The following is a 230686-nucleotide window of genomic DNA, read 5'->3' as shown; positions in this document are numbered from 1 at the left end:
TAACCTACCATTATCCAATTGAAATGCTAATATTAAAGAATACATATATATCACAGTTTGGTACTGCATATTCCCTAAAGAAGTACTAAGATAATTAGGTGCCCTACCATTACTATCCATAAAACTCACAATAGATTGAGCATAAGCATAGTGATTAGCTTTAGTTATTTGCCCATTAATAGAAACACCAGTAGGAGAAGTAGGATTAGAATAATAATTTGAATATATATCAGTAATTATACCATTATTAAAATTAATAGTAGTTTTTGCTAATACATATAAAAAATCAGGCATAGACAAATTATAGTATCCAGTTTGACTATAAACAGTCACATAATTTGGTAATCTACCATTAACATCCACAAAGTTTTTAACTCTTGAGGCAGCATCCGCAATTCCATACATACCAAGTCGCCTAGTTGCAGTAACTTCACTAGATGAAGTATCCTTATTACTTTCCACAACTGGAGCATTTTGAATATCTTCACTACTATTTTCTGTTTCTTCAACTAAGTTTAAATCTTCATTAATATCATCATTTTCAATATCAATTGCTTCATCAGTATTGTTCATTTCCTCTGCATATATAGGAGATATACTAATTAAAGTAATTACTAATATCCCAATTAATGATATTTTCATTTTAAAATTTAACATATTTTCACCCCCGAATAAATTAATAAATTAATAAATATTTATTACATAATTTTATATTAATATTAACTAAATGTTAATATAATATAAATATATAATAACTCATATCTAAAACTATATATCAAATGATATATAAATATATAAGGAAATATAATTCTAAAAAATAAAAACATTAATATAACTAATTTAAAAAAATATTGAACCAGTAATCCAATAAAGATAAAATAATCTAATTAAAATAGTAATAATCAAATATATATAATTATACTCTTTATTAAGATATAATCTAAAAAATTAAACAAAATAATAATTTTTAATTTATATACTCAAAAAGTCATTCTTCAAGAAGACTAAAAACTAATCAAATGAAATTTAATTTTTATAAAATGAAATTGAAAAGTTTATATATTAGTATAATCTAATATAAAATTAGATGTTAAAATAAAAAATTTAACATCAAAAAATAATGTTCCCAATTAATAAAAAATATAAAAATATTATTTATTTTTTAAAGTATTTTTTAAAAGTTTCCTCTTATCAATTAAAACATACTCTCAGTCATGGAAAAGTTTATTGGGAACATAATTTTCATATAAATAATTAATACTAATTTTAAAATAAGTCAATATTCTAAAAAATAATATGAATATCAGTATTATCATCTTCATTTTCACCAAGATCACATATAATATCCACATACAAAATAAAATAAAATAAGATAAAATAAGATAAGATAAGATAAGATAAGATAAGATAAAATTTGCATTCCACTTGTTTCATCTGTGCTTTAGCAATTTTCGTGCATTTGTTTTTTGCATAAAATACCAAAACCAATGAACTTTCACAATTTTAATTTCTTTTCATTCCTTTTAATATTGATTTTTTAAATTAGAATAATATATTTTCCCATAATTCTAGTTTTTAAAGTGTGTCATCAAATTAGCATAATCTATAACAAATTGCATATCTTTCAACCCTAATTTGGATTTGTAATACTTTTTTTCATCGTTTATTTTATTAACTTTCTCCAACATTTCTTCTTTCGTAGAACTAATAATATCATCTAAATTTTTATAACCTGCTTCATAAAATGTTACTGCTGCTAATGACCCAATACCATTGATTCTAACAAGACATGATAAAGAAAATAGACATTTAATCATCTCAACTGAAATATTTAATTCATCAGATATCATTTTTTCATTATTCTCTGATGTATAGTATTCATAAAAATTTTTTGTGTTTTTTATTCCTTTTTTATCTAAAGCAGAAATAGTATTGTTATCAATGATGGGAAAATCTTTAAATAGAATTCCTTTTCTGTTAAATATTCCTAATTCTCTCCTTAATATGTTCAAATATTCAGGTGATATCTTTGTTTCTTTAGATAATTTATCAATTTTCGTTTTTGTTAATATAGCTTGTTTTAAATCTGACAAATTTTTTAAACCACATCTTTCAAATATTTCAAAGTTATCGTCTATATTCTCATGTAATATTCGTCTACTTGGAATTAGATACTGATTCTTTAAAAAGATTTTATATTTTTGAATATCTATTTTCCTTAAATCCAAATTATATTTCATACTTTGTCCTCTTTTACATTATTATATAGGAATGTACTATTATAGGAATATACTATGAAAAATTTTTAAAAAAAATCATTTAAAAGAAATTATCTAAAAATAATGATTTTGAAAAACTTTAATTTTAAACTTTTATAAAAATTTTATAAAAATAAAAATCTTGATAAAGGATTTAATTAATAAAAAAATAACGATTTTAATTCCATTATTCATTTAATAATTAATGGGATAAAATTCTGTATATTTAGAATTTCTCTCAATAGGTAATCTACCAAGGTCTTTAACAATATTAGATAGCTGTTCAATAGAAGCATCAACACCATCTGGAGCTCCTGAAGCTTCAGATAATTCATCACCACCCAATGTTCCACCTAAATCATTGGCTCCAGCTGTTAAAGATATTTGAGCAAATTTAAAACCCATTTTAACCCAAGACACTTGTATGTTAGGTATTAAATCTCTAAACATTAATCTAGACACAGCATACAGTTTTAAGTCTTCTGTACCAGTTGCACCTAAATTTTTCCCTCCAGAATTATAAATTGGAGAGTATTCATACATAAAAGTCATTGGAATAAATTCAGTGAATCCTTTAGTTTCTAGTTGAATATTTCTTAAAATTTCTAAATGTTCAATACGTTCTTGGATATTTTCTACATGCCCATACATCATGGTAGCTGAACTTGGAATTCCAACATTATGAGCAGATTTTACAATATCTATCCATTTCGAAACATTTACTTTTGAAGGACAAATTAAATCTCTTGATCTATTTGTTAAAATTTCTGCTGCTGTTCCAGGTAAAGTATCTAATCCTGCTCTTTTTAAGACTTTTAATGAATCATCAACATCCATTTCAGATTTTAAAGAAGCATCATAAATCATTGTTGGAGAAAATCCATGGATTAAAACATTTGGAAATTCATTTTTTAATAGTTTAAGTAAATCTTCATAATATTCAATATTTGCATCAGGAAGAACCCCACCCATTAGACAAAACTCCCTAGCTCCATTTTCTACAGCTCGAGAAGCTTTATTTAATATTTCTTCATCAGTTAAAATATAAGCATCATGGTCCCCTAAATCACGCGCAAAAGCACAAAAACCACATTTAACAGTGCAAACATTGGTAAAATTAATATTGCAATTATTAATAAATGTTACATTATTGCCAACTATTTCTTTTCTTAAATAATCAGCTGTTGCAATTAAAGCAAATAAATCAGAACCACCAACATTGATTAAATAATTTGCATCTTCATAAGATATAGGTTCATCAAGAGCTTTATCTAAAATTTTTTTGGTTTTAAGAGAAATAGGCAACTTATCTAACATATCATATCACCTTATCAGAATTTCAATAATTATGATTAACTTATTTAACATATCTTTTTAAGATTAAATAAATTTTCGAATTAAATAATAATTTAATTAAATAAATAATAATTAATCAAGTGAATAATTTAATTAACTAAATAATTTAATTAAGTGAATAATTTGGAATTAAGTGAATAATTTAATTAAGTAAATAATAATTAATATAAGATTCAAGTATTTAAATGTACCAGTTTTGACTCTTATTGTTGTTTTGAGTTGATTTCATATATAAAATAATAAAAAATATATTAAAATAATTAAAATATAATAAAATAATAAAAAAATCATGTTAATATATTGGATATGACAAAAAATAATAAAGCAAATGTTGCTCCCAAATATATTAAACGAGTATATTTTCTCCCTTCATCAATACTTCGGATTTTAAGTAATTTAAAAGTAGAAAAAATAATGATAATATTTATAATTAATATTGTGATGAGATAATACCATTCCAAGTAACCAAGAAAAATTGGAACAAAACTTATAAAAACAACTATACCAAATAAAACACTTGAAATTTTAAGTGCATTATCCATACCCATATTTATTGCAATTGATTTTGAATTTATTTTTTCATCACCAATCATATCTAATGCATCTGATGCAATTTCTTCACCAAGATCTATAAAGAATGCTATAAAAGCAAAAGACCATACCATTACATTCCAGGGGTTTCCAACAATAATTCCTCCGAAAATAAATGTGATAGCTACAGAAAAACTTACCATCAAATTACCAAATAAACCCATCCTTTTGAATTTCCAGTTATAAAGAAATCCAATAATCCAAAATATTATTACCACTAATAGAGCAATATAACTAATTTGAAATGCTAAAACAAAACCTATTATGCTTGTTATTATCCATAAAACAATAACTGAAGTAGGTTTAATTATTCCAGAAGGCAACGGTCTTGTTGGCCTATTTATCCTATCTGCTTCTATATCAAAATAATCATTGAGAATAAGTGCAGAGGTTGAAATAAAAAATCCTACCATAAAACCAAGTATTAAATCATTTAAAGAAGGAAAACTACTAATTGCTACAAATTCTCCTACTACAACACTAATTCCTGCTGCAAATGAAAGATCAAATCGCATTAATTGAATAATCCCTTTTATCTTTTCAAATATAATAATTTTATCTATCATATAGTTAAAATCCTTGTTTTATAATAGTTTAATATAAGTATCTTTTTTATATTTTCATTGAAATCAATATTAGTTTGTAATCCAGTTATCCTCTCTATTCTCCACTTCCCTTTTCAAAATATTTTTCATTTGATTCAGTATTTTTTCTGAAATTTCCATAAAATCACCTAATATTATATTAATAATCATTAATATTAATATTTTTATTTATATACTAAGAAAATATTGATAAATAATTAAAAAATAGTTTGATATCTATTATTAAAAATATAAGATTCTTGATATTAAAATTACTATATTATGTTATTAATTAAATATCTTTTTCAAATGAATGTAATATCTTGAATGTTTAATTACTATAAAACACATAAATAATAACCATAAAACATTAAATAAAAAATAATAATTATAAAATATTAAAGTAAATATAAGATAATAATTTTTTAAATATCAATACTTAAGTCTTATACTATTGATTTTGAAACATCAAAATCTATATTATGAAGGAGGAATTAGTTTTGATAAAGTTATCCATTTTCTGAAAAGAAATTGAAATTTAATATTAAATTAAAAACTAAATCTTTTATAAGATATTATGAGGTAAATAATAAAACAAGAAAAATTGAATGTTACTAAAAACAAGGAACAACATTAACATTTCAGTATAGTTTTTAATTAATTAAATAATTTCGATTGGATAGGATACTAATATATGAAGAAAATAAAGAATTTATCTAAATTATATAAATTAATTTTAAAATATAGGATGAAATTATATCTAAATGGAGGAAAAATTATGGAAAAAATACATTTGTCAATCATTATAAATGCACCAAAAGAAAAAGTTTGGGACATAATGTTAGGTAAGGATACTTATCCATTATGGACCGATGTGTTTATGCCTGGTTCTTATTACATTGGGGATTGGAGTGAAGGAAGTAAAATTCTTTTCCTTGCACCTGATGAAAAAGGAAAGACAGGTGGAATGGTAAGTAAAATAAAAGAAAACAGACCATATGAATATATTTCCATTGAACATAGATGCGAGATAGAGGATGGAAAAGAAAAAGAAGTTGAATGGGCAGGTATGCTTGAAAATTATACATTCAATGAAATAAATGGTAAAACAGAAGTTTCAATTGATATGGATGCAGTTGAAGAATTTAAAGAAATGATGCAAGACATGTGGTTAAAAGCACTTCAAAAACTCAAAGAATTAGCAGAGAAATAGAAACTGGAAAATAAAAATCTAATAAAAAATAAAATAAGATGATTATGTAAAGAAAAATACTTTAAAATAAAAAAGAATATTTATTCTACTAGCTCTGCAAACCCTAAGTTTCTTTTAGTTGCAGTAACTTTTATTTTAACCTCATCACCTTTTTTAGTATTAGGTACAAAAAGAATATATCCTTCCACTTTAGCTATCCCATCTCCAGACCTTCCGATGTCTTCTATTGTAACATCGTAAGTTTCGCCTTCTTTAACAGGAGCATTATTGTAACCATCATTTCGATTATTCCCATAACTTCTATTATTTCTTTCAAACATTGTAAAATCACTTCCAATTTTTAATTTAAACATGTATTTATTATATATGAGTGTAAAATTAGCTAATAAAAAATAAGAATGATTTTGAAACCATTCCCTTCAAAAATAAATCGATTAAAATAAATACTAAAAGAATTTTAGTAATCAAATAATGTTTTTGTTTTAAGAAAAAAATAATAAACCATCAAATAATATTATTCCAAACTATATTTTGCACTATAATTTAAGTATGTTTTCCAAAGTATATAAATCAAGTGATTTTATTTATCATTCCTCATTTTTACAAATAAATTTTATATATTTATCATCCACATTGAAAATTTTACAATTAAAAACAACCTATCTCCATATGTAACATTGAACATCAGCCCATGCCTATAAAATTTTACATATTTCTTCAGATGAAAGTTCAACATCATATAATTGCCCAATAACATGTGAAACTCTTGAATTCGAAACTTCATCCAATAATATATCTATTTTTTCATCACTTCATTCCATCACTAAATTAACATTTTCAACATAATAAACATCAATATAATATTTGTATTGGCCTAATAATAAAATCCTTCTAAAAAATCTAAATAAAAAAAGCAATCAATAATATAAGATTACTTTTTTATTTTTTATATTTTTTAAATTATTTAATATTTAAATTTATAAATATCTCTAAAAGTTTCTTTTCTAATTCTGTTATACTCCTTAAATTTTAATCATTATTTTTGTTATTTTATTTCAAAGCATTTTCAAAAAAAATAGATAATTTAAAAAATATAATAAAAAAAATTATAAAAAATAGATAATTTAAAAAATATAATAAAAAGAAAAAAATTGAAAGAAAAAAATTGAGAGAAATAAAAAGAATCTTATAAAAACAAAAAACTTAAACTAATAAAAACATGCATAAAATAAGTAAAAAAGAATGCCGTGGGCCGGACTTGAACCAGCGACATCTAGATCTTCAGTCTAGCGTTCTCCCAACTGAACTACCACGGCAAATGGGCCGAGCGAGATTCGAACTCACGATCACCTCCATGTCAAGGAGGTATCATACCCCTAGACCACCGGCCCTATACCTTTCTAAGATTTAGTTTAATTCATATATAACCTTTTCTATTTTTTCTGAATTTTTATATTTTAGAAAGATTATTTATGCAAAATATGTTTTGAAATAATATAAATCTAATGAAATTTATGATTACACTTTCTAATATAGGTCACACAATGGTGGTTATAAAGTGGTACACTCTATAAAAAAATATAGATAAAACTTATAATAAAAATTTTTAAGTTAAATATTAAAAATATTTAAAATTAGATAGTAAAAACTGTATAATAAAAAAATAAATTGGTCAGAAACGACCAATAGTAAAAAACTTCCTTATTTAATAGCTAATTTAATGTCTTCAGCTTTTACAGTTTTCCTACCGGCATGGCGAGCATAGCTAACAGCACTTTTAGCTAAAGCTTCACCTTGTTCTTCTAGTGCTTCTGCTAATGCAATTTTTGCGTCATCACTAATTCTTTGAGCACCGGGATTTTTTAATATACGACCTACAGGTGCGATTGGTAATTCACTCATATTTTCACCTCCAATTTAAAGTTGTACAACTTAGTATATAAATGTATCGGTTATAAGCCTATAATATTAGATAATATCATAAAAATAATCTTTTTTAATATAGGATTATACAATGAAAAAATAAAAATCCTAAAATCTGAAAATTAAAGATTAAATAAACTAAGATATGAAAAATAGTTAATATAAAGAACAAAAAGTAATAAGAAAAATTTGTAAATAATTATTAATTTCATTAAAATTAAATAAGATTCATTTAAAAAGTTTGAAACATATCGAATATTGTTAAAAATCTAATTAAAAACTTTTATAAAGCTTTTAAAGTCTAAAAAATTATTATGATAGTGTTTTAAAGATTATTAATAAAATAAAGTACAGCTATAATAAAAAATCATATATTTATTCATATATTAAATAATTCATATATTAAATAAAATAAGTTTAATAGAATAAATTAAAAAATAAAAAGATAAAATAAAAAATAGAAAATAAAAATAGAAATAAAAATAGAAATAGAAATAGAAATAGAAATAGAAATAGAAATAGAAAAAAATAAAACAAAAAATAATATTAATAAAGTAATCTAATAAAAAAATGAAATACTATTAGAATATATATTTATTAATAAAGATTAAATTATTAAAAATATAACTAATAAAAATCAATTGGTGCAAATTATTAAAAATATAATTAGTAAAAATAAAAGTAATAAAATTATAACTAAAGATGGAAGTATTATAACTAATAAAGATGGAAGTAATAAAAATGGAACTGATTCTATGCTAAATATAAATGAAAAAACCAAAAAAATTTTAGATAAATCTCTTGATGAAGCTTTATCTTATGATGATGCATTATATTTGATGAATGTAAAGGGACATGATATAAATGGTTTAATATCTACTGCTGATTTAGTAAGAGAAGAAATTGTAGGTAATAATGTAACTTTTATTAATAATTGGAATATTAATTTTACAAATATATGCTCAGGTACATGTGGTTTTTGTGCATTTAAAAAAAATGAAGGAGAAGCAGATTCATTTTTCATGAATGTTGATGAAATTGTAGATATAGCTAAAAAAGTTCACAAAAACGGTGCAACAGAATTATGTATACAAGGAGGGTTACATGAAAATGTAGATACCTATTTTTATGAAGATATTGTAAAAAGTGTAAAAGCAGAATGTCCTGATGTTCATTTACATGCATTTTCACCAATGGAAATTTATTATGGATCTAAACAAGCAGAAATTTCAGTAGATGAAACATTAAAAATCCTTAAAAAAGCAGGTCTTGGAACGATAACTGGAACAGCGGCTGAAATCTTAGATGATAATGTTCGAAAGATCATATGTAATGGAAAATTAAGTGTAGATGAATGGAAAGATGTTATAAAAACTGCTCATAAAAATGGAGTTAGAAGTACTTCTACAATGATGTATGGGCATGTAGAAACATTAGAAGATAGAGTAAAACACATGGAAATACTCAGGAATATACAAGAAGAAACACATGGTTTTACAGAGTTTGTTCCACTTACATTTATGCATGAAAATACACCAATATACCAAAAAGGAAAGTCAAGTCCTGGAGCAACTGGAGTAGAAGATCTTAAAGTTTATGCAATAGCCAGATTAATGTTTAGAGATTTAATACCTAACATACAAGTTTCATGGGTAAAATTAGGTTTTAAATTTGCTCAAACATGTTTATTAGCTGGTGCTAATGATATGGGAGGAACTCTTGGAGAAGAAAATATTTCTAAATCAGCTGGTGCTTCTTATGGAAGTAGTACTGAAATAGATAATTTAAAAACAATTATAACTGATATTGGAAGAACTCCGGCACTTAGAGATACTTTATATGAAAATATAGTTGATATTTAAATTTTATCAATAAATTTATCAATTATATTATCAATTGTTAATCTTACAACATCTATTACTAAAAAATACTATTTTTGCTCTTCTTTGTTCCATAAAGTCATTATTTTATTATTTTTAAATAATTTTATCTGATTATTAGTAGTCATTTCTATTTCTCCAAATTTTCCTTTCTTAAATTCAATTGATTTAATTAAACTTATATTATTATTTTGTTAAATATAGTATGAATTTTTCAAGAGTATTTGAAAAGTAATATTTTTAAGAAAAATAAACAATATAAAAATTTAAATATTATAAAAAATAATATTATAAATACTGTGAGGCTTATGAGATTTATTTACAAATAAATGAATCTCACTCCAATCTTTTTTTAAAAAATACCCAAAATTTATCAATTTATAGCTACTTTTAATAATTCTATTAGGATTTATAAGAAATAGAAAATTATAATGAAAAAATATTAAAATTATACTTAATTATATTAAAATACCCTTTAAATAAGTACTGGTAACTTCAGTTATCTTAACATCAACAAAAGTTCCAATAACAACATCTTCCACAACCACAGGAATATAAGAATCAGTTTTAGCTATAAATCCACCTTTAGAACCTTTTTCAACCACAAGAACTTTTTGTACTGATCCAAGTAACTCTTTATTTTCATCTTGAGTAATTTCAGATTTAATTTCTGTTAAATACTTTGAACGTTTTTTCATAACTTCATGAGGTATTTCATCAAGAACAGAAGATGGAGCACCTTCTCTATGCCTATATTTTGATATATGAATAAGTCCTGGTTTTAAATCCTTTAAAAGATCAGCTGTTTTCTTAAAATCTAAGTCATTTTCAGTTGGATAACCTACAATTATGTCTGTAGCTATTGTTATGTCGGGAATTTCACTTTTAAATCGATTAACAATTTTCATATAATTTTTAACAGTATGTCCTCTTTTCATATCATATAATACAGAGTCACTACCTGATTGAATAGGAATATGAATAAATTTATAAACATTAGGCTGTTTAAAAGCTTTTATTAAATCTTCTAAATCATCACCAATATTATTAGGATGCATCATCCCAACACGAATTCTAAAATCATTTTTAATATCTGGATCCTTTGAGAGGTTAGCTATCTCCTTAATTAAGTCAGATAATTTTTCATTTGTATCTTTTCCAAAAGCAGCTGTATCTTGTGCAGTTAGCTGAATTTCAACACAGCCATCAAGCAAGGCTTCCTTTGCTTCTTTTTTAATTTCTGAAATAGGATAACTATTAAGTTTACCTCGTGCAAAACGAGTACAACAATAGCTACAAGCACCTAAACAACCTTCACAAATTTGAATAATATGTATAAGTTCATCAAAACGGATTTTTGGAACACCTACTTTTGTATCTTTAGAAAAACCACATTCTCTTGATATTTCACCATTTAAAGTGGTTTTTACAACATTAGTGGTTTTATTAAGCTGATGTGGTCCAATCCATGAAGTTTCTGGAGCTATTTTATCCAGTTTTTTTGGATCAATTTCAACCATACATCCACTAACAATGATTTTAAGCTCTGGAAATTGATCTCTTAATTTTTGTATTCTATTAGTTACTTTACTTTCTGTAGGTTGCTTTACATAGCAAGTATTTATAATAGCTACATCAGCATCATCAATAGAATTTACTATTTCAAAATCATTTTCTACTAAATTACCTGCCATGATTTGAGAATCAGCTTGATTAAATGTACAACCAAATGTATCTATAAAAACCTTTGAAACTACCATATTATCCACTAAAATATCAAATAATAAAAATTAACAGTAAAAAAACTTAAATAAAGAGTATGTACTAATATAAAAAATATAATATTAAAAAATTATAATCAAGATGTTAAATAATTAATATTAAATAATTAATGTTAAATAATTAATATGCAATAAAAATAAATATTTATAATCTATTTTTTAGCTCTTTTATCAGTTACTTTCCTTGAAACAATTTTATCAGTTAAATCATAATCATAATTATTAAATTTAACTGGTCTTCCATAAATTCTTTGGATAACTCGAGCTTTTGCATATCCTTTTCTTGTTTTTCTTTCTAAAGTTTTAATAACATTTATACGAATCACATATTCAGCTATTTTAACAAAATCATCAGTAGCAAATTCAGTTTCCCTGTCTACTTCTACCTTAAAAGAATCAACATTACCTGTTAAATCAACTGAAACGCCTATTCTTGAAGGAATTTCAATTGAACTTGCCCAAATTGTAGAAACATCCTTGGCAATTGAACTTGAAACTCTTCTTCCATCTTTTGTTTCAAGAGAAGTAATTTCAACTTCACCCATATCAGACAATAAAATATTATCCTTAGATAGCTTTTCATCAGGATAAATATCAATATGAGTCTTCTTAGAACTTTCATATTCACTAATTATAAGTCTAATTGGAATAGGTTTACTTTCAGTGATTTTATCTTTAAATACAGATTCACAGTTGTTACATTTTAGGAGTAATTCATTTATTTCTCCACTTTTTGAGGAGATTCTCTTTGATTTTAATGTATCTATGTTTTCTGACCCACAAATAGGACATTCCATTTTTAATACCTCTTGAAACTTAATTCTTTATATTCAAGAATTAATAAAATTAAAAATAATTAGATTAAAAATAATTAAATTAAAAAATTATATTTAAAGTAATTATATTTAAAATAATTAAATTAAAAAAATTATATTTAAAGTAATTATATCTAAGATAAATAAAATAATTAAAATAATTATAACTATAACTAAGATAATTAAAATAGTTAAAATAATTAAGATAATTAAGATAATTAAGATAATTAAGATAATTAAATTAACATTATTTACATTTATTATATTTCTTTTTATTTTTACTATTTTTATTTGTAATGTTACTATATTAATAGTTTAGGATTAATATTTTTAAAAATTAATTATTAAAAAACTAAAAATAAAAACAGATTAAAAATAATGAAAATATCTTCATTAAAAATGATAGCTATAAAAAGTAACACTTATTTAAACAAAAGAATTATTAATTAAACAATAGTTACTATTTTTCATTGAGATAATGTTTAACAAGACCCCCATCACTAAGAATATCTAGCATGAAGTCTTTAAATGGTTCAATTTTAAAGGATTTTCCAGAAGATTCATTAATAATAACACCCTTTTTCAAATCTAATGAGATAATATCTCCTTCTTTAGCATCAATATCAGCTTTAACAACTGGAAGACCAATATTAATAGCATTTCTATAGAAAATTCTTGCAAAAGATTTAGCTATTACAGCTGAAACCCCAGCTGTTTTAATAGCTACTGGTGCTTGTTCTCTTGAAGATCCACAACCAAAATTATCATCAGCCAAGATAATATCTCCTGATTCAACCACACTTGCAAAATCCTCTCTTTCACCAGCCATAACATGCCGAGCTAAATCTTCAGGGTTAAATGTTCTTAAATACCTTCCAGGAATAATAACATCAGTATCAATATTATCTCCAAATTTCCAAACTTTTCCTTTTATCTTATCCATTTTATCAGCATTAAACTTATTAATAAAAACAAATGAAATTATTTAATCTTTTTAATTATGAATTATAATATTATAAAAAACGTGTAATAATAAAACAATGAATTATCTTTAAAAATATAAAAATTATCAAGAATTATTTATTTAATATAAATTATAAGTTATTTAATGTAACTAATGACTTATATAACTAACGATTAATTAAAAAATGAAAAAATTAATAATAAAAAAATTAATAACTATTTTTCAATTTCAAATCCATGATTTTGAGCTTTTGTTTTAAAAACAATGCCTTCATCACCAAGATAGTCTTGAGTTGCTTTAAAAACGTCTTGATTATGTTTATCAATTAAGCCATAAATAGCTGGACCAAAAGAACTCATTCCAACACCATAAGCTCCAAATTGTCTCATGTTATCCATTAAAACTCTAACATTTTGAGACTGACGAGAAACTTCAATGTTTTTAAAACCAAGTTTTTGAATATTATTAATTGAATCTCCAACTGATTCAATGTTTTTTTCTAAAAGAAATGGAATGAGGTTCATAAATATTATATGAGATAGCTTTTCAACATCATTTTTAGGAACTGGACAGTATTTTTCAAAAATATCATCTTCTTTCATACCTGTAACCGTTGTATCGGCATCAGATATAGCTACAACAATTTCCCAATCCTCTGGAAAGTCATAACGACCAATTAGTTGAGGTGGTTTAGCTGGATTAACTGATGATGGTAAAACAGACCCTCCTTTATCTTTTAAATCATGTCCTCCATCTACAACAAATCCCCCATAATCAAATGCACCCATTCCAATACCAGAACTTCCACCTCTTCCAAGAATACTTCCAAGTTGTATACTATCAACTTTTTTTTGATTAAATTCACAGATGAGTTTTGCTGTAGCTAAAGACATTTGTGTTCCAGATCCTAAACCAGAATGTGGAGGATATGCCTCTTCAACAGTAAAATGGAAACCTTCATCGAAATTATATTTTGAAATTACTTTTTCTGCAGACATACTAATTTTTTTAAAAGCTTCTTTTCTTATTTCTTCATCAGTAATTTTTTCATTAAAATCAATGGAAATTCCACTTTCTGAATGCTCACATTGAAGAGTAAAATTAGGTTTATCTATGGTTAAACCAATACCACCATCTGCCCGACCATAAGAACCATTTAAATCAATTAGAGTCATATGTAGTCTAGATGGAGTTTTAATAATCATATAATAGCTCCTTAAGTTGTTCCAATAAACTATCAAGAATTTATTAATTTAATTTATTAATTTAAATAAAATCTAGTACAATATAATCTATTATCATATATTAATTTTTATATTTAATTTTAAAATTGATTTTATAATTAAATTATAAGATGATTTAAAAATAAGCTAAAAATTAAAAAACAAGTTAAAAATAAATTAAGAAATAGATTAAAAATAAACTAAAAATAAGTTAAAAATAAACTAAGAAATAGATTAAAAATAAGCTAAAAATAAAACAAGAAATAAATTGAAAAAATAAAAAATTACTAAATAAAATTATAAATAAAAAATATAAGAATGTAAATAAATTAAGAAAACTTAATTGAAAAATGTTACAAAAATAAAAATTAAAGAATAAAATAAAGATTAAAGAATATTATTCAATTTAAATCATCAATCTTTTTTAAATGGAACTGAAAATTCTTCCTCAATTTCTTGCCTATACATGGAATTCATTGTACAGAATGGTATTATACGACCATCAGGAACAGCATAATGAATTACACATTTTTTAACCCTGTTTTCATCAAAATTAAAAGGATCCATAAAATGCATACAAGATATAAGTAAAGAATTATGGTGGAAATCACCTAAAGCTTCATAAGATCTATCTTTAAATACATTCACCAATATTTTAGATATATCCAAAGAATCTGGAGCTTTACTTCTATCTAATACTTTTGGGATTTCTCTTGTAGCTTTAGCTAAAACTCTTGGCTTTATAGCAAAACCACCATTTTCTATTTTTTCAGCATTTTCATCTAAAAATTCTAAGAACCTATCAACATCAATAAAATCAGTTACTGGAATAATTTTCTTATTACTATCAATGAAAATATAGGTAGCTATACCACAATGTTGATGACAATTTAGTGTTACAGAGGGTTCTTCTCCTTCAAGAGCACCAATAAATCTAGAAATAGGCTCAACTGAAGAAGGAGGATAGAAATCATCTTCTTTAATTTGATTATCAGTTTGTTTAGAAGTTAAATCAATGAAATCAGGAATAGTAATTCTCTGCTCCTCTACTTGATCTTGAGGAGTTCTACCAGCAAAGGATACTGGTTGGAAATTAACTCCATGAATAATATCAATATTATCAATAGCAAAATTAATTATGTCTCCAACTTGATCATCATTAATCCCTTTAACTAAAGTTGGAACTAAAACAATTCCAAGATTAGCTTTTCTACAGTTTTCAATAGCTTGAATCTTTTGAGGAAGAATATTTTTACCACGATTATAAATATAAGGTTCCTCAGTAACACCATCAAATTGAAGATAAATAGTATTTAATCCTGCATCAGCTAATTCTTGAGCTAAAGATTCTTTACGTGCTAATCTTAAACCGTTAGTAGCTATCTGAGTATGAGAAAAACCTTCTTCTTTAGCTAACTTAACAAGTTCTACAATATCCTTTCTAACAGTAGGTTCTCCACCAGCATATTGTATTGCTGGAGTAGGTGCTGGATCTAAGCTACGTAAATTTTTTAACATCTGTCTGATTTCTTCAAAAGTAGGTTCATAAAGTTTTTTAGAAACCGCAGCATTAGCAAAACAAACAGGACATTTAAGATTACATCTGTTTGTAACATCAATAAGACCAAGTACTGTAGCAGTTTCATGATCTGAACAGATTCCACAATTATTTGGACAACCTAAACCCTCTTCATTTGACATTAAATCAACTTGAGGATTATTTATTGGCTTAATAGACGGTTTATAACCATCAACTCTTTTATATAATTCTGCATTAGTCCAGTATGTGTTATCAAAACTACCATGTTCAGGACACTCTTTTTTTATCCAAACTTTCCCATCTTTCTCATAAACTTCAGCTTCTACTGGTTTAAAACAAGTTGGGCATAAACTCATTGTTTTCTTAATAAACACCAAAATGATCACCTATCTTATTAACTAATCCTGATTAAAATTCAAATGAGATATGTAAACATCAATCATTCCTAGAATAAATATTAATAATTAAAATTTGCTGATATTTTAAATAATTGTTAATTTAGCATAATAATTAAATTAGTGTAATTAATTGATATAGTATTAATTGCTTACTAATGATATAATTATTAACTGAATTATTAATTGATATAATTAATTGATATAATAATATAATTGATTACTAACAATATAATATTAATTGATATAGTAATAATTAATAGTATTAATTGACATAATAATTGATTGATAGTAATTATTGATATAATAATTAAATTGAATAATTAGATTCTCATCATTAATAAAGTTTATTGAGTATTATTAGATAAATCTATTGAATATTATTGAATATTTGAATTTATATTGATAGTAAAAAACTTAAAATAATAATTCAAATTATTAATTAAAACTATCCCATAAAATATCTTTTTATAGTTCTAGATTAAGACAGTATTTTTATTAATTATCTAATTATTTTATTCATCCTATTCAACTGTTATCTTATTATTTTCTATTATATTATATTTATATTTAAGCATTATATTTATATATTTAAATTAAATAGTAAAGTTTAGTAAAAATTGATAGAATAAAATTAAAAGTAAATAAAAATAGGAAATATTATAAAAAATTAAAATAAAATCTAACATTTAATGAGCATTCAAAGAAAAAAATATATCTTTATACAATATATACAGAAAAAACCTAGCTATATATAGAAAAACCTAAATAAATTTAATACTAACAGCTAAAAAATAAAAAACAAAATAATAGCTAAATTCTAAGCTGATAGACAAATTAAAAATTGAAAAGCTAACAATAAAAGTGAATAAATTATAAACAACCAACTCTTATTCAATTAATAATTAATTATTAAAAATAAAAAACTGAAAAAGTGAAGATAAAAACAGAATTCTGAAATTATAATCAAATAAGTAAGTTTATAAATTAAAAAGAATTAATATGAGATAAGTAATATTAAAAATTAGAGGAAAATAATGTCAGAATTAGCTGCTTTTATTATGACCTGTCTAAGTGCAGTATACTTTATAATGCCTGCCTATATTGCAAATCTCAGTGGACTTGCATTTGGAGGAACAACACCAGTAGATTTTGGGAAAAATTTCATTGATGGACATAGGATTATAGGAAATGGAGTAACTTGGAAAGGACTAATTTTTGGAACAATAACTGGGACTCTCGTGGGAGCTATAGAAGGAGTCTTGATTTGGGACCCAGTATATGGGTTAATTGTGGGTTTCCTTTTAAGTTTTGGTGCATTATTGGGTGATGCGGCTGGAAGTTTTATTAAAAGAAGGTTAGGCATAAATAGAGGCAGACCTGCTCCAATATTAGATCAACTAGATTTTATTGCGGGAGCATTGATTTTAGCATCATTATACACAACCATAAGCTCAGAAACAGTGATAATAATTGCAATACTTACATTAATAATCCATTTAATATCAAACATGGTTGCATATCTCCTTGGAATGAAAGAAGTTTGGTATTAGTTGATTTTTTAGTAATTTATCTTATTTAAATCATATACTTTAATTATTATACTTTAATTATTTTTCTTTAATTAATATTTTAATTATTATTCTTTAATTAATATTCTTTAATTACTTTTTTATTTAACAGTTCTTTTTTACTAATATTTAAAACTTTTATCTAACAATTTTGGCATAAACTCATTTCTCATTTCATTTTTTGGTTTTATTTATTCTTTTTTTGTTTAATATTTCTTGAACAGTTCAATGAAAAATAATAACATTCGTTATATAGCAAAGATTTATATATAGTAAATAATATACAACCAACAGTAGGAGCATACTATTTATACCCTTTTTATCAAGATATAAATAAAAAAACAATTTAAGAATTGTTTAAAAAAATATTATTTATACGGGGAGAGTCTTGATAATATAAATAAAGCTCCTACAAGTATTCACTAAAAATCTTTTAAACTCTTTCTTTTTCTCTTAACACTTTTAACTGATGATTTTTGGTTATAAGCTCATCCTCCTCCAAAAAAATAGTTGATAGCTAACGCTAACATGTATTCAATTATAAAAAATTTAAATATTTAAAAAAATAATACAATAATATATATTAAGGTCATGATTCATATAAAAACGAATCTCACCCCAATTTTTTTTAAAAAAAAGAATATAAATTTATCAATTTAGCAACTACTTTTCAAATACACCATTATTTCTAAAAAAAATAAGATAAGGTGATAAATAATTATACTAAAAGTAAATATAAAAAGTATAGATTATCAATTAAAACAATTAAACGAAGCTCCAATGAGACTATAAGAATTACCAAGAGCTTCAAAAAAGCCTAACCATTCAGGAATTTCATAAACAAAAAGAGGAGTTCCAGTAGCTACAATAGGATTATCAACAGTAGTGATAGAACTACTTTTAGCTGATTTTGTAGTATCTCTCTTATAATAATTAAAGTTAGGAATATTATTAATTGCTTTTTCAGCTAGATTAACTGATTTTGAATCCATTGAAGGAGTAGCTATATAAAAACCATCCCCATAACCTTCTTCATGATCATGCCCTATAATAACAAGATCAAAATTTTCTTTAGCTATGTCATTTACAACATAATTATTAACCAATGACTCTCCATTGCTTCTACCAATGTAAAAATCATCAGGATTATCTAAAACCGTGACTTGATAATTAACTATATCTACTTTATTAAAAAGAGCATAAAACTTTACTGCAATAGGTAAAACATCAGCAGAAAGTTTTTCCCTTGAATGCATACCAGAAACAACTGCAATTTTATGTTCAGAATCTCCATAATGAGAATATGTAGATTTTGTAACATATCCTAAATTATTTGATCCAATAGTCTGAGTTTCACAAAGATTTGCAAATAAACATAGTCCTGCCCCTATTATTAATAAAAATAATATTATAATAAGAACCATACGTCTTTTTTTCATTTATATCTCCACTAATTTTAAATTATAATCTTTTTAAATAATCTTAAATAACTTTAAATAATTTTAAATAACCTTAAATAACTTTAACTAACTTAAACATTGTTAAATAACCTTAAATAACTTTAAATAACTTTTAAATATTTTTTAAACATTCATTCTCTAAATATTCATTCATCATAATTGCAGTCCCAATAGCTGGAGCAACAACACATTCTTCATCTGTTAAAAGCTCACTCATAGATTTAACTTCTAAATTTAAACTTTCAGCTGCTTTTTTAGCAAGTATATCTTTTCCAAGACCAGTAGTAACAACTAAATCTAAATTTTCTCTATTTACAACTTCTTTTAATGATTTAGCTATTTGATCAACTTGACTTTGATGAATATTCTTAGAAATATCAACAATATCATCAAAAGAAAGAATATCTAAATCAGCACATAATACCCTAGAAATTCTTCTTGCAGATTCCTCTTTAGACTTTCCAGCACCATCACAAGTATCACAAACATAATCATCAAGATTTATCTTATTTAAAACATTATAAACATCGGCAGTAATTGCAAAGAGCTCAGAAGCTACATTATATTCCTCGCCTTCAAAAGAAATACTATCAAGAAAACTTGCTAAATTGGTTCTAAGAGTTCCAGTATATACTAACTCTTTAGTTTTTAATCTTTCAAAATCAGATCTCCCTTTAGCACATTCTTTACCATTTTTAATTGGAATAATATCAGTAGTAGTACTTCCAGTATCAATAAAAATACAATTAGGACTTATTTGAGCAGCTACCTGTGCAGTAGCTATCCAATTTGCAGCAGCTACATCGAAAGAATTAGATTTTAACTCTTCTAAAGAAAGAACTTTTTTTGTACCTATAAATGCAATTGGAATAATTTTTGATGAGTTTTCATTGAAAATCTCTTTCGATTTATTAGCTATATCCAAAACACCTTCTTTTTTAGTTTCATAGGCATCGACAAGTTCTGCAGTCATTGATATACCTATACCATCAATAGAATCAATGTCACTGATATTTTGGATTAATTCAAATAAAGTATTTCCTAAATCATTATTATTACTCCACATAGGCAAATACTTAAAATCACAAGATATATCGATGATTTTATTTCTTTTTTCAAAATCAACTATAGCTAAATCAGTGTTTGCACCACCAATATCAAAACCAGCTATTCTCATAAAATATCCTCCATAATACATAAAATTAAATAACTATCTTAACTATCTATTAAAATAATACTTTAATTAATGATTTATAAAATATAGTCTATAAACTAACAATTTATTTATAATTTAATTAAATAATAATTTATTAAAATGATTTATAAAAATGATTTATAAAACTTCAATATCTAAATTATTACCATTTTTCTTAAATTTAACCATCTTATCAAATTTATTAGATCCAAAACCTTCTTTATATAATTTAGAAATATCAATTTTATTATCTAAAAGATTAATTATTGATTTTCCTATATTAAATTTAGCTATTTTACTAAGTCCAACATAAGGAGTAGTAAACCTAGAATTAATTTCTAAAAAATAAATAGAATTATTACCAGCAGAATAATCATCAGTTATAATTAAATCAACACCAACAAATCCTTTAATACCTTCAATAGATTCTACAGCTTTTTTAGCTATCAAAAAAGCAGATTCAAGATCAGGATGATTGAAAGGAAGTTCTCCTCCAATGTAAGATTGATTTTCTTTATTTATATCTATATATTGCTTATTAAAGCTAATTGGAATAGCTTTTTTACCATCAGAAATTAAGCTAACACTAAAGTTATCTCCATGAATATACTCTTGAACTAGAACTTGAGTGTTATTAGGAAAAACATTTTTTATATTATTTATATCTTCAATTTCAGATATAATAACCATATCCTGACAATCAACACCATAAATAGGTTTAACAATTAATTTATAATCATTGCTACTTCTAGTTCTAAAATCATTAGAAGATTTATTAATGTCACTATTTTTAGAATAATTAGAAAATTTATTAATATCATTAATTTTAGAATTCTTAGAATATTCATTATCACTAATTCTAGAATCATTGGAAGATTTTAAAGATTTAAATATATCTTTAATAGATTCTTCCCATGAAATTTCATCAGAGATAGTGAATTGAAAAGTTTTAGGTTGTTTTACAATACTTTGAAGATGTTTGAAAGTTAAAAATTTGTTAGAGCAGATTAAAGTAGAATTTGAATCAGAACCATAAATCTTTACACCTTTATCTTCAATTAATTTAGCTAAATTGTATAGATTCATATTCTCTTCAGCTGAAATAAACATACAACTATCAAATTTATCTATATTACTCTTTAGCCAATCTTCTAAAGACACATCAATAATAATCTTATTTTCATTAATATAATTATAATTATCTCCAATATATTTAAAATCATTAGCTACTAGAAAATGAATTTTCGTATCATTATCCTCTGAAAACGAACTTAATTCATTTAAAAGTGAATCGATTAAACATTTAGCTTCAGAAATAATCGTAGGATCGTTTTTTCCAGAAGCAGTGTAATATTCAAAAACCAAAACAGAGTTAACACTATTATTATTTACCATGAGAATTCCTTAGAATTAATGATTAAATATTAAAAATAAAGATAAAAAATTACAAGTAAAAAATTACAGGCATTTTATAAACACTTTAAGTATTTTAAAAATACTTTAAAAATGATATACAAATATTTAAACCCCACAATACTTTACAAATATTGAATCTATAAAAGTCAGCTCATTTTATCATATAAAATATTCATTCCTTTTAAATTCAAATCATCACTTGGAAACTTCATTGACTCATAAGCAGGGTTGAAAACTGTTCTAATTAAAGCATTATTATTAATTTCAAAATCAAAAACTGTAATATCTTCATCAACAATTTTCATTAAAGTAGTGAAAGTATCCATAATATCATCAGGAGAATCTAATCTACATTCTCCTTTTTCATAGCTATCTTCAATTATATCCAATATTTTCTTTCCAGCTGTTCCATCACCATAAGGATTTGGAGCTAAACTCATTTTATCATAAAAAGATTTATCATTTAAGATTTTATTAGCACTATCAACAATAAAGTCTTTATCAGCACCAACTAAAATATTTCCACCCATTTCAACAGTTTCAGGACGTTCAGTATTATATCTAAGAGTAAGAGAAGGAATATCTAGAGTAATAGCCTCTTCTTGAAGACCTCCAGAATCAGTAACAATAATTAATGATTTTGACATTAAAAGTAAAAAGTCTAAATATCCTAATGGTTTTATAAGATGAACATTGTCTAACTTAGATAAATCTTCATATAAGCCAAAATTTTCCATTGTTTTTTTAGTTCTTGGATGAATTGGGAAAACTATGTTAAAATCTTTAAGTTCAGCTATTGCATCGATTATATCTGTTAAACGCTTTTTATTATCAACATTTTCAGCCCTATGCATAGTTAAAGTAATAATATTATCTAATTTTAATAAATTTAATATTTCATTAGAAAATGATGAAGATTTAGAAGAATCAGGAGAAGTAGAATTATTAGAAGAGTTAGAAGAATTGGAATAATTTGAAGGATTGAAAGAATTTGAAGGATTGGAAGAATTTTCAATATCATCAATATGTTTTTTAGCTATTTCTAGATTTCTAAAACAAGCATCAACAACAGTGTTTCCAGTTATAAATATATCTTTTCTAGAGATGCCTTCAAGAGATAAATTAATAGCAGATTTTTCAGTAGGAACAAAGTAATACTTTGAACAAACATCAGCAGCTTTTCTATTAACTTCTTCAGGCATAGTAATATCATAAGATCTAAGTCCTGCTTCTACATGACCTACAGGAATATGGAGTTTAGAAGCTACTAAAGCTCCAGCTAAAACAGCATTTGTATCTCCTTGAACTAAAAGTATGTCTGGAGTTTCTTTGAGTAATATTTCCTCTATTCCTTCCATCATCTTACCAGTTTGCTTACCATGAGAAGAAGATCCCACTCCAATGTTATAGTTAGGAGTAGGTAATTCTAACTCTTCAAAAAACTGATCAGACATTTCATGATCATAATGTTGACCAGTATGAATAAGAATTAATTCATGACCTCTAAGAATAATTTCATCAATTACAGAAACCATTTTTATAATTTCAGGCCTTGTTCCAAGTACAATAGCTATTTTCATCAATTATCTCCTAGTTTTAATTTAATAATTTATTAATGTTTTTAGTATAATTTATTAATAGTTTTAACTAATTTTAGTATAATTTTAATATAATTAATTAGTAATTTTAATGTTGTTTATTACTATTTTAAATATATATTAATTGAAGGTTTTAATAACTAAATTAATAGTTTTAATACAATTTATATAATATAAAGTTTGAATAAGTATAGTATAAATTAATTTTTTAAATATAAATAAATTTGGCTAATCTATTATCTATCATTAATTGTTTTATATACTAACTTTCTAAGAAATAATATTTTTTGGCATAGTTAAAAAAATAATTGTTAACAAAATTTTTATATAAACGTGCTAAAAGTCTTAAAAATAAAAATCCGTAAAATAAAAATATAATATAAATAAAAATATAATATAAATAAAAATATAATATAAATAAAAATTTAATTTTTATAAAAATGATGAAAAATGATATTTGAATGAAGAAAAATGATATTTGCTCAGAAATCTATTTGAGCTCTTTTATACCATATTTCATGATTCCAACAATTTTTAACAGATCCTAAACTATTTTGACTGCTAGTTGTATCAGCAATCATCCATTTACCATTAACATAAACTTCAGCCCAAGTATGGCCTATGTGTCCACTAGATTTGAAAGTAGCCATACCATTGACATAACGAGCAGGAATACCAGAAGCTCTTAAAAGCCCAATCAACAAGTGAGTTTGATCAACACAATTACCCAATTTACTAGATAAAGTATTAACTGCACCTTTAAGAGTCTCAGTATAAGATTGATATCTAATATTATCCCTTACCCAGTTAAAAATAGCAGTAGCTTTTTGCAATTCATTAGTGCAGCCTTTTGTAATTTCTTTAGCTTTAGCCTGAATTTTAGCATCATTCACCTGACAATTCTTAGTAGGTTTCAAATACTCATCTAAACCAATAGGAGGATCAGTACTTCCACCAGTTCCACCATTAATTTTACTAGAACTATCTACAGTCACATCAACATAATTGGGAATCGCTTTATTATTATGTATATAAGACCCTATTCGTGCAAAAACATAAATCATCGATTGATATTGTAAATTGCCAAGACTAGAATTAATATAGTTAGGAGCTTTTTTATTTGTTTCATAATAGTTTGCTGTGGATTTAGCTAAATTAAAAAATTCAGCTTTATAAATTTTTCCAAGTTTATTATTTCCTGAAGGGTTAGAAGGAGCACTGGTTGTTAAAACAGCTATATTAGAATTTACACCTGAATTTTTATTAACAAGTGCTTTTGATAATAGATATAAGAAATCATTAGCAGAATAAGTATCAGCACCTATTTTAACTGTTGATGGCATTGCATTATTAGTTTCAATGTAATTTTTAACCCTATTTGAGGCTTCAAAAATATTAGTCATAGAAACAGATTTAGTTGGATTAACAACTTGAGAACCAGAACCAGAAGAACTATCTGAACTGGAAGAATATTTTGGAAAATACTTATTAATAGGATGAGTAGCAGAAATAGAAAGGGTAAGAGTATTAGGCAATTTACCACCATTATCTGCAGACCATGCTAAAATACGACTGTTAGCATAAATAAATGTCTGAAATTTCATCTTACCTAGTTTTGTAGAAATAAAATTAGGAGCACGATCATAATTTTTTATATATTTATAAGCATTAACATTATAAGTGGAGAACTGTTTTTTATTGAGTTTTCCATTGATTTTAGAACCTGAAGGACTTTTCGGGCTTTTAACACCAGATTTAACTGCAACTGTATTCTTCTTTTGTTTATATTTATAATATATCGTTAAAGATGATAGATGCATATATTCTTCCATTGAATATTTTTGATTTTTAATAGTAACATAGTTTGGCAGTTTTTTATTTTTATCAGTATAAGTTTTAATATTTTTACTAGCCTTTAAAACATCAGATTGAGACACTTTTTTAGCTTTAGTATTTCCATCACTAGATTCAGCAGCAGAAACACTTGTAATACTAATCCCAATGACAAAAATAGCTAAAAGAACCAAAATCAAGATCTTTTTTTTATATTTTACCATATATTTTATACCTCCAAAAAAACTGATATTCCTCACAATTATCAGTTCCAAATAAAAATCATAACAAAAATTATGATAATAATATATTTAGTTCATACTATATAAAATTTAAGTATTAAACTCATAATTATCATGTTTAGTAAACTCATAAACTATAATATTATCATATATTACTGAAAAATTACAACAAATAATTATTTTCACAGTTTTATAAAAACTTTTAAAAGTAAATTAAAATCTATATTAATCCCATAATCTAAAGACAGAATGATTCAAACTTTTCCAATTTTGTCTGGATGATTAATATTTTAATACTATTTCTTAAATTATTTCCTTTTTGAATTCTAAAAATCACTTGTTATTAAAAAAAAATGATAAACTATTTATTAAAAAAATATTAACTATGATATATTTTTTATTTTCTTATATTCTAACTGTTTATTACTTATAAATTGTTGAATAGTTTATAAATATTGTTTTTAGTAAATAGAACAAATTTAGTTAGTATTATTTAAGTATTATGAGATATAAAGCTTTATATTACTACTAAAGAATTTTTTAAATTATAGTAGTATAGTATTGAAAATAATAAAAATTTAGGTATACCTAAAAATATAAGTATTGATAAGAAAATATAAAAAAAGGGGTGAATGAAAAAATGAAAAAAATAAATAAAAAGATAATATCTAAAAAAATGATACTAATCTCAATACTGGTAATTACAGCAGCATTAACAATAAGCACAGTATCAGCAAGCGAAGTAACAATCAATCAAAATACCACTGGAGGTATAAAAGAAGCAATCAAAGGCAACTCAACAATCATACTAGAAAGCGGAACTTACAAAGGAGAAAACAACACACAAATTGGAATTGAAATAGACAATGATGATCCTAATAATTATAGGAATATTACTATAAAAAGTAAAAATCCTAAAAATAAAGCAATAATAGACTGTAGCAACACATGGTTTATAGGAAATACAGTGAATTTAACATTGATAAATTTAATAATAATTAATGGCCAAGGAACAGAAGACAGTGAGTTTGTTCAGGGAATTATTACTAATTTAAGAATAATAAACATTATAAATTGTTCATTCATGAACAATAACCTAACTACTGGCTCAGTAATTAACAACATCCAAATTTCAAGTCCAGATGGAACTATTACACTTACAGGTAATGCATATATTATAAACTCAACATTCATCAATAACAAAGCAAATTACGGAGGAGCAATATATAATCAAGGAAACATAACTATAACAAATTCTAACTTTACAAATAATTCTGCTAACACTGGAGGAGCAATACACAATCAAGGAAACATAACTATAACAAATTCTAACTTTACAAATAATTCTGCTAATACTGGAGGAGCAATACACAATTCTATATATAATGGATTAGTGAAAATCTATTCTTCAATTTTCCTAAACAATAAAGCAATAGGTGAAGAAATGGGAGGAGGAGCAATATTTAATAATTATTGTGATATTCCAATAATTATCGATTCTTGTAACTTTATTAATAACTCTGCAAAATTAGGAGGAGGGTCTATTATAAGCCAGGGAAGTTTAAATATACTTCGTTCTAAATTTATAAATAACACTGCTATTATTGGAGGAGCTATTGCACCATCTGTAGGAGAACTAGGCTATATTTGTAATATTTATAATTCATCTTTTATTAACAATAGTGCACTAATGGGAGGAGCAATATTTAATGGAATGACATTAAATATTTTTAATTCTAATTTCACCAACAATAAAGCCAATGAAACAGGAGGAGCAATACACAATTATATTTTACCTTTAAATGTTTCTAGTTCTAATTTTAACAATAATTCCTCTCCTAAAGGCAGCGATATTTATTTAAGTGTAACCCGATTTCCAGTTTCTATAACATATAATACATTCTTAAATAGCAAAAATAGTTCCATATATTATATTAATGAAGAAGGAATGAATCCTGGATTTGAAGGTAATATTTCGGTGGTTAAAATCAGTCATAATTGGTGGGGTACAAATAATATAAAAGGTAAACTAGTTGGTATTAAACCAATAAATTATTATACCATGAAAATTATGACAAAAACAAGTAATAATAAATTATATGCAACGGATAATCTAAAATTATATTATTATTTTGTTCTTAATGGTACAAATAGTAATGCAAATGCTAAATCTAAGTTACAATACTTTAAAACAAGCCTATATTATAATAATAAGCTTTTAAAAAATATTGATGGAAGAACAAGTACCACCCAGCAAATTACTTTATCAACATTGAATAACAAAATCAAGGCTAAGTTAGACAAGCAAGAATCTGAAATCAAATACACAGCCCGTAAATTAAAAACAACAAGCAATTTCCAAATAGCATCAAAATCCAAAAAATACACAAAGCTAAAAATAAGTTTAAAAGACAATAAAAAGAAATCAGTGGCTAAAAGTTGGATAAAAGTATACAAAGGCAAAAAATACTTAGGAAAAGCAAAAACAGACAATAAAGGAATAGCATACCTAAAACTCAAAACAACAACAATCAAAGGCAAAAACAAAATAACAACAAAGTACACAGGAACAGGAATATACACATCATCCAAAAAAACAAAAACACTCAAAATATAAAAACAAAAAAGTTAAAAGAGAGTAAAAATTAAAATTATTTTTCAACTCTCTTTAAATTTTTTAAGTATTATTTAAATCTTCTTTTTCTTAAATTATTATTTTAGTTCTTTTAATTATAATAATCATCTTTCTCATTTTATGAACTATAATAAAAAATTTATTAGCATAAGGTTATAGTTATCCTTTAAAAGAAAATGTCTTGGTCTGAGATTAGTTGTTACTCATATTATGATTTTTTGTTGATATAAAAGTATAATAATGATAATATATTAATAAATAATAAAGTTATACTAATTAAGAGTAAAGTGATAATTATGAATAAAAAAATAATAATTATAGGGTTTATTTTATTGTTTTTAATGATAAGTATAAATTCTATTAATGCCAGTGACACAAATAATACTAAAAAAGATTCTAAAATATGTGTATGGAGTTATTATCCTAGTTCTGAAAAAATAGGAAATTTAGAATATATGGTTTATTATGATAAAGATAATAATAGTAAATTCAGTGACTCTGATAAACTAATACAAAATATTAAAATTAAAAAATTCAAAATTAATAAACAAGGGAAATATAAGGTTAATATTCAGTTTCCTGGAAACAATGAATATAATCCCTCATCAATAAATCATACGGTAATATTTACTGGCAAAGAATATATAGGTGGATATTCCACTAATAAACTATATAAAACTTATAAAAAATATGGGCATACCTATAAAAAATATAAATCTTATTGGACTACTAAATACCTCAATGGCAAATCAGTTAAAAAATTTGATGGATATGTAACTAAATTAATAAGTGGTAAAAAATATAGATTATTGACTTCTAAAAATGTTAACCTAAAAGGAAGTTTTTTCAACGAAGGAAAATATAAAGCATATTTTAATGGAGATAATAAAATAATAATAAATATGTATGGATATTATTATCCTATAGGTTCTTTTGTTAAAAAATATAATAAAATAGGATACATATTATTAAATAAAGATTTTTATACTGTTTACTATAGTTATCATACCTATAATGTTTATACATTCAATTTTTATGAAAATTCTATTTCTAAAAAGTTAGTGAATAAATTTTCTAAATATTTATAAAATATTATTTTATAACCCAATTTAGATTTTAGCTCCTGCAAGTTCTCTTTGATAACAAACCACTTCATTATTAATAATATTAAATGCTAACTTCATTAATGGAGAACTATTTGAATAATCAGCCATATTTAATTTAACAATTCCTGTACAATATAACCCTGAAAAATACTCTAATGTTTCATTTAAATAAATATTAATTCAACAAAAAAATAAGGGGGAAAAAGGAATAAAGGTTTAGGGATAATAAATACTTTATATTAATTTCATACTCCTCCTTCCCCCCATAAAAAAAAAAAGAATTACAATTTTATAGTCTTTTTCTGTGTGTTACTAGTATTTTAATTTTAACTTGTTTTCCAACACCCAAATTCTTAACTTGAACCTTTAAAACCCTAGACTTAACACTAAACTGATACTTAACAATTTTACTAGTCTTAGACAATTTCTCCAAATACCAATTCTTAAAATACTTAACATAATCCTTAGAACCTAAAGCAGATCCCACATTTTTAATAGTGTAAACTTTACTATAAAGATTAAAACCTCTATACTTCCCTACTTTAACAAGCTTAGAAATCTTAACAATACTAATCTTAACTTTCCCAACTACCTTAAAAGTCTTACTAACATTAAAACCAAGATAATCATTATTACCAGCAAAAGAAACCTTAATAGTAGATTTTCCAGCCTTTTTCGGAGTATAGGAAAGTTTCCAAACACCAAGACTATTAGTAGTAACTTTATAAGTTTTACCATCAACAATAACACTAATAGTAGTATTAGCCAATGGTTTACCACCACTAGTCAAAACACCAGAAACAGTAAATGGTTTTCCTACTTTAACATTACTTGGAATATTAATACTAGAATTAGTAGCTAACTTACTAACATTAAAAGCCTTATTTTCAACAAAACCATCATACCGACTATCACCCTGATAAATGAGGGATAGGTTAAAGACACCAGAATGTTCAGGAGTATAATTTAAACTCCAAACACCAACAGAATCAGTAGTCACATTAAAGGTTTCACCATCAATAATAACTTCTAAATTAGCACCAGATATTGTATTATTATTCTCATCTGTTAAAACACCAGAAATTAAAACTGTTTCATTAACCTTAATATCAACAGGAATAACAATACTAGAATTACTATCCAACTTACTAACATCAAAACTTGTACTATTAATAAAACCAGTAAAATTACCAGTATCAGATTCAGTGTACTCAACAGTAACAGTGTATGTTCCTGTATGATTAGTTAAATGCTCAACAGTCCAATTACCACCAACAGAATCCACAACAACATCACTATACAATATACCATCCACAGTAACATTAACAAAACCAATCACACTAAAATTAGCCAACTGACCAGTAATAACCGCAGTGTCACCAACATGAACACCAGAAGGAACCAATATAGTACTGTTAGTACTATTTTTAAGCACTTCAAAGCTTGTAGTATTAGTAAAACTTGTGTAATTATCATTACCAGCATAAGTAACACTAACAGTTATATTTCCTGTACGATTAGTAGCATAAACTAGACTCCAACCACCATCACTACCAATGGTAACATTATAATCATTTCCATCAACAGTAACAGTTAAAATATCAGAGCCATTACCAACATAACCCTCAAGCTGACCAGAAATAGTAACATTCTCACCAATACTCACAGTTTCAGGACTAACAATACTAGAATTAGTATCATTCAAACTCACAGTAAAACTAGTTACATTAGTAAAACCAGTATAATTATCATTACCAAGATAATCAACAGTTACTGTGATATTACCTGTACGATTAGTCAAATAAGTTAAATTCCAACCACCAGTACTATTAATAACAACATTTTCATAAAGGTTACCATCAACAGTAACATTCAACAAATCAGAACCATTACCAATATAATTAGCCAACTGACCACTAATACTAGCAATAGTACCAACATGAACATCATCCACACTAATAGTAGAATTAGTATCCAACTTACCTGCAGAAAATGTGAAACCTACATCTTGACTATCCAAAGTCGCAGCAAAAACATTATCTCCAACATTAGACACATTCCAAACATCAGTAAAATTACTAAGATTATCAACAACAAAAGTCTGATTGTTATAAGTACCATTCACCACAAAATAAGGCAAATACTCAACACCATCATTATTCATACTAGTATTCAGTACTAAAAACGCAAAACTAACATTATCACCAAATTTAACATTATCTAAACTAGTAAGATTAGTAACATTCAAAATAAAATGATTAACCGTATCAACACCTAACAATAAGTCAGTTATATCATTAACACCCCACCAATTATAATTAAAACTACTATTATCATTAAAACCAGTGATGTTCACTCCAACAGGAGCCAATATACGATTATACTCAACAGTAACATTAACCAATGAACCAGTCTTAAGACCACTGAAATTCAAACCAGCATTAGTAGCAAAAATATTATTACCCCTGATAATAAAATCAGTCACATTAATAGCACCACTACCACCATTAACAAAATAAAAACCACTACCAACAGTAACATTAACAGTATTATTCAAAAACAAAACACCACCAACATTACCACCATAAGAATAAACATACACACCATAATCCACTCCAGTAATGTTGTTGTTGGCGAAGGTTATATTGGTGTTGTTGCTGCTGTCTGCATACAGATAAACACCATTGTATGTTCCTGTGATGTTGTTGTTGGCGAAGGTTATATTGGTGTTGTTGCTGCTGTATGCCTCCAGATAAACACCTTGGTAGTATGTTCCTGTTGTTGTTGCCATGTTAGATAAACACCGGGTTATATTGGTGTTGTTGCTGCTGTATGCATACAGATAAACACCCCTGTTCCTGTGATGTTGTTGTTGGCGAAGGTTATATTGGTGTTGTTGTTGCTGTATGCATACAGATAAACACCATGTTCCTGTGATGTTGTTGTTGGCGAAGGTTATATTGGTGCTGTATGCATACAGATAAACACCATATATGTTCCTGTGATGTTGTTGTTGGCGAAGGTTATATTGGTGTTGTTGCTGCTGTATGCATACAGATAAACACCACACCATTGTTGCTGCTGATAAACACCATTGCCTGATGTTCCTGTGATGTTGTTGTTGGCGAAGGTTATATTGGTGTTGTTGCTGCTGTATGCAGACAGATAAACACCATTGTATGTTCCTGTGATGTTATTTCCATCAAAATTCAAATTATTAATACCCTTAGAATTAATACGAACACCATTAGAATTACTAGCACCATTACCACGTATACTATTATTAATAAAAGAAACAAAAGAAATAGCCTTACCATTAGCATTAACAAAAACAGCACCATAGTCAGTATTACTTATACCAGAAATAATAATATTATCCTTAATAACTATATTCGTTAAATTATCACCAGAACTAGTAATATTAATACTAATACCAGTAGTATTAATATTATTACCTGTAACAGTTAAATCACTACTATTACCAACAATAGCATTAGTATAACCAGTGATAGTTAAATTAATAAGCTTAACATTAGATGATGTGATATTAAACAAAATACCAGACCCATTGATCTTAACATTACTACTATTACCTTTTATAGTAGCATTACGAGTCACATTAATCTGACCCAAAGAATAGTCACCATCATCAAGATTAATAATCACTTCATCAGGAGTACTATTATCAATAACACCCTGAAAACTCTCATTTGTAATATTACTACTATTAAAATAATACTCATCTGCACTAACACTAGACAAACTAAACAAGAATAAAAAAGCTAGTACTAGCACAAACGAAACAAAAAACTTATTTTTAAACATAAATAATTCTCACTCCTATAAAATTATAAACAAAAAAAGCACAACAATAAATAAACACTCACTATTAAATGAACACTCACTATGCACTTTTTATAATAAATATAAAGAAACTACTATAAAAAGCTTACTACTACAAAAAAGTGAAAAAACAATAGCCACCCCGCAAAAACAGTGAAATAGCTGTTTAAAAAAGAAAAAAAGAAGAAAAACAAGAATAACACAAAAACAAGAACAAAAAACAAAATAAAAAAAGAAGCAAAAAATAATATAAGAAGTGAGATTCAATAGAAAATAAATCCATATTGAATCTCTAGCTCATACACATTACAAAATATTGTAATTAATTTTATATAAATTTTACTATTTTTAATACTAATTATAAAAAAAGTATTAGTATTACAAAGCTCCTTATTCTGATTTATAAATAAGGAGTAAAAATAGGTTAATATACCATACTAGTCTCATATATCAACTCTTAGGATATAGAAAAAATCAATTAAAGCCAAATAAAAACTGATAAAGCTGGTAAAAAACTGATAAAAATATTATTTTACTTAAAAAGAATATATTACAAAAATCAGATATTAATTAAAAGCAAAAAGAATTATAATATAAGAAGTGAAATTCAATAGAAAATAAATTCCTATTGAATCTCTAGCCTATACACAATATAATATATAATAATTAATTTTATATAAATTTTTCTATTTTTAATACTAATTATAAAAGAAGTAATATTTAAATATTTGTTAATACATAAAGAAAAATATCGTAAGATAAGATATAAACGTAAGAAAATACTAATAGTAAGAAAAATATAATATTATAATAAAAAACATAAGGTAGTTTAATTATGATAAAAGCTGAAACAAATATTTATGACAAATTTCAAACCGTAATACCTAAAAAAATAAGAGAAAAATTAGGATTAACAAAAGATCATGTTATTGAATGGATCGCAGATGAAAATGGAAAAGTAGAACTAAAATTTAGAAAAAAATTAACCGATGATGATGTAAAAGGCATGATATCTCTAAAAGAAAAAACAAATGCAGTTAAATTAGTAGATGATATCTATAAAAAAGGAGATAAAAAAATATGATATTCATAGATACTAATTTTTTTATTGGATTTTTTATTAAAACTGATTTCTGGTTTGAAAGAGCAAGCGAAATAATAAAAGAGATACCCATTGAAGAAAGAATAATCTGTCAAGCTGTTTTAAACGAAATAATAACATTAATAGGTATGAAATCAGATGTAAAAACTTGCAAAAAAGTATACAACTATTTAAAAGATACCTGTACAATATTTAATGAAAATTCTATCCCTAATATCAATGATAAAATAATTGAAACTTACATAAATTTTAATGGTGATTTATCGTTTACAGATAGTACAATCATCGAATCTATGAAAGAATTAGGAATAACAAAAATAATAAGTTTTGATAAAGACTTCGATAAAATGAATGGAATTGAAAGGATTTATTAATCTTTAAAAAAATTAAAATATATAAGAATCAAATATCTCGTTTTCTTTCTACTCTGTATTCATTAATAACATTTAAAAGATCATCTTGAGCTTTTTTAATAGTCTTCTGTTTTGAACTTTTTTTCCACTTATCAATCACACTATTTAAAGCATTTGTATCAGCAACTGCATAATCATCAAAGAATTTAATATCTAAATCAGTTTCATTAATAATAGGAACTTCATTTTTTTCAAACACTTCTTTTGCCTGTGGAGACATTGTTTCATTATCTTTACTAGTTATAATAGCTTTCACACCAATATCGACAATATATTTAGCTGTTTGTGAACCTCCTCCCTTTGAAGATAAAAAATACAAAACATCTCCCCTTTTCAATTTAAACAAATTATTAGCTTGTTTCAAACCATTCTTTGTAAATGAATCAATTATCTTAATAGGTGTAAACATAGATAACTCATTAAAATCATCAAATTTAAGCCTTTTGTTTAATTTCTTTTCAAGAGATTCTTTAAGTTTTTTCTCCTCATTATACTTTAACTGAATTGTCTTTAGAAGTTTAATTTTAGAAGCTACTTCTTTATCCTTTAAAACAGCTTTAGACTCTTTTAATTTAAGTATCTTTAAATCTTTCTCAATCTTAGATATCCTATTATCTTTCTCAGTTAACTCATTAGCTAATAAATTATTTTTACTTTTAAGCTTTTTAATAATATTATCCTGATTCTTAATTTGTTTTTCTTGAGATTTATTAATATTTTTAAGACTATATAACTTTTCTTCTAAATCCTTAATACCAATAATGTTATCTTCAGAATCAGCTAATTCTTCTTCATTAGAATCTATATCTTCCTCATTATCAATAAGATCATATATTTCAAATGCTTTAGAAATAGACTCAATTATAGGTTTATCATTTATTAAAAAAGATTTCGCCTGATTTAGTATTTCATAATAATTCTCATTAACAATATCCTCTTTATCGATTGAGTTTAGATTAATTTTAGCTTCTAAAAACTTCCTTTCAAGCTGATTTAGCTTATTTTCATAATTCTTATATGCCAAAATAGCTGCAGAAAGTGAATCCCTCTTATGAGCATCCACAGACACATTACTCATATTTACAGTATTTTCTGGTAAAAAATCACCACTACTCTTTAAAAAGTTATTTACAAGTTCATTTTTATATGATACAGGAATATCATTTTTTGGAGCAAATATTTTTGAATTTAAAGTAGTAGCTAATTTTTTAACAGCTTTTGGAGAATTTTCAACATCAGTAGCTATTAATATAGCTCTTCCAAACTTCATTATTATATTTATAATTTCAGACTTAGTTATCTCCTTAAAACTACCTAAAAAAAGTAAATTACCATTAAGATCTAATATAGCTAAGCCAACTGTTAATCCCGGATCAAATCCCACAATTATTGGTGTTTTAAAACTATTTGAAGTTTTATCTTTTTTATCCTGTTTAATTTGAATGTTATTCAGACTATCCCTCATTAATTGTAACAAATCTTTATTATAATTTTAGTATAATTTTAGTATAATACTCATTGTTACACTATTTTTTATAATATTTTTTATAATTATAAAAATTTTTTATTTTTATAAAATTAAGAAATCTTTGATTTTTTAATAATTATAATATTTCAAATATTATTCAATTATAACATATTTAATATATAATATATCAATTGTTTTATAAATAATATATTTCTTCTTTTTATAATATTTTTAGTATAATTAAAATTTTTATAATTAAAAATTTAAAAAAATTTCAAAATAAATAAAATAATAGTGTAACCAACCCAAAAAAATAAAATAGAAAACACTCATTATAAATATAGTAATATTTTATAAAACAAGAATAAAAAATTAACTAAAATTTTGTTAAATTATATTGTTAATAAATTGTCAATTTTATGATTGAATAAACTTAATTATGAATTAAATGAAACAAAAAATAAAATTAGCTATAAAAGGATTAAAACATGAAGTTTATTTATGTTGATGAAAGTGGTGGTTTGAAAGGAGATTTTAATTATTTCAATATTAGTCTTTTAGTATTTAATGATGAAAAAGAATTAAAAAATTGAAAAATACCATTAAAAGATTTAGAAGAGGTAAATATAGAAAACAATTAAAAAATGTTAAAGAAATTAAAGCATATAAAAGTGATGAAAAACTAATCAAAGACTTATTAAAAAATTTGAACAGAATGGAAATTGAGGTTTATTCTATATACTATAATAACAAAAAAGACCCTTTAAAAAATTATTCTGTTAATGAAATTTATCAATTTTTGATTTTAGAATTATTAAAATTATCAAAATTAAATAATACTCCTAGTAACCTATTTATCGATAAATTCCTACCTAAAACTTTAGAAAAAAAATTTACAAGCAATTTAAGAAATTTTTTAAAAGACAATACTTCTAATGTTTCATGTGTACATTCTGAAAATAATACTGGCATACAATTTGCAGATTTAATTTCTTGGTCTACTTTTCAATATTTAGAAAGGAAAAATGAAGCATACTTGAAAATCATTGAAAACAAATATATTCTAATAGAGTTTAATCAAAAAGAATAAAATAGTGCCTTTGCCTTATTTCTCTATATACTCATAAAGAGTGTAGACACACTAAGGCATCAAGAGAAATAAGGACTTACTAAATACACATATATTGTATAGACTCATTTTCTATATATATATATATATATATATATATATATTTTACTATTATTCATGCACCTAAAAAATTATAATTCTTAAAAATAAATGTAAATAAAAAAGTATAGAATAAAATATTAATTTAAAATAACTCATTAGTTAAAATAAACTTGTTATTTTTGGAGCTAATTCCCGTTACATTCTTTTTAGGATTTTAAAAAAATGTTATATCCTATTTTAAACTTTCTAAGCTGTTTAAAAGGCTGTTTTCTAATGATATTTTCATTTTATAATCAAAAAGATTTCTTACTAATACTCTTTTAAATCCTTCCAATGCATAATCATCGTATTGGAATTTTATATTATTATATTCTATATCCATTAATATAAGATTTTCAGGATTAAGAGGTTTTATATTATACTCTTTAGTTGGATCAAGCATATCTTTTACTTCTTCTACTTCCATTTCTTCTTTACCAACAAATAAAAAGATTCTCATCATTTTCCTAATCATATTCCAAAGAAAGCTTTCTCCATAAATATCAATAAAAACTGGTTCATAGCTAGATTTGTTAAAATTAACATTCTGAAAATTCTCATTAAATCTCCCAATAGCTTTTAATTCACCTACATAATGAGATTCAATGAAATCTCCAGATTCTTTTAAATCAGAAATATATTTTGGAGAACTTTTCAAATATTTAGGATTTTCTAATTTTTGAGAATATTCTTTATCAAGATTGTAAGTATCTGATGATTCTGCATCAATGTCAAGATTATTAATATTATTAATATTATTATTAGTATTATTAGTAGTATTATTAGTAGTAGTATTAGTATTATTATAATTACTATTACTATTATTTTTACTATTATTATCAATATCAGTATTATTAGTATTAATATTAGTATTATTATTTATGATCTCAATTTTGTTTATAGTTCTTACAGTAGTCTTTTGACTCTTATTTCTCTTGGAAAAATTAGTAAAATCATGTTCTCCCTCAAATAGATTAGCTAATTCATTCATACGAGAAATATTAAGATCTTTTTCAAAAAATATATACCTATAATGTTTAGATTCAGCATACCTTGGTTTAAATCCATATCTAACTGGAGCTTTAGCTATTATTTGAATATCTTCTGGAAGTTTATGATTAATCTGATTAACTATCACTTCCCTATCACTCATAAAGCTAATCACATTTCCAAGACTATGTACTCCCCTATCAGTACGGCCAGCTATTCCAAATTTAGAAGAGTTTAAATCATTGATATAACCTAATTTTTTTAAGGTGTAAATGAGTTCTCCTTCAACAGTTCTATGGTTTGGTTGGCGTTGAAATCCATGGAAATTAGTTCCAATATAAGCAATTTTTAAAGCAACCTTCTTCATAAAAATCAAATCAATAAATCATTCATTAAACATAATTTAAACCTTAATGAACTTAAAAATAATTCAATAGTATCTTAAAATAACTTCTTAAAACAATTTTTATAATAATTCTTTATAATAATAATTATTTATAATAATTTTTATTAATTTTTATAATTTTTAATGTATTTAATCATTTAATTTAATATTATTATCTTATTTTTTATTATTAATAATATTTTTATATCTATATCTTGAATTATTAAATTTAAATTTATAATTGAATTATATAAAATTGAATTATATAAATTTATAAGTTGAACTATTAATTTAAACTATTAAATTTATAAAATAAATTATAAAATAAATTAATATATTATATAAATTTTATTATACTATATAAATTGACTTATATATTACATATTATATAATTAATTATATATAATACGAAAAAATAAACGATTAATTGAATATTATATAAAAAATAAACGATTATTTAAATATTAATTAAAATATTAGGTGCTTATATGTCCTTCAAAGAGGAAAAAATGTTAATAATGCCTGCAGTTGATATAAAAAATGGGAAATGTGTTCAATTAGTGCAAGGAAAACCTGGAACTGAACAAGTTATAATAGATAATCCTGAAAAGGTAGCTAAAAAATGGGAAGATGAAGGTGCCGAGATAATTCACGTGATTGATCTTGATGGAGCCTTAGAAACTAAAGATAACCTCAATACAATAGAAAAAATTTTAAAAGAAGTTAATGTTCCAATTCAACTGGGAGGAGGAATTAGAAGCATTGAATATGCTGAAAAACTTTTGAATTTAGATATAGAAAGACTTATTATTGGGACAATGGCTATTGAAAAGCCTAATACAATAAAAAAACTATCTGAAGAATTTGGATCAGAAAGGATAATGGTATCTCTTGATAGTAAAGATTCTAAAGTAGTGATTAAAGGTTGGAAAGAGAAAATTGATAAAAAAGCTACAGATATTAGTAGAGAGTTTCAGGAAGCTGGAGCAGGAAGTATTTTATTCACTAATGTAGATGTAGAAGGACTATTAAGTGGTTTGGATATTCAACCAGCAATTGACTTAGTAAATTCTGTAGATATTCCAATCGTTTATTCTGGAGGAATAACAACTTTAGAAGATTTAAAAAAACTTACTACAACTGGAGTTAAAGGAGTAGTTATTGGATCAGCATTATATAAAAATAAAATAAACTTAATAGATGCATTAAAATTACAGTCCAAATAAAAATAAAAAAACTAATAAAACTAATAAAACCAATAACAATAGTATTTATACTAATAATATGAGCAATCATACTAATAGAAATAATAATACATATTATTAATAGTATTAATAAAAATAATAAGAATAAATAACAATAATAAGGATAAGAATAAAGGATAGAAATAATAAGAATATTATTAATAATAGTACTAATAAGAACAATGAAAATATTAGTAAATAAGAAGGTGGAAAAATGAAAACTGTTATGGCAACTGGAACATTCGATCTTTTACATCCTGGACATGGATTATACCTCCAAAAAGCTAAAGAACTAGGGGGAAAAGATGTTAAATTAGTTGTTGTTGTAGCTAGAGATTCAACTGTCCGTAGAAAGAAAAGGATTCCAATAATAGGAGAATCTCAGAGATTAGAAATGATACGGATGTTGAAACCTGTGGATGAAGCTTATTTAGGCCATCCTACAGATATGTTCAAGATAGTCAGAGATATTCGCCCAGATATTATCGCAATAGGTTCAGATCAAAGTTACAAAATAGAGGACTTGAAAAAAGACCTTAAGAACCAGAAAATCGACTGTGAAGTTGAAAGAGTAAGTAATTATAGAAAAGCTGAATTAGACAGTAGTTGTAAAATAATAAAAAAAATAAAGAACTCTGATTTCACAGAAAAAAGTTTAAAAGATTGTTAATCCTAAAAAGTTAATAAAACTCATTTTTAAGTTTAATGATTAACAAAAATTTAAATAAATTAAAATTATCCTAATATATTATTTTTATCCAATATATTATGTACTAAAAGTTATGTACTAAAAATATATTAAAAAATATATTTATACTAAAAAAATCATATTTATTTATGTATAAAATATTTAATAAAAGTATCAAATTTTAATAAAATATTATTATATTTATAAAAATATTATATTTGATAAAAAGTATGTAATTATTGAAATTTTATTTGTAATATAAGTTTTATTTAGAATATAAGTTTTATTTATAATATACTAAAATATAATCTAATAAAATAAACAATCAAGGTGTTTAAATGACAGAAGTGACTATTATTGGTGGAAGTGGATATACTGGTGGGGAATTAATTAGATTATTGCAAAAACACCCAAATGTTGAAATAAAGAATATTACATCTAGACAATATGATAAAACACCTGTAAACAAAATACACCCCCATATACAAGGATCAGAACTAGTTTTCAAAGATATTACTACAGATAAAATTGATAGTGATATTATATTTACAGCAACACCTCATGGAGCATCAATGAATATTGTTCCAGAGCTATTAGAAACTGGTGGTAAAGTTATAGATTTAAGTGGAGATTACAGATTTAGAGATATATCCACCTATGAAAAATGGTATGGAATAGAACATGTTTCACCTATGGATGCTGTTTATGGCCTTCCTGAAATTTATAGGGAAGAAATTAAAAAAGCAGACCTTGTAGCTAATCCTGGTTGCTTTCCAACTGGAGCAATACTTGCAAATCTTCCATTATCCCAAAATAACTTAGTTGATAATATAATAATAGACTCTAAAACAGGTGTGAGTGGAGGGGGAGTAAATCCTAATCAGGCATTCCATTATCCAAATTGTGCAGATAATGTAATTGCTTATAAAATTACAAGTCATAGACATGGTCCTGAGATTCAACAAGAATTAGGGGAATATTCAAATGTTAAAGTATCATTCACTCCCCATTTAGTTCCAGTTATTAGAGGAATATTTACTACTAGTCATAGTTTCTTAAATAATATAGTAGATGAAAATATTGATTATAGTAAAAATATTGATGATGTTAAAAATGATATAATTAACCTTTATAGAAAACAATACAAAGATGAGCAATTTGTTAAAATACTCGATGATGGAGAAACTCCTAATTTAAATTCTGTAAGAGGTTCAAATTTTGCCCATATTGGAGGATTTGAAATAGATGAAAATGGTAGATTAGTTGTTATATCTGTTATAGATAACCTGGTTAAAGGTGCCTCTGGACAAGCTATCCAAAATATGAATATAATGTGTGGTTTCAAAGAAGAAGCAGCCATAGATAGTTATGGAATGAGACCCTAAAAATTAATATTATATAAAAATAATATTATATTAAAAATAAACTAATTATATATTAAATAATAAAACTAATTTTATATTAAAAATAATTAATACTAATAAAAATAATTAGTAATACTCTAATAAAAAAAAGATTATAAATAATAAAAACTTCGTTTTTTAAACTTATAACAACAACAATTTTTATAAATAATAAAAATATATAATACTAAATTAAAAATTATATTGAAATTTTATATAAATTTTATGTTAAAATAATCAATTAGTTAAATTACTTAGTTAAATAATTAATTATAATTAATAATAATATTATTTTATAATTACTAATAATTATTTAATAATTAAAGATAATATTAAAAATAATAATTAGAAAGGAGTTAATAAATAATATCTTTTAAATAGGGGATAAAATGAAAACAATAATAATTTACTTTTCAGAAAGTGGGAAAACAAGAATTGTTGCCAAAACACTTTCTGAAAGTTTAAATACTGATTTAATAGAAATAAAAGATTTAAAAAAAAGAAGTGGATTTTTTGGTAAAGTATTTTCTTCAGTAGATGCTTTTAGAGAAAATAAGACTGAAATTAGTCCTTCAAACATAGACTTGAGTGAGTATGGATTAATTTATTTTGGTACTCCAACTTGGGCAAGCAATGCTTCTCCTGCAATAATAACCTTAATTGATAAATGTGATTTGCGTGGAAAAGATATTGTACTATTTGCAACCATGAATGGTTCTGGAGGACGTTCTGCTATTGAAAGAATGAGTGAAAAAGTCCAAGCTCGTGGAGCAAGAGTAGTTGAATCTTTTACTATTAAAACTAAAAATAAAAGTGTTGAAAAAATCGAAGAAGATAGTTTAAATATAGCAAAATTATTAGATTTAAGTTTATATAATTATTAAAATATGGTGCTTTAATGTTAAAAAAATTAATGGATTCCTATAAGCTATTAATTATTATACCTGTGATAATAACAATTATATCTTTAGGATTAATAGCTTTTAATGGAATAGATGAAGGGATAGATTTAAAAGGAGGTTCAGTGGCAGTTTTAGATATGAATCAACCTACAAATTCTTCTTCTTTAGAAAATCAGTTGAAAGACTCTTTAAATAACCAAGGATTAGGTGTTGAAGAAGTAGATGTTTTAAGTAATATAGGTACAGATATAACCGTTCAAATAGGGAGTGAGGTGAATTCAACGGCATTTAGCCAGGCATTGAATGGAACAGGAACTGTTGTAAGTTATAATGCAATAGGTCCTATTTTGAGTGAAGAAGCTATGACCCAAGTTTATTGGGCAATGGCATTTGCATTCTTATTTATGTCTATAACAGTCTTTATAATATTTAGAGAACCAGTCCCATCAGTAGCTGTTATATTAGCTGCAGCTTCAGATATTATTATCTCGATGGGAGGAATGTCTTTATTCAATATTCCTTTGTCAATAGCTTCTGTTGGAGCTCTTCTTATGTTAATTGGTTATAGTGTTGATACTGATATCCTTCTTACAACCAGATTATTGAAGAGAAAAGAAGGAACTCTTGTTGAAAGAGCAAGAGAAGCTATGAAAACTGGTATGACTATGTCCATTACAGCTATTGCTTCAATGGTAGTTCTTTATTTAGTTACAATTTTCTTAATCCCTGAAGCAACAACTTTAACCAATATTGCAGCAGTTTTAATGATCGGATTAGTTGCAGATATATTAACAACATGGTTTATGAACCTTGGAATTCTTAGATGGTATGTGGAGGCGAAAAAATGAAGAAAAGACATTTAAAAGAATTTTTCAAGGATAAAAGAGTTATATTATTAATAATATTAATCTTAGCAAGCGCAATTAGTATTTCAACTCTTGGAATTCAACAAGGTCTTGATCTGAAAGGAGGATCATTAATACAACTTCAACTTGAAAAACCCGTTGATAAAGAAACAATGGATGTTGTAACTACTGTTTTAGATAAGCGTCTTAATTTATATGGAGTTCAAGATGTAAAAGTCAGATCAAGTGGTGATCAATTAGTTATAATTGAGATGGCGGGTGTTTCGCCAGAAGAAGTTGAAAAACTGATAGGGTCTCCAGGTAAATTTGAAGCCAGAATAGGTAATGAAAGTGCCCCAGTAGCACTTACTGGTGCAGACATTACATCGGTTGATATGTATGAGATAACTGACACACAATGGATGGTTCCATTTAAAGTATCCACAAGCGGAGCTCAAAAATTTGCAGATTTAGCTGAAGGAAAAGGTGGAGAAAAAGTATATATGTACTTGGATGGTAAGTTAATTGATGAAAACCCTCCAGAACTTGCTCCAGAGTTAGCTAATGGAAAAGCAGCTACAGAATTAAGTGTTACAGGTGGAGCTTCCACTCCTGAAGAAGCACAAACACAAGCTCAAAATGTTTATACTGTTTTAAAGACAGGTTCACTTCCGGTTCAAATTAAAGTTGTTGGTGCAAGCACAGTATCAGCTGAACTAGGAGAACAATTCTTAAATGGGGCAATAATTGCTGGATTATTAGCTATGCTGGTTATATCAAGTATTATATTCATTAGATATAGAAAGCCTCTTTTAGTTATACCTATAATAATAACAAGTATATCTGAGGTACTTATCGTTATGGGAATAGCTTCGATTATTCATTGGAATATAGACTTATCAGCGATTGCAGGGCTAATTGCAGCAGTTGGAACTGGTGTTGATGATCAGATTATTATTACTGATGAAGTTCTAGGTAGACAGTCCAAAGGTGAAACAAATAAAAAACGAAGAAGAACTAGAACCAGAATGAGTGTTAAAAATGCATTATTCATTGTATTTGCATCAGCAGGAACTTTAATTGCAGCTATGTTACCTCTAGCATATGTTGGATTTGCAAGAGGAAGTAGTGGAATAGGAACATTAGCTGGTTTTGCATTTACAACCATTTTAGGAGTTTTAGTAGGAGTATTTATTACTAGACCAGTTTATGCAAAATTCGTTGAAATATTTTTAAAGTAAAAAGTTTTTAATTTTAAAGTTTTTTTAAAAATTATGCTTTAAACTAAATTTTTTTAAAATATTTCTACTTTAAATTAATTGTTTTTTAAAGTATTTTTACTTTAATTATTTTTTAATTAATTATTAGTATTTTATTTTCTAATTATTCTCTTTAATTGTTCTCTTTTAATTATTCCTTTTTAATTGTTTTTTAAATATATCTTATAAAACACTAATCAGTTTCATATCCTTTATTTTTAAGAGTTTCTCCAAGTAATTCAATAGCTTTTTTTTCTTCACTACTTCCTACCTTATTAACAACTCTTTTTGATTCATTAAATCTATCTAAAAAATAATCTTTTTTCTCACTATCAACAATATCAATCCTAGTAAAATTCACTAAAGATTCAATTAAACAATAAAAACCTCGATTAGGGGCTTTTGCACATTTATTATTTAAGACTATATCTTCAACATTGGCAATTATGACCTTTGCTTCTGATTTTTTTATAGGATCACTTTTTTTAAAGGCATTTTTTATATCAATTACTTTACATATTAAATAAGCATCAACATCATTTAAAATAGGTAAATTTTTATCATTATTTTTTCTATTCTTACTTTCTTTATTATTTTTATCCTTATATTCAATATTAGAATCTATAAAAAAATCTTCAGGAATATTTCCAATTGTTGCAAATGTGAATAAAATAGGGTTTAAAGTTATATTAACAATGAATTCATTGTTTAAGATAATATTGTCAAGTGTTTTACTACCTTTAAATATTCGACACATAACTTTATATTTATCTTTACAAATAACACCAATTGGAGCTCCATTTTTTTTACCCTCACTATCAATAGTTGTTATTATAGTTTCATATTGTTGTCCTTTTTTCATTCCAACAGAACTTAAATCAATACTCATAAACTTATTTTATATCTATCAACTATTTAATTTTAATTATTAAATAGAATATTAGAATTATTTTCATAAATTATTAAAAAATGAAAAATTTCTAACTTTATAAAAATGAAAAATAAATATTAAAAATAAATATTAAAAATAAATATTAAAAATAAAAATTTCAATAATTATTAATAAAGTTATTTAATGAAATGAATTTATAAATTTAAAATAATTTATAATACTTTTATAATTAACTTATAAATATTAATAAATGCCATAAATATCTTAAAGTTTAAATAGGATAATCAATAAAACTATTTAAGATAAAAAACTTAAAAACATCAAATCAGTTGGAGATACAAATGAAATACAAAATGTATAGTGAACTATTCGAACAACCTGATTCAATTAGAAAAACATTTGAAACAGAATTAAAAAATATGGAAAAAATAGCTAATAAGTTATCTAAAGTTGATCGTATTTATTTAGTTGGTTGTGGAAGTTCTTTATCAACAGCTTATACAGCAAAAGATGCTCTCGAAATGGTAACTAACTTAAATATCGATGTTTTTACAGGATATGAATTTTATTATAATAAAAAAATAGATGGAGAAAACTCAGCAGCTATATTCACATCTCAGTCTGGTGAAACAGCAGATACATTAGCAGCTCTTAGAAGAGCTAACGAATTAGGAATCCATACAATAGCCATATCTAATGAAAAAGATAGTTCAATGATAAAAGAAGCAAAAGATTCAGTAGTGACACAGTGTGGAAGAGAAGAAGCTATCTTAGGAACTAAAACTTATGTTACTCAATTATCTACATTATATTACATATTATTTTCAGCTTCAGACTATGAAAAAACTGATGAACTTCTAAAAGAACTTAAAGCAATCCCAGATTTAATGGAAAAGATTATTGAAGTAACTGAAGAAGAAAATAAAAAATTAGCATATGAACTTAAAGATGAAGAAATATTCTATGCATTAGGTAGTGGTCCAAACTTTGGATTAGCCTATAAATTAGCTATGACAATGTTAATGGAAGGTGCTTTAAAACATTCTTGCCCATTATATTCATCAGAATTTAGACATGGATTAATAGAAAGGGCTGAAAAAGATGTTCCAATTATCATATTAGATTCACAATACCCATCAGATGAAATAACTCAAAAAGCGATTGATTTTTGTGAAAAAATAGGAGTTAAAACTTTAGTTTATAGAATGCAAGATTATTCTAATATAAATAATTTATTATCCCCATTTATACTCGTAATACCTCTTGAATGGTTTGTCTTTTACTTAGCACACTATAATGGTGAGGATCCTGGAAGTACTAGACATATAGGTAAAGTAAGATATGAATAATAAATATTAAAATCAGAACTAATATTAATTATAAAAATAATAATAATTGTAAAAATAAGTATAAAAATAAAAACAATTAATAGAATTAAAAACTATTATTATTAAAAAGTAGCTATAAAAATTAAAAATTTGAAAAAAATAAAAATAAGAAATTAAAAAGAATATAACTATTTAATATCCATTTTTAACTTTTTAACTTCAACTTTTGGAAGTTCTAAGAAAAGAACACCATTGCTAAATTCTGCTTTTGAATCATCCATTTTTACCTTATTTGGTAAAGAAATAGTTCTTTTAGCTGGACCATAAGTTCTTCCTTTAATTAAAAATTGACAATCTCCCTCACAAGCTTCCTCAGATTTGTCTCCAAAGAAAGCAGTTATAGTTAAATCTTTATCAACAATTTCTACATCAATCTCATCTTTTTCTACTCCAGGAAGATTTACTTTCACATAAAAAGTATCTGGAGAATCTATTAAATCAAGGTCTATTTTGCTTGGAACAGTTTCTTTATATTCACTTATTTTACTATCAAAGTCTTTTTGGAATGATTTGAGATTTACAAGAATATCATCCATTGTTTTTCCAAAATCATTAGCCATTCTTCCAGCGACATTTTTTCCTTTCTCTACATGTTTGTCTACTTTTCCTGCAATTTCATCATATTTCTCTTTATCAAGTTTAGGTTTTTCAGACATATTTAATCTCCTAATAAGCTTAAATTATAAATCTTTCATAATATATAAATCAATAGCTTATTTCTATTATTTAAAAAATATTAGTAGTATATTTAGTATAAGTCATTATTATAACTTTTGGTTAGAAAAAAAATTTAAAAAATAATATTTAATATAAAATAGAAAAAAGTTTAAAAATAATATAAAATAGAAATAAAAAAATAGAAAAATAATATTAATATAAAAAATATATCAATAGAATTCCATATCTTCATTTTTATTTCTTTCTATTTTTCTTACACTAGATAATTTAGAAATTATATCTTCAATACCTTTACCTTCATAAGCAGATATAAACAAATAATCATCAGTTTCCTCTAAACCATTTAAATAGCTAATATCTGACTCAGATTTGAGTTTTTCATTAGTATTTTTATTCACATCAGCAATATCTATCTTATTAAAAAGATAAACCATTGGAACATCAAAAATCCTTTTAATTTCATAAGAAAGATTAAATTGACTTTCTATAGAGAAACCACAAGTTTCTGAAACATCAATAATAAAGAAAATAGCATCAGCTAAATGTTCAAGAGCCACCATAGCATTTAGTTCAATCTCATTCATATCTAAAATTGGTCTATCAAGAAGCCCTGGAGTATCAATAATCTGAATTTTTTTCCAATTCCTTTCAAGATGTCCGATTTGGATCCCTTTAGTTGTGAAGGGATAGTTAGCTACCTCTGGAGTAGCATCAGTAATTTGACGAAGTAAAGTAGATTTCCCTACATTTGGAAACCCAGCTATTACAATTGTAGTAGCTTCAAAGTCGATGGTAGGCATGTTTCTAAGATTAGCTTTGGCAAAATCTAAAAAATCAAGATCTTTTTTAATCTTATTAACAACAGAAGCAATTCTCCCATATGCTTGTTTTTGAAGAGTTGAAGCTTTTTCAGGAGAAGATCTACGAATTCTACTTGAATAATCTTTTTCAAGTTGAGTTATAATACCATAAGCCCAATTTAAAGCACCAAGTGCCTTTTTCATTTCATCTACACCAACAGTAATATCAATATAATCTTGATAAAATTCAGGAAGTGTTTCAATATCAGGAACTCTATCTAAGATCATCTTAATTCTATCTTTAATTACCTGACAAGCTGTAATAACTCTTGTTTCTTCAATTCTTTTAGACTTCAAATGTCTTGGAATTTTTGAGGTCCTAGCTAAATCTGCTGCTTTTTTTCCTCTTCTAAATCCTTTATCTAAAAGTTCATCAGGAGTAGGAATAGTTGGAATCATCATAATATTAACCTAAATATATAAATCATGAATAATAAAAAATTCTTTCATAAAAATTCTTTTTAATTTTATTAATAAAAATTATTGATAAAAACAGAATAATATTTAATAAAGTATTAATTAATCTTTATTGAACTACCTTAATAAAGATTTTCTATAATATTAAAAATATTTTTAATATAATAATAAAGTAGTTAATAAAATTAATAATATTAAAAACAATTAATAAAGTTAATAACTTTAATAAATTAAATAACAAGATTATTATGAACAATGAAATTAATAAAATAAATAATAAAATTAATAGAATAATTAGTAAAGTAAATAATATTAAAAATAATTAATAAAACTAATAAAATAAATAATAAAATTAATAGAATAATTAGTAAAATAATTAATAATATACTAAATTATTGATTATTCCTTGAAAATTTGCCCTTGAAAAGTATAAACCTTTGTTTCCTTTGAATTCCAACAATCTGAAGATAAACCTGCTTTGATACATGTATTAGCTAAAAATGTCTCACTATCCATATTGTATTCAATTGCAACCTGTGGTAAAAGTAAGCCTTTATTGAAACCTTTTTCAATTATTAATCCATCTCGACCAATAATTATCTCATTAGAGTAATTAGAAGGATCAGACACCTCTAAAAGTTCTGGTTTTGTTAAAACAGTTACTTCTAATTCTATATATTTCAATTCCTCATTAGTTAATTTAGGAAATCTTGGATCATTTACAGCTGCAGAAATAGCTACATCAATTGTTGCATCTATAAGAGGAGCTATTGGTTCAGGATACCCAATACATCCTCGAAGTTCTTTATTTTTATTTAAAGTTACAAAGACTCCTAATTTTTCTTTTAAATGTTCAGGACAATCCTCCGGAACATTAATTTTCTTTCCATTTTCCAAATAATTTTCAACAGCTAATTTAGCTATCTTTATTAAATATTTTCCATCATCATCACTTAACATATGTACAACCCCCTCATAAAAATCTAATAATGAAATTAGAATTAAACTAAGATTAAATTAGAATTAAATAGGGTTAAATTAGAATTAAATTAAGATTATATTATGATTATATTAGAATTAAATTAGAATATCAGCTACTGCCTCCAACCGTAGCATTTAAAATTTTTGTATGAGGACCACCATCACCAACTGGAGCAACTTGTCCAGATTTTCCACAAAAACCAATTCCTAGTTTAAAATCACTACCAATTGCATCAACATTTTTTAAAGTTTCTAATACATTACCTGAAAGTGAAACATCTCTCAGAGGATCAGTAATTTCACCATTTTCAATTTTAAACGATTCAGCAGCATTAAATTGGAAAATTCCTTTTCCAGTATCAACTTGTCCTCCTCTTGAACCTTTAAGATATATTCCATCGGAAATATCTTCAGTTAACTCTTCAAAACTCATATCTCCAGGTTCTAAATAAGTATTACTCATTCTTACTATAGGTTGTTCACTGATTATTGATCTTGCATTTCCAGATGATTTCATATCTAACTTTGATGCTGATTCTCTTGAACTAAGTAAAGATACTAGTTCACCATTTTTTACAAGCTGATTTTTCTTAGTTTTAATCCCTTCTCCATCATAAGCATAATAACCAAAACCATTCATATCACTTGCATCATCAATAATATTCACAATATCTGAACCAATTTTTTGATTCAGTTTATCTTTTAATATAGAATCATTTTGAAGGATTAAATCAGCTTCAACTGCATGACCTAATGCTTCATGTATAAAAACTCCAGTTAATTCATTATCAGCCACTATGGAAAAATTACCAGAAGGAGGAGTATTAGCCTTTAAAAGCCTATTTGCTTTTTCACCTATATTTCTACCAAATTTTTCAATATCTTGATCCTTTAAAGCTTCAAATCCTTTTGCACCACCAATACTGCCATGTCCAAATTGAATAATATCTCCAGAAGATGCAGCTGCATTTAAAAATAATCCTACCCGAGTTTCATCCATTGAAATAGAACTACCTTCACTATTAACAAAGACAGACTTTGATTCACTATCAGAATAGCTAACAGTAGTGCTTGATACATTGCCTAAAGTTGCAGCTTTACTTGCATCAGTTATTATTTCTTTTTTATCTTCAATAGTGACATCACTAAATGGAATTTTCCTAGGAGTTTTAACATTATCTTCAACAATTTCAGCTTCAGCTAATTCCACATCCCCATTTAGAACATTTGATAATTTGATCGCAGTTTTAGCTATTTCATCTAATTTATTCAAATCATTGGTAAATGCAAAACCCCATGCTCCATTTTTTAAAACTCTGATTCTAGCTCCAATATCAATTCCGGTGTTAACTTCCTGAATTTTATTATCTTTCATAATAATGTTAGTATTATTTCCTTTAGAAGCTTTTATATCAATATAATCAGCTTTTAAAGCAATATTATCAATAGTTTTTATAAGATAATCTAAATTTTCTTCCATATTTTCCACCTTGGATAAATAATTCTATTAAATGATTTCTACCTAATAATTATTAGCTAACTTAATATCCACTTTTTTATTTTATATTTTAAATTTTAATTTTATAATATTTTAAATCTCTAATATTAAATTTCTAATATCAAATTGTGATATTAAATTTGTGATATTAAATTTATAATATTTAAATTTCTAATATTAGATTCGTGATATTTAAATTTGTAATGTTTCTAATAATATTTTAACATATCTATATATAAATGATATATTTATAATAATTATAATAATAATTAATATATTATACTAATTTTTATATCTATAATAATAGTTGGATATTAATAATAGTAAATATCTCTAATATACAGATGTAAATAATCAAATATAAATAATCAGATATAAATAATCAGATATAATATTATTTCCAATTTAAAACATAAGAAATTTTCTATAAATTCTATAATTATTAAATAAAAAACTACCATAAAACAAAAAAAAACTATGATGAAAAAATTCAATTATATTTTCCTTTATTATTTTTAATATCATCCTATTTTAAAGTTAACTTTGTTTTAAATTAATTCAATTTTAAAATTAGGATTTATTCTATATGCAATCTATTTAATACCATTTATTCAATAATATATATCCCATGACATTTATTCCATGCCACTTTATTCTGTAATTAGATTCTATTCTAAGACTGAATTTTATTCTAAAACTATAAATTATTCTAAAACTATTCTAAAATTATATTTTAATCAGAGTAATACTTTATTTTTAAAAGTTATTATATTATAATATTTTTGTGAATTTTTAAAATTAAATAATATTGCCCATAACAATGAACAAAACCTAAAGTATAAGTTATAAGTTAAATTAAGGAATTATTACAGTTTTTAGAGGAACATTTAAATATCATGTTTTATAATTAAAAATAAGTAAACGAAAATATGAGCTTAAATGAATAATTAGAGATAAGTTATAACTTATTATAATATATTAAACAAGGAAAATGTTTTTTAAAAATTTTCAAAATTATGATATTATATATCAAAATTAATTAAAATAATAAGCAAATTTATGTAAATTGTCATTATGGGGGAGATATTATGACAAGATTAATAAAAATCGTGGCAGAATCTAGTTTAAAATCACGGAAAAAATTAAACTAAACCAAAAATAAAAAATCCAGAAAAAATTGAAAAATAAACATAAAATTATCTTTTAATTTGATTGTTCAATGAATAATAATGTTAAAAATGGCTCCTAATAAATTATATACTTTTTAGAGATTAAAAACAATTTTAAAAAACAAATCAAAAATAGAATAAAAATATATAATCAAAATAATTAGGAACATATTAGCTAAAAATGATTTAATTAGAGATAAATAAATTAAAACTAATTTAAAATGATTTGATCAGAAATAGTCTAATTAAGAATAGTTTAATTAAAATTAATCAAATTAGAGATGATTTAATTAATAAACAATTTTAAAATAAACAATTTAAATCAAGATTCAATCTATAAAATACTAAAAAGGAGTATAAAACTTTGAAGATTACTAATAAAAAATTCTTTATAGGAATTTCTTTAATAATTATAATGTCATTACTTTCCATATCATCAGTGGCAGCAGATACAATTACAGTAACTGCAAAGCCAAGTGCAAAAAGTAGTTTGCCATACAAAGATTATACAATAACTTGGGAAAATCACTGCCCCCTGTGTGGACATGATGGAACATTAGTATTTAATCCTAAAGGAACTTATGAAGGAGAACTAACTTGTTCACATTGTGGAGCGGATTATTGTGCAGTTACAGGAAAAGATAAAAATTGGAATGGACCTAGAGCCTATTTAAAAGTTTTTAAAGAAACAGATAGCCAAAACAACTCTGAACTAAATAAATCTGAACTAAATAATTCTGAAATTCATAATTCAGATGAAAGCTATTATAGCTCTTATCCAAATTTGATTTTTAGAAGCTTTATAATGAATGTCATAAACATTACATCATATTCACAGAATACAATGTTAGTTAATGTAATTGATTAAAAATTCTAAAAAAGTAAAATCCAAGTTTAATATTTATCTAATATACTAATTATAATTTAATGATTCTTATTTAATAATTTTAGTATTCAAAAAGATTAATATTAAACTGATATCTAAATATAATATGTTATTATTATTTTAGATAAGTATAATTATTTTATGTTAAATTTTAGATTAATTCGTGAAAATACAAAAAATATTTATATTAATACTAACTTAAAAAAAGATGTAAGTGTTGATTTTAATACAATTATAAAATTCTTAAAATCTTATAAAATTAACACAAAATTTAACACAAGAGGTGAAAAAATGCAAATTGAACTCGATTTACAACATTTTTGTTGTGGTCCAAAAGGCTGCGAAATCGAAATCACCTATGGTGAAATGATGGACGCAGAATAAGTTTTTAATTATGTAATATAGTATATTAAATTATTAATATAGCTAATTAATATTATTTACATTTAATATATTTTATAAAATATAATTATACTTGCATTTACATATCATTTATTTAGTAGATAAAAATCTACTTTTATTTTTATATTATTTTAAAAATTTCTAAAATAAAAATATAATAGAAAATATAATAAAATACTTACTTATAAAGAACTATATAAAATATTTACAACTATATTAAACCATTGTAATACTATTAATTATAAATGTATTAATGAAGGTATCACTTATAAAAATATTATTTATAAAATTATAACTATTTTTCAAATATTTTTAGAAATAATTAATATAATTAGTATAATTAATATAATTAATAAAATTTCATTTCTAATTTTAACAATATAACATTTTATTTCTAATTTTAATATAGATCTAAATCTTAATAACCTAAATTTTATATAAATCTATTTATTCATAATACATTTGATAAATTTAATATAATCATAAATTACATTAATATAAAATATCAGCTAAGATAAAGATAAAATAAGATAAGAATAAAATTTTATATTGTTAAAATTAAAAATAAAAAACACTTAAAAATATTTATAAAAAATATTATAAAATGAAACAGGAAGTATAAGATGGTTGTTATTATCGGATCTGGAGCAGGTGGTGGAATACTAGCTATGGAACTATCTAAAAAAGGTATTCCAGTAACAATAATCGAAAAAGGCCCCAGTATAAATTTAAGTGATGCTTTTAGATATTACGATCCTTCTGATGATAAGGTGGATATTTTAAAAACAAGCTGTGCAGGTGGGACAACAACAGTTTCTGCAGGAAATGCTATCAGAGTTCTTGAAAAAGAATTGGAAAATATGGGAATTTCAATATATGAAGAATTAAATGAAGTAGAAATATTATTATCAGTTCATGATATGGATGATGATCATTTTGGAATAGGTAATAGGAAATTTATTGAAACATCCAAAAAACTTAACTTAACCCCTATAAAAATGCCGAAATTTATTAAAGATGAAAAATGTATACCTTGTGGTAAGTGTGCATTTGGTTGTCCTAGAGATGCGAAATGGACATCAATAGAATTTATAAATCAAGCGATTGAAAATGGGGCTGTTTTTCTAGATAATACTGAGGTAATAAAAATAATTGTAGAAGCTGATCAAGTAAAAGGAGTTATTGTTAAAAATAAAAAAAATGAAGAAGAATTAATCTTTTCAGATATAGTTATATCATCTGCTGGAGCTATAAATACAGCTAAATTACTTCAAAAATTAGGTTTGCCTGCTGGGAAAAAATTATTTATGGATCCTTTTGTAACAATAGGAGGAATAATTAAAGATATTGGATTTAATAAAGAAGTTCAAATGAATAGTCTCATAAAAGGAGAAAATTACATTCTTGCACCACATTATGCAAGTTTTATTGCAAATGAACTTAAAAAGAATGATATTGAAGAGTCTGATATTTTTAGTATTATGGTTAAAATACCTGATGATAGTTTTGGGCAGATAAAAGATGGAAAAGTGATTAAAGAAAACTCTGAAAAAGATGTTAGATTTATAGCTGAAGGTTCAGCTGTTGCAGGATCTATTTTAATAAATTCAGGAGTTGATCCTAAATCTATCATTTCAACAAATCTTAGAGGAGCTCATCCAGGAGGAACAGCAGCTATTGGAGAAGTTGTTGATTTGAATCTTGAAACAAAGATTAAAGGATTATATGTTAGTGATGCCAGTGTTCTACCAAAAGCACCAGGAGCACCACCAATTTTAACTATATTAGCATTATCAAAAAGGCTTTCTAAACATTTAATATCAACATTAAAACATTGAAAATAATAATAAAAATAACAATATAAAACTTATAATAAAAAATAATAAAAAAGATAGATATAATAAAAGAAAAAATAAAAATAATAAAAATAAAGAAATAAAAGTAATAATATTTCTAGTAAAAATCACTGCAAAGGATAAATATAACCTAATTATAAAAGATAACTATAAAAAATAAATATAAAAAATTTAAAAAAATTGGAGGAAAAATTATAATAAATAACATGAAAAATATTAAAATTAATAATAATTTTAAAAGGATACTTATAGTATTAATAATATTATCAATTTTTTTAATTGGAATACAGGCAGCATCAGCAGCTACACCTACAGTTACAGTTGAAAAATGGGGTACTGGAGGAGATGTTACAAAAAACAGCTTAATAAAAAAGAATATTCCAAAATCAGATATTTCAACTAAAGTTATTAAAGCTGCAAAAAAAGGAACACCAATAGTTAAATTTGGAAATGGTAAAGGTAAAAAAACGCTTATTGTTTCAGGAGTTCATGGAAGTGAGCTTTCATCACAGGTTGCATCAATGAAGCTTATAAATTATCTAAGTAAAAAGAAAAATATAAAAGGAACAATATATGTTATACCATTCGTAGCTCCAAAAGCAACTGCCAAGAATCAAAGATTCTATAATGGTAAAAATTTAAACTCTATAGCTAATAAAAAGGGTAGTGTAACTAATAAAATAATGTTATTTGCAAAGAAAAATAAGATAGATGCAGTAGGAGATTTCCATTGTACGATGCCTGGAGGAAACCCTGGTAAAAATATAATAATGGGTACAAAAGTTCCAACATTGAAAAGTGCTAGAATGGCAATTGGAATTTCAAGATTAATAAAACAGCCTTATAGAAATTATCTTATAGCTGGTAAAGAATATCCAGGAGCTCTTGAAGATGTTTTAAATTTAAAAGGTATTCCTGCTGTTACTTGCGAGGTTAAAACTCCACATGGAAAAATAGCTTCAGGAAGTATAACTGCTTCCCTAAGACAGATGCTTGGATTTTTAAAGTATAATAAAATTATAGCCTAATTATAATAGAATTAAAAGCTAATTCTAATAAAATTATAATCTAGTTATAATTTAAATAATTTAACTATAATTTCTAATTTAATTATAAGTAATATAATTAATCATTACATAAATTAATTATATAAAATTATAATTAATTATATAAAACTATAAAATTAATATTATATAATTATAACCAAAAATATTAAAGATACAATCACTAAAACTGTTTATCTATTTCTTCAGCATCGATTAATCGTTCACAGTAATGGCATCTTAAAAGTATTGGTGAAGTTTTTATCAAATGAAATCTAGATTCAATTGGTTCATTAGCATTTGTAATACAATTAGGATTGTTACATCGAATGATTGATTTTAATTCTTTCATAAAACGGACTTTATCCTTTGCAACTACTTTATAATCCCTTATTATGTTTATTGTAGCTTCAGGAGCAAGTAAAGCAATTTGATCAAGTTCTGAAGAATCAAGTTCTCTTTTTTCTATTTTTACTATGTCTTTTCTTCCAGCTTTACCAGAAGAAACATTCATAGCTAATGTAACATTAATATCTTCATTAGGAAGCCCTAAAATTTTCAAAACATGGAGAGATTTATTAGCTGTAATATGATCAATAACAGTCCCATTTTTAATTGGCTCTACTTTCATTTCAGGTTTTTTCATGAAAATATATTTGAATTAAATTTTATTTATAATTTTTTATTTAAAGTTACTTACAGAATAATACTAAAATATTTATTAAATATATTCATTAAAAATATGTATTTATTAAAGAATGTTTATTGAAAATTACTTATAACAAATTAATTTAATCAGAATTAGTAATCCAATATAGAACTATAAAAAATAAAACCAATAAAACAAAAACCAGTTTAATCTTTAATTATTAGTATTAGTCAAATCAACAAAAGAAAATTCATCCACATCAAACAATCCTTTATCACTTAATCTTAAGCTAGGAATAACCAAAAGAGATACAAAGGATAATGTCATGAAAGGAGATTCTAGTGTACATCCTAAAGTTTTAATTATTTTGTTAATTTCATAAAGCTCTTTTGAAACAGATCCAATGTCTTCATCACTCATAAGACCAGCTATTGGAAGTTTTAATATTTTTTCAACATCATCATAAACGATAGCTAAGCCTCCTTTATTTTTAGAAATTAGATTTACAGCCTTTGCCATATATTCAGATTCTGTTCCTAAAACAACAATATTATGAGAATCATGAGCAACACTTGAAGCCATAGCTCCATTTTTCAGATTAAATCCTTTAATAAATGCATTCGAAATATTATTATTCCCATATCTTTCAACAACAGCTAACTTCAGAATATCTTCTTCAATATTTTCTTTAATAATTCCTTCTTCAACTTTGAGGTCTTTATCAATTTTTTTAGTGATAATTTCACCATCAATAACCTCAATTACTTTTGTGTTAATATAGAAAATAGGATTATTAGAACTATTAGAATTAAAGTTTACATGAACATTAAAATCATCAGAATTCTTCTCATTCAATACAAAAGTATTTTTAAAAGATGGCTTTTGAGATTTAATAAAAGAAACTCCATCTTCAGCTACAATTTCTCCATTAATAATTGTTTTTTTAATATTGAAATCATCAAAATTGTCGATTAAACAAAAATTAGCTTTTCTTCCAACTTCAATTGCACCTGAATTAAGATTATAATGTTTAGCAGGATTAATTGTAACCATTTTAATAGCTTCTATATGATCGATTCCAAGAAAAATTGCTTTTTTTATAAGAACATTTAAATGTCCGTCTTTTAAGTCGTTAGGTTCCTTATCATCAGTAACTAAAAAATCAAAAATTGGGTTTTTCAAAATTTCCCCAAAATCATCAACTGAAACTGCTCCAAAAAAATCTTGATTTGAACAAAGACCAATTCTATCTTTTATATTAAAAAGAGCTTCCATATTTTTAGCAGAAGACCCCTCCCTTACCATAATTTTCATACCAAGTTTCTTTTTCTCAATAGCTTCATCAAAACTTATAGACTCGTGATCAGTTGAGGGACCCTGAATCAGATTTTTATTATCAAAATCATCATCTAAAAAAACATTAACATATTTCTCTAAATCAGCTCCAGACAATAAAGGAGCATGACCATCAATAGGTATATTATATTTTTTAGCAACCTTTAATTTATCAATAACATTTTTATCATTGTTAATAACTCCAACAAAGTTCATAACTTCCCCTAAAGATACAACTTCATCCATTTTTAAAAGTTCTTCAATAGCTAAACTATCTAAACAGGCCCCACTAGTTTCAAAGTTAGTAGCTGGAACACAAGAAGGAGCAGAAAAATAAAAATCAAAAGGAACTTTAGATGCATCATCAATCATAAATTCAACACCTTCAATTCCAGCAACATTAGCTATTTCATGAGGATCAGCTATAACTGAAGTAGTTCCAAAAGGAACAACTGCTTTTGCAAAATTAGATGGTGTTAAAAGAGAACTTTCAATATGAATATGAGCATCAATGAAACCTGGAACTAAAATTCCATCGAAATCAAGTTCTACACCATCATTTTCAAGATTAGAAATAGGATTAACACTAACAATATAACCATCTTCTATAGATATTTCACTAGGATAAATTTCATTTGTGAAAACATCTAAAATGTTTGCTTTTATTGAATTAAATTTTTTAGGATTCATAATATCAAAGATGAGAAAGAATAGTTATTTAAAAATAAAAATATTAATAAAAATATTAATAAAAATATAAATAAGAATATTAATAAAAATATTAATAATAAATTTAATTAATAATACTTATTTAAAATGATTATAATTGTTCAAAATTATGATGATAATTATTCCAAATGATCATAATAGTTATAATATGAAAAAATCTTTAAAAATACTTTAATAATATAAAGAAATATATAGAGATCATTATTTTTCTAATTCATTATATAAAGTTGGTAAAAAAGCACCAATATCAGTTACAACACTTAAAACTTGAGCACTTCCCCTATCAGCTAATTTTGTAACTGTTGCAGGATTAATATCAACACAAACACTTTTTACTCTTGAAGGTAGGATATTCCCAGTGGCAATAGAATGTAACATAGTAGCTATCATAATAACCATATCAACATCCTTTGAATATTCCCTCATCATCTCTTGAGCTTCAATTACATCTGTTATAACATCTGGAAGTGGACCATCATCACGTATAGATCCTGCTAAAACAAATGGAACATTATTTTTAATACATTCATACATTATTCCACCTGTTAAAGTTCCATCATCAACAGCTTCTTTAATAGATCCAGAACCATTGATAGTATTAATAGCCCTCATATGATGGGTGTGACCACGACTAACAACTTCTCCTGTTTTTACACATACTCCGAGAGATGTTCCATAAAGAGCATTTTCAATATCATGAGTAGCTAACGCGTTTCCTGCGAAAACAACATCAATATATCCTTCCTTAATCATCTTAGCCATTAAATCAGCAGATCCCGTATGAACAATAGCTGGACCTCCAACTATAGCTATTTTTCCACCTCTTGATTTAATTTCTTTAATCTCTGAAGCTATATTTTCAATAATACTCATCAAAGGCTTTTCTGAAGAAACTTCACTATTCATAAATTCAAAAACACCCTGTTTACCTCTTGGACGTTCTGGAGGAGTTACACGTATCCCTTCTCTCCCTACAACAATTAAATCTCCTTTTTTTATCCTTCCAATTGGCTTACAATAAGCTTTACCACTATTATTTTCATCAATGTCAATAATAATCATACAATCCATTTCAATATTTTCAACAAGTAACCAGTTCCCATTATGTAAAACATGCGTAACATGATTGGTGGTTGAATAAAAATTATCTGGAGCAACTTTATCATTAGGAGAAGCAACTAATTTAACTTCTTCTATTGCTGAAATTGTAGCTCCTATTTCACTAAGTTCATCTAATATTTGATTTAAAAGAGAGGGAGAATCCGCTGAAACTATAATTTTAGCTCTACTTACATCAGACTTTCTTTTTCCAACATTTAAATCGATTATTTTAAAATCTCCTCCTTGATCCATGATAATATCAAGGGTTTTTGGAAGAATTAAAGAATCTATAATATGTCCAAACAGTTCTATTTCTCTTTGATTCATGCATAAATCTCCTTACTGAATTATATAATCAAATAATCATAATATGATTAATCATTAGTTAATAAGCTTAGTTTTAATAAATTAAATCTAGAATATTCAGGTATATATCTTATTTATATCCTAACTATATCCAGTATATCCTATATTTATATTCTACCTATTATATTCTACTTATACTATTTATATTATATATTTATGTCCTATATCTTAAAATAGCTCCTATTCCACCAAATGCTTTAAATAATTGCATTCCTTCTTCTGTTTCAGTTGAAATTATTTCAACATCAGAACCTAACTCTTCAGCCATTTCTACAAAATCATCAACAAGATCCTTAACTTCAGAAACCTTCATTTTCTCATTACATTTTTCACATATAAGTTCTTCACCAGCTTTAGGGTCTTTATAAGTTATTTGAACTTTGTTTCCACAATTTAAACATTCCATAGTTGATCTTGTTTTAATAAGATCTTCAGAAAGGAGTAATGTATCAACAGCCCCCATTTGAAGATTTTTTCTTACTTCATCTTCACCATAAGAAGCTAAGCCACGTTCATCAATCAATTCTTTAAGAAATTTCTGAACAAGTTGTTTTTCTTGCATAACATCCATTTCTTCTAAAATATCCATAGATTTATCAATAACTTCCCTTATCCCAAATTCGCCAGTATAAGAAGTATCAACAGTAGCTATAACTTTATTCTTAAGTTCATATTGAAGATAATCCCCTTTAAGAAATTCTTCTTTTGTATGGCCAGGACCTCCTAAAATAATTCCTTTAAGGTCTTCAATGCCTAAAAACGCATCATTCATATGATCCCCAATACGTTTTTTAAACTCGTGTGCAGCTAAATCGATTAAACGATCAAACCTTCTTTGAGATTGACCCCCTGCTTTATGTTTTCCAGGGACACCACTAGTTAAATGTTTTAAGATATCAACCCTTTTTCCTTTAAGAGTAGCTATAGTAGCTTCTTTTCTATCAATAACAGCTAAACCATAAACTTCTTTAACATCCATCATATGTTGTAATGGCTCTAAAAAGAATTCTGAGTTACAGTGATAAGTATAAGTTTGAATAGGTTCTGGAGGTTCAAAAATAAAAGTCTCCATCTTCTCAGTACCTGGACCTCCCTTAGGTATCATTCCAACAAATAGAACTAATCCTTTTTCAGGAGGTTTAGGGAATAATCTAAGTCTTTGAACAATAACTTCAATAGCAGACTGAACATTTTTCTTTGTTTGTTTACTTTTGATGTTTGCACTTTGACTTAATTCTTCACGCATATGTTTAGTAACATCACTAATTTGACGATCTGGAGGTATATAAACTGATACTAACTCAGTACCTCTCCCTTTTTTTTCTGATAATTCTTTAAGAGTTCTTTTAAATTCATATAATTCTTTTGAAGATACTTCTGACAATATATTCACTCCATGATAAAAAGTACAATAATACTATAATTAAAATTATATTATAATTATGAATATAATTATTTATGATTATAATATTAATTATAATTAAATATTAAATCATAAAAAGATGTAATGATTAGAAAAAGATTCATTTTAATAACTTTTTCATAACTTTTAAAAACTACCTTTAAAAAATATTTTTATAAATTATTTTTATAAATTGTTGTTATATATTATTTTTATAGATTATTTGGAATATTATTATTAATAAAATCACTAATATTATAGATTTTATTAGTATTATAGATTTAATAATAAATTTATACTTTTATTAGATTTGTAAAAACTCCAATATATAATTTAATATTATAATTTAAAATCTTAAAAATATTATTAAAATTTTGAAAATATCTAGAATCTTAAAATATTATTATAATAAAACATTATCATGATTATTTTATTTTAAATATTGCTAAAAAATTAATAATAAAAAAATGGATAAAAAATTGAAATTTAAAAAAATAAAAACTAAAAAATTAAAGATATAAAATAAATTAATATTATAAAAATTAATCTATTTTTAAAAAATAAATTGCTTTTAAAATAATCAACCTAATCTATTAACTTTTATTAAAGATTCTACAGGAACTCCTTCAATTTCTGAAATTCCAACCTTATCAATTAATACAGTTACAGCTATAGGTTCTGCTCCTTGAGCAATCAATGCATTAATAACTTCTTTCACAGTCCTACCACTAGTTATAACATCATCAACGATTATAACTTTTTTACCTTTAACTTGAGCAAAATTTTGGCTGATTGCTCCTTCTTGATCCTTATCTTTATCTTTTCTATGTTTTATAGGGTGAAATACAGATAATGAAGTTTCAAAGCCTTCCTCTATCTCTAAAAAATCAGCCATCATTGTTGCAAAAGGTATTCCACTTACAGCTATACCTACAATAACATCTGCCTGGCCATAATTTAAAGTCATGTCACTTAATGCTGCAGAAACATACCTAAGCCTACTTGAACTTCCACCTAAACTATTCCAATTAATAGCAAAGTCAATAGGAGTATCTTCTGGTTTTTCTTTTTCATCGAGTTTCTGCATGGATAACCATCGAGCTGTGTCCATTGAAACATTTAGCTCATCAGCTATTTCTCCAACCGTAAAACCACGCCTTCTAAGTTCATGAGATTTTTTTACTAAATCTTGTTTCATTTTTACACCAATTGAAAATAGTTCTAAATTAAAAATAAGTAAACCATAATTACTTAAAAATAAAGTTAATTTAAATAATAAAACTAATTTAATTATTTTGTTATTTCGTTTATAATATATTTAATTAATTTAATACATTAAATAATTTAGCATAAAATAGATAATTTAGTATAATAATTAAATTAATTAATGTAATTAAATGTAATTAAAATTAATGATAATTAAAATATTATGATAATAATCAATATTATGATAATTAAAATATAGAAGAATAAAATGAAAAATAATAATTCAATATGAGACTAATAATAATTTAATATTGGAGTTAATAGTAATTTAATATTGAATTAATAATAATCTAACCTTTAATTGATTATTAAGTGGTTAATTTAAGTAGTTAATCTCTTAGGGAGAAAATCTAATTATCAAATAATTATAGATCAATTAACCATTAAGTTCATCTAACTTAACAGGTAATTGTTCTTTTGAAGACATGTTTGCAGCTAAAACCATTTTAAGAGCATTCAACCCATCTTCACCAGTAATCTCCATATCTTTATTATCCATAATTGAATTTAAGAAAGAGGTTATTTCATATTTTAATGGTTCTTCCCTCTGAATATCTACCTTTTGTGCAAATTTTCCAGCTACATCTACACTTTGATCCATATAATCAATGGATATTATCCCATCAGTTCCTGTAATCTCTAATGCACGTCTTTTATAAGGAGTTAACCAGTTAACTTCTAAAATACCAGTGATTCCATTAGCAAATTTTGTCATAATTTCAGCATGATCTTCATATTCACATTTTTCAAGAATACTACCCATAGTTGCATAAACTTGAGTTACATCATCATCAAATAAATAATACATAACATCTAAATCATGAATAGCAAGATCAATAGCTACACCAACATCTTTAATCCTTGGAGGAAATGGACCAACTCTCTTAGCAGATGCAGAAACCACATCACCAATAATATCCATTTCAATAAGTTCTTTTGCTTTCTGAACTGCAGGATTGAATCTTTCAACATGCCCAGTACTTAGTTTAACACCTTTTTCTTTAGCAGCTTCTATCATCCCTTCAGCTTCATTTAAGGTAAATGCAATAGGTTTTTCTACTAAAACATGCTTTCCATGCTCTATTGCAGCCATTACAACATTATAATGATGAGTAGTTGGGACACAAACACTTACAGCTTCAATTTCTGGATTTTTTAATAAATCCATATAATCATTATATCCTTTAGTATCATATTTTTTAGATACTTTAGACAAAGTAGATTCACTTACATCAGAAACCCCAATAAGATTTGCATTGTCCAACCTATAATAAACACGAGCATGGTTATAACCCATTGCTCCAACCCCAATAACTCCTACATTAACACTATTCACAACTAATCCTCCCTATTAAAAATAATATAATTATTAATCTGAATATTTCATGAAAAATAATATTTTTCATGTTAAACTATAATATATAACAATTTTAACATTTTTTTTACAAAAACTAAAACATTTAAATTAATCCTTTTAAATTAAACATTTTTAGTCAATATTTTTACCAATATTTCTTTACTAATATTTCTTTACCAATATTTTTAGCAGACATTTATAGAATATTAGCAAATATTTATAAATCATGCCACTATTAGACTAATAAACTATAAATATTGAAAATTATTATATATAACTAATAAAAAGCCATTATAATAAATAATACATTAATATATACAAATAATAGGATAAATTAAATTATAATAAATGTATAATTAATAACAGCAATAAAATAACAATATTAAATCCAAAATTAATAAAAAAATAGAAATTAATATAAGAAATATTAATTTATATTAAAATAATATTAATTTCTAGACCATACTGTATTTATAATAATTTAAATATTATAATTATAACTTATACTTGATGACATATAAACTTAATCTTAAATAAATTCTTTCATGTCTCTAGCAAGCTTTTTACCTAAATCCTCAGCTTCACCAATAGAAGATTTAAGTTTAGCTTTATGAAGTATTTCTCCTTTTTGAGTCAATAATATAGAATAAAGGCTTAATTCACTCCCATTTACCCTAGCTATTGATCCTAAAGGCCATTGACACCCAATACCTAATTCTTTAAGAACAGTTTTTTCTGCTAAAACTTCTTGTTCTGATTCATAATGATTCAATTTCCGTATAGTGTCTTTAACTGGAGAATCTTTTCTAGTTATTATAGCTAAAGCTCCTTGACCAGCAGGAGGAGTTAAATAATCAAGAGAAAATCTATTTTTAATACACTCTGTAAGACCTAATCTATTTAAACCAGCTTCTGCCATTATAGTAGCATCAACTTCACCATCTAAGACTTTTTCAACACGAGTTCCAATGTTCCCCCTAATAGGTTTCAATTCAAGCCCTTTTTCATACATATTACAAAAAGCTTCTCTCCTTAAACTACTAGTTCCTAAAGTTGAACCCTTTTTAAGATCTTCCCAAGAATAATTTGATACTAAAACTTCATTTGGAGACTCTCTTATTGGAACTGCAGCTATTTCAAGATCTTCATTAAGCTCAGTTGGAACATCTTTTAAACTATGAACTGCAAAATCTACTTCTTCCTCTAAAACAGCCCTATCTAACTCTTTTGTAAAAAGTCCTTTAGAATCCATATTATAGAGTTGAGATGTGGTTATCTTATCACCAGTAGTCTTTATGATTTTAGTTTCAACCTCATTATTTGTCAAATCAAACAAACGATTTCTAATATAATTTGTCTGTGTTAAAGCAAGTTCACTACCTCTAGTTCCAACAATCAATAAATCATCCCCAATTCAAAAAAGAATTGTAATTAAAATAAATAATAATCTGATAAGTACTAAAATAAAAAAAATTTTATAAATAATAAAAATTTCATTTTTAAACTTATAAAAATAAGAATTTCTACATATAAAAATTTCATTTTTAAACTTATAAAATCAGATATTTTATAAATAATATATTTTTATGTTGATATAAATTTTTTCATTAAAATAATAATTAACTGAAATAATAATTTTTTAATAAATATCCTCAAATGTCCTTCAATAACATTGCATTAATAGCAACTAGAATTGTACTTAAAGACATTAGTACAGCTCCAATAAGTGGATTAAGCATGAATCCAAAAGGAGCTAAAACTCCTGCAGCCAGTGGTAATGCAATTACATTGTATCCCGCACCCCACACAAGATTTTCATTCATCTTTCTTGTTGTTTTACCTCCTAAATCTAAAAATTTAATAATATCCAAAGGATTACTTTTTACCAATATAACATCAGCAGAATCTATAGCTACATCAGTTCCTGAACCTATAGCTACTCCAATATCTGCTGCTACCAAACTCGGCGCATCATTTACACCATCACCAATCATCATTACAGTAAATCCAGATTCTTGATACTTTTTAACTATCTTTTCTTTATCTTCTGGAAGAAGCTTTCCAAAAACATTTTGAATTTCTAATTTTTTAGCAACTAAATTTGCAGTTTCTTCATTATCCCCTGTAAGCATAACAGGTATAATATTACGTTCTTTAAGAGAATCAATCATTATTTTAGATTCTGATTTAATTTCATCCCCTTGAGAAATAAAACCCAAAAGATCATTACTCTTATTTAAAATATAGCTAATAGAATTACCGCTTTCTGCAAGCTTTTTAAATTTTGATTTATCATAAGATATACTTTTTTTATCTAAATAGGTTACAGACACTATTTTAAATTCTTCACCACTAATCTCACCAGTTAAACCAATTCCAGTTTTTTGATAAGTATTATGTGCTCTTTCATAGTCTAATTCTTTTTCTTTTACTTTAGATAATATACCTATAGCTAATGGATGATTAGATCCATCTTCTAATCCAGCAGCTATTTTTAAAATAGTTTCATCAGTAATATCATCATTTAAACTTCCATATTTAGTTACTTTAAAGTTTCCTTCAGTTAATGTACCTGTTTTATCCATCAAAGCATATTTTAACTTTTTAACTCGTTCAAAAGAAGTTCTATTTCTAAATAAAAGTCCATTATTAGCTCCAATAGAAGTACTCCTAGCTACTACAAGAGGTATAGCTAATCCTAATGCATGAGGACAAGCGATAACAAGAACAGTAACAGCTACAGAAAATGCAACACTGATATTTTCTACAAAATACCAAGAAGTAAAAGAAATTATTCCTAAAATAATAGCTACATAAAATAATGTTCTTGCAATAATATCTGCCATTGTTTCTCTTTTTGATTGTTCTTTTTGAGCTTCAGAAACCAATTTCTGTACTTGTGCTAGATAACTTGTTTCCCCAGTACCAGTTATCTTAATCTGTATATTTCCTTCTCCATTAACTGAACCTCCAATAACTTTACTATTAATATCTTTTGTTATTTGTTTAGACTCACCAGTTACCATAGACTCATTAATACTTGTATTACCTCTAATAACAATTCCATCTGCAGGAATCTTCTCTCCAGCCCTTGCTTCAACTATATCATTTTCTTTTAATTTATCAATATCAACATCGATAATCTTCCCATTTTCAAGTTTATGAGCCTTTTTAGGAAGCAGTTTAGCTAATTTATTAAGTGCAGAACCTGCACTCATTATTGAATTCATCTCTATTATATGTCCAAGTAACATTATATCTATTAAAGTAGCTAATTCCCAGAAAAAATCATGAACCATAGGATGTACATGAAATATATTGTTTGCAAAAACAGAATAAAGACTATAGAAATAAGCTACTGTAATTCCCATAAATATTAAGGTCATCATTGCAGGTTTTTTATTTCTTAGCTCTTCTTTTGAACCAGTAAAAAAAGGTTGACCTCCATAAAAATAGATTATAGATCCTATAACCAAAACAACCCAATATGAACCTGGAAAGCTAATTTGAAATGGCATCTCCATTCCCATCATTGGAGATAGTAATATGGTTGGAATTGTTAAGATTAAAGAAACCCAAAATTTCTTCTTAAGGTCTTCCATATCCATCATACCCATTCCAGCATGATCCATATGCTCATGACCCATATCATCCATTTCATCATGACCCATATGCTCATGACCCATATCACCCATATCACCATGATCCATATGCTCATGACCCATATCATCTATCTCATCATGATTCATATGTTCATGGTTTTTATCCATATTCTTATGATTCACATTTTCATGACCCATATCCTCTTTGGACATAGTGTTTCTATTATGGTTGTCTTTCTCATCCATAAAAATACCCCAGTTAAGAATCTATTTAAGAATTATTTTTGATTTAAAGAAAAATTATCAAATTATATACCATTATTATAAAATGGCTAATTTCAATTTATTACTCTATTATATGTATTTATAATTTAATATATTTTTCATAATTTTTAAATAATAAATAATAAGTAATAAACAATAACTAAATAAGTAATAATGAAATACTATTAAATACAATTATATAAAAATAAATAAAAAATAAAATCATAATAATAAAAGTATCGTGATAAGAGTATTATACATAATAGTACTATTATAAAAAAATTTATAGAATTATCTTTTGTTTATTTGAGAATAATTAGAACGATAAATAAAAAGAATATTCTTATTATTAGATATAATTTTTTTTTGAGCTTCAATAGGATCTTTAATAACTTCAACATTATTAGACATCTTTTTTTCTATTTCAATCCCTAAATCATCAGTTAATATTAAATCAAACCATTTATCTGTATCTTTACCTATTTCAACTTCACCCATCTCATATTTATTCATTTCAACTTTATTCATTTCAGCTTTATTTGTAATCTTTGATTTATCTAAAAAATTATCTAGAAGGGTAGCTACACTATTTTCATCAATTTCTTCACAAGTAACACCATATTTACCTCCTAAAATAATAGTATAATCACTTAAATCATTAATCATTTTGATAGAGCTTTCAATAGCTTTAGTATTAATCCCCGGGTTAATTTCTTCAATAATAATAGACCCATTTTCTTTTTTTAATGAAGTCCTTCCTTTAATACCATTAAAGTTAGCTAAACCATCTTTAATATCATCCAAGCTAAGACCTAATGATAAAGAAACAGTGACAGCACATAAAACATTTGAAACATGGTGTTTTCCTGGAGCAAAAGTATCAATAGACAATGATCCTGAGATATTTTCACCAGAAATAGTCTTTATATTTTTATAAGATATCTCAATAGAAGTATTATTTAATCCATAATTAACCCTATCAGCGGTTACATTAGAAGAATCATTGTATAAACTAAAAGTATTAGATTTAGATAGAATATTTTTAAAGTTATAATCATTTCCACCATGTTCAGATCCAATGTAATAATCATCTAATGTTTCTTTTTCAATAGCAACTATATCACAATCAAAAACTTGTTTTTTCGCATTTCTTGCATTTGAAGTATTTTTAGCTATAGGATAGTTTTCTACAAGGTTAGTTAATACACCAACATCACCTAATCCAGTAACTCCCAATGAACTTTCAAAAATACAAGCACCATATTCAATATCATTGCACAAATCAGTGCTTAAATTATTAACTAAATCATCAATTGTTACACAATCAGAATTATCAACTTTTTTAGCCATATTTATGGTTTCTAATATGCTTGCAGGAGTTATACTAATATTCTTTTTTAAAGTTATTTTTTTACCTTTTTTATAAAAACAAGACCCAAGACTACTTAAAACAAGAGGATCCTTTTTAAGTAAAATCTCTTTAAGCATAGCTACAACACTAGTTTTACCTTTAACACCAGTAACTTCAACAACAGGAATATTTTTAGTAGCTATATATCTTTTCCACTTATTTAAAATTAATTCAACTGCTTTATGATGAGTTATCTCATTTATAGAAATACCAACAGAATCATTATGATTATAATTATAATTATCATGAATATTATGAATATCAATATTATTAATACTGTTATTGAGATTATTATTAATACTACTAATATTATTATTAATATTACTTTTAATATTATTTTTTATATTATATTTTATATTATTGATAGTATTATTGATATTATTATTGATATTATTATTGATATTATCGTCATTATTGTTATTAATAGTATTATTTTTAAAATTATTAATATTAGAAACTTTAAAAGGAGAATGAATAGGATTAACTATTAAAATATCTATATTATTTGAATTACTAATGTTTAAATTATTAAAATAACTATTAACATCATTTTGATTATTTATAACATTTATATTATGAAACTCAAGCAAACTCGCCTCTTCTTCCTTTAGAGTATTGTAAATATCATAAGCAGCAATATTATTAAATACTCCTAATTTTTTAAGACCGATTGCAATTTTAACTCCACCATGAGTTAAATCAATAACCAATACATCCATGTTTAACAAAACCAAAATAATCTATAAAAATATACAATAACATAACCAATTAAACCATAACCAATTAGCAATATTAATTAATCATTATCAATTAATGATCTACAACTAATTAATCCACCTATTGAAACTAAAAACAAACTCTATCTGAACCTGACCCACCTTCAGTTAGCTTTTCTTTAACTTTTTGATAGAAGTATTTATCAGTTGTTCTGATAAAACAAACATCATTTTCAGATCTTACAAATCTTAATTCTTCAGAATCATCAATTTCTTGGCTAACTTGACCATCCATAACAAGAACAGCTTTTTTACCTTTTTTAAGAAGTTTAACTTTAATCTCACTTTTATCAGAAACAACAAATGGCCTTAAACCTAATTTATATGGACATATTGGAATTATAATAAAAGCCCCTACTTTTGGATCTACGATAGGACCTCCTGCAGACATAGAATAAGCAGTTGAACCACTAGGAGTAGAGAGTATAAGTCCATCAGCTCTAAATTCCTCTACAATCTCACCATCCACTCTAACTTCAAAATTTAACATTTTAGCTGGTTTTTCAGTCATTATCACAACTTCATTTAATGCTGTAAAAAGCTCTTTTCCATGAGAAACTTTCAGTTGAGTCCTTTTTTCCTTAAAATATTCACCTTTAAGAATAGTATCAATCTTTTTAAAAGAATTTTCAATATCTAATTCTGTTAAAAATCCAACAGTCCCTAAATTTATCCCTAAAATAGGAATTTCACTATTACTTAGCTTAGTTTGACCTCTTAAAAGAGTTCCATCACCACCAAGTGTTATTACCATGTCAACATCAAATTCTTTAATATCTGTTGCATATATATAATAATCATCTTTAAAAATTAAACCATGTAATTCATTAGCTATACCTTCATCATATTTAGAAATTTTAGCTATATTATCCTCAAGAGTAGATTCATCCATATTGAGCCCGGATAATTTTTTAGCTAGTGAATTTTCAATAGATATATCTATATTATTACTATCTAAAAATTGTATAAGTTTAGCTGAAAATAAAACAGCTTCAATTTTATCTAACCTACTTACAATTCCAACTCTTTTAATATCAAATGATTTATTATTGTTTATAGTGTTTATTATCTTTTTATGTAGTTTAGGATTACTTGAACCAATGACAATAGCTTTTTCAGATATACTTAATCTCTTTTTTAATTTATTTCCATTTTCATCAGTGATAACCGCACCAGATTCATTAGCTATCAGCATTGAAGCAGCTATATCTATTATCCTACTTCCCCTCATATCAATAAAAACATCATATTTACCATTGGCTATATAAGCTAATTCTAAAACAACAGACCCTAAAATCCTCATCCTTCTTACTTTTTTTATTAGATTAAAAACTCCATAACTATTATTTTTAACAAAAGCCCCTATGGATAAATTATTAATATTAGTTTCAGAATTGGGAGTCATTTTTTTATTGTTTAGCCAAGCCCCCTTTCCTTTAACTGCATGGTAATAATCTCCACTAGCAAAATTTTTAATAAAACCTAGCTCAATATCATCGAGAGAAACATATTCCTTATTAACCAGAGCAACAGCTATAGATATTCCATAAGCAGATATATTTTTTATAGCATTACTTGTTCCATCAAGTGGATCAACTAGAAATATAAATCTAGGATTATCTAGATCAAAGTTATCTAAACCTGAATTATTTAAATTAGAATTATTTTTAGAATCATAAACTCTTTTTAATTCATCAGATACATTAATATTCTTTACACTACCATTACCAATTTTTAATTCTCCTATTTCTTCACTAATTAAAATAGAAGTGAAATCAGTATTTTTTAATACTTTTATAACCTCTTTTTCAGCAATTAAATCAATGAAAGAAGTAGGTGTTCCATCAGCACCCATTTTAACAAATTCACCAGATTTATTATTTCCAACATGCTCCTTAATCTTTTTTTCAACATTTTCAATTATCTTATTGGAAATATTTTCACATAAATCAATGTCTTTTCTATTCATTTTATTGCCCCAAAAAAATCCTTTTTAAAAGATATTCTTCTTAAAATCCTTTTAAAAATATTTTAATTAATAATTATTCTTTATAATACTAACATTATTTATAATAATGTTATTTATAATATTAAAGGTTATTTATAGTACTAATTCTTGTTTATAATAACAAATTGTTGTTTATTTAAATATTAACTATTATTTACAATGATAAATTTATTATTTGTATGGATATATTTATTATTTTTATGAATATTAATTTTTATTTATAATAATAAGTATTATTTATATAAAATATTAAATATAAATCCATTGATTTTAATTATTATCAATAACTTCATCGTTTAAATAAACAACTGAAGCAACAACAGTACCTAATTCATCAACAGTATGATTAATTTCTTCTATAATTAATTCATTGATTGTTTCATTACGAATATCCATCATATAAGTAACCATTTCTTTAGCTTCTTTCCTAATCTCTTCAGGAGATTTATTAATCCCTGAATTTTCAACAACACAACCAAGATTATCTCCAATAGCTATAGCTATAGCAGAAGAAATTAAATCTCCTTTTTTATCTGAGCTTATTGTAGCTAATACACAATTAACCATAGCTCCTGCTTTTAATTTTGGAAGTAGACATAATTGAGTTTCTTTTTCTAACATGCTAGAAACCTTAATTAAATTAACATCCCCTATACCTGCTTCAATTAACGCATTATCAAATGAATTAAGTTTAGTTGGACCTTCTGCCTTTCCAGATACAATAGCAACCTTCATTTTATCACATAGTAAGCTTAATAAATTATTATATTTAATATTATTCTATTAAAAAGCATTTCATCGAATAATATTCCATTAAATAATATTATATTAAATATTATTTTACTAAAATAATATTAAAAATAAAATAATATTTAGTAAAATAGCAATTATTAAAATAATAATTATAATTTTATAAATTAATTTAAAATTTTTTAAAATTTTTAAAAAACCAAATTCAAATCAAATTATATTTAAATTATAATTTAAATTCAAAGTTCTATTAATATTAGAATTTCTACTTATTAATACATGTTCATATCTATTAATAAAAATATAAATAAACATATTAATAGAAAAATTAATAAAAGTATTAACAATTATTTTAATCATATTAATAAATGTATTACTATAATTATTAAAATAATAAATTAAAATAATAATTAAAATAATTACTAAAGATGTTATTATAATTAGGTATATTATTAAAATTACTACCTATATTACTATAATTACTAAAGAAATTGCTATGATCAATAAATTTATGAAAAAGCTAATTTTATTTATAAAAAAGCAAGAATTCCTTTAAAATCTTATAGAAACTTTTATATACTATTGTACTGAAATTAATTATATTACTTTAAAATAGTGAATATTCACTATTTAATTTAAAGTATATTGATCTTTTTATATATTATCCCGAGTTTAGATTTTCCATATTAAACTTTTTATAATTTTCAGAACAACTATCTCTTTAAATGGTATAAAAGCAGTATAAAATATGTAATATTAAACAATTATAAAAATAATAATCAAAGAGTTATAAAAAATTAATTAGGGATTTAAATCCATAATGTAATGTATAAGGTGAAAAAATGACAGATTTACCAAAAGCAACTGTAAAACGAATGATAAAAGAAGTAAATGATGAATTATTAATAAGTAATGATGGACTTAATCAGATTATAGAAGAAACAACAGAATTTATTAAAAAATTAACAGAAGAATCCTTTAAAAGTGCTAAGTCTAACAAGCGAAAAACTATTAAAACAAAGGATATTACTAATGCTAAAAAGCATTTTTACTATATAAGTTAACAATCTTTTCTATAACATTTTATACTTACTCTATACTTATTCTACTTCTTTTTAAATTCTTATTAATGATTATACTATTAAAATTTTTTATTATTTATAAAAATTTTCTATTTTTATAAGTTTAAAAATGAAATTTTTATTATTTATAAAAATTCTTATTTTTATAAGTTTAAAAGCGAGGTTTTCATTATTACAAAATTTCTGATTTTATAAATATAAAAATAAAGTTTTTATTATAAATAATTCCAAGAATTTCAAGAATTCTATTAAAAAATTCTATTAAAAAATAATATTAAAACTAATAGAATACTTTATATAAAACTTGATTAAATATATTATTAATCTAATTATATTACTTATATTAACTACATTTTTGTAAATTGAAGTTATATAAAGCTCCTAATAAAAATATGTGAAAACATAGTATTAGATATAGATACATAATATTAAATGTAAAAACATAGAATTAGGAGTAAATACATAGTATTAATCAATATTAGATTTATAAAAGATTATAAAAGGAAAATGCTTTTAATTAAAAATATTTTAAATTAAATATATCTTTAAATTAAATTTAGATTTAAATGAAATATATTTTTAATTAAATATTGACCCTTACAATAATTTTAACAAATATTATATCCTATATGTGGAGGAAAATTAATGTCAAAGAAAGTTGTTGAAGTGAAAACTTTAAAAGTAGGAAAATATGTAGTATTAGATGGAGAAGCTTCTAAAATAACCAGTTTATCAACTTCATCTCCTGGAAAACACGGAGCAGCTAAAGCAAGACTTGAAGCTGTTGGTATTTTTGATAACCAAAAAAGAAGTATTGTTAAACCAGTAGATACTAAAATTGATATTCCAATTATTGACAAAAGAGTTGGACAAGTATTATCTATCATGGGTAGCGATGTTCAATTAATGGATATGGAAAATTATGAAACTCTCGAACTTCCTATACCTGAAGAAATAAGAGATCAGATTGTTGAAGGTGCAGAAGTAGATTATATCACTGCATTAGGAAACATGAAAATAATGAGAGTTAAATAGATAAATAGCAAATTTATCTAATAATTCTTTTTTTATTATCTTAATATTTATTATCTTAATATATTTATTTTTAAACCCTATTATTTTTAAATTATTAATAAAATAACTCATTAAATCTAGTATTATCCAAATAATTAATATTTAGAGGATAAAATTGATATATAGATAATACTCATATAATAACACACCTTAACACATTTTAAATATCATTACTATTTTTACTTATTATTCCATTAATGAAAAAGCTTTAATTTTGCTTAATATTTTATTAAACTTTTTTTAAAAAATTTACAATACTTAATATCAATTAAACCAAATAATTCTAATTTTTATACCCTTATTTTATCTATATTATCTTTTAATAGATTATTTACTTTTATATACTTTTAAACTTTGCATCTCAAACTTTGCATCAGCTAATTCTTTAAGAAAATAAATATTTAAAAAAGTGTAAAATTTATTCTTTTATGTTAATGATAAAATATATATGTATTATGTAATATATAATATATATGTAATATGTATGTAATATATCATATATCATACAAAACATTACAAAAATCATATTAGAAGTGATAAATATGAAAACCAAAAATAGAACCACATTATTTATAGATTCTGAAATAATAGATACAATCAAACAAATAGCTATTAATAAAAATACCACACAAACAAAGATAATTAATGATTATTTAAAACAAGGAATAGAAAAAGAACCACAAAAAAACAAATCTAAACTTAAATTCATAGTAAAACCAGACCCTAATAAAAATATTGATGATGTAATAAGTAGTATTGAAGCACCAAAGGAATTTGATCCAGTAGAAGCAGTAAAAGAAATAAGAACAAGAAAAGGTTAATTTTATGATATTTGCAGATGCCAATTTTTTAATAGCTTTATTTGTCAAAGACCATAAATTTAATAAACGAGCTTTGAAAATATGGAATAAAATAAACCATGAAACTATTATTATATCCAATTCCATAATACTAGAGGTAATGACAGTTTTAAATATTAAGTTAAAGGTTTCAAAAGAACTATTAGAAAAAGTTTATAATAGATTAAACAGTGGTAAATTTGGAATAGTTGAGGATATAAATTTATATAATAATACTATGGAAAGAATGGTTAATTATCTTCCTAAAAGATTACCTTTTTTTGATTGTTTATATATTGAAATCATGAAAGAATTAGGAATAAACAAGATAGTAACATTTGATGAACATTTCAATATTGAAGATATAAAAATAATAGATTAATTATTAATATAATAAACATTACTTTTCAATAGCTATCAATATTATATTTTAAAATATTAAATAGGAAATAGAGAAAAATAAGCCAAATAATATGATTTATCCCTTAAAAAATAATAAAAATTAAAACTATATTATCAAAAAACAACAAAATTATAACATAGGGATGTGAAAACTATGTCAAAAATGTTAAATGAAGAATATCTGCTTAAATTAGCAGATGAAGTAGGAGAATGTGCTGCAGAATACAAAATGCTAAAAGGAAAACACAATTACTTTAAACACAAAATGCGTTATATGAAACAACACAATGAAGAAATGATGAAAAAAGAAATGACAGAAGAAATGAAAAAAGAAAAATATGAAAAAATGAAAGAATTCCACAAAAAACTTAATGCAGCAACAGAAAAATATATGAAACTAAAAAGAAAACTCAAAGTATGCTTAGTAATATATGAAAAACAAGGCCCAATAGAAATAAATGGGTTATAAATTTTTAAAATATTTAGATAATGATAAAAAAATAATCATTATCCAACTACTTTTTTTATTTATAATGATTCTTAATTTTAATATAAAAATATTATAAATAATAAATTAAATTAAATTCTTTTAAACACTACAAAAATAAAATTTAGTTTTATATTATACTACCAAGTTAGATTCAATAATTTTTTTTTTATTATAAACAAAATATTTATGTAGTATAAGTTAAATAGTATAGAATACAGAGAATACAAAATAGGGAGGGGAAGATTATTAATGATTTTTTTAAAAAAGAATTGCAAAATTTAAAAGACTTATTTAAAATATATAAAAAGACAAAAATAGAAATAGAAGAATTATGTATATCCGGTGGTTGGTATAACCCTCCTGATTTATATGATAAGCTTAATTATCATGAAAAAATAGCTGTTTATAGTTATGCTTATGGGTATGAGCGAAGTTTGCGTAACGATGATTTAACTGGTTTTGTAAGTATCATAACTGGATTAATATCTAATATATCAGCTTCTTTTGGAATGCCAACAAAGAAGGATATAAGAATAAAAAACAAATCAATAGATTTGTTAAATTCATTATCTGAAGTAGATGATGAAACAAAAGCGAAAGTATTAATAAGCTTTGTTCTGAAATTATATAAATCAGATAAAGAGCTTATAGTAAAAACTATAAGATTATCTGAAAAACATATAGAAAAAATAGAATCCTATGAAGGGAATAATTTTTCTGATAAACTTAGAAATTTGATTGATTCTATTTAACTTTATTTTTTTTATTATATTTAATTTATATATTAAATAAAAAAATCAAATGTATAATATTATCGTACAGTTGGAAAAATAGCTTTATAAATTAAATATAAAAAATATTAAAAAATAGTTTTACACTTGAAAAAACACTTCTTGCAGCTGCAAGACTAAACATTACAAATGAAAAAATAATAAAAAATATTATATACCAATATTAAAATATATTATTAGATTTCAAAAAATCATCACAATCATCTTCATAATTATTAGAGTAATATTCAGAAAAAGAATCATCAGGCAAATACATATTTCTATCTAACATTTTACTCCATAAACTATTCGCTTTTGTTTCATCTATCAGCTTATTTTCAACTGCTTTACCTAAAATAAGAGGAGTAGTTATAAGAGATAAATTATATTTATCAGTATATTCTTTAACATCGAAAAGATTATTGCTAGCAACAATGCCATCATTTTCTTTTGCAAAAGCTATAACTGAAGCTTCACCTTTACCTATACGTGTATCATTATCACTCCTAAGACCTTGTTCAATATACGAATAACAATGATATACAGAAGAAAGTATACTCATTTCCTTAACTTCTACAAAACCCCTACCTATCAAAACTCTTAAATTATTTTTTATTATAGGTGGAGTACTTTCATTAAAAAGCTCACGATGAACAGGTTCAGTGATAATAATCTTAGAAAACATTTGAATAAGAATAGAACATTCTCCGATTATTAAAAAACAAGCTAAACAATCAGTATCATAAAATACAGGTTTATTAATCAAGAAAATCCCCTTCTTTAAGATTATAAACAATATCCGATCTGAAAACATCCATCAATAACTCGTTTTTTTTCCCAATAGATATTTTATTATTTTCAAAAGCTTTCTCAGTTAAACGTATATAATTGCCAAAAGAAAAATATTTTTTACTATCATTAGAAGGCTCATATAATTCAGTGCTAAAACCTAATTTCATAGCTTCATTTTTAACATTGAGTTTATATCTTGTAAATTCATCATATGTTATTGACCCATTAATTAACCTTAATCTATATAACATTGCAGTATGACTAATTTGGAAAAATTGTTCGCAATGTATAATATTTTCCAAATTCCATTTTACAATATTGTTCTTTTTCTCATAATCATTAAGAGCACTATCTGGCATTAATAATGAAGATGCAAAATTATTTGCTTCTTCTTCACTAGAACTATTGGCATCATGCCCACAAATTAACCACTCTTCGTTATCTTCATATATTAAATGATATAATTCATGCGCTAAAGTAAAATTTTGCCTACCTTTAGAATGTTCCGAATTAATCAAAATAATTTGATCATCAACAACCTTAGAACAACACCCACTAATTTTTTCACCCAAAGGCAATAAAATTAACGTCAAATTAGGCAATTTTTCAATCGCAACAGAAAAAATATCAACAGGAGAATAACTATCGATTCCCCAATCTCTTCTTAAATCTTCGGCAAATTGATTAGTTTCACGATACCCCTTTATATTATTGTCCTGTATGTATTTCATATTATTCCTCATTATCTAAATTTCTTAAAAGTTTTAAATTATTAGTTACTTGATTTATTTTAGCAACAACATTCAAATCAACAAAATTTTCACTATTTCTAAAAGCAACTTTAGTAATGGAACATTCTCCTGAATCATTTATAATGTATTCATGGGAACAATTATATAATGAACAAATTTTATCTAACAAACTCAAATTAAGGTTTCTAGTCCCGTTTTCAATTTTAGAAAGTTGGCCTTGATCAATCCCCAAATAATTAGCAAGCTGACTTTGAGTATATTTACTATCCTCCCTTAATTTCCTTAGTTTATCTCCCACTTTATATCGCATATTTTCACCTTTATTGTATTATATATTACTATGGCATAAATTACATATAAAATTTTCTATAAAATTATGCCAAAAATATCAAATTCAACTAACACTCTAAGCATTTAGAAAAATTTTTAAGAAAAAATAAGAAAAATTTATTATTAAATATCAATTTTTAGTACATACTCATTACCTATGAGTTCATATACTCTACCACATCTAGGACAAACCCATTCAGGAGTATTCACACAATTCCTATATAGGCATTTACATTTTACTTTCGTGCAGAATTTTTCTACATTTCTTGAATATGTATTTACCAATGTTATCACCATTTATTTATTTTAAATAAATTTAAAAATAACTTGTTTGTTATGTCATAATTATATAATTAGATTTCTATAAATTTTACTGTTCTTCAATAAGTATTTGAAAATAGTTTAAAAAGAATAGAGATAGATTAAAATATAATCCATCTAAAAATTTATAATATTAACAATAATTTTTTTACTTCAATAAATTATAAATAATATATACATATAAAAAAAAATATGTTTTTAATATTAAAAATTAAAAATCTTTAAAAATATTAAATGAGATTAATATTATAAATATGGAAATACTAAAAAATTTATTTAAAAATATTAATTAGGAATTATCATATGAAACAAAAATTTTCAAGTTATTTTAACCCAATAACCAACGAGGAAAAAAATAAAATAATAAACGAAGGTACATTAATATTCGATACAAACATTTTATTAAGTCTTTATAGTATGGAAAATAAAGAAGATGTTGATGAATTTTTTAATATATTTGAAAATAACCAGATGGATAGAAAAATTATGTTAGCTATAGTATAAAAAGTGTGTGAAACTATGTTATTTAACACTTATAAACCATGGAAATTTGCTTTTTCACAAGAAACAGAAAATTTAAAAGAAACTAAAGAAAATAGCTGGGGAATAATAGGAGTTCCATTTGACAGTACTAGTTCTTATGGTCCTGGCTCAAGATTTGGTCCAACAACAGTTAGAGAAGCATCATACAGCTTTGAAAAATATAATATAACCCTTAAAAGTAACCTTGATACAGTTTTCTATGATTTTGGAAACATAAATGTTATATATGGAAACTGTAAAGAAACCATTAAAATTCTTGAAGACACAATATCTGACCTTATTGAACATAATATAAAACCAATAACGATTGGAGGAGAACATAGTGTTAGTTTAGCTCCAATTAAAGCACTTTCAAAGAAGTATGATATTGAAGATATGACAATCATACATCTTGATGCACACATGGATATTATAGATGAATATCAAGGTGAAAAATGTTCTCATGCTACAATAATGAAAAGAGTGTATGATTTAAAACCAAAAGAAATAATTGAAATAGGAATTAGATCAGCTAGTCTTGAAGAAAAAGAGTTTGTTGATAGAGTAAAAAATGTAACTATTTTCACTGCAAACGATACAAAAGAAAAATTTGAAAATATTAAAGATAAAATCAATCGAATCAATGAAGATGAACCAATTTATCTGAGTATTGATATGGATGTTTTAGACCCATTATATGCTCCAGAGGTAGGAAATCCAATCCCCAATGGAATTTCACCAGAGATAATTGAAAATATATTAAAAATATTAGCTAATAAGAATGTAATTGGTTTTGACTTAGTAGAAGTAGCTACTAGCAAACTTGGAGATCCAACAGCAGTAACGGGATCTAAGATAATCTATGATTTTTTATCTTTAAATAAATAATAAATTTAAAAGCAAAATAAGATATTAATATAATAATGAAAATTAAAAAGAGATTCAAAAATTTAAACAAAAAACAAACATAGTAAGAATAACCCACTTTCTATTTTTAAAGTGTTGATCTAGACGAACCACCTTGCTTACTTAATTTTTGTCTTTATTTCTTAATTTAGAAAGAAATTACAGCTTTTAAAAAATTTTATCAATTTTCATATAAATACTTTTTTGAAAATTTCTTCCATATGGTTTCATAGCTAACCCATTTAGATGTTTTAACCAAACTAACATGATTTTTATTAGTTAATTTTTAAATTACTTGTTTTTATTCTTTTTTACAGCCTTCTTAAAGAAGAGCAAATAAATATTATTAAGCTTCTTCCTCAAAAATGTCCATAATCAATGATATAATCATAAATTAGAGACTTTCAACACTTAATATAATAGCATTATTATTCTATTATTATAAATAAATTTTTAATAGTTTTTTGCTTTTATTTCAAAGTATGCTTTTGGATATTTGCATACTGGACAAATTTCTGGGGCAGATTTTCCTTCAACAATATATTCACAATTCCTACATTCCCAAACTACTGTGTTTTCTTTTTTAAATACTTCATCATTTTTTAAATTAGCTAATAATTTCTTATACTTTGCTTCATGCTCTTTTTCAATTTGACCTACCATTTCAAAAACATAAGCAATTTCATTAAAACCTTCCTCTTCTGCTTCTTTTGCAAATTTATCATACATAGTCCATCCATAATGTTCAACATCAGCAGCATCTTCTAAATTAGTTACTGTATCAGGAATTTTTTCATCATGTAAAAATTTAAACCATATTTTTGCATGCTCCCTTTCTTTTTCCGCTGTTTCAAGAAATAAAGCAGCGATTTGCTCATAACCTTCTTCTTTTGCTTTAGCTGCATAAAAAGTATATTTATTCCTAGACCGTGATTCTCCTGAAAAAGAGCCCATTAAATTCTTCTCTGTCTTTGTTCCTTTCAAATCAAGCATTTTCAACATACCTCCAAAAACAAATTATATAAAACATACTATATTTATATAAAATAACAATAGTTATTATTATAATATCATAATTACCTCATCATTAATAAATTTAATTAATGCATTAAAAACTAATAAATAATATTATAATAAGGAAAAAACATGGTTAATTTTAAAAAAATAACAATAATATTAATAATAACAACAGTAATAGTATTATATTATACTAAGCAAAAATCGTTTTATCTGCCTAGAATGTATAGATTTGAGTCAATTATAATTTAAAAGGAAGAATATGAATGAATAAAAAATATTTATACTTGAAGCTATTCTCTGATTAAAAACAAAAATTTCAAAATATCATTATCATTAATTTTATTCATAATAATAATCATATTAATTAATTGTTTATTTCATTAAATTCTTTTTTCAATATATCCATATATACTTCATCATAAACTTTATTATTTATATTATAAGCTTCTCTTCGATGCCCAATTATTTTAAATCCAAGATTTTCATACATAGCTATAGCTTTTTCATTGAAATCAATAGCATATAACATAACATTGTTTAAATTTAAAATATTAAAAGAAAATTCAAGAAGTAGATTTGTAGCTTCTTTACCATAGCCTTCTGATTGGAAAGATTTATCTAATAAAAGGCCTAAAGTAGCTTTTCCATGAACAAAGTCTACATCATATAATAATCCTATTCCAATAGCTTGTTCGTCTTCAGAAGTTTTTCCTTTTTTTACTATAACGAAGAAGAATTTATCATCACTATTATTATAATCTTCAATATATTTAGCTTGTTTTTCTTCATTAAAAACAATATGACTCCTACCAAATGTTAAATTAATCTCAAAATCATTTAACCAATCATTATATAAGTTTAAATCTTCTTTTTGACTTAAACTTAAAAATATTCTATCTCCATCTAATTTATTAACATAAGTCATGGTTAAACCTCTATTTTAGCAATATATTTAGATAACAGTAAATCTGGGCGGTAGGTTAATTTTGCTTGCCTTAAACCTTCAATTCCAAGATCTTCTTCACGGTTAATAAATTCATAGTTTGACCATTGTTTTTCGCAGAATTCTTGGTTAATACAATTATAAATTCCTTCAAAGTTAGTGTCAGCTCTTTCGCAATGGATAACAACAGTATCTTTGGTTAATTCTTCTCCAGTAGATACTCCAACAATTTTACCATCAATTCGGATAATGCATCCTTTAATTCCTAATTCAAATAGATTATCAAACATTTCTTCCATAGCTATAATCTCATCTGTATCATTGTTAGAATTTTTAATAGTATTTATAGTAAATTCTTTTGCTTCGATCAAATTATTTGAATTTATCTCTTCATAATTATAATCATAACTTTCTCTGAATTTTTTAAGCCATCGGCGTTTATTACGTAGTTTAGAACCAGATAATGTGATTAATTTGTTAGATTTATAAATATAATCGAATGAATCTCTATCTTCTATTAATGTGAAATCTTCTAAGGTTTTTTCTAAACATTTTTTCATTTCAGGAAGTAATGGTTTGATTATTAGAGTATCTCCTTCTTTTTTAAAAACTTCTTTTATTAAAGATAAAGAATCTTTAATATCACACCCTCCATATGGAAAATGACAAAATGGTTTTTTACTATCTCTTAGTTTACCTTTTATACATAAACAATCGTTAATTATTGCATATTCATATTCATAGGTCTTTCTCCACATGAAAAGATTAGAAAAATTCTTTTCAGCATTATTGAAATTAGTTTTATTAAAATAATCATCAAATATAGGTTTATCTGATAATGATATTGGTTTAAATTCTATGTCTTTCATTTTATCATATCAACTATTATTTTTTTTATTAATTCTAATAATTTATTAATTCTAAAGAACTAATACATGCTTTATTTAACATTTTAAAAAGTTCTTCTTTTTCAATGTTCATTTTTTCACAAATATGATCTTCCCATTGGATTTCCTTTTCAATCATATCTTCAACTATTTTTTTACCTTTTTCTGTTAAAAATAGCTTGTAAGAACGTCTATTATTTTCATCAATTTTTTTAATAATTAATTTTTTATCTTCTAATATTCTAAGGGATCTAGATGCTCCACATTTATCAGTTCCACATGCTGAAGCTATATTTCCTTGAATAGAACCTTCATCATGATAAATATGTAAAATCAATCCATATTGATTATAGCTAATACCCTTTTCTTTCAAATAAGGATTTATGAATGCTTGATGAGCTTTATTAAGAATTAAAATATAGCAATTTAAATAATAACTCATATTATCCATATCTTTAATTTTTTGCATTTTTAAAACTCTGAAATTTTTATTTGTTATATTACGAATGAAATAAAGAAAAGGTAATATATGAACTTTATAATATATAAATGTTGTCATTGACAACAATTATCATTGCCAACATTTTTCATTGATAACATTATTTAATTAAATAATTTTATAAAAAATAGAAAAATAGTAAAAATCAAAATGTTAATAAGAATATTAATAAAAATGTTAATAAAAATATTAATAAAAATAAAGAATAACTAAAAATGATATCCTCAATATTATATATTATATGATATTTAATAATATAAATAATAAAAAAAGGTTTAATAAAAATTTAAAGCTTAGAAATTATTTAATAGAGAAAATAAAAAAAATAAGTCTTAAACTTAAAATAAAAATTTAATAGAAAAAGTAAAAATAAAATGAGTAAAAATTCATTTATACTTTATATTCTTCATATATACAAGTGTTTTTATAGGAACCCAGTTTTTATTAGCTGTATAACTAACAGTGTTACCTCCACCACTAAATACTTTAGCATAGATTGTTTTATAAGAATATTTATTCGAAAACTTACCTACTTTATAATTATATAACCTATATTTGATTTTAGCTTTGGTTATATACTGTTTATCATAAATATTACCATGACTAGAAAGTGTTGTCCTATATTTAAAATATTTAGCTTTTTTATAGTTTGTTTTATCATCATAGTAATTTATTCCTTTTTTCCATCCTATAGTGTGAGTTACTTTTTTAGTAGGAGTGTTTTTAACCACAGTTTTTCCAAAAACATCTTTATTGTTTATTTTAACTGTATAGTGACTTGTTTTACTTGCACTAGCAGGAGCTAAGCATAATCCTATTACAGCTAAAAACATTACCCCTAATATTATTGTTTTTTTATTATTCATAAAATCACATTCTTATATCTAATGGTAGTAATCATCATAGCTATAATCATCATAATAATCGTCATCATAATAGTAATCATCATCATAGTCATAATCATCATATGAGTCATCCTCATAATCATCATCGTAATCTGAGTCATCATAGTAATCATCATAATATGAATCATCATAGTAATCATCGTATGAAGAAGAACCATCATAATATCCCATTATATATCCATATAATAATGCTAAAGCTAAGTAACTATTATTACCATTATTAACTGAATTTTTTTGATTACTAACTTCTGGTAGTTTAATTATATAAGGTTTCATTAACTCAAAAGTTTCACCCATCTTAATAACAGTGTTTAGATTTTCAGAGGATAAAACCACAATTGAATAAGAAGTGTCATTAAATAGTACAATTGAATAAACTGTCTTATTACTAGTATTATTACTCATATTATAGATAGTTCCATTATAATTATGATCACTATTATTCATTTTCTTTTTTGATAGTTTATTTAAGATATCTCCTTTAAATTTTGAGTAAGTTTCATTTGCATAACTATTATTTGGATCTATTGATGCAACAGAAATATTCAGTTTAGGGTTTGTGCTTATATAATTTAAACTTGCGTTAGTAGGATTTATTTGAAATTCAGTGCCTTGTGGAACGTCTAACTTTATATTAGTATCATTATATGATGTATAAGCTGTGATAGCCCCAAAACTCACAGCTCCTAGTACAGCTATTATAACACATGCCACTCCAATAATAATATATAACTTTTTATCATCCATAATAAAACAACCATTGTTTATATTTATTATAATATGGTTAATAAAATTTTTGAAAAGATTTGGAAAAAAATATAAAAGTTTTGATGAAATATAAAGAGTTGAAAAAATGTAAAATCTTTGATGAAATATAAAGAGAATAGAAAAGAATATAAAAGGGTCATTAAATAAAACCTAATTAAACCTATTTTTCATTTTAAAATCTGATATAGATTGCTTAGCTAAAATTTTAAGTTCATTAAAATATTTATATTATTGAAAAGTGAATTTATCTAAAATAACTTTTTCCATGAATTATTTAACAAATAATAAAAAAATTTTTATTATTCTTTACAATTATTATTCCTTATAATTTTATCATTTTTTAATATTCATCACTAATTATTATCTATTTTTAAAATAATATTTGATAGATAATTTTATAAACAGTAATTAATATATTGAAAATAAGTATAAAAGAATAAAAGATTAGAATTAATTTTCTAATAATGTTTTTTAATTTTTTAATATTGTTCTTAATGATATTCTTAATAGATATTCTTAATAATGTAGTATTAAATCTATAAAATAAGCTTTATAATAGCTATAAAGTTATTAAAGATAGTGAATCTAAAATGAATCTAAAAATTTTAAAATAATAAATTATTTTATAAAACTCATATTGGTGAATTTATGCGTATAGTAGCTGCAATTGGTGGATCCATAATAATAAAAGATTATAATTATAAGAAGTTTCAGGAGTATGCTGAAATTTTAGGGAATTTAGCTAAAGAACATGAGATTTTTGTTGTTGTAGGTGGTGGAAGGCCTGCAAGAGATTATATTCAAATTGTAAGAGATCTTGATTGTGGTGAAGCAAAGTGTGATGATATAGGTATTGAAGTTACAAGAATAAATGCTAAATTACTACTTTTATCCTTAGAAGATAAAGCCTATCAGAAAGTTCCTCATAATTTCCAAGAAGCTTTAGAATATTCAGCTAGTGGAAAAATCATTGTGATGGGTGGTACTGAGCCTGCACATAGTACTGATGCTGTTAGTGCAATTTTAGCTGAGTATGTTAAAGCAGACCTTTTGATAAATTTAACTTCTGTTGATGGGATGTATAATAAAGATCCCAATAAATATTCTGATGCTGAATTAATAGAAGAAATCACAGCTGATGAAATGTTAGAAGTTATTAAAGGAAAAGATGTTAAGGCTGGAACATATGAATTTTTTGATATGACTGCTATTCAAATGATAAGACGTTCTGCACTTGAAACCATCATAGTTAATGGAGACAATCCTGAAAACTTAGTTAAAGCTATAAATGGTGAAAAAATTGGAACTAAGATTGTTTCTAAATAATTTGAGCCTAATACATAAAAGCATTATTTGTAATAATCATATTAATACTAATTTAAATAATAATTAGAAGACTATCAAGAGTAAATATTATAATTAAAATAATAATAAGGATAATAGTATAATTAAAAGAATAATAATAATATTATAATTAAGATAATAATAATTACAATTAAACTATAATAATAATTAAAATAAAATAATCATAGCAAAAACATATTTATTATATTAAAATTAACATTTAAAAAAAAAAAAATTATAAAAAGCAAAAAATAAAAGGTGAAAAATATGACTGATATGCATAAACATTGTCCTGTTTGTAATACTCCTATACCATTAGATGAAACTACTTGCTCCCCAAAATGTCAGAAAGTTTTGAGAGATAGACAAGCTCAGATGAAGAGAAGTAGAATGATTTTATTTGTTGTAATGGTTATATTCATATTAGTATTCGCATATATGATGTTTTTTAGATAATCATTAAATTATAAATTAATCTATTATTGATTTAATATTAATTTATCTTAAATATTAACTTAATATATTGATTTAAAAAATATTATTAATTTAATATTGATTTATTTTATATTTAATTAATATATTGATTCAATAAATATACTCATTAAATTAAACTATATTCAACTAATAAGTGGTGTTTAAATGTTATTATCATCTACAAATACATTAGGCAATAAAGAAATAATCGAATATCATGGTTTGGTAACAGGTGATTCTTTAATGGGTTCTAATGTTTATAAAGATCTGTTTTCAGGAGTTCGTGACGTTGTAGGTGGACGAACTTCAGCTTATGAAAAAGAATTAGAAAAAGCTAGAGAATTAGCTTTAGATAGCATGGAAGATAAAGCTAAGGAACTAGGTGGAAATGCTATCATAGGGCTTAAAATCTCTTATAATAATCTTGGTGGAACAATGGGAAATACAATCCTTGTTACTGCTTATGGAACAGCTGTTTCTTATAAAGACTAAAATATATGTTATTAATTAAATTCTTATTAAATTACTAATTAAGATTAGATTTGCTAATTAAAAATATTTATAATTAGTTTATTAATTAAAATTACATTCATTATTAAAATATATGGATTCAAAAACATCTAAAATTACATAAAATTACATAAATCTTGATTCAAATGATTTTAACTAAATATAGAAAATCTAAAATTAAAGATATAGCTTATGCTACTGTTTTTATAGCTATTGGAACTGCAATAGGAGTTATTTCACTTATATTATTCTATGCATTTAACATAGCTATATTTGGATTTAATCTTGGGTTGATTTTTTCCCCTATAATTGCAGGTTATACTGAAACCTATCTTGCAGGGAGATTTTATGGTAAAACCACTGGAGCTGTTAGTGCATTCATATTATTCTTTATAACAGTTCTTTATGGATTTATATATATAAATAGCAGTCTTGGGTTGAATCTAATAACAATTGGAAGTGCAGCCATTATCTTACAAGCAGCATTCCCTATTTTTATAAATTATTTCTTAATCGTAGTTCTTTTAGGTGTATTATCATATACATTAGGGTTTTTCAAGAAATTTGTTGATTATATGCATATATCTTTGAAAAAATTATACTATAAAATCCTTAGAAAAGAATATGTTGAAGAAACTAGTGAAATGGATTATGATGAGGATATGGATAGAATTAATATAAATAATCTAGGAATTTTATTTTTAACCACAAATTCAGTTTCAAATATGAGTATAAAAGAATTTAAAGGGATTTATGAAGGAGAGATATTAATACAAACAAAAAAATCCCTAATGAAAGATAAAGAAGCTAAAGAAGATGAAGTATTAATAAAAAACCTTGAAAAAGCAAAAGAACAAGCAATAGTGAATCTATCAAATAATGCTAAAAAAGAAGGTTGTGATGGTATTTTAGATTTAGATATTCAATATGATACTTTAAGTAGCCTTAAAGAAGATAATATTCATATCATTGCTCGTGGAACTGGTGTTGAATTACTAAAATGATAGAACTAACATTTGGATTATAAACATTACTCTTTTTTAAATCCCCAATATATAAGATATTGGATCTAATCCCAACATTTTAATACCCATATAAAATAATAATATAGCAAAAATTTGATTTAATCTTTTTTCAGGAATTTTATATGCTAATTTTGCTCCGAAGTAAGCCATTGGAATTGAAAAAAGAATTATAATTCCAAAGTTAACCAAGCTAATATATCCTAATGAATAAGGCAAAGTATTAACACCAAATCCAGTGAAAATATAAGATAAAGTTCCACCTATAGCTGTTAAAGATATAAAAACAGAAGATATGGCAATCGATCTTCTTAAAGTAAATCCTAATAAAATAAGTAAAGGAATTAAAAATACTCCTCCACCAATTCCAAGAAGACCAGATAAAAATCCAACTATTATTCCAAATAAAATAGACCATTTTAGCTTAGGACTATAAAGACCATCTCTTTCAATATCATTATCTATTTCATTAGAATCATTATTAATCACATTAAAATTAAGTTCACTGTTAATTTCAATATTATTTTCACAATCCTTTTCACTATCATCTTTACAAGTATATTCAATATTATTTTCACTATTGCTTTCACTATTGTTTTCAATATCCTTTTTAATGTTCTTTTTAATACTGATTTCACTATCTGTTTCACTATTCTTTTTTGATATTTTCTTATTTAAAACCATAAATATGCTTGTAAAAATAAGGAAAAAACCTAAAATACTTCCAAGTATGTTAGAAGGAAGGTTTGAAGAAGCGATTCCCCCTAAAATACCTCCAAACATACCTAATATTCCTAAAATAATCCCAATGTTTAGTATATTTTTTAATTCACATTGATGACTATAAGCTCCAGAAATTGCTGTTGGAATAATAATAGCCAGGCTTGTTCCAATAGATATTCTCAAGGCTAAATCATGGTCAACACCCATAGAAGTTAAAAGGAAGTATTGAAGAGGTACCATCAAGAATCCCCCACCGATACCTAATAAACCAGCTAAACTCCCTGCAAAAATTCCTATGATAATTAAAAAAAATACATATTCAAGTAAAAGAATAATTACACCTCTAAACAAATGTGAAAGCATCAGAATATGTAAATATTTATATCTTTATCTATATTAATTGTTTGATACTTTATATTTATAACTACTAAATTATATAAGAACTTATAAACATATATAAAATTATAAAAATAAGAATAATTTTATAAATTAATAAAATCATTAATAAGATAAAAATAATAATAATAAAAAAAACAATATTAATAATAAGAACAAAAATAGCAATAGTAAAAATAAAACTAATAATAGCTAATAGGTATAATAATAATCAAATTAAATATAAAAAAATTAATTAAAGAAATTAAATTAAAAAATAAGTTAAATATAAAAGTTTAATTAAAAAGATTAAATATAAAAAAATTTAATTAAGAAATTAAATATAAATAGATTAAATTAAAGAGATTAAACATGAAAATAGATAGATATACTTTATTTGGAATTTTTTTTATATTTATAGCTGTATCAATCTTTTTTACAGATGTTTTTAATCCATTCATAAGACCAATTACTCATTTATTCCTAATGGGCTCTTCAAAAGGAAAAGATATACTATTTTTCTTAATATTAGGTATTTTTCTAATATTCAGTCAATTATTTGAATATAATGGGAATTTTAGAGAAAATAAATACATTAAAAAAATAAGCTCTAATAAAATTTTATCCATATTTAAACTAGAAAATAATACTTATATAAAGTTTTCAATATTTCTTATTTTAGTTACAGCAATTTTAGGATTAATAATGGAATTAATAATAAGATCACAAATGGGAATTTCTCCATTTACAATTTTTATAGCTATGGATCCTACACCAACAACTACAAGCATATTACATTCTCATATTTATAAGTCCGTTATTGGAGGAGTTATTGGATTTATTCTCTCAAATCTATCTTTAGGAGTTCCGATAGGAGTTAATACTGGAGATTCTTTATACCAATATGTTCCAAAACTAGCCAATATAATAATAATAGTTTTACCAATTCTATTTTTATCACAGCTAGGTTCAATGAAAGATCGTTTAGCCCCAAGTAGGTTAATCTTAATATTTGCATCAACTATAGGATTAATTGGAATATTTGATGGAGGATTATTCTCAGTCCCTTGTGCAGGGGCAGTTTATGGAATGTTACTTATCTATTTTGATGGTAATGCCTTTGATTATTATACAATTAGACTATTTAACAAATTACATATTACTAATAAAGACGAGGAATATATAGAGAAAATTAGAAATAAAGTTAACTTCTCATATAAAAGTTTTAAAAGATATATACCCCATATCTTTTTAGCTTTAATTATATTAACAGCTATATCTATTTCAATAATTGGGACAAATACAGAAAACTATGAAATAAATATAATAAATCAAACAAGCTCATTAGCTGAATTGAATAATACTTTAAGTGATTACTCAGTAATATCAATTGAAAATAATAATGATAATAATATTAATGTTGAAAATAATAATATTAATATTGATAATAACAATAGTAATAATATCGATAATAACAATGATAAAAAAACATTGATTCTCATATCTCCCAAATATAATGAGATGGAACTACTTAACAGCTTAATAAAATCACTTAAAAATCAGGGCGATGCATTTTCTATGAGTTGGAACTTTTATTCATACATTAATTCAAATAATACGAATTTAACCAACAATAAATAGTTTAGAAACACTTAAAATAAAATATAAATTTAAATATTATATTAACATATATAATTACCTACAAATATAAAAATGTAAAAGGTCAACTTAGCTAATAAGCTAGCTAATATTTATATAATTAGTATTTATTAATAATTAATACTTATTAGAACTATTTACTATTAACTAATATGTATTATAACTACTAATTAATTATTACAATAATATTATTACAGTTAATATTTACCTATAAATAATGAATTATTGATTAAAATGAAACTAAGTATTATAATTCCTACTTACAATGAAGAAGAATATCTTCCTAATCTATTAAAAAGTATTGAATCGCAAAAATTTAAGGATTATGAAGTGATTGTAGCTGATGCTAACTCCTGTGACAATACTGTAAAAATAGCTAAAAATTATGGTTGTACTGTAGTTCAAGGAGGAATGCCTGGTGTTGGAAGAAACAATGGGGCTAAAATTGCAAAAGGAGAAATACTTTTATTTTTAGATTCTGATCTAGAATTAACTCAAAACTATCTTATAGAGATGATTGAAGAGTTTGAAGCTAATGAATTAGACATTGGAATTACACAAATAAACCCAATATCCGAAAAAAAAAGAGATAAAATCCTTCATGACTTAGCTAACTGGTTTATGATAGCTTTTGAAAAAATAAAACCTCATGGAGCAGGTTGTTATGGAATAATATGTAAAAAAGAGTTACATGAAGAATATTCTGGTTTTAATGAAAAGCTTACATTTGGAGAAGATACAGATTATATTGAAAGAATAGCTAAAAATAACAAATTCAAAGTTCTTAGAAACCCTATAATAAATGTATCTACTCGCAGACTTGAAGAAGAAGGACTAGGTAAGCTCGCAATGCAATATGGAAAAAGTACATTCAATGATCTTAGGGGGATTAGAACTAGTGCTGAAGAATTAGAATATGAATTTGATCATTTTCCTAAAGATTCATTAGAAAAAGAAGATTTGCTTGCAAAGATTAAAAAAATATCAGACAATCATTCGATAGTTAAAAGTGAAGACTTAGAATATATAGATAATAAAAGATTAGATAGTAAAAAACTGGATGATAGAAATCTTAATAATAAAAAGTCAGAACTAAAAATTACTAATAATAAACCTCTAAAAATCGAAAATCAGAAAATAAAGATATTTTATTCTGTTTGTGGAGAAGGTATGGGTCATGCTGTTAGAAGTGGAGTAATATTAGAAGAATTAACAAAAAAAGAAAACAAAGAAAAATATGACATATATATATTTTCAAGTGATAGATCATATAGATATTTAAAGAATAAATTTGATAATGTGTATGAAATTGGTGGTTTCAATACAGTTTATGAAAATAATGAGGTAAAAAATAAAAGAACCCTTTTAAACGCAATTAAGGCAACTCCTAACAATTTAAAGGAAAATTATGGAATATTATTTAAGAAAGCTAGAGAGGTTAAGCCAAATATAATAATATCTGATTTTGAGAATTATTCAAGTATTCTAAGTAAGCTTATTAATGTTCCCTTAATAAGTTTAGATAATATAAATATTATAACTCAAACATTCATAGATTATCCTCCTCATCATAGACAAGATATGTTAAAAGCAAAAAGTGTTATAAGATCTTATATAATGAGACCAAAGAGATATATAATAACTAGTTACTTTTTCCCAAAGATAAAAAATCCAGATAAAGCAACTATTTATCCTCCAGTTATTAGAGATAAAATAAGAAATCTCAAAACCAGTTATGGAGAATATGTATTTGTTTATCAAACTAGTAATTCAAATAAGGAACTTATAAGAATACTAAAAGAATTTAATGAAAAATTCATTGTATATGGATTTAATAAAGAAGGAATCGAAGGAAATTTAACTTTTAGAAAGTTTAATGAAGATAAAATATATGAAGATATGAGCAATGCAAAAGCTGTAATCACTAACGGAGGCTTCACATTAATAAGTGAAGCTATTTATTTAAAAAAACCTATTTACAGTATTCCAGCTATTGGAAACTTTGAACAGCTACTTAATGGTTTTTATATAGATAAATTGGGATATGGAGAAATGCATGAAAAGGTTAATGTTTCAACACTTGAAAATTTTCTAAATAATTTAAATAAATACCAAAAAAACCTTTATAATGTTAAGAATAGTGATAATTCGGGAATAATAAAAGAATTAAAAAAATCAATAGAAATATTTTCTAAAAAATATTAAAGCTAAGAATATTAAAACTAAAACTATTAAGGCTAAAAATATTAAGATTAAAAGTATTAAGGTCAAGAATATTAAAATTAAAAATGTTAAAAATATTACTAATTAAAAAGATTGAAAATTAAAAATATTAATAATTAGATATTAAAGCTAAAAATATTAATAATATTATTAATTAAAAACTAAAAAAATTAAAAATATAAAAATTATTAAAGATAATAAAATAAAAAATAAGTATTATGAAATATAATTATTATAAAAAATAATTATTATAAAAAAATATAATTATTAAAAAAATATAATTAAAGAGTTACACCCATTTCAAGTTGTTCTGTAAGCTCTTTATATCTATTTCTTATTGTAACTTCTGTAACACCAGCAATATCAGCAACGTCCCTTTGTGTTTTTCTCTCACCTAAAAGAACAGAAGCAATATATAACGCAGCAGCAGCTACACCAGTAGGCCCTCTACCAGAAGTAAGACCTTTTTCCATAGCTTTTTCAATTATTTCAATAGCTCTTGATTGAACTTCACCAGAAAGACCAAGTTCACTTGCAAATCGTGGAACATAATCAACAGGTGATGTAGGTGGAAGTTTTATATTCAATTCACGAGTTAAGAACCTATAAGTTCTTCCAACTTCTTTTTTACTTACTCTTGAAACTTCAGCTATTTCATCAAGAGTACGTGGAACATTACATCTCCTACATGCAGCATAAAGAGAGGCAGCTACTACACCTTCGATACTACGACCTCTAATAAGTTTGTTTTCTACTGCACTTCTGTAAACAACAGATGCAGCTTCTCTAACACTTCTTGGAAGACCTAATCTTGAAGAATCTCTGTCAAGCTCACTTAAAGCAAATGCAAGGTTTCTTTCTGTAGCTCCAGAAATTCTAATTTTTCTCTGCCATTTCCTTAACCTATACCATTGTGCTCTGTTTCTTGCAGGAATATCTCTACCATAAATATCTTTATTCCTCCAATCAATCATAGTACTCAAACCTTTATCATGTATAGTATAAGTAATTGGAGCACCTACTCTTGTACGTTTGTCCCTTTGTTCGTGATCAAATGCTCTCCATTCTGGACCCATATCAACTAGATTTTCATCAATAACAAGACCACAGCTAGCGCAAACTACTTCAGCCCTTTCATAATCGCCAATCAGATTTTCTGAACCACATTCTGGACATTTATTCTGTTTTTCTGTGTCAGAAACATCATTCTGCATTCTTCTTTTTGCAGAAACATTCTCTATAGGTTTTCTTTCTGAAACCTTAGTTTTCACTTCTTCTTTCGTGCTATTAACCCCTTTATTTTTTTAAAAATTATTAAAGTATTTATAACTTTCAAATATTAAAATATGAAAATTAAATCAATTAGAATCACTCAAATTAAATTCATTCAAATTAATCAAGTTATTCAAACTAAACAAAGTTTAACTTAAACATTCAATGAAATTCTATGATTATTAAGTAATTAAATATAATTATTATCAAAATATTGCTTAAATATCATAAAAGATAATTCATGACAATATTCTGTTATTAACATAGTGTTTAAATAGTGTTTATTGATTAATTGTAATTTTTTATTGCAATTGTTCAATAATTGTTCAATTGTTTTTTCTAGTATTTTTATTCTTATTTAATCTTTTACTAGTGTTGTTTTTATTATTTTTATTTTTCCTATAAGTTTTTCTACTCTTATTTTTAACACTCTTATTTTTATTTCTACTTTTATTGAATTTTCTATTTTTAGGATTTTCAGAAAAATATAAATCTTCACCAATAGACTCTTTAAAATCATCCATAGACATTGATTTAAAAATTCCTATTGATATATATGGTTCTTTTGTAGGTCCAAAAACAGTTATAATTTTACCTATTTTCTTTTTATCCTTATTAAAAACAGAAGCTCCTGAAGGAGGTGACTGTGAAGATCTAGCTATTAATCTTCCAGAATTAGATAAGTGAGAAATATTTCCTAAAAACTTCATAAAATCAAACTTAAAAATAAATAATTATTATATCACATATATAATATACACTTCATCATATATAAACCTTCCGATAGTATTATATATAACTAACATTGATTATTTAAATAACTTTCTATTTAATTAAAACCAAAAATATTGATCCTAAGATGTCAGATGTTAAATATTTTATAAGTTAAATGTTGTTTGTTAAAAATAGATAGAATACTATTAATAATTAAAATATAAGCAATGAATATAAATGCTATTAAAAATAAGCATTTATGAAAATATTAAGTATTAATATATGAATGATATAATATTAGAGAAAAATACATGAAAACATGAATCAGAAAATACAAATAAAGACAAATAGAGCTAAATAAAATTAAATAAAACTAAATAACAGTAAAACTGTAAAAATTAAAATAAATTATTTTATTACTAAAAATATTAAAAAATAATTATTAATATAATATAGTCTTATAATAATTCTATTTAAAATTATATATCAAATAATATATAAATATATATGTAAATATAATTTATGAAAATATAATTTTTACAAATAAAAACAATATTATAACTAAAATTAATTGATAAAAAATTTACAAAAATCCATTAAACTAACAATTCAAAAAATGTAAAACAATTAACAAAACAGGTAAATTAAAAATTAATGGAATAAAAATATATTTTAGAATAATAAAACAAAATTTGTAAAAGGGTGATAAAATGAACATAGGAAAAGAGTTGGGTATTGTTCTTAATTTGATAGTACCTAACAGTATAGAAGCAATAGAATTCTATAAAAAAGCATTTTCTGCAGAAGAAGTATCAAAGTACTTTGGACCTGATGGAAGTATTATGCACGTTGCAATAACTATCAATGGAGAATATTTTTATTTAAATGATTCTAATGAAAATTTTGGAGCTTTTTCACCAAATGAAATTGGAGGATGTCCTCTAAACATTTGGATCATAACCGATGATGCAGATGAACTTTTCAAACAAGCTGTTGAAGCAGGATGTGAAATAACCATGGAGATGGATGATATGTTCTGGGGAGATAGAATGGGAAGTTTAAAAGATCCTTATGGGTATAATTGGATGATATCCAAAACAATAGAAAAGCTATCTGATGAAGAAATAGAAAAACGATCCAAAGAATTCTTTAAAAAAATGGAAAATATGTCTTAAAATTAATAATATATCTTAAAAATTAATAAAATTCATACTTTCATTTTTTTTATATTATGTATAATTTGTATTTTATTTAATTTGTATTTTATTTTCTATATTCAATTCTAATTTTATTTCTAACTTTATTCTTAATTTTATTTTCTATAAATGATTAAGTTTTTAATATTCTATTCTTCATTATATTATGAGCATTTATTTCAATACTATCATCAATATCTTTTAAATTTAATATATTTTCATTTAAATAATCAGTATCATACTTATTTTTCAAAGCATTAAATATCATATAGTCTGCAATATGAGGATTTTTAGGTAAAATAGGACCATGTAAATAGCTACCAATGAAATTTTTATAAATCATGCCCTCTTCCCCATCTTCTCCATTATTTCCAAAGCCTACCTTAACATTGCCTAATGGATCATAATTATGATAGGTCCTTCCACCATGATTTTCAAATCCAATAATATCAGTTAAATTATATGATTGTTTTGATTTAAGCAATGAATCAGACCTCAAATTATTAGAGATTAAAATATCTCCTGTAAGTCTCTCTTTTTTGCTTATAGTTTCCATTTCAAAAATTTCAAGACAAGGAATCTTTTCATTATAAGGGTTAAGATAATAATTACCAAATATTTGATAACTCCCACAAATAGCTAAAATAGGTTTTTCTGCCTCAATAAAGCTTTCTAAAGAATTTCTTTGATTAAGAATATGATCTGAAATAATATCTTGCCCTTTATCAGATCCTCCACCAATTAAAATCATGTCTGAATCTTCAAGGTTGGTTTCTTTATCGATTGTAAAGTTTTTGATGTTAATGTCGATTCCTCTCCATTCACATCTATTTTTAATACATATTAAATTTCCAATATCCCCATATATATTTAAAATATCAGGATACATATTGACTACTTCAAGTTTCATATTGTTAACCTTATTATCTATTAACCTTATTATCAATTCAAGAGTTTAATTAGATTAAGAATTTAATCAGATTTAATATTATTTACACTATTATATTTTGATTTTTCTTTTAGTAAAAATTTCCTTACTTCAGGAACAGCAGTAAAAGTCCCAATAATATAAGATTTAATATTTTCATCTAAAACCTCTTTTATTGGTGTTTTAATATCACTTACTTCTTTTGAAACATGTTTTTTTATTTTATCTGTATTAAAATTACTATACTTTAGTCTTAAAGCTGCTTCATTTGCTCTTGTTCCTGAACAGTAAAAATAATTAATATTTTTTATATTATTTATTTGCTCAAAATCAGCATCCCAAATCCAAGATATGTCTTTTCCATCTGCAGGAGTATCATTAATTAGAAACATTATAGATTTCGGTTCTTCATCATGAGAAAAGCTATTAAAAACTTCACTCAATCCAACAGGATTTTTCGATAAAACTAAAACCACATCTTTATTTGGGAAACTTATGGTCTCCATTCGCCCCAATTTATAATCAAAATTTTCAACTTGATTTTGAACAAAGGATATATCAAAATTTTCAGTTAAACAAAGAGAAATAGCTGCTAAACAGTTGTAAATATTGTAAATACCCATATATTTAAACACAAATTTATCTTCAGCAATATTTTCACTAATACTCCCAATAATACCTTCATTAACACTTTCATTAACACTTTCATTAATACTTTCATTAATACTTTCAGAATTATTAATTTTTAATAGAAATTCATAGCTATTATCTTTAATATCTATTGATTCAGCAGCATAATTAATTTTTGGACGTTCAACACCACAACTATCACAATAATAATCTCCAACATTACCATAGCTTATAAAGTTATAGCTTAAACGATTACCACAATTTTTACAAAATATAGACTCTGCTACACTATGATCTATTTTAGAAAATTGATTTTTATTAAAGCCATAATATATTTTTTCATTAGGCAACTTATTAAACTGAGTAGTCGAAGGATCATCTGCATTTAAGATTAAAGTAGAATCAACATCCTTTAAAGTATCATATACTAAATGTATTGTATTTTCAACCTCACCATATCTATCAAGTTGATCTCTAAAAAAATTTGTTAAAATAACATAATCTGGAGAGAAAAAATGAATTACATCTGGAATAGAGCCTTCATCCACTTCAAATATTCCCCAATCATAGAAATTTTTGTTATTTACAATGAAAGAAGTTACCACCCCTTGAATCATATTAGCTCCTTTAAGATTAGAAACTAAATTATCATATTTTCCACCAATAATATGATTTGTTAAATTATTTGTAGTGGTTTTACCATTTGTACCAGTAATAACAACAGTTTTATTACACCTTTTGGTTAACTCTTTCAGAATACCTGGAAAAATTTTAATAGCTACTTTCCCAGGCATTGCTGTCCCTTGTCTTCCTGTAACTTTTAAAACAATGAAACTAATCTTTCCAGCTAAAATTGCTAAATTTAATAATAGTTTTTCATACATTTTGCATCAATAAATAGTATTGATATGTATAATATAAATACTTTTCACTTATTAAAAATAAATAAAAAACAGAAAAAATAATAATATAAAATTTAATGATAATATTTAATAATTGTTAATAATAATTAAATTAATAATGATTGATATTTAATAACAATTCACATTCTAGCTTTATCATAAACATTTTTAAGAGTTTCCATATCGACACTAGTATAAATCTGAGTAGTAGATAAATTAGAGTGACCTAAAAGCTGTTGTATAACTCTAATATCAACTCCATTTTTTAAAAGGTGTGTTGCAAAAGAATGTCTCAAAATATGAGGAGTTACTTTTTTATCAATTCCAGCTTTCTTTCCATAATCTTTTATCATGATTTGAATATATCTAGTTGATAAAGGGTTACTCAACCTGTTTGCAAATAAATAATCACTATCAGATTCTCGAATAATCATATATTTTTCAATCAAAGATTTAGCATTATTATCAAAAAGAACTACTCTATCTTTATCCCCTTTACCTCTAATTCTCATAGTTCTATCTTCAAGATCTATGTCTTTTGTTAATAATGAAACAAGTTCTGAAACTCGAATTCCTGATGAATATAATAATGTTAAAATAAGCTTATTTCTAATTTTATTCTTTGTTTTACCATTATTATCATTAAGATTAAAATTACTAATTTCTTCATTATTATTATCATTAATATCTTCATCATAAGCATTGATGAGTTTTTTAACTTCTGATTCATTTAGTGATTTTGGAAGAGATTTAGTTCTTTTAGGAGCTTTAACTTCATCTAAAAAATACAACCTATTAAACTCGAGGAATTTTTTTGAAACAACAGTTACCAAATATATATAATTTTGAGAAACTAACTTATCTCTTTTTAAATGTTGAATATATCTTTTAAAACTTCTTAAAAATCTTTTCTCATCATTTAAATCATCTTGAGTCTTTAAAAATTCATGAAGATTGGTAATAATAGATTTATATGTTTTAATTGTATTTTTAGAATAATTTCTTATTTCTAATTCTATTAAATATTCCTCAATCATATCTGGAAAATTAAAAACCTCTAAAACACTTAATAAATTACCATTATCATCATAAGCAGGTAAACCTGTGTTTGGTGGATCGAACCATTTTTTAGATATCTTTATTTGATCTGTATCAGAATATTCTGCCATTATAACAACCCAATTTAATATTATAATTTCAAATTAGTATTAATAACTTTAATAATAATTATAATAAAGTTATAGTAATAATTATAGTAATAATTATCGTGATAAGTATAATAATAACTATAATAATGAGTATAATAGTATTATTTATTATATTATTAGATTATATAATTATTAGACAATGTAACAATATTTGAATAATATCTTAATATATATTTATAGTATTTAACTTCTTACTATATCTTATATAAAACATACTTAATATACTTAACTTATTTAAGTTAAGCAAGGTTAAATAAAGCTAATTAAAAAAGAATAGATGTAAAAATAAGTTAAAATTTTTAATAAGATTAAGAATATGGTTAAAATTAAAAATAGAATTAAAAATAAAATTAAATATAAATAATTTAAATTATTTATGAAAAATATCAATTTCTATAAAAAACATCAATTATGAAGAATTTAAGCTCTTATAAAACCATCTTTTAGTTATCTCTGCAGATACTATATAAAACACGACAATACTTAATAAAACTAGATAAAAAATCGGAGGAACAGGTTTAAATCCTAATATTGACGCAAATGGGATATAAGGCAATATCATCACAAATAAAGCTATTGATATTGAAAAAAATGCTAAATATTTACTTGGTTTACTCTTAGTAAAAGATTTCCTTGTTCTAATAACTAAAACAATTAAAGTAGCTGAAACAACAGATTCAATAAACCAACCAGTTTGAAATTCAACTTCACTTGCTTTAAATAGAAATATTAAAACTCCAAAAGTTATATAATCAAAAACAGAACTTAAAATTCCAAATACTATCATGAATTTTTTTATAAAACTTAAATCCCAACCTCTTGGATGTTTTATCCATTCATCATCAACATTATCTGAAGGAAGAGTCATAGAAGGAATATCTGTCATTAAGTTAGTAAGAAGAACTTGTTTTGGTAATAATGGTAAAAATGGCAAAAAAATTGAAGCTCCCGCCATACTAAACATATTCCCAAAATTGGCACTTGTAGCCATGAAAATATATTTTTGAGTGTTTGCAAAAGTTCTTCTACCCTCTTTTATACCTTCAATAAGAACTTCTAAATCTTTGTCTAATAAAACCATGTCAGCTGCTTCTTTAGCTACATCAACAGCAGTATTAACAGATAAACCTACATCTGCACTATGAATAGCTGAAACATCATTAATACCATCACCCATATACCCAACCACTTTTCCTGTGCTTTTTAAAGCTAGTATTATTCTTTCTTTTTGATTTGGTTCAATTTCTGCAAATACGCTATATTTAGAAACATTATGAACAAAAGCAGCATCACTCATATTCTGAATATCATTACCAGTAATAACCTTATTGTTATTCATCCCCACTTTTTTAGCCATATTTTTAGCTATTAAAGCATTGTCACCAGTTATTACCTTAAGTTCTACCTCAAGATTATTTAAATCAAATATAGTATCTTTTATTCCCTCTTTTGGAGGATCAAAAAGAGAAATAAATCCAGTGAAAATCATTTGAGATTCATCATCACGATTAATAACCGATGCACTTCCAAAATCTTTATAAGCTACTGCTAGTGTTCTAAAACCTTCAGAACTTAATTTATTATAAAGAGCATTTATTTGATCAATTACAGTAGAAATATCAACAATTTTCCCTTCATTATTAACCGCATGACTACAAATACTTAATACTTCAATAACAGCCCCTTTAGTAATTAAAATATTAGATTTTTCAAAAATGTTTTGATCATTAATATTATCAGTATTATTAAGACCATTACTAAATTTATTATTCAGATTATTACTAGAATTATTATTAAAATCATTAGTATTAGTATTAGTATTAGTATTAGTATTAGTATTAGTATTAGTATTAGTATTAGTATTAGTATTAGTATTAGTATTAGTATTAGTATTAAGATTATTATTTATCTTTTTTTTAGATTTAAGTCTTACTAACAAGCTAAGTCTTTTTCTAATGAAATCATAAGGAATTTCATCAACCCTAACATATTTTTCAAACTCTTCTAATTCAATATTTGAAATAGCATTATCAATAGGATTTTTAAATCCTTGCTGTAAAGTTGCATTTATTTTAGCTAACTTAAGAACCATTTCACTATTATTACCTAAATAATCTAAAGTATTATCTACTTCAACTTTGCCTTCAGTTAAAGTTCCAGTCTTATCTGAACACATAACAGTCATATTACCAAAATTTTCAATAGAATTAAGACGTTTCACAATGACCTTCTTTTTAGCCATTTGTTTTGCACCTTTAGCTAAATTAACACTTATTATAGCTGGTAACAATTGAGGAGTCAATCCTACAGCTAAAGCCAATGTAAAAAGTAAAGAATCAAAAAAGGGTTTGTTTAAAAGCACATTAACTGCAAAAAGAAAAATCACCATGATTAAAGTAATTTCCATCAAAAGAGCACCAAATCGCTTAATACCAATTTCAAAATCTGTTAATGGAATTTTAGAGCTTAATTTTTCACTTATATTTCCTAATTCAGTATTTTTTCCTGTAGAAATAATCAAAACTGTTCCAGTCCCACTAACAACATGAGAACCCATAAAAACAGAATTAATCCTTTTATTTAAAGGAGTGTCCTTATCTAAAACACCTATTTTTTTCTCAACAGGAAAAGTTTCACCAGTGAATGTAGCTTCATCAATAAAAAGCTCATCTTCTTCAATAATAAGACCATCAGCAGGGATAATATCCCCTGCACTTAAAAAAACAATATCTCCCATTACAACTTCTTCAACAAATATTTCTTCTTTTTTTTCATCTCTAAGAACAGTAGTTTTAACCTTAATAAGATTTAAAAGCTCATTTACAGCATCCCCTGCGGATTTTTCCTGCCAAAATCCTAAGATTGTTGAAAATAATATAATTAGTAGTATTATAATTGAATTAGTAGTATCTTGCAGAAAAAAAGAAAGAGATGCTGCGAAAAGTAATATAAGAGTAATTGGATTTTTAAATTGGTTTATAAACAATAAAAAATCAGATTGAGTTTTCTTATCATTTTTTAAGGTATTGGGGCCAAATTTATCTAATCTATAAGATGATTCCTGAGAAGATAAACCAGAAAATGAAGATTTAACTTGATTTAAAGCATTTTTCCTATCGAAAGTCCAAAAAGGAATTTTTGATTTAGAGTTGCTCATTTAAACCCCTATAATTAGCTATTCAATTATTAACAATTAAAAATTTCTTATTATTATTTCAAATATATTTATTTTTCACCTATAAATTTATATTTAGAAGTATATATTAATTTTGCTTGGTTAATTAATATTAATAATAAGTTAAATGGTGAAAATAAAACAAATATTAAAAAATCAAAGAAAAAAGAATAAAATAGTATAAAAAATATAAAAAGTATAAAAAATATGAAGATAAATATAAAAATAAATAAAAATATGAAAATAATTATAAAATCTTAAATTAATTAACAGTTATAATCCTAAGTTTATCAGGTCTTTTGACTATTTCACTTGCTTTAAAAGCTACTAAATTTTTAATTCCTTTTGAAACAGAAATATCAACCAATCTTTGACTTACAACACCATCAAAAATTACAGCATAAGCATCTTTATTTGCAGTTTTAAGTTCATCATATAGTTTTTCAACTTTAACCTCATTCAAAATGTTTAATGCATCATCTAATATTTCAGCACTTCCAGTACCTTCTAAATCTCTTAATAAATTTCTCATTAAGGTTACTTTATCTTCAACTTTAGGAGTTTGAACTTTTGGCTTTGAATTAGCAAAATATTGTTCAACAGGAACTTTATCACGAAGTGATATCATAACCTCTTCTTTTTCAAGTTCTTCAACTTCTTTGCCTTTTGGAGCTCTTGTTACGTAATCTACTTCTCCAACTTGCATGAGTTCTTTTAATATTAATTCTCCACCACGATCTCCATCAACAAAAACAGTGACAGTCTTATTCTTAGTTAAATTAGCTACACTATTAGGAACATTTACTCCCTCAACAGCCACAGTATTTTTAATTCCATATTTTAATAAGTTAAGAACATCAGATCGACCTTCTACTACAATAATAGCATCAGAGGTATGAATACTAGGTCCAGCAGGAAGTTTTTCATCCCCATATTCTGATATTTCATGGATTCTCATAGCTTCCTTAACTTCTTCAATCATTTTCATGCTTTCAGGAGTTACTTTCTCCATCATACCTTTATATATTTCTTTTGCACGATTGACAACTTGTTCACGTTTAACAGCCCTAACATCTTCAACTTTAATAGTTTTAATATGAGCTTCACAAGGTCCAACCCTGTTTATTGTTTCAAGAGATGCTGCAAGAATAGCAGTTTCAATTCTATCTAAACTGGAAGGAATAACAATTTCTCCTTTAGCTCTTCCCCCATTAGAATGAATAATAACTTTTATCCTTCCAATTCGGCCTGTTTTTTGAAGTTCTCTCAAGTCTAAGTCATTGCTTAAAAGGCCTTCAGTTTGACCAAAAACGGCTCCAACAACATCTGGCTTTTCAACAATTCCATTTGCATTAATTTGTGCATGAATAAGATATTTAGTTGTAGTTAGTTCTTCAATTCCTTTTCCCATGTTAAGCCTCCATTAAATTAGATACTTAATGTACTTGCAGGGATAATTTAATTATCTATGAAAAAATAATTTGTAGAAAATAACAGTGAAAATCATTAAATCTCTACATCTCATAGATGGCAATGTTATTGCATAAATTATACTTGTAAATTTAATAAAATTGCAAATGAACTATCTAATATTTAATAACGATTAATAATATCTAATAATATCTCTATTTAGTACTTATAATCATTTTATAAAGATAAATCTTTAAATACAATTATTAATAACTATATTTAAAATCTGATAATACGAATATAATTAGATAATAATTAAATATTAAATGTAGTATATTCATTATGCAATGTAATCATAATGCAAAAAAGAGCTTAAAAGACAACTAAAGATTATTTATCTATTATATAAATATTATAAAAATTATTAAGTATTATAATATTGTTAGTATTATAATATTGATATTATTTTTAGATATTCTAATATTATATTATTATAATATTATTAGATATTATTTATCTACTAATATTATTTAATTTAGTTATTAATTAACTATTGTCCAATTATAATAATTATTTGGTTAAAACCCTATTAAACAATCATATTCAATTTTAAAGTTATCTAGTTGAAATTATATTAATAAATTATTATAGATTGAATAATTTTTAGGTCGTAATTTTCATAATAGTAATTTTTTATAATATTAATTTAAATATAATAGTTTTAATCCATGATTAGTTTCCTATATTTTTATTTAAACTTATTATCCATTTTATCAATTTAAAAATCAATAATTTGTTAAAATCAATAAGTTCTTATTTAATATTTATTAAATATAATTATGTTTTCCTTCAATATAAATTAATTATTAATGTTTATTAATTGTAATACTTATTATAATAATTATTAACTAGATAATTATTAATATTTAAATATGTTTGATATTTTAATATATTTTAATAATATACAATAATATGCAATATTTCATATTATCTTATTGTACAAATACTTGTATAAATATTGAATTATGTATAAATGAAGATTAAATTAATATTAAAAAATTTAACTAATATTAAAGGATTTGGATAATATTAAAGAATTCAATTAATATTAAATAATTTATTTATTAGAAATTAATAGCTAAGTATAATTCTGCTTTTTAGTTTTTATTATTCATTGATTATACCATATTCAACTATTAATTATATTAAATTTGTTTTAACTTTTATTATTGATTTATAATTTGAATTTTTGATAATTATTTAATAATTTAAAGCTCTAAATGAGCATATAATGATTATGATTAGTATCTTAAATAATAATATATAATTACTACTATATAAAATTGTATATTTAATAATCATGTTAAATATTCTATTCTTTAATTTAATTAAAAATAAAAATAATTTTTCTAAAAAGATTAGATGATTTAATAATTTATATTTAATATTTAAATAATTAAATAAATTAATAGTTACAAATAGAATAAATATATCTCAAAACAAATATTTTAAAGCAAATATTTTTAAAACGAATAATGATAAGTTATGATAAATAGGGATAAATAGTGATAGATAGTGATAAATTATTATATATTATTATAAATTATTTATAAATTATAATAGATTATAATTATATAAATATGATAAATTATATTAAAACAAATTATATTAATGATTAAAACAAAATAAAATTTAGAAATAAAACATATTTATCTAAAAAACTTATAAAAAGAACCAAATAAATTTAAAAAGAATCAAATATGTTATAAAAGTAATTAAAAGATTTATTAGGTGTTAAAATGGGAAAATCAAAATTATCAGCAAAATCATTATTAAATGAAATATCTTACAAAAAACATCTGAAAAATAAAAAAACTATTTTAGTTAATGATTTAAGAGTCTGTAAAGAAGATTTTGAAATTAAAAACTTAGATATTTTAGAATCAGAAAATTCCCAAAAAACAGAAAAGATTAAAGGAAAAAAGCAAATAAAAGAAGAAATTGGATTTGAAAACCTTAAAAATCTTTTAGATAATACTTCTTCTTGCCAAATATCTGATGCATTAAATAAATTAACAAGAAGGGACGGGGTTTTAAAAGGTTTAAAGTCTGTAAATAATAAAACTGCCTATGGTAGAGTTGTTACAGTTGAAAGTTCATCAGATGATTGGGGAACTTCCCTATTAGGAATCGACGCTTGTAAAAAAGGCAATATTCTTTTCATAAAGACTAGTGGACCTAGCTCCGCAGTTTGGGGAGAGTTAACTTCAACCTGTTCAGGAGAGAAAGGTATTGCAGGGACAGTTATATGGGGAGCTACCCGAGATATAAATTTCGTTTCAGAAAATAATTATCCAGTATTTGCAAAAGAAACTATACCTAATGCAGGTAATGCTTTAGGCTTAGGAAAAGTAAATATTCCAATTAAAATAAGTGAATCTCCTGACATAATAATTAAAAATGGAGATTTTATATTTGGTGATAAAAGTGGAGTTGTCCATGTCCCTCAAGAACTTTTTTGTGATGTAATGATAAAGGCTTTGGAAATAAAAGCCAATGAAACAAATATTATTTCTGAAATCAAAAAAGGAAAACCTTTATCTCAAATAGTAGGATTAAAAGACAAAATTGAATAGTATTAGATAAAATGAGGATTTAAATGAGTTCTAAAAAATCTGATGAATTTTTTAACATTAATACTCCTGAAATTCAGAAAGAAAAAAAAGAATTGGAAGAAATAGAAAGAAAAGAAAAAGAAAAGAATGAAAATCAGGATATTTATTCTATAATCAGAGATAACAAAAAAAGCATAATTATTTCTTTCAGTATAGTATTTGGACTAGTTTTTACAATACTAATACTTGCAGGAATTAATGATGTAATCAACACTTTAAAAAGAACAAATCTGTGGATATTAGCTCTTACAATTGTGATACAAATATTTGTTTATTTACTTTGGGCACTTAGATGGAAGATTATATTAGATAAAATGGACCAGTCCCCTAAATTTATAAACGTTCTTGGTATTTTAATGACAAGTATATTTGGAAATAACATAACACCAGGATCAATAGGAGGAGAACCACTACGTGCATATGTACTGAAAGAATACAATGATACTCCATTTGAAGTTGGACTCGCTTCAACAATGGCAGATAGAGTATTTGAAATACTTCCTTTCTTGTTAATGTCTATATTAGCAGTCTTTGCCCTTTTGTCATGGTATTTAGATATCTTATCAAAAATTTTTCTAATAATATTAATATTAGTTACAATATTTGGATTTTCACTTGTAATATATGCTGGAATCAATAAAAGTGTTTCTGAAAAAATAGCTTTGAAGATATTAGGTTGGGTCCATCCTTTAGTTGAGAGAATGACTCAAAAAAAATATAATTTAGATAAATTGAAGAAAAAAGCTATTTATTATATTGATAATTTTAATTCTAGTTTTACTATGATAGTAGAAAATAGATTATTTTTTGCAGGAGCATTCCTTGCACTTTTAACATGGGGATTGGATTTGTCTAATTCATATCTAGCATTTGTAGCTATAGGTATTACACCACCATTAGCCCCATTCATAACAATATTTACAATAGCTATTTTATTATCATTTTTACCATTATTACCTGGATCATTAGGTATTACTGAAATAATAATGATAGCTCTTTTTGTTCCTGTAGGAATAACTGCAGACCATGTAATAGCTGCAAGCGCAATTGAAAGAATAGCTTCATATATATTACCTACAATTGCAGGATTATTAACCGCTATTTATTATGGTAAAAAAATTGTTAACAAAAATATAGATGAAAATAAATCATAACTGTGAATTTAAAAACTTCATTTTTGAAAAACTTCATAGAAGTTCATTGATAAAACTTAATTAATGAAAAAGTTCATTAATAAAAATATCCATAATATTAATACAAAAATATTAATTATTTTATACAATTTATAAAAAAAATCATGTATTTCATGAAAAAAATATACAATATCTAATTTTTTTAATATAAAATAAAAAGAGTGACTTATTTTTTAATATACTATAGAAAGATTTTTATAATATTTTAACTAATTATTATATGCTGTAAAATTAAATATAATATGAAATTGAGAAGAATTAATGGAGGAAGCATAGTGAATATTAATATTGATTCTTATTATTATATGAGAGATAATATTTTTGATAAAGTTCAAAAAGCTAGTAATGTAGAAAAATTAGCTATGGCAGTTCTAATGGCTTGTTTGACTGGAATATTAGCACAATTTATAATCCCTTTACCTTGGACACCAGTTCCAGTAACTGGACAAACTCTTGGAGTTTTAGTCTCTGGTTTATTCCTTGGAAAAAGATTTGGTGTATTAAGCCAAGTTATATACATATTTGCAGGAATTTTAGGTGTAAGCTGGTTTGCTGAAATGAGTAGTGGTTTGAGTGTTTTCTTAGGTTCAACCTGTGGATACTTCATAGGTTTTATACTAGCTGCTGCATTAATTGGTTATATTTCAGAAAAGTATACCGAAAGTAGAAATTTCAAGAAAATGTTTGGTCTAATGTTAGTAGCTAACTTTGCTTGTATTTACATTCCTGGATTGATCGGCTTAAGTATTTGGTTATACTTTACCCAAGGGGCTTTTCCAGATATTATAACTTTAATTATGATGGGTCTTGCTCCATTTATAATAGGTGACTTGTTTAAAGTCGGAATTGCAGCTGGAATATCCAAAGTAGCTTTGCCAAAATAATAATAGATTTATAATAAAAATAATAACTAACAATTATTATTTTGTCCTTATTTTTTTAATATATTAATTTTTAAGAAATTTAGCAATTTTAGAATAAATATATTAATTTCTAATAATAAATTAATAGGTTCTAAAAGAAAAATAACGATTTTTAAAGACTTTCAACAATTAAACAATATAATATTAGATATTAGCTACTTTTAACAATAAAATTTATTTTTAATAATAAAGTTTTAATAATAAAATAATTTAAAGAATCAATTTTTATCAAATAAATTGATTAATATTAACTATCTACAGTGAAAAAATGAATAATAACGAAAAAAAAGTCATTTATTTACGTGGGCATCATTTACTATGTTTACAAGGATATCAAGGATATGGTTATGATGATAATTTTAAAAAAAATATGGAAAATATAATTAGCATTTTAAAAAATGAAGATTCTAATGTCAAAGTAGTTTTAACTGAGTCTCCTGATGATTTATGTGAATTTTGTCCAAATTTAAAAGATAGAATATGTATAGGTGAATCAAACAATACTGAAAGCAATGAAAATACTAAAAATAAATTAATGCACTCCATTAATAACAGAAAAATTGTGAGTATGGATTCTAAAGTCTTGAGAAAAGCAAATATAAAGAAAAAAAAGGAATATTTATTTAGTGAAGCAGTTATATTGGTTAATAATTCATTTAAATATTTGAAAGATGCTAAAAGAGTTTGTGGAAAATGTGAATGGAAAGATAAATGTCTTTGGTATCAATCAAGAGAGTGAATAATAAACAAAAAAAAAATTATATTAATAAGCCTAGTATTAATAAAAAATTATATTAATAAATCTAATATTAATAAAAATAATATTAATAAGATTAATTTTAGTATTAAAAATATAATAGCAATAACATGATCATGAATAAAACCAATACATTTAAATATAACTTCAATTAAAGTAAAATTGCTGTAATTGTAGATAAATACAAATCAGTATATATAGTCCCGTAGGGTAGTGGTAATCCTTCTAGGCTTTGGACCCGGAGACGGCGGTTCGACTCCGCTCGGGACTATCTTATTTTTATTATTTTTACACTTTTTATTATTGTTACATCTGTTTTATAAAAATTTAATTAAATTAATCTCTTTTAAATATATTTAATGATTTTATTTATTCTAGGGAATTTTATATAATTAAAATTAAATAATATTCTAATACTAAATATTCTAATATTAAATATTCCAATATTAAATACCAATTAGATAATAACTAAAAAATAACTAAAAATATAATTTATTTATCTAAAATTAAGATTATTTAAAAATTAGATAGTATTTAAAAAGATAATAATTTAAAATATTAAATTAAAATTAATCTTATATAAATAAAGTTTATATAAATAAAAAATTATTAAGATGGTGTAGTAAATGGAAAAATTGCTAATAATGGGAATAAATACCCGAGGATTAGTAAATTCTAGTCTAACATTGCCATATAAAACTTATTCAGCAAGTTATTATTGTACTTTTGATTTTAAATTACCTTATAAAGAAAAACATATTTTAAAACAAAAAGAAGGAGTTTCTTGTGGATTTATTGAAAAAAATTATAATCCAGGTAAATTATTAGAATTATCAAAAGATTTTATTGAAGAAGTAGATGGAATCGTTTTGTCTTCAGGAATATCTTGTAATGATTTTAAAGGGATTTTTAAGAAACATAAAAGGAAAATAATAGGTAATCAGAAAACCGAACATGTTGAGGATAAATATAAATTTTATAAAAAAATAAAAAATAAATATTTAACTCCTAAAACTTTTAAAATAAACTATGGAAACAATGAAGACAATATATCTGAAATACTTGAAATAGCTAAACAATATACCAACATTTCATTTATTATAAAACCCCTCCAAGGATCTGGAGGTTATGGAGTTAGCTATATAAAATACAATGGCGAGAATGAGATTATTTTCAATAGTCCATTTAATGCTTCTAAAAAAAATAAAGATGAAACTATAGATATCAATAAATTTTATAATGAATATATAAAATATGAAAATTCAGGACTAGTGGTCCAAGAATATATAAATGGAAAAAATATTAGTTCATCTATCCTATCGACTAAAGAAGAATCAAAAACAATAGTAACTAGCAATATGTTAACAGATTTAGACTTTGGAATAAAAAATAGTTTCAAATATTGTGGAAATATAGTGCCCTTCAATATTAATAGCACAAATAATGCTTTAAGTTTAGAAAAAGAAAAAAACACAATGAAACATATAAAAAGAGGTTCTGAAGATTTAATATCATATCTAAAATTAATCGGTTCTAATGGGTTAGACATGATAATAGATAAAAATTTAGAAGAACCATATATTATTGAAGTTAATCCACGATTCCAAGGAACTTATGAATGCATAGAAGAATTGTTAGGAATCAACTTACTAGAAGCACATATAAAAGCATGTGAAGGGGAATTAATAGAAATTCCAAAAATCCCTAAGGACACATATTCTATCAAAAGAATAATTTACTCCCCTGAGAGAATCAAATTAAAGAATAATATTGATATAACTAATGTTTATGACATACCTTATAAAGGAGTAATTATCGAAAAAGATGAACCAGTATTAACAATCATAACTCCCAAAGATAGCATTTCAAATGTGAAAAATGAAGTAAATAATGCTGTTTATTTAATAGAAAAAGAATTTAAAAATGATAAAAAAGTCAATTAACAATTATTATACTAAAAAATTTTACAAAAATAAAACTTAAAAAATCTAAAGATAAAATAATATAAAATAATAATAAAAAATAATGAAAAAATAATAAAAAATAATTATAAAAAAGGAAAATAAAAATATTTAAAAATATTTAAAAAAAATATTAAATGAGAAGTAATAATACAAAATAAAAAGAAATTATAGAAAAATTCCTAAAAAATCCTATCAAGATATTATATTAAATTATTCCAACTTAAATTACTCCAACAAGTATTAAAATAAAAATTAAAGTTCCAATTACTATCAAAATAGTAGTAGCAATCATAGCCCCAGTAATCATCAAATATAGCCTGGCTTTTTTATCAGGATCTTTAATATATTGATTAAATGGATCACGTTTCATAATTACACAAATTTAAAAGAACGATATTAAACATAAAGAAGTTAATACTTTAAAAAAAAATAGAACTTAAAAATAAAAAATAAAAAATGTTTATAAATAAAACATTATTTAAATAAATTATTAATAATCTCAACAGGGAAAAGAGATAAAAATCCTAAAAGATCACCTTTCTCAATAGAACCATCAGAAGATGCAATAAAAGCTGCTCTATTGACAGTTTTATCCATTGAAAGAGGGATGTGGGTTTCTGAACCAACAGCAATTGGATGACCATATTTATTTGCAGCATAACTACTAATAGATACTATATGTTTTGCAGGAATTGAAATCTCTTTAATTTTAATTGAAACAGATTTTCCATTTTCTAAAACAGCGTTTTCATCAGCAACAATAACTCTTGATAAAATAGGAATATCTCCCATTTTAAGATCCATTTTACTTTGAGAACTTTTAAGTTCTCTTTTGAATTCGCCAACAGGATTTAAAAATCTAACCATTAAATCACTACCTATTCTTCAACTTCAATTTTGGATTTAATTATCTTTAACCTAACAAAGTTTTCTCTCTCCATCTCTTGAAGTCTTGTTTCAATAGATTTGACAGAATTTTGTAGCTTAGGAATCATTATATGTTCTAATGCATTAACACGACGTTTAGTTGATTCAATTTCAGCAGCTAAAAGATAAATAGTTTTTTCAACTTCCCCTAATTCAATTATTAATGAAATTGCCTCTTCAAATTTCTTTGCAGTTTCATCTAATTTTGCTGAAGTATCTAAAAAACTATATCCTCTATCAACCAAGGTTCTTTCTTTGATTTCTGAATCCATTATAGGAACAACAACACCCATAATACTCCTTGAGTCTATTTCAACTTCAACGGACTCTTTTACAGATAATGATGCTCTTTGAACAGATAAATCACCCATATCCACTTGAACTTTGGTTAAGTCACTGTATGCTTCCTTAAGAATTTCTTCAACTTTACTACGTGATCCTTTAACTCTATCTAATATATCAAAAAATTCTTTAATCAAAGCATCACGTTTTTCTTTTAATAAACTATGGCCTTTAACTGCGAGTTTTTCCCTATCTTTGAGTTTTAATAACTCCATTCTTGTGGGATTAATCCCTTCCATTGTTTCTTGTGCCATTTTTTACCCCCTAGAAAAAATAATTAGTAACATAAGTATTTGTACTAATTATAATTTTCTTATGGATTTTATTCATACTATTCATTTGGAAGATAAATAGGAATATGTTCTTCCTTAACCCTTTTAAGTTCAGCTTTAGGTAATAAACTTAATAATTTCCAACCAAGATCTAAAGTTTCCTGGATAGTCCTATCTTCATCTTTAGCTTGAGTAATGAATTCTTCTTCAAAAGCATCAGCAAATTTCAAGAACTTTTGATCTCTTTCAGTAAGAGCTTCTTCACCAACAACAGCTACTAAATCTCTTAAATCACGACCTTCTGCATAAGCAGAGTACAATTGATCAGAAACACCACTATGGTCTTCACGAGTCCTGTTTTCACCAATACCTCCACTCATCAAACGAGATAAAGAAGGAAGTACATCGACAGGAGGATAAATACCTTTTCTGTGAAGATCACGACTAAGTACAATTTGTCCTTCAGTAATATAACCAGTTAAATCAGGAATTGGGTGAGTAATATCATCTTGAGGCATAACTAATATAGGCATTTGAGTAATAGACCCTTCTTTACCAGATACACGACCAGCACGTTCATATAAACCAGCTAAATCAGTGTACATGTATCCAGGATAACCTCTTCTTCCAGGAACCTCATTACGAGCTGCAGAAACCTCTCTTAAAGCTTCACAATAGTTAGTTAAATCAGTTAAAATAACTAATACATGCATATCATGTTCAAAAGCTAAATATTCTGCAGTAGTAAGAGCCATTTTAGGAGTAAGAATTCTTTCAATAGCAGGATCATCTGCTAAGTTCATGAATACAGTAACTCTTTCAAGAGCTCCAGTTCTTTCAAAATCCTTCATGAAAAAGTTAGCTTCTTCGTGAGTAATACCCATAGCAGCAAATATAACTGCAAACTCAGTATCTTCACCAATTACCTTAGCTTGTCTTGCAATTTGTGCAGCTAAGTCATTGTGAGGTAAACCAGAACCTGAAAATATAGGTAATTTTTGACCTCTAACTAAAGTGTTCATACCATCAATAGTAGAAATACCGGTTTGGATAAATTCTGCAGGAAATTCACGAGCAGAAGGGTTCATTGGGTTACCATTAATATCTAATTCTTTTTCAGGTATAATCTCTGGACCGCCATCAATAGGTTTACCAGTACCATCAAAAATACGACCCATCATATCTAAAGAAACACCAATCTTAGCAGTTTCACCAGTAAAACGGGTTTTAGTATTTTTAGTATTTAAATCACTAGTTCCTTCAAAAACTTGAATAACTGCAACATCTTTTTTAACTTCAAGAACTTGACCTCTTCTGTTTTCGCCATCTGGTGTTTCAATTTCTACTATCTCATTATAAGCAACACCTTCTACTCCTTCAACAATCATTAAAGGACCAGCAACTTCAGTAACTGTGGTGTATTCTCTTGTTTTAATATCAGTATTCATTCTTACACCTCACCACATTGTTTAATAATTTCTTCTTGAACAGATTTCACCTTTGTAGGGAATTCATCTTCAGCAATAAATTTTAACCTACCAATCTCTTCTTTAACACTTAATCCAATAATATCTTTTGAGGTAGCTCCTCTTTCTAAAGCTTTGTTAGCTTCTTTTTGGAATAATATAATTGTGCTTAAAAGTTGGAATTGTTTTGAAGGAGAACAATAAGTATCAACTTCGTGATAAGCATTTTGCTGTAAGAAATCCTCTCTTAACATACGAGTAGTTTCTAAGGTAACTTGCTCACTATCTGGAAGTGCATCAGGACCTACAAGTTGTACAATTTCTTGAAGTTCAGATTCTTTTTGTAGTAAAACCATAGCTTCATCACGAGCAGACCTCCAGTCTCCCCCAACAGTTTCTTTCCACCATTCTTGTACACTATCAACATATAAAGAATAACTTTGTAACCAATCAATTGAAGGGAAATGACGTTTATCTGCAAGAGATGCATCTAATGCCCAAAATACTTTACAAATACGTAAAGTGTTTTGTGTAACTGGTTCAGATAAATCTCCACCAGGAGGAGAAACAGCTCCAACAACAGAAACAGAGGAAACTTTACTTTCACTACCTAATGTATTAACTCTTCCAGCTCTTTCATAGAATTGAGCAAGCCTTGAAGCGAGGTATGCAGGATATCCTTCTTCACCAGGCATCTCTTCAAGCCTTCCTGAAATCTCTCTCATAGCTTCTGCCCAACGTGAAGTTGAATCTGCCATAAGAGCTACATCATAACCTTGATCACGGAAGTATTCAGCAATAGTAATACCAGTATATACACAAGCTTCACGAGCTGCAACAGGCATGTTAGATGTATTAGCTATAAGAACTGTTCTATCCATTAAAGGATTTCCAGTTTTTGGATCTTCAAGTTCTGGGAACTCTAAAAGTACCTCAGTCATTTCGTTTCCACGTTCTCCACATCCAACATATACAATAATATCTGCATCAGACCATTTAGCTAATTGTTGTTGTGTAACAGTTTTTCCAGAACCAAAAGGACCAGGAATAGCAGCAGTACCACCTTTAGCTACAGGGAAAAAGGTGTCTTGTGTTCTTTGTCCAGTTACAAGAGGAACATCAGGGTCAAGTTTATCTTTGTAAGGTCTACCTTTCCTAACTGGCCATTTTTGTAACATTTGAACTTTTTTAACACCATCAGCAGTTTCTATCTCAGCGATATCTTCTTCTACTGTAAATTCACCACTACTAACAATACTTTTTACTGTACCTTCAATGGTTGGAGGAAGTAAAATCTTTTGAAGAACTGCAGAAGTTTCTTGTACTTCTCCAAGAATATCTCCACCTTGTACTTTATCTCCAACTTTTGCTACTGGTTTAAAAGTCCATTTTTTCTCTTTATCGATAGATGGTACATCTACACCTCTTTCAATAAAGTCACCAGTTTTTTCTTTAATAACTTCTAGTGGTCTTTGAATTCCATCAAAGATTGAACCCATAATACCAGGTCCAAGTTCTACAGACAATGGCCCACCAGTACTTTCTATTTTTTCACCAGGTTTTAACCCAGCTGTTTCTTCATAAACCTGAATAGTTGCAGTGTCACCTTCAAGCTCGATGATTTCACCAATAAGCTTGTCGCTACCTACCTTAACCATTTCATGCATTTGAGTTCCTCTCATACCATCTGCGATGATAACAGGACCTGCAATTTTAATAATATTTCCTTCAGTAATCATTTAACCATCTCTACCCCGATAACTCTTTTAATAAGTTCACCCATAGGATCGCTTTCCCTATCAGATGGGCCAGATTTATCTGGTATTTCAATAATCATTGGTAATACATTGGACCCAATTTTTTTCTCCATGTATTTCCTAATATTATCAGCTATATTCTCTGTGATAATTATAATTGAAACTTCATCATTAATTAATTCATCCAATGCATTTTCTGCATCTTCATTTGTTTCTACAACTTTACTTACCTTTACTCCACCAAGTTGAAAACCTGTAACAGTATCAAGATCTCCAATTATTGCTACAGAGGACTTCATACTAACATCTCCTGAATTTCAGATATTGAAAAGTTAACATCTCTTTTAGCACGTAGAATAAGTTTTAAATTTTTAGTCTCATTTTCTTTCTTTGTTAAGTAGCTAATTATTGGGCCTACACCTAAAGTGTTTTGTATAGATAATGACTTTGCAGTTTGATAAACTAGATCATCAAGAGCTTTTTCAAGAACTTCAAGAGAATTTTTTTCATTATATTCTGGAAGAGACTCAGAAAGCACTTCGTGATAATCAGTTCCTTCTAATCTACCAACAATATCTGAAACACTATCAGATTCAAGAAGATCTTTCATTTTCCATTCTCTTATTTGATAACCACTTTTAATTAAGAAAGAACCTGCTTCATCAAATGATAAATTATCATTTTTTGCCCTAATTATAAGTTTTAGATTAGCCACATCAACTTGAGTACCGATAAATTCATGTAATAATCTACTGTTATTATCAGTAGCAACTGCAGATTTTGATAAGATACTTTCTAAAAAGTATTTGTCTAAAGCAGACTCTAAAGGTAAAACCATCTTTGATTCATTATAAGCTGGAAGTGCATCTTCAAGTAAAGTCGCATATTCAGTTCCATCTAAACCATTTATAACATCACTTACTGTTTTAACATCAGCTAGTTGTTCAAAAGTTTCATAATGGTTTCCAACAGGTATTAAGAAATTTAAAGTCTCTTCTCTACTTAAACCCATTTCTTTAGCAGCAATGAGACTTTTTATATTTGAAATATCAACCTTTTTAGCTAGAAGAGAAAAAGTATCTTTAACTGAATTCGGAGCTATTCTTGAAATTAAATTATATGATTCAGCGAGCTGAACATCTAAAGCTTTTTCAATAGGATATTTATCTACATAATCAGCATAATCCTTAAAACCCCTAAGATAATTTGTAACTTCTTCAATATTATCTGCCTCTATTATCTCAGAAAGTTGTTTTTCATTGAATAATCTTCCTTTTCTAGCTCTAACCCTAGCATTAGGTTGGAGGTAAGGATAAATATCCAATACAGGTCTACTTGCAACAATAACAATAACTGCTCCAATAGCCAAGAAAGCAAGAATTACTATAACAAGAAATGCTTCAGTAGGGATGCCCAAATTGTTTATTATTCCAATTAATTCATCAGCCATAATCATTCCTCACTATTTAAATAAAACTTTTGCAACTTCTGAACGTAAAAACTTTTTAAATCTTAACATTCTAGCTTCGATTGTATTGTTAACTTCAATTTCACCATTTTCAGTTTTTAATACAGCTCCCCCAATAGTTGAAATAGGTTCACCAATTTTTAATGTGGTTTCTTTTGATAATTCAGATTTAACCTCATTAGCAATATTATCAATATCTCCACTAATTTTTGAAATGTCTTCCTCTTTTAATAATACAACTAAGTTTCCACCACCAATTTCAATAGCAGCTTCTTTAATCATATCTTTTAAAGAATTTACATATTTAACATCATTTGTAGATGCTATATCAGTTAAATCAGTAGTAGCTTTATCAAAAGCTTCTTCAATTAATTTAGCTCTTGTCTCTAATTCTAATCGACGAGAATTCATTTTAGCTTCAGATATTATCTGCTGATATTTCATATCGGATTGCTTTTTGGCATCTTCAAGTATTTTATTCTTTTCAAGTTCAGATTGTTTATTTCCATTATCTAAAATAGATTTTACTTCTTCTTCTGCTTGTTGAATAATATTATCTGCAGTATTCTGAGCTTCAGAGGTTATATTAGAGACAATTTTATCTGTCCCAGAACTCATTTTTTTAACCTCCTAACCTAATATTCCGCCGAATACCATTAATAATATAGCAATCAAGAACCCGTAAATAGCTTGAGTCTCAGGTAATGCAGAGAATATAATACCTCTAGCAAACATGTCATTATCTTCAACTACTGCTCCGATAGATGCAGAAGCAACTATACCTTGACCCATACCAGAACCAAGACCAGCAAAACCAACTGCAGCACCAACACCAATAGCAACAATACCTGATGTGATGTCTAATGAACCAGAACCTAATAATCCGGAAAATACTAACAAGAGAATAGCTACTAAAAACCCATAAATAGCCTGAGTTTCAGGCAATGCAGAGAAGATAATACCTCTAGCAAACATATCATTATCTTCTGCTACTGCACCAACACTCCCTGCTGCTACTATTCCTTGACCTAAACCTGATCCTAATCCAGCAAAACCTACTGCTATTCCAGCCCCAATAGCTGCTAAAGCAGTTCCTAAAACAATTTCTACCATATTTTGATCTCCTTATAATATTTAATTTATCTTAATTGATTTATTTAAATAATAATTAATTTAAGTAATAATTTTAATCATTTTGATTAAACTATATGAAATTTAATAAAAATTTATGACATTAATATTTTTGATATCAATATTAATTATCACCTTTTAATTTTGTATAAACTCTGTTCACACCAAATGCTTGGAACCTATTTTTACCACTCATGTAAAATTGAGAGAAAAATTCAACATAGTTTAAACGAAGTGCGTTAATAAATGCACCTAGACTCTGGAAGAGCAAGTTAATAATATGTCCGAAAATAAAGACAATAATTGCAACAACAATTCCTATAAATGGAATCATTTCACCACACATTACTGTTAATATATTTACAGTCATAGCAATTCCACCTGTAGAAAGACAAAGTGCTAATAAACGTGAAAATGAAATTATATCTCCCATAAATCCAAATATATCCATTATTCCATAAGCTCCTCCACCATATAGTAAAAGAACTAAACTTGCAGCAAGTAGTACTCCACCAGTCACTAATCCTAGCATTCCAACAGAAGGCATTATGAAACCTAATGCTAAAAATACAATTCCTGCTTCTAAAACAAACCAAACGATTTGAGCAGTTAAAGCTTCTTTTTTATTTCCATATCTATAATTATTGATTGCACCTATTATAAAACCAATATTCAAATATATAATACCAGTTAATATAGCCATCATCAATATATGATCAGGATGTCCAAATGCATCAAACCAACCAATTGTAGTTGGCAAAGCAGCTCCTGCTGTAAAAAAGCCAGGTAAAATCAGTGGGAAAATCCTACCATAAAAATCTCCAACAAAACCATTACTTATAAGTGCCAGAACAACCGTCCATATACCACAAGCAATTAAAATTAAACCAAAGCTCTTCATAGTTTCGCTTCTCTTACCTAAACCTCTAAAAAGAATATATCCAATAAGAGCATCGATTATTCCATAAAAACCATCAGTTAAACAAAAACCAAAGAAAAATGGGAAAGACAAAGCTACAAGAATAGTAGGATCAATCTCATTATATCTTAATGGGGCATACATACCTACAAGAAACTCGTATGGTTTAGCATAAGCAGGATTATCTTGAAGAACAGGAACTTCATCATCATCATCTATTGTAGGTTCTTCGACCTCAACAACAGAATGTCCCTCAGTAGATGAATCAATTAAAGCTAAAGTTTCATCTAATTTTTTTAAAGGAACCCATGCTTCAAGCATGGTTGTATTTTCAGTTTCACCAAATGTAGCAAAAATCTCATTTCTATCTTTTTCGATTTCTAACTGTTCTTTGATGACAAATATTTCATCATCCCATTTATCAGCTAATTCTTTCAATTCATTAGATAAATGAGATTTTTCATTTTCTATAGATTTAAGTCTTGAATCAGCTGAATTTATTAGCTCATTAGGATTTCCTTCTAATCCAGTAATTTCAAATTTTTCAAACTCAAATCTTCTTAATAAAGAATAAACATCATTTTTATAACTATTTAAAAATTTAATAATAAAGATAATTTGATTTTTATCGTTGTCATTTTCTTCTAATATTAAAATATCATCACTAATATTTTTAATGTCTTTTTTGAATTCTTGGACAGATTCAACATTTATCCTTCCTACAATATTAGAAGTGTACTTAGAATCCTCTAAAAGAGATAAATCCATGTCAAAATTTTTTAATTTTTCGGCTAAATCTTTTTTTGAATTAAGTTCACTAGTTTCTGTATCAAGAGCAGCAATTTTATCCTCTATAACACTTGTTTGAGACTCTACCTCACTTAGAATTGATTCTGCTTTAACAATTAAGCTATCAATATCAATTTCTTCAACTTCTACTTTATTAGGAATAACAGGGTTTATATAAGAACTAATCATATCCTTGATACCCAAATTTGGAGTTAATACATCACCAAATAACTCTGAAATTCCAGTAGCTTTCATTAAAAGCGAAGAAACCTTACTAGTGAGTGGAGTAGCCTTTGAAGGCTTTAATAGCTGCCCCCATTCAGGATTTTGTTGAATACGTTCTGATATATCATTGATTTGAACAATACCCTCTTCATGCAACTTTTTAACAGTTACTGGAGAGTATTTACTCAATGTTATAACTTTGAGTTTACGCATCCTTTCTGTTTGGAACATTATTCTCACACTACAATCTTTTTTCAATAAATATTATATAAATATTTAAATACTAACTAAATATTCAAATATTGAACTTATAGTATATTTTTGACAATAATTGAAGCAGCTTCGTCAATATTAGACCGAGATTCATTTTCAAAAACATTGACATTTTTTTCAGTCTTATCGATTATTAATCTTGCTTCTTTTCTTGCATTTTCTTCTATTTTAAAAATAATATCTTTAGCCTGATCTTTAGCTGATTCTTTAGCTTCTTTAATGATATTAGCAGATTCTAATTTCGCATTTTCAATCATTTCAATTGATTTTGCTTTAGAATCATTAACTAATTCATCAGCATTATTTTCGGCTTCCTTAATCGTTTTAATAGCTTCCGATATCGCTGTCATAATTTACCACCATGGTAAATAAAATTTTATTACACCTTATATATACCTTTTTCTACTTGGCTTTAATAGAAAATCCATTCCATTTAATAAAATCTTTATTATTTGTAATAACTTTTTTAACTTCTTCTAGTTCTTTAATCAAAATTCTTTTAAATATGATGAAAAAATATTATATCAAGAAAAAAATTAGAAATTAAAAATTCAAAATTAGATCTAAAAATTATAATCTTAAAATAGAATTAGAGATTAGGCCTAAAAATTGAAAAGTCTCAAAATTAAGATTGATATATCATCACATCAAGATCAAGTTAAATTATAACAAATATAATAAATAAGTATAATAAAAATTAAACTAAATTAAATTTAGAACTAAATTAAATTTAGATAATTATAATATAGATAATTATAATCTTGAAAATAAAGACGAAACTTTTATTAAATATAATAATAAAATAGTTAAAATACTAGATTATTATAATACTAGAATAACTTATATTAAATACTAAATTATATTTAAAATTCATAGAATAATTTATGTGATATCATGATGCCTGAAAATGTATTAAAGAAAAGTTTATTAACTCTATTAAGTGTTATTTTCATATTTATGTTAGGTTTGACAATTATATTTCAAGCTTATAATATAATTCAATTGGGAATGCTTCTAATCATACTAATAATAGTAATTATACTTGCAATTGCAAATAAACTAGACAAATAGTCTTTTATACTATTATAAAAATAGGTATTTTTAAAAATTATTTTTTAGAAATTACCTCAATCAACTTTATTTTTAATAAATTTAACAATTATTTATTCTTTTTTAAATTAACTTTTTTGGATAATTGCCCAATTAACACACTTACATGTATATGTATATATGTAAATTTACTGATTTTATAAAAAAATAAATTTTAGCAAAAAATACCTTTTAGTTAATCTTTCATTATTAATCATTATATTATATAAAAAAATTATCAATAATAGAATTATAATAATTCTAATCATTAAAAAAGCAATTAAAATTAAGTATTTTCCTTTTTAAACGATTATATCTAAAAAAAAATAATAAAAATATTTTAATATGATATTTTACAAATAAAACTGATAAAAAATGTTAAAATATTAAAATAGATATTTTATTAAGTTAATTAAATAAAAATCAAAATCAAAGCTCTAAAATATAACTATAAACATAAAATAATAGTCAGAAAAGAAAATAATAAGAAAATAATAAGAAAAAACAAACTATTGAAAAAATTAATTCCTTATTTCATTAAATTTATAATAAGAATATATTATAGGAATTATTAAAACTAAAATTATAGAAAGAAGTAAACCAATAATACTATAAACAATATTGTTACTTAAAAATGTAGCTAATGCATAGACTAATAAAACAAAGCCCGCTATCATATAAGTATAAGAACCTAATTTATGAGTTTTTTTCCAAACAATATCATTTTTAATAGTCCAAGGAGTCCTAATACCTAAAAAATGATTAGGCTTTATATCTTCCATAAAATAACCAATGAAAATAAAGAAAACTGACAATAATATTAAAATTAAAGGAACAATATCAATAGGAAAATGAAATATATCTATAGATGCTAAATTCAAAGGATTGTTACTATCACTAAATCCTAAAGCTAAAAAGACTGGAATCCAACTTATAATAATAAAAAGAAAAGCTATTGCTGGAATCACCTTTTCCTCAATACTTCTGTTTATATCTGACTCTCCATAATATAAATACAAGATGTAAATAGCAATGAGGATAATTGGAATAATCCCAAACAGTGGGATGAACCATTTAGAGCCAAATGAATCTATAGATCCATACATATTAACATGAGTAGGAACAACATCAGGAAGTCCAAAGCTCACTAAAATTAAAGTTAAAAAATTCAATATAGCTAAAGGAAGAATAAATTTGATAGTTTTCATAATATCCTCTAAAAAAACTATCTTTTTCTTGCCTTAAAAAATCTTAACATAAATCTAGGTAGTTTTTCAGCATAAGCTAAAACAGAAACTACTATAAAGAATATACCAATTACTAGGAAATACAGGTTGAAAAAAGGTTCCAAAAAAGCAGCACCAACAGATGCAAAAATTATCCCTTCAACAAGTAAAATAGCTTTTTTCCATTCAGGTATAAAAATAATTATTGGATAAGCTATACCAATTAAGAACAATATTGTACTCGTAGCTAAAGTGTTATTGTTAAGAGTTGTTCCTCCAATATTAAAAAAAGGCAATAAACCCCAGGTTATCATAATAAATGCGAATACAATTGAAAATTGTTGAATTCTACTATACGACATAAATCTTCTCCATAAAATTATAACTATTAAAAAATATTACATTTAAGATTAATATAAATATTAAAAATACATCTAAAATACTATAAAATTACTATAATTATTATAACTAATATAATTATTATAATTATAAAAACATTACATTTAAGACTATTATAATTATACAACTACTATAAATTATACAAATATTAAATATTACTAAAAATAGTATTATTTATCATTAAATGCCCAATAACATCTTTTTGGAGATATTATTGTTTCATCTTTTTTTAATTCTTTCATTATTTTATCTACTTCTTTCTTTTCAATACTTGAAATTTCAGATACTTTTGTTGCATTTAAAGGTTCATCTGAATCCTTAAAAGTTTGAATCACTTTTTCTTTATCATTCATAATATCCCTACAAATAAAGTCTTATGAATAGTCAATATCCTCAATATTATTAAATTTAACAGGCTTACCTTTTTCATCAACAGTTTCTGTTGTAATTAAAACTATTTTTGAATTCTTAAATAAATTAAAAACAAAATAACCAATATAAACCATACAAAGAATATATAAAACCAATGAATTATAGCTAACAACAAATAAAATAAGGAATAATAATAGTATATGTATATAAATAGTTCCAAAGTTTCTTTTTTTAGCTATAATATGTTCAGAATCAGATGACATGATCTTATATCCATTTTCAATGAATTTTTCAGCTATATCTTCCATATCATCGAAATTTTTTGCTTTCAATATTATAGGTTCTTTCATTATCTCACATAGTAGTTAAAAGTTTTTTAATTTCCATCTATTAAATTTAATCTTAAATTTAATCTAAAGTTTAATCTTAAGTTTAATTTTAAGTTTAATTTTAAGTATAATCTTATTTAGTTTAACTTTATTTTATTAATATTATTTAATCTTATTATGTTTGACTTTATTATATTTAATTCTATTATATTTAATGATTTAATATTATTAATAGTTTTATAATTTCCATTGGGTAAATCAATTATCTTGAAAATAGTATATTGAAAATATCCTATAAAAATATATCTAATAAAAAACTACATTCTAATAAAAAAACTATATAATATTATATATAATACATTTATAATAATACATAAAAAAATGAAAAAAAATGAAATTTAAAAATAAAAATAATAAAGTTAACAATAAAATTATTTATAAACAACCAATTCTTCAATAGACTTTCTTGATGTATTTCTACCATCATCATCTGGATATCCTAAAGGAGTAAATAAAACAGGTTCATATTCTTCATCAAGTTGTAAAAGATCTTGAGCAGCATACTTTTTAAAAGCGCCGATGAAACAAGTTCCAATTCCTAAATCAGTTGCTTGTAAAATAATATGATCCATTACAATGCCTGCATCAATATCACTAATATTTCTTCCATCCCATGGACGAGTCCAAGATTTAGCTGGAGCCATAGCTAAACACAAAACTATAGGTGCTTCAACAAACCATGGTTGAGGGTAAATCTTTTCCAAAGCTTCTTTATGCTTTTCAGTATCAATAACATAAATTTTAAAAGCTTGTGCATTAACTCCTGTTGGAGCAATTATTCCTGCATTTAAAATTTTATCAAGCTTTTCTTTTTCAATAGGGTCTTTTTTATATCCTCTTACACTGTATCTTTTTTCAATAAGTTCTGAAAATTCCATTTAAATCCCTTCAAAAAGTATATCAAAAATAGTATGAAATAATAAAAATTGTATTCTATAGCTATTAAATTGGTATAATAAGTAAATTATTAAATAAGAATTAATTAAAAAGAAGTAATTAAATTTAAGTTAAATATAATTTAAAATTTAATTATATTTTCTTAATACCTCTACCTCTTTTAGTTCCAGGCTTCCTATAATGAGATTTAGGTCTTGTTCTTTTATTAGTTCCTTTTACTTTTGCCATATTATGTCACCTCCATAATTATAAGATTTTTGTAAAGATAAATTCTATTTACCTTTATATAAGTTTTAGTTAAATTACTAACATTAATTTTTATATTTCCTATTTAATTTAAATATTTCTATTTTTCAAGAAAATAATATTAATAAACTGATGAATATGATGAAAAAATAATATAAAAATAATATCTAAATTATAATATCAAAAAATCTAAAATTATCTAAAAAGTATATCTAAAATATATAATAAATAATAATAAAATATAATTTTAAATATTTATTTTATCCAATAACCAGTTCGCTTATAAGCATAATAATCACACTGATATTCTGTCCATTTCCAGTTTAAAACATGACCCATTTCATGATAAACAACAAAAGGATCCATATAAGCAATAATAACACGAGTTGCTTTAATACCATTATTATAAGTAATTCCTAAAGTATAATTAGTTCCAGCACACCCCTCATAAACATTTACATATTTACTTAACTCATTAATACTTCTTTCATAAGCATTTTTTGGATTAGAATAATATATCTGAATTGGTTTAGTAAGTAAAACAGTTTGGTTCCATTTTACATAGTAAGGAATTGATTTAACATATATATTATTCTTTAGATAATTACCAGCAGAATCAAAAGTATAAACCGATATATTTAAAGTTCCAAGCACTTTATAATTAATTTTAGTATTTAAAGTCCAATTTTTATAATTTTTAAGTTTCTTATTATCAATATAACCATTAAATTTAAAATAGTATTTATTTCCTTTGATTTTTGCGATAACTTTTTTAGAGCTACTATCAGCAATATTCACAATACAAAAAGGTCTGCCTGCAATGACCGATTTAGCACTAGACTTTACTGAAACTACTTTAGGAGGCTTATTATCAACAGTGAAATTAGTGTATTTTTTATATATATTGTTTTTAGAATCAAAAGCTCTAACAGAAACTTTATATTTTCCTGATTTAAATTTTTTTGTATTTAAATAATAATACCAAATACCATTATTATTTTTTTTGAATTTAAAAGTTTTTTTACCAGTAATATATCCTTGAACCTTTTTAATAGATGACACAGTATATACATTTATCCTAATTTTAGTTCCAGTTTTAAAAACAGATTTTGATTTTGTAATTTTTTCAATTTTATTCTTATCTTTATTTAAAGTTTTAAAATTAGTAGAAGTTGAATTAGAACTTGAACTATTAACATTTAAGCTAGAACTTGTATTATCAATTGTTTGGTTATTATCTTCATTATTATTTGTAGCATGGACAGCACTGAAAGAAACTAATATAAAAAATGATAGAATTAAAATTAAAAAAAATTTTTTATACAAAAAAACACCCTCCTTTTCTACAAGAAATATTAAACCTAAAAAATTTGTCCATAGCTAATATAAACCCAACTAATCAAACATTAGCCCTAAAAAATTTAAATTATAATTTATTATATATTATGTTATATTTAAACTACTTCAATGTCTTATATCTAATATTTTAATATGAATACTATTTTACTATGTATACTATTTTAATATGTAAACTTTTTAATATTTTATGCGTATATTATTTAATATATTATATCTATATTTTAATATATTAATTTTTACTCATTTCAAATTTAATAGTATTATACTAATAATTATTAAAAAATTTAATTATTAAAAAATCCATTATTTTTTAAATAACTGTAAATAATCACCATATCCCTCTTTTTTAAGATCTTTAAGAGGTATGAACTTTAAAGATGCTGAATTTATACAATACCTTTTTCCACCTTTTTCTATAGGTCCATCATCAAAAACATGCCCTAAATGGGATTTAGCTATTTTACTTTTAAGTTCAGTCCTAACCATTCCATGAGAAGTATCTTTACTTTCATCAATAACATCATCATCAATAGTTTTTGTAAATGAAGGCCAACCACAACCTGAATCAAACTTATCTAAAGATGTAAAAAGAGGTTCTCCACTAACAACATCAACATAAATTCCTTCCTCATTGAAATCGTTGTATTTACCAGTGCCTGGTGCTTCTGTTGCATTTTTCTGAGTAACTTCATATTCAAGAGAAGATAATCTTTTTAATCTCTCTTCTTTTTCTTCTGGAGTAAAATATTTATAATTACACTCATCAAAGTCATAATCATCAATAAGTTCCGAGCTAGTAGTTTCAATTTCTAGAATATCTTTAGGAATTAAATCTAAATTAATATGACAATATCCACTAGGATTCTTATCTAGATACTTTTGATGGTAATCTTCAGCTTCATAAAAAGACTCAAGAGGTTTTATTTCAGTAACAACTGATTTATTATGTCCCTCATGTTTTTTTTGTTCTTGAGAAAAAACATTTTTTATAATAGCTAAATCCTTTGAAGCTTCTCTAGAACCATCTGAAACATAGTAAATTCCAGTACGATATTGTTTACCAATATCAGCACCTTGTTGGTTTAATGTAGTTGGATCGATAATTTTAAAAAATTCTTCAATCAATCGATGAAGAGAAATTATATTTTTATTATAAACAATCTTAACTGTTTCAGCATGACCTGTATCTATCCTACATACTTCTTCATAGCTAGGATTTGGAATAAATCCATTAGCATAACCTACTTTAGTTTCAACAACACCTTTTAATTTTGAGAAGTATGCTTCAATTCCCCAAAAGCATCCCCCAGCTAGATAAATTGTTTTTAAATCATTATTTTCTAAATTAATATTTTTATGGGAATTTTCCTTATCTGTTTTCTGTTTTTTATTTTTAAAAATAAGATCTCCTCCAAAAAATTTTCAAAGTAGTTTTTAGATTTCCAAATTTTCTAATAAATTGTCTATTAATAATTATGTATTAATAAGCAAATAATATTTTTCATTAAAATTTAAATTACAATCTTCATCAAACTTATAAATAAAAATAAAATAAAAAATAAAATAAAAAATAAAATTAATAAAAAATTAATAATAACAACAATAAAAAAAAGTAATAATAATTATAGTAACAATAAGGATAATAATAACATTAATAATGAATAATAAAATTAATAAAAGTAATAAAAAATTGTAATAATAGTAATAACAAGAATAATAATAATAATAATAATAATAATAATAATAATAATAATAATAATAGAAATAATAATATTAATAATAAGAAATACTATTAAATAATTACTAAAATTGAAAAATATAAAAAATAAATGATTTTATAAAGATCTAAAAAGTATAATATTAATCGTCTAATGATTTGTTTAAATCCCCACAATAAGAAATATCATCAATATCACAAAACTTTCTAAATTCTTCTTCATCATTAACTTCTTCAGTTACATGAGCAATAATTCCTGGAATTCTACCAATCATAAATATTCCAAAACCTTCATTACTCGAGAATCCCATATCAGAAAGTAATGCTCCACTAGCTCCATCAACATTAATATTAATACCTTTTTCTTTGAAAAGCACTTCTTCGATAGCTAAAGCAAGTTCACTATGAGGGCCAATAAAGTTTTCTTTTTTAGCTAACTCCATTAACTTAGCTCCACGAGGATCTTTATTATGATATCTGTGTCCAAATCCGGGAATTTTCTTATTTTTTAATTTATATTCATTTATAATACCATTTGCAATTATATCAACATTTCTATTACATTTGCTATTGTTATTGTGACTATGGTTATCATCATAGTTATTAATATCATTATTATGATTATTGTTATTATTAAAATTATTATGATTATTAAAATCAGACTTTATTAATTCTTGAAATAACTCCATGGAATCTTCAATTGCTCCAGCATGATTTTTTCCAAAAGAAAGTAACCCTCCAGCTAAAGATACATTTAATGGAGATCCAGAAGAAGCTATTAGTCTTGAAGTTTGAGTACTGGGAGGAGTTACCCCATGATCACAAAAAGATATTAATATATGATTAAGTATTTTAGCTTCCTTAAAAGATGGTAATTCTCCCTTTAAAAGTAAATAGACCATTTCAGAAAAACTAATATTGTCTATTAACTCTTCTTGAGGATAACCTCTTGTAATAATTTTATTTGGTTGAATATTAGTAATAGAAGTTCTTATTCTATGATTATCAGTTTCATTATCAGTTTCATTAATAGTTTCATTAATAGTTTTAATATTAGTTTTAATATTATTAGTTTTAATGTTATTTTTATTGTTAATTTTTGATAATTTTTCTTCTATTTTCATTTAATCCACCTACAAATAACTTGAAGTAAATAACTAAATCTAAATAACCAAATAACTAAATATTGAATATTGAATATTAAATAAAGCTAGAAAATTAAATAACTAGATAATTAAATAATTAAATGTTAAATATTTAAATAGCTAACTGATAGAAATACTTACTGATCTAGGTTCAACAAAACAACAAGGACGAGTAGCTAATATTCTAACACCACTTGCTCTTTGAGGACCTATTTTTACAAATGATCCGAGAACAGTTGTCTTCCCACCTAGCCCCATTGGTCCAATATTAGTTTTATTAAGCTTATTCATTATATAATCTTCGATTTCTGATTGATAATTTAAATTGCCATAAATCATAGCTTTCATCACCAAAGAATTAGCTTCAAAATGTGTCCTACCGATGCCAATAGCAGGTATAGAAGGAGTACATCCTAAAAGTTTCAGAGTATTTTCAAATCTCTCCACAGCCACATTTAAAACTTCTTTATAATCCCTTTTATGGAAAACCCTATAAGTTTTAGCCCTTATTTCTGGACCTCCTCCCAACAATAAAAGATGAATCTTAATGTTATCAGACAAATCTTCATCATTAGAATTTTCTATTGAAAATGAAGGAGTTACAACCTTTTCACTTTGATCATAAAGACCTTTAGACTGACCAAGCCTCTCTATATCATTTCCTCTAACAGCCATTGGCCTACCAGGTAAATTTTTAAGACCTCTAGCTATTCCTATTTTAATTGACTCTAATAAATTTGAGGATAATGATGTATTTTTACCTAATTCTATAAAAACATGTGGAATTCCAGTATCATCACATAGAGGAAGTTTTTGCTTATTTGCAATTTTTGCATTTTTAAGCATAAGTTCCAATGCCCATCTTGCATTTTCATTGGTTTCCTGATTTAAACTTCTCTTAAAAGCACTTATTCTATCTTTAGGGTAAGAAGTACTTGCTTTTATCAATCCTTTTTCTATTTTTGATGATAAATTCATAGTATCATATAATATAGTATATTACAATATAAAAGTTTCTCATCTAGAAAAATCATCTAGAAAAAATTATACAAAAGATAATTATTCACTTAGAAGTAATTATCAATTTAAAAAATAATTATCCACTAAAAGATAATCATTCATTTAGAAACAATAGCTTCTGGATAATATCTATCAATTACATTTTGAACTAAAACCACCTGTTTAATTCTTTTTTTAGCTTCAACAGATGTAGTTTCCCAATTATGATGTTTAGCTACTGAACCACCAGTTTTCAGATAAACAGGAGATGCTACCCTAATTATTTCAGGGACTTCATAATGACGTATAAATCCCCCAGTAGACTTTGGATTTTCTGTATGAATATCAATAGGAATATCAATTGCATCCCTAATACTTCCAATCATAGAAATAGACAAATCTCGAACAGGATTAAAAGAATTTAAACCAATAGATTCAAATAACTTTGCAGAAGCAGGATTAGCAGCACCAGCATGTGCAGAAAGCTTAAATTTAGTGTCCTTAGCTATTTCTCCGTTTTCTCTCATTTTAGCTAACACATATAAAAGACCTTCATCATAAATTACTATTCTCCTAACTCCTAAATTTAATGCTCTTTTTACATCTTCAATTGCATAAACTAAGTTATCATAACCTCTGAGACGATATCCTATCCTTGAACCTTCTTTAGTTTGAGCTGTAGCACTAGTATCATATACAGCACGAGGTCCAACACTTAAAAAAAGATCTAACATATTAGATTTAGCTAATTTGACCATTTCTTCAATTTCTTCATCGGTTAAAAACATGATTCCTTTTGTCTGAGTCACTCTATGAATTTTAACATCTTTTTCTTCACAAGCAGAGATTAAAGAAATTAAAGTTGAAGGATTTTGAATACCTGGAACTTCAAATTTATACTGACTACCATCAGAAAATCTCTTTTTTGAAACATAATTAGAGCTAATTTCATTGATTCCAAGTTTTTTAAGAGAATATTTAGTTTTTTTCATTTTTACAACCCATAAAATATTCCATAATACCACATAATATTTTATAATATTTTATAATGTTTTTAATGTTTTCTAAATTTTAAATATAAATAATTATTATTTAAATTTGATTATTAATTTGATTATAAGTTTAATTATTAATTTGATTATTAATTTAATTATTAGTTTAATTATTAGTTTAATTATTAGTTTAATTATTAAAATATCTCCAAATTCTAAGAAGAATTAGTTTTTTGACAGGTAGGACAATAATAGATAGTTCCTCCTAAGTAAGACTCTTTAACAATCTTATCTCCACAAGAAGGACAAGGAATTTTATATGTTTTAGAAGATAATATTACTTCATAACCCCCATAATCTCCAAATAATGTTTTTTCGGTGCTTCTTCCACCATTTTTAGTCATTTCATACAATGTTCTTTTTACACTATTAAATAACCTTTTTTTATCCTCTTTAGATAATCTTTTAATCTTAGTCTTTGGATTTATCCTAGCATTAAATAGTATATCTTGTAAAGAACCATTTCCAAGACCAGGAATTCTTTGTTTTGTAGCTAAAAATGATTTAACAGATGAATTAGCTCTTACTTCAGATAACAATCCTTTAAAATAATCCATATCAAAATTTTCAGATAAAGGAGAAGGTTTTTCCATAGCAATATCAAAATAATCATTTTCATAATCATTTTCTAAGGCAACATGAAGCTGAGCATACATACGTGCTGAACATATAATTGCTGAAGAATCTTCAAATTTTATTAATAATTGGTGTTTTTCAGGAATTTCTTCTTCTCCATCAACATATTTAACAATTGTATCTTCACTTAAAACAATTATTACATCATCTTTTATAATTTCATTATTACCATCAAATTTAGAATCATCAATCGTAGATATTTTAATTTGGCCTCCATATGCAAAAATATTTCCAATAAATCTTCCTTTAAGAAGATTATTATATTCCTTAGGATCATTATAAAAAAACGCAAACTTATGATGATAATTATTTGTAATAACACTCAAAATCTTTTTTCCTTTAATTATTTCATTTAACTGATTTGCAAGAGTATTGCTCTCTGGAATTTCAATCATAAAATAACCTATTTTAACTTATTATACATTTAAAAATTAATTAATTTCATAAAATCAGCGATATTTAAAGATTCGATATTATCAATACTTTTTAACTTATTCAAATCAAAATTAGGATTAAGTGACTTGAATTTTTTCAAAATATCCTCTTTTGTAAAAGGATTTTCTGATTCACCTTTAGGAAGCATTGTATAATCTTCATAAACATTATTATTAGTTTCAATTATAATTTTAGAGGGTCTATAATTAGGAGTTAACTTATTAAATTCCTCAGATTCTTTGATATTTATTATTTTTATTATATCATTCAAATTATGATCTTTAGCAAAGTTTAAACAATTTAAATCACTAATATCAACTTTATCAAAGCAAGAAATAGCTACTGCATAAGGTAAACTTTGCTTAATCTCTTCTTTAGATTCTGGATTAAAATTATCATGTTCACTAGCTATTTTATAGGTTTCAATAGTTATTTTTTTAATATCTTTAACCTTAAAATCGAATTTACCCTTAATATTTAAAGTAGTGTCTATGGAAGAATGTAAATGTCTACAAAAAGGATATTTTTTCAAATAAACATCATTAATATGAAATTTCCCAAGATTTTCATCTAGATATTTATATAGATATTTATCTAAATATTCATCTAAATATTCATCTAAATGTTCATCTAGAGACTCATCTACATGTTCACCCAAATAATGATTTAGACAATCTTGAATATCACTTGAACTATTTGAATCTATATTTTTAAACATTTCAAGAGACATAGTTCTTAAAAAACCTTCTTCTCCATCAATAATAGATTCTGCCCCAGTAAAACCATTTTTTGCAAGAAACCCCGATAAAATCCCACTATAGACTGCATTTCCTATGTGGAGGTGCTTTCCCATTGTTCCTTTATGATCGGATTCAAGAAGACCAGAACTTTGAGTTCCACAAAGACCAAGAGTGTTTATTGTTTTTTCTAAATCTAAATCAAGTAATTTAGCTACAACTGCACCTGCAGCAAAAGTTCCTACAGTTCCACTAGTGTGAAATCCCTGATTTCTATGTTGTGGATTAGCTAACATCCCCAGAACAATAGCTACTTCATATCCACAGACAACTGCCTCTAAAAACTTCTTTCCATCGATATTGTTTGCCTCAGATATAGCTATTGCAGTTGGAAAAACAACAGAACCCGGATGTATTTGTGCAAATCTATGACCATCATCTAATTCAAGAGTATGCGCAGAAATACCATTTATAAAACCAGAAATAGAAATATTTGAATAACCATCTCCAATAATAGAGGATTTTTTATTATTAATGCTATTAGTATTATTATTGTTGTTAATATTATTAATATTAATACTATTATCAATATTAGTACTATTATCACTATAAATAATATTACCAATATTATCTGTATTATTACTATTATTAAGAGTAATGTTAAAACTAAAAATTTCTTCAATAGATTTTAAAGCTATTTGAACACTATTTTCAAGAAACCCTCTATTAGTTACTCCTAAAAAATCTAAAAAACAAATTTTAGCCTTTTCAATAGCTGTCTCAGGAATTCCATCATAATCTAAATTTATAATGAATTTAGATATTTCATCTACAATCATAAAATTCATACTCTAATTACAATTTAATTAAAATATAAGTTAAATATATACTTACAATTTTTTCTAATTATAATTTTTTTAAAAATTATAAATTATGTAATATTAATTATGTATAATCAATTATGATAATATTTATTGTTTCTAATAATAATTATTAATTCTAATATTATATTAATTCTAATAATATTTATTTAAATAAGAAAATATAAAATTTATTTATAAAAAGTTATCTATAGAAAGTTATCTATAGGAAATTATATATAAAGAACTATTTAAAAAAATTATTTATTATAGAATTATTTACTATAGAATTATTTATTAGATTATTATTTATTAGATATTATTTATTGATGATTATTTATTAGATTATTATTTATTGATGATTATTTATTAGAAAATTAAATTTTTATACTCAAAGAGGTTTTAAATTATGGTTATGGAATTATTAGCTCCTGCAGGATCTTATGATGTTTTTAAAATTGCAATAAATCTTGGTGCAGATGCAGTTTATTTAGCTGGACAAAATTTTGGAGCTAGAGCATATGCAGAAAATTTTACTACCGAAGAGATAGAAAAAAGTGTAGAATATGCTCATCTAAACAATGTTAAAGTTTTTATAACAGTTAACACCTTAGTAAATAACTTTGAGATAATTGATTTTTTAAAATACATATTTAAACTCTATAAAATAGGTGTTGATGCAGTTATTGTTCAAGATTTTGGGGTTTTGAAGCTAATAAGATCTATTTTTCCAGAAATGAAGATACATGCCTCTACACAAATGTCATTAAACAATTATTATAGTGTATTATGGGCAAAAGAAAATGGAATTTCTAGAGTTATATTTCCTCGAGAGCTTAGTATTGATGACATATCCAAAATACATACAAAATTAAAAGAAAATAATAAAGACCTAGAATTAGAAGTTTTTTCACATGGAGCTCTTTGTTACTCAATTTCTGGAAAATGTTATATTTCATCATTAAACAATGGAAGAAGTGGTAATAGAGGGGCTTGCACACAACCTTGTAGAAGAGAATATATATTAAAATATAAAGGACACAGAGTTAGTGATGGTTATTTATTATCTACACATGATTTAAATCTCTCTGATGATTTAGATAATCTAGCTAAATCAGGAATTAATTCTATTAAATTGGAAGGAAGAATGAAGTCAGAGGACTATGTTGGAACTATTGTAAATTCCTATAGAAATCTTCTAGATAAAAAAGAAGGTTCATTTAAAGACGATTTGAATTTTGTTTTCAATAGAAGGTTTACAAAAGGATATATAATGAATCAATCTCCAAGTGAAGTTATGGGGCGTGAAAGTTCAGGACATTTAGGATTATATATTGGAGACATAGTAGCTATAAATAGAGAATATCCAGAAATAATTGAAAAAGAAGAAATATCAAACAAAAATAGTAGAAATAATAGAAATATGAAAAATAGTAGGAAAAATAGAAATAATAAAAATAATAACAACACTAATAATCATAATAATAGCACTAATATTGATAATAGTATTAATAGTAATAATAGTATTAATAGTAATAATAGTAATAATGCTAAATTTAATAGTAATAATAAAGATATTAATAATAATAGTAATAACAATATTCAAGAGAGAAAAAGCAGAACTGTTAAGGAAATAAAAATATCTAAAGAAAATCCTATCAATATAGAAAAAGGAGATGGAATAGCTTTTAAATATGGTAAAAAAGTTAAAGGGATATATATTGATGATATAATAGATCAAAATGATGAATATATTGTTTTTAATACCACACGTAACATTAGAGTGGGAGATGAAGTTTATATAAGTTATTCTAGATCAATAAATAAAGAACTTAAAAAATATAAAAAAGAATTTATTCAATCAAAAATACCTATTTCACTAAATATATATTTAGATAAAGAATTACATGCAAAAATAGAAACTAGATTTAATTTAAACAATGAAACTATCAAATTCAAATATAGCTCTTCATCAAAATTTGAAAAAGCTATTAATCATCCTATTACAAAAGAAGAAATAGAAAAACAATTATCTAAAACAGGGAATACACCATTTTTTATGAATAATATAACTATCAATGATTTTCCAGATAATCTTTTTATTCCAACTAGCAAATTAAACAAAATACGTCGTGAAATATTAGATAAGGCTAGTGAAAAATTGTTAAATTATTATAAAAAAGATAAAAGTCAGATAAAAGATGCTAAAAGTAGATTAAATCGTTTTATTAAAAATTATAAATCTAAAAGTATAAAAAATAATGAAAATAACAATTTAAAAAATAAAAATAATTCAAAATTTAATAATAAATTAGGATTATCTGTCTTTGTAGATACTCTTGAATTGGTTGAAATTGCTTCAAAATACGATGTGAAGAAAATCTATTTTGACCCTTCTTACTTATTTAATAATCCTGAAGAATATTTTGAAAATATAGAACAGATATTAACCAACGCATTAGCTAAAATAACAACACAAGAGTTAGTTTGGGTTTTACCATCATTTATATCTGATAATGAGATTGAAAACTGTATGAAAGTTTTAAATAGTTTAGAAAGTAAAAAAGTTCCAATATCTATAATGAGTGATGTTCCTGGAATTAATGAATTATTTAATTCTAATATATATGGTAATCATACCTTGAATGTATGGAATAATTTTTGTTGTGAAGAATTAAGTGAATCAGGGCTTAACAGCTTAATCTTATCTCCAGAACTATCATATGATGAAATGAAAATTTTAGTTTCAAAATACATAAAAAAAGACATAGATCTTGAAATTATTGCACATGGAAACTTAGAAGTAATTGTTAGTAATGATGATTTTTCTAATTTAAAAGATAATAAAAGTCTTAACATGAAAAAACAAGATTATGCTATATTAGAAGATAAAAAAAGAAAAAAATTTAAGTATAAAGTTATATCTGATTTTAATAATAAAAGTCACATCATAAATAAAGACTGTTTATGTTTAATTGATGAAATAAGTAAAATTGAAAAGATTGGTATTGATTCTATCATATTAGACTGTAGATTTTCAAATGATAATTATACAGCTAATATTATCTCAATATATCAAGAAGGACTAAAAAACCCAAGTAAAAAAAATCTAAATTCTCTTAAAAATCAAGTATATTCATTATCACATTCTTATCTAAGTAAAGGAAACTTTTTAGACGGACGTTTACATGAAAAAAAATAAAAAATTAGTTTACTATTTGTGTTAAATAAATTTTGAAAAATTAAAAATAAAAATTTAATACTTATTTAAAATATGTTATATTTAATATAAATTAATTTAAGAATATTAAAGATTGTTTAAGAATATGATAAATAAAAAGATTGTTAATATAAATAATTATTAAAGTTTTTAAGTGAATTATATGACAGTTACAGAAATTATAGAAACTTTTAAGGAATTATCAAGCCCTGAAGATATTGAAGGAATGGCAAGATTTGGAATCACACCTGAACATACTTATGGTTTAAGAATGCCAGTTATTAAAAAGATAGCTAAAAATTATAAAAATGATCATGAGTTAGCTTTAAGTTTGTGGGATATTAATACCAGGGAAACTAGGATTTTAGCTTCTCTTGTAGATGATCCTAAACTAGTTACACAAAAACAGATGGATGATTGGGCAAATGATTTTGATTACTGGGAAATTTGTGATCAATGTTGTATCAATCTTTTTAGAAAAACACCATTCGCATATTCAAGAATACACCAATGGACAAATGAAGATAAAGAATTTGTTAAGCGTGCAGGATTTGCACTTATTGCTGTTTTAGCAGTTCATGATAAGAATCAAGATGATGAAATATTCATCGAACTTTTAAATATAATTGAAAGAGAATCAAAAGATAATAGGAATTTTGTTAGAAAAGCAGTGAATTGGGCTTTAAGACAAATTGGAAAAAGAAACATAAAATTAAATAAAATAGCTATAGCTAAAGCAGAAGAGATTGATAAGATAGATTCAAAATCTGCTCATTGGATAGCTAAAAATGCTCTTAAAGAATTAAAAGATGAAAAAACAATCCAAAGAATAAAGAAAAAAATGAAAAACTAAGAATATGAAAATTAAAAAGATATGCTTAAAATAAAAAAATAAAGAGTTTGAAAATTAAAAACCCTTAAAAAATTAAAATATTATTTACTTTTTTTATAGCTTAAAAGACCCAAAGATGCTAATAATATCAAAATAACAGCAATTATTGGAATCCCTGTTTCTTTCATATTTGCACTTACATTTTGTTTATTATAGTTAGGTTCTGGAGTAGGCCCAGGAGTTGGTCCTGGTGTTGGTCTTGGAGTAGGTGTTGAGTTTTGTTTAACTAAAGCGTTAGCAACACTAGTTGAATTATTAAAATTATCTCCATAAACTAACATAGAGATACTGAGATCTCCTTTTTTAGTGAATTTACCATTAAAAGTCATCACTGCTTCTTCATCAGGATTTAAATCACCGATATACCAAATACCAGTATTAGGATCATAACTTCCTTTGGAAACAATAATACTGTCAGGGTTAAGTACAAATCCAGTTGGTATGTTAATTTTAACCGAAACATTTTTTGCAATGTTAGGACCATTATTTTTAACATTAACAGTAGTTTTCACGGTTTCATTAACCCAATATTCTTTTTTATCAAGTTTAATATCACCAGTAACATTAGTATCACCAACAATCAGTTGACCATTTAATATATTGATATCATAATGGACAAGAACTGTTCCATTAACTGTTGAAACATTCATTTCATTACCAGAATATTGACCAGTTACTGGAAATATACCTTCTGTCTCATTAAAATAGTAAGTAATGTTTGCATAACCTTCTACAACTTCAACAATTCCTATAAGTACTCCATTAACATAGAAAGAAATATTTCCATAAGAAACAGGATTACCCATGTCATCAGTCAAAGTAGCAAAAATAACAACATTAGTACCAGTATCAACTTTAACAGTACTATTATTAAGGTAAGTTAGATTTAAAACCCCCATAGCACCATAATTAAGTATAGCATTACCCATAATACCTGCAATATTACCAGACATTAAGTTACCAGAAAGATTCATAGCCTTACCACTGAATATAGCCCCACCATATTCACTTGCATAATTATCGTTAAATATAGAATTACGTATATTTGTATATCCTGAGTTAGGATGAGTATAAATTCCTCCACCATATTTTGTAGCATTGTTATTATTGAATAAAGAGTTAAGTATGTTAAAATTGGCAATAGCAGAGTTCATACAGCTCCACCATAACGTGCATGGTTATCTGTGAAATTACTGTTTAATATTGTGAAATTTGCTCCATTTTGAGCCATTATAGCTCCTCCAAAGAACCCCGAAGTATTATTTGTAAAATTAGAGTTATTTATTATTACAGTATCTGAGGTAGTATATATAGCACCACCACCCCAACCAGTAGAAAGAGCTATGTTATTAATGAAATTTGAATCTGAAACATTTAAATTTCCAGTATAACTATAAATTGCTCCACCACTACCAGTGGCAGTATTATTAATGAAAGTAGAACCTATAATACTAGAATTAGCATTATTACGAATAGCACCACCATCTCCACCAGTATTATTAATGAAAGTACAGTTTATTATAGTTAAATAACCATTAGAGCCTATTGCTCCACCATTAGCATTTTTTATGATTAGGTTGATTAAAGTTAAATTACCACCATTACTAAGAAACCATGTACCTTGACAGTCAATTATTGCTTTATTGTTTGGGTTTTGGCTTTGAATAGTTAAATTCTTGCCTGAAGGAATATTAACATTAGTATTGTTAACTCCAGTATAAGTACCATTATTTAAACTGATTGTATCATTACCAAGACTTCCTTTAATACCTTCACTCGTACTATTATCAATAATAACATCAGCAGCAGATAATCCACTACTAAAAATAATAGTAAACCCCAATATAATTGTTAGTACTATCGTAATTTTTAAAGCTAGATTATTATTTTTTCTAATTTTTAAAATTTTTTCACCCCCTTTTAAATAGATAAATGAAAAGATTAAAATCATAATATTATTATATTTAAATTTTTAAAATGATATAAAAACCATTTATAAAACCTTATACAATTATATTAATCTAATCCAATATAAAATTATCTCTAATTAATCCAAAAGATTAAATAAACGAAAAATTCATCAAAAATAGTAATATAAAAAATTTAAAAAATAGAATTATAAATAAATAATTCATAAAAAAAAAGTTTTTAATAAAATTTTAATAAAATAGCTTTAGAATATTATCTCATTAATAATATTTCGATAATAATTATATAGTTTGGTTTAATAATAGTTTATAATAGTTTTAGTTTAATAATAGTTTATTATAATAGTTTATATAGTTTAATAATGCTAATATTTTTTTTAATTGATAAATGAATAGATTATTATAAACCCATCCTACATAGAGGTTTAGCTAAATGTCTCCGAGCAGATACAGGAGTTTCGTAGAATTTTCCTTCAACTAGGTTTCTCTTTTCTTCTTCAATTATTTTTTCACCATAAGGTAATTTATTATCACATTTTTTACATTTAAATCCTTTATTTTTCCCTGCTGAAGTCATTCTTTTACCACAAACACAGATAGGGTTTTTAAAAACTTTTTTATTTTTAAGTTCTATTATTCTAATTTTTTCTATATTAAAAGTTCCTCCACAACCTATTCCTCCGAATAATTGAACTTGATCTCCTGTTTCCAACTGTTTTATTATTTTTCTAAATTCTTTTGTTGGTTCATATCCCGCTACATCTATTTCACCAGAATCATCCCCAAGTTTAAAGAAAACATGCCCCCCTTCAATTACATGAGGGTTTTCTTTCACATATCCTGTGATAATATAACATCCATATTTTTCCATATCTGAGATTTTAGATATTTTTTGAAGATGCATATCTGTGTGTTGGTTTGTTTTAAAAATACAATAGCTTTCAATCGGTTCTTCTGTTTTCACTATACTTTTAGCTAATTTTAATCCTTCTAAAGATTCCCCTCTTATTCCATATAGGATAGGACATGGAGTTCTAGGTTCAATAGCTATATAATCATTTTTTAAATCTACATTTTCAAAAGTATCGGTAACTTCCTTATCCATTAGATAAACCGAGTCTTTATTTATCTGCCTTTTTTTACCATAATTTTCTTTTTTTCTATAAGCTAAAAGTTCATAAGTATAATCTTTAAGTGGACAAGATATAGCTGCAAGAGATCCTATGATTCCTCTTCCTTTTTTAAATTTATGAAATTCTGCACTTATCTTATTTAGAAAAGTTTCTGCTTCTTTAATTGAGATTATCGAATAAATAGCTTTCATTGCATAATTTTCCATTTCTTTTGTGATTTCACCTTGAAAAAACACTACTCCAGGGTTTGTATTGTCACATGATGTTTCAGATAGCATTTCTACATTTTCAAGAACTATTTTTTTTATTAGATATATTTTTTCTTTATTAAATCCATCAATATTTATTTTAAAAGAAATTCCCCCATTTCCACGAGTTTTAAACCTTGAAAATGGATTTAAACGTATTAATCTAGGAGATCCTTCAATGAATATTTTCTCCTCTTTCAGTTTATTAATGATATGACAAGCTAAATAAGTTGTACACATACCATCTGGAGAATCTGTATCATCAATACCAATGTGTAAAAAAATAAATATCACCTAAAATAAGTTTTCCCAATATATTCTTTATCCTAATATAAACTTTACAATAATATAATTATATTTATTCTTATAATTCTTACTATATCTTATAATTCTTACCATAATATAGTTTTCTTACCATAAGATAATTTTTTTAAAAATAAAAGTTTAATAAATATTAGACTATTTACTTAAATATCCTTCTATTAAATTTCTACTTTCATTTAATGCTTCAAGCGGAATTCCTTTAGGCATAGAACCTAGTTCTCCTTGAACATCTTTTAAAATTCCTTCACCTGCACCTAAAAACATCCCCTCACTAGCTATTCCAGAAAAGGTTTCTGGAGGAAGTATTGCTATAGCTACATTATTTCCTTCTTTAACTGTTAAATCATTTGTAACTACTTTAATAGCTCTTTTTCCAAGATTTACATTACAAATCATAAGCCCATCATTTTGAGGATGATGACTAACACTCATTAACTCCCCTACTTTAATATCTATTGCTACAATAGGATCATTTATTTCTCCAAATAATATCCTATTTTTTAATCCTAATATAGTATCAATGAAAAATCTTGCTTTAGCTATTGCTTCTTCAGCTTTTTCTTTTTCTTCCTTTGGAGTTTGATCCATAAACTGATGAGCCCAGTCTTCTCCACCTAAGTATTTTAAAACTAAATTAGCTTTTTTTTCTAGATTAGCTATTTCTGGAGTATTTGCTAAATCTTTAGGATCTAAATATGAATAGTTTAAGACTTGAAAATCACTTTCCATACTTTCAGCACTTTCTATAGCCATTTTCTTATTCCATCTTCCTCTAAAGCTACCACTTCTAGCAGTTCCAACAAACATATTAATGGTTTTTTGTCCAAGTAAAAGCCTATAATCTTTCGTAGTATCCCACATAAACATCATCTTGTCTTTATTATTATATTATATAGAATTAATAAAAATTAATTAGATTAACGTAAAATTAATACAAATTGGTATTATTAATTTTTTAATTCAATCTTTAAATAATCAAATATACTTTGTTAAAATGTATTATTAAACATTACTTTTAAGAAGATATCATTAATATATCTTCAAACTATAACATACAATAATTTTAAAAAAAATCTAGAAAAAATGAATAATATTTAAGAATTAGCTAATAAAAAATAACAAAAAAAAATATCAATTAAAAGAAGAAAAATAAAGAAAAAAGATAAGAAAAGATAAAAAAGATAAAAAATAATAAAATAATAAATTAAAGATAAAATAATAAAGAAAAGATAAAATAAAATAGTTATTTAGAAATTTATACTTAATATATACTCAATAAGTACAGTATTTATACTATAAGAAAATTATTAAATAATTATTCTTGTTTAGTAAACTCTTCTTTTCCAACGAAACAGATAGGGCATACCCAATCATCAGGTAAATCTTCAAATGCAGTTCCTGGTTCTATTCCATTATCTGGATCACCTTCAGCAGGGTCATAAACATATCCACAAACTTCACATAAATAGCTAGCTTTCTTTTCTTCACTCATTTTTTAAACTCCCCATTTATTAAACTTTATATTTTCGTCTATCAATTTCAATACTTATATAAACTAATAAAATTTACAACCAGTATATAAAATGTTATTAATATATAATATTAATAAATTAGTAATAAACTGGTATTTATATGTTCATTATAGTATGAATATTAAATATAAATTTAAAAAAGAAATAATTATCTTTCACTTTTTCTATCTGCTTCTTTTTTCTCATATTCAGCTTTATTTTTAGCTTTTTTAGCTTCATATTCGGTTTTATTTTTTACTTCTTCAGCTTTGTCTTGAACATCATCTTTCACTTTTTTAGCTTTCTTTTTAACATCCTCTAACATGTTATTATACCTCCAATTATTGTTATATATATTATGTATAAAAAAATATATAAATATTATTAAAATATTAAAAAATAGCATAAAAGTATTATACAAAATTAAAAAATTAGTTTATTAGTTTACTATTAAAAGCTAATAATGTAATTACTAATGCTATATATTTATTATAGAAAAATTAATATATACCATTGTCATTATAATAATAAAATAATTATAAGTAATAAAATAATATTATAAAAAACTATTTATAATAAAATATACATATATCATAATAAGGTGATGAGGTTCACCTATTTAAACTGCCAGAATACTATTTTTTTCTGGATGATGACCTCTACTAATAAAAAAAACAGAATAATAAAGGCAGTATTATCTGTTAAATTAGGAGGCATGATCTAAAATCTTTAAATATATATAAAATCATTTTTATACTTTTTAATATTTTGATAATTAATTTTATTGTAATATGATTAATGCATGAAAAAAAAGATGAACTTTACCTCAACCTCAAAATGAAATTTAGTTCAATTTCATGAAACATTAAATCCAGCAATGAATTAATTCTCTTAAAATTATTCATTTTAATTTTTAATATTTTTAATATTCATAATATTCTTAAATTTAATATTTCTAATTTTTAATATTTCTAATATTATGATAAAGATATTCTAATATTATAATAAAATTATAAGAATTATATAAAAATTTAAAATTTTCTTTAATTCTTATATTAAAAACTCTATTTTTAATTTAAACCATTTACTTAAATGATATTTTTATAAAATTGATATTTTTTAGAAGATATTAAATAATCCCTTCAAATATAATAATATATAAATAATTTAAAGGGTGAGAATATTGAAAGAATATTTGAAATATCAAAGAAAAGCAAGTAGAATAGAACTTTTCATAAGGATAATATATTTAATACCCATATTATTAATAATACATGTATATACTATATTAGCAGGAATATGTCATTTAATACAGTGGTTCATAGTATTAATATTTGGATTTAGAAACAAATATCTAAGTAAATTTGTTCAAGGATATGTAAAGTATATAATCAGTGTATTAGCTTATTCACATAACTTATCAGATGAACGCCCAAAAATACTACCAAAACCATATAGAATATTTTTTGAAAAAGAAGAATAGATAATCCCTTATTTTTAAGTAATATTCTTTTTAAAAATAGTTATTATTGTTTGAATAGTTATCATCATTAGTTAAATAATTATTATCAATATTATTATTTGAATATCTACTATTAACTAATAAAAATTACTATTCAAATAGCTATTAATAATCATATTACTTGAATAAAAATATTTAGTAAAACTTAATATAATAAAATTATAAATATTTTAATTAACTTAGAGGTTAATAAATGGAAAAAGAAAAGATAATCCAACTAATTGGACTTAGTATAATACTTTTAATTGCAATATTAATTCTATATTTCTTCCTACCAGTAGGCATGATTAGATTCATATTAGGATTAATTATAGCAGGAATTATTGGTTTAGTAATGCAAAAAAAGATTTTTGATGATAAAAAAACTTAGAATTCTTGTTTTTTATTTTTTATCTTATTTTTCTTCTTTTAATTGATATTTTTTTGTTGTTATTTTTTATGGTCTTATTCTTTTATCTTATTATTTATTTTATTATTTATTTTATCTTATTTTATTTTTCATATTATTTTATAATCAGTAAACTCACCATATCTATTATAAGCTAAAATATCATCAATATTGTATGGTTGACAGATTATCATGTGAAATAACCCTGTTTTAGCAAAGGTGAATAAATCTGTATCTGATGGTAATGCACTAGGTCCTGGGTGACTGTGAACTGAACCCCATTGAGTTGTCATAACTGGAAGCATTCCAGTATTTACAATAGCTCCTTCACCAGATGTTTGTGTTGGTAAAAATACTAACCCTGTAATGTGAAGAATCTCATTTTTAACCTCACCATCAAAAATAGCCATAAATTCATCAGGATCAGAACTCCTTGCATACCATATTATAGAGTCTATTACTTCACTATCTATGTGAACCTCATTGAATTTATATTTATTATTCCCAAAAATCTTTGAAAACAAGTTTCCTAATCCCATATTCGCACCGATTGAATTTTTATATATTATTTGTATCTTATATAATATCAATATTCTTAAAGAATTCTTTATTAAAAATTGTAATATTTTTATCTATAATTAAATTATTTCTATAAGATGTTTCTTCTCTATTTTTTATTGGATTTAATCCCAAAATCTTTTCTTTTTGTTTATAAATAGCTATTCCTCTTTTTTGATGAATAGGAACATTATTTAAATTGATACCCTTTTCAAATAATAGCTGATGAATATCAGAAGATTTAAGATTTTTCAATTTTTGAGTAGCTACTTTAGGTGAATAATCTTTCCTTAATACCCAATAACCATAACTATTTACACAATTCCTCCAAGATTCATCCTGCCTCCATTTAAAATATTTAACGATATCATCTTTATCAGCTATTGGAATAATCCTTGAATCAAATGAAATTACAATAGAATCAGTTGGTTTAAAATATTTATTTAAATTAACTGTCAAAGAACTAGAAGCCAAACTCGGAAAAACAGAGTTTAATTTTTCAATTCTTCCAGAAAAAGGTATTTCAGATAGTAATATGTTTATTTCATCAGAAAAAGTGTATATAAATAATGGAGAAAACTCTTTAAAAATATCCTGAGATGTATTAACCATCGATTTAATGAAATTTTCATCATATGGTTTTTTAAAATCTAAATTCTTAGATAAACTATGAAAATTTCTTCCATCTAATCTTAAAATTAATTTAGATCCTTTAGGAACTTTCAAATTATTATAAATTTCATATTCTTTCATATAATTCACATAATTCCTAGTCTTTTCATAATTTAAATAAAGTGTAGTTTATCTAGAGTATTTAGTAGTTTATTAACATCTATTTTACTAATATTTAGTTTAATATTGTTTATTTCATTAGTATTTAGTTTTAGTAATATCTATTTTATATAGTAAAATTTATACTTATATTCCTTCCTACACTATGTTCCCATTATAAAATTCTCATTTAAACTTTTTAATAGTTTAATTGCTGAGTAAGCAGCTAACATACTAGTTTTAGGGTTAACTTCACAGGGTAAGTTCTCAGTTCTAGTTTTAAATTGACCAAAATCTCCTTCAACAATCACTTCATGGACATTTTTATCTACTTTAGGGTCAACAATAATCTTAACATCAACATCTAAATTACAAGCAATACTAAGAGCAGCTGCTACATTAATATTTACAGGAAATATTTTAACAGCTTCTGATGCTTTTCCTTCATAAAGAATTTCTTCTTCATCAACAAGTTTTCCAAGAGATCTAGGTGGTTTTCTTGTAGTTAAAGTAGCCTTAATGATTTTTCCAATTGAAGCAGCTTTAATACCATCCAGTCCAACAATAGCTCCTGATGGAGCAAATATTTTAGCATCATTATTAGTAGCAGCTTCAATCATCCGATCTCTGAATTTATTATCCATTAAAGCACCAATACTCATAATAATAATATTTTTACCTTTTTTTAAAACTTTAAGTCCGAATTTTTCAACAGAAATAGGAGAAGCAGCTTCTAAAACCAAATCAACATTATCAATCATATCATCAATATCTAAAACAGCTATTCCATCAGATATAGTAGCTAAATTTTCAGCTTTTTCCATATCATGATCATAAAAATATTTAATATCAATTCCACTATCTTTAGATAAGAAATTATTTACAATGATGCTAGCTATTGCCCCACAACCTAATATTCCAACTATCATAAAACCACATTATTAGAACTAAAAATATTTAATAAGACTCATTTAAACACTATTTAACCAGATTAAACTCATTTAAACAAAGAATTAAATAGAAATAAATAAGAATTAATAAATTAAACAAAAAATTAATTAAACTTAAAAAAATTAATTAAAGCTTAAAAGACTTAATTAAAATTTTAAAACTTAATAAAAAATATCTATTAACATATTATAATTTTATATTAAGAAATATTTATAATTTTATACTAAGAATTATTTATAAGTCTATTAAAATCAATAGTTATTAAAAATAATTTCATATAAACATAATATTTATTAAATTATCTAAAATAATATTAATAATTTTCATAAAAATATTATTTAATTAAATAAAAAATTCTCTGACAATATAAGTTATAAAAGAAAGCTAAAAGTGATTAATTATTGAAAAAATGATTATTAATAAAAAATCATGTGTTAATAAAGAAATTATTATATTAATAGAAAGAAAAATTATAGTAATAAAAAATGTGTTTAATATTTGTTGTTTAAATATAGAAATAATGAAAAAATAATGAAATTATGATTATTATATTATATATTAAATAATCTTAATTAAATAAATATAAAATGATTATTAAATTAATAGATAATACATTCTAACAATGCTAATGAAATTAATAATTCAAATAATAATTTAAGAAATTAAACTGTTAAAAATTTTATTGCATTTGATTTTGAGGCTCTCTATCTGGAACTTGACCTTGTGGTTGAGTTTGAGCTGTTTGAGATTGTTTTTGAATATCTTGAGGATCTATTAACATAATATCTCCAATAGCTCTGACCTTATCAAAGTCTACGTTAAGAACTCCTTCTTGAAAAGCTCTCATCTCATTTTCTTCTGGAACAAATTGTAATCCATTTCTAAAAATATCCCTAATTCCAACATTTTTGTTTTCAGGTTCTAAAGCCTTTACTTGAAGTTTAGAAATTGTTCCCATCCTGATATTGAGAACTACATCTACAACACGTCCAACATACTGACCTGTAATAGTATATATATCTAAATCATAAAGATTTGAAACTTCTACCATTTTTTCACCATAACCCTATTAATTCAAATATAATTATTATTAAATGTTATTTGTAATACTATATATCTTATATATCAAAAATAATTATATTTCAAAAATAATTAATTATAAAAATATATAATTTTTATTAAATTATTTTTTTATTAAATTACTTTTATTCTTTTTATTTGACAATTATAACAATTTTATAAATTGTTGAATGCATTATTTTATTGTCATTTATTTACTAATAACATATAATTAAGAATATATATTATCTTATTTTTGATAATATAAATAGTTTTGGTAATAATAAGGAAATCTCTTAAAAATAATGAAATATTTCAAATATAAATAATTAAAAAAGATTTAAAAATAATGATTTAAATATGAATAATTTTTTCTAATATTTAGAAAAATAGAATAAGAATAATAAAGTAGCTATCTAAAAATGAAATAAAAATAATGGAAATGAAATAAAAAATAAGAATACAAAAATATTCTTAATTAGAGCTCTAAGCCAACAGCATCAAAAACATTTTCAAGATTTCTTACTTCTTCCATAACATCATCAGGGATTTTTTGATCAACTGTCAAAATCATTATAGCATTTCCACCAGCTATATCCCTACCAACCTGCATAGTACCAATATTTATATTTCTTTCACCTAATTTTGTTCCAATAGTACCAATAGCTCCAGGAATATCATTATATTTAGATATAAACATGTGTCCCTCTGGTTTTACATCAACCCAATAATCATTAATCTTTATAATTGCTGGATCATATAAATCAGTTCCTTCTACTGAAAATTCATCATTATCAGTGATTGCCTTAACTCTAACAGATGAATCGTATCCTTTAGAATCACAAGTTTTTCCTTCAGTTATACTTATTCCCCTTTCTTGTGCAATTGTTGGAGCATTGATCATATTAACTGGGTCGATTAAAACATGATTGAGAACACCCTGAAGAACAGTTCTAGTTAGTATATCATGATGAGGAGTTTCACTAAGTTCTCCGCAATAAACAACTTCGATTTCCTTTATCTGACCATTAATAGATTGAGAAGCAAAACTACCTAATTTTTTACATAAATTAACATAAGGTTTTATCCCTTCATAAGTCTTTGAATCAACTACCGGCATATTTAAAACATTCTTTGGAGCTCCACCTTTTAAAACTTCAATCACTTCATTAGCTACAATGATAGCTGCATCTCTTTGAGCTTCCCTAGTTGAAGCAGCAATATGAGGAGTAGCTACAAGATTATCTAAGCTTAAAAGTTTGCTTCCTTTTGGAGGTTCTTCTTCATAAACATCAAGAGCAGCACCACCAATTTTATCATTACTTAAAGCATCATACAATGCATCTTCATCAATAATACCTCCTCTTGCACAATTGACAATAAAGGCATCATCTTTCATTATTTCTAATTCTTTTTTAGATATTAAGTGTTTTGTTTCAGGAGTTAATGGAACATGAATGGTTATAAAATCTGAAACTTTTAATACTGTTTCAAGATCAGCGAGCTCAACACCCATTTGTTTAGCTACTTCTTTAGGCAAATATGGGTCATATACAATTACATCCATTTCAAAAGCTTTACATCGACTTACAACTTGAGAACCAATTCTTCCCATTCCTACAACACCAAGAGTTTTATTTCTTAGCTCAACACCCATAAATCTGCTTTTTTCCCATTTATCTTCCTTAACAGATTTATCAGCAATAGCTATTTTTCTTGCAGCTGTAAGCATCATACCCATAGTATGCTCAGCAACAGTAATTGAAGTTGATTCTGGTGCATTTACTACCATTATTCCTTTTTCAGTAGCTGCTTCTACATCCACATTATCGACACCCACACCAGCTCTAGCTATTATTTTAAGCTTGTCTGCTTTTTCAATTACTTCACGAGTTACTTTAGTTCTACTTCTTACAATTATTGCTTCGTATTCAGATATAGTATTAAGCAATTCCTCTGGAGTTATATCAGTGTCAACCACAACTTCCGCTACTTCTTTTAAATTATCAATACCTTTTTGATTTATTGAATCTGCAACTATTACCTTCATTAAATTCACCTATATAATATTTTAGCTAAAAATTGGATGTAATAACAATAAACTATTATTATATATAATCAATTAATTAATATATTATTAATATTCTAAATTTAATATTCTAAGCTTATATTATAAACTTAATAGTATTATAAACTTATATACTAAACTTAATATTACAAATATAAAATTTTAAGTTTAATACTTTAAGTTGATGTTTTAAATTTAATATTTTAAGTTTAATATCTTAAATATTAATATTTTAATTTATAATAATTTAAATTATAATAATATAAGAATATAAAAATTCATAATAAATATAACATTTATAATAGATATAAAATATTAATTTTATCTAATATTCTTACTATGTTCAAAGTATTATAAAAATCTAATTACAAAACTATCAAAATTTTAGTATTATTAAAATTGCAAAATTATTAGTATTATTAATAGTATTATAAGTATTAGTAATATTAATAGTATTAATATTGTTAGCATTATTAATATTATCAATAGTATTAGTGATAGTATTAACGTTATCATTAATATTATTATATGTTATAGTAGCTCTTTTCTGGTTAATACCAGAACACAGGATTGAAAAAATCTTAGATTAATCAATAAACTGATATAACCCATTATTGTAATTAAATTAATTATAAAAATATAAAAAATATAAATCTAAAAAATAGAAAAAAATAAAAGGAGAAAAAAATTATAAGTCTCCTTAAATAAAATAAAGAAAGATATGTATAAAAAAATATAAATTAAATTAAAAAAGTGATGATAAGATGGTATTAGTTGAAGAATTTGTTATCTCAAGTGCAAATGATGTTCCAGGATATAAAATTACTGAAACAAAAGGTTTTGCATATGGATTAACAGTAAGAAGTAGAGGATTAGGTGGACAGCTTGGGGGAGAGCTTAGATCTATTTTAGGTGGAGAAATAAAAGAATATCAACAAATGATGGAAGAATCAAGAGATAAAGCACTGAATAAATTAATAGAACATGCTAAAAGTATGGGAGCTAATGGGTTAATAGCTGTTCGTTATGATTCAGATGCAGTAGCTACAAATATGCAGGAAATATTAGCTTATGGAACTGCAGTTGTATTAGAAAAAGAATAAAGAAAAATAATATAAACATAATAAAAGTAATATAATGAAAATATAAAAATAATTTGAAAGAATGGCATACTAAGTTCCATGAACCTCCTTTAGCTACATAATTTAATCAGGAGGTTAGCAATGCAAATAATCAATATAATAAAAACATCAAATAAAAATGCTTTCAAATTATCTGACATACTAAAGAAAATCCTAAAGGATTTTCTTAATTACGAAAATCTTCGATTTTCGATAATTACCCCCTCCATTTATGTTTATACAAAGAGAAGCCATTGAGTGTAAGGCTTCTCTAAAAAAATTCAACAGCTTAGGAGCTTAGTAATACCATAATATAAATATGTAATAAAAAATATATAAATATTACTATAATAAAGATTAGTAATAAAAATAGAAAAATATATAAATTATAAAAATAAACATGAGTGTAAGGCTTTGAGATTCATCCTTCAAAAATGAATCTCACTCTAATTTTTTTTAAAAAATATAAACATAACAAATTAACAACTAATTTTCTAATATTCAATTTACAGAAATTTTCTATTTTTATAAGTTTAAAAAAGAATTTTATATTATTTTAAAAATAATAAAAATAGGATTAAATAATAAATATAGCTAAAAAATATAGTAATATTAAAGGTGATTATAATTTTCAATCAAAATCTAATATTTAAAGACAAAGAGATTCCAAGAATAATCTTAGGAACAGCCCCATTTACTGCAGAAAGCTATTTTGGACATAGATCCCGATTATATCACCTTGATTTAGAGATAAACTCTGGTAATATAGCTAAAATAATAAAAAAAGCTAATGAAAATGGGGTAAATGCTATAAATTTAGTAAATAATGATAATTTAATAGAAAGCTATGAAAAAGTAGTAAAAGACAATGAAATAGCTGTTATTGGAACTGTTGGAAAAACAATTATCGATTATGTTAACCCAGATTATGAAAAAGCAAAAAATGTTGATTGGAAAAAAGATATAAAGCTTTTAGCTAAATATAATACTCCAATAATGCTTGTTGATGAATTTATTACCGATAGCTATGATTTTGAGTTAATTGAAGAAATATTAAAAGAAATTAAAAAGCAAGGAGCGTTTGCAGGACTTATAACAGCTTATCCGTATAAAACAACAGAAAAATTACTTGATTCACCTATCTTAGATTTATTTGATTTTTATATGATTCCTGTAAATAAACTAGGATATATGATGGATACTAAAGTCTTTTTAGAAAAAGAAAGAGAAGATTTAGCTAATCTCATTAAAAAAATCGATAAAAAAATAATCATAAATAAAATATTAGCTTGTGGAATTCAGCAACCAGAAGAGGCTTTTAATTTTTTAAAAAAATTAGATTATGCAGATATGGTTACAATTGGAGTAGCTAGTGAGAACGAAGCTGAAACTGATTTCAAACTTTTAAAAAATATCTAAAACAATATTGTAAAGCAAATAATATATAAACAAATTCTTAATTATTAAAAATATTAAACTCTACTTTTTAAATACATTATATTGCTTTTAAGTTTATTACTATTTACTTTTATATCAAATCATTAAAACTAAAAACTATCACAAAATATCAAAACCAATAATAAAAACCAATAATAACACTAATAACTAAAAAATAGCTATTATAACTAAAATTAGAATAAAAATAGTTTTAAAGATATTTACAATTAGCTAGAAAAACAGGATAGAGGTTTTATATGAATAAATGATAAATATTCATTAAAACCTCCGGATCATTAATAATGTAATATCATATTAGTTTTTATAATTTATATATTTTTCTATTTTTATTATGATAATATTAAATATTAATATAGTAATACTTTTATAATATAGAGAACATAACAATATCTTGCAGTATCACCAACTTAAAAAAACATTGACTACATCAGAAGGAGAAGGATCATTAATAATGTAAAATCAATGAAACCTTCTCACTAAGCTTTGAGGAGGTGATACTCATGAAATCAAAGATATTGATATTTGTTTATAATTTAAAATTCATTTTTAAATTTAGAAAATTTTTTATTTTCTATATATTAAATAAATATTTTCTTGAATTTCTAATTTGTATCATAATCTTCTTAAATCGATAATTTAATATTTAATTAATATTAATTTAACATTTTTATATAAGAAGACAAAATTGGTGTTCTGCACCATCTATAACTATTCCGATTATAAATCTGAAAAATATGTTATAATATCAATATTTTAATTAATTTTAATTAATTTTAATTAATAATGAAAATAATAGTAATTATAAAGTTAAAACTAATTATCTCTTCTTTCTTTAACTAAATTCAAAAATTCTTTAGAATCTTCTGCTTCTTTTAATTCCCATGACTTAATAACAGGAATACCATCTAAAGAATCCTTAATTTTCTTATTGTTAACAATGAAAAAAGAGTCAGAATCAGTTATCAGAGATAAATCTTTTAAACTAATAGCCATCTTATGAAGAGTTTTTTCAGGGCGATTGCTATCTAAACTAGCTATAAGTGGATTTTCTTCTGTTGAATAATCATTAAGTCCTTTTTCAATAGCTAATGCATCAAAAGGTGTGCTTTTAGTTTCAAGAACTCCAAAACCTAAATTAGCTAAATCTTTTGTTTTTTCATTATTTATTGAATTATCAGAGTTTATCTTATTAAAATCTGTCTTATCAGATTTAATATTAAATAAATCAATGTCAACAGTAATCTTCATATTTAAAATATCTTCAAGAATCATAGCTGTTTCAGGATTAGCTCTAACCATATCATTCTCATATTTATAAATAGTTTCCCTTGAAACATGAGCAAGATCAGCTAAATCCTTTAGTGAAAGAGAATATTCCTCACGGTACTCTCTTAAAATGTTTCCATTGATATTAACATAATATCCTCCCCTATCAGCTAAAAACTCAGGATATTCATCATATAAAATTATATTTTTAAGAGTATCAATACCAATAACTGGAAGACCATGTCTTTCATAAACAACATCTTCCTCAAGTTTATGTGTTTTAGATTTAATCCCCACAACAAGAGGAGATGCGAGGAAAGTACTAGCTACTTTTCTTATTTCTTGAACATGTGCCTCATTAACACTATCAATATTAACTAGTACTTTTAAAAGGATTAAAAGTAATTTTTTTCGAGCAGCCATATCAAAACAACTTTGATAATAGACCTGTGAAGTTTCAAATCCTCCTCCACTCAATAATTGACTTATTTCTTGAATAACTTGATTCCTATTCATAGTTTCCATAGGAACACCCATATCTCATTTTAAAGCAAAACAAAAATGTTTAAAACTTATAAAACTATTTTTAAATTTAAAGAGATAATTAATTAATAATAAATTATTATTCAATATTATTATTAACATTATTATTAGTACTATTATTAGTATTATTAATTAATATATTATTAATTATAATATTACATAAATATACACTTATTATTAATTAAAATATATATTAGTTTAAAAATATTATTAATCTAATTAATTTAAAAATATATTGATTTTTTAGTATTATAAATATTGCTTTTTGAATTAGTAAAAACAAAATCTTATATAAAAACTTATATATTAACCAATGAAAATTTGTTTATTATATAATAAAATCATTAAAAAAATGAAAAAATATGGCAGTGATAAAATGGAGTATGAGATTAAAGGTGGAGCTTTCCCAATGGTAATTTGTAAATTAGAAAAAGGAGAAACTATGAAAAATGAAGGGGGATCCATGGCACTAATGACATCAAAAATTAAGATGGAAAGTAGTACTGGGGGAGGAATCCTTAAAGGCCTTGGTAGAGCATTAGCAGGAGATTCTATTTTTCTAAACTTCTTTACAGCCGAAGAAGACGATCAAGAAATAGGTTTTGCAAATAGTTTTCCAGGCAAAATAATTCCAATAGAGTTAGATGGGAATAAAACAATAATTGCTCAGAAAAGTGCTTATCTAGCATCAGAAAAAGATGTTGATATTAATATGCATTTTAGAAAAAAATTAGGTACTGGACTGTTTGGAGGAGAAGGATTCATACTTCAAAAATTTTCAGGATTTGGAATAGTCTTTTTAGAAATCGATGGAGAAGTTATAGAATACGATTTAAAAGAAGGTGAAAAATTAGTTATAGATCAAGGTCACCTTGCTGCGATGGATGAATCTGTTGATTTTGATATACAAAGAGTTAAAGGTGCTAAAAATATCATGTTTGGAGGAGAAGGTCTTTTTTTAAGTACTTTAACTGGGCCTGGAAAGGTTTGGGTTCAAACAATGCCATTAAGTAATTTTATTGAAGCTATTATACCTTATATACCACGTAATGATTAAAAAATGGAGATTCTATTTTTTCCATTTTTTAACTTTATTTTTATCTTAAGTTCATAGCAATTAATTTAGATCTAGTCATATCATTAACAGCATATTTAACTCCTTCTTTTCCCATCCCACTCATTTTAAATCCACCGAACGGCATGTTATCTGTTCTAAAAGTAGATTGTTTATTGATAAAAACAGAACCTGATTCAATTTCATTTACACATTTTAAAGCATTATGAAGACTTTCAGTGAATACACCAGCTTGAAGTCCAAATTCAGAATTATTAGCTGCAGATATAGCTTCTTCAACACCATTAACTCGAATTATAGGAGAAACAGGACCAAAAGTCTCATTTACAACAATATCCATGTCAGGAGTTATATTATCCAGGATAGTTGGCTCGAAAAAGTTACCATCACGATTTCCACCAGTTAAAAGTCTAGCGCCTTTTTTATAAGATCTAACAACAGACTGTTCAACCATTTTAGCCGCATCTTCATCAATTAAAGGACCTATATCAGTTTTAGGGTCCATTGGATCTCCTATTTTAAGTTTTTGAGTTTCCTTAACAAATAAGTCAATGAATTCATCAGCTATAACTTCATCAATAATAATTCTTTTAACAGCCATGCAAACTTGACCAGAATAAAGATAAGAACCTAAAACAGCAGCTTTTACAGATTTTCCAATATCAGCATCTTCAAGGACAATTAAAGGATCATTTCCACCAAGTTCCAATGTTATCTTTTTCATTCCAGCTCGATTTGAAATTAAGAGTCCAGTAGCTACACTACCAGTAAAAGAAATTTTATCTATATCATCGTTTACTGTTAACTCATCTCCAATTTCCCCACCAAAGCCAGTGACAGTATTAATAACTCCATCTGGAAATTCTTGAGATATAATCTCAGCAAGTTTCATGGCAGCAAGAGGAGCTTGAAGTGATGGTTTTAGTATGGTTGTATTTTTTGCAGCAATCGCAGGGGCAATTTTATGAATAGCTAAATTTACAGGATAATTAAAAGGAGTAATAGCTGCAACAACACCTAAAGGAATCTTTTGAGTAAAAGCAAAAAGTCCTTTTCCACCAATTCCTGCATCTAAAGGTACAGTTTCTCCATAAATTCTTTTAGCTTCTTCTGCAGCAAATTTTAAAGTTTCAACTGATCTTTCCATCTCACCCCTAGAATCTTTGATTGGTTTTCCTGTTTCTTTTGTTATTAACTTAGCTAATGATTTTTTTTCACTTTTTAAAGATTCATAAGCAGAATACAATCCTTCAGATACTTTTCTCGAGGAAAAATCATTTAATTCCTTTTTTGCTTTATTTGCAGCAGAAATAGCAAGTTTAACATCTCTCCTATCCCCAATAGGAACTGTATCTACAATTTCATCATTATATGGATTTTTAACATCAAAAAGTTCTTCTTTAGATTTAAATTCCCCATTAATTAGCATTTTCATATATACACCCCAATTTTGAATTTTATAATTCATATGAATATTTTTAAATTACAAACCTTAAATTAATCACATTAACCTTAAATTAATAAAATATCTAAATTAAATCATTAGAATAAATCAATTCATCAATATAATCATTATAATAATATATTTATTAATACCTCCATAATTAATACATCTCACAATATAGTATTACATTCATAATTATTATATAATATATTATATTCATATTACATTTTTAATATAATACTCATATTGTTATATTCCTTAATATATTCCTCAATATATTCTTTATAATATTATATTTGTTAATATATTTTTAAATAAAGATTTAAATAATTGTTGGAACTTTAAAAATAGATTTAAATTTAATTATAATCATTAAAATAAAATAGAATATAAAAAATTAAAATAAAATATAAATCAATTAGACAATCAAAACTTTGAATGAATACTTTCAATAGACTTATTGATATTATTAAGTTCATTAGAACTGATTTCATCCCCAATACTTAAAATGTAACTTTTATAAAAGGACATAGCGATTAAAACAATCACAATCATACCACCAATTAAAAGAATCAATTCAGCACTTGACTGTCCACTTTCATCAGATATTAATATATCAAGCTTCAAACTAACAAGTTTAGACTTCAAACTAACAAAATTCAAATTAACCATATATCCCACCTAAAACCATTAAACTATTTCAAAAATCATCCCCTAAATAATTATTTAAAACGCTAAAAAATAAGATCCAAAATTGCTTATTATGTAAAATAAACTATAAGCTATAATTAATAAAGGAATTGAAAATTTTATCCCTTTTTTAACATTACCCGACATTACTAAACTAATAATTAAACCAGCTAAAATAGAATGAATAATAATATAAGATCCTGCAGCTATTTTTGAAGTTTCAATTAGTTCACTACCTTTACCAAGACTTGTCATGAAAGAAGAATAAATTCCAATCATACCCAATGCAAATGGAGCAGCGATAACAGCAGAAATCACTAAAAAAATAACTGCCATCATTACACTGGACTTTCTGTCTCTTTTTAAAGCATTTAATTCTCTTAAATCATCTGATACATTTTCAATTATATCAGCTAAATTTCCACCAGTTTTTTTAGCTTCAATTATCAACTTAAAAGTTCTTTCAAGATTTTTAGACTTTAATCTACTTGATATTGCCACCATACTTTCATTAAAATCCCTACCCATTTTTATCTCAATTACTGAACGTTTTATCTCATCATATAATGGACCAGACCCATATTTAGATAATTCTTCCATTGCATTTTCAAAACTTAAGCCTACTCTCAACATTGAAGCTAATTGTCTTAAAAAGTCAGGAATCGATTTTTCAACATCTTCACTTCTTTTTTCAGATTTATATATTATAATACATGCTAAAAATCCAGGAGGAATAGCTATTGCAAGCACTATTGATATTAATAAGTCAAAATTAAAAATAAAAGATAAAAATATGAATAAGATTAATAAAAATACTACAAAAATAATTAATATAGCTAAAACCTCTGAAGCTACATTAAATATACCACTTACTAATAAAATCTCTTGAAAACTAATTGAATATTTTTTAGGGATTTTATCATCAATAAATTTAGAAATTAAATAAAGTAAATCATTTATAATCACATTAACACCATAAAAAGATAATATCATAAAAAGAAATAAAAAGTATATGATAATTAACAAGTATTAATGATTATTTAAAAAGTGATTAATAAATATTATTCAATTTAAAACTTAATATTTAGTTTAAATAGTAAAATTAAGATTAAAAAGCATTATTTTAAAAAATAAAAAGGTTGTTGTATTTTAAAAATATTGATTAAAGATAAAATAAATAAAAATACTTTCAAATTATCTGACATACTACAGAAAATCCTAAAGGATTTTCTTAATTACGAAAATCTTCGATTTTCGATAATTACCACCCAGATTATGTTTATAAATAAGAGAAGTCACTAGGTAGGAAAGTTCTCTAAAAAATCTTCGACAACTTAGGAACTTAGTAATATCATGATAACATATAATAAAAAATAAAACTAATTTTAAAGTTCATAAGGAAGATTCCCAATAATTTCAGCTTTATGTTTACCAACAACAATAGTATCCTCTATTCTAACACCAAATTCCCCTTCTAAATAAATTCCAGGTTCTATTGTAACAACCATATTTTTTTCTAAAACAGTTTTATCTTTTTTAGAAATACTCGGTGTTTCATGAATATTAAGACCTAAGCTATGGCCAGTTGAATGAATAAAATTTTCACCATAACCATAATCCTCAATTATGGATCTAGCTACATTATCAATCTCACAAGCAGCTTTTTCAGCTTTTAATGCCTTAATTGCCTTATTATAAGCTTCAAGAACTATATCAAAAACTTCTTTTTGTTTTTCATTATTATAATCAATCATAGTTCTACTCGTATCAGAACAATAACCATTATACTTAGAACCCCAATCCATTAAAATTAAATCTCCAAGTTCCCTATTTTCAAGAGTTGCATGAGGAAGAGATGAATTTGGTCCAGTAGCAACGATTGTTTCAAAAGATTCCTCACTAGCCCCATTACTTCTAATTAAATAACCAAGTTCATAAGCTATTTCCCAATCAGTTATTAAATTTTCCTGTTTTTCACGAATATCCAATTCTATAAAAGATTTATGAGCAATGTCTGTTGCTTTTTTTATCATTTTAATTTCATTATTAGATTTGATCATACGTTCTTTTTCTAAAAAATCTTCAACAGACAATTCCCAATTCTCTTTTTTTGATTTATCAGCACATAATTTTTTATAAGAACTTACAGGAAGATTTCCTTCAATAGCTATTTTTTTAAGATTTTCTTTATTGAAAACTTCTTTTAATTCTGAAATTGATTTAAATTCCTTTACTTCAATCAATGATGTGTTTGAAGCTAACTCTTTATCCATAGCTGTTGTAAATATAACAGGATCTTCTTTTAAAAGACATATTGCAAAACTAGTAGGACGATAATTGGAAACATACTTAATATTATTAAATTGAGTTATAATCATTCCATCATAATCTTTTTCATCCATTCTTTTTAAAATACTCTTAATTCTATCATTAATAGTCTTATCTTTCAAATTTTACACCTTAATAATTATAAACATTATAAAATTATTAAATATCTAAATATTCCAATATTCAAATGCCCAAATATTCAATATCCAAATACCTAAATGTCTAAATTTTCTTTAATTAGTGCAATTAAATCAGTTCTCATTTTAGAAGGAATTTTTTTAGTAATTGCCCTTGCAAAGAAACCAAAATCAGGATCATTAAATTCTAAACCTTCAAAAACAACAGGTTTTTTATACCTAGGAATAAAATGCCAATGAATATGAGGTTTAGGATTATTATTTCTAAAAACTGAATTTTTTAAACAACTCCAATTAAATAAATCTGCATTGAAAGTTTTTTTATTAGCTAATTCCATGCTTTCAACTAATTTTCCAAAATCAGCCCATTCTTCTAAATATAAGTCTTTTAAATCTTCACATCGTCTTTTTAAGCTAATAACACAAGTTCCTAAGTATCTTTGAGAAGGGGCTAAAAATATTTCCCAATAATCTGTTTCAGCTATTAAATTCCCATAGCTACTATCAATAGAAAACTCACATATTTTATCTTCACATAGATCATTATCCAAATAATCTTCAGATGGAATAACATCTTTTAGATTACTTTTAGTTAAGTTATTTTTAATTGAAGCATTTTCAGCAAAATTGTTGGTATATGAATTGTTTTTAGCTAAAATATTCTTAGCTGAATTATTCTTAGATGAATTAATCTTAATTGAATTATGTTTAGTTGAATTATTATGTTTATTTGAATTATGTTTATTTGAATTGTTTTTAATGTTTTTTATAACCCTACTATCTTTCATAATCATTATATATAGAATTAATAATATTAGTATTTTTAGAAAATTTAGTATTTTATATTTCTAAAAATTATAAAATATTGCAAAAATTTATAAACTTTAGACAATAATTATAAATATATGTTTAAATTTAGTTCTAATGAAATAAGAGACTTATTTATATCATTTTTTATAATTTCTTTAGCCTTTTCAATTCTTTATTCTAGGTTAGATTTTACAAATATACTTAATATACTACCTATGGTAATGGTTGGTGTGGGATTAGGATTTATACTTCACGAAGTAGCACACAAAATAAGTGCAATGAGATATGGTTATTGGGCAGAATATAAAACTTGGACACCAGGATTATTCATAGCACTAGTAAGTTCAGCATTTGGTTTTATCTTTGCAGCTCCAGGAGCAGTTCATATTTATGGACAATATATGACTGATAGAGAAAATGGAATAATCTCTATATCTGGACCTTTAACAAATATAGTTCTATCTCTAATCTTTTTAGCTGTAGCTTTGATGCTGGGTAATACTTACATTGGATTGTTTAATCCATTAATAGCTGTTCCATTATGGGTAAATATATTATTCCAAACATGCCTACTAGGTTTTTCAATCAATGCATTTTTAGCATTATTCAACCTAATACCAATTGGAATATTAGATGGAGCTAAAGTATTTAGATGGGATCCATTTATATGGTTAGCTAGTGTAATAGTAGCAGGAATTATGGTTTATTTCTCATTTACAGGATTCTTTTTTTAATTAATTAAAAAATTGAGATTATTTATAAAATTAAAATTATTTATAAAGTTTAAATTTTATTAAATTAAACCTATTTGTAAAATTAAAATTATTGTAAAGTCGAAATAAATACAAATACAAAATTGAAATAATTATAAAATCAGAATATTTTTATAAAATTAAGTGGTTAGTATGTTTTCAGATATCCAAATTAGCTATTTTTCATGTACACACAGAGCTATAGAACCTTCTAAAACAATAGCTGAATGTAAAAATAAGTTAAAGGTAGCTGGAATAACTAGAGTTACTGATATAACCCACTTAGACAGAATAGGAATTCCTGTATTTTCAGCTATTCGCCCAACAGCACAAGATGGAGGAGTGAGTATTTATGCTGGAAAAGGAGCTAAAAAAGACCAAGCTAAAGCATCAGCTATGATGGAAGGTTTTGAAAGATACTCTGCAGAAAAACAAAGTATTGATGATGAAAACTCCAAATTAGCTACTTTAAGTGAGATGGATGGTGAAAAATTTATCCATCCTGATGATCTTATTATATCGAATGAAGTTAAAAGTTTGGACTTTGAAAAAGAAAGAAAGATAGAATGGACTTTAACAAAAGATATAATAACAGAAAATGATTATTATATTCCATCTAATGCGATTTTTCATCCATACATTCCAAAAGATGCAAAAAACACATCAGCTATTTTTAAAGGAAACACCAATGGTTTAGCTTCTGGAAATGTTCTAGAAGAAGCTGTTCTTCATGGAATGCTTGAAGTAATAGAAAGGGATGCCTGGAGTATTTTTGAGTTAACTAAGAAAAATAAAAAATGTATAAATATTGATAATATAGAAAATCCTTTAATCAATGAATTACTTGAAAAGTTTAAAAAAGAATCTATCAATATAAAACTCATGGATTTAACTGCAGATATAGATATTCCAACAATTGCAGCTATAGCAGATGACACAATACTTAAAGACCCTGCACTTTTAACACTTGGAATTGGTACTCATTTAAACCCAGAAATTGCAGTTTTGAGAGCTTTAACTGAAGTAGCACAAAGTAGAGCTACACAAATCCATGGAACAAGAGAAGATACTTCAAGAGCAGTTTTAATGCGCAAAGCTGGTTATGAACGTATGAAAAAAATCAATAAACATTATTTTGAAGAAGAAAACAATGTTATAATTGATTTAAGTGATATTGAAGATAAAAGTACTGATTCATTGAAAAAAGACATTGAAATAACAACTAATGAATTGAAAAGGAATAATATTGATAAAATATTATTTAAAAATCTTACAAGAAAAGAAATTGGAATAAATGTAGTTAGGGTAATTATTCCAGGAACTGAAAACTTCTCAATTGATCCAGATAGAGTTGGAAAACGTTGGATGAAATTTAAATAGATAAAAGAATTATAATATTAGAAATAAAAATTTATAATCATTAGAGATTATAATCATTAGAATTTGTAATAAATATGATTTATAATAAATAGAACTTATAATAAATAGAATTTATAATATTTAGGAATTATAACAATTAGAAAAATTATAATAATAAACTAATTAAATCTAAAAAAAGATAAAATGGATGAAAAGAAGATAATAATATTTACTGGGCCTTCATTATCGATTGAAGAAGCATCGAAAATATTAAAAGCAGATTACCGGGAACCAATTCAAAGAGGAGACATTCTAAAAGCAATACAAGATTCTCCAGATATCATTGGTATAATAGATGGTGTTTTTCATCAAAGTCCTGCTGTTGGACATAAAGAGATTATAGAAGCTATAAACAAAGGAATAACAGTAGTTGGCGGAGGAAGTATGGGTGCTCTTAGAGCATCTGAATTAGATAGTCTTGGAATGAAGGGCATCGGATATGTTTATAATGAATACTCATCAGGAAACATTGAATCTGATGATGATGTAGCTATTGTTTTTGACAGTACCACTGGAGAACCATTTTCTGAAGCATTGGTAAATGTTGATTATAAATTTAAAGAAGCAGTAAAATCAGGCATTATCAATAATGATGAAAGAAAAGAATTAATAAGTGTAGCTAAATCCATTTATTATCCTAAAAGAACATATTACAATATTTTTAAAAACTCAAGTATTGATGAAGAGAAAAAAGAAGAATTAATAGATTTTATTGTGGAACTTGTTGATGTTAAAAAGCAAGACGCAATAGCTGTTTTAGAATACATAAAAAAATTAACATGAATAAACAGATTGTGGGTTTTAAGATTATGAACTTAACTAAAAAAATCGAAAAAGTAGAAGAAATTCTAAAAGGAAAAGATATTGTTATTGCTTTTTCAGGAGGTGCAGATAGTACATTAATTGCTTATTTAGCTAAAAAAGTAGCTAATAATATACTTGCGGTTACACTTAACAATGAAATAATGCCTTCTAATTTTTTAAATAATGCAAAGAAAATTGCTAATTCAATAGGGATAGAACATGAGATAATCAATGAAAATTTCCTTGAAGTAGATAAATTCAAAGAAAATAATCCCAATCGTTGTTATTTATGTAGAAGCATAATGTATTCAAATATAAAAAAGTTAGCAGAGGAAAAAGGTTTTGAAACAATAGTTGATGGTACAAATATAAGCGATTTACTTGAAGATAGACCTGGAATAATGATAAATTATGAAAATGATATTTTAAGCCCTTTAGTTAATGCAGGTATTGAAAAAGAAGATGTTTTAGAATATTTAAAAGAAAATAATATTGAATATTCAAAATCCACAACATGTTTAGCAACTAGGATAAAAACTGGTCAGGAAATAACTGCTAAAAAGATTAATAGAATTAAATATGCTGAAGATTTTATTAAAAGTCTTACTCGCAGTGAAACAGTTCGAGTAAGAGACATAGAAAATACTGCACAGATAGAATTAGAAAATATTGATCTTCTTCTTAATAGAAATACTCTTAAATTAGTTGAAAGTGAATTAAAAGCAGTTAATTTTGAAAAAATTACTTTAGATATTGGAACAAAAGTTCATGAAAAAAAAGATATAGTTATTTACAAGCCTTGTAAAGACGAAGCAAATAAAATAATGTTCGAAAATGAACTACCATATAATATTGATATTAGAAAAACTTGTCCAAATCTTGAAAAATTAGGTAAATTAAAATGTTCAGAAAAAATGGGAGTAGCTATGTTGGATATTAATGGGCGTAATGTTACTCTTTTTGAAAATGGAAAAATAGTAGCTCGTAAAGTAAAAGATAAAGAAGATGCTCAAAATATCCTAATTGAAGTTCTGCCTATGATTCGTAGAATAATATAAGTAAAATAATATAAGTAAAACTAATCACTCAAAAATTAGCTCTTTTTCAAATGTTTCATTTACTTTTCTTCTAAAACTAGTCATCTTAGATATAGTACCTCTATTATCAATGCCTTCAAGAGTAATCTCATTTGCAGATAATTCTAAAGATTCATCATCAGCTTTCACATCTAATAGAGTTATGTTATAAACAGAAGCCTCTTCTAAATCATCATTAGATTCGATATTGTACTTTATTGACAATATTTTATGAGGAAATACTTGATTTAGAGATCTTTTTATTACAGTCTCTAATAATTCCATGAACTTTTCTATGAAAGGTAAGTTATTTTTCCAATAGTAACCTAAAACTAACTTCAGCTGTATATCATGCTCAGCTATCTCATCCTTATACTTAGTTATTACTATTATATTGTTCTTTTTAGTTTTAATTATTAATGAAGGTTTATCTTCCATGTCAATACTATGTAATTAATACTAAATAATATTTTCGGATTTTTATATAATCGCTGCCTAATAGAGTTATTTTATTAATTTATATTATTAATTTATGATATTAATTTATAATATTAATTAAAGTAATATATATTACTAATTAAAGTAATATTAATAATTCAAGTATTTTTTAATTTTTTTAAAATGAAATTGAAAAGTATATATAATATTAAATACAATAATATAATTGCTGATATCAAAACAAATACTACTGAAACAAGATATCAATGTCCTCAATTAGCTATAAAAACCCACATTATTTTATAGTATATTCCTAAAATCTGAGTAAAAACCTTCAAAATATAAAACAAGGAATATATTGAGGACATTAACTTCTTTTATAGAATCAAATCTATTATTTTAATACTATTATTTTTAATAAATATTATTCATATAAAATATTTTTATATTAATTGATTAAAATTTTTAAATATTATAAAGTTTAGGCATACCTAAATATTTATATAGTATAAAAACAATATTAATAATGGTGATACTTAAACACGTGAATAATCATATCACTAAATATGTCCTCAATTAACAAAATATTGTATTATTCCAAAAAATCAAAATAGCTTCTTTTAAACTGAAAATTGTTAATTGGGGACAAACTCTCTCTCTCTTAAATCTTAATCTTTCAAACAAAGAGTTTAAAATATTTAAAAAAAATTTAGATGGAATATTAATAAAAAAATTAAAAATAAAAAATAGAATAAAGTTTAAAATACTTAAAAAATTAAATATTTAGTCAGTTAAAGCTTTAAGAAGATCATTAGCCCTTATTAATCCAACTAAATTTCCTTCAATGCCAATAACTGGAATTTGTTCAATATGTTCAATCCTCATTTTTTTAGCACAGTCAGAAACTTTAGTTTTAGTATTAACCGTGGTAACTCTAACAGTTGAAACATCTTTAACAACCTTATCAGAGAATTTAAGATGATTTTTTTCAACATAAAGAACACTAGTACTATCCCAAGACCATTTGTCTCCTTCTGTACCAACACTAGAGTTATGAACACTTGTTTCAGATACAACTTCACTTTCATTGATAAAATCTGTTTCTGTAAGAATCCCACTCATTTTAGCATCATTATTTAAAGCAATAACACATTTAAGATTAAAAAATCTCATAACTTCAAATGCTACATTCAGAGGAGACTGATCCCAAGTAGTTGGAACATTTTTGATCATATAATCTTCAATAGGAACATTTATGTCCATTTCTGAGATAGCTAAAGATACTATATCAGATGAAGTTACAATTCCAATTAAATTCCCATTTTTAACAACAGGAACTCTCCTTATATTATTTTTTATCATTTTAGAAGCAGTTTCAGCAACATCATCATCCAATTCAGCAGTAATAATATCTCTAGACATTATAAGAGCTATTTGTTCCTCATCAGGATTTCCAATAAGATCAGACCTAGTCAATATTCCTACTAATTGATTAGTTCCTTCTTTAGTAACAGGTAAACCCGAAATTTTCTTTTTTCTCATAAGTTCCAAAGCTTTTTCACGATTTCCCGGGACAGAAACATGAATAGGATCTTTAGAAACTATATCCTTAATCAACATTCAAAACACCAATTAAAAAACACCAAATTAAATCAAAAATTGTATTAATCTAAATATTTATAAAATTTATAATATTTATCTATAAGATTTATTTATAAGATTCATTTATGATAGTTATCTATAATATTTATCTATAAAATTTATTTATAAGATTTATTTATGATAGTTATCTATAATATTTATCCATAAGGTTTTTTAAAAACTTAATAGAAAATTTTAAAAATTTATTAAACTTATTCAAATAATATATTAAAATTACTCAAACACAATTAATAATATAGTAGTATAATAATATAAATAATATCTTATTATATTTAAATAGGTTAACACATTGCAATACTACTAATAAACAACAAGAACTGAGCATTCTGCAGCTTTAACAACTTTTTCAGCTACACTACCCATAATAAACCTATCAAAGCCAGTTTTTCCAGAACTACCCATTACAACTAAGTCTATATCTTCTTTTTCAATAGTTTCTAAAATAACTTCAGCAGGAGAACCTTCATCTACTTTTAAAGTTATTTTAACATCGCTAGCACACTCTTCTTTCATTTTTTCTACTTTTTGAAGATTTTTCTCAGTTTCTTTCTTAAGTAACTGGTTTATTTGGAATATTGTATCATCAGAAGGAAGACCAATAGAAAAGCTTGTTTCAACGACACTTAAAGCAATAATTTCTGCCCCACTTGCTTCTGCAAGAAATAGAGCATGTTTTTCTGCTTTTTCTGCAAATTTTGAACCATCAGTAGGCAATAATATTTTTTTATACATTTTATCCCTCGTTAATGCTTGTTAAACACAATTAAATATTAAACTTAATCATTAAATATTTTAACATGGTTTTTCTTTATTAATATCAATATCACTAAAATGACAGTTTATAAAAAATTATATTAATATTTCATAATATTAATTATATTAATATAATATTTGTCATAAAATTAAATAACTCAATAGATATAAATAAATTTATTAATCATAATATATTAATTTATCTTTATTCATTAAACATATTATATCTTTTGTTTCTGACCTATTAATTAAACTTAAATATGGATTTTTTGATATTTTTTTTGATATAAATAGTTCTACATTATTTTTCTCATCAATTATAGATTTGTTAATTTTTTTATAAATACTAAAATCATTAAAATTTTTGTTTAAATCATTATCTGAATTATTATTAGAACCATATTTTGAATTATTTAAATATACATTTGTTGTTGCCATTTTTAATATTTCTTTTGGAGATATGTAATTCTTGTAAAAAGCCCTCATTATCTTTAATGTATATTCCAATTCTCTAAAAATATTAGGTGAATTTATCATTATATTATCGGTTCCAATAAGAGGTTTAATTTCATTCTTTAAAATCTCAAAAAGTGGAGGAATACCAAGTGAAAAAGCTCCATTGGAACGAGGACAAAGTACAATATTTCTTTTATTCCTTCTAATTAAATCTAAATCATTCTTTAAAGGAGATGTAATATGAATTAATTGGTTAAATCCAGAATCAATAGCCATTTGAATTTCAGTTTTACCATTTTTTGATAAAGAATCAGTTTGAAGATATTCATACTCTCCTGCATGAATAGATGATATTTTACCTTGTTTTTCACATTCTGTGACAATCAAAGTAGCTACATCTTCTGTTATCTCACCAAAACCACTTGGAGCTATACCATCACAAATTTTTAAAAGTTTACGAATAGCTATCTTTACCTTAGATAAATCAGGACCATCACCATAAAAACTATCATCACGACCCAAAACTATTGGATTAATTGGAATATCCTCAGCTGCCTTTTTAAGTAGCTTAACACCATTAATTCCACCTTCCCTATAATCAATGAAATGAGTTGTTCCAGTTTGAAGCATTTCCAACATTGAATCTTTCATGGCATTAACAATATCCCCATTAGAAGAGGATTCAAGAGCTATATGTTTTAATCCATTAGGAGGCTTTACAATTTCCTCAATAGATTTTCCATCCCCAATATCCTTTATAATAGAATCTCCAATATGAGTATGTGCATTCAAAAAGCTAGGACAAACTATTGAATTTGTAGCATCAATAATTTCTCCCTCATAAACATCTTTAGATATTTCAATTATCTTTCCATCATCAATTAAGACATTGGTATTTTTAGCTACTAAATCAGCACCACATAAAACAGTTCCATTAGCTATGGTTATCATTAAAAATAGTATGTTTAAACTAATATTTATTATTTTATTAATAAAATAATAAAAAAATATTAAAAATATTAAAAATATTAAAATAATTAAAATAATTAAAATTATTAAAAATAAAAATATAAAAAGATTAATAAAAAAATCAAAAAATAGAGTATTTTTAATTAATAAGAAAACAGCCCTATTTAATAGTTACTTTTTGAGTATAACTAGACTCATGATTCTTACTATCACCAAAATACTTAGCTATAAAACTAACTAAACCTTTAAAACTGATTTTCTTAGAAAGTGTGGCTAAACCATTATAATTAGTCTTAGCTTGACCAAGATACTTACCATTAGCATAAAACTTAATATACTTTTTAACCATAGCTTTATTAGCAGTATTTTTAAGGGTAGCTTTAAAAGTAGCTATTTTACCATATTTAGCAGTGAATTTAGATAACTTAGTATAAGTCTTACTTTTAGGAATAACTTTTAAAGTAGGAGAATTTTTAGCTAAATAATAGCTATCTCCCGTGAAATTAGCTATAATTTTATGAGTTTTCCCTGTTTTAAAAGTATATTTGAAGCTAGCTAACCCAGAACTAGAACTTTTAGCTTTAGTAATATATTTACCATTAATATATAACTTAACTACTTTTCCAGCTAAAACTTTACCATTTTGACCTTTAATAGTAGCTTTAATTATATTAGACTTCTTATAAAGAGCTTTGAAATTAGAAATAACTATAGTAGTTTTAGCTTTAACAACATTCAAAGTAATATTTTTACTAACACCATTATATAAGCTATCTCCTGTGAAATCAGCTATAATATTTTTAGAACCAATAAATTTATTAGCTAAATAACTATAAGAAGCTTCACCTTTACTATTAGTCTTAAGATTAAGTATTAAACTCCCTATATTTAATTTAACTGTTTTTCCACCTAATAAATTACCAGCCTGATCACTTAAAATAGCTTTAAAAATAACATTTTGACCATAATAAGCACTAGATATAACACTAATCACAATATTAGTAGTGGCTTTATTAGCATTATAAAGGATAGTAGAATTTTCTTTATCAAGAATAGCGTTAATAGAATTATTAAGAGAAGTTAAAGGAATATTATAGCTAGCACTTAAACGACCATCAATATTTTTCCAAAAGATATCATTATTAATATCAACATCAAAGAAAGGGAAATTATTAGCTGCACCAGCATTATCATCAGTACCATTTAAAACAAAACTATAGGTAAATTTAAGCTTATCACCAACACTAAGACTATTATTAGATATAATACTACTAATTTTCATAGTATAATAATTATTTAATTTAGCAGGACTAGCAAGATTAGCTACATTGAATACATTATTAGTTCCCCACCAATTATAATCACAATATAGCTTACCATATATCTGATGACTGCCAGTACTACTATTAGTATTTATAAATCTAGAATATGTAACATTACCAAAACTAACAGGGTTATCTACATGAATAACACTACCATAAATAGTATTACAAATAACCCTAGTATTTATAAAGCTAGAACCACTTACATTAAAGTTATTAACATTTTTAACATAAATAACACCACCCTTAATCTCAGTACCACTGATTGAAGTAGCATTAATAGTATTATTAATAAAACTAGAATTTAAAATCTTAAAATTAACAAAATTAGAAGCATAAATAACACCACCATGAACAACAGTGCCATTAACAGTGTTATTTATAAAATTAGAACTTAAAATATTTAAATTACCACCATAAATATAAATAACACCACCATAAATATAACTTCCACTATTAGAATTAGTATTAGTGTTTATAAAACTACATTTATTTATAGTTAGGTTACTATTATTAGTATAAGAATTAATAACGCTACCATGATCATTAGAATTCGCATTAACAAAATTTATTCCATAAAAATTAACATTAGCATTATTTTGAATTTTAAACAACCAATTAGTTTTTCCTCCATCTATTACAACATCACCATACTTATTATCATTATAATAATATTTTGCACTATAGATGTCTACACTACGATTGATAACTATCTGATTGTTTTTAGTTCCAGTATAAATTCCACCTTTAATGATAATCTTATTGTTCCCATTTTCAGCATTGGTTTTCTCAACTGCTTTTTTAACACTCTCTAAAGGTCTAGCTATAGTTCCTTCATTACCATCATTTCCACCTGTTTCATTTACATAAAAATCAGCTGCACTAACACTAGCTAAACTAAAAATGAAAATAAAAGAAATAAGTAAAGATGATATTAAAAAAATTTTTTTATCATACCTCATAAAATTCATAAAAACCCCTCATATTTTTGACTGATCTAAGTCAAATTATGAACCTCATTATATTATATATTTAGAAAACGTTATATAATTTTCCATAAGTGCAAACTAATCACATCTACCAATGACATATCTATTTTTTCATTTAAAGCTTTTTTATTCTTTTATTTCCTATTTATCCTAAATGGCGTTGATACTCTGGTTTTTTTAGTATTTTGTGATTTTTTGTAAATTTTTTATTTCTATAATAAAAATTGTATATCTATTAATCAAGAAAATAATGATAAAAATATATTTTTGATTTTAAAAATAGTTTTAAAGCTATTAAAAATGATTATTCATCTGGAAATCTATTCAAAATAATGAAAAATAATATAAAAATAATATAAAAAAATAATCAATTTAAAAGGAGTAATCAATTTTTTAAAAAAAAAAAAAAAAAAATAATAAAATAAAAATAGAAATATTGTAAAAATATTATAAACTATTTTAATTTTCTCCAATATATTCATTTAAAGATTTAACTCTAAGTTCACTATTTTTAATAGCTTCAATAGCATTCAAAGCAGCTCTGGCTCCAGCTAAGGTAGTAACATAAGGAATTCCAAGTTCAATAGCTAAACGTCTAATTTTATACCCATCTGCTGCAGATAATTTTCCAGAAGGAGTATTAATAATCAAATCAACCTCTTTAGACAATATTTTATCGCTGACATTAGGAGAATCCTGGCTTATTTTACTAATCTCTTCAATTTCAACACCATCAACTGCTCTTGCAGTTCCAGGAGTAGCTATTAAATTAAATCCTAATTTAGATGCCTTTTCAGCTATATCTTGTATCTTAGATTTATCTTCTTCTCTTACACTAATAAATATAGTTCCTTCTTTTGGAAGGTCCATATTAGCTGAAAGCTGTGATTTATAAAAAGCAAGCCCAAAATTTTCATCTATACCCATACTTTCTCCTGTAGATTTCATTTCAGGTCCAAGTACTGCATCAGCTTCAGGAAGTTTTAAAAATGGGAAAACAGATTCTTTTACAGCCACATGATTAATCTTAATTTCATCAGTTAATCCAAAGTCTTTTAATTTTTTACCAATGACTAACTTTGATGCTATTTTAGCTAAAGGTTTACCAATAGCTTTACTTACAAATGGAATAGTCCTACTTGCTCTTGGATTTGCTTCAATAATGTAGACCTTACCTTTATTTTTACAAGATTCATCCTTTTCATCAAGTTTTACTGCATATTGTATATTCATTAATCCAATAACATCAAGTTCAATAGCTAATTTACGAGAATAGTCACGAATAACATCTAAAACATCTTCTGGAATAGTTTGAGGAGGTATTACGCAAGCAGAATCACCAGAATGAACTCCTGCTTCTTCGATGTGTTCCATTATTCCTCCAATAAATACATCATCACCATCTGAGAGAATATCAACATCAACTTCGATTGCACCTTCTAAGAATTTATCCACAAGGATCGGATGTTCTGGAGATACTTTTACAGCTTCTTCCATATATTCTTTGAGTTCATAATCATCATAAACAATTTCCATAGCTCTTCCACCAATAACATAAGATGGACGAACAAGAACTGGGAAACCTATGTCTTTAGCAGCATCTCTTGCATCATCAAAGGACATAGCTAATCCATAAGGAGCTTGAGGAATATTAAGTTTGTTTAAAACTTCAGTAAACCTTTCCCTATCTTCAACCCTATCAATACTCTCATAAGGAGTTCCAAGAATCTTTACACCAGCATTAGCTAAAGGAACAGCTAAGTTGATAGAAGTTTGTCCACCAAATTGAACCAAAACGCCTTCTGGTTTTTCTTTTTCAATAATAGCCATTACATCTTCAAATGTTAATGGCTCAAAGAAAAGCTTATCAGAAATATCATAATCAGTACTTACAGTTTCAGGATTATTATTAATAATTATAGTTTCAATACCTTCTTCTTTAAGAGCTAAACTAGAATGAACACAACAATAATCAAACTCGATACCTTGACCTATTCTAATTGGACCTGCACCAAGTATTATTATCTTACGATTATCTGAAACTTGAAGTTCATCTCCACCATCATAATCCACACCATCATAACTACTATAATAATAAGGAGTTTTAGCTTCAAATTCAGCTGCACAAGTATCAACCATCTTATAACAAGGTTTAATATTATGAACATTGGTTATTTTTTCAAATTCCTCATCACTAATCTTTGCTATTTCAGCCAATGTTGAATTTGAAAAACCCATTTTTTTAGCTTCTAAAAACAGTTCTTTATCCTTTAAAGATTCTTTATTAATTTTTTCTTCAAAGTCAACAATATTTTTAATTTTATTTAAGAAAAATGTATCAATATTAGTAAGACTATGGATTTTACTTACAGGCATACCCATTTTAAGTGCTGCATAAACTTGGAATAAACGTTCATCAGTAGGATTTTTCAAGTCATCCTTACTGAAATCAATTTCTTCAAACCCAAAAAAACCAGTATCAAGAGAACGAATAGCTTTATGAAGTGCTTCTTCAATAGTCCTTCCTATAGACATTACTTCACCAGTAGACTTCATTTGAACTCCAATTTTCCTATTAATTCCTTTAAATTTATCAAAAGGCCATCTAGGAACTTTAGATACAACATAATCAATAGTTGGTTCAAAAGATGCAGGTGTTTCTTTTGTAATATCATTTTGAATTTCATCAAGAGTCATTCCAATAGCTATTTTAGAGGATATCTTAGCAATAGGATAGCCAGTAGCTTTAGATGCCAATGCACTACTTCTACTTACCCTTGGATTAACTTCAATAACTTTATATTCGCTTGTTTCAGGATTAACAGCAAATTGAATATTACATCCACCTTCAATACCTAATGCCCTTATTATTTTTATAGATGCATCACGTAAACTTTGAGCTTCAATATCATTTAAATTTTGAGCAGGAGCTACAACAACACTTTCACCAGTATGAATTCCCATTGGATCAATATTTTCCATACTACATATGATAATACAAGTATCGTTTTTATCTCTCATAACTTCATATTCAAATTCTTTCCAACCAAGAACAGATTCATCAATAAGAACTTGACCAATGAAACTCATATCTAAACCATGAGAAGCAATATCAATAAGTTCTTCCTTATTATTAGCTACACCACCACCAGTGCCCCCTAAAGTGAAAGCAGGCCTTACGATTACAGGATATCCTATATTTTTAACTGCCTCAATAGCTTCATCAATAGATTCAACAGCCCGACATTTAGGAATTGGTTCATTAAGTTTATTCATGAAATTTCCAAATAAATCTCTATCCTCAACATCTTTAATTGTTTTAACTGATGAACCTATTACTTTTACTCCACCTAATGCTCCAATTTCATCCAATCCAGTAGCTATATTTAATCCAGTTTGTCCACCCATAGTAGGCAAAATAGCATCAACTTGCTCTTTTTCAATAATCTTAGCTACAATTTCAGGAGTTAAAGGTTCAACATAAACTTTATCTGCCATATCCATATCAGTTTGAATTGTAGCAGGATTACTATTAATTAGTACAGTTTCAATCCCTTCTTCTTTTATTGATTTACAAGCTTGTGAACCCGAATAATCAAATTCCGCTGCTTGACCTATCTGAATTGGCCCTGAACCTATTATAAGTACTTTTTTAATATCTTTATCAATTGGCATCTATAATCCTCATTCATTACTAATAATCATCCATCATCTTTTTAAATTTATCAAATACAAAGTTAGTATCATTTGGACCAGGTCCAGCTTCAGGATGGTACTGAACACAATTTAATGGTAACTCTTCATGTGAAAAGCCCTCAGGAGTATTATCATTAAGATTAATTTGAGTCAATTTCAAAGGAGTATCTTTTAATGATTCCTTATCAATACTAAATCCATGATTTTGAGAAGTTATAAAAACTTTACCTGATGTTAAATCCTTAACTGGTTGATTAGACCCTCTATGACCAAACTTCATCTTATAAATTTTAGCTCCAAAAGATTTAGCTATAACCTGTTGACCCATACAAATACCAAAAATAGGAAGACGGTTGGACAACTTCTGTACATTTTCTATTGTTTCAGTAAGCCTTTCTGGGTTTCCAGGACCACAAGAAATCATTAACCCATCTATATCATAATCCAATATTGTTTTATAATCTGAATTATATGGGAAAAGAACCACACCAATATCTTTTTTTAGAAATCCCTCAATAATATTTTTCTTAACACCACAATCAATTAAAGCTGCCTTTTGTTTGAAATTATCACCAAATGTAACTATCTCTTTAGTTGAAACTTGTGGAACTAAATCCATATCTACAATACTTAATTGATTCTTTGCCTGAGCAATAAGCTCACTATCATCAATTTCTTCAGTAGATATTGCACATTTCATAGCTCCTTTTTCACGGATTTTTATGGTTAAATCTCTTGTATCAATTCCACTAATACCTGGAATTTTATATTCTTTTAAGAACTCATCTAATGTTTTTTGTGAAGAGTATATAGAAGGTTCTTTGCAGACTTCTCTTACAATGTATCCTTCTACTTGGATTTTTCCAGATTGATACCAATCATCACTAACACCATAATTTCCTTGAAGAGGATATGTTGACATCATTATTTGGCCTTTAAAAGAAGGATCAGTTAATCCTTCAACATAACCAGTCATACCAGTCGTGAAAACAATTTCACCAGTTGCAGTTGTTTCATGACCAAATCCTTCACCTTTAATTATCGTTCCATCCTCTAAAGCTATTTTTGCAGTAGATTTATCCTTTGTTTTTTCTCCCTTTTCCATTAAATCACCATATCAAAATATAAATGTATTAACTATAAATTGACTATAAAATATTGAATATAAAAACATTGCTTATCTAATATAGCCTATTTGTGTAATATTAACTATATGTAATATAATTAGTTTATGTAATATTAACTATTCTTGTAATATTAAAAATACATATTAAATATAATATTAGAATATTAAAAAATTCCATTAATATTTAAATTTATAAAATTATTTAAACTTTTTAAAGCTCCTTTATTAAATAAGATAAGAAGATATTTAAAACTTATGATAAAAAAATTATACATAAATCAACAATATAAATTATGATATTAATATTAATTAAATTTAATTATAAAAAATAATTATAAAAATAAGTATAAAATAATTATAAAAAATAAAAAATAGGTTAAAGTTAATTATAAATAAAAAATATGAATTAATTATAAAAATAATTATAAGAATTATAAAAAATTATAAAAAAGTATAAAAAAAGTATAAAAATAAAATTTTAGATAATGAATTAAGTACTATAAAAAATTTAATTAATAACCATCAAAAAAATTAAATGACATTTTATAAGCATCAGCTCCATCTTCATAGTAATTTGATACTTTTTTATTTATTTTAAACCCAATAGACTGATAAAAATCTAAAGCTTCTTTATTTTCAGCATTTACCTCTAAAGTTATTATAAATATATCAAACTTTAAAAATGTAGCAATAGCAGTATTAATTAATCTTGAACCTACTTTTTGTCTTTTGTAATCGGGATCTACAGCTAAGGAGATTATATGGCCTCTATTCTCTTCAACAATCCAAAATATAATATAACCAACTATATTTTCCTTAACTTGAGCAACTAAAAAGCCTGCTCCAAAATCAAAAAGTTTTCTAAGTATATCCATATTATAAGGATTAGGAATGGATATTTCCTGAATTTCATAAACTCTAAACAAATCCTTTGGACGAAATTCTCTGATTATCATAAAACTCAAAACAAATTAAATTAAAGTTCATAATAAAAATTATTCATAATATTAAGTTATTCATAATATTGTAAATTATTGTAATTTAATAAAATATGTTTATGTTATAATATTTAATTATTGTGAAATATAAAGGAAATAAAAAAATAAAAGCAAAACATAAAAAATAAGGATAAAAATAAAATATAAAGATAAAAACAAAATATGAAAAATAAAGTCAAAAAAAAATATGAAAATATAAAAATAGAATATGAACTCCGTAAAATTCTAAAATTATACAAAATTTTATATACACAAATGTATATAATTTGAAAGTATGAATCCTTGGATATTTCTTATTATAGCAGGAATCTCAGAGATTGGATGGGCAATATCTCTTAAATTCTCAGAAGGTTTTACAAATGTTTTAATGTCTATAACAACCGTTATCATTATGGTTTTAAGCTTATTTTTCCTTTCCCTAGCATTGAAATATATACCAATAGGAACTGCATATGCTGTATGGACAGCTATTGGTGCTGTTGGAGTAGCTGTTATAGGAATGGTTTTTTTAGGCGAAACTAAATCAATGATTAGAATATTCTGCATAATGTTAGTAATAGGTGGAATAGTTGGGTTAAAAATTTCAGGATAATAAAAAATTATTTTTTATGTTAATTTAAATAAAAATATTTTAAAAAAGAATTAAAAAGATTAATACAGTAAAAAGAAGGTTAATGAAAAAATAAAGAGTATTAACAGATTTTTTACATGAAAAAAATTCTATTGATACTTATAATAACTTTTAAGAGATGAATTAATAAAAAAAAGATTTTTAAAATAAAATTTAGAATTATTAAAAGGTTAGATAAGGTCTTATTTTATAGAATATGTCATAGTCATGCTGATTTAGCTGAAATAAAGTATAAATCTTTGAGATGTTAATATAGTTAATCCAATTCCTTTTAATGCTTCTTTATTTCTTAAAAAGAGCACAAATCAATGGTTTTTTTTAAAAATAAACCAAAACCTTTATATAGTATGCACAATTAATAAAAGAAGTGAAGTTAAGTTACATTGTTAATAAAACTATTAAAAAGATGAATTTTATAAGAGTTATTTATCAGATGAATTTTCATAGTTTTATATGTAATTTACTAGTTGTAGATTGAAAGGCGGATTCGATCAAACACCAAATATAAAAAGTAACATCTTTTGATGTTCTTTTTATGTTTATATTTATTATGATAATTTACTATTTTTATAATAATTTATTTTTATAACTAATTCATATTTTCAAATTATTGAATACTACTTTTAAAAAAATTTTTGGTAGAATAATTAAAACAAAACTAAAACAATTTATATTTTATTATTTACGAGCTAATAAACCAAGACTTGCGATTAACACTAAAATCACTGCCATTAAGAGTTACATCAGTTTATTTCCTAGTAAAGCCTGTTATGGATTGTCAATATTGGTGGGTTGTTATTTATTGGTTAATCCATAATTCACCAATAGCTAAAGTTATATTGTTTTCACTATCTAAAATATTCACAGGAATTAAGTCAGTAGAATATTCCCCAAAAAGATTATTATGATTATTATTACCATAAACCACTATTTTCACATGTAATTTTTTAAAATCGGCATTATCATTAGTACAATTTAAAACAAGTATAATTTTGAATGTTTAAATACCAAAATGGTTATTAAATCTTACTTCTTCAAAAATAATAATAATAATAATAATAATAATATAAAATAATTATTTACTGTATTAATTAAAATAAAAAAGTTCTATATTAGAATAAATTGCATAATAATTATATAAAAGATTAATAAACCTTAATATATAAATTAAAGATAAATTAAAGATATTAATAAAGAATATATCAAAAAAAGAAAGTGGAAGTCCATTTAATAATCGACTTTCTAAAAAAAGATATTATTCTATTTATTAAGATCAAAGAAAGAGTATGCAATAGATTTAATTACAGGAATGCTTATATCATCTGGATAGGATATAATTACTTTATTGTCTCCTGCATTGAATAAAGCATAATTTAATTCATCACCTTCGACATTTGAAAAAATTTCTAAATGGTTTTCATTTATCGTGAAACTTTCTGTATCTGCGCTTTCCTTTCTAAGAGAAGCAAGATTTTCATCCCACAAAGATGAATCTTCATCATTTTTAAAAACTTGTATTATGAATTTCTTATCTGCAACTTCATAAATATGTTCTATATTTCCATTTTCAGTATCATTATCTTCATAAATTTCACCATTGCCGAGATTTTGTGGTAGTTTAAACTTTAACTCTGCAAGATCTTTATCTACCCAATCAGAAGTATCAGCCCCACTCATTATAGAGTTAAAGATGAAAGCTATTGATCCAATGGCTACTATTCCAATTATAACTATAATTCCTATAATTATATACAATTTTCTCATTTGATTACCTCATATATCATCCGATTATCTATTTTATGTTTAATACTATTTAATTCGCTATTGTATGGTTGATGGTTTCTTCAAGCCCCTTATTTTTATATTAAATACCATATAAAGTATCATAGAGTGTTTTTATCAATGTGTATCTTTATCTATTATTTTAAGGAAATACTATTGTCAATACATTCTATTGAATTCACATCAATAACTAAAAACATGAGCATTTATTTTTTAATTAGAATCTTCTCACCTTTCTTTTATTAATAATTCTTTTATTAAGAAAATATTAATGAATAAATTAATGAAAAACAAAACATAAATTTAATATAATTTTATCAAAGCAAACAATCTCTTTTTAAAGAAAATAAAAAAAGAAAGAGATTCATCATCCTATCAAAGACAAAATATAATAAATAAATGTCTCAAACAAAAACCTCATCATTATTATATAAATTTCATTCAGTACAATAACAATTATATTATTATATTGACATCATATATAAAAGTAAGCATTCACTACAAAAAACAAGCCTATAAAAAAGTTAAAAAATTGAAAATTTATGCAAAAAAAATACTTAAAAAGCTTAGCCAATAAATGAAATAATTGATTTAGAGGTTATTAAGAATTATAATGAATCCAAAAATATTTTTAATTCAGATAAATTATTCACAATATTTTTAGAATCTAAATTATTAATCTTAGGTCTGTTTACTAATATAACATCAATTCCTAGTTCATGTGCAGCTTCTATTTTTGAAGGAGCACCACCAATTTCACCACTTTCTTTAGTAATAATAACATCAACATCTAATTCTTTCATTAATGATTTATTAAACTCTTTTGAAAACACTCCCTGCATTGCTATTATATTCTCACCATTAATTCCAAGAAAGTTACATTTTTCAATAGAAGATTTAACTGGAAGAACTCTTACAAAAAAGTTTTTTAAGTCTAGTTTACCATATTTTAAAACTGTTTCAATAGTATTTACACCTGCTAAATGAAGGATATTTTTAGATTTGAAATCATTAGAGAGTAATTTTCCTGTTTCTTCAAAAGAATCAACAAATATTATTGAATCCTTAAATTCTGAATAATCAACATCGGGCCTTTCAAAACGTATGTAAGGAATCTTAGCTATTTTAGAACACTCTATTGCAGTTGATGTAACATTAGATGCAAATGGGTGAGTTGCATCAATAAAAACATTAAAATTATTATGAATATTATTAGTATTATTAAAATTATTATTTATATTACTATTATTAATATCACTACTAGCATTATTTTTATTATTAATATCAGTATACTTATTATTATTAATGTTATTATTGATATTGATAGTATTAGTATTATTTTTATTATTAATAATATTACTATTATTAAAGTTATTATTAATAATATTACTATCTGTATTCTTGTTATTATTACTATTAAGATCAGTGATAATATTAAGTATTTCTTCTTTAGGTAAAGGCTTACCTATTACCTGATTCGAACCTGCATCTTTAGCTAATTTAGCACCATAATCAGTAGTAGTTGTAGTTAAAATATAAGGAGAATATTTAGAAGAATATTCATGTCTTAGAAATTTAATTATATTAATAGAATCTTTTGTTCCACCCATTAAAAAAATTCTTAGCCTATATGAATTATTATTCATTATATTCCCCATAAATTAAACATTCCTATTATATATATATTAATTTTTAGTCATAAATCTATTCAAAATTTTCTCAGAAACAAGAATGGTGGCAGCTACAATTACAATTAGTATCCATTCGATAATACCTATTGCAGTTGTTCTGAAAATTCCTTGTAAATAAGGTAAATAAATTACTAAGAGTTGTAATAAAAATGAAATTGAAATAGCTATCCAGAAAAAGTTATTTTTCTCATTTGAATTTGCCCTATTGTTGATTGCATTGAATAGTTGATACATTACAAATACTGTAAAAGCAACAGTAGTTGCTATTTTTATATTTCCATCAGTAGAACTCAATTCATAGAAATAAAGAGCTAAAGTACCAACGGCCATTACAACACCTGCAATAATTATCCTAGTGAGGGTGTTTTTGTTTAATATGTTTCCTTTTTCTGGTGCTCTATTCATTATATTCTCTTCAGCACCTTCTGTACCAAGTGATTGAGCAGGAGGTCCATCCATTATAATGTTTATCCAAAGAATCTGAATAGGGTTGAATGGGATTGGTAAGCTAAGTAAAGATGCAGAAACAATTGTTAAGATAGCTCCAACATTTGTTGAAACTTGGAACTTAACAAAACGTTTTATATTATCGAATATTTTCCTTCCTTCTTTAATAGCTTGAACAATAGTTGCAAAGTTATCATCTTGAATAATCATATCAGATGATTCTTTTGAAACATCAGTTCCACTTCCCATAGCTACTCCAATTGAAGCTTTTTTAAGTGCAGGAGCATCATTCACCCCATCACCAGTCATTGAAACAACATTCTTATGTTTTTGAAGAGCTTCAACAATTCTAACTTTTTGTTCTGGATATACTCTAGCATATACTTGAACATCTTGTACTACATCCATAAACTGATTTTCATCAAGTTTATCAAGTTCTGCACCAGTTAAAACTTTTCCATCAGTGAAAATCCCAATTTCTCGTGCGATTGATGATGCTGTAGATTGATGATCTCCTGTAATCATTACAACTTTTATTCCAGCTGTTTTACATGATGCGACTGCATCTTTAGCTTCTTGTCTTGGAGGATCCATCATTCCAGCTAAACCAACAAATATAAGGTCTTTTTCAACCTCATCAGGATCTTCAATTAAGTTGTTAATACTATCATTACCAAGATCAATATCTTTATCACTAACTTTATAATTATTATTTTTTTCAACTTTTTTATAAGCAAGTGCTAAAACTCTAAGGGCTGAACTTGTCATCCCCTTGATATTATTACTAATAGTTTCCTTAGTTTCATCATCAAGAATTTCAATAGTTCCATCATTATCTACATATTTACATAAGCTTAAAATGATTTCTGGAGCACCTTTACTAAAAACATACAAATTATTATCGGTGATTATATCTGAAACATTAGTATTATTAACATTATTATCTCTTCTTTCATGAATAGTAGTCATTCTTTTTCTAACACTATCCAATGGGATTTCTTTAATTCTTGGATAATTATTTTCAAGATCAGATTTTAAATATCCATTATCTTCACCATACAACATTATTGCTGCATCAGTTGGATCTCCAATTATTTTTCCATCCTTAATACTTGAATTATTACACAAAGCACAAATTTCAAGTGCTTTTTTCTCATTAGTAAACTTTGCATCCCTTACAGTCATCTTGTTTAAGGTAAGAGTTCCAGTTTTATCAGTACAAACAACAGTACAAGACCCAAGAGTCTCAACAGCTAAAAGCTTTCTAACAACAGCATTAGACTTAGCCATTTGTTGCATTCCTAATGCAAGAGTAAGTGTTAAAATGGCTGGAAGACCTTCAGGTACAGCAGCAACAGCTAAGGAAACAGCAGTCATGAATGTTGAAACAAGATCATGCCCTTGGAAAAATTGTAAAGCAAAAACAAGTACACAAACAACAACAGCTATAAGCCCTAGTGTTTTACTTAAATTAGCTATTTTCTCTTGTAATGGTGTTTTTGTATCTTCATCCTGAATCATTTCAGCTATTTTACCAATAGAAGTATTCATACCAATAGCTATTACAATACCCATACCTCTACCAGAGATAACATTAGAATCCATATAAGAAAATCTCTTTCTTACATTTTCATCATGAGACCCTTTATCAATATTTAAAATAGCATCTTCATTACCTTCAACACCACTACCTTTATAGCTGATATCACTATTACTGTCTTTAAGTACAGGTAAAGATTCTCCAGTAAGAGAAGATTCATCTATCTTTAAATCAGATGTTTCAATCATCATAAGGTCTGCAGGAATCTTATCTCCTTCTTCCACAACAACAATATCTCCAATAGTAAGTTCAGTTCCAGATATTTTCTCAAATTCCCCATCTCGCTTTACTACTGCTTCTGTAGATACTAAACTTTTTAATTTTTCCATAGCTTTTTCAGCACGATATTCTTGAATAAATCCAATAACCGCGTTTAATATTACAACTATTAGAATTACTATAGAATCAACAACTTCTCCTACAAAAAATGCTGCTATAGCTGCTACTATTAAAAGAGCAATTAATATATCTACAAACTGCATAAAAAATAGTTTAATAGGATGATCCTTTTCATCTTCCTCTAATTCATTCTTACCATATTTAGCTAAACGAATATTAGCTTCATCATGAGTTAAACCATTAGCACCAGTTTCATATTTTTTAAAAATCTTATCTAAACTAGTCATTAAATCCCTTATTCCTTATAATAAAATATAAATTAAATTGCTATATCCATATAATTTAATATATAATTAATAATTACTTTATCATAATTACTTTATTATATTATTAATTAGTATATTGTATAATTAAACTAATATATTATATAATTAAACCACTATATCTCCGATTAACAACAAATAAAGAATAATTATTTATTAAAATAAAATTAATTAAATAATTATGATTATTCATATTTATTAATAATTATGCTTATACATATTGATTTTTATAGTTTTTATATTTTTATAATTTAAAAGTTAAAAATAAGAAATAATAATAAAAATAACAATAAAAGTAATATTAAAAATAACAATGAAAATAATAATAAAATAATAATAAAAAATATTAAAAATATTAGAATATTAGAATATTAAAATTATTTAAGATTATTTAAGATTATTGAAAAATATTATAAAAAATAATAATAAAAGATAATAATAAAAATATTATTAAAAATAGTATTAAAGATACTATTAAAGATATTATTAAAAATATTACTAAAAGTATTTTAAATATATTACTAAAAGTATTGTAAAATATATTACTAAAAATATTTTTAGAATTATTAATAAGCATATTAAAGCTAATAATATAATAAAAAGTTAATGTTTTGTTTTTATATCTTGAATACTTTTACTTTCATAAAAAATAGCTTTTTTAAAGTTAACAAGCCTCATTTTTAAATTTAAATTTAAATCTTCATTGAATAAAGGTTTAACAATCAGATCAGCACCAATTTCAGATGAAATATTCTCAATATAAGGTTGAATTTCTTGTGGAGGGCGAATAGAATATATTAAATCAGCTCCACGGTAAATATCCATATTAGGATTTCTAATATCATCAAAAAGAATATTTTTATTTGAAGGATTAATATCAGTCGCTATAAAATTTATATTACTACAATTAGAACAATTGATAAGATAATTTGAAACTCCAAAGAATTTTCCAATAGCTATTTCAATAATTTTACAGTTAGAATCCTCATATTTATCATTAATCTTATTACAATAACTAACTATATATTCTCCAAAATCATTCCACATATTATCTCCAAATATACTATAACTAACAATAGCATTATAATTAATACAATACACATTACAAATAATACTAAATACATTAAAAATAAATAATTAAAGATTGATTAAGAAAATGAGGGAACATTAAAATGCCCCACCACCTCCACCACCAGAGCCTCCACCAAAGCCTCCTCCTCCACCAGAATTGGAATCAGCGGAATTAGCTGTGGATATTCCAGAATCAAAGCTTGAAAACAATAAGTATGTACCACCATAACTATAAAAGATATAGCCATCACTAGAATCCAAAACTTCTCCAGGTATTAATTTCTCCATAGCTTTTTGAACAGATTTTGCAACACCTAATGCAGTTGCATAAACTAAATATTTATTCCATATGGCAATAGAACTTGGAGGGTGTTCTTTAATCAAACTAAAATCATTTAAATATTTTTTAAAATTATTCCACTTTTCTTCATTTTCCCTACCTTCAATAGTCCAACGCCCAAAAATATGATTAGGTAAAATTACAGTTATAATAGAAACTATAATCAAGAAAATTGAAGCATAAAATAAATTACTTAAAGATTCAACAAAGTTAAATGGTATAAAACCAGTTAATATTAAAAATAATAATAATCCTGATAAAGCAATTCCTATAAATCCTACTATACGAGCTAGATCATATCCTTTAGAAATAAAGAGTTTTTCAATACCACTATTTGCTTCATATTCAACATCACTAGACCAAGTTTTGAAATACTCTCTGAACTTTTTAGCATGAAACTCATCTTTCATATCATTTTCAAACTTATGTAAATCAAGCTTATTTTGATTATCTGCAAATACTTTTAAAACATCAAAAGCTCTTTTTTCGGAATTTTCAAGATTTGACTTATCTAAACTATCATCAAAAATTATAGAAGGACTGTTTGATTCATCTTCATTTTTTGATTTAGCAGAATAATTATCATCAAAATTTTCCATTTTAATATATTTTTTGTTTACTAAATTTAAAATCGTAGCTTTAAAAGCATTCATATCTACAGAACCAACATTACCCTTATATAATGCATTTACAAAAGCAGGAGATTCTTTAGTAGGAGGCTCATGTTCATAAATCCCTTGATATGTGATTTTAGGTTCTCTTCCATATTTGAAGTATATAAAAACAGGAATAATAGCTATTAGAATCATGAGTATAGCTAAAACATTATAAAATACTCCAAAAAAATTTATTCCATCTTCATATTCCTTTTGTATATTTTCAAAGCTAGCTACACCATTTCCTTCATTAATTTTAGCATAAGCTGGATCATTAAAATAATTTTTAGGTAAAACCATCCTTAATTCAAGAAGATCTCCAGAATTTATCGGATTAGAAGTAGATCTAACAGTATTTCCATCCCAATTATCATTTAAAACTAAGTCAGAAGGGTTCAACCAATATTTTACCCCCGTGTTATTGTTTAAATGAACATATGTATTGAGTTTACCTAAATTAAAGTCCCATCCACTTCCCCATAAAGTATAATGAAGAGTAGCTCCATCATTGTATAAATTGATAACATTTAAAAAATCATACTCATAAGTTACTTCAACGTTTTTATTAGTAATAGGAATTGTTTTTTCAGAATTTGAATATAAATAAACAGTTATATCTTCCTGATCACCATTTCTACTAGAATTAAATGTAGAATAAGCACCTTTCGTAGTTATTTTAAGATTTTCAATTGATTCTCCAGTTTTCAAGGGAATATACCTATTAACCCCACGATAAGTTCCAGAAAAAGAATAGTGTAATGTTTCAACTACATGAATACTACCATTTTCTTGAATATACAAATTAATATTCGCAAATGGAACAGAATAACTTCTATCTCCATCCTCTGCAAAGTTAACACTAGTGAAAATAGCTAAAGAAATAAAAGCTAATAAAAATATAAGAATTAGTGATTTTTTATCCATAGATAAAAACCTCTTTATCAAAAATACTAAAATTTAACAGATGGAGTTGCCTTATCAGATTCATTAGCTTCAAAGAAATCAGCTTCATTAAAATGGAATAAAGAAGCAATCAAATTTGATGGAAACATCTGACACTTATTATTATACATCAAAACAGTATCATTATAAAACTGACGAGAATATGCTATTTTATCTTCAGTTTCAGATAATTGCATCTGTAAATCTTGGAAATTTTGACTAGCTTTCAAATCAGGATAATTTTCAGCTACCGCAAAAAGAGATTTAATAGCTTCAGTCAATTGATTATTAGCATCTTCAGCTTTTTTAACAGAATCAGCATTCATTAAATTAGATCTTGCTTCAGTAATATCAGTGAATACAGTTTTTTCATGACTTGCATAACCTTTAACAGTTTCAACTAGATTTGGAACTAAATCTATCCTCCTTTTCAATTGAACATCAATTTGAGCCCATCCATTTTTAACCTTATTCCTTGCACCAACAAGACCATTATATAAACCCATTATAACTAAAAGAATTATAACTATAATTATTCCTATTATTAAGTATAACCACCACATATTCACACCTTATTTTTACACAATTAGATTTATGAAACATGATAATAAAAGATATTTTTTAGTAAAAATCATTAAATATCTAAATATTATCTTTCTAAATATTATTTTTCTAAACATTGTCTTGATTAATTTTTATTATTGATTTATATCTTTATTAAATTATTTTAACTAATGAATTTTATAATTCTTATAATTAAAATAATACAATTATATCCTAATATTTTTAATTAAAACTATTTAAGATTTACTAAAAAACTAATAAAATAAATATAACTAGATAATAATCTAAAGATAGAAATTTTTTAAGATAAGAAAAAAATTAAAATAAATTTAAAGTAAATTTAAAATAAGTTTAAAATAAGTTTAAAATGAAATTAAAATAAAATTAAAATAAAGTGAAAAATTAACTAAAAATATAAAGCTAAAGAATAAAAAATATTACTAATCTAAAAAATAAAATTAAAAATAATAAAAAAATAAGAATAAGAAGAATAATAAAAAAATACGCCGAGACTGGGATTTGAACCCAGGCGGAGAAAATCTCCACAGGATCTCAAGTCCTGCGCCTTACCTGGCTAGGCTATCTCGGCAAATACAAAAAATAATCCATAATAAATAAAGTTACAGAAAGATAAAGTTATCTAATTGTAAAATTAAAACAATGAATTTTAATAAAATTAAAATATAGCTATAAATATAGCTAAAATAAAATCTAATAAAAATTAAAAGTTTAAGATTAACTGTTTAGTTAAAATTAACTTTTAAGCTCTATTTCAATACTTACATTGTCTGGAACATTGACTTTCATAACTTGTCTCATTGCTCTTTCATCTGCTCCAATTCCAACTAATCTTTTGTGAATTCTCAATTCCCATTTTTCCCAAGTAGCTTTTCCTTCTCCATCAGGAGACTTTCTAGTTGGAACTACTAACTTTTTAGTTGGTAATGGAATTGGACCTGAAAGATCTACACCAGTTCGTTCAGCAATCTTCTTAAGTTGATCACAGACAAAGTTGAGTTTATTTGGGTCAGTTCCAGTAAGTTTAATTCTTGCTTGATGCATTTTCACCCTCCAAAAAAAATAAAAAGGTATTAATCCATAAAAATGAATAATTAATAGCTATTAAAATAATAGCTAAAATTATTATAATTATTTAGCAGGTTCAATACCGATACACATACCAGCAGCTACGGTTTGACCCATATCTCTAATAGCGAATCTACCCATATGAGGGATATCTTTAATGTTTTCAATAACCATAGGTTTTGTTGGTTTAACTTTTACAATAGCTGCATCACCAGTTTTAAGGAAGTCAGGGTTTTCTTCTGCTACTTGACCAGTCTTAGGATCTAATTTTTTAGACAATTCTAAGAAAGTACATGCAACTTGAGAAGTGTGACAGTGGAATACAGGAGTGTATCCTACAGTGATAACACCAGGGTGTTGTAAAACAACGATTTGAGCATCAAATTCTTTAGCTACAGTAGGTGCATCGTTAGTGTGTCCAGCAACATCTCCTCTTCTAATATCATTTTTACCTACACCTCTAACATTAAATCCAACATTGTCACCAGGTTCAGCTTGGTCAAACATTTCGTGATGCATTTCAATAGACTTAACTTCTCCAGAAGCTCCAGCAGGTTCAAATATTACATCTTCTCCTTTTTTCATTATACCAGTTTCTACTCTTCCAACAGGTACAGTTCCAACCCCAGTGATAGAGTAAACATCTTGAATAGGTACTCTTAACGGTAAGTTAGTTGGTTTTTCAGGTGCTTTGAAATCTTCAAAAGCAGGAATTAAAGCTTTGCCTTTGTACCAAGGAGTGTTAGAACTAGGTTCAGAAATATTATCTCCTTCAAATGCAGAAATAGGGATGAAAGGAACTTCAGATGGTTTGTATCCAATAGAAGCAATTAAAGTTGAAATTTCATCTTTAACTTTGTTGAATTTATCTTCAGCATAATTAACAAGATCCATTTTATTAACTGCTATAATCAATTGTCTGATACCTAATGTCATAGCTAAATAAACATGCTCTTTTGTTTGTGGTTGGACACCATCCACAGCATCTACTACTAATACTGCAGCATCTGCTTGGGAAGCACCAGTAATCATGTTTTTAACGAAATCTCTGTGTCCTGGACAGTCCACAATTGTATATTCGTATTTAGGAGTTTCGAATTTTGCATGAGCTAAATCGATTGTAACCCCTCTCTCTCTTTCTTCTCCAAGTTTATCCATAATAAACCTGAATTTATTTTCACCTTCATCTAATTGTTGTTCAGCGATTGCCCCGGATTTTAATAAAACGTGTCCTACGAGAGTGGATTTTCCGTGGTCAACGTGTCCAATAAATGCTAAATTTATATGTTCTTTTTCTTTTGCCATAATAAAAACCTCATTTCTAAATAATCAATTTATTATTAACATTTTTAAGTTTTTTAATATTTAATATAAACATTTCATTAGTAATTTTAGTAGTTAAATTAAGTTAATGCTTTAACTTAATTAAATTTGAACTTTCCTATATAAAAACTTACCCATTATATTGCCATATAATAGATCATAAATAAATATTTTAAATAAATATTTTATTAATATTTATAATAGTTTAAAATGTTTTATTTTATAATATAATTTATACTATAATACTCTATTTTATAATACTTTATTAATAAAAAAATAAAGAAATAAAAATTTGAAGATTATCTTATTAATTTATCTAAACATTACCCAATATAATGTTCAGGACCATAAGGTTCAGGAGATAATCCTTTTCTTTCTCTTATTTCTCTAATAATCTGCTTTTGCAATTCATTTGGTAATCTTTCAAAACCTGCATTCTCAGTAGACCATAAACATCTACCTTCAGTAGCAGACCTAATATCTCCTGCAAAACCAAACATTTCAGCAACAGGAACCTTAGATTCAATCGATGCCATATCACCCTCTTGTCCCATATCAACAATTTGACCCCTTCTATTTTGAATTTCACGGGTAGCATTGCCCATATAGTCTTGAGGAGTATTGATAAATACTTTTTGAATTGGTTCAAGTAATGTAGGTTGAGCCATCATAATTGCAGCGAAAATAGCTTTTCTTATAGATGGAAGAACTTGAGCAGGTCCTCTGTGAACTGCATCTTCGTGAAGTTTAGCATCTACAAGCTTAAATTTTAATCCCATAGCTATTTCATTGGATATTGGTCCTGCATCTAAAGCTGATTCAAATCCTTCAATTAAAAGCTCTCTAACTTCATCCAAATATTGGATACCACGAGTTGCATTAATGAATATACTTTTATTATAAACATCCCAAACTTTACGAGCTTCTTCTTTTTCTAAACCACTTTCAATGAAGGTTGTAGCCATCTCTTTACCTTTAACTCTACCTTCTTTAATAGTTCCTTCATCAATTGCATCATATAAAGACTGATCCAATGGTTCGACTGTGATATAAAACCTATTATGCTTGTTAGGAGACTTACCTTCAACTGGATTTTCGATTTTTCCAGCTACAGTTTCTCTGTAAACAACAATTGGCTCAGAAGTTTCAATTTCAACACCTTTTTCATTGATCCTATATGTGATAATTTCTAAGTGAAGTTCACCCATACCAGAGATTAAATGTTGACCAGTCTCCTCATTAATATCTACACGAACAGTAGGATCTTCTTTAGAAACTTGCCTTAAAACTTCAATCAATTTAGGAAGATCTTTAGTATTTTTAGCTTCAACAGCTACAGTAACAACAGGTTCAGATATATGTTCTATGCCTTCAAACTCTTTTATCTTTTTGCTAGAATCACAGATAGTTTCACCAGCAATAGCTCCCTTAGCACCAGTTATTGCAACAATATTACCTGCAGGAACCTTATCAGTGTTAACTCTTTCTGCACCAAAGAATACTCCAACCTGTTGAGCTCTTGCTTTAGCATGAGAACCTACTAAAAAGACTTCACTACCTTTTTCAATAGTTCCACCATAAACTCTTCCAGTTGCAATTTCACCAGCATGCTTATCAATACTAACATTTGTTACCATAACAGCCAAAGGACCTTCAGAATCAGTGTGAATCATCGCTTGACCTTCTTCAGTTTCAATATCCCCATCCCAAATAGTTGGAACCCTGTAAGCTTGTGAAACTAAAGGACTTGGTAAATGTTCAACAACCATACCAAGTAAAACTTCAGTGATTGGTACTTTCTGTGCTAACTCTTTTTGATTTTCATTATCACAGTAGTCAATAATATCTTTAAAGTTTATACCAGATTTTTGCATAATAGGAATATTTATTGCCCAGTTATGATAAGCAGAACCAAAAGCAACACTACCATCAGTAACATCAACTTTCCATTCATCTTTTTTATCTTCTGGAGCCATTCCTTTGATAAGTTTATTTGCTTCAGCAATTATTTTAAGGAATCTGTTTTGAAGCTCTTCAGGTTCAAGTTTTAGCTCATTTATTAATCTATCAACTTTGTTAATAAATAAAACTGGCCTAACATTTTCTTTTAGAGCTTGTCTAAAAACAGTTTCAGTTTGAGGCATGATACCTTCAACTGCACAAACAACAACAACTGCACCATCTACAGCTCTCATTGCACGTGTAACATCTCCACCAAAATCAACATGCCCTGGAGTATCAATTAAGTTGATTAAATAATCATTATCATCAAACTTATGAACCATAGAAACACTTGCAGCATCAATAGTAATACCTCTTGCTGACTCCTGTTCATCAAAATCAAGACTTCTTGCATCACCAGCTAGCTCTTCAGAAATCATACCAGCACCTGCAAGTAAGTTATCAGATAAGGTAGTCTTACCATGGTCAATGTGAGCCACAATCCCAATATTTCTAATAAATTTAGGTTGATACATTAATTCCTTAATCTTTTCAATCATTTTACTACGTCTACTCACAAAAATCACCTATAATTAACATGTATCTCATTAAATACATATTTAAATAATCAATATTCTAATTAATGTGCAGCTCTAGCTACTCTTTCTTTCTCTTCTTTTTTACCAATAGCAAAACTTCTGGTATCATGTTCAGAAGCAAGAATCAACTCGTCAGCTAAACATTCAGCTACTGATCTTTTATTTTTAAAAGCAGACTGTAAAGTTCCTCTAGTCAAAAAACCTAAAGAAAGATCTACTCTTCTTTGTGGTGCTATATCAACAGCTACTTGATAACCAATACCACCATATTTAATTCTTGTAGTTTCTTCACGAGGAGAAGTATTTTCTACAGCTTTAACAAGAACTTGAATAGGATTTTGTTTAGTTCTTTTGTTTATAATTTCAAAAGATTCCTTAACAATATTATAAGCCTTATTCTTCTTCCCAGAATTTCTTTCAGTTCTCATTATTTTATTCATTAATCTTTCAACGATTGAAACTTTAGACTTTGCAAACTGTCTTCTAACATGTCTACCTAATGTGTGAGGAACTAAAGTTTCATCTAAGCATATATAGTTAATTAAACCTAAATCTTCAATTTTAATTTCTTTTAGGTCCCATTTTTCAAAAACTTGACTCATCAAATTACCTCTTTATAAATTTGAGTTGTAGTTATAATTATCTTACTGGTTTTTCTATTTTACCAATAACCATCTGTTCTAAAGAAACATTGTTAACTTTACTTACTTTCCAACGAACACCTGGAATATCACCCATAGATCTTCCAGAAGGTCCACCAATTCCTTCAATCATAACTTCATCATGCTCATCAATAAATCCAATAGCACCATCACCTGGAGCAAATGCAGTTAATTGTTTACCATTTTTGATTAATTGAACACGAACACATTTTCTTATAGCAGAGTTAGGCTGTTTAGCCTCAATTCCTACTTTTTCAATAACAATTCCTCTAGCTTGAGGTGCTCCTTCAAGAGGGTCTGCTTTTACGTCTAAACGTAAAGCTTTCCTTTTGTAGTCCACATCTTTCCACTTGAAATTTTGTCTATTCTTTTTAAGCTTTTTTGCAGCAAAAAGTCCTGGCATAAATAATTCCTCTTTAAATTTTAATTTATTAATTTTAGTAATTTAAACTATCTAACAATTAAATTAGTATCATTAAATATTATTAAATCAGTATTACATATTAAATTAGTATTATACATTAAATTAACATTCTTAAAATAATATTACTATAATTTAACATTATTTAATTTAGTATCAATTAATTTAGTATTAATTAATTCATTATTAATTAAATTAGTATTAATTAATCTAATATTAATCAATTTAATAGAATTTATATTATAATATATTAAATTTAATCCTATATAATAGATATAAAATAGATAAATAACGATGACATTAGCTATGAGTAGCTTACAGTCTAAAAAACATTGAATTTAAAAATAAGATTTCAATCTTAAAGTATATCAAATATCAATGACATTTATCTATATAATAGGTTATACAGTTAATCCTAAACGGATTTTTTTAATTAATATGTAATTAAGTATGATCTATAGCAATTTGGCACACAATAGCTATAGTCTAAATTTTTTTAGTCTTTTAAGATATATTAAGATGGAAAAAATTTAACTTATTACTATATATTTTAACCATATCTATTATAAAAATATATTAATTATAACCTTTATAAATCTTGTGAATTATCTTAGAATTTATTGATAATTTTATAAATAATTAATTTTATCAATAATTAGTTTTATCAATAATTTGTCAATTTATTAAATATAACAATAAATATAATTCTTTACAAGAAGTATTCTTTACAAAAAGTAAATTTTTTATAAATACTATATTTTTATAAATACATATTTTTTATAAATAATATGTTTTTTATAAATTGTCTATTTCTTATAAATAGTTCTTTATAAATAACCTATTTTCTATTAGTCTTTTATAATTCTTTTATAAATAATCGTTATCTATTTTAAATATTAAAATAATTTTATAAAAATGATTATAATAAAAATAATATTGAAAGCATCATTTTAAAATGATGCTGCTAATATTGTGCTGTCTTTTAGCTAACAACTTAGCTCTTTCAATATTATGACCATTTTTACCAATGGCAATTCTCTTATTTGTAGAATCAGCAACTACTGTAGCTACTTTTTCCTTATTTTCTTTTTGAAGTACTTTAATAGATTTAAGTTCAGCAGGAGCCATTATATTCTTTATAAATTCAGTCATGTCTTCAGAATGTTCAATTATTTCAACACCCTTATCAACAGCCTTTTGAACTTTAGTAACAGTACTTCCACCTTTACCAATAGCTAAACCCATATCACCATTTTTAACAACAAAAGTAACTTTGCCATTATCTTCATCAATAATACAATCTTTAACCATTGCTCCAGTCATACTCTCAAATAGAGCTATGTATCTTATTTCATTTGCGTTAAATTTAATAGACACAAAAATCTACCCCTACTTAGATATTATTTCTAATATAGTAGAATCTCCTGGATCGTTTATGACTAATGTAGCCACAGTAAAAGGTTTACCGCAAACAGAACCTAATTCAACACTAGTTCCTTCGAAAGTGTGAACTGGGATTTCTGAAAGTTTTGAATAATATTCTACATCTTCTAAAATTTCATTAGGACTATTTTGAGCAACAACTACTAATTGTCCTTTACCTAATTTCAAAGATTGAATTGATTTTTCAGAGCCTAAAGTGACATCACCTGTGTCAACTGCTACTCTAATTCCTCTATCTACGTCCATCATCTGCCTCCTTCATTATTTCTTAGATTTATTTGGTTTCATGACGACACCGACTGAGCCAGTACCGAGGGGTATAGGTTGTCCTATGATAATGTTTTCGATAATTCCAGTTAATTTATCAACTTCTCCACGTATACTTGCACGGAGAAGATGTTTACCAGTTTCTTCGAATGCTGCACGAGCAAGAACACTAGATTTCTCACCACTAATACCATGACGACCAATAGAACGAACTGTTCCTTCAGAAGTCATCATATCAGCTACTAACATAATGTGTCTAACATCAACACTAAGACCCTGTTCTTCAAGAGTACGAAGAGCTTCATTAATAATAGAATTACGAGCAGCTTCAATACCTAAAACAGTTTCAATTTCATGAATATCATTTGTGGTGGTTCTAACTCCATCTACACCATCAATTTTTAAAATATCACCAAGATTTGAACCTTCGGTATGGATGATCCATTCATCCTCTCTTCTTATAATGACTTTTCCAATATTCTTAATACCACTTATCTGTAAGTCACGAACTTTATCTGCAAGAAGTCTAAGTTCTCTTATAGATTGTTTTGCAGGTTCAAAAACAATGACATTTTCTTTTATATTTGATTTTTTAAATGCTTTCTCAATGTTAGCTAAAATCTCTTCAATATCAAGTCTTTTATCTTCAATTTTTTCTTCATCAAGTATTGCTTCAACTTTCATTTCAGCATAATTAATATAAAAATCTCTCAAGATATCATTTAAAGTACTTTTACCAATACGGTTAGCTAACTTCTTAACAAACTCCTCATCATCCCTATAGTCTTCATCAAAATAAATAGCCATGGTTGGAGTTGAAATCTTTTTTCTTGCATCAACAATTTCAATAAGTCTTGGAAGACCTAATGTAACGTTTAGCTCAGCTACCCCTGCATAGTGAAAAGTACGCATAGTCATCTGAGTACCTGGTTCACCAACAGATTGAGCAGCAACTGTACCAACTGCTTCCCCAGCTTCAACTTTAGCTCGATCATAAGCTTTTCTAACTTTAATTATTAATTTTTCAAGTTCAGTATCAGTAAGTTCTCTTCTAACATAAGCTTCTGCAATATCATGAATATAACTTTCTGGAAAGTCTGCTTTTTTCTTTTTAGCTACCTTCTCTACTTTTTCAATTATTTTTTTGTCAATTCCCATTTCTTCCACAAAAATCACCTAATCAATACTCATAAAATAATAGCTAATCTATTTAACCCTCATTTCATCAATGATTTTATCTAAGTCTGCAGCTTTACCATAATCACTTTTAGCAGGATCTACACCATCTTCACCAAACATTGTTTGAATAACCATTCCCCTATTATCAGTAACTAAACCGCTTTCTCTTACATTAAGATCTTGAAGAGCATTAACAAGTCTTCTTTGCATATATCCACTTTGTGCAGTACGAATAGCAGTATCAACTAACCCTTCTCTTCCCCCCATTGCATGGAAGAAAAATTCAATTGGATCAAGCCCTTCCTTATAACTTGAATGAACAAATCCTCTTGCCTTTGCACCAAGTTCATTCTTTCTAAAGTGAGGTAAAGTCCTTTCAATATAACCTCTATCAATACGGCCCCCACGAACAGATTGCTGACCAACACAAGCAGTTATCTGAGTTAAGTTAAGCATGGAAGCTCTAGCACCAGTAGTAGCCATTATAACAGAATGATTATCCATTCCAAAGTAACTTTCAGCGATTTCACCAGACTTATCCCTTGCTTCACCAAGAACCTGCATGATTTTCATTTCAAGAGTTTCTTCTAAGCTTCTTCCAGGTAATGCTTCAAGTTCATCATTTTCATAAGCTTCTACTAATTTATCTACCCTTTCTTCAGCACTATAAAGATGAGCTTCAATTCTTTCTTTAGCTTCTTCTGGGATTTCCTCATCATTAGTACTTGTAGTAATACCTACTTTCATAATACCAGAAATAGCAAGATCTGTAGATGCATCAAGGAATTTCCTTGCTTCATTAGAACCATATTCCTTCATTATAGTATCTAATATTTTACCAGAGAAAGAACCATAAGCTTTCTCATCCATAGCACCAGAAACAAGTTCTCCATCTTCAATAACAACATAAGCATCATATTCACATTCTTTTAGCATACATTCGTCACATTTTTTACAAATTTCTGCTTTATACTGCATATTAAGATTTTCTGGAAGTAATAAACTAAATATTTCTTTTCCAGTCCAGTCACGATGTTTCCTTTTAGGAATTGGAAGTTTAGCTTTTCTAATAATTTGGAAAGCTTGTTCTTCAGTGAAATTTGAACCAGTCCTTGTAAGTAAATATGCTCCAGAAATATGATCGTGAATAGCTCCAATAATTGGTCCACCAAACCTAGGAGATAATATATGTTCTTGAACTCTCATAAGAGATTTAGCTTCAGCTCTTGATTCGTCAGTCTGGAAAACATGCATATTCATTTCGTCTCCATCAAAATCTGCATTGTATGGAGGACATACACATAAATTAAGTCTAAATGTTTTATATGGTAGAACTTTAACTTCATGAGCCATCATAGACATTCTATGAAGAGAAGGTTGACGGTTGAATAATACAATATCCCCATCTTTTAAATGACGTTCTACAATAAAACCAGGTTCTAACATTTCAAGTATTGCTTCTTTTGTTTCATCCAAAACTCTTATTTTTCTACCATCAAGTCTAATAACATAATTAGCACCTGGATGAACCTTAGGACCATTATTAATATGTTCTTTCATTTGTTCAATATTCCAATCATTAACATGAACAGGAACCGTAACTTCCGTAGCTATCATCTCAGGAACACCAACCTCATTAATACTAATATTAGGGTCTGGAGAAATTACAGTACGTGCAGAAAAATTAACCCTTTTACCTGAAAGATTACTTCTAAATCTACCTTCTTTCCCTTTAAGTCTCTGAGCTAATGTTTTAAGTGGTCTTCCAGACCTATGTCTAGCTGGAGGAACACCAGATGCCTCATTATCAAAATAAGTAGTAACATGATATTGTAATAATTCCCAAAGATCTTCTACAATTAGCTGAGGAGCTCCAGCTTCCATATTTTCAACTAATCTTTGATTAATTCTTAGAATATCAACAAGTTTATGAGTCAAATCATCTTCAGAACGTTCTCCAGTTTCTAAAGTAATAGAAGGTCTTACAGTAACTGGAGGAACAGGTAAAACAGTCAAAACCATCCATTCTGGCCTAGCAACTTCTGGATTAACCCCTAAAATATAAGCATCAGAATCAGTAATTTTTTCCAATTTTTCCCTTACTTCACTAGGAGTTAACTTATAGTCTCCTTCAATTATTGAAATTGGCTTATCAATTTTAATATCTTCTTGTTCTTCATCACAATGAGGACATTTATCTCTTCTAGCTGTAACATAAATCTCTTTAATAATGTCATTAATACTTTCATCATTTTCCTTCAAAGCATCAATTTTTGCTCTATAGTCCTCAATTTCAGTATCTGTTAAAAGTATACGACCACAAGAGTTACATGTAGACCTTAAGATTTTATGAATAGTATCACCAAAACCTACATGAATTACAGGTCTTGCTAAATCTATACTACCAAAATGTCCCTGACATTCTCCTCCTTTAGCACCACAAGCACGACATCTTAAACTTGGGTCAATAACTCCTAAATGAGGATCCATTAATCCATTTTCAATAGGATATCCATCTTCATCATAGGTATCTGGAGTTTCAATCCTAGTAACAGACATTTTTCTAATATCATCTGGAGACATAAGCCCAAAGTTAATTTGAGAAATCTGTTTTATTATTCCTTTCAAAATATTGGCTCCTTAATAATTCCTAATTAATTATAATAATATTCATAATTTTCATATTCATCATAATTCTAATAATATAATAAAATTCTAATAATATAATAAATAATAACAAAATTATATAAATTTAACAAAATTATATAAACTTTATAATAATGTTATAATTAAGCTTTATCCTCTAAAACTAATTTAGGGAATATACATAAACTTTTAAGCTCGTCTAAGAGAAGTTTAAATGCATAAGAAATTTCAACAGGGTATGAATCAACATCACCACAAATAGGACAGTACTTTTTATCTCTAATTTTATCATAAACTGAAATCATACCACAATCGCCACAAATAATAGCTTCATATTTGTCAGACTCATCTAAAAGTCTTTCTTTAAGTGCTAAAGCTGCTCCATGAGCAATTAAACAATCTCTTTCCATTTCTCCAAATCTTAAACCACCTTCACGAGCCCTACCTTCAGTAGGTTGACGTGTAAGAACTTGGACTGGTCCTCTTGAACGAGCATAGACTTTATCAGTAGTCATGTGATGAAGTTTCTGATAGAAAGCTACTCCAACAAATATTTCAGCTTCAATTCTTTCCCCAGTCATACCATTATAAAGAGATTCACAACCAGCTGATTCAAAACCATTTGCTTTTAAAGATTCTTTAAGTTCTGCCTCTAAATCTTCATTAAATGGAGTTCCATCAATTCGCTGCCCTTCCATACAACCAGCTTTACCAGCAACCATCTCTATTACCTGACCAACAGACATTCTTGAAGGAATAGCATGAGGATTAACTATTAAATCTGGAACAACACCCTCTTCTGTAAATGGAACATCTTCTTGAGATAATATAAGACCAACAACACCTTTTTGACCGTGTCTTGAAGCAAATTTATCTCCAAATTCAGGTTGTCTAGTATCTCTAACTCTTATTTTTGCTAACTTACTTCCTTCTACAGTTTCTGTAAGTAAAACTGCATCAACTATACCTTTTTCACCATGTCTTACAGTAACAGAAGTTTCTCTTCTTCTTTCAGCTACGGTTCCAAACTCATCAATTTCTTCTAAAAATCTTGGAGGAGAAGTTTTTCCAATTAAAACATCACCAGATTCAACATAAGACTCTGGATTAACAATACCATCATCATCTAAGTGACGATAAGCTTCTTCAGAACGATAACCTCTTACCCCTTTTTCAGGAACTTCAAACTTATCTTCTTGTCCACCAGGATATCTTCTTTCAGAAGCTTCATAAGATCTAAAGAATGAAGATCTAGACATTCCTCTTTCTAAAGAAGACTTATTTAAAATCAATGAATCCTCCATATTATAACCTTCAAAAGACATTACCGCTACAACAAAATTCTGTCCAGAAGGTCTTTTATCATAATTAGTAGCATCAATAATACGTGTTTTAACTAAAGGTGTTTGAGGATGATGTAAAAGATGAGCCCTTGTATCAGTACGTAATCCATAGTTAGAAACATAAAGTCCCAATGCTTGTTTTGTCATACCTGCTTCCATAGTATTCCTTGGAGAGGAATTATGATCAGAAAATGGAATAATTCCTGCACAAATACCCAACATAGTAGATGGATCAATTTCTAAATGAGTATGATCTTCATTCAAATAATTTAATCCCATAGCAATATATGAATTCTCTTCTTCTTCAGCATCAAGATATTCAATAACCCCCATATTTATAATATCATCCCATTTAAGCTCACCATCGGCTATTTTTTCAATATGTTCATCTTTAAGCAAAGGAACGCCGTTTTTAACCAAAATTAAAGGTCTTCTAGCTCTTCCAGGATCATTGAATATATATATTTCATCAGTTTCATCATAGTAAGTAATATTCATTTCATCAGAAACTTCACCTGATCTTCTTTTTTCTCTCATCTCAGTAACGAAATTTTCAGGATCTTCACAGTTTCCGATTAATTCCCCATTTATATAAATCTTAGCTTTATTCACCTAACTCCTCCAATAAAAAAATTAAGTAACATTTACATCATGAATAATTAATAGTGAATAATTAATAGTAAATAATTAATGTTTAATGATTAATTATAATATTAATTATAATAATTAATTATGAATAGTTAATAATAATTATAATGATTTATTTTATAATTTTATTTTATAATTTTAAATTTTACTCCAAAATGCCCATTTCTCTAATTGCTGTTTTAATATCTTCAGGATCTGAACCTTCAGAAATTTTACACATCAAAGCTAAATTTTTTACTAACCCACAATTAGGACCTTCAGGAGTTTCATTAGGGCAAATCTTACCAAATTGAGTTGGATGTAAATCCCTAGCTTCAAAATGAGGCTGACTTCTACTTAATGGAGAAACAACTCTTCTAAGATGTGAAAGTGTTCCCATGTAACTGGTTCTATCAAGTAACTGACTTACACCAGCTCTTCCACCAACCCAATTACCAGTAGCAATAGCATGTTTAATATTTTCAGTCAAAACATCAGATCTTACAGCTTGTCTAATTGAAGGTTCTTTACCACGAGAAATACTTCTTTCAAGCTGATAACTCATATCTCTTGTAAGACTTGTAAATGCAACACGGAATAAATCTTCCATCAAATCACCAGAAACACGAAGTCTTTTATTAGTATAATGATCCTTATCATGAGGTTCTCTCATTTCATATATTACCTGAAGTAACATTTCACACATTTCAGCAAGATAGATAGCTTTATCTCCTCTTCTATCTCCTTCTACACCCATGTGTGGAAGTAAATACCTGTCAATAACATCTTCAGCACGTTTAATACGATATTCTTCAGTCATACCTTTTGCAACACGATTACCAATATATTTAACTGCTGCCTTTTGAAGATATTCTTCTCTCTCTTCCTTATCTAGACCTTCCATTTCTTTTGAATCAAGTTTTAATGCTGCTTCTGAAACTTGTATATCATCAGCTACAACCATTTGAAAATTAAAATCATCTGAAATAGCGGTGATAATTTCTTCATCAGTAGAAAGACCCAATGCTCTAAGCAATATTACAAGAGGAATTTCACCAGGAACATAAGGGAAGGATATTCTTAAAAATACTCCGCTTTTTCTTGGTTTTCTATATTCAAGAGAAATCCTTGCTCTAAAACCACTTTTAATAGAAGTAACAATAGCTTTAGCACGTCTATCTTCAATTTCACCAAGACGTTCTAATATTATCTTATTTGGAGCTATTTCTTCCATAGTAACAACAGCTCTTTCAGAACCATTAACAATGAAATATCCACCAGGATCTTGTGGATCTTCACCTTTAGCTAAAAGTTCATCTTTATCAAGGCCATTTAAATGACAAACATCAGATTTCAACATTAAAGGAAGTTCTCCAATATAAACTTTTTCAAGTGGATTTTCCTCTTCTCCATGATCCAATGCCATCTCTAAATACATATGTGCAGAATAAGTTAAATTTCTAAGCCTTGCTTCAGTAGGATAAATTAAACTCTTAGAACCATCAGCTTCCTTAGTGAATGGTTTTTGAATCTCAATTTTACCAGTCTTAAGTGTATACTCTCCTTGTTCAAGAGTAATAGGCTCAGTTATATCAATTATATTTTGTATACGGTTATTTACAAAGTCATTATATGATTTAATGTGATGATCAACTAAATCATATTTATCAAAAAATGCGTCTACCAATCCCCATGTATTATTTTTCATGGACTTCCTCCAAAATAAAGTCTATATTAAAGTATATTAAAGTATTATTAAATATATTAAGTTAATATTAGAATATATTAAAATATAATTAATTATATTGAATTATATTAGAATATTAAAATATAAAATATTATACAATATTAATATGAAAGATTAATTAAATTATGCATATTAATATGAATATTAATATGAATATTATTATATAATAATTAATATAATTATTATTATAAATGTAAATTGTGAAATAATGTAAATTATGTAATTATAGTAAACATCAACCATGAATAAATATATTAAACAAAAAACAAAACTCAAAAAGCCATTTTATTCAAATAATAGACTTTAAATATTATAATACAACTAATTAGATAACATATTATAAATATTTGAATATGACTAATTAAATATATGTTCAGTTCAATTTTTTAACAATTTAGTAATTTATCAAGTCATATATCACATATATAAAATAGCTTTAATAGCTATTATTCATAAGTTCAGATATCAATTTACGATATCAAATTCAGTAAAATAAAAAACATAGAATTTAATAAATATTGCCAAATGATATATTAGATTCCCATAAATGTATAACCATAATGTATTCATGTATTATCGTATTTATATGTATTATCAATATACAATTATAAAAGATATTAATTTATACATAGAAAATATATATAAATTAATAAGACATAATAACTATTAATAATAATTCTTAAATTTCATTAAACAGTACTTAACCAACAAATAACCGAATTAATTATTTTATAACAAAAAAATTATTTATAATAAAAGGTATTTATTATAATTTTCATCATATATTCAAATTTTATCAATATATTTTATATGTTATATATTATATATTTAGCTATATATTATATTTTTCTGATTATATAAATATTTAAAATAATATTATATAAAATTAATAATATTATAAAATTATTATAAAATTTATAATAAATTAGTATCAATCTAAATTTATATTTGATTACAGTACCTAATGTATTAAACTAATGTGATTAAAGCTACTTAATGGTAAAGCTACCTAATGTAACTAGTCAACTAACCTATAAGTAATAAAAGTTCCAGCAGTAGGACTATCACGTGTAATTTCTAAAATATCTCCCTTTTTAGCATCAATAGATTTAACAACAGGATCATTAATCTTAATTCTAGGAAGATGTTCTATTTCAAAATCTAGATCTTTAAAAATTTTTTCTATTTCTGATTTAGATAAAACAGCATGACTTGGAACAAGTTCATGCTTTAAAATATCTTTACTCACAATATTTCCTCCGGATAAGAAAATTTAAATATAAAATTAGAACGGGCCCGACGGGAATTGAACCCGCGGCCGCTTGGTTAAAAGCCAAGCGCTCTGCCAGACTGAGCTACGGGCCCTGATTGAATACAAATAATTTATATTTAAATATACTTTCTCAAATATGTGCAATATAATTTAATAACTATTAAACTAGTAAGTTGAACTAATAACAATTAAAAATTGGTAACAATTAACCACTAATTACTTATCCACATACTATCTCAAATATACTAAATATATACAACGTATTTTAATTTAATACTTTAAATATATATTTAAACGCCCTGGCCGGGATTTGAACCCGAGTCGCGGGCTCGACAGGCCCGCATGATAGCCCCTACACCACCAGGGCAGGTTTTAAATTTATTATACTAATTATTATATAATATTTAATAGTATATAAATGTTTAACTATAATAACAAGTTAAATAACTAAATTTTATTAATATTATATTATAATTAATATTAATTATAATTGCTAAAAATTAATTCATAAATTTAATCATATATTATAAATTTTATATATTATATTTATTTTTTATATATTATACTAAATTTTATATATTATAAATTAAATCAATATAATCTTTAATGAATACAATCAACACATTATAGTTATAAAATTACTTATATATAAAGCTTATGGTTTTATATAAATTTCAAATAAAATAGCACAATTATCTTAATAATTAATCAGTATTGAATTTGAATCTTTATATTCAATTTAAATTTTAATGCTTTAATATAAAATCCCGCCTGCCGGACTTGAACCAGCAACATTTGGATCTACAGTCCAACGCTCTGCCAAATTGAGCTAAGGCGGGCATTGATAATGGGACCACCCGGATTTGAACCGGAGTCTCAGGCTCCCAAAGCCCAAAGGATCGACCAAGCTACCCTATGGTCCCAAATTTATTTAATTTAAACTATTCGTTATGTTAGGATAATTTGTTTGAATTATACAAATCAAAACTCTATCACCCAGCACATTATAGTATGTTAAATTTAATCATATATATACTTTTTCATATCTTAACAATTTTTACAATAATATTTACCTATTTAATTTTTTAAAGTTTATTACAACAAATATTGAAAGAAATATTTATAAAAGTCTAAGAATTTATAAAAATCTAATATTAAAATTTAATATTCTATAAAAATCTAAGAATCTATAAAATCCAATAATCTATAAAGGTATAATAGCTTATAAAAATCTAAGAATTTATAGAATTCAATCCATATTATATCATAGATAAAAAAATTCTTTAAATAAGATATTAGTTAAAAAGACAATATATTTCAATTTAACATATATGATAATAGTTTTGAAAGCCCCGGACGGGAATTGAACCCGCGACCACGAGATTACAAGTCTCGCGCTCCACCAGACTGAGCTACCGAGGCACATGTTTACATCATTTAATAATGCAACATCACTCTTTTAGTTTATTTTAGCTTAAATACTTTTCTAAATTTATAACTTTAACATTTCTTTTTAAAATAGTAAAAATAATTATTTATAATATACAAGTATAAGATATTACTAAAACTTGTAATTCTTGTAAAAACATTATCAAAATAATATTTTATTAAACAAGCATATAAATATTATTATATTTTATTCTAATAACTTTAAATGTTAATATATTAATTTATTAAATTATTTTAGTATCTATTAAATTATATTAGCATATTAACTCTAAATTTACAAGCAATAACCATAGAATTAACAGTTAAGGACATAAAAAAACATCCTAATAAAGAATGAAAATTCATATAAAAATTATCAATATTTATTAACAAAGAATATAAAAAATATAATTAAAAAATAACAATAGTTAACAAAGTTAATAGAATAAATTATTGTAATATATTACAAAAGTATTAATAATATATTATAAAATTAATAGAATAGACTATAATGTTATTAGAATAGATTATAAAACTGTTAGAATAGATATAAAATTATTATAGATTATAATATAAATAATGTGATAAAATGATTAAAGCTAATTCTAAAATTATAAAAGATATTATACACGCATTGGAGAATGTAAAAAACAATACTCCACTTACACATTGTATAACAAATTATGTTACAATTAATGATTGTGCAAATGCTGTTCTAGCTATCGGAGGATCACCTATGATGGCAGATGATCCTGAAGAAGTTGAAGAATTTGTTGAAATAGCAGATACATTAGTTATAAATATAGGGAAAATGAGTCAAAGCCAAATAGAAGCTATGATAATTGGAAGTAAGCATGGGATGGAAACTAATACCCCTATTGTTTTAGATCCTGTGGCTGTAGGTGTAACTGAGCTTAGAAATAATCTTGTTCTTAAACTGATTAATGATTCTAAAATAGATGTTATTAGAGGAAATATGTCTGAAATAAAAGCTATAGCAAGATTAGTAGAATTAGATGAAATATTAACACTGAATAAAGCTAAAAGCAAAGGAGTAGACGTTTCAGAAGATGATGAAATAACAAAAACAAATCTAAATAATAATGGAACAATTGTAAAAGCATTAGCAAAAAAATTAAATATTATTATAATAGCTAGTGGAGCTATAGACATAATTTCCAATGGAAATACTACTTATGCTTGTGAAAATGGAGACCCACTAATGCCAAAAATAACTGGAAGTGGATGTATGCTAACTTCAATTATTGGGGCATTTTGCGGTGTTAATGATTCTTTTATTGGAGGAATAGCAGGTACAACAATTATGGGAATAGCTGGTGAACTAGCAGGTCAGGAAGTTGAAAAAGAAAATTCTGGAACTGGAACTTTCAGAGCAAATTTAGTTGATTATTTGTATAAGATAGATGAACAAACAATTGAAGAAAAAATAAAGCTATATAAATTAGAATAAAGCTATATGAATTATAATAAAATTATATAAAATACTGAACTAAAAATGTATAAAATATTTAGCTATTTAATAGGTGGGACGAATGGATAAGCTTGAATATACAACTAAACCTAATTACTCATTGTATCTTGTTACAGACAGAAATAATAAAAAGGATGAAGAATTTTTAAAAATTGTCGAAGAAAGTATTTTAGGAGGAGTTACAATTGTTCAGTTAAGAGAAAAAGATACTCCTACTGGAAAATTTTATGATATAGCTTTAAAACTTAAAAATTTAACTTCTAAGTATGATATTCCATTAATAATAAATGATAGATTAGATATTGCATTAGCTATAGATGCAGATGGAGTTCATGTAGGTCAAAGTGATATGCCTGCAAATATAGCTAGAAAAATGGTTGGAGAAGATAAAATATTAGGAGTATCTGCAGCTACAATTTCAGATGCATTAACTGCTGAAAAGCATGGTGCAGATTATATTGGAAGTGGAGCTATATTTCCAACTGATACAAAAGAAGCAGAATGTATAGATATGAGCTATCTTAAAGAGATTATAAATAAAGTTAATATTCCAGTAGTTGCTATTGGAGGATTAAACGAAAATAATATTAATTCCTTAAAAGATACAGATATTAAAGGAATTTCTGTTGTTTCTGCTATTATGAATAGTATGGATCCTAAAAAATCAGCAACAAGATTAAAAAAAGAATATGATCATTTATAATTAAAATAATAATTATTTTGTAGTTAAAATAATAATAGTTTTAATTTGAAATAATAATATTGTATTTAAAATAGTAATTATAAGAGTAATTAAAGAATAAATTTATTTTTTAGCAGAGTCTATTAATGCCTCAACAGCAACTAATTTTTTACCAGAAAGAAGATTTATACAAGCACCTCCACCACTACTAATATGATTGACATCATTTTCAAACCCCATTGCTACAGTAGCAGCTGCAATATGACCTCCACCAATTATAGAAAAACCTTCAGAGCTAGCTATTGCATTTAAAATATCTTCAGTCCCCATTGCAAACTTTGACTCTTCAAATACTCCTGCAGGGCCATTTGCAAAAATAGTTTTTGCACTTCTAATAATTTTTGCATAATCCTTAATCGATTCAATCCCTATATCAAAAATAGAGAAATTAGGAATCTTATCAACAGTGACATCTTCTCTTAAACCTTCTTTATTTTGAATAGCTACATCTTTAGGATATACAATCTTAGAACCATATTTTTTAATGAGTTTTTTAGATTTTTTAACTAAATAACAGTAATCTCTATCCTTAATAAATTTTTTATTAACTTTACCAATATCATATCCTGCAGCCAAAAGTAAAATATTAGCCACTAGTCCTGATGTTAAAACATAATCAGCAGTTCCATTTTCTAAAACATTTTTCATAACATCAATTGAATCATCAGACTTCATCCCACCCAAAATAAAAACACAAGGATGTTCAACATTATCAATAGCATTTTGGAGAACCTTCAATTCTTTTTCCATTACCCTACCTGCTGCAGATGGTAAAATTGGTGCAAATCCAACTAATGAAGGTTGAGACCTATGTGCAGCTGCAAAAGCATCGTTTACAAAGATATCTATTATTGGAGCTAAATTTTGAGGAATTAAAGTCTGAGATTGTTCTTCAGGAGATTTACTAATAGATTCTTCAGAAAAAAATCTAACATTTTCAAGAAGAAGAATTTCACTATTTTTTAAGTTTTTTATAGTTTCTTTAGCTTCATGAGAAAAGATTGAGTCAATGTATTTAACATCAATATTTAAATTTTTTGAAAGGACATGACTATGCTGTTCAAGTGTTGTAAAATCCTTTTTACCAGGTCGGCTTTGGTGAGCTAAAACAACAACTTTAGCACCTTTATCAGAAAGTTCTTTTAGTGTTTCACTATGTAATTTCATCCGAGTGTCATCTAAGATAATTCCTGAGTTAGGATCAACTGGTGAATTAATATCCACTCTGACTAGAACAGTTTTACCCTCAATATCAAAATCATCAATTGTATTAAATTTAATTGTCATTCTATTCTCCAGATTATAAAAATTAAATAAATTTAAATCTTACTAACTAAATTTATTAATGCTTCTTTAGGATTATCTGCCAATATTATTCCTGAAGCTAGAAGAACTCCAGATGCTCCTAAATCCAAAGCTGCGCGCATATCATCACCCGTAGAAATTCCAGCACCGCATAAGACCTCTGTTTTTTTATTAATTTTTTTTACTTTTGATACAGTTCCTTCAACAATTTCTGGTTCAGCTTGAGACACAGGAATACCAGAGCCAATAAGTTCTGGAGGCTCAACAGCAACAAATTCTGGATTAAGAGTAGCTGCTGCTACACTAGTTTCAATATTGTTAGTACAAACTACTGAAAAAACATCTCTTTCTTTAGATAATTTAATAACTTCATCAATATTAGATAATTTCATTCTTTTTTCAGAATGGTTTAATAATGTCCCATTTATCCCTGATTCAATCATACAATCTATAAGATTGCTTCCAGTATGTCCTCCAGGATTTATAGGATCTATATGCTGAGCCAAAATAGGAACATCAGTTTCTTGAGTTATTCTAAATATATCTGTAGCTTGAGGAGCAGCCGCCATAGTTATACCTGATTCAATAGCTGCAGACTCAAGATCTTTAGCTAAATTAAGTGCATTTTCTCCACTAGATTCTAAATAAGTCTTAAAATTTAAAATAACAATTGGTGTTTTGATTTTATTTATTGTCAAAAAAATTCCTCACTTAATTAATTATTAAAATTTGAATATAATATAAATAAAAATTATTAAAACCTAAATATCATATTATTTGTTATTTATAATATATTTTAGATTATTTTTGGTATTTAATAACTTTTGTATTTAATATATTTTTAAATTAATTTAATAAAAGTATTTCGTATAAATATTATATATTAATTTAATTATATTAAATTTAACTATTTTATAAAATAAATAACTAAAAGAAATTATTTAAAACAGTACTTAAAACAAATCATGAAAAATTATCCTAAAGTGAAAGATCTAATGAAAATAATGAAATAGATTTAAAAATAGAATTAAAAAGAGCAAAAATATAAAAAAATATAAAAAATACAATTATAAAAATAAAAAATTTACAATTATAAAAAAATTCTATACAAATATAAAAAAATATTAAATAAAAAATATAAATCTGAAAATAGAAATAAAGTATAAAAATACTTTGTAACAAAGTAGCTACAAAGTTTTAACGATTTTATTTAACCTTGCACATGTTTTGGAATAGTTTTTACTTCCATATTTTTTAGTAACTAATGAAGATTCAAAGTTTAACCATTTACCATTAAGCCTTACTTGAACCCATCTATGGTTTGAAACATATGAGTTTACACCTTGAACAATTCTAACTTTATATTTATTTGCTTTTAATTGTTTAGCTGCCCACTCAGCTAACCCCCAACAATCTCCAACTTTTGATTTTACAACACCTGAAAAAGTTGAAGGGCCTCCATCTACATGGTTAAGATGCCTATTCATATATTTTTGTAAAACTGTTAAACCTTTAACTCCAGATAATTCCCCTGCTAACGGTAAATTAGAAGATTTTTTAATTTTTTTATCATCATTATCAGATTCAGTACATTTTACATATTTCACAGAATTGAAAATATTTACATAAATAGGATCGACTTTATTATTTTTTACAAATTTATTATATCTACTTATCGCATCAATATAATCTTTTTTATAGATTGTTAATGCTTTAGATTTCCAATAATAACTATCGGGATTGGAACCATTGGCAGATTTATATTTGTTAATGGAACTTTTCATCACTTTATAGTCACTTTTAGACATTTTAATAGATTTAACAACAACTTTAACAGTTTTTGTTGTATTTTTATTTAAATCTGAATTATTTGTCTTTTTAACGACTTCTGAAGCTGCAGATGCTTTTATTCCGTTATTATATGTCTTTTCAGAATTTATTTGACTATCTACATTTACTCCAAAAGGAGTTGCACAGACCATTAAAGCTAATGCGAATATTGTAATAATTACAACTATAGGTCCATATTTTGAGTATCTACTAATTATACCGCCTCCGAGCTATATAATCCAACTCATTAGAAATAAAAAATCTCAATAATTTAAAACAATCCTAAAATTATATACAGAATAATATCTAAGCTTGAATAATATTTTAATTAAATAATGTTCTTAATAATAAAAAAATTTATATAAATTTATAGAGTATTTTAAAATTTTAAATTCATAACTTAGACTTAAAAATTTTAAACAACTAAAAATTTTAAACATTATTAAGATTATAATTTTAGATTTTGATAAATCAAGATTTTAATTACTAACTTTAAAATTATAAAGCCACATTTTTTATCATCTTTTATTTAAAAGACTATAGTATATAAATGTTTTGAAAATTTTTTAGAAAGAAAGGTTAAATAAAGCTTTTTTTCACATATAAAGGACAAATCACAGGAATTAAAATTTGCTTTCTAAACAATGAAAAGACTATGAATAAGTATTTTAATAAAATATGAAAAGGACCATAACATTCAGATTTCAAATAAATAAGGACAAATAGAAAGAATTTTAAGAAAAAAATAAATAAAAAACATTATCAAAAAATAAGTTCAATTAACCTTTTATAGTTAAAAAAGAGATATTTGAGTACTTAAAAAAAGTAAAAATTTAATTTAATTTTAATGATTTAAAAAATTAAATAGTAATTATATAAAGCCATATATATAATCTGAAAAGCTATAGCTATATACTAAAAAATTATATATGGGTCTAATTAAAAATTTAATATTATTTTTCTATCTATTATTCTTTTATTATTATATTTTTATCTATATTATTATTCAGCTATATTATTATTTTCATTCATTATTCTAAAAGAACAACTCGACTAATCTCCGAATCATTAGTGATTTCTCTTCCAGTGAGGTCAGCTATTTTCTGAGCAAAATCAATTACTTCATTAAATGTAGGCATATTATCAAGTGTCAGTCTATCTCTAGAATAACCAACACACATATATGCTTTGATTTCTATATAGTCTGGATTTGCAAGATCAATTAATTTTGCATAATTTTCATGATCAAACATGTTTTTATGCTTTACACATGTAGTTCGTATACATGTTCTTGAATCAAAACTATTTAGTGTTTCAAGTGATTTATTTATATTTAACCAAGCATCATTTATTTGAGGATTACAAAGATCAACATAAGTTTTTTTATCAGGTGCATCTAAGGAAAGGTATAGTTGTGTTGGTTCATTTTGAAGATTAGCCAACTTTTCATACATAACACCATTACTAACTAAAAATGTTGTAAAATCCTGTTTTTTAAATTCAGCAATAAGTTCATTAATGTCTGGGTAAAACATAGGTTCTCCAGCTAATGATATAGCTGCATTATTTGGTTTCTTAGATTCTTCTAATTTTTTCCTATCTGCTTTATCATTACCAAAGAAACCACAAAGAAGTTTATTTTGAGCATTAATAGCATCTTGAATAATAGTTTTAGGATCATCATAATCACCTACCCATTCTGTTTTTGTAAGTGAGAGATCCCTCCAACAAAAAGAACACTTTTGATGGCAAAAAGGCACTGCAGGAGACATTTGAAGACATTTATGACTTTCAATACCATAAAATTTTTCTTTATAACAAAATCCTTCATTCAAAATACTTTTTTTAGTCCAATGACAAATTTTAACAGCAGAATGTCCTTTACTACCAAGAAAACGATACCCACTATATTCTAATTTTTTTTGATCTTCCAATGATAAAGAAACATTTTTTTCTTGATTATTCAGTGAATTTGACATAAAATATCCTTTAACTATCTTTAAATTATCCTTTCTTTAAATTATCCTTTAATTATCTTTAAATTATACTTAAATAATTTTAAATTACCTATAAATTATCCTTTAAATATTTTTAAATATCATTTGATTATTAAAACTATTCAACAAGAGAGTTTCTAATTTCAACAGCTTTTTTAGCTGCTTTTTCCATTGATATTTCAAAAGGTATTCCTGCTTCTTCTAATATTTTTTGACCTTCTTCCTCATTAGTCCCAGTAAGACGTATTACAATATTTATCTTCCTTTTTGAAGAATCTAAAGCTTTAATAACACCTTTAGCTACATCATCAGCCCTTGTTATTCCCCCAAGTACATTTAAAAAAACTACTTTTACAGGGGAATAGTTTAAAACAAGATTTAATGCTTTTTTAATAGTATTTTCAGATGCCCCACCACCAATATCTAAAAAAGTAGCAGGATTTCCACCATTAAGTTTTATCATATCCATGCCAGTAAGAGTAAGACCTGCACCATTTCCAATAACAGCAATATCCCCTTCAAGTTTCACAAAAGCAAATTCTTTAGGTTTAAATGAATTAGCCTCAGCTAATTCTGTATGACGGAAAAGAGAATCATTTTCAATTTCAAGCTTTGCATCAGCAGCAATCAATCCATCATTTGTAAGTATAAGAGGATTAATTTCAGCTACCTGTGCATCATATTTATCAAATACATTGTATAACTTCCAGATGATACTGCCAACAGAAGAAATTAGATCAGAGCTAACACCCATTTTACGAGCAATTTCTCTTGCTTCATAAGGTAAAAATTCTTCTAAAGGATTAACATGATATTTAATGATTTTTTCAGGATTATCAATAGCTAATTGTTCAATTTCAACTCCACCTTCTATACTAGCCATGATAATAGGTTTTTTAGAAGACCTATCAATAGAAACACTTAAAAAGAACTCTTCTTTGATTTCTGCTTTTTTTTCAACCAATAGGTGTTTTACCTTTTCACCCTTAATTTCCATATCTAACAAATTTCCAGCTATTTCAAAAGCTTCACCAGGATCATCAGCAAATTTAATTCCACCAGCTTTTCCCCTACCACCAATTAAAACTTGTGATTTTAAAGCTACAGAACCACCCATCTCACTAGCAATCTCCATCGCTTCTTCAGGAGAATAAGCTACATGTCCTTCCAAAATACTAATCCCATTTTTTTTAAATAATTTTTTTGCAGCATGTTCAAAAAATTTCATATTTATAACACCCAAAACACTAAATTAGTATAATAATTATATAACTAATTTAATTATATTCAACTACCATCCATTGCATATCCAGCTTCAAAAGCTTGTATATTTTTTTTCTCAGTCCCAGGAGGAACACTTTGTAAAATAGCTTTTTTAGCAGCATCATGAGAAATAACACTTGTAATTTTTGAAATAGCTCCTACCATAACAATATTAGCTACTATTTTAAGACCAATATCATTCATAGCAGTTTTAGTAACTCTTGCATAATATAAATTAATATTATGATCTCTTACAAAATCTCCTATTTCAGATTCATCAATCATATCAGGATCGATTATAAGAGTACCTCCATCTTTTAAATCCCAAACATATGCCAATAATGCTTCATGAGACATTGCAACTAATATATCAGGACTTATTACTTTAGGATAGTGAATTTCATCATCAGAAAGTACGACTTCTGTTTTTGAAGCTCCTCCTCTTGCTTCAGGACCATATGATTGAGTTTGAACCGCATTAATACCATCAAATAGAGAAGCAGCTTTTCCAACAATTATCCCTGCTAAAATAACACCCTGTCCTCCAAAACCCGCTATTCTAATTTCTTTTCGCATAAAAATACCTCTTATGAAATTAAATCATATATAATTGTTGATTATTATGTTGTTTATTATTATCTTGTTTATTATTATGTTGTTGATTATTATATTAATTATTATTTAATCATCAAAATTATCAATATATGCTGATTTAATAGCTAAATTTCGACCACATTGTTCAACAGATAAATCACAAACATTTTCAGTAAGTTCTTTTCTAGGTTTATTAACAAATTCCCCAACAATAAGTTTTCCTACTAATTCTTCCTCAGTCATTTTATTTGCTTTCCTTATATTAACACTATTCTCTTTAAAAGCATTGATCATGTCAACTGGAGACCTTAACTTATTTTTTCTACCATAATAAGTAGGACATTGAGAAACTACCTCCACGAATGAAAAACCTGGATTTAAAAGAGCTTTTTTGATTGAATTTGAAAGCTGTAATGGATGAGCTGTAGTCCATCTTGAAACGAAGCTCGCTCCAGCAGCAGCTACAAGTTCAGCTAAGTTAAATGGTTTGTCCCTAGAACCATAAGGAGCAGTTGTTCCAAAGCTACCTTCAGGAGAAGTTGGACTAATTTGTCCACCAGTCATACCATAAATATTATTATTAACACAAATAACAGTTATATTTATATTTTTCCTAGCACCATGAATAAGATGATTTCCACCAATAGAAGCAGCATCACCATCACCAGTGAATACAACAACATTTAAATCCGGATTACCCACTTTTAAACCACTAGCAAAAGTGATTGCCCTTCCATGAGTAGTATGAAGAGAATCACACTTAACATAACCTGGAATACGAGAAGAACAACCAATCCCAGAAACTAAACTAAGGGTATCGAAATCTATCTCTGCAGATTCCATTCCTTTAAAAAATGTATTTAAAGCTATCCCATTTCCACAGCCTGCACAAAATATATTAGGAAGACGGTCTTTTCTAAGATATTTCATAAATGGGTTTTCATTATTTTTACTATTATTATCTTGTTTAAGATTATTATCATTATTTGACTCATTATTCACCATAATACTCCTCCTAACTAACTTTTTTAATTTCTGATAAAATTTCATTAGGTTTATGAAGTTCCCCACCAATTTTTGGAATAAGGTAAACATCAGGTCGTTCATCAGCCAAACCAGCTACTCTCTCAACTTCATGGACAATTTGACCTAAATTCATTTCAACAACAATCAAATTCTTAGCTGTTTCAGCTGCTTTCAATATTTGATTTTCTGGGAAAGGCCAAGGAGTATCAATTTTAATTGAACCAACTTTCAGACCTTCCTCTCTTGCACTCTGAACAGCAGTGAAAACTGATCTTACAGGAGCACCATAAGAAATAACTATAGTATCAGCATCATCACAAAAAGACTCATGAACAGATACAATTTTTTCACGATTATCCAATATCTTATTACATAATCTAGAAACTAGTTTTGTATGAGATACTGGATCAGAAGAATCAGGATACCCTCTTTCATCATGAGTTAAACCAGTAACCGGAATATTATATCCTTCACCAAAAGGAGCCATTGGAGGAATTTGATTATCACCAGCTTTAAAAGGAAGGTAAGGATTAGAAATATCGAATTTTTCTGGTTTCTCTTTCGGCATAACCCTTTTTTTTATCTCAACTTTGTCAGGAATGTTTATCTTTTCCCTCATATGCCCAATTACTTCATCAGCAGCAACGATAACAGGAACTCTATATTCTTCAGCTAAATTAAAAGCTTTTATAGTAAAATCAAAAAATTCTTGAACAGAAGATGGAGAAATAGCTATTGGTTCATAATCTCCATGAGAACCCCATCTTAATTGCATCATATCTCCCTGAGATGCCATCGTTGGTTGACCAGTAGAAGGACCTCCCCTTTGAACATCCACAATAACCAAAGGAGTTTCGGTAATATGAGCATAGCCTATATTTTCTTGCATAAGAGAAAAACCTGGTCCAGAAGTAGAAGTCATAGCTTTTAAACCACTCCAACTAGCACCAATAACTGCCCCAATAGCAGCAATTTCATCTTCCATTTGAAGAAAAGATCCACCATATCTTGGAAGAAATGCGGCTAAGTCTTCAGCTACCTCAGTAGAAGGAGTAATAGGATATCCTGCAAAGAATCTACAACCTGCTTTAATTGCACCATGAGCGCAAGCTTCATTTCCTTGAACAAATAATTCTTCAGTCATTTTAAAAACCTCATATCTCCCTATTTATCATCATTAATATCTTCATCATGATCATCTTTAGTATCATCTTTACCATGACCATCTTCATCTTCTACAGTTATAGCTTGATCAGGACACATTAATTCACATAAGTGACATTTATTACATTTTTCTTCATTTTCAGGAAATGGTAAATAAACACCTTTCTTATTTTCCTTAGATGATTTTTGATAAACATGCCTAGGACACGATTCAATACAAAGATCGCACCCTTTACATAATTCAGAGTCTATTTTAATCATGAAAATCTCCTATAAGATAATTTTTAATATAATAATTCTATTAAATCTAAAAAAGTTATATGCAAACATCCAACTATTTGTATCAATTTAAATCTCTATATATCTGATATTAACAAATATTACTTATTAATATCTTGTTGATATCTTAGTTAAACTTACATTATTATATAATATTTTTATTATGATATATAGATTATTCATGATAATTAATAAAATTATTCATTGCAAAAAAACAATACAAAAATGAAAAAACAAAAAATAATACAAAAAATAAGAATAAAAATAAGAATAAAAATAAGAATAAAAATAAAATGAAGAATATAAACAATGAATAAAAATAAAAATAAAGCAAAAAGATAATTAAAGCAAAAAATACTTATCTTAAACTTCTAAAAAAATATCAGAAAAATGATTAAGAATAATGAAAAAATAATGAAAAATTTAAAAATGTATAATAAAAACTATATTTAATTATTTCATAGCTTTTAAACGAACTTCAGGCTCTAAAGCTCTTGGTTCAGCTGCAACAATAGCTGCACCTTTAGCTACAACAGTCATCGGATCCTCAGAAATAGATACTGGAATTGATAATTCATCACAGATTCTTTCTTTAAGACCTCTTAACTGAGAACTTCCACCAACAGCAACACTATTATGATAAACACCAGTTATTAACTCTGGAGAAAGTCTTTCTAATACAAGATTTAAACCATTAATAATTTCCTGTATTATTGGTTCAGCAGCATCAGCTACAAGTAAAGAATCAATCACAACTTTTTTAGGCCTGTTAGTTTCAATAGACTTACCAATGATTTCAGTAGTTTGAACTTCTAAATCTTCACCACAATGGAACATACCCACTTTAATTTTCGCAGCTTCAGCATCATGTATACCAATTCCAACATTATATTTCTCTTTAACAAGATCTACAATATTATTATCAATATCATCTCCACCAACTCTAACGGTTTCAATATCAGTTATTCCACCAAGAGAAATAACAACTAAATCGGTAGAACCTGCGCCAATATCAACAACCATAGTTCCATCAGGTTCCGCAATAGGTAATCCCGCTCCAATAGCAGCAGCTAATCCTTCACTAATAACTAAAATATAATTTGCACCAGCATCTTTACCAATTTTTTCAACAGCACCTCTTTCTACCTCAGAAGAATCCCCAGGAATACCAATAACAATTCTACCAACAGATTCGCCCTCTTTAATGCCTATTTCCATAGCTTTAACAAGTAATGCTTGAGCTTGAGCAATACTTTCAATAACACCTTTTCTTAAAGGTCTAAGTGCTACAATATCTTCAGGAGTTCTTCCAAGCATTAATTTAGCCTCTTCACCAACAGCTAAAACAGAAGAAGTGTCTTCTTTTTTAACAGCTACAACTGAAGGAATTTGATACAAATCGAATTTATCCCCAGATGGTTTTGCAATTACAGTATTTAAAGTACCTAAATCAATCCCTAAACTATTAGTAATTCCTTTTTTAGGTTCTACTTTTTTATTATTATCATTACTTCCAAATAGTTTCATACTAATTCCTCTTATATTAATTCCTCTTATTAATATCAATTTAATTATTATTTAATTAATTTATTGATTAACAATAATAAATTATAATTAACAATGAATTAAATTATAAATACATAAAAATTTTATTTATTTTAAAATATTTTAAAATAATATTATTTTAAAACTTTATTATTTCAAAATTTTATTTATTTTCAACAATATCTTTGAAATCAATCAAAAATACATTATTCTTATCAGCGATTTTTCTAATTTTCCCAATATCTTCTTCATTTTCAATTGATATAAGAATTGTTGATAAAACAACATCACTCATATTAAATAATGGAGCTAACATGGCCTGTAAAAAATTAGGGAGATTGATTCTTAGATTTAAATCAGTTTCAATAAATCCAGTAGTTTGATCTTCTAATAATATAGAAAATTGAGAATTATTTCTTTCTGCATCTCCTACAAGTTTTTTAAGAGCATCATCTGGAGCCACAAGTAAAGTTAAATTAGGTTCATTACCTACATAAAAAGGAGCAATTTGAATATAAGCCCCTCCATTCTCTTTACAGACATAACTAAGTTCACGTATTTTATCAGAGTCCCCATATAACATGATAAAATCAAATTTTTTATGAACATAAGATTCTTCCAAAGTAATGTGCTCTCTGAAGAGTATCTTAACACGATCTTTAGAAGCTATAGCTGCATAAGCAATATCATTAACTAGTTCTTCATTTCCAGCAACAACACACCATAATTTATCTGAACTTTGTTCATTAGAAACTTTAGCAGCTTTTCTTAGAACTTGTATTTTATCTTCTATCATATGTTCACTTCCTGTGTACAATACACTCCAAAGAGATGTAAATTTAACGATTCTTTAAATTAACAAATTATAGATAATTATTAAGATAAAAGAATAATTAAAAATATTGTAAAACAATTTTATAATGGAAACTTAAATTTAAAATCTTTTTACTCCAAAATATTAAAAATCGAATGAAATTTTTTTAAAATTATGTATTTACCATGTAACATAATAAGATTTATTCTATTAATATTTAAATTTATTCTTTTATAATCTTTATATATTTTTCATTGATAATATATAAATTAACTTAAATTAATTTAACCTAAATTTAAAAATAAAATCTATAAAAATAAGTAAAATATCTATAAAAATAATTAAAATATTTAATTTGTGTTTAAAAAATATAAATCATTGAAAAATATTTTTTAAATAATTTCAACCAACTTTTAACTAATTTTTGACTAACCTTTAATTATTTTCAATTATTTTTGAATATTTTCATTAATATCTTCTTGAATATCTTCAACAAACATTAAAGGATAATTTAACTCTTCAATAAACTTCATCCTTATAATAGCTAAAGTTCCATTGACTTTTGAGTAAATTTTAACATCTATCATATCCCCAGTTAGAGAAGTGTATTCAAATTCAGATATTTCTCTTTCTAAAATATCTAAGTTAATATCCACTTCAACTTTTTCAATAGCTGGTTGAAGAGAAAGTGATTCCTCAATAGCAATTTTTAAACTATTTGCAGTCTCTTTATTTACAGGAGTACCAATAAATTGGTGAAAAAGAGCACCCATACTAATTGCTCCTTCAAATATAGCTCTTTCTCTAAAAGTAATATTAGAAAAAAATTCTTTTTCAACATTTAACATAAAAAATTCACCATAAATAACATTTCAATTTTCAAATCAAGTACTAAAGTCTCCGTTTAACCAATTAATTTTAGAAGCTATTATATCTGGATCAAACGGAACAAAGTATGCAAAGAATAAAGCTCCAGATATAATTAATACAGCAATTAAAATAAACAATCTGTCCTCTTTAATTGGATAAAAGTATGAAAGAATTAAACCCAAACCTAAAAATAATAAGCAAATTATTAAAGCATTTTGAGTATTAGGATTTTCTTTTGTAATTGTCTCATTTAATGGACCCAAACTACTCATATCACCAGTAATTATCAATCTATTAGTTGTAAATCCTGGAGGATCGCAGGTGATTAAATATAATCTTTGAGTATCATTATGCACAGGTAATAAATAGCTAGCTGGAACTATGGTTGAGTTTTTAACTATATAATTAACTTGACCTATTCCAGGCCATTCCAAAGTCACTATATCTCCTGATTTAAGCTCATTTAACCGCAAAAAAGGAGAACTATAACTTGTCCTATGGCCAAATAGGATAACATCTCCCTTTGTAGGAAGTTTGGAAACTTCTTCATGATAAACACCCTGAGAAATAGAAACATTATTAATTTTCTCATTTACCCCTATAGAGGGAATTAAAACCACAGGGGATGAAAGGTCTTTCTCAATTGACAACTTTGATGAGTAGTATGAAACTTCTAGTAAAGCATACATCCCCACTACTAAAAGACCTATAATAACCACAACTGTTGCAAGTTTTACCAAAATATCACCAATATAGTAAACAATAACTATCACTAATATAAATAAATTTAACTATATAACATTTTACTGTTTAACATTAATAATCAAACATAACAAGAATCAAACATGATAACAAGCACAAATAATTATAAACCTCGTTATTAGATAAATATATTAGATAAGACTTATTAAAATATTTATAATAATTATTAGGTCATTATATAAGTTATGATTATAAAATAAGTTAAAATTATCCATTAAAATTCAATATTATATGATCTATATAAAATTATATAATCCTATATTAATTATATGTTATATATATCATATGTACTATAAAATTATATTTGTTTTAATACTAATATACAGCTAAGTATTACTAATACAAACAACATTATTATATTTATTAAATTAGTTAGTGAACTAATTTAGATTACTTATAATTATTTATAGATTTAACTAGAATATGCCTGTTTTAACTCATTTATCATCCAATTAGGAGCATTTGAAGTAGGTATAGTTAAGACTATATTATCCATATTATTTATAACATGAGATACATCTTCTCTTGGAACTTCTATTAATAATAAATACTGAACATCAATTTCCCCCAAGCTAGACTTTCGCTCATAATCAGAGAGTTTTAAGCCATATTTATTTAAAATAGAAGCAAAGTGATCCTCATTATATCCTCCAGAAATTGATCCCCTAATCATTTCTTCAACATCAGTGGAAAATGAGTTACTGTTTTCGATTTGATTTGTATCATTCCCATTGATTAAAGTTCTAGATTTAATATAATTAGCATCTATAACACCACTATCTTTTGACCTCATAATAGCAAGAACTGTAGAACCACTAATATCTGGAGAATTTTCTATTAAGTTAGAATTTTTATTGTTATTTGTTGAATCAGAATTTTGATTATTAATCTCATTACTAGAATCATTACTAGAAATATTAGATTCTTTTGTAGAATCCTCTTCATTGGGTTGAATTTGATAGCTATTATTAGATAAAGTGTAAATATCAACAACAGAACCTACTGAGATTAATCCAGCTCCTGCCTGTAACCTATCAATCAAAATAGGAACTGCAACAGTATCTGGCTTTTCAAATACAATATTAGATAATACATTAGCATCATTTTCAGTTATAAATAAACTAGCATCATTTACATCCATTATAACATTTTTAAGATTACCATTATTATTAACCCCCATACTGAAGTCTTTATTATAATCTTTACTAGAATCAAGATTTTTTTCAGTATTCCCAATAGAAATACCCTGTTCATTTGTGCCATAATTTAGCATAACTCTATCAAAAGCATCTTTAGTTTTATTTATCTGTTTACTATGATATTCTCTCCACGAAATAGTAGCAGGTCTTAAAACATCAATAGCCTTTACCTCTTCAGGAGATTTAGCTAATTCGATTTCTGAAGTAAGTACTAAAACATTGCTATCAAGAGCAAGAGGTCCATTAAAAAGAGAATTTAATTCATTTAGTTTATTAGTCTTAGCTGTGGACAAATCATTTTGATAAGGTTGATAAAATAAAAAATAGTAAGAAGAAAATAATACAACAATAATTATTAAACCAAAAATAGCTGCACCAATGATTGTCTTTGGCTCATCATTATCTTTATTAATACTCCTAATTTTATTATTAATATTATTACTACTAATATCATTATCAGGATTATTACTACTAATACTATCATCAGAAGTATTAATATTGTCCTTAATATTGGTATTATCAATATTATTTAAATTATTAATACTTTTATTGAATAAATTTTTAATACGTCTAATAGAGTATTTATTTTGTTTTATATCTTTAATATTTTTTTTTGATTTAATTCTTTGGGATTTAATTCTTTTTGATTTATTTTTTTCTGATTTGATTCTTTCTAATTCGACTTTTCCTAGTTTAATTCTTCCTGATTCAATTTTTCCAAGTTTAATTTTATTAATATTTTCAATCTCATCTAAATAATTATGATTAAATTTATCAGAGCTAATTTTATTATTTTTAGCTTTATCCAAATTATTATGATTGTTCGGATTATTAATTGAATTGTTATTAATTGAATTAATATTATTTAAATTATCATTTTGATTATTATTTAAATTATTGTTTGAATTATTATTTAAATTATTATTTAAATCATTATAACTATGGCTGTGATTATTTATGAAATTTTTTCTGATACTTTTAATATTTTGTATAGCATCAATATTTTTTTTATCATAACCCTTTTTATTATTCGATTTATCTGATTTCTTACGTTTATTATGTTTATTATGTTTATTATGTTCCTTATGTTCTTCATGTTCTTTATTGTCATTAGATTTATCATATTTACTATAGCCATAAACATCATAATCCCTATAATCAGAATAATCAACATCATCATATTTATCAAATTTATTATTATCAGTATTTTTCTTTAATTTATTTTCTAAAAAATTTTTATTTTTAAAACTATATTCTAAATTATTAATAAATTTTAATGATCTTAATTTATCCATTGAAGTAGAATTAAATGATTTTAATCTGCTGAATAATTTCAATTTACTGGATAATTTCGATTTATTTAGTAATTTTAATTTATTAATATCAAATTTAGAATTATTTTTTTCACCATCATCTTTCAAATTACCAAACCTCTATTGAAAAATAGAATGTTATCATAGAGGAAAGGAAGCTAGAAGATTATAAATACTTTTTCATTTGTATATTTAAGATATTATTTGTATTAACCAAAAATACCTAAACATTGAAAAATAATAATTATTTCTTAAAGATATGCTTAATTATTCCCATAAAAATATATAATATAGTCATTATAAAAATAATAGTTGCAGGAATATTTATACCCATATAAACTAATTTATATGGAGCGATAGTTAAAATAACCAATATTGCACAAATAAGCAATATTTTTGGATTATTCAGTTTTGAATATCTAATATTACTTATCATTAAAAATCCAACTATTATCATTAGAAACATAGCCAAATATATATTAAAAAACCCAGTTAATATAAATGAAGCCAAAATGATTCCTGCAGTTGGAATAGGTACTCCAATAAACCCATTAAATTCTATCTTCTCAGCAATAACATTAAAACGAGTAAGACGTAATACTCCACAAATAACCACAAATAATGATATAATAGCTAATAAATAATCCAAATAATGAATTTGACTAGATAAGCCTAAGATTTCAATATAAATTTTTCCTGAACAATACAAAAGTATTCCTGGAGCAACACCAAAAGAAACAATATCAGATAAAGAATCAATGTTTTTCCCAAAACCATGATTATCAACTCTAGATAATTTTCTAGCTACCCATCCATCTAAAGAGTCAAAGACTAGTGCAATAATTATGAAAGTTGAAGAAATAAATATCTGGTTATTTATAGCCATCAAAATCGCTAAAAATCCAAATGATAAATTCAACAATGAAATCAGATCAGGCACTGCCATAAAACATCCTATATTAGTTTTTTTTAATTCCATAATTTGACTCCTAAAAATGTTTTTATTTTGATTATTTATTAATATTTGCTTTTAAATACCTTAAAAAAGATAATAAAGAAACAAATTATTTAAAACAAGTAAATTAAATCATATAAAATAAATTAAACAGTTTTAAATAAATGTTGTATTAGTCTTTATATTTGTATTATTCTTTATATTTTCAATTTGAATAGTTATAGTTTAAATTCGAAGATAATTATTCTATTATTATAAACTTGTTAATAAATGAGATAAATAGATTTTGTATCACTTTTTTTAAAAAAAAATATAAAAAAAAATATAAAAAAAAATATAAAAAAAATATAAAAAGATATAAAAAGATATGTTAAGCACATTAATAAAAATAACATTTATAAAAAAATAACCTATTATTGTAAAAGTTATTGAAAAATTATAAAAACTCTTAAAAGTATAATTAAAATTCAAAAACTTTGTAAAAGTTCAAATTAAAACTTAAAAATAAAAATTATAGAAAATTAGTTATTTATTGCATATCTGTTTAGAGATATATTAATATTTTTTAGTAATATATTAATATAATGAAAAAATCAATAATAGATAGGGTGATTAAAATGAAAGATTTAAGTGAAAAAGACTTTTTTAAATTTGAAAGAAAAAAATTAGATTTCCCATTCTATAATGATAATCCCAACTTAAGCATTCCAAGATGGATTCTTTTAGCAATATCAGTTATAATACCTTTTATATTAATTTTCACGCCTCATTCAATTGGAGGGCGCTTTGAAAATTTGCTATATTTTATACTGCCTTTTTTATTTTTTGGTATTGTAGCAAACTGGAAATATGATTTAATATGTAAAAAATTTCAAAAAAATGATTTTAAGTTAATTCCAATCTTAATAATCCTAGAATTTATTTTCTCAATTGCTGTAGGATTTATCATGATGCATATTTTTAACATGCATATACAAAGTAATCCTGCTCTTACAGAGTTAAATTCATTGTTTTTCTGGGTATTATTCCCTTTCCAGATTTTTGGTGAAGAGCTATTGAAAATTATACCATTTTTAATATTTTTAACAATTTTTTACAAAGTTACTGAAAATAGAAAGATAAGCATAGTTATTTCAA

General features: G+C 25.3%; 191 protein-coding genes, 9 tRNA genes and 1 riboswitch (2 of these 201 only partly in view). Of the genes, 55 read left to right on the top strand and 145 right to left on the bottom strand.

The window, feature by feature from the left end; all coding sequences use genetic code 11:
- The 5 genes from MarbSA_RS09415 to MarbSA_RS09395 all read right to left on the bottom strand — a co-directional run.
- Positions 1-657 carry the 5' portion of a pseudomurein-binding repeat-containing protein gene (locus tag MarbSA_RS09415; RefSeq protein WP_054835948.1) on the bottom strand. 66 nt of this gene lie to the left of the window's left edge, so the window shows 657 of its 723 coding nt (coding positions 1-657); its start codon is at positions 655-657; its stop codon lies off the left edge, out of view.
- A gap of 627 nt (positions 658-1284) precedes the next feature.
- The gene (locus MarbSA_RS09410) at positions 1285-1488 is read right to left on the bottom strand and encodes a hypothetical protein (RefSeq protein ID WP_054835496.1); all 204 of its coding nucleotides are present in this window, start codon (positions 1486-1488) and stop codon (positions 1285-1287) included.
- Between the two features lie 80 nt (positions 1489-1568).
- The gene (locus MarbSA_RS09405; protein ID WP_054835497.1) at positions 1569-2240 is read right to left on the bottom strand and encodes a DUF4332 domain-containing protein; all 672 of its coding nucleotides are present in this window, start codon (positions 2238-2240) and stop codon (positions 1569-1571) included.
- A 213-nt stretch (positions 2241-2453) separates the two neighbouring features.
- Positions 2454-3575, bottom strand: a complete 1122-nt coding sequence (gene cofH / locus MarbSA_RS09400; RefSeq protein WP_221061493.1) for a 5-amino-6-(D-ribitylamino)uracil--L-tyrosine 4-hydroxyphenyl transferase CofH — start codon at positions 3573-3575, stop codon at positions 2454-2456.
- A 326-nt stretch (positions 3576-3901) separates the two neighbouring features.
- Positions 3902-4771, bottom strand: a complete 870-nt coding sequence (locus MarbSA_RS09395) for a UbiA family prenyltransferase (RefSeq protein ID WP_221061492.1) — start codon at positions 4769-4771, stop codon at positions 3902-3904.
- 811 nt (positions 4772-5582) lie between these two features.
- Between MarbSA_RS09395 and MarbSA_RS09390 the strand changes: the two genes are divergently transcribed.
- The gene (locus tag MarbSA_RS09390) at positions 5583-6002 is read left to right on the top strand and encodes an SRPBCC family protein (protein ID WP_221061491.1); all 420 of its coding nucleotides are present in this window, start codon (positions 5583-5585) and stop codon (positions 6000-6002) included.
- 80 nt (positions 6003-6082) lie between these two features.
- Here the strand turns inward: MarbSA_RS09390 and MarbSA_RS09385 are convergent, their stop codons facing one another.
- The 4 genes from MarbSA_RS09385 to MarbSA_RS09370 all read right to left on the bottom strand — a co-directional run bounded on the left by MarbSA_RS09385 (position 6083) and on the right by MarbSA_RS09370 (position 7904).
- Positions 6083-6322, bottom strand: coding sequence for a TRAM domain-containing RNA chaperone (locus MarbSA_RS09385; RefSeq protein ID WP_042703511.1), 240 nt, complete (start codon positions 6320-6322; stop codon positions 6083-6085).
- A 923-nt stretch (positions 6323-7245) separates the two neighbouring features.
- Positions 7246-7318: transfer RNA gene (locus MarbSA_RS09380), tRNA-Phe, on the bottom strand.
- Positions 7319-7321: 3 nt separating this feature from the next.
- Positions 7322-7393, bottom strand: a tRNA-Val gene (locus tag MarbSA_RS09375).
- Between the two features lie 310 nt (positions 7394-7703).
- Entirely contained in the window at positions 7704-7904 is a 201-nt protein-coding gene (locus MarbSA_RS09370; protein ID WP_054835908.1) for a histone family protein, read from the bottom strand.
- 776 nt (positions 7905-8680) lie between these two features.
- Here MarbSA_RS09370 and cofH (MarbSA_RS09365) point away from each other — a divergent pair.
- On the top strand, positions 8681-9787 hold the full coding sequence (gene cofH, locus MarbSA_RS09365; protein ID WP_221062090.1) for a 5-amino-6-(D-ribitylamino)uracil--L-tyrosine 4-hydroxyphenyl transferase CofH: 1107 nt from the start codon (positions 8681-8683) through the stop codon (positions 9785-9787).
- A gap of 476 nt (positions 9788-10263) precedes the next feature.
- On the opposite strand, the gene MarbSA_RS09360 is transcribed toward cofH (MarbSA_RS09365), so the two are convergent.
- The 5 genes from MarbSA_RS09360 to tes form a co-directional block, all read right to left on the bottom strand.
- On the bottom strand, positions 10264-11565 hold the full coding sequence (locus MarbSA_RS09360) for a tRNA (N(6)-L-threonylcarbamoyladenosine(37)-C(2))-methylthiotransferase (RefSeq protein WP_221061490.1): 1302 nt from the start codon (positions 11563-11565) through the stop codon (positions 10264-10266).
- A 173-nt stretch (positions 11566-11738) separates the two neighbouring features.
- A complete protein-coding gene (locus tag MarbSA_RS09355) occupies positions 11739-12383 on the bottom strand; it encodes an HVO_0476 family zinc finger protein (protein ID WP_054835500.1) in 645 nt (214 codons plus the stop codon).
- A gap of 478 nt (positions 12384-12861) precedes the next feature.
- Positions 12862-13344: a homoaconitase small subunit gene (hacB, locus tag MarbSA_RS09350; protein ID WP_054835915.1), complete on the bottom strand. Its 483-nt coding sequence runs from the start codon at positions 13342-13344 to the stop codon at positions 12862-12864.
- Positions 13345-13580: 236 nt separating this feature from the next.
- The gene (locus MarbSA_RS09345; protein ID WP_221061489.1) at positions 13581-14570 is read right to left on the bottom strand and encodes a beta-ribofuranosylaminobenzene 5'-phosphate synthase; all 990 of its coding nucleotides are present in this window, start codon (positions 14568-14570) and stop codon (positions 13581-13583) included.
- Between the two features lie 432 nt (positions 14571-15002).
- Entirely contained in the window at positions 15003-16502 is a 1500-nt protein-coding gene (tes, locus tag MarbSA_RS09340) for a tetraether lipid synthase Tes (protein WP_054835119.1), read from the bottom strand.
- A 1055-nt stretch (positions 16503-17557) separates the two neighbouring features.
- On the opposite strand from tes, the gene MarbSA_RS09335 reads away from it, so the two are divergent.
- Entirely contained in the window at positions 17558-18076 is a 519-nt protein-coding gene (locus MarbSA_RS09335) for a CDP-2,3-bis-(O-geranylgeranyl)-sn-glycerol synthase (RefSeq protein WP_432420125.1), read from the top strand.
- A gap of 770 nt (positions 18077-18846) precedes the next feature.
- On the opposite strand, the gene MarbSA_RS09330 is transcribed toward MarbSA_RS09335, so the two are convergent.
- The 5 genes from MarbSA_RS09330 to MarbSA_RS09310 form a co-directional block, all read right to left on the bottom strand.
- On the bottom strand, positions 18847-19533 hold the full coding sequence (locus tag MarbSA_RS09330) for a hypothetical protein (protein WP_221061487.1): 687 nt from the start codon (positions 19531-19533) through the stop codon (positions 18847-18849).
- Between the two features lie 133 nt (positions 19534-19666).
- The gene (locus MarbSA_RS09325; RefSeq protein WP_221061486.1) at positions 19667-20731 is read right to left on the bottom strand and encodes a hydantoinase/oxoprolinase family protein; all 1065 of its coding nucleotides are present in this window, start codon (positions 20729-20731) and stop codon (positions 19667-19669) included.
- A 156-nt stretch (positions 20732-20887) separates the two neighbouring features.
- Complete coding sequence (locus MarbSA_RS09320; RefSeq protein WP_054835597.1) at positions 20888-22144, bottom strand: ATP-grasp domain-containing protein; 1257 nt, start codon at positions 22142-22144, stop codon at positions 20888-20890.
- Between the two features lie 167 nt (positions 22145-22311).
- The gene (wecB, locus tag MarbSA_RS09315; protein ID WP_054835596.1) at positions 22312-23745 is read right to left on the bottom strand and encodes a non-hydrolyzing UDP-N-acetylglucosamine 2-epimerase; all 1434 of its coding nucleotides are present in this window, start codon (positions 23743-23745) and stop codon (positions 22312-22314) included.
- 500 nt (positions 23746-24245) lie between these two features.
- Complete coding sequence (locus tag MarbSA_RS09310; RefSeq protein WP_221061485.1) at positions 24246-25820, bottom strand: transglutaminase domain-containing protein; 1575 nt, start codon at positions 25818-25820, stop codon at positions 24246-24248.
- Positions 25821-26478: 658 nt separating this feature from the next.
- On the opposite strand from MarbSA_RS09310, the gene MarbSA_RS09305 reads away from it, so the two are divergent.
- Both MarbSA_RS09305 and MarbSA_RS09300 read left to right on the top strand, forming a co-directional pair.
- Positions 26479-28455, top strand: a complete 1977-nt coding sequence (locus tag MarbSA_RS09305; RefSeq protein WP_221061484.1) for an autotransporter outer membrane beta-barrel domain-containing protein — start codon at positions 26479-26481, stop codon at positions 28453-28455.
- Between the two features lie 314 nt (positions 28456-28769).
- Positions 28770-29561, top strand: coding sequence for a hypothetical protein (locus MarbSA_RS09300; RefSeq protein ID WP_221061483.1), 792 nt, complete (start codon positions 28770-28772; stop codon positions 29559-29561).
- 307 nt (positions 29562-29868) lie between these two features.
- Here MarbSA_RS09300 and MarbSA_RS09295 read toward each other — a convergent pair whose 3' ends face one another.
- Entirely contained in the window at positions 29869-32652 is a 2784-nt protein-coding gene (locus MarbSA_RS09295; RefSeq protein ID WP_221061482.1) for a hypothetical protein, read from the bottom strand.
- The gene (locus MarbSA_RS09290; protein ID WP_221061481.1) at positions 32535-33404 is read right to left on the bottom strand and encodes a right-handed parallel beta-helix repeat-containing protein; all 870 of its coding nucleotides are present in this window, start codon (positions 33402-33404) and stop codon (positions 32535-32537) included. The genes MarbSA_RS09295 and MarbSA_RS09290 overlap by 118 nt, the downstream gene beginning before the upstream one ends.
- Before the next feature lie 853 nt (positions 33405-34257).
- Here MarbSA_RS09290 and MarbSA_RS09285 point away from each other — a divergent pair.
- Together MarbSA_RS09285 and MarbSA_RS09280 are read left to right on the top strand one after the other, a co-directional pair.
- A complete protein-coding gene (locus MarbSA_RS09285; RefSeq protein WP_080460643.1) occupies positions 34258-34506 on the top strand; it encodes an AbrB/MazE/SpoVT family DNA-binding domain-containing protein in 249 nt (82 codons plus the stop codon).
- Positions 34503-34898: a type II toxin-antitoxin system VapC family toxin gene (locus MarbSA_RS09280; RefSeq protein ID WP_221061480.1), complete on the top strand. Its 396-nt coding sequence runs from the start codon at positions 34503-34505 to the stop codon at positions 34896-34898. Before MarbSA_RS09285 ends, MarbSA_RS09280 begins: the two co-directional genes overlap by 4 nt.
- A gap of 28 nt (positions 34899-34926) precedes the next feature.
- Here the strand turns inward: MarbSA_RS09280 and MarbSA_RS09275 are convergent, their stop codons facing one another.
- A complete protein-coding gene (locus tag MarbSA_RS09275) occupies positions 34927-36402 on the bottom strand; it encodes a DUF460 domain-containing protein (RefSeq protein WP_221061479.1) in 1476 nt (491 codons plus the stop codon).
- Positions 36403-36994: 592 nt separating this feature from the next.
- On the opposite strand from MarbSA_RS09275, the gene MarbSA_RS09270 reads away from it, so the two are divergent.
- Positions 36995-37495 carry a DUF3800 domain-containing protein gene (locus MarbSA_RS09270; protein WP_221061478.1) on the top strand — a complete coding sequence of 167 codons (501 nt, stop codon included), beginning with the start codon at positions 36995-36997 and terminating at the stop codon, positions 37493-37495.
- A 313-nt stretch (positions 37496-37808) separates the two neighbouring features.
- On the opposite strand, the gene truA is transcribed toward MarbSA_RS09270, so the two are convergent.
- A complete protein-coding gene (gene truA / locus MarbSA_RS09265; protein WP_221061477.1) occupies positions 37809-38972 on the bottom strand; it encodes a tRNA pseudouridine(38-40) synthase TruA in 1164 nt (387 codons plus the stop codon).
- Between the two features lie 506 nt (positions 38973-39478).
- Between truA and hisA the strand changes: the two genes are divergently transcribed.
- The 6 genes from hisA to MarbSA_RS09235 all read left to right on the top strand — a co-directional run bounded on the left by hisA (position 39479) and on the right by MarbSA_RS09235 (position 45313).
- A complete protein-coding gene (gene hisA, locus MarbSA_RS09260; protein WP_042703452.1) occupies positions 39479-40216 on the top strand; it encodes a 1-(5-phosphoribosyl)-5-[(5-phosphoribosylamino)methylideneamino]imidazole-4-carboxamide isomerase in 738 nt (245 codons plus the stop codon).
- A 232-nt stretch (positions 40217-40448) separates the two neighbouring features.
- Positions 40449-40904: an FAD synthase family protein gene (locus MarbSA_RS09255; protein ID WP_221061476.1), complete on the top strand. Its 456-nt coding sequence runs from the start codon at positions 40449-40451 to the stop codon at positions 40902-40904.
- A 356-nt stretch (positions 40905-41260) separates the two neighbouring features.
- Entirely contained in the window at positions 41261-42307 is a 1047-nt protein-coding gene (gene argC / locus MarbSA_RS09250) for an N-acetyl-gamma-glutamyl-phosphate reductase (RefSeq protein WP_221061475.1), read from the top strand.
- Between the two features lie 407 nt (positions 42308-42714).
- On the top strand, positions 42715-43209 hold the full coding sequence (locus MarbSA_RS09245) for a flavodoxin family protein (protein ID WP_054835545.1): 495 nt from the start codon (positions 42715-42717) through the stop codon (positions 43207-43209).
- A 14-nt stretch (positions 43210-43223) separates the two neighbouring features.
- Positions 43224-44075: a protein translocase subunit SecF gene (locus MarbSA_RS09240; RefSeq protein WP_042703449.1), complete on the top strand. Its 852-nt coding sequence runs from the start codon at positions 43224-43226 to the stop codon at positions 44073-44075.
- Positions 44072-45313, top strand: a complete 1242-nt coding sequence (locus tag MarbSA_RS09235) for a preprotein translocase subunit SecD (RefSeq protein WP_221061474.1) — start codon at positions 44072-44074, stop codon at positions 45311-45313. The genes MarbSA_RS09240 and MarbSA_RS09235 overlap by 4 nt, the downstream gene beginning before the upstream one ends.
- Before the next feature lie 211 nt (positions 45314-45524).
- Here the strand turns inward: MarbSA_RS09235 and MarbSA_RS09230 are convergent, their stop codons facing one another.
- A complete protein-coding gene (locus tag MarbSA_RS09230; protein WP_221061473.1) occupies positions 45525-46220 on the bottom strand; it encodes a DUF447 domain-containing protein in 696 nt (231 codons plus the stop codon).
- A gap of 344 nt (positions 46221-46564) precedes the next feature.
- Here MarbSA_RS09230 and MarbSA_RS09225 point away from each other — a divergent pair, with 344 nt between their 5' ends.
- On the top strand, positions 46565-47572 hold the full coding sequence (locus MarbSA_RS09225; protein ID WP_221061472.1) for an SIS domain-containing protein: 1008 nt from the start codon (positions 46565-46567) through the stop codon (positions 47570-47572).
- A gap of 167 nt (positions 47573-47739) precedes the next feature.
- Here MarbSA_RS09225 and MarbSA_RS09220 read toward each other — a convergent pair whose 3' ends face one another.
- The 4 genes from MarbSA_RS09220 to MarbSA_RS09205 form a co-directional block, all read right to left on the bottom strand.
- Complete coding sequence (locus MarbSA_RS09220; protein WP_054835799.1) at positions 47740-48267, bottom strand: Hsp20/alpha crystallin family protein; 528 nt, start codon at positions 48265-48267, stop codon at positions 47740-47742.
- 231 nt (positions 48268-48498) lie between these two features.
- On the bottom strand, positions 48499-49551 hold the full coding sequence (locus MarbSA_RS09215) for an NOG1 family protein (protein ID WP_054835913.1): 1053 nt from the start codon (positions 49549-49551) through the stop codon (positions 48499-48501).
- 414 nt (positions 49552-49965) lie between these two features.
- Positions 49966-50526 (bottom strand): TIGR00296 family protein, encoded by a 561-nt coding sequence (locus MarbSA_RS09210; RefSeq protein ID WP_054835748.1) that lies wholly within the window; start codon positions 50524-50526, stop codon positions 49966-49968.
- A gap of 130 nt (positions 50527-50656) precedes the next feature.
- On the bottom strand, positions 50657-52027 hold the full coding sequence (locus MarbSA_RS09205) for a TldD/PmbA family protein (protein WP_221061471.1): 1371 nt from the start codon (positions 52025-52027) through the stop codon (positions 50657-50659).
- 1551 nt (positions 52028-53578) lie between these two features.
- On the opposite strand from MarbSA_RS09205, the gene MarbSA_RS09200 reads away from it, so the two are divergent.
- The 4 genes from MarbSA_RS09200 (at position 53579) to MarbSA_RS09185 (ending at position 57386) form a co-directional block, all read left to right on the top strand.
- On the top strand, positions 53579-54082 hold the full coding sequence (locus MarbSA_RS09200) for a Lar family restriction alleviation protein (RefSeq protein ID WP_221061470.1): 504 nt from the start codon (positions 53579-53581) through the stop codon (positions 54080-54082).
- A gap of 159 nt (positions 54083-54241) precedes the next feature.
- The gene (locus MarbSA_RS09195) at positions 54242-54484 is read left to right on the top strand and encodes a hypothetical protein (protein ID WP_054835764.1); all 243 of its coding nucleotides are present in this window, start codon (positions 54242-54244) and stop codon (positions 54482-54484) included.
- Positions 54485-55125: 641 nt separating this feature from the next.
- Positions 55126-56340 carry a GMC family oxidoreductase N-terminal domain-containing protein gene (locus tag MarbSA_RS09190; protein WP_221061469.1) on the top strand — a complete coding sequence of 405 codons (1215 nt, stop codon included), beginning with the start codon at positions 55126-55128 and terminating at the stop codon, positions 56338-56340.
- A 224-nt stretch (positions 56341-56564) separates the two neighbouring features.
- A complete protein-coding gene (locus MarbSA_RS09185) occupies positions 56565-57386 on the top strand; it encodes a succinylglutamate desuccinylase/aspartoacylase domain-containing protein (protein WP_244987868.1) in 822 nt (273 codons plus the stop codon).
- Positions 57387-57585: 199 nt separating this feature from the next.
- On the opposite strand, the gene pyrI is transcribed toward MarbSA_RS09185, so the two are convergent.
- The 11 genes from pyrI to MarbSA_RS09130 all read right to left on the bottom strand — a co-directional run bounded on the left by pyrI (position 57586) and on the right by MarbSA_RS09130 (position 74402).
- Entirely contained in the window at positions 57586-58047 is a 462-nt protein-coding gene (gene pyrI / locus MarbSA_RS09180) for an aspartate carbamoyltransferase regulatory subunit (RefSeq protein WP_042703431.1), read from the bottom strand.
- A 216-nt stretch (positions 58048-58263) separates the two neighbouring features.
- Positions 58264-60075 (bottom strand): adenine deaminase, encoded by a 1812-nt coding sequence (ade, locus tag MarbSA_RS09175; RefSeq protein ID WP_221061468.1) that lies wholly within the window; start codon positions 60073-60075, stop codon positions 58264-58266.
- A gap of 240 nt (positions 60076-60315) precedes the next feature.
- Entirely contained in the window at positions 60316-61542 is a 1227-nt protein-coding gene (locus MarbSA_RS09170) for an ornithine cyclodeaminase, nickel-pincer nucleotide-dependent (RefSeq protein WP_042703429.1), read from the bottom strand.
- Positions 61543-61735: 193 nt separating this feature from the next.
- The gene (gene prf1, locus MarbSA_RS09165; RefSeq protein ID WP_221061467.1) at positions 61736-62965 is read right to left on the bottom strand and encodes a peptide chain release factor aRF-1; all 1230 of its coding nucleotides are present in this window, start codon (positions 62963-62965) and stop codon (positions 61736-61738) included.
- A gap of 598 nt (positions 62966-63563) precedes the next feature.
- Complete coding sequence (locus tag MarbSA_RS09160; protein WP_042703427.1) at positions 63564-64181, bottom strand: orotate phosphoribosyltransferase-like protein; 618 nt, start codon at positions 64179-64181, stop codon at positions 63564-63566.
- 444 nt (positions 64182-64625) lie between these two features.
- Complete coding sequence (locus MarbSA_RS09155) at positions 64626-65585, bottom strand: Gfo/Idh/MocA family protein (protein ID WP_221061466.1); 960 nt, start codon at positions 65583-65585, stop codon at positions 64626-64628.
- Positions 65586-66135: 550 nt separating this feature from the next.
- Positions 66136-67005 (bottom strand): hydroxymethylbilane synthase, encoded by an 870-nt coding sequence (hemC, locus tag MarbSA_RS09150; RefSeq protein WP_054835333.1) that lies wholly within the window; start codon positions 67003-67005, stop codon positions 66136-66138.
- Positions 67006-67258: 253 nt separating this feature from the next.
- Complete coding sequence (locus MarbSA_RS09145; protein ID WP_244987867.1) at positions 67259-69454, bottom strand: heavy metal translocating P-type ATPase; 2196 nt, start codon at positions 69452-69454, stop codon at positions 67259-67261.
- 309 nt (positions 69455-69763) lie between these two features.
- On the bottom strand, positions 69764-71602 hold the full coding sequence (gene cfbE / locus MarbSA_RS09140) for a coenzyme F430 synthase (protein ID WP_221061465.1): 1839 nt from the start codon (positions 71600-71602) through the stop codon (positions 69764-69766).
- A gap of 127 nt (positions 71603-71729) precedes the next feature.
- Complete coding sequence (locus MarbSA_RS09135) at positions 71730-73628, bottom strand: bifunctional NADP phosphatase/NAD kinase (RefSeq protein ID WP_221061464.1); 1899 nt, start codon at positions 73626-73628, stop codon at positions 71730-71732.
- A gap of 309 nt (positions 73629-73937) precedes the next feature.
- A complete protein-coding gene (locus tag MarbSA_RS09130) occupies positions 73938-74402 on the bottom strand; it encodes a pyruvoyl-dependent arginine decarboxylase (protein WP_054835965.1) in 465 nt (154 codons plus the stop codon).
- A gap of 857 nt (positions 74403-75259) precedes the next feature.
- Between MarbSA_RS09130 and MarbSA_RS09125 the strand changes: the two genes are divergently transcribed.
- From MarbSA_RS09125 to MarbSA_RS09100, 6 genes are all read left to right on the top strand, one after another.
- Complete coding sequence (locus MarbSA_RS09125) at positions 75260-75481, top strand: histone-like protein (RefSeq protein ID WP_042703420.1); 222 nt, start codon at positions 75260-75262, stop codon at positions 75479-75481.
- Positions 75482-76144: 663 nt separating this feature from the next.
- The gene (locus MarbSA_RS09120; protein ID WP_042703418.1) at positions 76145-76534 is read left to right on the top strand and encodes a translation initiation factor IF-5A; all 390 of its coding nucleotides are present in this window, start codon (positions 76145-76147) and stop codon (positions 76532-76534) included.
- A gap of 581 nt (positions 76535-77115) precedes the next feature.
- Positions 77116-77394, top strand: a complete 279-nt coding sequence (locus tag MarbSA_RS09115; protein WP_221061463.1) for a DUF6364 family protein — start codon at positions 77116-77118, stop codon at positions 77392-77394.
- A 4-nt stretch (positions 77395-77398) separates the two neighbouring features.
- The gene (locus tag MarbSA_RS09110) at positions 77399-77794 is read left to right on the top strand and encodes a type II toxin-antitoxin system VapC family toxin (protein ID WP_054835849.1); all 396 of its coding nucleotides are present in this window, start codon (positions 77399-77401) and stop codon (positions 77792-77794) included.
- 165 nt (positions 77795-77959) lie between these two features.
- Positions 77960-78283 (top strand): hypothetical protein, encoded by a 324-nt coding sequence (locus MarbSA_RS09105; RefSeq protein WP_221061462.1) that lies wholly within the window; start codon positions 77960-77962, stop codon positions 78281-78283.
- 290 nt (positions 78284-78573) lie between these two features.
- The gene (locus MarbSA_RS09100; RefSeq protein ID WP_221061461.1) at positions 78574-79056 is read left to right on the top strand and encodes a hypothetical protein; all 483 of its coding nucleotides are present in this window, start codon (positions 78574-78576) and stop codon (positions 79054-79056) included.
- 202 nt (positions 79057-79258) lie between these two features.
- Here MarbSA_RS09100 and MarbSA_RS09095 read toward each other — a convergent pair whose 3' ends face one another.
- The 4 genes from MarbSA_RS09095 to MarbSA_RS09080 all read right to left on the bottom strand — a co-directional run bounded on the left by MarbSA_RS09095 (position 79259) and on the right by MarbSA_RS09080 (position 81233).
- The gene (locus tag MarbSA_RS09095) at positions 79259-79840 is read right to left on the bottom strand and encodes a PIN domain-containing protein (RefSeq protein WP_221061460.1); all 582 of its coding nucleotides are present in this window, start codon (positions 79838-79840) and stop codon (positions 79259-79261) included.
- Positions 79833-80597 (bottom strand): ImmA/IrrE family metallo-endopeptidase, encoded by a 765-nt coding sequence (locus tag MarbSA_RS09090; protein ID WP_221061459.1) that lies wholly within the window; start codon positions 80595-80597, stop codon positions 79833-79835. Before MarbSA_RS09090 ends, MarbSA_RS09095 begins: the two co-directional genes overlap by 8 nt.
- A 1-nt stretch (position 80598) precedes the next feature.
- Positions 80599-80928, bottom strand: a complete 330-nt coding sequence (locus MarbSA_RS09085) for a helix-turn-helix domain-containing protein (protein WP_054835626.1) — start codon at positions 80926-80928, stop codon at positions 80599-80601.
- 143 nt (positions 80929-81071) lie between these two features.
- Positions 81072-81233, bottom strand: a complete 162-nt coding sequence (locus MarbSA_RS09080; protein WP_156314708.1) for a hypothetical protein — start codon at positions 81231-81233, stop codon at positions 81072-81074.
- A 339-nt stretch (positions 81234-81572) separates the two neighbouring features.
- Between MarbSA_RS09080 and MarbSA_RS09075 the strand changes: the two genes are divergently transcribed.
- Positions 81573-81773 carry a hypothetical protein gene (locus MarbSA_RS09075; RefSeq protein ID WP_221061458.1) on the top strand — a complete coding sequence of 67 codons (201 nt, stop codon included), beginning with the start codon at positions 81573-81575 and terminating at the stop codon, positions 81771-81773.
- A 15-nt stretch (positions 81774-81788) separates the two neighbouring features.
- Entirely contained in the window at positions 81789-82679 is an 891-nt protein-coding gene (speB, locus tag MarbSA_RS09070; RefSeq protein WP_221061457.1) for an agmatinase, read from the top strand.
- A gap of 471 nt (positions 82680-83150) precedes the next feature.
- Here the strand turns inward: speB and rbr are convergent, their stop codons facing one another.
- The 6 genes from rbr to MarbSA_RS09040 form a co-directional block, all read right to left on the bottom strand.
- Positions 83151-83690 carry a rubrerythrin gene (rbr, locus tag MarbSA_RS09065; RefSeq protein WP_221062088.1) on the bottom strand — a complete coding sequence of 180 codons (540 nt, stop codon included), beginning with the start codon at positions 83688-83690 and terminating at the stop codon, positions 83151-83153.
- Between the two features lie 391 nt (positions 83691-84081).
- Positions 84082-84642 (bottom strand): GNAT family N-acetyltransferase, encoded by a 561-nt coding sequence (locus MarbSA_RS09060; protein WP_054835421.1) that lies wholly within the window; start codon positions 84640-84642, stop codon positions 84082-84084.
- Positions 84643-84644: 2 nt separating this feature from the next.
- A complete protein-coding gene (locus MarbSA_RS09055; RefSeq protein ID WP_054835420.1) occupies positions 84645-85529 on the bottom strand; it encodes a DUF2156 domain-containing protein in 885 nt (294 codons plus the stop codon).
- Between the two features lie 34 nt (positions 85530-85563).
- On the bottom strand, positions 85564-86016 hold the full coding sequence (locus tag MarbSA_RS09050; protein WP_054835419.1) for a MarR family winged helix-turn-helix transcriptional regulator: 453 nt from the start codon (positions 86014-86016) through the stop codon (positions 85564-85566).
- Positions 86017-86432: 416 nt separating this feature from the next.
- Positions 86433-86912: a hypothetical protein gene (locus MarbSA_RS09045; RefSeq protein WP_221061456.1), complete on the bottom strand. Its 480-nt coding sequence runs from the start codon at positions 86910-86912 to the stop codon at positions 86433-86435.
- 18 nt (positions 86913-86930) lie between these two features.
- A complete protein-coding gene (locus MarbSA_RS09040) occupies positions 86931-87698 on the bottom strand; it encodes a hypothetical protein (RefSeq protein WP_054835654.1) in 768 nt (255 codons plus the stop codon).
- Between the two features lie 669 nt (positions 87699-88367).
- On the opposite strand from MarbSA_RS09040, the gene pyrH reads away from it, so the two are divergent.
- The 4 genes from pyrH (at position 88368) to MarbSA_RS09020 (ending at position 91051) form a co-directional block, all read left to right on the top strand.
- Positions 88368-89045, top strand: coding sequence for a UMP kinase (pyrH, locus tag MarbSA_RS09035; protein ID WP_054835655.1), 678 nt, complete (start codon positions 88368-88370; stop codon positions 89043-89045).
- A 285-nt stretch (positions 89046-89330) separates the two neighbouring features.
- On the top strand, positions 89331-89519 hold the full coding sequence (locus MarbSA_RS09030) for a DUF2116 family Zn-ribbon domain-containing protein (protein ID WP_221061455.1): 189 nt from the start codon (positions 89331-89333) through the stop codon (positions 89517-89519).
- Positions 89520-89702: 183 nt separating this feature from the next.
- Positions 89703-90029: a YbjQ family protein gene (locus MarbSA_RS09025; protein WP_042703391.1), complete on the top strand. Its 327-nt coding sequence runs from the start codon at positions 89703-89705 to the stop codon at positions 90027-90029.
- A 164-nt stretch (positions 90030-90193) separates the two neighbouring features.
- On the top strand, positions 90194-91051 hold the full coding sequence (locus MarbSA_RS09020) for a heavy metal-binding domain-containing protein (protein ID WP_221061454.1): 858 nt from the start codon (positions 90194-90196) through the stop codon (positions 91049-91051).
- A gap of 36 nt (positions 91052-91087) precedes the next feature.
- Here MarbSA_RS09020 and MarbSA_RS09015 read toward each other — a convergent pair whose 3' ends face one another.
- A complete protein-coding gene (locus MarbSA_RS09015; protein ID WP_221061453.1) occupies positions 91088-92155 on the bottom strand; it encodes a sulfite exporter TauE/SafE family protein in 1068 nt (355 codons plus the stop codon).
- Positions 92156-92539: 384 nt separating this feature from the next.
- Here MarbSA_RS09015 and MarbSA_RS09010 point away from each other — a divergent pair, with 384 nt between their 5' ends.
- Both MarbSA_RS09010 and MarbSA_RS09005 read left to right on the top strand, forming a co-directional pair.
- The gene (locus tag MarbSA_RS09010) at positions 92540-93808 is read left to right on the top strand and encodes a hypothetical protein (protein WP_221061452.1); all 1269 of its coding nucleotides are present in this window, start codon (positions 92540-92542) and stop codon (positions 93806-93808) included.
- A gap of 252 nt (positions 93809-94060) precedes the next feature.
- A complete protein-coding gene (locus tag MarbSA_RS09005; RefSeq protein WP_221061451.1) occupies positions 94061-96031 on the top strand; it encodes an MJ1255/VC2487 family glycosyltransferase in 1971 nt (656 codons plus the stop codon).
- Positions 96032-96330: 299 nt separating this feature from the next.
- Here the strand turns inward: MarbSA_RS09005 and MarbSA_RS09000 are convergent, their stop codons facing one another.
- The gene (locus MarbSA_RS09000) at positions 96331-97263 is read right to left on the bottom strand and encodes a transcription initiation factor IIB (protein ID WP_042703385.1); all 933 of its coding nucleotides are present in this window, start codon (positions 97261-97263) and stop codon (positions 96331-96333) included.
- A gap of 384 nt (positions 97264-97647) precedes the next feature.
- Complete coding sequence (locus MarbSA_RS08995) at positions 97648-98031, bottom strand: Gar1/Naf1 family protein (RefSeq protein WP_054835773.1); 384 nt, start codon at positions 98029-98031, stop codon at positions 97648-97650.
- 714 nt (positions 98032-98745) lie between these two features.
- On the opposite strand from MarbSA_RS08995, the gene MarbSA_RS08990 reads away from it, so the two are divergent.
- Positions 98746-99210, top strand: a complete 465-nt coding sequence (locus tag MarbSA_RS08990; protein WP_221061450.1) for a VOC family protein — start codon at positions 98746-98748, stop codon at positions 99208-99210.
- Positions 99211-99364: 154 nt separating this feature from the next.
- Here MarbSA_RS08990 and MarbSA_RS08985 read toward each other — a convergent pair whose 3' ends face one another.
- The 5 genes from MarbSA_RS08985 to dnaG all read right to left on the bottom strand — a co-directional run bounded on the left by MarbSA_RS08985 (position 99365) and on the right by dnaG (position 107485).
- A complete protein-coding gene (locus tag MarbSA_RS08985; protein WP_221061449.1) occupies positions 99365-100141 on the bottom strand; it encodes a type 1 glutamine amidotransferase in 777 nt (258 codons plus the stop codon).
- 62 nt (positions 100142-100203) lie between these two features.
- Entirely contained in the window at positions 100204-101673 is a 1470-nt protein-coding gene (locus tag MarbSA_RS08980; RefSeq protein WP_221061448.1) for a Mur ligase family protein, read from the bottom strand.
- Between the two features lie 158 nt (positions 101674-101831).
- Positions 101832-102728 carry a site-specific tyrosine recombinase/integron integrase gene (xerA, locus tag MarbSA_RS08975; protein WP_244987900.1) on the bottom strand — a complete coding sequence of 299 codons (897 nt, stop codon included), beginning with the start codon at positions 102726-102728 and terminating at the stop codon, positions 101832-101834.
- 580 nt (positions 102729-103308) lie between these two features.
- Complete coding sequence (locus tag MarbSA_RS08970) at positions 103309-106056, bottom strand: cation-translocating P-type ATPase (protein WP_221061446.1); 2748 nt, start codon at positions 106054-106056, stop codon at positions 103309-103311.
- Positions 106057-106336: 280 nt separating this feature from the next.
- Entirely contained in the window at positions 106337-107485 is a 1149-nt protein-coding gene (gene dnaG, locus MarbSA_RS08965) for a DNA primase DnaG (protein ID WP_221061445.1), read from the bottom strand.
- Between the two features lie 1798 nt (positions 107486-109283).
- Between dnaG and MarbSA_RS08960 the strand changes: the two genes are divergently transcribed.
- The 6 genes from MarbSA_RS08960 (at position 109284) to MarbSA_RS08935 (ending at position 114975) form a co-directional block, all read left to right on the top strand.
- Positions 109284-110120, top strand: coding sequence for an RraA family protein (locus MarbSA_RS08960; RefSeq protein WP_221061444.1), 837 nt, complete (start codon positions 109284-109286; stop codon positions 110118-110120).
- A gap of 23 nt (positions 110121-110143) precedes the next feature.
- On the top strand, positions 110144-111313 hold the full coding sequence (locus MarbSA_RS08955; RefSeq protein WP_221061443.1) for a UPF0104 family protein: 1170 nt from the start codon (positions 110144-110146) through the stop codon (positions 111311-111313).
- 320 nt (positions 111314-111633) lie between these two features.
- Positions 111634-112236, top strand: a complete 603-nt coding sequence (locus MarbSA_RS08950; protein ID WP_197272554.1) for a biotin transporter BioY — start codon at positions 111634-111636, stop codon at positions 112234-112236.
- Positions 112237-112543: 307 nt separating this feature from the next.
- Entirely contained in the window at positions 112544-113014 is a 471-nt protein-coding gene (locus MarbSA_RS08945; protein WP_221061442.1) for a DUF1284 domain-containing protein, read from the top strand.
- Positions 113015-113231: 217 nt separating this feature from the next.
- Positions 113232-113303, top strand: a tRNA-Gln gene (locus tag MarbSA_RS08940).
- A 355-nt stretch (positions 113304-113658) separates the two neighbouring features.
- Positions 113659-114975: an ATP-grasp domain-containing protein gene (locus MarbSA_RS08935; RefSeq protein ID WP_221061441.1), complete on the top strand. Its 1317-nt coding sequence runs from the start codon at positions 113659-113661 to the stop codon at positions 114973-114975.
- A 241-nt stretch (positions 114976-115216) separates the two neighbouring features.
- Here the strand turns inward: MarbSA_RS08935 and MarbSA_RS08930 are convergent, their stop codons facing one another.
- The 23 genes from MarbSA_RS08930 to MarbSA_RS08820 form a co-directional block, all read right to left on the bottom strand.
- Complete coding sequence (locus MarbSA_RS08930; RefSeq protein WP_197016900.1) at positions 115217-115366, bottom strand: hypothetical protein; 150 nt, start codon at positions 115364-115366, stop codon at positions 115217-115219.
- A gap of 104 nt (positions 115367-115470) precedes the next feature.
- The gene (locus MarbSA_RS08925) at positions 115471-115863 is read right to left on the bottom strand and encodes a DUF22 domain-containing protein (RefSeq protein ID WP_042703374.1); all 393 of its coding nucleotides are present in this window, start codon (positions 115861-115863) and stop codon (positions 115471-115473) included.
- An 11-nt stretch (positions 115864-115874) separates the two neighbouring features.
- Positions 115875-116519 carry a V-type ATP synthase subunit D gene (locus MarbSA_RS08920; protein ID WP_221061440.1) on the bottom strand — a complete coding sequence of 215 codons (645 nt, stop codon included), beginning with the start codon at positions 116517-116519 and terminating at the stop codon, positions 115875-115877.
- A gap of 77 nt (positions 116520-116596) precedes the next feature.
- Entirely contained in the window at positions 116597-117985 is a 1389-nt protein-coding gene (locus MarbSA_RS08915; RefSeq protein WP_054835031.1) for an ATP synthase subunit B, read from the bottom strand.
- Between the two features lie 2 nt (positions 117986-117987).
- Positions 117988-119742, bottom strand: a complete 1755-nt coding sequence (locus MarbSA_RS08910; RefSeq protein ID WP_042703369.1) for an ATP synthase subunit A — start codon at positions 119740-119742, stop codon at positions 117988-117990.
- The gene (locus tag MarbSA_RS08905; RefSeq protein ID WP_054835030.1) at positions 119739-120059 is read right to left on the bottom strand and encodes a V-type ATP synthase subunit F; all 321 of its coding nucleotides are present in this window, start codon (positions 120057-120059) and stop codon (positions 119739-119741) included. The genes MarbSA_RS08910 and MarbSA_RS08905 overlap by 4 nt, the downstream gene beginning before the upstream one ends.
- Positions 120056-121210 carry an ATP synthase A1 subunit C gene (ahaC, locus tag MarbSA_RS08900; RefSeq protein WP_042703365.1) on the bottom strand — a complete coding sequence of 385 codons (1155 nt, stop codon included), beginning with the start codon at positions 121208-121210 and terminating at the stop codon, positions 120056-120058. Before ahaC ends, MarbSA_RS08905 begins: the two co-directional genes overlap by 4 nt.
- Before the next feature lie 12 nt (positions 121211-121222).
- Entirely contained in the window at positions 121223-121846 is a 624-nt protein-coding gene (locus tag MarbSA_RS08895) for a V-type proton ATPase subunit E (protein WP_054835029.1), read from the bottom strand.
- 12 nt (positions 121847-121858) lie between these two features.
- Positions 121859-122341, bottom strand: coding sequence for an ATP synthase subunit C-like protein (locus MarbSA_RS08890; RefSeq protein ID WP_042703361.1), 483 nt, complete (start codon positions 122339-122341; stop codon positions 121859-121861).
- A gap of 142 nt (positions 122342-122483) precedes the next feature.
- Positions 122484-124523, bottom strand: coding sequence for a V-type ATP synthase subunit I (locus MarbSA_RS08885; protein WP_221061439.1), 2040 nt, complete (start codon positions 124521-124523; stop codon positions 122484-122486).
- 77 nt (positions 124524-124600) lie between these two features.
- The gene (locus tag MarbSA_RS08880) at positions 124601-124915 is read right to left on the bottom strand and encodes an ATP synthase subunit H (protein WP_042703357.1); all 315 of its coding nucleotides are present in this window, start codon (positions 124913-124915) and stop codon (positions 124601-124603) included.
- A 1260-nt stretch (positions 124916-126175) separates the two neighbouring features.
- A complete protein-coding gene (locus tag MarbSA_RS08875) occupies positions 126176-126862 on the bottom strand; it encodes an SdpI family protein (protein WP_221061438.1) in 687 nt (228 codons plus the stop codon).
- Positions 126863-126879: 17 nt separating this feature from the next.
- Entirely contained in the window at positions 126880-127242 is a 363-nt protein-coding gene (locus MarbSA_RS08870; RefSeq protein WP_221061437.1) for a hypothetical protein, read from the bottom strand.
- A gap of 207 nt (positions 127243-127449) precedes the next feature.
- A complete protein-coding gene (locus MarbSA_RS08865) occupies positions 127450-127632 on the bottom strand; it encodes a hypothetical protein (protein ID WP_054835315.1) in 183 nt (60 codons plus the stop codon).
- A 21-nt stretch (positions 127633-127653) separates the two neighbouring features.
- A complete protein-coding gene (locus MarbSA_RS08860; RefSeq protein ID WP_054835316.1) occupies positions 127654-128001 on the bottom strand; it encodes a hypothetical protein in 348 nt (115 codons plus the stop codon).
- Between the two features lie 410 nt (positions 128002-128411).
- Positions 128412-128918 carry a nitroreductase family protein gene (locus MarbSA_RS08855; RefSeq protein WP_042703349.1) on the bottom strand — a complete coding sequence of 169 codons (507 nt, stop codon included), beginning with the start codon at positions 128916-128918 and terminating at the stop codon, positions 128412-128414.
- A gap of 520 nt (positions 128919-129438) precedes the next feature.
- The gene (locus tag MarbSA_RS08850; protein WP_221061436.1) at positions 129439-130509 is read right to left on the bottom strand and encodes a hypothetical protein; all 1071 of its coding nucleotides are present in this window, start codon (positions 130507-130509) and stop codon (positions 129439-129441) included.
- Positions 130510-130845: 336 nt separating this feature from the next.
- Positions 130846-131832, bottom strand: coding sequence for a peptide-methionine (R)-S-oxide reductase MsrB (msrB, locus tag MarbSA_RS08845; protein ID WP_082398098.1), 987 nt, complete (start codon positions 131830-131832; stop codon positions 130846-130848).
- 570 nt (positions 131833-132402) lie between these two features.
- A complete protein-coding gene (locus MarbSA_RS08840; protein ID WP_042704547.1) occupies positions 132403-133290 on the bottom strand; it encodes a citryl-CoA lyase in 888 nt (295 codons plus the stop codon).
- A 234-nt stretch (positions 133291-133524) separates the two neighbouring features.
- Entirely contained in the window at positions 133525-134382 is an 858-nt protein-coding gene (locus MarbSA_RS08835) for a fumarate hydratase (protein ID WP_221061435.1), read from the bottom strand.
- A 140-nt stretch (positions 134383-134522) separates the two neighbouring features.
- On the bottom strand, positions 134523-135395 hold the full coding sequence (locus tag MarbSA_RS08830) for a peptidase (RefSeq protein WP_054835250.1): 873 nt from the start codon (positions 135393-135395) through the stop codon (positions 134523-134525).
- A 215-nt stretch (positions 135396-135610) separates the two neighbouring features.
- Positions 135611-136486, bottom strand: a complete 876-nt coding sequence (locus MarbSA_RS08825) for an endonuclease VIII (RefSeq protein ID WP_054835249.1) — start codon at positions 136484-136486, stop codon at positions 135611-135613.
- A gap of 29 nt (positions 136487-136515) precedes the next feature.
- Entirely contained in the window at positions 136516-138102 is a 1587-nt protein-coding gene (locus tag MarbSA_RS08820; RefSeq protein ID WP_221061434.1) for an MmgE/PrpD family protein, read from the bottom strand.
- Positions 138103-138532: 430 nt separating this feature from the next.
- Here MarbSA_RS08820 and MarbSA_RS08815 point away from each other — a divergent pair, with 430 nt between their 5' ends.
- Together MarbSA_RS08815 and MarbSA_RS08810 are read left to right on the top strand one after the other, a co-directional pair.
- The gene (locus MarbSA_RS08815) at positions 138533-141325 is read left to right on the top strand and encodes a U32 family peptidase (protein ID WP_221061433.1); all 2793 of its coding nucleotides are present in this window, start codon (positions 138533-138535) and stop codon (positions 141323-141325) included.
- 181 nt (positions 141326-141506) lie between these two features.
- Positions 141507-142196: a DNA alkylation repair protein gene (locus MarbSA_RS08810; RefSeq protein WP_054835229.1), complete on the top strand. Its 690-nt coding sequence runs from the start codon at positions 141507-141509 to the stop codon at positions 142194-142196.
- Between the two features lie 80 nt (positions 142197-142276).
- On the opposite strand, the gene MarbSA_RS08805 is transcribed toward MarbSA_RS08810, so the two are convergent.
- The 6 genes from MarbSA_RS08805 to MarbSA_RS08780 form a co-directional block, all read right to left on the bottom strand.
- Positions 142277-143389 (bottom strand): DUF11 domain-containing protein, encoded by a 1113-nt coding sequence (locus MarbSA_RS08805; protein ID WP_221061432.1) that lies wholly within the window; start codon positions 143387-143389, stop codon positions 142277-142279.
- The gene (locus MarbSA_RS08800) at positions 143386-144186 is read right to left on the bottom strand and encodes a right-handed parallel beta-helix repeat-containing protein (protein ID WP_221061431.1); all 801 of its coding nucleotides are present in this window, start codon (positions 144184-144186) and stop codon (positions 143386-143388) included. Before MarbSA_RS08800 ends, MarbSA_RS08805 begins: the two co-directional genes overlap by 4 nt.
- Positions 144187-144563: 377 nt before the next feature.
- On the bottom strand, positions 144564-145838 hold the full coding sequence (locus MarbSA_RS08795) for a tRNA(Ile)(2)-agmatinylcytidine synthase (protein ID WP_432420119.1): 1275 nt from the start codon (positions 145836-145838) through the stop codon (positions 144564-144566).
- A 165-nt stretch (positions 145839-146003) separates the two neighbouring features.
- Entirely contained in the window at positions 146004-146729 is a 726-nt protein-coding gene (locus tag MarbSA_RS08790) for a tRNA-binding protein (RefSeq protein ID WP_221061430.1), read from the bottom strand.
- 454 nt (positions 146730-147183) lie between these two features.
- A complete protein-coding gene (gene rd / locus MarbSA_RS08785) occupies positions 147184-147360 on the bottom strand; it encodes a rubredoxin (protein WP_080460653.1) in 177 nt (58 codons plus the stop codon).
- A gap of 188 nt (positions 147361-147548) precedes the next feature.
- On the bottom strand, positions 147549-147704 hold the full coding sequence (locus MarbSA_RS08780; protein WP_156314700.1) for a hypothetical protein: 156 nt from the start codon (positions 147702-147704) through the stop codon (positions 147549-147551).
- A 266-nt stretch (positions 147705-147970) separates the two neighbouring features.
- A riboswitch (Fluoride riboswitch) is annotated at positions 147971-148048 on the top strand.
- 514 nt (positions 148049-148562) lie between these two features.
- Here MarbSA_RS08780 and MarbSA_RS08775 point away from each other — a divergent pair.
- Positions 148563-148862 (top strand): DUF4389 domain-containing protein, encoded by a 300-nt coding sequence (locus tag MarbSA_RS08775; RefSeq protein ID WP_054835589.1) that lies wholly within the window; start codon positions 148563-148565, stop codon positions 148860-148862.
- Positions 148863-149094: 232 nt separating this feature from the next.
- A complete protein-coding gene (locus tag MarbSA_RS08770) occupies positions 149095-149271 on the top strand; it encodes a hypothetical protein (protein WP_155930697.1) in 177 nt (58 codons plus the stop codon).
- Positions 149272-149399: 128 nt separating this feature from the next.
- Here MarbSA_RS08770 and MarbSA_RS08765 read toward each other — a convergent pair whose 3' ends face one another.
- The 5 genes from MarbSA_RS08765 to serA all read right to left on the bottom strand — a co-directional run bounded on the left by MarbSA_RS08765 (position 149400) and on the right by serA (position 154678).
- A complete protein-coding gene (locus MarbSA_RS08765; RefSeq protein WP_042703325.1) occupies positions 149400-149828 on the bottom strand; it encodes a Mov34/MPN/PAD-1 family protein in 429 nt (142 codons plus the stop codon).
- Between the two features lie 37 nt (positions 149829-149865).
- Positions 149866-150600, bottom strand: a complete 735-nt coding sequence (locus MarbSA_RS08760) for a tRNA(His) guanylyltransferase Thg1 family protein (RefSeq protein WP_054835586.1) — start codon at positions 150598-150600, stop codon at positions 149866-149868.
- A gap of 182 nt (positions 150601-150782) precedes the next feature.
- On the bottom strand, positions 150783-151547 hold the full coding sequence (locus tag MarbSA_RS08755) for an aspartate dehydrogenase (RefSeq protein WP_221061429.1): 765 nt from the start codon (positions 151545-151547) through the stop codon (positions 150783-150785).
- A 701-nt stretch (positions 151548-152248) separates the two neighbouring features.
- Entirely contained in the window at positions 152249-152620 is a 372-nt protein-coding gene (locus MarbSA_RS08750) for a PRC-barrel domain-containing protein (protein ID WP_042703321.1), read from the bottom strand.
- A 486-nt stretch (positions 152621-153106) separates the two neighbouring features.
- Positions 153107-154678 (bottom strand): phosphoglycerate dehydrogenase, encoded by a 1572-nt coding sequence (serA, locus tag MarbSA_RS08745; protein WP_221061428.1) that lies wholly within the window; start codon positions 154676-154678, stop codon positions 153107-153109.
- 782 nt (positions 154679-155460) lie between these two features.
- On the opposite strand from serA, the gene MarbSA_RS08740 reads away from it, so the two are divergent.
- Together MarbSA_RS08740 and MarbSA_RS08735 are read left to right on the top strand one after the other, a co-directional pair.
- Complete coding sequence (locus MarbSA_RS08740; protein ID WP_221061427.1) at positions 155461-155799, top strand: heavy metal-binding domain-containing protein; 339 nt, start codon at positions 155461-155463, stop codon at positions 155797-155799.
- 636 nt (positions 155800-156435) lie between these two features.
- Positions 156436-157236, top strand: a complete 801-nt coding sequence (locus tag MarbSA_RS08735) for a hypothetical protein (protein WP_244987866.1) — start codon at positions 156436-156438, stop codon at positions 157234-157236.
- Positions 157237-158088: 852 nt separating this feature from the next.
- On the opposite strand, the gene MarbSA_RS08730 is transcribed toward MarbSA_RS08735, so the two are convergent.
- Complete coding sequence (locus tag MarbSA_RS08730; RefSeq protein ID WP_221061426.1) at positions 158089-159066, bottom strand: transcriptional regulator; 978 nt, start codon at positions 159064-159066, stop codon at positions 158089-158091.
- 394 nt (positions 159067-159460) lie between these two features.
- On the opposite strand from MarbSA_RS08730, the gene MarbSA_RS08725 reads away from it, so the two are divergent.
- Positions 159461-160141: a TIGR00266 family protein gene (locus tag MarbSA_RS08725; protein ID WP_221061425.1), complete on the top strand. Its 681-nt coding sequence runs from the start codon at positions 159461-159463 to the stop codon at positions 160139-160141.
- 40 nt (positions 160142-160181) lie between these two features.
- On the opposite strand, the gene MarbSA_RS08720 is transcribed toward MarbSA_RS08725, so the two are convergent.
- The 5 genes from MarbSA_RS08720 to MarbSA_RS08700 form a co-directional block, all read right to left on the bottom strand.
- Positions 160182-161594: a lactaldehyde dehydrogenase gene (locus MarbSA_RS08720; protein ID WP_221061424.1), complete on the bottom strand. Its 1413-nt coding sequence runs from the start codon at positions 161592-161594 to the stop codon at positions 160182-160184.
- 435 nt (positions 161595-162029) lie between these two features.
- Positions 162030-162275, bottom strand: coding sequence for a class III signal peptide-containing protein (locus MarbSA_RS08715; protein ID WP_054835061.1), 246 nt, complete (start codon positions 162273-162275; stop codon positions 162030-162032).
- Between the two features lie 54 nt (positions 162276-162329).
- A complete protein-coding gene (locus MarbSA_RS08710) occupies positions 162330-163259 on the bottom strand; it encodes a type II secretion system F family protein (RefSeq protein WP_244987865.1) in 930 nt (309 codons plus the stop codon).
- Positions 163260-163678: 419 nt separating this feature from the next.
- Entirely contained in the window at positions 163679-164743 is a 1065-nt protein-coding gene (locus MarbSA_RS08705) for a M24 family metallopeptidase (protein WP_244987864.1), read from the bottom strand.
- A 92-nt stretch (positions 164744-164835) separates the two neighbouring features.
- Positions 164836-165546, bottom strand: coding sequence for an HIT family protein (locus MarbSA_RS08700; RefSeq protein ID WP_221061423.1), 711 nt, complete (start codon positions 165544-165546; stop codon positions 164836-164838).
- A gap of 117 nt (positions 165547-165663) precedes the next feature.
- Between MarbSA_RS08700 and MarbSA_RS08695 the strand changes: the two genes are divergently transcribed.
- From MarbSA_RS08695 to larE, 4 genes are all read left to right on the top strand, one after another.
- Positions 165664-166302 carry a site-2 protease family protein gene (locus MarbSA_RS08695; protein WP_042703304.1) on the top strand — a complete coding sequence of 213 codons (639 nt, stop codon included), beginning with the start codon at positions 165664-165666 and terminating at the stop codon, positions 166300-166302.
- A 171-nt stretch (positions 166303-166473) separates the two neighbouring features.
- Positions 166474-167700, top strand: coding sequence for a YcaO-related McrA-glycine thioamidation protein (locus tag MarbSA_RS08690; RefSeq protein WP_221061422.1), 1227 nt, complete (start codon positions 166474-166476; stop codon positions 167698-167700).
- A 183-nt stretch (positions 167701-167883) separates the two neighbouring features.
- Positions 167884-168522, top strand: coding sequence for a TfuA-related McrA-glycine thioamidation protein (locus tag MarbSA_RS08685; RefSeq protein WP_054835063.1), 639 nt, complete (start codon positions 167884-167886; stop codon positions 168520-168522).
- Between the two features lie 26 nt (positions 168523-168548).
- Positions 168549-169601 (top strand): ATP-dependent sacrificial sulfur transferase LarE, encoded by a 1053-nt coding sequence (larE, locus tag MarbSA_RS08680; protein ID WP_054835064.1) that lies wholly within the window; start codon positions 168549-168551, stop codon positions 169599-169601.
- 24 nt (positions 169602-169625) lie between these two features.
- Here larE and MarbSA_RS08675 read toward each other — a convergent pair whose 3' ends face one another.
- The 8 genes from MarbSA_RS08675 to rimI form a co-directional block, all read right to left on the bottom strand.
- Positions 169626-170057 carry a hypothetical protein gene (locus MarbSA_RS08675; protein WP_052332144.1) on the bottom strand — a complete coding sequence of 144 codons (432 nt, stop codon included), beginning with the start codon at positions 170055-170057 and terminating at the stop codon, positions 169626-169628.
- Between the two features lie 783 nt (positions 170058-170840).
- Positions 170841-171677: a CBS domain-containing protein gene (locus tag MarbSA_RS08670; protein ID WP_042703300.1), complete on the bottom strand. Its 837-nt coding sequence runs from the start codon at positions 171675-171677 to the stop codon at positions 170841-170843.
- Between the two features lie 342 nt (positions 171678-172019).
- Positions 172020-172451 carry a universal stress protein gene (locus MarbSA_RS08665; protein WP_042703298.1) on the bottom strand — a complete coding sequence of 144 codons (432 nt, stop codon included), beginning with the start codon at positions 172449-172451 and terminating at the stop codon, positions 172020-172022.
- Between the two features lie 201 nt (positions 172452-172652).
- A complete protein-coding gene (locus tag MarbSA_RS08660) occupies positions 172653-173879 on the bottom strand; it encodes an amidohydrolase family protein (RefSeq protein ID WP_221061421.1) in 1227 nt (408 codons plus the stop codon).
- Between the two features lie 178 nt (positions 173880-174057).
- Complete coding sequence (locus MarbSA_RS08655; RefSeq protein WP_221061420.1) at positions 174058-176190, bottom strand: Ig-like domain-containing protein; 2133 nt, start codon at positions 176188-176190, stop codon at positions 174058-174060.
- A gap of 477 nt (positions 176191-176667) precedes the next feature.
- Positions 176668-179883, bottom strand: coding sequence for a carbamoyl-phosphate synthase large subunit (gene carB, locus MarbSA_RS08650; protein ID WP_221061419.1), 3216 nt, complete (start codon positions 179881-179883; stop codon positions 176668-176670).
- 19 nt (positions 179884-179902) lie between these two features.
- Positions 179903-181009 (bottom strand): glutamine-hydrolyzing carbamoyl-phosphate synthase small subunit, encoded by a 1107-nt coding sequence (gene carA / locus MarbSA_RS08645; RefSeq protein WP_054835104.1) that lies wholly within the window; start codon positions 181007-181009, stop codon positions 179903-179905.
- Between the two features lie 533 nt (positions 181010-181542).
- The gene (rimI, locus tag MarbSA_RS08640) at positions 181543-181986 is read right to left on the bottom strand and encodes a ribosomal protein S18-alanine N-acetyltransferase (RefSeq protein WP_054835825.1); all 444 of its coding nucleotides are present in this window, start codon (positions 181984-181986) and stop codon (positions 181543-181545) included.
- A 316-nt stretch (positions 181987-182302) separates the two neighbouring features.
- Between rimI and MarbSA_RS08635 the strand changes: the two genes are divergently transcribed.
- The gene (locus MarbSA_RS08635; RefSeq protein ID WP_054835824.1) at positions 182303-182620 is read left to right on the top strand and encodes a DMT family transporter; all 318 of its coding nucleotides are present in this window, start codon (positions 182303-182305) and stop codon (positions 182618-182620) included.
- An 838-nt stretch (positions 182621-183458) separates the two neighbouring features.
- Here MarbSA_RS08635 and MarbSA_RS10450 read toward each other — a convergent pair.
- The 25 genes from MarbSA_RS10450 to MarbSA_RS08515 all read right to left on the bottom strand — a co-directional run bounded on the left by MarbSA_RS10450 (position 183459) and on the right by MarbSA_RS08515 (position 210393).
- Positions 183459-183587, bottom strand: a complete 129-nt coding sequence (locus tag MarbSA_RS10450; protein ID WP_280636255.1) for a hypothetical protein — start codon at positions 183585-183587, stop codon at positions 183459-183461.
- A 332-nt stretch (positions 183588-183919) separates the two neighbouring features.
- Positions 183920-184423: a hypothetical protein gene (locus MarbSA_RS08630; RefSeq protein ID WP_221061418.1), complete on the bottom strand. Its 504-nt coding sequence runs from the start codon at positions 184421-184423 to the stop codon at positions 183920-183922.
- Between the two features lie 626 nt (positions 184424-185049).
- Positions 185050-186087: a precorrin-6A reductase gene (cobK, locus tag MarbSA_RS08625; RefSeq protein WP_221061417.1), complete on the bottom strand. Its 1038-nt coding sequence runs from the start codon at positions 186085-186087 to the stop codon at positions 185050-185052.
- Positions 186088-186126: 39 nt separating this feature from the next.
- Positions 186127-188805, bottom strand: a complete 2679-nt coding sequence (locus MarbSA_RS08620; protein ID WP_221061416.1) for a cation-translocating P-type ATPase — start codon at positions 188803-188805, stop codon at positions 186127-186129.
- 639 nt (positions 188806-189444) lie between these two features.
- Positions 189445-189888: a UPF0146 family protein gene (locus tag MarbSA_RS08615; RefSeq protein ID WP_221061415.1), complete on the bottom strand. Its 444-nt coding sequence runs from the start codon at positions 189886-189888 to the stop codon at positions 189445-189447.
- Between the two features lie 120 nt (positions 189889-190008).
- Positions 190009-191832 (bottom strand): DUF2207 domain-containing protein, encoded by a 1824-nt coding sequence (locus MarbSA_RS08610; protein WP_221061414.1) that lies wholly within the window; start codon positions 191830-191832, stop codon positions 190009-190011.
- A gap of 26 nt (positions 191833-191858) precedes the next feature.
- A complete protein-coding gene (locus MarbSA_RS08605; RefSeq protein WP_042703279.1) occupies positions 191859-192413 on the bottom strand; it encodes a LemA family protein in 555 nt (184 codons plus the stop codon).
- Between the two features lie 505 nt (positions 192414-192918).
- A tRNA-Ser gene (locus MarbSA_RS08600) sits at positions 192919-193003 on the bottom strand.
- Positions 193004-193167: 164 nt separating this feature from the next.
- A complete protein-coding gene (gene rpsJ / locus MarbSA_RS08595) occupies positions 193168-193476 on the bottom strand; it encodes a 30S ribosomal protein S10 (protein ID WP_042703277.1) in 309 nt (102 codons plus the stop codon).
- An 87-nt stretch (positions 193477-193563) separates the two neighbouring features.
- Positions 193564-194805: a translation elongation factor EF-1 subunit alpha gene (gene tuf / locus MarbSA_RS08590; protein ID WP_042703275.1), complete on the bottom strand. Its 1242-nt coding sequence runs from the start codon at positions 194803-194805 to the stop codon at positions 193564-193566.
- A gap of 341 nt (positions 194806-195146) precedes the next feature.
- Positions 195147-197342 carry an elongation factor EF-2 gene (locus MarbSA_RS08585; protein WP_221061413.1) on the bottom strand — a complete coding sequence of 732 codons (2196 nt, stop codon included), beginning with the start codon at positions 197340-197342 and terminating at the stop codon, positions 195147-195149.
- 62 nt (positions 197343-197404) lie between these two features.
- Complete coding sequence (locus MarbSA_RS08580) at positions 197405-197965, bottom strand: 30S ribosomal protein S7 (RefSeq protein ID WP_042703272.1); 561 nt, start codon at positions 197963-197965, stop codon at positions 197405-197407.
- Between the two features lie 37 nt (positions 197966-198002).
- Positions 198003-198428, bottom strand: coding sequence for a 30S ribosomal protein S12 (locus tag MarbSA_RS08575; protein ID WP_042703270.1), 426 nt, complete (start codon positions 198426-198428; stop codon positions 198003-198005).
- 963 nt (positions 198429-199391) lie between these two features.
- Positions 199392-199823, bottom strand: coding sequence for a NusA-like transcription termination signal-binding factor (locus tag MarbSA_RS08570; protein WP_042703268.1), 432 nt, complete (start codon positions 199821-199823; stop codon positions 199392-199394).
- A gap of 12 nt (positions 199824-199835) precedes the next feature.
- The gene (locus tag MarbSA_RS08565) at positions 199836-200138 is read right to left on the bottom strand and encodes a 50S ribosomal protein L30e (protein WP_197016898.1); all 303 of its coding nucleotides are present in this window, start codon (positions 200136-200138) and stop codon (positions 199836-199838) included.
- A 12-nt stretch (positions 200139-200150) separates the two neighbouring features.
- Complete coding sequence (gene rpoA2, locus MarbSA_RS08560; protein ID WP_221062081.1) at positions 200151-201314, bottom strand: DNA-directed RNA polymerase subunit A''; 1164 nt, start codon at positions 201312-201314, stop codon at positions 200151-200153.
- Between the two features lie 48 nt (positions 201315-201362).
- Positions 201363-203963, bottom strand: coding sequence for a DNA-directed RNA polymerase subunit A' (locus MarbSA_RS08555; RefSeq protein ID WP_221061412.1), 2601 nt, complete (start codon positions 203961-203963; stop codon positions 201363-201365).
- Between the two features lie 161 nt (positions 203964-204124).
- A complete protein-coding gene (gene rpoB / locus MarbSA_RS08550) occupies positions 204125-205936 on the bottom strand; it encodes a DNA-directed RNA polymerase subunit B (protein WP_042703263.1) in 1812 nt (603 codons plus the stop codon).
- A gap of 181 nt (positions 205937-206117) precedes the next feature.
- Positions 206118-207659 carry a DNA-directed RNA polymerase subunit B'' gene (locus MarbSA_RS08545; protein WP_042703262.1) on the bottom strand — a complete coding sequence of 514 codons (1542 nt, stop codon included), beginning with the start codon at positions 207657-207659 and terminating at the stop codon, positions 206118-206120.
- 1057 nt (positions 207660-208716) lie between these two features.
- Positions 208717-208947: a DNA-directed RNA polymerase subunit H gene (locus MarbSA_RS08540; RefSeq protein ID WP_042703260.1), complete on the bottom strand. Its 231-nt coding sequence runs from the start codon at positions 208945-208947 to the stop codon at positions 208717-208719.
- Positions 208948-208989: 42 nt separating this feature from the next.
- Positions 208990-209063 (bottom strand) — tRNA-Lys (locus MarbSA_RS08535).
- 203 nt (positions 209064-209266) lie between these two features.
- Positions 209267-209338: transfer RNA gene (locus tag MarbSA_RS08530), tRNA-Asp, on the bottom strand.
- A 398-nt stretch (positions 209339-209736) separates the two neighbouring features.
- Positions 209737-209810, bottom strand: a tRNA-Tyr gene (locus MarbSA_RS08525).
- A gap of 9 nt (positions 209811-209819) precedes the next feature.
- Positions 209820-209894: transfer RNA gene (locus MarbSA_RS08520), tRNA-Pro, on the bottom strand.
- Between the two features lie 425 nt (positions 209895-210319).
- Positions 210320-210393: transfer RNA gene (locus MarbSA_RS08515), tRNA-Thr, on the bottom strand.
- Positions 210394-210988: 595 nt separating this feature from the next.
- On the opposite strand from MarbSA_RS08515, the gene thiM reads away from it, so the two are divergent.
- Both thiM and thiE read left to right on the top strand, forming a co-directional pair.
- Positions 210989-211870: a hydroxyethylthiazole kinase gene (gene thiM / locus MarbSA_RS08510; protein ID WP_221061411.1), complete on the top strand. Its 882-nt coding sequence runs from the start codon at positions 210989-210991 to the stop codon at positions 211868-211870.
- A gap of 82 nt (positions 211871-211952) precedes the next feature.
- Positions 211953-212594, top strand: coding sequence for a thiamine phosphate synthase (gene thiE / locus MarbSA_RS08505; protein ID WP_042703256.1), 642 nt, complete (start codon positions 211953-211955; stop codon positions 212592-212594).
- A gap of 102 nt (positions 212595-212696) precedes the next feature.
- Here thiE and MarbSA_RS08500 read toward each other — a convergent pair whose 3' ends face one another.
- The 15 genes from MarbSA_RS08500 to MarbSA_RS08430 all read right to left on the bottom strand — a co-directional run bounded on the left by MarbSA_RS08500 (position 212697) and on the right by MarbSA_RS08430 (position 229573).
- Positions 212697-213920 carry a phosphoglycerate kinase gene (locus tag MarbSA_RS08500; protein WP_221061410.1) on the bottom strand — a complete coding sequence of 408 codons (1224 nt, stop codon included), beginning with the start codon at positions 213918-213920 and terminating at the stop codon, positions 212697-212699.
- A gap of 32 nt (positions 213921-213952) precedes the next feature.
- Positions 213953-214621, bottom strand: coding sequence for a triose-phosphate isomerase (gene tpiA / locus MarbSA_RS08495; RefSeq protein ID WP_054835345.1), 669 nt, complete (start codon positions 214619-214621; stop codon positions 213953-213955).
- A gap of 504 nt (positions 214622-215125) precedes the next feature.
- On the bottom strand, positions 215126-215920 hold the full coding sequence (locus tag MarbSA_RS08490) for a transglutaminase-like domain-containing protein (protein ID WP_221061409.1): 795 nt from the start codon (positions 215918-215920) through the stop codon (positions 215126-215128).
- A gap of 879 nt (positions 215921-216799) precedes the next feature.
- Positions 216800-217747, bottom strand: coding sequence for a 4-demethylwyosine synthase TYW1 (twy1, locus tag MarbSA_RS08485; protein ID WP_221061408.1), 948 nt, complete (start codon positions 217745-217747; stop codon positions 216800-216802).
- 136 nt (positions 217748-217883) lie between these two features.
- Positions 217884-218993 (bottom strand): ADP-forming succinate--CoA ligase subunit beta, encoded by a 1110-nt coding sequence (gene sucC / locus MarbSA_RS08480; protein ID WP_042703250.1) that lies wholly within the window; start codon positions 218991-218993, stop codon positions 217884-217886.
- Positions 218994-219052: 59 nt separating this feature from the next.
- On the bottom strand, positions 219053-219604 hold the full coding sequence (locus MarbSA_RS08475) for a 2-oxoacid:ferredoxin oxidoreductase subunit gamma (protein ID WP_054835134.1): 552 nt from the start codon (positions 219602-219604) through the stop codon (positions 219053-219055).
- A gap of 105 nt (positions 219605-219709) precedes the next feature.
- Positions 219710-220552: a 2-oxoacid:ferredoxin oxidoreductase subunit beta gene (locus MarbSA_RS08470; protein WP_231493806.1), complete on the bottom strand. Its 843-nt coding sequence runs from the start codon at positions 220550-220552 to the stop codon at positions 219710-219712.
- 85 nt (positions 220553-220637) lie between these two features.
- Positions 220638-221792 carry a 2-oxoacid:acceptor oxidoreductase subunit alpha gene (locus MarbSA_RS08465; protein WP_221061407.1) on the bottom strand — a complete coding sequence of 385 codons (1155 nt, stop codon included), beginning with the start codon at positions 221790-221792 and terminating at the stop codon, positions 220638-220640.
- A gap of 20 nt (positions 221793-221812) precedes the next feature.
- Positions 221813-222073 (bottom strand): 4Fe-4S dicluster domain-containing protein, encoded by a 261-nt coding sequence (locus MarbSA_RS08460; RefSeq protein WP_042703244.1) that lies wholly within the window; start codon positions 222071-222073, stop codon positions 221813-221815.
- A 471-nt stretch (positions 222074-222544) separates the two neighbouring features.
- On the bottom strand, positions 222545-223618 hold the full coding sequence (locus MarbSA_RS08455; protein ID WP_221061406.1) for a rod shape-determining protein: 1074 nt from the start codon (positions 223616-223618) through the stop codon (positions 222545-222547).
- A gap of 181 nt (positions 223619-223799) precedes the next feature.
- Positions 223800-224432, bottom strand: coding sequence for a hypothetical protein (locus MarbSA_RS08450; protein WP_042703240.1), 633 nt, complete (start codon positions 224430-224432; stop codon positions 223800-223802).
- Positions 224433-224899: 467 nt separating this feature from the next.
- Positions 224900-225298: a dihydroneopterin aldolase family protein gene (locus MarbSA_RS08445; RefSeq protein ID WP_221061405.1), complete on the bottom strand. Its 399-nt coding sequence runs from the start codon at positions 225296-225298 to the stop codon at positions 224900-224902.
- Positions 225299-225334: 36 nt separating this feature from the next.
- On the bottom strand, positions 225335-226009 hold the full coding sequence (locus tag MarbSA_RS08440) for a class E sortase (RefSeq protein ID WP_221062080.1): 675 nt from the start codon (positions 226007-226009) through the stop codon (positions 225335-225337).
- Between the two features lie 485 nt (positions 226010-226494).
- Positions 226495-228702: a DUF515 domain-containing protein gene (locus tag MarbSA_RS08435; RefSeq protein WP_221061404.1), complete on the bottom strand. Its 2208-nt coding sequence runs from the start codon at positions 228700-228702 to the stop codon at positions 226495-226497.
- A gap of 136 nt (positions 228703-228838) precedes the next feature.
- The gene (locus MarbSA_RS08430; RefSeq protein WP_221061403.1) at positions 228839-229573 is read right to left on the bottom strand and encodes an archaetidylserine synthase; all 735 of its coding nucleotides are present in this window, start codon (positions 229571-229573) and stop codon (positions 228839-228841) included.
- A gap of 593 nt (positions 229574-230166) precedes the next feature.
- Between MarbSA_RS08430 and MarbSA_RS08425 the strand changes: the two genes are divergently transcribed.
- Positions 230167-230686, top strand: partial view of a CPBP family glutamic-type intramembrane protease gene (locus MarbSA_RS08425; RefSeq protein WP_221061402.1) — the 5' portion only. It continues 200 nt past the right edge of the window; only the first 520 of its 720 coding nucleotides appear in the window; its start codon is at positions 230167-230169; its stop codon lies off the right edge, out of view.

The organism is Methanobrevibacter arboriphilus (assembly GCF_019669925.1).
GTDB classification, from domain to species: Archaea; Methanobacteriota; Methanobacteria; order Methanobacteriales; family Methanobacteriaceae; genus Methanobinarius; species Methanobinarius arboriphilus_A.
This window is presented reverse-complemented; position numbering and strand designations above follow the sequence as displayed.

Coding starts and splice junctions, on each gene's coding strand:
- MarbSA_RS09405 (WP_054835497.1), bottom strand. CDS start 2,240: ATGAAATATAATTTGGATTTAAGGAAAATAGATATTCAAAAATATAAA.
- cofH (WP_221061493.1), bottom strand. CDS start 3,575: ATGTTAGATAAGTTGCCTATTTCTCTTAAAACCAAAAAAATTTTAGAT.
- MarbSA_RS09395 (WP_221061492.1), bottom strand. CDS start 4,771: ATGATAGATAAAATTATTATATTTGAAAAGATAAAAGGGATTATTCAA.
- MarbSA_RS09385 (WP_042703511.1), bottom strand. CDS start 6,322: ATGTTTGAAAGAAATAATAGAAGTTATGGGAATAATCGAAATGATGGT.
- MarbSA_RS09370 (WP_054835908.1), bottom strand. CDS start 7,904: ATGAGTGAATTACCAATCGCACCTGTAGGTCGTATATTAAAAAATCCC.
- cofH (WP_221062090.1), top strand. CDS start 8,681: ATGCTAAATATAAATGAAAAAACCAAAAAAATTTTAGATAAATCTCTT.
- MarbSA_RS09360 (WP_221061490.1), bottom strand. CDS start 11,565: ATGGTAGTTTCAAAGGTTTTTATAGATACATTTGGTTGTACATTTAAT.
- MarbSA_RS09355 (WP_054835500.1), bottom strand. CDS start 12,383: ATGGAATGTCCTATTTGTGGGTCAGAAAACATAGATACATTAAAATCA.
- hacB (WP_054835915.1), bottom strand. CDS start 13,344: ATGGATAAGATAAAAGGAAAAGTTTGGAAATTTGGAGATAATATTGAT.
- MarbSA_RS09345 (WP_221061489.1), bottom strand. CDS start 14,570: ATGATTATTAAAACTCCATCTAGACTACATATGACTCTAATTGATTTA.
- MarbSA_RS09330 (WP_221061487.1), bottom strand. CDS start 19,533: ATGAAAAAAAGACGTATGGTTCTTATTATAATATTATTTTTATTAATA.
- MarbSA_RS09325 (WP_221061486.1), bottom strand. CDS start 20,731: ATGAGAATAGCTGGTTTTGATATTGGTGGTGCAAACACTGATTTAGCT.
- MarbSA_RS09320 (WP_054835597.1), bottom strand. CDS start 22,144: ATGGTAAATAATAATAGTGTTAACTCTGTTTTGGTTTTTGAATATTAC.
- wecB (WP_054835596.1), bottom strand. CDS start 23,745: ATGAAAATAGCTATTGTACTTGGAACAAGGCCTGAAATTATAAAAATG.
- MarbSA_RS09310 (WP_221061485.1), bottom strand. CDS start 25,820: ATGGTAAAATATAAAAAAAAGATCTTGATTTTGGTTCTTTTAGCTATT.
- MarbSA_RS09305 (WP_221061484.1), top strand. CDS start 26,479: ATGAAAAAAATAAATAAAAAGATAATATCTAAAAAAATGATACTAATC.
- MarbSA_RS09300 (WP_221061483.1), top strand. CDS start 28,770: ATGAATAAAAAAATAATAATTATAGGGTTTATTTTATTGTTTTTAATG.
- MarbSA_RS09295 (WP_221061482.1), bottom strand. CDS start 32,652: ATGGTGTGGTGTTTATCTGTATGCATACAGCAGCAACAACACCAATAT.
- MarbSA_RS09290 (WP_221061481.1), bottom strand. CDS start 33,404: ATGTTTAAAAATAAGTTTTTTGTTTCGTTTGTGCTAGTACTAGCTTTT.
- MarbSA_RS09285 (WP_080460643.1), top strand. CDS start 34,258: ATGATAAAAGCTGAAACAAATATTTATGACAAATTTCAAACCGTAATA.
- MarbSA_RS09280 (WP_221061480.1), top strand. CDS start 34,503: ATGATATTCATAGATACTAATTTTTTTATTGGATTTTTTATTAAAACT.
- MarbSA_RS09275 (WP_221061479.1), bottom strand. CDS start 36,402: ATGAGGGATAGTCTGAATAACATTCAAATTAAACAGGATAAAAAAGAT.
- truA (WP_221061477.1), bottom strand. CDS start 38,972: ATGAAGAAGGTTGCTTTAAAAATTGCTTATATTGGAACTAATTTCCAT.
- hisA (WP_042703452.1), top strand. CDS start 39,479: ATGTCCTTCAAAGAGGAAAAAATGTTAATAATGCCTGCAGTTGATATA.
- MarbSA_RS09255 (WP_221061476.1), top strand. CDS start 40,449: ATGAAAACTGTTATGGCAACTGGAACATTCGATCTTTTACATCCTGGA.
- argC (WP_221061475.1), top strand. CDS start 41,261: ATGACAGAAGTGACTATTATTGGTGGAAGTGGATATACTGGTGGGGAA.
- MarbSA_RS09245 (WP_054835545.1), top strand. CDS start 42,715: ATGAAAACAATAATAATTTACTTTTCAGAAAGTGGGAAAACAAGAATT.
- MarbSA_RS09240 (WP_042703449.1), top strand. CDS start 43,224: ATGTTAAAAAAATTAATGGATTCCTATAAGCTATTAATTATTATACCT.
- MarbSA_RS09235 (WP_221061474.1), top strand. CDS start 44,072: ATGAAGAAAAGACATTTAAAAGAATTTTTCAAGGATAAAAGAGTTATA.
- MarbSA_RS09230 (WP_221061473.1), bottom strand. CDS start 46,220: ATGAGTATTGATTTAAGTTCTGTTGGAATGAAAAAAGGACAACAATAT.
- MarbSA_RS09225 (WP_221061472.1), top strand. CDS start 46,565: ATGAAATACAAAATGTATAGTGAACTATTCGAACAACCTGATTCAATT.
- MarbSA_RS09220 (WP_054835799.1), bottom strand. CDS start 48,267: ATGTCTGAAAAACCTAAACTTGATAAAGAGAAATATGATGAAATTGCA.
- MarbSA_RS09215 (WP_054835913.1), bottom strand. CDS start 49,551: ATGATGATTCCAACTATTCCTACTCCTGATGAACTTTTAGATAAAGGA.
- MarbSA_RS09210 (WP_054835748.1), bottom strand. CDS start 50,526: ATGTTAAGTGATGATGATGGAAAATATTTAATAAAGATAGCTAAATTA.
- MarbSA_RS09205 (WP_221061471.1), bottom strand. CDS start 52,027: ATGGAAGAAAATTTAGATTATCTTATAAAAACTATTGATAATATTGCT.
- MarbSA_RS09195 (WP_054835764.1), top strand. CDS start 54,242: ATGTTAAATTTTAGATTAATTCGTGAAAATACAAAAAATATTTATATT.
- MarbSA_RS09190 (WP_221061469.1), top strand. CDS start 55,126: ATGGTTGTTATTATCGGATCTGGAGCAGGTGGTGGAATACTAGCTATG.
- MarbSA_RS09185 (WP_244987868.1), top strand. CDS start 56,565: ATGAAAAATATTAAAATTAATAATAATTTTAAAAGGATACTTATAGTA.
- pyrI (WP_042703431.1), bottom strand. CDS start 58,047: ATGAAAAAACCTGAAATGAAAGTAGAGCCAATTAAAAATGGGACTGTT.
- ade (WP_221061468.1), bottom strand. CDS start 60,075: ATGAATCCTAAAAAATTTAATTCAATAAAAGCAAACATTTTAGATGTT.
- MarbSA_RS09170 (WP_042703429.1), bottom strand. CDS start 61,542: ATGAATCAAAGAGAAATAGAACTGTTTGGACATATTATAGATTCTTTA.
- MarbSA_RS09160 (WP_042703427.1), bottom strand. CDS start 64,181: ATGAAACAAGATTTAGTAAAAAAATCTCATGAACTTAGAAGGCGTGGT.
- MarbSA_RS09145 (WP_244987867.1), bottom strand. CDS start 69,454: ATGGATGAGAAAGACAACCATAATAGAAACACTATGTCCAAAGAGGAT.
- cfbE (WP_221061465.1), bottom strand. CDS start 71,602: ATGGATGTATTGGTTATTGATTTAACTCATGGTGGAGTTAAAATTGCA.
- MarbSA_RS09135 (WP_221061464.1), bottom strand. CDS start 73,628: ATGAATAGAAAAGACATTGATTTATGTGAAAATATTTCCAATAAGATA.
- MarbSA_RS09130 (WP_054835965.1), bottom strand. CDS start 74,402: ATGAAGGTTGCTATTGTATCTGGAAAGGCAGAAGGTCCAACTAAACTT.
- MarbSA_RS09125 (WP_042703420.1), top strand. CDS start 75,260: ATGACAGATTTACCAAAAGCAACTGTAAAACGAATGATAAAAGAAGTA.
- MarbSA_RS09120 (WP_042703418.1), top strand. CDS start 76,145: ATGTCAAAGAAAGTTGTTGAAGTGAAAACTTTAAAAGTAGGAAAATAT.
- MarbSA_RS09115 (WP_221061463.1), top strand. CDS start 77,116: ATGAAAACCAAAAATAGAACCACATTATTTATAGATTCTGAAATAATA.
- MarbSA_RS09110 (WP_054835849.1), top strand. CDS start 77,399: ATGATATTTGCAGATGCCAATTTTTTAATAGCTTTATTTGTCAAAGAC.
- MarbSA_RS09090 (WP_221061459.1), bottom strand. CDS start 80,597: ATGAAATACATACAGGACAATAATATAAAGGGGTATCGTGAAACTAAT.
- MarbSA_RS09085 (WP_054835626.1), bottom strand. CDS start 80,928: ATGCGATATAAAGTGGGAGATAAACTAAGGAAATTAAGGGAGGATAGT.
- MarbSA_RS09075 (WP_221061458.1), top strand. CDS start 81,573: ATGAAACAAAAATTTTCAAGTTATTTTAACCCAATAACCAACGAGGAA.
- speB (WP_221061457.1), top strand. CDS start 81,789: ATGTTATTTAACACTTATAAACCATGGAAATTTGCTTTTTCACAAGAA.
- rbr (WP_221062088.1), bottom strand. CDS start 83,690: ATGCTTGATTTGAAAGGAACAAAGACAGAGAAGAATTTAATGGGCTCT.
- MarbSA_RS09060 (WP_054835421.1), bottom strand. CDS start 84,642: ATGACTTATGTTAATAAATTAGATGGAGATAGAATATTTTTAAGTTTA.
- MarbSA_RS09055 (WP_054835420.1), bottom strand. CDS start 85,529: ATGAAAGACATAGAATTTAAACCAATATCATTATCAGATAAACCTATA.
- MarbSA_RS09050 (WP_054835419.1), bottom strand. CDS start 86,016: ATGCAAAAAATTAAAGATATGGATAATATGAGTTATTATTTAAATTGC.
- MarbSA_RS09045 (WP_221061456.1), bottom strand. CDS start 86,912: ATGAATAATAAAAAAACAATAATATTAGGGGTAATGTTTTTAGCTGTA.
- MarbSA_RS09040 (WP_054835654.1), bottom strand. CDS start 87,698: ATGGATGATAAAAAGTTATATATTATTATTGGAGTGGCATGTGTTATA.
- pyrH (WP_054835655.1), top strand. CDS start 88,368: ATGCGTATAGTAGCTGCAATTGGTGGATCCATAATAATAAAAGATTAT.
- MarbSA_RS09030 (WP_221061455.1), top strand. CDS start 89,331: ATGACTGATATGCATAAACATTGTCCTGTTTGTAATACTCCTATACCA.
- MarbSA_RS09025 (WP_042703391.1), top strand. CDS start 89,703: ATGTTATTATCATCTACAAATACATTAGGCAATAAAGAAATAATCGAA.
- MarbSA_RS09020 (WP_221061454.1), top strand. CDS start 90,194: ATGATTTTAACTAAATATAGAAAATCTAAAATTAAAGATATAGCTTAT.
- MarbSA_RS09015 (WP_221061453.1), bottom strand. CDS start 92,155: ATGCTTTCACATTTGTTTAGAGGTGTAATTATTCTTTTACTTGAATAT.
- MarbSA_RS09010 (WP_221061452.1), top strand. CDS start 92,540: ATGAAAATAGATAGATATACTTTATTTGGAATTTTTTTTATATTTATA.
- MarbSA_RS09005 (WP_221061451.1), top strand. CDS start 94,061: ATGAAACTAAGTATTATAATTCCTACTTACAATGAAGAAGAATATCTT.
- MarbSA_RS09000 (WP_042703385.1), bottom strand. CDS start 97,263: ATGCAGAATGATGTTTCTGACACAGAAAAACAGAATAAATGTCCAGAA.
- MarbSA_RS08995 (WP_054835773.1), bottom strand. CDS start 98,031: ATGAAGTTTTTAGGAAATATTTCTCACTTATCTAATTCTGGAAGATTA.
- MarbSA_RS08990 (WP_221061450.1), top strand. CDS start 98,746: ATGAACATAGGAAAAGAGTTGGGTATTGTTCTTAATTTGATAGTACCT.
- MarbSA_RS08985 (WP_221061449.1), bottom strand. CDS start 100,141: ATGAAACTTGAAGTAGTCAATATGTATCCTGATATTTTAAATATATAT.
- MarbSA_RS08980 (WP_221061448.1), bottom strand. CDS start 101,673: ATGTATGAAAAACTATTATTAAATTTAGCAATTTTAGCTGGAAAGATT.
- xerA (WP_244987900.1), bottom strand. CDS start 102,728: ATGATTGAGGAATATTTAATAGAATTAGAAATAAGAAATTATTCTAAA.
- MarbSA_RS08970 (WP_221061446.1), bottom strand. CDS start 106,056: ATGAGCAACTCTAAATCAAAAATTCCTTTTTGGACTTTCGATAGGAAA.
- dnaG (WP_221061445.1), bottom strand. CDS start 107,485: ATGGGAAAAGGAATTGAAGAACTAACTACAACTAAATATCTTATTCAT.
- MarbSA_RS08960 (WP_221061444.1), top strand. CDS start 109,284: ATGGGAAAATCAAAATTATCAGCAAAATCATTATTAAATGAAATATCT.
- MarbSA_RS08955 (WP_221061443.1), top strand. CDS start 110,144: ATGAGTTCTAAAAAATCTGATGAATTTTTTAACATTAATACTCCTGAA.
- MarbSA_RS08945 (WP_221061442.1), top strand. CDS start 112,544: ATGAATAATAACGAAAAAAAAGTCATTTATTTACGTGGGCATCATTTA.
- MarbSA_RS08935 (WP_221061441.1), top strand. CDS start 113,659: ATGGAAAAATTGCTAATAATGGGAATAAATACCCGAGGATTAGTAAAT.
- MarbSA_RS08930 (WP_197016900.1), bottom strand. CDS start 115,366: ATGAAACGTGATCCATTTAATCAATATATTAAAGATCCTGATAAAAAA.
- MarbSA_RS08925 (WP_042703374.1), bottom strand. CDS start 115,863: ATGGTTAGATTTTTAAATCCTGTTGGCGAATTCAAAAGAGAACTTAAA.
- MarbSA_RS08920 (WP_221061440.1), bottom strand. CDS start 116,519: ATGGCACAAGAAACAATGGAAGGGATTAATCCCACAAGAATGGAGTTA.
- MarbSA_RS08915 (WP_054835031.1), bottom strand. CDS start 117,985: ATGAATACTGATATTAAAACAAGAGAATACACCACAGTTACTGAAGTT.
- MarbSA_RS08910 (WP_042703369.1), bottom strand. CDS start 119,742: ATGATTACTGAAGGAAATATTATTAAAATTGCAGGTCCTGTTATCATC.
- MarbSA_RS08905 (WP_054835030.1), bottom strand. CDS start 120,059: ATGAAGTCCTCTGTAGCAATAATTGGAGATCTTGATACTGTTACAGGT.
- ahaC (WP_042703365.1), bottom strand. CDS start 121,210: ATGGCTGATGAATTAATTGGAATAATAAACAATTTGGGCATCCCTACT.
- MarbSA_RS08895 (WP_054835029.1), bottom strand. CDS start 121,846: ATGAGTTCTGGGACAGATAAAATTGTCTCTAATATAACCTCTGAAGCT.
- MarbSA_RS08890 (WP_042703361.1), bottom strand. CDS start 122,341: ATGGTAGAAATTGTTTTAGGAACTGCTTTAGCAGCTATTGGGGCTGGA.
- MarbSA_RS08885 (WP_221061439.1), bottom strand. CDS start 124,523: ATGTTCCAAACAGAAAGGATGCGTAAACTCAAAGTTATAACATTGAGT.
- MarbSA_RS08880 (WP_042703357.1), bottom strand. CDS start 124,915: ATGACAGCGATATCGGAAGCTATTAAAACGATTAAGGAAGCCGAAAAT.
- MarbSA_RS08875 (WP_221061438.1), bottom strand. CDS start 126,862: ATGAAAACTATCAAATTTATTCTTCCTTTAGCTATATTGAATTTTTTA.
- MarbSA_RS08870 (WP_221061437.1), bottom strand. CDS start 127,242: ATGTCGTATAGTAGAATTCAACAATTTTCAATTGTATTCGCATTTATT.
- MarbSA_RS08865 (WP_054835315.1), bottom strand. CDS start 127,632: ATGAATGATAAAGAAAAAGTGATTCAAACTTTTAAGGATTCAGATGAA.
- MarbSA_RS08860 (WP_054835316.1), bottom strand. CDS start 128,001: ATGAAAGAACCTATAATATTGAAAGCAAAAAATTTCGATGATATGGAA.
- MarbSA_RS08855 (WP_042703349.1), bottom strand. CDS start 128,918: ATGGAATTTTCAGAACTTATTGAAAAAAGATACAGTGTAAGAGGATAT.
- MarbSA_RS08835 (WP_221061435.1), bottom strand. CDS start 134,382: ATGAATTTATCATCAAAAATAGAAAAAGGATTGATAAAAGCAAGTACT.
- MarbSA_RS08830 (WP_054835250.1), bottom strand. CDS start 135,395: ATGAAAAAAACTAAATATTCTCTTAAAAAACTTGGAATCAATGAAATT.
- MarbSA_RS08825 (WP_054835249.1), bottom strand. CDS start 136,486: ATGATTGAAATTCCAGAGAGCAATACTCTTGCAAATCAGTTAAATGAA.
- MarbSA_RS08820 (WP_221061434.1), bottom strand. CDS start 138,102: ATGATTGTAGATGAAATATCTAAATTCATTATAAATTTAGATTATGAT.
- MarbSA_RS08815 (WP_221061433.1), top strand. CDS start 138,533: ATGGTTATGGAATTATTAGCTCCTGCAGGATCTTATGATGTTTTTAAA.
- MarbSA_RS08810 (WP_054835229.1), top strand. CDS start 141,507: ATGACAGTTACAGAAATTATAGAAACTTTTAAGGAATTATCAAGCCCT.
- MarbSA_RS08805 (WP_221061432.1), bottom strand. CDS start 143,389: ATGAACTCTGCTATTGCCAATTTTAACATACTTAACTCTTTATTCAAT.
- MarbSA_RS08800 (WP_221061431.1), bottom strand. CDS start 144,186: ATGATTTTAATCTTTTCATTTATCTATTTAAAAGGGGGTGAAAAAATT.
- MarbSA_RS08790 (WP_221061430.1), bottom strand. CDS start 146,729: ATGTGGGATACTACGAAAGATTATAGGCTTTTACTTGGACAAAAAACC.
- rd (WP_080460653.1), bottom strand. CDS start 147,360: ATGAGTGAAGAAAAGAAAGCTAGCTATTTATGTGAAGTTTGTGGATAT.
- MarbSA_RS08780 (WP_156314700.1), bottom strand. CDS start 147,704: ATGTTAGAGGATGTTAAAAAGAAAGCTAAAAAAGTGAAAGATGATGTT.
- MarbSA_RS08770 (WP_155930697.1), top strand. CDS start 149,095: ATGGAAAAAGAAAAGATAATCCAACTAATTGGACTTAGTATAATACTT.
- MarbSA_RS08765 (WP_042703325.1), bottom strand. CDS start 149,828: ATGGGATTAGGAAACTTGTTTTCAAAGATTTTTGGGAATAATAAATAT.
- MarbSA_RS08760 (WP_054835586.1), bottom strand. CDS start 150,600: ATGAAAGAATATGAAATTTATAATAATTTGAAAGTTCCTAAAGGATCT.
- MarbSA_RS08755 (WP_221061429.1), bottom strand. CDS start 151,547: ATGATAGTTGGAATATTAGGTTGTGGGGCAATAGCTAGCATCATTGTA.
- MarbSA_RS08750 (WP_042703321.1), bottom strand. CDS start 152,620: ATGGTAGAAGTTTCAAATCTTTATGATTTAGATATATATACTATTACA.
- serA (WP_221061428.1), bottom strand. CDS start 154,678: ATGAAGGTAATAGTTGCAGATTCAATAAATCAAAAAGGTATTGATAAT.
- MarbSA_RS08740 (WP_221061427.1), top strand. CDS start 155,461: ATGGTATTAGTTGAAGAATTTGTTATCTCAAGTGCAAATGATGTTCCA.
- MarbSA_RS08730 (WP_221061426.1), bottom strand. CDS start 159,066: ATGGAAACTATGAATAGGAATCAAGTTATTCAAGAAATAAGTCAATTA.
- MarbSA_RS08725 (WP_221061425.1), top strand. CDS start 159,461: ATGGAGTATGAGATTAAAGGTGGAGCTTTCCCAATGGTAATTTGTAAA.
- MarbSA_RS08720 (WP_221061424.1), bottom strand. CDS start 161,594: ATGAAAATGCTAATTAATGGGGAATTTAAATCTAAAGAAGAACTTTTT.
- MarbSA_RS08715 (WP_054835061.1), bottom strand. CDS start 162,275: ATGGTTAATTTGAATTTTGTTAGTTTGAAGTCTAAACTTGTTAGTTTG.
- MarbSA_RS08700 (WP_221061423.1), bottom strand. CDS start 165,546: ATGAAAGATAGTAGGGTTATAAAAAACATTAAAAACAATTCAAATAAA.
- MarbSA_RS08695 (WP_042703304.1), top strand. CDS start 165,664: ATGTTTAAATTTAGTTCTAATGAAATAAGAGACTTATTTATATCATTT.
- MarbSA_RS08690 (WP_221061422.1), top strand. CDS start 166,474: ATGTTTTCAGATATCCAAATTAGCTATTTTTCATGTACACACAGAGCT.
- MarbSA_RS08685 (WP_054835063.1), top strand. CDS start 167,884: ATGGATGAAAAGAAGATAATAATATTTACTGGGCCTTCATTATCGATT.
- larE (WP_054835064.1), top strand. CDS start 168,549: ATGAACTTAACTAAAAAAATCGAAAAAGTAGAAGAAATTCTAAAAGGA.
- MarbSA_RS08675 (WP_052332144.1), bottom strand. CDS start 170,057: ATGGAAGATAAACCTTCATTAATAATTAAAACTAAAAAGAACAATATA.
- MarbSA_RS08670 (WP_042703300.1), bottom strand. CDS start 171,677: ATGTTGATTAAGGATATAGTTTCTAAAGATCCTATTCATGTTTCTGTC.
- MarbSA_RS08665 (WP_042703298.1), bottom strand. CDS start 172,451: ATGTATAAAAAAATATTATTGCCTACTGATGGTTCAAAATTTGCAGAA.
- MarbSA_RS08660 (WP_221061421.1), bottom strand. CDS start 173,879: ATGATAACCATAGCTAATGGAACTGTTTTATGTGGTGCTGATTTAGTA.
- MarbSA_RS08655 (WP_221061420.1), bottom strand. CDS start 176,190: ATGAATTTTATGAGGTATGATAAAAAAATTTTTTTAATATCATCTTTA.
- carB (WP_221061419.1), bottom strand. CDS start 179,883: ATGCCAATTGATAAAGATATTAAAAAAGTACTTATAATAGGTTCAGGG.
- carA (WP_054835104.1), bottom strand. CDS start 181,009: ATGGAAAAGGGAGAAAAAACAAAGGATAAATCTACTGCAAAAATAGCT.
- rimI (WP_054835825.1), bottom strand. CDS start 181,986: ATGATAATCAGAGAATTTCGTCCAAAGGATTTGTTTAGAGTTTATGAA.
- MarbSA_RS08635 (WP_054835824.1), top strand. CDS start 182,303: ATGAATCCTTGGATATTTCTTATTATAGCAGGAATCTCAGAGATTGGA.
- MarbSA_RS08630 (WP_221061418.1), bottom strand. CDS start 184,423: ATGAGAAAATTGTATATAATTATAGGAATTATAGTTATAATTGGAATA.
- cobK (WP_221061417.1), bottom strand. CDS start 186,087: ATGAATAATAATTCATATAGGCTAAGAATTTTTTTAATGGGTGGAACA.
- MarbSA_RS08620 (WP_221061416.1), bottom strand. CDS start 188,805: ATGACTAGTTTAGATAAGATTTTTAAAAAATATGAAACTGGTGCTAAT.
- MarbSA_RS08615 (WP_221061415.1), bottom strand. CDS start 189,888: ATGTGGAATGATTTTGGAGAATATATAGTTAGTTATTGTAATAAGATT.
- MarbSA_RS08610 (WP_221061414.1), bottom strand. CDS start 191,832: ATGGATAAAAAATCACTAATTCTTATATTTTTATTAGCTTTTATTTCT.
- MarbSA_RS08605 (WP_042703279.1), bottom strand. CDS start 192,413: ATGTGGTGGTTATACTTAATAATAGGAATAATTATAGTTATAATTCTT.
- rpsJ (WP_042703277.1), bottom strand. CDS start 193,476: ATGCATCAAGCAAGAATTAAACTTACTGGAACTGACCCAAATAAACTC.
- tuf (WP_042703275.1), bottom strand. CDS start 194,805: ATGGCAAAAGAAAAAGAACATATAAATTTAGCATTTATTGGACACGTT.
- MarbSA_RS08580 (WP_042703272.1), bottom strand. CDS start 197,965: ATGAGTCAAGTTTTTGAAAAATGGGACCTAAAAGAAATTAAAATTGAA.
- MarbSA_RS08575 (WP_042703270.1), bottom strand. CDS start 198,428: ATGCCAGGACTTTTTGCTGCAAAAAAGCTTAAAAAGAATAGACAAAAT.
- MarbSA_RS08565 (WP_197016898.1), bottom strand. CDS start 200,138: ATGATGGACGTAGATAGAGGAATTAGAGTAGCAGTTGACACAGGTGAT.
- rpoA2 (WP_221062081.1), bottom strand. CDS start 201,314: ATGGGAATTGACAAAAAAATAATTGAAAAAGTAGAGAAGGTAGCTAAA.
- MarbSA_RS08545 (WP_042703262.1), bottom strand. CDS start 207,659: ATGAAAAATAATACATGGGGATTGGTAGACGCATTTTTTGATAAATAT.
- thiM (WP_221061411.1), top strand. CDS start 210,989: ATGATTAAAGCTAATTCTAAAATTATAAAAGATATTATACACGCATTG.
- thiE (WP_042703256.1), top strand. CDS start 211,953: ATGGATAAGCTTGAATATACAACTAAACCTAATTACTCATTGTATCTT.
- MarbSA_RS08500 (WP_221061410.1), bottom strand. CDS start 213,920: ATGACAATTAAATTTAATACAATTGATGATTTTGATATTGAGGGTAAA.
- MarbSA_RS08490 (WP_221061409.1), bottom strand. CDS start 215,920: ATGGTCTGTGCAACTCCTTTTGGAGTAAATGTAGATAGTCAAATAAAT.
- twy1 (WP_221061408.1), bottom strand. CDS start 217,747: ATGTCAAATTCACTGAATAATCAAGAAAAAAATGTTTCTTTATCATTG.
- sucC (WP_042703250.1), bottom strand. CDS start 218,993: ATGAAATTTTTTGAACATGCTGCAAAAAAATTATTTAAAAAAAATGGG.
- MarbSA_RS08475 (WP_054835134.1), bottom strand. CDS start 219,604: ATGCGAAAAGAAATTAGAATAGCGGGTTTTGGAGGACAGGGTGTTATT.
- MarbSA_RS08470 (WP_231493806.1), bottom strand. CDS start 220,552: ATGAAATATCTTAGAAAAGACCGTCTTCCTAATATATTTTGTGCAGGC.
- MarbSA_RS08465 (WP_221061407.1), bottom strand. CDS start 221,792: ATGACTGAAGAATTATTTGTTCAAGGAAATGAAGCTTGCGCTCATGGT.
- MarbSA_RS08460 (WP_042703244.1), bottom strand. CDS start 222,073: ATGATTAAAATAGACTCTGAATTATGTAAAGGGTGCGATCTTTGTATT.
- MarbSA_RS08455 (WP_221061406.1), bottom strand. CDS start 223,618: ATGAAACTATTTGGAAGTAATGATAATAATAAAAAAGTAGAACCTAAA.
- MarbSA_RS08450 (WP_042703240.1), bottom strand. CDS start 224,432: ATGATAGAAGATAAAATACAAGTTCTAAGAAAAGCTGCTAAAGTTTCT.
- MarbSA_RS08445 (WP_221061405.1), bottom strand. CDS start 225,298: ATGTTAAATGTTGAAAAAGAATTTTTTTCTAATATTACTTTTAGAGAA.
- MarbSA_RS08440 (WP_221062080.1), bottom strand. CDS start 226,009: ATGTATGCTTTACTAGAAGTTTCATACTACTCATCAAAGTTGTCAATT.
- MarbSA_RS08430 (WP_221061403.1), bottom strand. CDS start 229,573: ATGGAATTAAAAAAAACTAATATAGGATGTTTTATGGCAGTGCCTGAT.